Raw genomic sequence first — 230,686 nt, 5'->3', positions numbered from 1 at the left:
CACATTGGATCCTTCCATGACCTCATATTCCAGCTATCTTCCTGACGATCTCGACGGTGCCCTGCTCGTTGGCCGCGTGTGGCGTCAAACGAGAAACGGCGCGGGACCGTGCGTCGTTGCTGTTCGCTGCGGGGAAGTATTCGATATCTCCCGCATTGCACCAACCGTGTCCGATCTTTTCGATCGCCAGGATCTGGTCGAACTCGTCCGGCAGGCTTCCGGCGAATCTCTGGGTCATGTCGGCAATCTGATCGAAGCCACCGTCGCCGCTCAACGGAAAGAGGATCAACCCTACCTCCTGGCTCCCTGCGATCTGCAAGCCATCAAAGCCTGTGGCGTGACGTTTGCCGTGAGCCTTCTTGAACGCGTCATTGAAGAGCAGGCGGGCGGCGACCCTGCGAAGGCTGATGAAGTGCGCGCTGCAATCACGCGTCTGATCGGCACCGATCTGTCGAAGATCAAGCCCGGCTCAGACGCTGCCGGCAAGCTCAAGGAAGAACTGCAGCGACGCCGTGCATGGTCGCAGTATATGGAAGTCGGAATCGGCCCCGATGCAGAGGTATTTTCGAAGTCGCAGCCTATGTCCTCAGTCGGATTCGGTGCCGATATCGGCTTGCTGCCTGCTTCGAAGTGGAACAACCCAGAGCCGGAGATCGTCCTTGCAGTCAACAGCAAAGGCGAGGTGGTGGGCGCCACACTGGGTAACGACGTCAATCTGCGCGACATCGAGGGCCGGTCCGCGCTGCTGCTTGGCAAATGCAAGGACAACAACGGCTCATGCGCGATCGGTCCGTTTATCCGCCTGTTCGACGAACGGTTCACGCTGGACACGATTCGAGAAACGAGTGTTTCGTTGCGCGTCGAAGGTACCGACGACGGCTTCCTGCTTGAGGGCATCAGCCATATGCGGGAGATCAGCCGTGACCCTCTTGACCTGGTGAATCAGACCTGGGGCAAGCATCATCAGTATCCCGATGGCTTCATGTTGTTCCTCGGCACGATGTTCTCTCCGATCAAGGATCGCGATGCGCCGGGTGGCGGCTTTACGCATCACGTCGGCGACCGCGTGATGATCAGCGCCCCTCCGCTTGGCGCACTCGTCAACACCGTGCGGCTGTCGACCGAAATCGCTCCGTGGACATTCGGCGTGCGTGCGCTGTACGCCAACCTCGCCGAGCGCTCGCTGCTGAACCTGAGCTGATCAAACACGTATTTACTCATTGACGGATTTACGATGACGCAATTCAAGAACTTCATTGGCGGCGAATGGGTCGATGGCAACGACTCCGTTCCTAATGTGAACCCTTCGGACACGAGCGACGTGATCGGCCATTTCGCACGGGCCAGCGCAGATCAGACACAGAAAGCAATCGCGTCTGCACGCTCAGCCTTTCGCACGTGGTCGCTCAGCACCCCACAACAGCGCTTTGACTTGCTCGACCAGGTCGGCAGCACCATCCTTGCGCGCAAAAACGAACTCGGTAAGCTGCTGGCACGCGAGGAAGGGAAAACGCTCGCCGAAGCAGTCGGCGAAGTGGGACGCGCCGGACAGATTTTCAAATTCTTCGCGGGCGAGGCATTGCGGGTCGGCGGTGAGATTGTGCCGTCCGTGCGCCCGGGGCTGACCGTAGAAGTCACACGCGAACCGCTGGGCGTCATCGGCCTGATTACGCCGTGGAACTTCCCAATCGCCATTCCCGCCTGGAAGATTGCGCCCGCGCTCGCGTATGGAAACTGCGTGGTCATCAAGCCGGCGGACTTCGTGCCGGGCAGCGTATGGGAACTCGTCAAGATCATCGCCGAAGCCGGCGCCCCGGCGGGGGTCATCAATCTGGTCATGGGTAAGGGTTCGATCGTCGGCGAAACACTCGTCAAGTCAGCCGACGTGGATGCCATCAGCTTCACGGGCTCGGTTGGGACCGGCCAGGCGATCGCCGCGCAATGCGTCGCAACCGGAAAGAAGTTCCAGCTCGAGATGGGTGGCAAGAACCCAATGGTCGTGCTCGACGATGCCGATCTGGAAGTCGCGGTCGAGGCGTGCGTCAATGGCGCCTTCTTCTCCACCGGCCAGCGTTGTACCGCATCTAGTCGCCTGATCGTGACGAGCGGCATCCACGACCGTTTTGTCGAGGCCATGCAGGCGCGCATGCGCAGTCTCAAGATTGGTAACGCCCTGGATGCGTCGATGCAGATCGGTCCCGTTGTCGATGCCAAACAGCTAGAACAGGACGAGCGTTATATCGAACTCGCACGCGCCGAAGGTGGCTCGGTGTTTGGCGGTGGACGTGTTACCTCGGCAACCGAAGGATTTTTCCTGGCACCGGCTCTGGTGACCAACACGACCTCGGCGATGACGATCAACAGGGAGGAAGTGTTCGGTCCTGTCGCGTCCGTCATCCGAGTCGCAGATTACAACGAAGCGCTTGCCGTAGCCAACGACTCGCCATTCGGCCTTTCTGCCGGCATCTGCACCGCGTCGCTGGCACATGCGAGCCATTTCAAGCGCCACGTGCAGGCCGGCATGGTGACGGTCAACACCGCGACGGCCGGGGTCGATTATCACGTTCCATTCGGTGGTCGCAAAGGTTCGAGCTATGGTCCGCGGGAACAGGGGACCTATGCGCGCGAGTTTTATACGACCGTGAAAACCACATACGTCGCTCCTGGGAACGTTTGAGCAAGCAATGAAAAGCGAGAACTGGCAGCAACGAATGAGGCACTCGAGTTCTCGCTACATTTAACACGACTGCACGGATAATCTCCTGCATGAGCGGTAACCACTACCGGGCAGCTGGCACACGTTGATATGCTCCAACAACCAGTTTTTTCTGAGGAAACACTCGATAGCGGCAGCTCAACGAGAGCATTGCCAGGTTCGAAGGTCCGCTGACCGGTATAGAGCAGCCGTCAGAATGACCACATGACCGCTAAGGCGAACGACCGTAACTGGTCGCACTGCGCCCTACGATGCCGCCGGACCGCCGGCGAGGGCCTGGTGACATTCGGCGGCAGGCCTCGACCCGTCCCTGCCGGTCAAGCAAATTCGTTCAACGTCCGGAAGAGCCGCATAGGCAGCCGCTGGTCTTCAAAAATAGGAGTGCAGTTCTTGGCCGATTCTGGCACGTTTCGGCAGCATATGGTCAAGTCTGCGCTAATACAATTAATCCTGCCACTGTTGCAACTTTCGCCGCGGCGCGGGATGGTTGGACTCGACCAAACGTTCCGCGAGTCTACGATCGCCGAAACAACCTCGAGGGTCGAGGAACTGACCGGAAAGCCCCCACGTTCGTTGACGGAATGGTTGACCGACAACCTAAACGTATTTCGAGCGTGAGCTCTCCTTCGGTTGATGTCCCAGGAAGTGGTATAAGTCTTGTGCCAGCGCTGCGCGGCAAAGCGCGTAGCCCGAAGCTGCTTGCCGCGCAGCGGCCACTCCTTTCGGGGTGGCCATCGTGAAGTCCGGCGTGGACAGCGCCTCCATTCCTGCGGTCGGTGCTTGTGTCGAGAATCAAGGTCACGCGCCCCCTGTTTGCATGGCGAGCAGCACTTGACGCGTCTCATTGCGGTCGGGACTGTCCTCCTCCCCGCTAAGCATCGAAGCATCGCTCGTCAGGCGCGCTGGCTCCCGAGCTGACCACCTGATGCGGATTTCCAGGACGACCCCTAGGGCCGCGTGACGCATCAGCGCGTCGCAGCCCTGCGGAAATCGGACGGCGTCACGCCAGTCGCCTTCTTGAATGCGGTGCTGAAGTGCTGAGCGTGGCTGAAGCCGCAATCCAGCGCGACTTCAGTTGCGGTGCGACGGGGATCCAAGAGGAACTCCTTGGCCCGCTCGAGACGCAGACTGTACACAAAGCGCAAGGGTGTCTGCCCGGTGCTTTCCCGAAAGGCCCGCATGAAATGCCGGGGGCTGACACCGGCAACTTGCGCCAAGCCCTCGATCGTGAACGGCCTCGACAAGTCGGCCTCGACGTAGTCGATAACGCGCCGCAAGCTGCTAGGTGCGAGGCCACCGCATGGGCGAACGGTGGCTGCCTGGCTGCCGTCGACCCGCGCCAGTAGGGCGAGTGCTTGCATTGCCCAGCCCTCAGCGAACAACCCGTAAAGGCTGTCTGCATTGCGCGCCTCGCGGCATAGGACCGAAAGGCTACGTTGCAGATCTTCGTTGCCGAAGGCAATCAGTGGTCGATTGAAGTGGCAGCCAGCGTCGGATGCAACGGTCGGGTCGAGGAAGACCACCGTGTAGTCGAAGTGCGGGGCTACGTCGAACTCGCCTTCGACTGAAGTCGAGGCTAGGAACAGCGCAAGGTTTGTACTTTGTTTTATTCCCGAGTGGATGCGGCGGCCGTCGAGCTCTAGATGCAACTCTTCGAGGCCGTACCGAAACCAGAACAGCGCGAGCCGCGGTTGACGAAAACGCCAAGAGATGGGCTCGGTCGCTCGGCGCGCGAGGATTTCAACATGTGTGGTGCGTGAGTCAACAATGGTGCCGGAGACGAGTTCGCCCCCAACCTCGCGATATTCAGCTTGTGAGTCTAGGCGACCATGCATTGCTTACTTCCGCTTCGATCTTGCGTCCGATCTTTCAGTGTGCGCGCGGCTTCTCCCTTTGGCAAGCGAATCAGTGGCTGGTGAATACCCCTTATGGGGAGTTGCCGACGCATGGACATCAACCTCGTTCGCTTACCCCCGCGCATCGTACACCTTAGCTCTACTCGTACTGCCCTGCAACAACGGCGATGCGATGAGCCAAGGCAACGGGTCCGCCGCTGGTCCGTGGCATAGAGTCAGATCACTGGCGCGTCCGGCAGCCTGCCCACGCCCTTGATCGCCGGCGCAGTGGCATTCAATGGTGCTATGGCCAGCGCGTTCTGACTCTGTCGCTGACCTCATCTAAGACATTATGTATTGACTTGCCGCACCTCAAGTGACGCAGATTGCTTGGGCGAAAAACGTCGACCCTGTTTCTTCTCAGAACTTGACTTTCTCAATGCCCTTCAATTGCAAGATTTCCCGGGCTTCGTTCGGGCTGGCGATTTCGAGTCCAAGCCCCTCGATTATCTGGCGCACCTGCCGCACCTGCGCTACATTGCTCTCGGCTAGCGTGCCGCGTCCAAGCCACAAACTGTCTTCCAATCCGACGCGCACATTGCCTCCCATACTGGCAGACATTGCTGCAAGGTGAAGCTGATCCTTGCCTGTCCCCAGCACCGACCAGCGATAGTCATTGCCGAACAGCCTGTCGGCCGTCCGCTTCATGTGCAACACGTCTTCAGGGTGCGTGCCGATACCTCCCAAGATGCCGAACACGGTCTGTACAAAGAACGGCGCCTTGACTAGACCGCGCTCGACGAAGTGCGCCAAGTTGTAGAGATGGCTCACGTCGTAGCACTCGAATTCGAAGCGCGTGTCGTTGGCGGCACACTGTGCCAGGGCGTATTCAATATCCTTAAAGGTGTTGCGGAAAATCAGGTCACGACTGGCTTCGAGCGCTTCGCGCTCCCAGGCATGTTTGAACTCCTTGAAGCGCGCCAGCATCGGGAACAGCGCGAAGTTCATGGAGCCCATGTTGAGCGAGGCCACCTCGGGCGCGAAGCGCATTGACGGCTTAATGCGCTCCTCGATCGTCATGTAAGGCGCGCCGCCACTGGTGATATTCAACACGGCATCGGTGCGCGCCTTAATCTGCGGCAAGAATCGGCCGAATGCGTCGGGGCTCTGGTCCGGCTTGCCGGTGACAGGATCGCGTGCATGAAGGTGAATGATCGCGGCGCCCGCTTCGGCCGCGCCGACCGAGGCTTCGGTGATCTCTTCCGGTGTAACCGGTAGATACGGTGACATTGAGGGCGTATGAATCGCACCGGTGACAGCACATGTGATGATGACTTTGTTCATAAATGAAGTAGGAAATCCGCATAAGGTGGCGAGCTCCGCCCGACTGCTGCGATACTCAGATTTGGGCCTTACCGCCGTCGACGAACAGTTCGATACCGTTAACAATGCTTGAATCGTCGGAAGCAAGAAAGACTGCTGCCTTGGCAATTTCGTCCGGATCGCCGACGCGCCCCATTGGGATCCGTGAAGCCAGAGCATCGAGCATTCCCTGCTGCCGTGCGGCGTCGGGGCCGGCCAGGGCCCTTGAGATCGAGAATCCAGTTGCGGGCGGATGAGCGTACGGCGGCCTTGGAGGCGGCATAGACACTGAAGGCCTCGGTACCGCCGCTGGCGGCAGTGGAGCCGGTCAAGATGATTGAAGCGCCGTCCGCCAGCAATGGCAGAGCCTTCTGCACAGTAAACAGTACGCCCTTGACGTTACGGCCAAAGGTGTCGTCATACTGCTCCTCGGTAATATTTCCGAGCGGCAGCAGCGAGCCGCCGCCGGCGTTGACGAACAATACGTCGATCCGACCCGGTTCCGATTTAACCCGATCAAACAGCGTCTCCAGTTCGGCCATGTTCGATGAGTCGACCCGGATGCTGGTAGCGTTACCGATCGCGGAAACCGTGGCGTCGAGTTCGGCCTGTCGGCGACCAGTGATAATGACATGCGCTCCTTCGCTATTGAACCGCTTGGCGGTAGCAAGCCCGATTCCGGTGGATCCACCAGTGACAATTGCGACTTTGCCTTCAAGTTTGCGCGACATGCAAGTTTCCTTGGTTGATTGTAAGATTCAAGGCCGTTGCTGCCCGACCGCGCTCGCGTCGTGGCTGTGCGAAAAGGCCGACGACTTGTCCTTGATCAGAGCAACCGCGACACCGCCGATCACCGCGGCCATTGCAATGGCGAGGAAGTTCTGCACCAGGGGTAGCTTCATCGAGACCAACACCCCAATCACGATCGGCGCTGCGATCGCCCCGATGCGCCCGACCCCCGAGGCAAAGCCGAGTCCCGTCGAACGGATCGATGTCGGGTAGAACTGCCCGGCATACGCGTACAGCAGGATCTGCGTGCCCAGCGTCGACGCGCCGACGACGGCAACGATCAGGAACAGCGGCTGCGCGCCGTTGCCGAGCAGCGTCAGCGAGACAGCTGCGACCGCGAAGAATGCGGCCGTCACCCACTGGATGTTCAGCTTGTCGGCGAGCCACCCGCCACCGATGGCGCCGACGACTGCACCGGCGTTGTAGGCGAGCAGGAAGTTCAGCGCGGAACCAAGGCTGTAGCCGGCCATGGCCATCAGTTTGACCAGCCACGAACTAAGCGCATAGAGCATGAACAGGCAGGTCATGAAGGCGAGCCAGAGCATCATCGAGCTGAAGCCGCGGCCGTCCAGGAACAGCCTGCCTATGGTCGGACCTTTGGCCTTGTCCTCGGCCGGAACGTGGAACACCTCGTGCGGCTCGATTTGCATGTCCGGCCGGATCTTCCAGACCACTTCACGCAGCTGCGTGTCGTCGTGCTGCTTGATCAGGAACGGCAGCGACTCAGGCATGTAATTCACGATGAACGGGATCAGCACCACTGGGGCGCCCGCGGCGATGAACACCGATTGCCAACCGTAGATCTCGATGAACTGCTTGCCGAGCAGCGCGGCGAGGATGCTGCCGATCGCGTAGCCGCAGCACATCAGTGTGACCATCAAGCCGCGCACCTTCTTTGGTGAGTATTCGGTCATCTGCGCGGCCGCATTCGGGATCGCGCCGCCGATGCCGAGCCCCGCGAGGAAGCGCATCTCGCTGAATGTGATCGGGTCGTTGGTGAACCCGGCGGCCGCGGTAAAGACGGTGAACAGGAACACGCAGATCGAGATGACCCAGCGGCGGCCGATCTTGTCTGCCAGCGCGCCGAGCACGATCGCACCGCACATCATGCCGAACAGCGCCGAACTGGCCATGAGGCCCGCGGTCGCGGCCTCGACATTCATCGCCCTCATGATCGACGGAAGCGCGATGCCGGCGACCGCCAGGTCGTAGCCGTCGAGCACCATGATCACGGAACACCAGATCAGCACGGACCGGTGAAAGCTGTTGAACTTGGCCTCGTCGACCAGTTTGCGAACATCTATCCCGTGCATAGTTTTTGACTTCATTGACTTGTCTCCTTTTATCTTTGGTGCGAGGCTCAGCATGTGGCGCGCGTAACCACATTCGGGGCCGAGACCTCACGGCCAACAACCGACCCTGCATAGACAAGGTCGGTCCCCTTACCCCGAGCAGGCTGCACGGTCCTCACACGCGAGGGGCTTCGGGCAGGCGTTCACCGCCGCGCACGACGTACTTGGCGGGATACAGTGCGACGAGAACCTCGACTTCGTCCTCCGATGCCCCGGTGCACGCGCTCCAAATCGAGCTCACCTTTTTGGCCAGCGATAGCACGGCGCCGTCGCTGCGCCCATCACGTATGTGGCAGAAGATCAGCGTTTCGGAGGTAGGTTCTCCCGAACGGTAGGTGTTCTCGGGCGTGACTTCATGGAATACGACGCTAATCAAGTCGAGCGGCGAAAGGATGATCTCCCTGATCGCACTCGTGACCTCGCTGGCAATCTTGGCCTTGACGCCAGATTCGATTCCTACCTTGCATTCGCAAACGATGACGGGCATGTTGTATCTCCATGAAGTTAGGTTAATGAGGTCCCTATGCTCTCGGAACGTCGCCATTAGGGATTGCACCGCGGCGCCATCACTTGCTTGGAAGTGCCATGACATTGAGCCCCAACCCGCCCAATGCACTGGCCGCCCCGAGGACCATCGGCTGGATCTCGTCACGCGACGCGCAGGGACGGGTCAATCTCGCGACCTACAGTTTCTTCAACGCGTTCAACTCAGGGGCTTGATCTGTTGGAACACAAGGTGCTCGCGACGCAGGGGAAATCGCTGATCGGCGTTACCAAACTGGTGCACCAGTTCTGCAAGGCACAATCGGAAAATGACGCACTCAAGGAATTCACCGAGCCACTCAGTCAGGTCAACAAGGAGTGGGGGTGAGATCACGAGGTCCCCAAGCTGCTCATCCGGGCCGAGCCCGCGGGTCGTTGTGAGGCAGCCGCAGTCGGGCTCTGTGCGTTAAGAACGAACTCTGCCGAGCGCGTCGGCGCGGTTCGGGCCACAAGCAGCCGTTCGACGTCGCAGGCTACTTCGTTCGACAATCAACAAGCAATCTACTCTGAACTTAAGCTTGTTGGCATCGTAAAGATCGCAGCGCTCTCGGATATTCACGGTAACTTGTGGTCCATGGCGTTCGCTCCCTTGTGGCTCAGCGCGCGCTGTCGATGATCATGCCGCCGTCAGGCGTCAGGCTGTATCCCGTCAGGAACTGGGCATCCTTGCTGGCGAGGAACAGGACGACCGGCGCGACGTCCTCCTCCGGCGATCCATAGCGGCCGAGCGCGTTGGCTGGCGGAGGAGCGTCGGCCGCGCCCCATGTGTCCGCGACCGGCAAGACGTTGTTCACCGTGATCTTGTCAGGGCCCCACTCGCGCGCGGCGGACCGGGTAAGTGCGCGCACTGCCTCCTTCGCCATGTTATAGGGACCATAGCCCACCATACCGAGGACACCAGCGAGTGAGGCGAAGTTGATGACGCGGCCCTCTCCGCTGGCCTTGAGGTGGGGATAGCAGGTCTGCATCGTCCTCAGATAGGCGATCGGGCCGATCTCGAAATTGCGCTGCAATTGCTCGACCGACAGATCGAGGATCGACGACAGGACCGAGGATGGATCGAAGGCATTGTTCACGAGGATATCGATCCGTCCGTACTCGGCTACCACCTTGTCGACCGAGGCCTTGATCTGGTTGGGATCGGCGATATCGCAGACCACACCGAGCGCGACGCCGTCCGCCGCCTGGATGTCCGCGACGACGCGGTCGACATTTTCAGCGGTGCGTGAAAGAACAGCTACCTTTGCGCCTTCCGCCGCGAATAGCTTCGCAGTAGCGCGGCCAATGCCGCGACCGGCACCCGTGACAATAGCGACTTTTCCATTGAGTCGAGCCATATTGATCTCCATTAAGTAGGGGTAATTTGCTGCCCCATCGCGGCCTGGACGCAGGGCGACGGCGTTTCGCGAGCGGTGTTCTGCGTCAGGAAAGAGGCGACCAGCAGCACCAGGCACACCGCGGCTGGCAAAGCGCCGCTGGGCTTGCGGACATTGATGTGCGCTGAAGCGGACAGCAGCAGGTGATAGAACATGCCTGCATAGGCGAGGTCGCTGAGCGCCACGCTGATGCGCGACAGGATGGCGACCACAGCTAGTATCTTCACTGCAATGAGGATCGGTACGAGATAGCTGGGGTAACCAAGCTCGGCGAGGGTCTGACGAACCCAATCCCCTTTGACTACGTACAGAGTTGCGGAAACCAGATACAGCAGGAGCAGCAGCGTCGTGCTGATCCAGTATGAGTAGTTTTCAGCCATGAAATTTTCCTTAGCGAGTTTGTTTGCGTCGACTTGGACGAAGGATGTCGTCTAAGATGAAAATCATCAAGTAGGATGAAAAAGTGACACTTAGTATGAAAAAGCAGACTAAAGACGACGGCGAGATCAACATGCACGACGAAATGCGCCGGGCATTCGCGCTGCTATCGGGTAAATGGAAGCTGGAGATTCTCTGGTTGCTCAATCAGCGTCTTCACCGCTTCGGAGAGCTGCGGCGCGCGATTCCCGGGATCACGCAACACATGCTGACAGCGCAACTTCGCGAGCTCGAGAGGGATGGTTTGGTGTCGCGCACCGTCTTTGCGGAAGTGCCTCCCCGAGTTGAATACGAGATCACATCGAAGGCCCGCGGACTTGGGCCGACGATGGAGGCACTGACGGCGTGGTGGCAAACGTATGGAGAGAGCGTGGCGCCTAAGCGGTCGCCCTCGCGCGGGCACAAAACTAAAAGCAGTTAGCCCAGAACGAAATGCGGATTACTGATGGGCCGACAAGCCGGTAGCTCGCCCAGCAAGCGGATGGCCGCTTTGTGGTGAGGTGACCGCCCAAGGTCCGGCTTGCGACGATCACGTCTCGCTAACTTGCTTTGCTCCCCATTTTAGGAAGCGCCCCAAAAACGCATTAAGGCTCATCTCCCCCAATGCGGTAGTCCTTCGTCACGACACCACGTTCGCTACTCGCATTGACAACCGTTGGCCGCACCCAGGTCACCCTGTTCTCCAGTCGACGGATATGACCACGACGCAGATGCGTGCGCGGCGCCGAGTGCGTGCCCGATCCTGACGGGCGTCGCATCGAAGGCGGCGGACGCGCGTGCCGCTCACGCCGCACTCCAGGCGCTTGCGACCAATCGCCTCATCTGGAACGTCAAGCACGGCGACGAGATCGCGGATGCGCTCGCCGAATCGCTGCACGAGCCGAACGTGCATGTGCGTTACGTCGGCGCGCGGCGGCTCGAAGTCAGCGGCACGGCGCGCCGGCCCGGAACGGTGAGCCAGGTCATCGAGCGCTTTCGCGGCGATATCGGGCCGCTCGTCGCGGGCATCGACGTCGACGTGACGCGCACCGACGACCTGGGCGTGGCAGGCGACGTGGACTCCGCGTTGTCGGCCGACAGCGTGAAATACGTGGAATCGAGCGACGGCACGAAAACTTCGTCGCCGAAATGCCGGGCAACACTACCCTTCATTAAGGATGACGAACATGTAGAAGCGATGACCGACAAACTGATCGACGTGGTTGCCGAGCTGCCGCAAGCGGTGGCGCAGCGCCATCGCCACGGTGAAGTGCGGGAACTGGCGGACGCACTCGACACGGTGGCCTCGCAGTCAACGGATACGGCAAGCACAGAAGCTCAGGCAGCACGTGTCGTTGTTGACGGATTTCGCGCCGCGGCCTTGTTGTGCCGAAGCGCAACCGTGTAGTACCGCCTGCATCGCGACGCACGCAGCAGGTGCGCGGCGATGCAGGCGAACCGTGCGCAACCCGCCAGGGGCAGCGCATTTTCCAGCGTTCCGCATGACTCGGAGCACTTCGACGCAGTTCCATTGTCCTACTTTTTTGAGGAGATTCACCATGGCAGGCAAAGTTGCCCCTCCCGTCTCTGGCGCAGCCGCAACCGGCTCGTCGGCTACCGACATCTATGAGGCGATGGCTGAAGAAAACACAATCAACAAGGCCAATACGCTGGCGACGATGGGCCTGAAGGCCGCGAAGGACATCGTCGGCTAAGCGCTCCGGCGCGCCATCCGGCCGCGCATGGTGCGCCGGTTGGAAGCCGTTCGCGGTTTCCAACCGGTTTCTTTTTTTGGCGCCCGCGTGGACCATCCGTGCGGCAGGCGCTCGTGAAACGATCCGGCCAAAGCAATGAGCATCGAACGACGTGATGAACTGATCCGTGAAATCTGCGACCTCCGCGACATGCCCGCACCGGACGCCACACTGGAGCGCGGCGTGCTGGAGATCGACGGCTTCGACGCCGCCATCGATCATTTCGAGGAAGATCCGGACGCGCTGTACGTCACGTTCCAGTTCGGCATCGTCGCCGCGGGGCGCACCTTGCGCGTGTTCCGCCTGTTGCTCGAAGCGAACCTCGCCGTCTATGCGCAGGACCAGGCGCAGCTCGGCCTGGAGACGGACACCGGAGGCATCGTGCTGATCGCGCGCGTGGCTTTGAGCGACGAGATCACGGGCCAATGGATGCTGGAGCTGCTCGAGCACTATGTCGAGCACGGCCGCTACTGGCGCGACAACAATTTCGTTGCACGCGACGATCTGTTCGAGAACCTCGCGCGCGGAGACTATGTGTGGATTCGCGCCTGAACCTTATTTGGAGAATCAGATGACCTCACGCGTCGGCAGTCACGGCAATACGACGGACCATCCGTCCACTCACGAGACAGGTACCACGAGCAGGAACAAAGACAAGAGCAAGGACAAGAACGACAACCAGGGAGGCAGCCAGACCGATCTGGATGCGGCGATCCAGGCGTTCGGCACGCAGGTCATGATGCAGATCTTCCAGGGCCAGCAGGAACGCCGCGCGGAGAACAGGAGGAAAATCCGGACTCCGCGTGAGCGGCACGGAAACCCTCCCAGGGCCGCATGCGTCGGATAGGTCGGCGACACATGTGGCCCGCCGGGCACGACGGCCCGATGGCCCGGACAGGCGTTCCACCAGAGCCTTACGACAGTGCAGCGGCGAGCATCATCCGCTCGGCGCCACGCAGATGGTCGGCTTCGCGCGCACTACTCCTGTCCAGACAGCCTTGCAGCGCGGCGAAGCCTGGCTCGACGCTCGCATCGAGTTCCGCTTGCGCCGCCTGAGCGACGTCGAGCTTGTAGCCGAGCGCATACACTGTCTTCAGGCTCAGCTCCGAAGTGCGCGACAGGTCCAGCTTCTTGCGCAGCTTGTAGATGTGCTGCTCGAGCGTACGCGCAGCAATCTGCTCGGTGGCGCCCCAGATGCTCGCTGCAATCTGCGCGCGGCTGAAGAACTTGCTGGGGTTCGAGAAGAACAGCCACGCAATCGCGAATTCACGCGCCGTCAGCGGAATTTCGATGCCGTCGATGGTCGCGCGGCCGGGGTTCTTTTGCAGCAGATAGCGGCCGATCTGGATCTCGTGCGTCGTGCTGTTGCACACGCTCCGTTGCAATGCAAGGTGCGCGCGAAAACGGACCTGCTCCATGTCGTACCGATTGACGACGTCGGTCGCGCCCGTGTCGATCCAGCGCAACAGGCTAGCCCAGCTCGACTGGTTCGTCAGCACGATCAGCGGCGTGCAGATGTCGGCATTGCAGCTGCGCCATGACAGTATGGCGCTCGTCGCTGTCGGCTCGGTCTTCGAGTCGATCAGCACCAGGTCGTAGCGGTTCGCACGCATCGCGCGCAACAGGTCGAGCTCACACGAGAACGACTCGACAACGATGCCATCTCCGGCGAGTGATTCTTCAAGATTGCGTCGAAGCATCCGATCGTCAGTCGCGATTGCAAAGAGCAGGTCATTATTCACGGGCGGTTCGCATCCAAATAAGTGACAACCTTTCCGATTACTGGCCGGCACCCCTCCTGCGATGCCGACCGCCATCCCCGAGACAGCTTGTTGTCCTCTCACTCGCGATATGTTGTTCGTCGTATGCCGCGGAGCGCGGGAACGGAGCGCTAAAAGGCCCGCTTCGTTGCGCGAAACGTCGTTGACGGTATCGAGTGAGATCTCTCTGTCCGTTAGTGCATCGGCAGGACGCGACGGATGCACATCGCGTATTTATTTTGTTGTGCGGCGCGTAAAACATGGCCCCGCAAGGCAGCGCATCTTCTTTCAACTTTTATCTATTGCCCGCCATTGCCAGAAAAAAAGCCTTAAACGGCGCGATGCGGGGTCGTGCGCACGATAAGTCGCGCTGCGAGCACATGTGAAAGATTCGTGTCGTGCTTCTAACTGTCAGCTTACGGATGCGGGCGCGCGAGCTCACGCACAACGCGTAATGCTCGCGTATCAACTCAGTTCGACGCGGCGGGTGAAGCGGTTTATCGCCGCGAGATACAGCTCGGGGTCGGCGTGATAGCCCATGCCTGGAGGGCCGCTCGGCTGCGGAGGCGACCTCTCGATGTCGCCGTCCGGCGTGAGGCTCGTGGCGTCGAAGTCGCTTAACGCGAGCTTGAGCCGCACAAGGCCCGGTGACTTGAAGCCGAGGCCCTTCATGCGGCCCATCAGCCCCTTTCGGGGGTTCGCAGGATAGTCGAGCGTGACCGCGACGCCCCGCGGCTTCGCATAGTCGTATTCGAGCGTGCCCCCCTTTACCGCATGCCGCAACTGCGCGGTGTTGGGCAATTGCGGATCGAGCAGTACGAGCGGCGGCTGCTTCTGCAACCTGACGCGGCTTTGCAGCGCCGCCGTGAAGAGTTGCGCGCTAGCCCCGCCCATCGACGCCCCCGCGATGTGGTCGAATTCGACGCGATAACCTTCGCGCTGCGCGTGCTCGATCTTTTGCGCAATGATTTCCGCCGCGTCGCGTACCGCGCCAAACACCGTGCCGACGCCGCCCGTCCCGCTGACGAGCGCCTGCCGCACATCGCGCCAGTTCTCCGTTCCGCCGAAGAAGACGCGCAGCTTCACGCATCGGGTGCCGTCCGCCGCCGTGGTTCGCCGTTCCTCGAACTGAAGATGCGAGACGTTCGACGCATGCACGAGCTTCTCCTTCTGTTCGGGAGTGAGCGCCGTGAACAGCCAGGCGTTGCGGATGTTGGCCTCGTTGAAGTGTTCAGAGACCAGTTGGATACGCGGCGGACTCGCCTGCGTGTGCTTTGCGAAGTGCTCGACGAATACCTGCGAACTGTCGCCCTGCCTCATCCCTGCGGCGACCGAGCCGATCGAAAAGCGCTGTGCGTCCTCGCGATGCCCGGGCGCAGTGAGCTCGGCCATCAGTTCGGCCAGCGCCTTCACGGCCTTGTAGTTGACGGAATCCGGCTGCGATGCGAGGGGCTCGGCGCCATCGTCGCCGGTGAAATGCAGCTGCAACAAGTGCTGCGTCTCGCCATTCTTGCCTCGCTGTTGGCGCTCGGTCATGAAGCAGCCGGCCCGGCCGGCTGCCGCGACGAGTTGCTGCAGGCGTTCTGGCGGCAAACCGCGGCCAAACTGCAACTGCGCGATCGAAGCGGCGTCAGGCATGGGCGGCCCCTGATAGACCGCGCCGCGCAGCATGCGCCCAAGTGTGGCCGTCTGCATGTTGCGTACGTATTCATCGGCGTGCGCGGGCCCGAGCCCGAGTGCTCCGGTGATCGACGAGAGTTGCTCGTCGTCGAGGTTGTAAGCCGACATCAGCACGTTGTCCATGCCGCTGACCTTCGGTCCTGAGGGCAACGCGCGAATGGAGCGCGGCTTTGCTGTGCGCGCGTCGGAAGCAGGCGATGCGCTCCCCGATTTCGGCGCCTGCGCGACTTTTGCGGTCGCGCCGGGAACTGCCGTGCGCGTCGATGTTTGCGCCCGTGTTTGCGGTTGCAAGGACATCTGTGGATCGACGCCAGCTTGCGTTCGCGTCGGCGGCGATCCACGCGATGGCGAGCGCATGCCGACCATGCTGCCGCTGTCGCCCACCGAACGTTCGTGCGTCGCGTTGTGCTGTTGCAGGCGCGCCATGTGCGCGGTCGTCTCCGGCGTGGGGCGTTCGCGGTGCATCAGTTCGCCAAGCGTCGTGCCCGGTGCCACTTCCCGGATTTCTCCGCCTGCGCCCCAGCGTTGCAATTGCTCAACCGGTGCGCGCGACGCACGTCCGTCGCCGGCCGCGGCCGGTGAACGCGACGGCGATGGCGAACCCGCGCCGAGCGTGTGCAACGCGGAGTCGGTTGAACGATCGCGCGGACGACGGCCTGTGTCGTTGCGGCGCGTCGAGGTCTCGGGCGTCGAGCCCAGATCGGACATCGAGCGTGCGTCGATCGCTGATTGGGTTTTCATGGCGCCTCCTCTGCGCGGCGGGCGGTTAAGCGAACGGCCGCGGGATCGCGGCACGATGCGCCCCGCATCGCCTGAGCACGTATTGAACGTTTGCTCCCGAGCACGCCCGCTAAAGCCCAGCGAAAAGTCGGGTCCATGCGCGAACCATGCACAACGCCGTGTGCCGCCGCGCGACAGGCTTCGTTCACGCCTTCATTTTTTCAGGCCGTCACACCCGCGTTCATTGACGCGACGACCATAATCGCGCCGTCCAGCAGGATTCGAAGGAGTTCGTCATGCAGCACGCCATTTATCATTCGCCGCTCGCCATCACCCTCGGCACGGCCATCGCGCTCATGACGCCATCGGCGCGCGCCGATTGCTTCGACGCCGCCGCCTACCAGCACGTCAATCCGCTGATTCTGCGGGCTATCGCGTGGCAGGAGTCGCGCAACCGGCCCAACGCGACGCACCTCAATGCAAACGGCTCGCCCGATTACGGCGTCATGCAGATCAACTCGATTCATCTGCGCGAGCTGGCGCACGATCACATCGATCGCGATGCGCTGATGCCCCCATGCAAGAACGTGTATATCGCCGCGTGGCATCTGCGTGGCAAGATGGAAAAGTACGGCAACACCTGGACCGCGGTAGGTGCCTATCACTCGGAGACGCCAGCCGAGCGCGATCTTTACGCGCGGCATATCGCGGCCATCGTCAGGCAATGGCGCGATCTGCAGGATGAATCGCCAACTTCATCACCGAATCCGACCCGCATCGCAAAAAAATAATTGCGCAAAGAATAGTTCGCGTTGCGCGACGAAGCGCAGGTTACCCGCGATCCGGACGCGAATTAAGCGAATCATTCATCGCTGAGTCACATAGTTCCCGATATATGGGACAAGACGCGGCCGCCGCTCCCAACTGCCGCGCGATTCAATAATTTCCGCGCTGCCGGGCAGGTATGCTCATAGCTGGGCAAACGGTTTGAGGCGCGGGCCATGCAACTTTCGTCAGCCCCATGGCTTATCCGATCCGTGCCTCGCTTGCCCGCATGACCTGACTTGCCGCCGTTCTTTCGTTCGGTGCACAAGTCAATGAGAAAGAAGTGAGGAAAGCGAATGGTGGCACATCTTGTCGACGAAACGCGCATTTTCTGGTCGAGTTCATCGGATCGTCCAACGCCCGCGGCAATCAGGCGCCATGGCGCACAGGCGCTAAGGCTCGCGCATCTGATCGAAGACCCGTCGCCGGCGGTCGTGTTTATCGACTGCGCGGACACCGACGCGAGCGTTGAAATAGAAAAGCTGCGGATCGAGAACGGCGATGAACACTATCTGATCCCGGTGCTACGCGAGCTTTCTGCCGGGCAAGTCGTCTCGCTCATCGCGCGCGGCGCCCACGACGCGGTGAACGACGAAGACCTGTTGAACCCGGACGCCATCATCGAACGCGCACGCGCCCAGACGAGGCTGCTTGCGTATGCGCGCGACGGCGTCACCGACTTTTCCACGCTGCAAAATCACACGGACGGCATGGTGTCGCCGGTGTTCTTCAAGGACGCGAATGGCCTGTACACCGGATGCAACCCGGTCTTCGAACGCTTTCTCGGTATCGACCGCGGCGGCATTCTCGGCAAGACCGTCTATGACGTGGCGCCCTCGGACCTCGCGCTCACCTATCACAAGGCCGACCTCGATCTCGCAGCCGACGGCGGCGTGCAGACGTATGCGGCCGGCGTGCGCAACGGGGCGGGCATCGTGCGCATGGTTCGCTTTTACAAGGGCGTCGTCTATGGCGAGGACGGACGCATCACCGGCATTGTCGGCGCGATGCACGACATCGGCGATCTGCGCGGACACGAAACCGCGCGCCAGGAGATCGACGAAGTCACCAGCCACGTGTCCGCGAATCTCGTCGCGCGTGAGGGCTTCGCTGCCGTCGATCACGACCGGCCCTTGCTCGAGCGCGTGGCGGCGGGCGACGCCTCGGCGCTCGCCCGCCTGTACCGGCTCTACCATCGGCGGCTTGCGCGCTTCCTGACCCGGCTCACGTGGAAGAGCGAGGTGATCGACGAAATCATCAACGACACCTTCATGGTCGTCTGGAAGCGGGCCGGCGACTTCCGGGGCGAGGCCAGCGTCTCGACGTGGATCATCGGCATCGCATATCGCTCGGCGCTGCGCGCGTTGCGCGACCAGCGCCGTTCGGAATTCGAACCGCTTGACATCGACCATGCCGATACGATGGCTCAGTACTGGCACGACCATGAATTGTCCGACCTGCTAGCGAAGGCGCTCGATCTGCTGCCCGCCGAGCAGCGGCTCGTGATGGCGCTCGCCTATGTGCTCGGACATTCGGTCGGAGAGATCGCGGAGATCACCGGCTTCCCGGTGACGACGGTCAAGGCGCGCATGCATCGGGCGCGCTGCAAGCTGCGAGAGACGATGGATATGTTGGGGAAGGTCAAGTGCGTTTGAGAGCGCGCTTCAAAGTGCGCCCCTGCCCCCGCAATGTTGCTGGGTGACCTCGTCACTCAGCGCCACAGTGTTCGCGGCAGTTGGACCATGCGGCCGAGCATGCCCGTGATACCACTGCGACGCGCGCGACCCGCGGGCGCAGTTGGTGTCCCGGGCGTCGCGGGCGTCGCGACTGAAGCCGCGGACGATGCCCTCGCGCCCGATTGCTCACGGCGTGCCGGCGACCGCGCGAGCGTCGGCTCGTCAGTCACGCCGGCATGGCTTTCCTTGCCTTGATCGCTTGCCTCGTCGATATGAAGTTTGCTGGAGTCCTGAAGCACCGCGATTTCTCCGGTGTTCGCCGTAGCTTCGCGTTGCGGTGAGCCGCTCTTTTCTTCCGCCGACGCCAACTTCGTGTCCCGGACATCCGGATGCCAACTCACGCGCGGCCCGGCCTCGCGGCGGGCCGCGCCTGGTTTGCGCAATGCGCTCTTCGGCCCGGCTGGGGCCGATGGCTCCGCTGGCTCCGATGCCTTCGCGCCGGCATTGACGCGGCCGCTGTGCAGATCCACTTCGATCAGATCGTCGTCATACTCGGGAGCCGCTGCCGTGTTTTGAGTTTGCGTCTGAGCGGGTGACGCCGGGGCGTGCTGAAAGGCGCGCTCTTCATTGAACAACTGAAGCAGCGTCTTCTGCGGCGCGCGCTCTGTGGCCGGCAGAGGCAGTTCGAACAGCTCGTCGTCGTCGGACTCGATCTCCGGGTTGGTGTGAGAAGACTCTGTCGTGCTCGGCTGCGCTTTGGCGGTTGCGCCGCTCGCGCCCGTCGGCGGCTTGGGCGCGGCCCGCTTCGACACGACCTTGTTCATCACCACGGCCTGCTCGCGAGTCAGTTTCATCACGCCACCATTCGCACCGGCGCGCGGCGCATCGACTCGCCGACGCTGCTGATTGATCCACTGGACGGCGTTCCCGATAGGATCTTCCTTCGCCGTGACAGTCGCCGACGCAGCCCCGAGCGAGCGCATCGCGGGACGCGAGCCGCCGCCAATCGACCTCAGCTGCGACAGGATTGCGCTCGCCGAACCGGAGAAGCGCGACTTCGACCGTGACCGGCTCGCATCGCCACCGGCACGCCGGGGCGCGTGAGAATCGGCGAGATCGGTTGCAAGGGTGCTGGCTGTGCGCTGTGTACGCATGACGTGGCTCCACTGGAAAATTCGGCGGGCAAGGAAGAGCCATCACCTGTCGCTGCGTCGAACCGGACATCGGACGGAAGGCCGCTCACTTGACTGGTGAAATTGCCTGATAAGAGCATGCGCCCTGGATAACGCCCAGCGTGGCCGGCGGGCGAACCGGTTCGTCCACCACCGAAAAGTGGCGTAGCGAGCGACGCGAAAAGCGACAGAACAAACGCCGCCGGTGAGAACGTCGTGTCAACGCACGGGTGATGAAGCGCGGTAATCGCGCGGCACGCATTGATGACGCGGCCGTGCTGCCGGCTCGGGCCGCTTGTCTGGTCGAGCAGCACCTCGATCGAATGCGCGTCGAGATTCGGCTGCAACCCGAGCAGCAACGCAATGGTGCCTGTCACGTTCGCTGCCGCGAACGACGAGCCCGACACGAAGTCGTAATGTCCGCCCGGCGTGAGCGTCAGGATGTCACGGCCCGGCGCATACAGCACGTTCGAGCCGGCATCGGCAGGCGCGCTGGCCGCAGCGCGAGCCGAATCGACGGCGATCACACCCGTCACGCCGACCGGAAACGCCTTGAGGTCGCCGTCCGGCAGCACGGCCCCGACCACGATCACACCTTTTTTCACCGACAGTTCGATCAGTTGACTCAGCAGCGGGTCCGCCGGCCCGCCCAGACTCAGATTGATGATCTGTGCGTGCGCCTCGAGCGCCGACTGGATCGCTTCGGCGAGTGTGAACGAATTGCACCGCGAAGGCCCGCTGCGATTGTCCGCTTGCCAGCAGGCCTTGACCGCGATCACTTTCGCGTGCGGCGCGACGCCTTCGATGCCGGCGCTGCCGTCCGGGCCGCCGGCGCGATCCGCCGCGATGACGCCCGCGACCGCGGTGCCGTGCTGGTCGCGATTGAATTGCTGCCAGTCCTCGTCGACGAAATTGCGGGTCCCGGCAATGCGGCCGTGCAGATCGGGGTGGGTGGTGTCGACGCCGGTGTCGATCACCGCGACGCGCACCGAATCGCCGCGTGTGACCTTTTGCGCGGCGTCCGCGCCGATCTCGCGAAAACCCTGCTGCAAGTCGGTATAGCCGCTGCTATGCGGCTCGCCGAGCAGATTGAAGGTCTGCAACGGCTGCGCGAGACGCACGCGAGGATCGGCAGCGAGCCGCGCGAGCACTTCATCGCGCCGCGCGCCGTCGGCGATTTCCAGCATCGCGCAATGCACCTTCAGCGACGGGATCGGCCACGCCGACACCTCGTGCAAGCCGTATTGCCGCGCGAGCGCGGCGACCTGAGCCCGCGCGCTGCCGCCCGGCGAATAGCCGCCGGCCGCGCCGTAGCCGCCCGCCGTCGTACCCGCGCGCAACATCAGCGTTTCCGGCGGATTGGCGACAGCCAGCACGATCATCCGCTCGGGGCGCGCTTTCATCTGCTGGGTGGCGACGGCCGGATCGGGCGTGGCGGGGACGAGCGCGCAGCCGGACATCGCCAGCGCCGCGCATATCACGAGCCCTTGCAGCAGCCAGCGCGCAAGCCGGTCCAGCCCGGCCGCGCGGGCGTTGCCGCACCCCGCCGAGACGGGATCGGCGAACGCGTTGAGATGGCGGCGCTGCATGGGCTTCATGGCAATCTGACTCAGAATGTGGACAGCCGAAGGTGCGCGTCGCCGCCCGAAAAGTTACCGTGCAACTCAGAAATGCCAGACTGCATCGGCAATCCACAGGTTCGATGCGCCTGGGCCGAGGGTCGTCTTCGCTTCGCTGTTTTTCGCGATATAGGAAAGGGCGAATTGCCACGAAAGGTACTGCCAGGTCAGCCCGACATTGCCGTACACATAACCGATGCCGAGGACCGATTGCAGATCGTAATAGCCGATGCCCGCCGTGGCCGTCCAGCCGTGAATGAGCGGCAGGCGGCCGACCAGATCGTAGGAGATCGCACGCGCTCGGCGACCGACCAACAAAGTCCGTATTCGGCGACAGCGACCGACGCGAACACCGAGTCGCGCCAGCCTGCCGTCAACACCAGTTCGTCGTAATTGAAGCGCACTGCCGACGGCACACGAGTGAACTGGTAGCCTGCGCGGTCCAGTCGTTGGCCACGCGCCAGCCGTAGCCCGCGTTGACGACGAACTCAGCGCCCGAGGTCATGGGGTCGCCCCATCTGATGGACGACGCCGACGCGCCCGCAAAGAAGCCGTTGCCCGGATACCAGCTCGCCGCAACGTTCACCGACGGCTGATGGTAGCTGATGTCCATGCCGCGCGTGACCTTGTCGGCGGCGATGCCGGCCTCGAACTGCCACTCCTCGCTCGCAGCGAGCGCGGGCCGCGGCGCCGAAAGGGACAGCGGGAACAGCGCGGCAAGCAGCGAGGACAATGCATACCATCGAACTGGACGCGCTGACGGGCGCGCCACGCTGCCGCAAAGCACGATCGAACGAAACCTCGACGCCATCTTGTCGTTCAGTAATCCGGGCGGGACGGAAAAGCAATGGCGTTATACAAGCCATCCGGCAAATCATGGGCGCGCGGCAAGGGTGAGCCGATCTTACCCGATAAAGCTGAACGCGAGAAAAACTGACAAGGAATTGTCAGGGGCCGCCAGCGCCCTCGCCGACCGGCTCCGCGAAGCGCACGCCGGGCTCGCCGCGCAAGACCGTGAGCTGCTTCGCCACGTCGCCAGGCCCGGCAACCGGCGCGAGCGAATAGACGCCGTTTTCGCTCGGGCCGCCGACGATCTGCAGATGCAGCGGCACGAGCAGCGCCTGCAGCCGGCCAACCGGCATCGCCGGATCGGCGACGAGCCGGATTGTCGCGCGCGCGGCACCCGCATTGGCCTCAGACAGCGTGCGATAGTTCGCCGGCGCGCTATCGGCGCCGCGGCTGAAGCCGAGCGTCGCCAGCGCGCCCGTCTCCAGCAGCACGATGGCCGCGAGACCGCAAGCGATCGCCGTCATGCGGCCGCGCCAGGGTGCCGACGACGACGTGCCTGTGCGAACGGCCGGCTGCGCCTCTTCGTCGAAACGCTCCCACAGATGATCGAGACCGCGCTCGACGTCAGGACCGGCGTCCTCGCGCGCGGCCATCGCCGCGCACAACTTGCGCTGCGACGCGAGTTCCGCCTGGCATCGTTCGCAATCGCGCACGTGCGCGTCGGCCAGCTTCCGTTCGGCGTCGGACGCCCGACCGTTGACGATCCACGGCAACAGTTCCCATACGTGCAGATGAGCGAGTTCGCTCTCGGTTGTATTGCTCATCGAACGCTCCCATCAAGGCCGGCGAGCGCCGGCAGCAGATTGCGCAGCTTGACCCGCGCACGAAACATCCTGGCCTTCACGGTACTGACAGGGCTTTCGGTTATCTCCGCAATCTCATCGACCGAATGGCCCATCACGTAGGCCAGCTCCATCACGATACGCTGCTCCGGGGGGAGCCTGGTCAAGCCCTTGGTCACCCAGTCGGTCATTTCCTGTTCGGCGAACGGCTCCGTGGACGACCCGTCGAAGTCATGCTGCTGTTCGGCCGGCAAGCAGCCCTGGCGCAGCGCCTTCAACGTGACGCGGTATGCAATGCCCATGATCCACGTCGACACGCGTGATTGGCCGCGAAATTCGCCAGCCTTCTGCCAGACGATCATGAAGGTGTCGTTGATGACTTCCTCGATCACGTCATAGCGCCGCGTGAAGCGGCCGAGAAAACGGACCAGCCGCCGATGATACCCGCGATAAAGCGCGGCCAGCGCGGACCTGTCCGCCGCCGCGGTGCGCTGCAGCAGCGCGGCATCTTCCGCGTCGACGCTGCGCGCGGAAGGACAGACGTTGCTTGAGACGATCGGTTTCGATGACATGTCGCTGCGTTCGCAATCTGCCAGATTGTGTGGATGACCGTGAGTGTCGCCGCCGGCGCGAAAAGTTGCGAGCGATGCAAAATAATTCTGGGCCGCAGCGAAAGCTCAAGCGCGCCGTGGATGCCGGGGGCTCGCTGGCGCTCGCGGCGGCCCTGCCTTGCTATCACCTTGCGCATGCATATCGCAAGGCGGCACGAAAGCCGCGCCTTCGCGTCCGCGCATTTCGAAATACGGCGCACCGGGCGGGTGGGTGTCGACAATCTGAAAGGCGCCGGTGTTGTTGAAAACGATCACATGCGCAATGAGAACGATTTGCACCGAGCCGTCCGCATGGTGAAGCGCCGAGTCGCCGGTGAGTTCCGGCATGCGCCAAGCGCCAAGATCCGCGCGCGCCATGGCCTGGATGATTTCGGCGCGCGCCTCTTCAATAGTCGACGGCGGCGGGCTGATCCTGCCCAGTTCGTGACGCAGGCGATGCAGCCGCTCGCGCGTTTGCGGCGTACGCATCAGCTTGGGGCGGTCCATCGGGCGTTGCCTGCAGTGCGCGGCCGTCGACTTCAATGCTGCGAAGCCGGGAGCCAGCTTCGCCCTGGAATGCGCGGGCATTCGTGCGACGTCTGCATCGCCGATTGTTGACAATGCGAGCTCAGCAAGCGCCTGAACGCCGCTTTCCGCCGATACTTTGGACATGGTGACTTCTTCAGCTCCGATCGGGTGGCGCATACCTTACGCAAAAATGCGAGCCGCCCGGCGTGGGACAGCGAAGTCCTTTCTCCGTTACCGAAGTGTCGGCGTCGATCCGCCGATTGCCATCTTTTCGCGCGGCGAGGTCCGCGGAACTGCGATACAGTGCGAAGCCCCGATGGCAGCCAACGACACCACGGCATGCCGCACATCGAACATCGCTCTAGAGGACCGGTAATGACGAAAGCAGATCAAACCGCAATTGAAGCCAACGCCGATGACCGATTGATTTCTCACGGCGGCAACGCGAAGAGCGGGTATGAAGACCGGCTGCGGACCATCGTCGAGAGATTGCGCGGCGCGGGAGACATACCCGGCGCCACCGTCGAGCAACAGATCGCGCTCGCGAACGAGTTGTCCGGCTTCGCGCTCGGCAGGTTCCTGCTCGAGCATCGGGGTTTGAATGCTTACTGGACGCATCGGCTGGTCACGTATCAAGCCGGCGCGGCTACGCCCGCCGCGATGACCGCGCTGGAATCGCGGATTTTCGACACGCTGCCGGCGGTGCTCGCGACGCGCGAACGCTTCGGCATTTTCCGTCGTACGCTGCAGGCACTGCTCGCGCCGGGGATGCTGCTCGCATCGGTTCCGTGCGGCGTGATGGGCGAATTGCTGCTGCTCGACTACACGGGGCTGGAAGACATCGAACTCGTCGGCGTAGATCTGGATCAGGCCGCGCTGGATCACGCGGCCGCGCTCGCCGGTGAACGAGACCTCGCCGCGCGCGTATCGCTGCATCGCAAGGACGCATGGTCGTTGGGCGTCCATCGCGGCTTCGACGTATTGACGAGCAACGGCCTGAACATCTACGAGCCCGACGACGGCCGTGTCGTCGCGCTGTATCGCTCGTTTTTCGATGCGCTCAAGCCGGGCGGAAAGCTCGTCACGAGTTTCCTGACGCCACCGCCCACGCTGTCGCCGGAGTCGCCGTGGGACATGGCGCAGATCGACCGTGAAGTGCTTGCGCTTCAGCATCTGCTCTTCGTGCGCATCATCGAAGCGCAATGGAGCGCGTTCCGCACTCATGCGCAAACCGATAGCCAACTTCGCGAAGCCGGTTTCGTGGATATCGAATTCATCGACGACCGCGCGCGCATGTTCCCGACTGTGGTCGCGCGCAAGCCGCTATGATACGGCGCGCGTTCAGCGCAACGTGAGTCGTGCCGCGTGGCGGATATGCTGCCCGGCACGACCGCTTCCTGAAATCGACACCTACCGCGCGTGGCTGGACGCAGCGGCGAGCGTCACGCGTTCAGCCGCTTTCAATGCTTCGTAAGTGAGCTTGTATTCCGGCGCGCGACGGGCGGCTTGCGAGTGCTTCAGCGCATCGCGCACGGTCGATCCGTCCGCTGTTTTCAGCAACGGATTCGCCCCGCCCGCGAGCAACGCACGAACCACGTCGAGCTTGCCGAGCGTCGCGGCAAGATGCAACGCCGTCGTGCCCGTGTCGGGATGCACGGCGTCGATTTCCGTCACCGACGGCAGCATTGCTTCAACAGTGCGCCGGTCGCCCGAGCGCGCGGCCCAATGCAACGGACGATACCCCGCGCGGTCGGGCGCATTCGCATCGGCCCGCACAGCGATCAAGGCCGCAACGGAACCGGCGCTCGCACTCGCGGCCGCGACGTGCAGTGGCGCGAGCCCGGAGGTGTCCGCCTGATCCGCTGGCACGCCGTGCTCGATCAGCGCGCGAGTCAATTGCGCATCGCCCGCGGCCGCCGCGATATGCAGATGATTCCAGCGATATGTCGGATGCACCCAGCCGGCCTTGAACGTGCCTTGGCTCGCCGCATCGCGCAAGCCTTGAACGAAAGGTCTCGCCGCTGTCCGCGTGCGCATCGCGGTGACGCCCTGCCATTGCGATTCGAGCGCTCCTGGCTCAACCGGGAAATATGCGCCACGCACGGCGGCAAGATTCGCGGCATCGCGCAACTCGCCGACCTGCGCACCGCCCTGCGTGAGCCGCGCGCCGTATTGCGCGCTCGTCAGCGGCGCCTTGCCGGCGGCCGCCTGCGACGCTGGATCGTGACAGTGCGCCTCGATGCTATCGATCAATCCATCGCGGTATTGATTGATCGACTTATGCAAATCGGCCAGTTCGGGCGTGGTCGCCGTGAGATGCGTGACGAGCGGCGTCCAGCTAGCGAGGAACTCGGCTAGCGCCTTGCCGCCGTCGCGCAATTCGCCTCTGATGATCCGCGAGCACGCTGCTTTCAACGCGTCGTCCGAGAGTCCTTCGATCACGACACCGGCATCGTGCGTCGATGCGCCGTCCGTGTGCGGAATCGGCAGTTCGAGGGTTTCGCGTAACGTTTCGCGAGCGCGCAAGACGACTTCGACGCCTTCGTCGTGTCCATACCCTCGCCCGCTTGCGGACGTGAGCGCGTAGGCGTCCACCTGGCCGAGCCGGTACATGCCGCGGCCGAGCAAAAACAATTGGCCTGCATCGTATGCGCCCCGGCTCGCATGATGCGCCTGACGGGCGGTCTGCACCTGCTGCCACATCAGCAGTGCGCGGTCCGCGCATTCGGTCAGACCTTCGCGCATGTGGTCGATGCAGGTCTTGAGGAGCGCGCCATCGCCGGACATCTCCTGGCCGAGCGCCGCCACGTCGTGGTGGAATGCGGCCTTGGCGCTACGAGGCAAGGTTCTGTCGATCCGGCTCGCCCAATTCGACATCACGTTCCGTTCATCGGATGTCAATGGGCGTCCCGGAACCGGTGCGGGATAGTCCGGTCGGGCATCGCTCACGGCGAAGATGATTCCAGGTATCGGCGGGCGCGACAGGCCGTACTCGGCCGCGAGGTCCACTGGTTCCGGCATCGTGGGAGCCGTCGAACTGCCCGCTGCCGTCGCGGGCCTTGGTGCACCCGTTGATGTGGCGGCTGTGCGGGCATCGGCGCCTGCGCCACCCGGTCGATGCAGCGAAGCCGGCAGGTTGCCGTGCAACTGGGGACGCTGCCGGGGTTGCTGCTGATGCCGCTGTGCGCGCATGGACGACGGCGTCAGCGCCGCAAACAGTCCCGCAGCGCGGCTGCGCAGCGGTGAACGTCTACGTGACGGCGCGCCAGACGACGTCGATCCCGATTGATCGTGCTCCGCAGCGTCGGCTGCGGCACTCGTGAAGGGCGCGGAGGGGCTATCGACACGTTTCATGGCTGTCCTGAGATCGGTTTGGCGTGCCGGTCAGCGATGCAAGCGGTCGACAACGCACCACGGCACAAACGCGCAACGCGAGTGACGCTGCGCGCGCATGGACTTGCAGGCGGATCGCGAAAGCGACGTCTCCTGAATACGCGCCAAGTTTCGCAAGCGCCGCGCGGCACACGATCGAGAGTCAGCGAAATCCGTATTCCATCAGCGAACCGGTTCAATGAAGCCTGAACGGCAGGCTTGTTTCGCAGCGAGCGACTGTTGGGTTACACAGCCGCGCTGTTTCGCCGTCGTCGCCGCCTATTCGCCGTATCTTGGTTGCTTGCGGATTGTCGGCGGCCACAATCGGCTCGTCACAGGCTCATGCGTCGCGGAATCCTCTGGTTTCGCGCGGCGGCATCGGTGAGCCACCGCCCGACGAAAGGATGCATATGGTTCAGCCGATTCGATCCCCGCAACGACCTCACGACGTGCCGGAGCATGACGCCGCAACGACCGGAGCAACCGGAGCAACTGGAACAACAAGCGGCGCGCAAAGCGGCGCACAGCAGCCCGCGCAACAGGGACGCCGGTTGCGTGCCGGCGCGAATCCGCTCATCGCCGGCTTGCCGGCGCGTCCGCCGGCGGCTGAAGGCGCGTCGTCATCGTCTTCGATCGAAGCGACGCCCGTCACGCAGCAACGGTCCGAACCCACGAGCCGTGCCATCGTGCTCGGGGCGAGGCAGCGCGATATCGATGCGATACTCGCATTCGCCGATGAAATCCGCGAGATCGAGACCCGGTTACTCGCGCTGAAGGCACCCGCACAGTCCGATGCGCCCGACGCGCCCGATGCCCCGCCAATGTCGCAAGCCGAAGTTCAGCAGGCCATTGCGCGGCTCGAAGCGCGCAACGAGATCGCACAGCGCAGCGTCGACACGCTCGGCAAACAGTGCGAACGCGCGCGTGCGGTTGTCGAAAAGCTGAATGCGTCGCTCGAAGAAAAGTCGAGCCGCCTCGAACAATTGCATGAAGCCCGTACGGCCGACGCGCCCGTCGCAAGCATCGCGGCACGTCCGCCGCAAGCCGGCACGAGCCGCGCCGAACTGCGCGCCGCGCACGAGCAACGTATCGCCGCATTGGGGCAGCAGGTCCATCTGCTAAAGAGCAGCCGCAGCAACGCGGCGCGCGAAGTGCAAGCCGTGGCGAGCCGCGATACGCTGCGCGCTTTGGGAGACGTCGGCACCTTCGAAATGATCGACCACGTGAGTCCCGAACTCGCGGACAAGGTCACCGAATGGCTGCACGGCCTGCAGCCCGCGCAAGGCCGGCCGTCGCGCCGTCCGCCGGATCCCGAGCGTCAGTTTCAGGAATCTTTCGACACTGCGCTCGATCGCATTGTGCAAAGCGGTGCCGCAGAACCGCAAGTCAAACCGGAAGACGCATTGCAGGCGTTCATGGCGCTCGTGTTGCATCCCCGGCTCAAGCCGTTGTACCCCGTCGTCGAGCGCTTGCTGGTGGAGGACTTCGCCCGCAGCTTGCGTGTGTCGACGGTTGCGCGGCGGCAAGGCAAAACAATGGACCACATGAATGGGTTTCGCCGCTGGCTCGGTGTGACGCCCGCGCAAATTGCCACGCGCGAGGTGCTGCGGGTGTTCAGGAACGCGCAGCACAACCTGCAGGCCGCCGTGCAACGTCAATCGTCCGGCGTGACCTTCGGCGAGGTGCGCCTGATAGGTCCGGACATCGCGCGCGCGGCCGGGCAGGTCGAGACCGTGACCACCGCGCTCACCGCAAATCGCGCGGCGTTTCAGGCCATGATCGAGGCGGTGGAGAAACAGTTCGCGAAGCTCATCGACATCGACGACATCGAAGCACTGGGTCAACATGTGGCGCCGAAACTCGACGCCTACTACAAGGACAGGATTGCCGAAGTGAACGCCGAGCGCACCAGGCTCACGCGCGAGGGCATGCCGAAAGCGAAAACAGGTAAGTCCGTTTCGGCCGGAACAGGCGCAAGCCATAGCGATATCGACCAACTGGAAATTCGCATTGGACGTCTGCAAGGCGAAATACTTCAATACGCGGAGCAGCACAAGAAAGAGTTCGAGCACTACGCGAAGCTCAGCGCGCGTCACATGACCGTATCCGACGAAGTCGAGGATGTCGGGCAACAACTGTCGGTGCATCGCCAGACACTGAAGCATCTGCGCGAAGGAAGCAAAACGCAGATGCGCGAGCGCGCGGCGCGCGGCAACCAGGGCGAACAGCTCGAAAACCGCCTTCGCCAACTGTGGGACAAAGTCACGCGCGAGCCCGCGCTTTTGCAAGTGATCTCGCGCGGCGCGCTGGAACGCGTGGTCAAGGTGCACGTCGGGCAGACCCCGGAACAGATGCGCACGCGAATGAGCAAGGTGATGCGCACGGGCACCTTCGTTTCGCGTGCCGATGTGCTGCGCGTGATTGCCGAAGTCGCGCGTCATGAGATCGAACAGCCTCAGTCGGCGCTCGTTGCGCAAGACCGCGACGCATTCGAGCGCATTGCGCAAGGCTATCCGCGCGGGCGCATCGACGCGCTCTGCCATCATGGCCGGACCATAGGCCACGGCGTGCGCAACAGTGCGCGCGGTGTCGAGGAATCGCGTACTGGCACGAGCCAGTACGCGCTCGAATGGATACGCGGCCAGGGCGCGCGTATCAGCCATTTGCATCCGTGGATATCGCCGTATTGAAGCGCGCGACGCGCATCAGATATGGCAAATATCCCGGCACGACGCCCATGGGCAACGCCGTCAGGTTCACGAATATGTCGCGGAGGCCGCCGATGCCTGAACGCGCCACGGCCCAACCCGCACAAACGGGAAGGGAATGACGGTGGATATTATCCAAATCGCGAAGAAAGCTGACATGCAGGTCCCGTTCGATGGACAAATCGGCCGCGAGACATGCCAGCGCGTATGCGGTTCGCCGTGGCCGTTGCAGCGCTTCGCGGATGCCATCCGTGCGGCCACCGCCGTGCAATAGGCAGCACAGCGCGAGGCCGAAGAGCATATAGAGTAGCCGCCGCATATGCGCAGCATCGGGACTACCGGGTCAACGCCAGATATTTTGCGCTGCTCATACTGTATCGCTGTGTCGATGGCTGCTTCGTCGATGATCTTTTGCAAGGGGCGCAGCCAACATGCTGCCGTACGGGCGAGATCGGATGAGGCGGCTCCAAGATTGGTCTTTGCTCTCATCGGTATTGACAGAGAGGTGGGTGCTCCCACGCCGATACGCAAACGCCTCGCACGCACTTGCGGAAGGTGGATACATATTCACCGTTGGCTCGGGTCAGGTCGACGTGCACAGCCTCCCGTGCTGCGGCGAGGTCATCAAAACGGCGTGGCCGCGCAGCAACCCGAGTGCGAGCGCCGCAATTCATCAACGATGCTTCGCGCTCGGCGAACACGCACGACGAGCAAGGGGCGTTGTGTGACACGTTTTATTAGTACTACGGGGGAACTAATCAACCGGCTATCGGAAAGGTTATGGGATGCGGCCAAGGTCGCGTTTGAGGGCAACACGATGCCGATGCCGCTCGCGACGGCTACGGTCGCGAGCCAATGATCGGCCTCTGGGCGCGCACACGCGGTAAGGCGCCGCGAATGCACGAATCCCGTGGTCAGGCAATTCGTCACCGCATTCCAGGTGCCGAGAGGCCGCCCCGCTGGTTTGTGCGCTGCCTCGGCCTGGCGACGGTTGGGCGTCGTTGATGGGTTGAACAAGCGGCATTGTACCGTTTCCGCAGGGCCTCCACTCGCTGCACGATCATTGGCCCCGCTTGATTTATCGACTCGTCTTCACTATGTTGCCCAGGTCCAGCCCGTCTAGTGGAGTCCGTCATTGAACAGACTCCACAGCATGTCCTGTTCGATATCCCATGCCCTGTTGACTGCAAGTGATGCCTCGATATCATCAACTACGATGACGACCTGGCTGTGTCGATCGGTGTACAGGACTTCGATATTGATACCAGCGTCGGTCATTCTGCGCATAAAGTGGCCGAACTGTCCTGCTACGGATTGATTGAGTCTCGGGATGAGCACATCTCGTTCGGACAATACTTGTATGTTTGCAGCGAGAAGCGCACGACGGACACTGGATACATCTTTAACAAGGAAATGTCCCACGCCACATCCGTCAACAACGAACACGCCGCCACCTTCAATGCGCACACCTGCTCTGTCAAGAGCGTCGGCCATTTCGGCGAGGGTACCAGGACGGTCCACTAAAGCAATTGCCAGGTTCTTCATGGAAAAGTTCTCAACCACCCTTCTTCGCCACGAAGGAATCCCTGGCGCCCGGCTTCAGCACTACATATGCACGCCTCCACGGCTGATCGTCGATCAGGCGCCATTTGTGGCCGATGCCGATATTGTCCTCGGCGAGCAGGACATCTCCGGGTCGCACCACGAATGTCTCGCCCTCACGGGTAGTGAATTCAAGCGTTCCCGACAGCGTAATCACGTATTGCGACTCCGGGGCAGTGTGCCAACCGTACGAGGCGTGCGCGGGCGTTTCCTTAAAATGGATGGCGACTACATCAGTGCGATCCATTTGGTCTATCGTGCCTTCAAGCACATGCGATGCATTATCGGGCCCAGTGTATAGCTTGAACGCCCGTACCCCAGCATCCACCGAAGTGCCTGCTGCCGTGGTCCCAGCGACAGCACTACGAGCCCCCAAAATGCTCGCACCCGCAGTCACGGCGACAGCCCCGACACCCAAGGCGCGAAGCAGACCGCGCCTGCCTTTCGGTAGGTTCATTGAGTTCGCCTTCATTATCCGTTTCATGATGTTCCTCTCTGGCTGTGATACTCGCGATGAAACACGACGGGGATGCTGCGGCTCGCGCGCCGTTCCCTTCGTGTGCCTTCGTTCCAATGCGGATCGGGACATACCTATCCCGATCGGTTCAGCTATCGCAAACGCCTCACCTTCCGTACTGCGGCAGGACGCTTGAGAGGGCCCATGGTGCTTATAGCGCCATGTCAGCCGCAGCCTTGTTCGGCCGGGGCGCACCCGCTCCCGCGGTCGAACACGGCGCGACGGTGAGGTCGATCTGCGGCGGCGGCGTCAGCTGCAGCACGTCGCTGGTATAGGTCCATTCCTGATAGACCCTGGCCGGGCTGTCGTTGAGCCTTGTTCCGTAGCTCGGCACGATCTGCCGGATCTTTTCCTGCCATGCCGGTGTCGCGACCTTGTCCTTGAACACCTTCTCGAGCAGGCTGAGCATGATCGGCGCAGCGGTCGAGGCACCCGGCGACGCACCCAGCAGACCGGCGATACTGCCATCCTGCGAGCTCACGATTTCCGTACCGAGCTTGAGGACGCCGCCCTTCGCACCGTCGCGCTTGATGATCTGGACACGCTGACCGGCTTGCCACAGGCGCCAGTCTTCCTTCTTCGCCTGCGGGAAGTATTCCTTCAGGGCATTGAAGCGATCGTCATCCGACAACATCAGCTGACCGGCCAGGTATTCGACCAACGGAAACTCGTCGATGCCCACATGCACCATCGGCACGACGTTATGCACATTGGTGCTGCTCAGGAGATCGAGGTACGACCCGGTCTTCAGGAATTTGGTCGAGAATGTCGCGAACGGTCCGAACAGAATGATTTTCTTGCCGTCGATGATGCGCGTGTCCAGGTGCGGCACCGACATCGGCGGCGAACCGACGGAAGCCTTGCCGTAAGCCTTGGCCAGATGCCGGCTCACGATCTCCGGATTTTCCGTCACCAGGAAGGAACCGCCGACCGGAAACGCACCATAGTCCCTGGCTTCCGGGATGCCCGATGCCTGCAGCAGGTGTAGCGCGCCGCCGCCTGCGCCAATGAACACGAACTTCGCGTCGACGTCCTGCTCAGAATCACCGGTCTGGGTCTTCACGTAGGACACCCGCCACGTGCCGTCAGCATTGCGCTTGATGCTCCGTACTTCGCTGGAGAGCGAGAGATTGAAATTGGGCTGGCTCTGCAGGTAGCCGACGAACTGGCGCGTAATCTCGCCGAAGTTCATGTCGGTGCCCACCGGGGACCAGGTCGCCGCGACCTTCTGCTTCGGATCGCGTCCCTCCATCATCAGTGGAACCCACTGCCTGATCTGGTCGAAGTCGTCCGAGTACTTCATGCCGCGGAACAACGGGCTCGCCTGCAGCGCGTCGTAGCGTTTCTTGAGGAAACGGACATTGTCGTCACCCCAGACGAAGCTCATGTGCGGAGTCGAATTGATGAACGATCGCGGATTCTTGAGCACATCGTTCCTGACCTGCCAGGCCCAGAACTGGCGCGACACCTGAAAGGCCTCGTTGATTTCGACGGCCTTCGAAATGTCGATCGTGCCGTCCGGCTTCTCGGGCGTGTAGTTGAGCTCGGCCAACGCGGAATGCCCGGTGCCGGCATTGTTCCAGCCATTCGAGCTTTCCTTGGCCACGCCGTCCAGACGCTCGATCATCATCATCGACCAGTCAGGCTGGAGCTCATGGAGCCATACGCCCAGCGTCGAACTCATGATGCCGCCGCCCACCAGCAGGACGTCGACCTTTTTCGTCTCGCCAGCCTGCGCGGAGAACGCGCTCACCGAAAGAACCAACCCCAACAATAGCGCTCTTGTCGTCTTAACCACTGTGAACAATCCTTCTCAATATGCACAAAATCTTTGTCGAGGTTTCGAATTGGACGCCTCATGGCCTCATGGCCGTTCTCCGTGCAACAACTCGCCCAGTCGGCGCCCCGATCAGGAATGCGACGGCGTTGCGACATGATCGGCTGGCACCTGCCTGCAGCCGGTGGTACTGCTCAGGTGCACGGGTGACGGTTTGCTGGTCGCTTCGCCACCACGCATGCGCTTGATGGCGGCCGCAATATCGCCGCTGCGATGAGCCTCGGCATTCTGCGGTGATTGCGTCGACCGGTGCGGCGTGTGTGGGGCTGGCGGGCCCGGCTTTGAGAAAGCCGTCACAAGGCTTTGCAACGCGCGGATCACGCCGTTCGCGCCGACATAGCAGGTACGGGAGACGTCTTGTCGGCGCATGGCAAGACTTCAGTTTGCCGTATGGTCCCTCGAACGTTTGTCGCCTTCATCAATTCCTCGCCTGTCACGTACGGTGTCGTGATGCTAGGTCGCCAACGCCGTCGAAAGAGCGCCAGAGGCCGAAAATCTGGCCCTCGATGCGAACGTTCATGCTTCACGCGTGCTGCGCGGCTCCGCCAATCGATGTATCGTTACGTCGATTGCCGCGGGTCTCACCGACTGCGATCCGCAGCCTGTCAACTATGATGAATCCCTGAATACCCTTCGATCCATGAAATCTCTGAAGCGCTCGACCCGTGCAGGCGACCCGCGCGACGTCGACGGCGATGTGCCCCGGCTCGTACTCACTTGTCCGCCGGAACAGTTTGTCGCGTTGCTCGAAAAGCACTTCGGGCAGATTCGCGACTACTGCGCGCAACTCGACCTGTGTCTGTCCGAACGCCGCTATGCGGACGCGCTGACGATCGCTCGCCGGCTGACCGGCACGGCGCAATGCCTCGGAAGATCGGGCGACGACATCGCCGCGTTGCGGGAATACGAACACGCGCTCGAACTCGAGCAGACCGACGCCGTCGAGCGGGCCGGCGGCAACGCGCAAATCGTCGCCTTCCGCCTGTGCGTCGCCATCAAGGAAGCACTCGCTGATCAGTCGGCGAAGCGCGACTGTTCCAATTGACGCATCATTTCCCGCACGCAGCCTTCGGCGCGTGCGCTCATATCGTCCCAGGCGCCGGATTGGGGTGCGGCGAGCAACAGCAACACGTCCATTGACGAACGCGCATGCCCGCGCCGCTCAGCCCGAACAGAACTCGTTCGCGCACGCCTGCTGCGCTTGCCGGCGCGCACCACCAAACACGTGCTCGACGATTTCCGGCGAATAGCGATAGTTCCACCTCAGTTCGGCGCCCGGTTCGATCTCGCGTCGGGCGAAGAACGCGCGGATCGAGAAGTGCCGGCCGCAGCGTGACGACGCATCGAACGTCAGCGCCTCCATGTTGTAGCCGTCGTCATCGGCCTGGGCAACCGGCGCGCCTTCGGCGTCGTACGCGAGGGACGTGTTCGCCATCGCCAGGATGTTCTCGCCATCGATAAAAGCGACGGCATTGTCCGAATTCGCGCTCAGCACGAACGATTCCTCCACGCAGGAAAAAAACATCGCCGCGCTCATGAGCCGGCCGCCATAGACGCCGAGACATTCGCCCGCGCGGATCGCCCGCGCCGCGAACGCGCCGCGCTCGCCAATGAGCGTGTGCTCGCGCGCATCGCGCAGGTCAGCGGGGCCGATCGTGCGGCAGTACATGGCGTTTGCATAGGCATCGGCGCGCGCGCGGTCAGGCAGACCCGGATCGATATAGCGCTGCACCGCGGCGAGATGCGAGTCCGCCGTCGCATTCGGCGCCTGCTTCGAGCGCAACGCGACGATGTAAACGGGATTCGACAACTCGTCGCGATACGGATAGCGGGCGTCTATTTGCGGCGAGTACGGCAGACGCGGAATCGCATGATCGTGTTTGAACGCTTCGAAGGCTTCGCGCAGCGACTGCATGGCCTGGTCCGCGGCGAGCGCGTCGTCGGCCAGCAACTCGTCGATTTGCGCCTTCATCGCGGGCACGATATCGAAGATGGCTTCGTGCCGCGCCACCAGTCCCGGCATGCGCCCCGCCTCCGCAATGCGCTCGCGAATCGTGTCGACAAGCGCTTGCGCGCGCGGTTGGATCGTTACTGTCATGGGGCCTCGCTTTGCCGTATCCGGCTGGAATCGCATGTCTATGGATAGCGCGACGTTAGCCAGGACCGCCCTCGTTCGCGCGGGACGACGGCGAAACCGGTGCGCCGGCAGCGAAGTCAGCGCGGCGCTTCGTTTGCGGCGCCATGGTGTCGCCGCGCGCGCCTGGCGCGCGGGCCGCGCGGGTCTACGCTCCGATATCCGCGCGAGCCGCAGACCGGCCGCTCATCACATCGCGAATGTGCGCATCCGCGGCACAAGGAGCATCCGATGCCCGATCGAATCACTTCCTCGCCCAGCATTTCCACCGTCGATAGACCGGACGCCCAGCCGGCACGGGACCACGCCGCCGGGCGAGGCAATCGGCCTTCGCGCGCCTTGAGCGCCGGCTTGCAGGAAGGGCCGGGAAGCGCGTCTTCGTTGCAGAGGCGAACCCCGGGTGCGCCCGCGCCGCGCACGTTGCGGCGCACGCTGTCGCACAGCGACATCACCGATCGCGTCGCCGCCTTTTCGCGCCGCTTTCAGGAGGATCAGGAAACACCGCCCGCCGCGTGCTTCAGCGTCACGCACGCGCGTGATGTGCAGGAGCGGCCGGCGGTTCCACCGCAGAGGGACACAGCGGTGGAGACCCCGGCAACGGCGTCGGCGGCCGGCAGCGCAAGCAATCCGCCGAACGCGACCGGCATCGCAAGCGAGACGAGCGCGACAAGACCGGAGACCACGGCAACCACGCATGCCGCGCCCGAGCAAACCACCACCGGCTCACATGAGCCGCAGAGCGGCCACGGCGCCCCCGCCCATCCGTATGCGGTCCCGTATTTCGTTCCGCATCCGGGACCGAGCTATGCGTCTTTCCCGTCCCATGCGTACGCGCCGCACATGCAACCATGGGCGGCACCCTACCACGCGCCCTATTATTCGAACTGGAACTGGACGGCCCAGCATACGCATCCCGCAACGGCATCCGCGTTTTCGCCTCACGGATACGCGGCCTACACGCAACCGCAGCACTGGCAACCGCAGCCAAGCTGGAGCATGCCGTCCTATCACAGCCGGGTAGTCGGCGCGAACAGCCGGTTCGGCTTCACATACGGCTCCGGCGACGGTCCCGTCGGCAAACAGATGCACATCGGTTTCCATTTCAACGGACGCTTTCGCACGCTAAGCTTCGGCCTCTATCCGAGCGCGTCGCGGCCGTTCTTCGTGTCGACGCACAGCGGCCGCATGAACGCGATGCCGCCGCCTGTCTGGCCGTCGTCGGCCCCTTGGCACACGCCGCCCGCGTATCACTACGGGCCCGCCGCGCATGGCTATCATGCGGCTTACGCCGCAAGCGGAGCGGCGGCTCAGGGCCAACCGGCGCAGGTCTCCGATCACCCCGGCAGTGCGAGCCCGGTGCGCCCGTGGCACACGGTCCTCGGTGTGCCGCAGGAGCACGCGACACTTGAGCTCGTGATGCAACGCTACAACCTCAAGAAACGACTGCTGAACCCGACGACTGCCCACGGCAAGGTGGCGCTCCTCGAACTGCAGGCGGCCTATCGGAGCGCACTGGAGACGCTCGCCGCTCGCGGGCCGGAGCAAGCGCCGCCGCGAAGGACTGCAGGCTGAATCTCGCCGCTTCATTCATCGTTGCAGATATCAGGACGAGAAAAAGCGCCTCGGGCGCTTTTTCCACACACGTTGGCCGACGCGAGCGCCGGCAGCCAGACAATGCTCAGTGCACCGCGGCGTCCAGCGGGCGCCCGGTGAGATCGACACCTGCGTTCGCATATGCTTCGTCACGCGCGGCGCGCAAGGCATCCGGGTTGATGTGCGGACCGTCATTGACCCGACCGTCGCCCGACGAACGCAAGCCCTTTTCCACGAAATCCCGGGTCAACACGTGCTGTTCGAAAGCACGCACCTTCGGACGCGCCTCCGTGATCACGCGATCGTAGTTGCCCGTCTTCACCGCGACGCGCGCTTCCGGCGTCAGTTTGTCGAGCAGCGGCTTATACATGTTGCCGGTTTCCGCCCAGGTGTCCTTCACCTGCGGATTGAGCGCGTCCGAGCCGAACAGGAAACGGTCCGGAAACTCATTGATGAGCGCCGCCCACGCATGCACGGATTCGTGATCCGGCACCTCGGTGCCGTCGGGCTGCGTCTTCATGACGATCTGACGCGCCACGCGCGACCACGAAATGTCGATGTGGATGTGGCTCATCTTCGGATCGGAGAGGATCGTGCGCAGATTGTTTGCGTGGTCGATCGGCTTGCGCACGAAGCGTCCGATACCTCCGCAATGCGCCCAGATCAGCGTGGTCTTGCTGGTCTCCGGCGACGCAAAAAGCTTCTTGAGGTCGTTCAGATACTGCGGCTGGCCGATGCCGTTGGCCCGCTGGTTCTCCGTCGAATCGACGTCGCAATGCAGCACCACCGGCATACCGATCACGCCGGCCGTCGCCACCAGATGCTTGAATGACTGCACATTGTTGGTGAGATTCGCCTGGCGCGATCCCTCGTATTGCTGCTGCACCAGTTCCTTGTGGATCGTCACTTCGCCCACGCCGGTAAACATGCCCGGGTGCGTCGCGAGCTTCAGGAGCAGCGCTTGCGGACTCAGCGGCGAACCCAGGTGCAGGCCGGTCACCATCGGATCCAGGCGATCGCGCTCGGCATGAGAGAGCTGCGCGATCTGCATGAACAACGCGGTGTCGGCATCCACCTGCTGGTTCAGCATCAAGTGCGCGCCTTGCGTGATTTCCTTCTCGACATCCTGCGTCAACTCATGCGGCTGGATGTTGGTGTACTTCTGCTGCACGTAGTACGACTCGGCGGGAATGTTGTTGTGGTTCGGCGCGTGAGTGTGCTCGTCATGGCTGCCGCACGGCATCACGTCGGTCGGAATCGGCGACATCACGGTGCGGTGGATGCCAACCTCGTCCATCATCTTCAACATCTCGCGCGGCACCATGCCCTGCTGCACGTAATTCGTCGGGTGGAAGTGCGAATCGGACATCCAGTCGCCGGTGGCGTTGCGGCTCGCGTGCGCATTCTCCAGCGGGTGCTGCGCCATGGTGTCGACGGTGGCGGTCAGCATGGCGGACAGTTCAGGCGTGCCGCGCAGAGCCTGCGAAACCGCGCGCTTCTGCCCCGCTGCGCCAGGCCTTGAGGGAGACACGTCGAAGCCTCGCACCGACACGCTGTTGTCGTCGAAAAAGCGGGTGTGAGCGCGCAGCAGCTTGTCCGCGCCGGCCCGCACCGGCGGATTGGCGCTCTCGCCACTGCCGGTTGCGGCGCGTTTGGGCGCCGACGGCTGCGGGCTCCCCGTGCCGCCTAGCGACGTTGCGCCGCGCTTGCGCGAAGTGCCGCCGCGGCGCGCGGCGGATTCGCCGGTGCCGGACGAGCCGGCCTCCGAGGTGTGATCGGTCGCTGACGTGTGAGCCGAATTGATGCGAGTCATGTCTTTCTCCAAGAGAGTTTCAGGGTGGCGCGCGAAAGCATCCTAGGCGCCACCCGGCGCCCTCCTTCGCGGTTGCAGCGAAACATGGCATCCCCTAACGAAACCCGACGAAACGCCGACGCAACATCGACGAAACCTGTGCAGACTCATCGATATCCGGCCCTTCTACACCTCACGCTTTCGAGCGCAGCAGTTCACGCTGCGCGAGCACGCTTGCGGAAGCGACGCCACCGATCGGCGTAATCACGCCCGGTGTGCTGTGCACACGTCCCGCCACTTCGTTGACCGCGATCCGCTCCGGCAGCCACGACGCGCGCTCGCGCAACATAGCGTCGAGCGGACGCGACCAGTCCTCGCCCTTGCCGCCCGCGGTTTGCGCGGCGGCGTCATGCATGCGTTCGAGCGCGCGATAGACGTCGCCGCGCCGCGCGTGTTCCGGCTTCAGGCGGCGCCGCACGAGGAACGTGTGATTGGAGCGCTGATGGCTCTGCAGCATCGCGAGGTCGGCGTTCAGCTTGACGACTGCCGTCGGATAGTCGCAGTTGTGGTTGTTCCGGTACATCTCGATCCATTCTTCGCGCGAGCTGTTGACCGCCGCGGCGAAGGCGTTAAACGACGCGAACTGCTGATCCGCGTAGCAGCCGCGATTGAGGAGCCGCCCTTCGCGCTCCGGCAGCATCACGCGCGCGGCAACGAGCCGCTCCGGCAGCGCGCCGCCGACTCCGAGCGGCGACGCGCCCGGCAGCCCGCCCGTCAGGTCGCCCTTGTGCCAGGCGGGGCCGACGCCGGCCGTGCCCTGTGCGGAGACGCGCACGCTCGAGGTCACGGTGCGGCGGTCGTAGCGGAGCGAACCGGTTGCCTCGTTGACGGCCGTGTCGTTACGGCTGTTCAGGTCCACGGTCACCGTGCCGTCGAGCCCGAAGGTGCCGCGTGCCTTCGACTGCGGACCAGCCACCGAAGCACCCCCCGTTGCCTGAATGCCCTGGCGCGATGCCTTTGTCTTACCGTCCTGCCAGCCGATCGAAATATCGGTGCGCTCACCGATGCGCGCCGCAAGACGCTCGAACAGCGAGGTTTCGGCGCCCTTCTCGCGCACCGGTTCGCGCGCTTCCTCGAACAGGAAGTCGACCATGTCGAGCACGGTTTCGGTGGTGCGCGGATCGTCATACTTCATCGCGACCCAGTCGAGGTTCTCGTCGGTCAGACGCTCGCGGGCGACGCGGATCATCACGCCGCGCGGCTCGCGCAACTCGCGATCGACCGGCGCGATGCGCAGCGAGCCGCCCAGGCGCAAGCCGCAGAGCCAGTCGAGACGCCTGGCGTAGCCGATGCGGGCGCCCACCTTGAGCTGCGAGCGCTTGCTGTGTTCCGTGCCGATGAAGATATCGAAGCCGACGTTATTGCGCTGCAGGGTCACGAGGGCGCGGCGGCCGCGGTAATGCCCAAGCGTGAGTTCGCCTCCGAACGGCAAGTGGTGATGCAGCCCCTTGGTGGCCGACACCGAAAGACCGCGCGTGCTGAAGCCGTAGCGCGCACCGTCCGCGAAGGCGACCTGGGTCGATTGCTGCAGATCGTTGATCAACTGACGCAGCACGGTTCTGACTTCCTCGCGGCCCAATCGCTCGGGCTTGAGCGCCTTGGCCTCGCCGACCTTCTCCGCTTGCGCGAACGCGGTTTTCACGTCTTGCCATCGATGGACCTGAAAGCGCTTCGCGCAGTCGCGCAACGCGCCGAGGTCGAGCAGCAAGGGCGCGTCGTCGCGTTGCGCGACGCTCGGCACCGGCTCGCGATTTTCCAGCGCGGCCCTGGTTGCTTCGTCCAGTTCGAGATCGCCGATGTGCGCCGCGGGCCGCGCGGCAATCGCCTCCAGCGCCGCCGCCGCGGCTTCGCGCGCGCGCGCCTCGGGACCGTCCGGCGCGCCGATCGCGAGACGCGGGTTGCGCAGCGAGGCGGCCAGGGTCGCGCTGGCCGCCTTGAGCGCGCCGGCGTAACGGGCCGCCTCTTTCGTGTACGAGGCGAGCGCCGCGCTCGACGTGCCGAGCATCATGCTGCGCAACGCGGACTTCTTCATGCCCCACATGCGCTGGAAAAACCAGTTGGCCTTGTCGAGCCGCAACATCCCGCGCGTCACGAAACGGTTCAGCCGCGTTTGCGCCTGCTTCAGCGGACTGCCTGGCGCGTCGCTGCGAAACGCTTGGCGCCACGCGAACAGCGCCGCGGCATCGCGCGGCGTGCTCGAACCCGACAGCGCACGCAGCACGCGTGGCGCGAGGTTGCCTTTGTCGTCGACCGAGGCGTACGCGGCGGCGAGCGCCGCATCGAGATCGGCGGGCGGCTCGGGCAACGCATGCCACGCTTGCAGCACCGCGAGCGCGGTCGCATTGTCGGTGCCCGATGCGCCGCTGTGGGTGAGGCTCTTCAGTACGTCGAAGCCCAGGTGGGTGTTCGCAAGCGAGCGGGCAATGCGCCACGCGTCCGCGTGCGCCTGATTGACCGGCGCGTGAGACGAAGTGGGATCTACCGCATTTGTCGTGCGAACGTTGCCGTGGTCGTGCGTGGTTTCGCCTGTGTCTTCCGGCGTGATTTCCTCGGCGAACGCTTCGCCCCCGTAGCTCACCGGGAGAGCGTTGTCATTCAGTGGTGACTGATGTGGCGTCGTCGTGACGGAGGCGCCCTCGGCGTTCGGGTCGAACGACGCGGCCCGCTGTGCGATCTCCTGGATGCTCACTACTTCGGGCAACGCCTGCAATGCCGCCGCCGCGCGCGCCGGTTCGTTCGAGCCGAGCGCGGAGAGCACGGCATAGCCGAGCATCAGCGAAGGCGCGAAGCGGTGCGTGCCTTCGGTTGCGGATGGATCGGCTGGCTCGATGGCGTCGCCCGTGGCGGCGTGGACGGCGTCCGTTGACCGCGCCGCCTGGGCCAGCAATGCGGACATGGTGGCGACTGGATCGGCTGGTACGGGGGCGCTGTTGGGCGTGGTGATGACGTCGTTGGCGTTGTTGTTCTCGTTGACGCCGTCGCTCCCGTTGACGTCGTTGCCCTCGTTGACGTTGCCCTCGCTTGCCGTCCCCGCACCGTTGCCGCCCGCCGCACTGAAATACTCCCGCACCCAGCTATCCAGCCCTTCCCGATGATTCAGCCAATGCTCGAGTTCGGCCGCCTCGCGCGGGCGTCGGCTTGCGCGCGCCGCGTCGGCGTTCGCCGACTTGTCCGCGCGCTTCGCTGTGAACTTGCCGATCGTCCTGGCCAGCATGCGCTGCGCCTTCACCGCGCGCCGCTGGGCTGATGCGCTCGTACCCGGCGCCGGGCCCGCCCTGCTCGCCTCGCCCCAGTCGCCGGGCGGATCGAGTGGGCGAGCCGGTTTCTGCGGCGTAATCCGCACGGCGTTTGCCGGAAAAGAGCGGCCGAACCTGTTCGCGCGCACGAACGGTATGCGCCACTCGGTTTCCACGAGCGCCCGGCGATCCGTCGGCACCTTGCGTGTCGCGTACGGCGGACGGCTCAATCCAAGCAGGCTTTTGAAGCGCTCCCGTGTAGCCGCGAAGCTCACCTTGGCGCCCGCCCGCGCGCCCGGCGACGACGGTTGCACGCCCGCCCCCGTCGACCCGATGGGACTCGCGGCCGGAGCAACTGTCGTCGACGAGCGTGGCGCTCCCCGCAGCATCGACGTCGCATTCCGCAACATGTTGGTAAGCCGCATGTTTCCTCCTCCGATGCCACTGATTATCGGGACTGCGCATGACATGAGCGGCCAACCGGCGAAACCTTATCGACCGGAACGAAACTTTCGATCTTCCCCGCGATGGTCCGGTGAGTTCGCCGGCGCGCACCGTGTTTCGCTGCAACGGCAGCCGGGGCGTCGCCTCTCGCGGCTACCCTGTCGATACCCCGGCACGCCCGCTCTCGCGCGCCACTTGGGCTCCGCGCAAGCCGCAGCGGCCCGCTTCCAATGGTCCACTTCATCTCAACGCCCATGACTCCTCCTAAAGTATCCAGTTCGGGCCACACGCACGAGCCCGTGGCGACTGGCGACGTCACCGCCGGCACGTCGTCTTCTGCTGCAACGGGGCCGCAAACGACGCGGCCCACGGCAAGCCGCCGCCGCGACGGTTTCTGGTCGAACCTGAAGCGCACGCTCGCGCCGCGGCCGGTGACGGTCTCGAACTCGCTGTTGGGCTCCGTCACGACCGCGCGTCCCACGACCGCACGCGCGAAGATCGGCGTGACAGAAGATCAGCGTCACAAGCCCGATAAAAATGCGACGCCGCCCGCGGCCGTCGCGAGGCACAAGCACAACGTCGCACTGACGCTCGCGGGAACCGATAAGACCGCGCCCGCCGAGCGGGTCGTCAGCGAAGGCGGTGCGACGTCGGTCGCGGCGCGGCTCTTCAATCCGTCGGGGCTCGGTCCGCAGAAACCCGCGACGGATCTCGCGAGCGAACTGGAAACCTGTCTCGGCGCACCCGAAGGCAGCGACATGGACACCCAGTTGAAGGCAGCGGCCCGTCAGGAACTCGTGCTGCGCCGCATGAACCAGGCGTTCGGCGCCGATGTCGGCCGCGCAAGCAGAGCGCTTCAGGACTTGCGCGGCACGGGTCCGCTGCTCGAAGTGAAGGGCGGCGCGTTCGAACTGGCGCACCGGCTCGCGGTATCGTCGCTGGGTTACGGCACGCTGCGTACGTTGAGCGGTGACGTCGCCGCCGACGCGGACCCGGTCAAGCACGCCATGCGCGAAGACGCCACGAAGCTCGCGTTGCGCGCGGCCAACACGTTGATTGCCGCGCTGCCCGAAGGCCACCCGCCGCCGCAGAGCATGGATGAAGTCGTCGGCCTCGCGTTGGCCGCGCTCCCCGAACATCAACGTCCGACCGGCATCACGAACGTGCCGCCGTCGCAGCTCATGAGCGGCGATGTCAGCGTGCCGGCCAAGGCACTGCTGGCCGCGGTGCAGCTTGCCGATGATCCGACGACTGAACCCGAGCGGCACCTGAAGTCCGCGTATTTCACGTGGCGCTGCGGCTTCACGCATGAAGGGCCCGGTACGCTGCTCGCGCATGCGCAGAACCGACTCTTCAAGCTGTCGCGCTACGCACGGCGTGCCAGCCAACCGGGCACGCTCGCGAACCTGCGGCGCATGTTCGGCTTCAACAAGTCGCCGATGTCCGCGCTTGCGCTTGGCACCGGCGGCGCGAGCCTGCGCCACCCCGAGGACGATTTGCTCAAGGCGGATGTGATCTGGCAACTGGGCGGCGCGCTCGCGGAGCGCGCGCAAAAGCATGGCGACGGGCCGCCCGATTCGCGCATTGCCGACGCCGTGCAAGCCGCGACGCTCGAAGCGTGGTATCAGCGCGTGGCACACAAGGGCTGGCGTGACAAGACCAGCGTGCCGAAGCACATGCGGCATGCGATCGCCGCACGCGCCGCGGCACTGACCGGCGTCAGCGAAACGGAAGTCAAGCTCAGTCCGGAATATGCCGCGCTGAAATCGCGCATCGGCTCGCGGCTCACGACCGCGACACTGGAAAGCTGGATCGACCGCCTCGAAGCCAGTGAGCCGCGCGACGCAACGCCTCAGCCGACGACGCAACAGGCATCCGAACAGCTGGACGAAACCGATGAAATCACGGCAGTAGAAACGCAGACCGCGCCCGCCGCGTCGCAAGCTGCGCAATTCAAAGCCGCGCTGAAAAACCTGACGACGCTCGAGCGCAACGGCGAGGCAACGCCCGACCGCTCCACGCCGCAGACCGTGCTTGAAAACTTCAGGCGTGTCATCACCGAACCGCGCATGACCTACGACGTGCGCCTGTCAGACGGCGGACAGTTCGGCATCAACACCGGCGTGGCCGAACTGCTCAACTTGCCGGGCGCGAGCAAGCTGCCGTTCGTGCTCGCCGGACCCGATATCAAGTTAATCCACGGCCGCCACGCGATGATCAACGGCGGTTCCTCGGCGAATCACGGGCAACTGTTCATTGGCAGCGATCGACGCTGGGCGTCGCATGCGGGCGCGAGCGCGGCAGGCGGCGTCAATCTGTTCCACAAGAGCTTCCAGGCGATCGGCTCGGCGCAAGTCTTGCCGGCCGTTTTCGACGCGTCGCAGCCGAAGGGCGTGATGGTGCGCGCGCGGCTTCAGCCGACCGGCACGCTGCCGGCCGGGCAGCAGCCCGCGGGCGAGCCCGACCCGTGGCGAGCGAAGATGCTCGGCGTGATCGAGGCGGCAACCGCAACCGGGCCGAACCGCGGTCTGCCACACGACGCGGGGTCGATGTGGGACGCCATTGCTCACTCGTTCTACAAGGATCCGGACGTGTCGGTGAACTGGCTCGACTCCAAGGCGCAATCGCTTTCGACGACGGTCAACGCGTCGACCGGTGTCCGCTACGAACACGATGGATACAAGATCGGCCCGTCGCTGCAGGCGGGCGGCACGAAGACCTGGTTCACGCGCACGCGCCGTCAGGAAACCGGTCCGTTGAAAGCCGAGTTCGCGGGCGGCAGTAGCGCGCGCATGGCGGGTGCATCGGCTACGCTCGTCGCCGGCCTCGCGCCGCAAGGCAATTTCGCCGACGAGACGGGCCACGTGAAATCGGTCGTGCTGCCCAATGTCTCGATTGTCGGCTTCGGAACCACGGTGCTTCAATCGGAGACGGGTTCCACATGGCGCATCGCCGAGGAAGACGGCCACATCGACGCATCGCTCAGCTATCGCGACACCACCTTCACGAGCTTGAAGAAGTTCAAGCGTTACGTCGACAGCCGCCGCGCATCGTGGGACGACACTTACAACAAGCAGCCCGCGGGCGCCGCGCAACCCGAGCCGATCGACGACTATCTCGCGCGAGTGGATCAGGACGCGCTACGCGGCAACCAGCTCTTTGCGGAACGTGTCTGGCTGAAGCCTGAAGCGGCGAGCAAGATCAACATTCTGCGCGAGCTGCGCGACGCGGTGGTACCACCTGGCGCGAAGCCAGGCAAGGGCGACCTCGCGCAGATCAACGAGCGCAATGCGCAGATCGCCACCCTGCTCGAGGCGGACCACAGTTGGGATAACCGCTTCCTGTACTCGCTGGAAACAAACGGCGCGTCGCGCACGCTTGGACCGAGCTTCCTTGCAACGCTGCAGCGCGTCACCGAGGTGTCCCATCCGCGTCAGCTGAGCGTGCTGCGCGCGGAGCGGCCGGTCACGCCGCCGGAGCCCGATCGTTCCTGATCGTTAGTCGTTTGCCGGTTTTTTCCGGTTCGCCGGTAAGGGCGGCGCCGCGCGTTTCGCGCGGCGCCGCATCGTCTTCCTGCACCGTCTGCTCTCTCCCCCGCCCCCCTTCCCCGCCGATTCGCCGCCACGCCTGATGTTTCGTTTTACGAAACAACGCAATCAAGCCAGTCTCTTACGCTTTGTTACGGGACGATCGCCATGCTGCGACCGTCGCGCGGCCAATCGGATTTCAAATGCGCAGCGTGTTCAAAGCCGCTGCGCTTCTCTCATCGTTTACTGTAAGAGGCTATTCATGAGCAAGATTACCAATGACTCCGGCAGCAGCGCCATCCAGGCCGATCTGCAGCAACTGGAATCGGACCTGCAAGGCGGCGGCAAGCTCGGCAACAACGATATCGAGAAGCTGCTCGAAATGATCCTCGCGATCATCGAACAGAAGGTGAACGGCAGCTCGCAAGGCGGCAACCCGTCTGCCGGCGGCGGTGGCGGCGATAACTCGACGCAAGGTCCGAACTCGACGCAAGGTCCGTCGACCGACAACAACGTCGATCCGAGCAACGACTCGACCGACGTGCAAAGCCAGATCATGTCGCTGTTGCAGCAGATCCTGCAAATGTTGCAGCAGTCGTCGCAAAGCGGCCAGGGGCTCGACAAGCAGACTGCGAGCATGATCGACGATATTCTCAAGCTGCTGCAACAGATCCAGGGCGCGCAAGGCGGCGGCCAGGCCGGCGGCGGCGGTGCGAACAAGGGTGGCGATCAGACCTCGCAGATTCAGGATCTGCTTTCCGAAGTGATCCAACTGCTGCAACAGCTCCAGGGGTCGTCGCAAACCGACGGTTCGAGCAACGGCGACACCGATCCGAACAGCACGAGCGACCCGAGCGACACCAGCACGAACGGCACAGACGGCACGGACGGGTCGAACAACGGCACGAACGCCACGGCCGATCCGAGCACGCTCACCAACGAACTGCTCAAGCTGCTTTCGCAATTGCTGCCGATGCTCAACAAGGCGATGAACGAGAAAACGTCGACGAATTGAGGCAATTCCACCCACATCGTCGCGCGGCCCCTCTGGCAGGTCATCCGATCGGCCCCGCCTTGCGTGGGCCGCGCGCATTGAGGAGCACACCATGAGTATATTTTCGAAAATCAAGCATGCGTTCCAGCATATTGGCCACGACATCGAGAAGGCCGCGAAATCGGTCGCGCACGGCGTCGAGCATGTGGCCCATGTGCTGGAAAAGGATCTCAAGAAGGTGCTGCAGGACGCACTGGCAATGACCGAGGCGCTCATGCAGGGCAATATGAAGCTTGCCATGCAAGACCTGCTGAAGACGGCCGATGACGTCGGCAAGGCTGCGACGGACGCGGCCACCGCAAGCGCGGAAGCCACGCTCGAAGGTTTGCAGGGATTGCATCTCGGCAAGGGTTTCGACAAGGTGTTGAATAGCGTCGAAAAGGGAGTCGAGACGGTCAAGAAAGACGTCAACGAGGGCGTGGACGCCGCTGCCCAGGACCTCGTGTCATCCGTCGAGGGCGTCGTATCCGGTTCCGTCAACGCGTTGAAGGATCTCGCGCACGGCAATTTCAAGGGCATGATGAACGACCTGGCACAGGTCGGGGAGGATGCGCTCGAAGTCGCCGCCGACCTCACGCCCGAGGGCCTGGGGACGACCGTCGCAGCCTCGACGCTCGCCGCGGCGCATATCGGCAGCGAGAAGCTCGACAACACGATCGCAGCCGCGATGCACGGCGGCGTCGGGAAGGTCATCAAGTCGGTCAGCGAGATGGAAGTCGGCCAGAGCGCGCAGAAAGTGGGCGACAAGCTGCTGGGTGGCGGCAGTGCCGAGACCGCAACCACGACGGGCGGCGACGCGGTGGCGCTCATGGCGATGGCCTCCGCCTCTGGCGGCTCCGGCCGGCGCGGCGGGCATCGCGGCGTGGAAGGCTCGCATGAAACCCGTTCAGCGGAAGGTGAAACACCGAAGAACGGCAGCGCCGAAGGGCACAAGCAGGACGGGAAAACCGAAACCAGATCCGACTCCAAGGAGAAACAGGACAACTCCAAGGACAAGGAAAAGGATGAAAAGACCCAGCAGGCGGGACCGCCTCCGGGCGTACTCGATACGCTGCTGCTCAGCTATCTTGCGGACAACCAGCGGCGCGTTGCCTGAGGACAGCGAGGCTTCAGACTCCGGTTTTCTTGCTCTAGCGGTAACCTTGCCGCAGTAATCGGAATACAGCCCGCACGGTGTGCGGGCTGTATTCATTTGGGGTAACCGAAAGACACGTTTGGCGGCACCATGCGCGACTGGCGGTATTACTACTGGTTATGTGGTGCTCCCCAGGCTTCGGTAGCGGCTCTTGTCGGGGCTGCCGTTGGTCCGCTCCGGATCGTGATTTTTGCACGATCTGTTCGGAACGAAAGCGGTCAGTGGCGACGATCGTTTTGGCGTGCGCGGTCTTTTCCGCAAAAAAAAGACTGCGCTGACGTACACGATTACAGACGCCAAACGCACCGTCTCAAGGCTTGTCGCCCGAAACCGTGCTGACGTTGCCGCCAATGCCGCCCGCGCCGCCCGTTTGCGGCGGCGGCAAACCGACGAGTTGCGCGACACGGGTCGCACCCTGCTGCCGCGGAAGATTCATCGCGCCCGAGGGCGGCGGCGGTACAAAGCCCGCACCATCTCCGTTACCGCCAGGCACCGCATCGCCACCACCCGGCGCCCCGCCCGGACTCCCACCTGCAGCCGCCGACAACACGCGCGGCGTCAGCAGAAACAGCCGCTGGAACCGCTGCCCCTGATGCTTGCGATAGCGGAACAGGTTGCCGATCACCGGTATCTTCGAAAGCAGCGGCACCGCCGTTTCAGTGTGATCGTCCTGATCCACCGAATAGCCCGCGATCAGCAGACTGTCGCCTTCCTTGATGAGCGCCTGCGTGTCGATCGTGCTGTTGCTGACCACCGGCAACTGTCCGACTTGCTGATCGGTCAGCCTGCCGTCCTCGATATGCACGTCCATGCGGATCTGTTCGCCATTGCCTGCGCTCACGATCGAGGGCAGCACGCGCAGCGACACCCCGGCTGACACGCTATACAGATCCGCCGACTGATAACCCGACACCTGCACATAAAACGTCTGCTTGTTGTCCATGAGCGCCTCGACATTGTCGAGCGTCTCGACCTTCGGACTCGCCGTGATGCGCGCCTGGTCGGTCTGCTGCATCGCGCTGATGCGCGTCAGCAGATAGCGTCCTGCGCCGCCGATCACCGCGGTCAGCACACCGCCCGCCGGCGTCGCCAGCACGCCGGCGGTGGCCGCGTCGAGCGGGTTGCCGAATCCCTGCGGATTGAGCGAACCGGGGTTGCCCGTCTGCGATTGCTGGCCGTTGCCGGTTTCGAAATCGACGTGACCGGAATGCAGGCGCCAATCGACACCCAGCTCCTGCAACGCGTTATCCGTGATCTCGATGATGCTCGCGTCGATTTCGAGAATGCCCGGCTGCGTGTCGAGCGATTCGATGAGCGTGCCGAACGCGGCCATGTTCTCGGCGCGGTCGCGCACCAGAATCGAATTGCTGCGCGAATCCGCCTCGATGGTCGGCGCACCGCTCGCGGCGGCACTCTCTCTGGCGCGGCCCGCCGTGGACGACGCCGAGCCCGTGCCATCGCGCTCGGAGCCAAGCCCCACGCCGGCGTCCGCGATATTCCCGACGGGCGGAGCCACCGCGCTATCGCCCGAGCCCGCATACGACTGGCTCCCACCGAGGCCGGGCAGCGTCGGCAACGGCGGCGGGTGCGAGCCGCCTTGCGTTCGGGTCGCGCCCGTCGTCATGCCGTCGTCCTGCATCTCGCGCACGCTCGGCACCCGGTATGCATCGCGCCGTGCCGGCGGTGCATCGCCGCCGGCGTCGCCGCCGCCGGGAACACCCTGGCCGTACAGTGTGCGCAGCAATGACGCGACGCCTCGCACGGTCACGCCGCGGCCGTTGATGGTGATGGTTCGATCGGTCGCCCATGCGTAATGCAGCGGAAAGCGTTGCACGACGACCTTCGCGCCGGACACGGATTTGTGATCGATCAGATGCGCCACGTCGGTCACCAGTTCGACGAAGCGCGGCGGTCCGGATACCACCGCCGTGCCGGACACGCTGTCGTAGCGCACCGGGAAACGCGGATCGTCGATCTCCAGGCGTCCGAGCGCGCGCCGCAAGTCTTCGGTGCCGGCGTTGGACAGACCTAGCGTCGCGCTGCGGGCTTCGTTGGCGCCGTAGATGCGCAGCACGGAGCCGTCGTAGTACCACAGCACGCCGAACGACTCCGCCATCTGATCGAGAAAACGCTGCGGCGCCGCGTTGAAGCGACCGGACACGGTGCCTTCGACATGCGGCGAGATCCACGTCATCACGTGCTGGCTCGCGCCGAAGTCGCGCAGCACGTCCTTGAGGTCTTTATGATCGGCGACGTATTCGAAGCGCGTGCCCTGCCACGCGACACGTTCTGCATGAGCCGGCAACGGCGACGCCAGCGCGCCGGCTGCGACGAGTGCCGCGCACAGCGTGCGCACACGGACAGCCGCAACGCGGCGGACGGGAACGATAGCTTTCATGGCGGCTCCGCTTAACGATGCATCGTCTCTGACGGCGATTCCTTGAACTCGCGGCGATAACCCTTCGCGAGCGCGGAACGGCTCTTCACGCCCCAGCGGCTTGCCGTATCGAAGATCGAGCCTTGCATGCGCTCGTCGTTCAACAGGTCGTTACGAATGCCTTCGAGCCGCAGCTTGCGGATCAGCCCGCCCGGCGACATTCCGATCGAACGCTTGAAGGCTATTTGAAGCGCGCGCTCGGTGACGTCGATCTGCGAGGCGATTTCGCGGGTATTCAAATCGGCGCGATCGAGATTCTCGATGATGTAGCGATATGCGCGGCGATACTTCGCGGGCAGGCGCGCCGAAACGTCGTCCGCGGGCAGCGCGCGGCTCGCCGGCGATTGAATCGCGCCGAGGCCAGGCGTCTCGCTGCGCAGGCAGCGCAACGCTTCGGACGCATAGCTGGCGTACAGCTTGAGCGCCTCGGTTGGGTTGCCGCGCCATACCGCGATCTTGGATACGCAATACAGGTAGTCGAAATTGCAGCGACGCGTGCCGATATCCGCTTCGGCGCGACTGATCTTGGCAAGCACCGAATCGGCGACATCGTCGAGTCCGCCAGCGAGTCCGGCGAGCACGATGTCCAGCTTCGCGAGGAACGCCTGGCCGGCGCCGCGAAAATGCTGCGGCCGGCTGACCGCGTCGACGAGCGGCGCGGCGGCAATACGCTCGCCGCGCGCCAGCGCCGCGAGCTGTTCCAGATACTCGTGGCGCTGCGCGAGAAGCGCCGGCATCGGCGACATCAGGACCGTTGTCTCGGTGAGCTTGCGCGTCACGTCGGCGCGGTCGCTCGCACTCTGCGCGCGCGTCACGTGCGCCGAGCTCCAGAACGCGTGGTCGCTCAGCGTAGTCGCCGTGCGAATGCGCAACTGGACGTCGAATTCGCGGGCGAGCAGCGCGATCACGAGCCGCCAGCCGGGTTCCTCATGCATGTCGGCCAGTTCGGCGGCCTGCAGGAGCGCGTCGTCCGCATCGCGTTGACGTCCCACCTGATGTTGCACCATGGCCGAGGCGATCAATGCTTCGAGTACTTCCGCGGGACTCGCCGCCTCGTCCTGGACGATCCGCGCAAAGCACTTGGCGGTGGCCGCGTAGCGGTCACGCATCATCAATTGCCAGCCGGTGTTGCGGCACGACATGATGCGCAGGCGGTCATCGTCGCCAACGATCGTTTTCTGAGCGCGCCGGTACATCTCTTCGGCATCCTGCTCGTAGCCGAGCAGAAGCGATGCATCGGCTACCGCGACGAGACGCGCGACGTCCGCGTCATCCAGCTTGTGCGACGGGCGTTCGAGCACATCGTCGACGAGGCAATAGCCGCGTTCCGATGCGCCGTCGAGCATGGCGGCCGCATACGCCGGCAAACGGTTCTTCTGCGCGAGTCCCGACGACAGCGCGAAATAGATTGTCGAAAACATAATGGTTCCACCTCAGGAGTGACCGATGTGGCGGACCATTCGATCCGCCCTGAGAACCTGTGGTCCCGACAATTCGCCGGGCACGGAAACCATGGTAGAGACATCGTGCTCAACAAAACTCAACAATCCGCAGGGGACTTCACAACAATGTTCAGTGCGCCGGCTTCGACAGCATGCCGTTCGCCAATGCCGCCGACAGACCGCCGAGCTGCACGTCGCCGACAACCTGTGAAGCGAACACCGCGACGAGCGCGATCAGCATCAGCACGCCGATCACGCCGCGCAGCGGTTGACTGAGCGAGCTGGGTTCGAGCTTGTCAGCCGCGCGCGCGACAATGCCGAGGCCGAGATCGACCAGTATCAGCACCAGCATCACCGGCGTGCCGAGCTTGGCGAGCGCGGTCCATATGGTATCGGTGCGCTGGATCAGAAACGTCTCCGCCGTATTGGAGAGCGACGGATACAGCACATACGGCGGCCACCATTTGAACGACTCGAAGAGCGCGCCCAGCACGAACAGCATGCCGCCGCCGATATAGAAGAGCGTCACGACGAGTTGCAGCAGCAGCGTCGAGACCGGTGTGCTCTGATCGCCCCGCAGCGGGTTGGTCATCTGCACGTTGTTGAAACCCGCGAGGTCGTCGATCAAGGTGCCGAGGGACTGCGCGATCCAGAACACCGGCGCGGCGCAATAGCCGAACGCGAAACCGAGAAACGCTTCCTTGCAGGCCAGCACCAGCAGCGCCGCGCTGTTGAGCGAATCGAACGCCTGCGGAACCTGGCCCGCCGCGACGAACATCGTCAGCACGTACACCACGCCGTTGCGCGCGGTGCCGGGTAACACGGTGTCGCTGGTGGCGGGCAGCAGGATGAACGTCACCATGATGCGAATTCCCGTGAGCATCAGCATGACGATGAAGTTGTGATACGCCTCGAAGAAGCCGAGCAGGGCCTCGGCCCACGCGTGAAAATCATGTGTCATCGGCTACCTCGCGTAACGGCGCGCCAGCAGGTTTTCCGCGGCTTCCTCGTCGGCGGCGAGCTCGACGGCCGCGGCGGCGGCCCGCAGCAAGGTATCGAGCTTGCGACGACATTCGTCCACCGCGGCTTGCGCGCGTGCGAGCGCCGCCTGCACCTCGGCCACCTTCTGCCGCTGACGATCCAGCGCCGTGCGGCGCTTTTGCTCCGCCGCGCGCGCGGCTTCCAGCGCTTCCTTCAGCGGCGCGCGCCACGCGTCGTGACACAGATAGTCGGACGTCGCGACGCGCGCGTCGCCGTCGAGCAAGGCGACGATGCGCGCTTCGTGCTCCGCGCGCTTTTGCTGCGCCTCGACATGTGCGTGCGCGGCGTCGTCGAACTGCGCCTCGCGCTCGGCGAGCGCCTCGCGTTCCCGTGCAAGATCGGCCTCGATGCGCTCGCAGCGCCGGACCTTGGCGGCGACGATGGTGCGCCACTTGCGAATCACGATCGCCCTCATGACTGTGCGAACCCGGAGACGAACGCGTGGCTGTCCTCGCCTTCGGTCAGTTCCTCGGTGCTCTGGCCGAGGAACGATTCGATGGCCTCATGCTGGGAAATCGCTTCGTCGGAGAGCGGATCGGCGCCCTGCTGATATTCGCCCATCTGCAGCAGCAGTTCGACCTCATCGTAACGGGCGAGCAGCTTGCGCACGTGCCCAGCGCCGCTGCAATGCTCGGGGCTTGCGACCAGCGTCATCACGCGGCTCAGGCTGTGCAATACGTCGATGGCCGGATAGCGGTTGCGCGCCGCGATCGCACGCGACAGCACGAGGTGTCCGTCGAGAATGCCGCGCACTTCCTCGCTGATCGGATCGTTGCCCTCCTCGTCCTCGGCGAGCACGGTGTAGAAAGCGGTAATCGAGCCTTCCTCGCCCATGCCGGCGCGCTCCAGCAGCCGCGGCAGTTCGGCGAAAATCGATGGCGGAAAACCGCGGCGCGTCGGCGGCTCGCCCGCCGACAGACCGATCTCCCGCTGGGCGCGGGCGAAGCGCGTCAGCGAGTCCATCATCAGTAGCACGCGCAAGCCGCAATCGCGGAAGTACTCGGCGATCGCGGTGCCCACATAGGCCGCCTTGGCGCGCTCGATCGACGAGCGGTCGGACGTCGCGCACACCACCACGCTGCGGGCCATGCCCGCCTCCCCCAGAATCAGTTCGATGAACTCGCGCACCTCGCGGCCGCGCTCGCCGATCAGCACGATCACGTTGACGTCGCACGCCGCGCCGCGCGCAAGCATGCCGAGCAACGTGCTCTTGCCGACACCCGCCGGCGCGAAGATGCCGACGCGCTGGCCCTCGCCCACCGTCATGAGCCCGTCGATGACCCGCACGCCGGTATGCAGAGGCGTGTCGACCATGCGTCGCTTCAGCGGGTCAGGCGCGGCGGCCATCACGGGGCGCGGCGCGGCGCAGTGCAACGGCCCAAGGCCGTCGATCGGTTCGCCCAGGCCATCCAGCACGCGTCCGAGCAGCATCTCGCCGACCGGCACTGACAACGGACGCCCGAGCCCGGTAACGCGCGTGGTGCGCGACAAGCCGGCGACGCTGCCGAAGGGCGCGAGTAGCGCGAACTGACGCGTGAAACCGACCACTTCCGCGCGTTGCAGCAGCACGCCGCGCGCGTCGCGCAGCTCGCATTGCTCGCCCAGTGTGGCGTCGAGCCCGCCAACCTTCAGCAACGTGCCGACGGCCTCGACCACTTTGCCGTGACGCGTCGTCCCGTCGGACACGGCGAGCTCCTGGGTCAGCGCGTCGATGAAAACGGTGACTTCGTTCATTGCGGCGCTCCGGTGGCCTGGTTGTCGAACTGCGGGGCATCGAAATGCTGACCGTCAAGCGGCGGAGCATCGTCGAGCAGTTCGTCGGCGGCGATGTTCACGGCGGCGATGTTCACGGCGGCGGCAGTCTGCTGCTCCGTGTCGGTGCGCGTCACACGGCGAATGGCGCTCGCGATCGCGCGCAACTGCATCGGCAGTCCGGCTTCGATCAGGCCGTGGTCCCATTCGCACACGCAACTGCCAGGCTCCGCCTCGGCATCGCTCACCACCTCGGGATTCACCGGCCAGCGATGCTCGTCGCACACGCGCCGAAACGCGCGCGCCGCTTCATCGACGTCGCATTCGGCGACGCGTACGGTGAGAAAGGATGTGCCCTCGAGGCTGCGCGACAGCCCCACCGCGATCTGCGCAAACAACGCGTCGCGATCGGCTTCGCCAAGCACCCGCGTGACGGTGCGCATGACGATGTCGGCAATCCGCTCGCGCAACGCCACCAGCAGGTCGCGCTCGGACGCCGCGCCGTGCAGCATCGCTTCATGCGCTTCCCGAATCGCGCGACGGCGTCCGGCCTCGTAACCCAGGCGCGCGGCGTTGTCGTATTTCGTCTGGGCGGCACACAGCGTGCGTTGGGCCTCTTCATCGGCCGTGCGCTGTATCGTTTCGGCCTCTCGCCGCGCGCTCGCGAGCAGTTCTTCGGCACGCCGTTCGAAGTGGCCGGAGGCGCGATCCAGTTCAATCAACTGCGCCAGTTCCGCTGCTCGCAAGACATCGCTCTCGATGCCGATGCCGATGCCGCCCAGCTGGGCTCTTAGCCAAATAACCATGTCAGCTCCGGAAACAACATGCAGGCTGCGTACAGAAACGCTTCGGATTCGTCCTCTGCTTCGGGCACGGCATCGGACGTCGCCGCTTCGGGTGGACGAACACGAGCGGCGGGATCGGTCTCCCCGGCGTCATCGTCCAGCGTCAAGCCGATCAGTCTGCGCGCCGACGCAAGCGGCCAGGCCTCCGCGCGTTCGAACAGCGCGCGTCCGGCGCACACCAGCGCATCGACGGACAGATCGGCGGGAAGCGGCGCATTGGCCGTCGATGCGTTCACGCCAAACTGCATGAGCGCGGCCAGCGCATGGTCCCCAAGCGCATCGGCGAGCGCGCGCCGCCGCGCGCCCGACACGATCCGGCGCAGCGTTCCGCGTGACGGATAGATCGCGCGCGCAGCCAGCACCGGACGCAGCGACGCGGCGTCGAGCAACGCAAGCCGGTTCGCGCGCGACGCATACGCGCTGACCGGCATCGGCGTGCCGAGCCATAGGTCGCGCGCCGCATACCAGGCGTCGCGCGCGCGGCCGGTGACCGGCACGCCCCAACGCCGGCATTGCCGCTCGCTGAACCGGGCCGCCGCGTCGGCAATGCGCGCTTCGTACGAATTCAGCCACCGGAGCTGGCGCTGTGGGTCCGGCACGTCGGCGCCGCTCTCCATTGCCGCCGCCGATGCCTGCGCGTGACCCACGCTCATGTCGCCGCCACGCCAGCGCGCCCACGCAAGCGTGTACCCACGCCCTTCAGCGTCGCGCCGAACCGGCGCGCGAGATACGCGAGCGCGGCGGCGAGCGCGGCGGCCCCGGCGATTCCACCGGCCCACAACCACTCCTGCGGCACACTTGGCGCAACCGGCGGCGGCGGCTCCGGCGCCGCCGTGCCCGGCACCATCGTCACGCTGACGTTGTCGTAGGTCAGCCCTTCGACCGCATGCACGACCAGGTTCTTCAGATTCGGCGTGAGTGTCGACACATCGGTGCCCGGCAGGTATTTGATGAACACCGCGGCCGACGACGGCTTGACCGTCGCGGCGAGGGGATCGTTATTCGGCAGCACGATCTGAACGTTCGCATACGCCACCCCGTCGATTCGCGACAGCACCTCGGAGAGTTGCTGCGACACGCCGTAGATAAAGCGCACGCGCTCCTCCGTCGGCGTGGAGATCAGTCCGTCCTTCTTGAACATGTCTCCCAGATTCTGGAAGCGCTGATGAGGCAAGCCATGCGCGCGCAGCACGTCCATCGCGCGGGCGAACTGGTCGCTTTCGACCGCCACGCTCCAGGTCTTGCCGCCGTCGTCGCTGTGCTTGGAGACGTCCACTCGCGCGTCGAGCAGCACGGCCAGCATGTCGTTCGCGTCGCTCTCCGACAGTTGCGCGAACAGCTGCTTGCTGCAGCCGGTCATCAACGCCGTCACGCAGCACAGCAGCACGACCGTGCGCGCCAGTTTCAAATAGGAAGCCATTTAGTCCGTCCTGTCGTTCGTACGCCAACTACTGGTTCTTCATCAGCGTCTGTACGGAGCCCTTGGTGCCCTGCGCGACCGCCTCGCCGACGTACATCTTGCCGACCATTTCGGACACCTGGAGCTGCATCCTGATCGACTGTGCCGCCACTTCCTGCATGGTCATCGTCGGCACCTCGCCGGCAAAGCGGTCCACTTCGCCGCGCAAATTCGCGACCGCCTGGTCTTGCTGCGCTACGACTTCGGACAACGCTGACGGGCCATGCGTGTGCGAGGCGCTCGGCGGTGCGAGACGCGCGGCGTCGAGCTTGCTGCGAAACAGGTCGACGAGGCTCGAGGCAGGCTCGGGCAGCGCGCCGGGGCCCGACGCGCCGCCGGTTCCGGCACGGCCGACGGCTTCGTCGGGCCGCACTGCGGACGCGGCGTCGAGCGGCGGGATGGGTGGGATTGTTACGTTCATCGCGATGCTCCTTGCACTAGGCGCGCACTAGGCGCGCAGATGGCGATGCTGCATCAGTTTCTGGAGCTCGCCGCGGTCGATCTGCACCTCGGCGGCCGGCGCCGCGGCTGCGCTCTGCTTGCCCATCAGCGTCATCACGAGCTCGACGGAATCGGGGTCTTCATTGCGGCTCGCAACCTCGTTGGCGTAGACGCGCCACGCCGGATCGTCGAGCCCGCACAGCGACACCGCGAGCAGCGCCGCCACGTAAGGACCGAACGAGCCGCGCAGCGCCTGCTGCTCGAGCGGGCGCAAGAGGCGCACGGCCTCGGCGAAGTCGCGCCGGCGAATCATCATCCACGCGTCGTAGGCATGCAGTTCGACGAAGTTGGGACGCAGCACGTGGAGCGCGGCGAGCAGCCGCTCCGACTGCTCGATATGGCCATGTTTCGCGCCGAACATCAGCGCCTCGATCAATGCCGACACGAGCCGGTTACTGCATTTCGTCAGGGACATGGAGCACTCCTTTGGTGATCAAAACGCCGTATGTCTGCGCGTCTGCCGAGATGGCGGATGACAACGCTGTGGCCGGCGGTGTGCGAACCGTAACGCGAGGCAGCTCCCGCGAACGCGAGTAACGACGAACTGCGAGCGCGCCGAACGAAAAGCCTGCTTCGCCGGCGGGACGCGCATCGACCCGCTGGCGCCCGGTTCGGCGCCGGACCCATCGCTTCGCCGCGCACGCGGGCCAGGGTGGCGCATGCCCATGACAATCCGCCGCAATCCACTGCAATTCACCGCAATCCACAGCACGAAGGCTTCGCGATGTCCGACGAGAAGACCGAACAGCCCACCGACAAAAAGCTGCGCGACGCGCGCCGCGACGGCGAGACCGTGAAGAGCACGGACCTCCCGTTCGCGGCGATCCTGCTCGCCGCTGCGGTCGGCTTCGGCGTCGGCGGGCCGCGCATGGCGGAGCAACTGCGCCTCGTATTGCGCAGCGGCCTCGACGTGGCACACTTGCAGACGCCCGATGCGCCGCTGCACGACCTGCTCGTCGAAGCCGGCCTGCACGCGTTGATGCTGATCTTTCCGATTGCGCTCGGCGCGGCTCTCGTCGGCATCGCCGCGATCGCGGCGCAAGTCGGATTGCAGATTTCGCTCAAGCCGCTCGAACCGAAGTTCGACGCGATCAATCCCGCGTCCGGCCTGAAGCGCATTTTCTCGGTGCGCTCGCTGATCGATCTCACCAAGACTGTCATCAAGGCGGTCGTGATCACGGCGGTGTTGTGGAAAACGCTCGTGCTGCTCGTGCCGCTATTGGTCGGCGTGGTGTACGAGCCGATCGGGAGTATCGACAGCATTGCCTGGGGCACGCTGTGCCGGGTGCTCGGCATCTCGGGCGCGCTTTATCTCGTGATCGGTGCCGCGGACTATGGCGTGCAGCATTGGCTGTTCATTCGCGATCACCGCATGAGCAAGGACGAAGTCAAACGCGAGCACAAGAATTCAGAAGGCGATCCGCACATCAAGAACGAGCGCCGCAAGATTGCACGCGAGGCCGCTTCCTCCGATCGGCAGCAGCCGATCAAGAACGCAAATGTGGTCGTGGTCAACCCAACCCACTACGCAGTCGCGCTGCGCTATGACCCCTGCGAATCCGGCTTGCCGCGCGTGATCGCCAAGGGCGTGGACGCCGAGGCACGCGTGATCCGCGAGGCAGCGACCCGCCACGGCATACCAATCGCGCGCAATCCGCCGCTGGCGCGGGCGCTTTACCGCGTGGCGCTCGACGACGCGGTTCCCGAGCCGCTGTTCGACGCGGTCGCCGCGGTGCTCGCCTGGGTGGAAGGCATCGGCGGACGGCGCGGCGGCACCAAGGCAACCCCCTGACATCCGATGGAGAAGACCATGTTGAAGACGCTCCGCCTCAATGAGTTCGGCGGCGAGGTGGCGATCGCATCGCTGATCGTCGCCGTGATCTCGCTGATGATCCTGCCGCTACCGCCGTTTCTGATCGACGCGCTGCTCGGGCTCAACATCACGATCAGCGTCGTGCTGCTGATGGTGACGATGTACATACCGTACGCGACGGCGCTGTATTCGTTTCCGTCGCTGCTGCTGTTCACTACGCTGTTCCGGCTGTCGCTGAACATCGCGTCGACCAAGTCGATCCTGCTGCATGCGGAGGCCGGGCACATCATCGAAAGCTTCGGCGAGCTGGTGGTGGGCGGCAATCTCGTGGTCGGCCTGGTGGTGTTCCTGATCATCGCGACGGTGCAATTCATCGTGATTGCGAAGGGTTCGGAGCGAGTGGCCGAAGTCGGCGCGCGCTTTACGCTCGACGCGATGCCGGGCAAGCAGATGAGCATCGACGCCGACGTGCGCGCCGGCAACATGACCGCCGAAGATGCGCAAAAGCGCCGCGGCATGCTGGCGATTGAAAGCCAGTTGCACGGCGGCATGGATGGCGCGATGAAGTTCGTCAAGGGCGACGCGATCGCGGGCCTCGTCATCACGCTCGTCAACATTCTCGCGGGCATCGTGATCGGCGTGAGCTACCACGGCATGACAGCGGGCGAAGCGGCCAACCGCTTCTCCGTGCTGTCGATCGGCGACGCGATGGTCTCGCAGATTCCCTCGCTGCTGATTTCGGTGGCGGCGGGCATTCTCATCACCCGCGTCGCCGACGAGCACAGCAAGCCGAGTTCGCTCGGCACCGAGATCGTGCGCCAGCTTTCCACCAGTTCGCGAGCGCTGTATAGCGCCGCCGCGCTGCTGGGCGGCTTCGCATTGGTGCCGGGCTTTCCCTCCGCGCTGTTCGTCGTGCTCGCGGTCGCACTGTTCGGCGCCGGCCACGTGCTGCGCAAGCAGTTGAAGGACAAAGCGCCGCACGCCGGCCCGGAGCTCCCCTCGCTACGCACCGACGGCCACAAGGGACACCCGCCGACCATCGGCGCGCATCCGCCTTCGTTCGCCGCGCCGCTCTCGGTGCGCCTCGCGCCACAACTCGCGGCGAAGCTCGACACGGCGGAACTGAATCGCGCATTCGATGCGGCGCGCCGCGCGCTCGTCAACGAACTGGGCCTGCCGTTCCCGCGCACCGCCGTATGGACGGCGGACGCTGTGCCGGACGCCTCCTATCAGCTAATGCTGCACGACGTGCCGCAGCAGCCGGTCGAACTCGCGCCCGCACGCAGCGGCCGCGAACAGGCGCTTGCCGATGCGGCGGGCGACGCGGTGCGCGAACACGCACATCTGTTTCTCGGCTTGCAGGAAACGCAGTGGATTCTCGAACGCGTCGGCACCGAGTATCCAGGGCTAGTCGCCGAGGTGCAGAAGGTGGTGCCGGTGCTGCGCATCGCCGAAGTACTCAAGCGGCTGCTCGAAGAACACGTGCCGATCCGCAACTTGCGGGCGATTCTCGAAAGCCTGGTGAACTGGGGCGCCAAGGAAAAAGACCTGCTGCTGCTCACCGAATACGTGCGTGGCGATCTCGGCCGCTTCATCGGGCATCGGGCGACGGGTGGCACTGGGCAGTTGCCGGCGATCGTGCTGGACGTGGAGGTCGAGCAGACCATCCGTCAATCGATCAAGCAGACGCCCGCCGGCAACTTCCTCACGCTCGAACCGCAACAGATCGACCAGTTGCTCGATGCGCTCGAGGAACTGGTCGGCACAGAGCCGCAGCCCAACCTCGCGATCGTCACGTCGATGGACATTCGCCGTTATTTCCGCCGCATGATCGAGCAGCGGATGAAGTGGCTACAAGTCTATTCGTTCCAGGAACTGGGCGATGGAGTCGATCTTCAGCCTGTCGGCCGCGTCGCCTTCTGAGCGGAGGCCACGCGATGACACGCATCCGCTCCACGCGCGAAGTCAGCATCACGCCGCCGACTGCGCCGCACACCTCGGGCACGAGCGGCAAAACCGGCGAGAGCGGCGCCGGCGCGCAACGCTTCGAGACCTTATACGAGACCGCGCGGCAGCAGGCCGGCGAGGCCTGGCGCGATGAAAAGCAGGAGCAGGAATCGCCCGGCGAACCCGCGCCTGACGACGATGCACAGGGAGGCGGCGGCGACGCCCAAGATCAGGAGCCGGCCGAGGGCATCAGCGCCACGGATGCGCCTTTGCCCCTGCTGCCCGCCGTGCCTCCGCTGCCGCCCTCGCTTGCGCTGAACGGCGCGTTGCTTGCCCTTCGCGAGAATCGCCGCGCGTGCACTTCCGCGGCACACGCAAAAGGTCCGGCGCGCAAGGCTGGCGTGCGCGGCGCGCCAGGCAAATCTGTGCATGAAGCCACGCAAGACGCGCAGCACGCCGTTGCGGAACCGTCATTCGGCATGCAGATGATCCGCCGCTGTGCGAGGGCGGCGGAGGGCGATCTTCTGGCCGAGCATCTCGCGGAACGCGTGGCCGGATTTTGCACCAACCCCGCCGTCGAACGTGCGGGCCAGTGGGACGTCGCCGTCGAACTTGACCCGGCCATTCTGCCGCGCACCGAGCTGCGTTTGAGTCTTTCGGGCTGGGGTTTATCTCTTCGTTTCGATAGCCGGGACGCGCGGGCGCGGCAGCTAATCTGTGACAACAGCAACGAGCTCAGGACCCGCCTCGAAGCACGTCTCGGCGGTCGCGTCGCAGTGGAAGTTACAGTTATCTGAAGGGTTCGAGATCATGTCAATGCCTCATGGCTGCACCAGCATCGGCGATCGGTTGCGCTGCTATACACCGGCGCTCGCCGGCGTGTCGCGCGCGCTGTTCGATGCGCGCGGCGGGCTCGGCGTGAAACCGGCAGCGGCACAATCCTTGTCCTCTCATCGCACGGCGCGCCTGCGTATCGGCAGCGCGCATGGCGAGCTGTGCGTGCGCGTCGATGTGAGCCGTCACGCCGCGCTCGAGGCGATTGCCCTGGAGCCGGACCCGGACCGTCGCGCGGCGCTCGGCAATCTGTGGCTCGCGGCGCCGCTCGACACGCTTGCCGGTCACGGCGTCGCGCAGCCCTCGGTGCTGGACATTTCGCTCGATGCCGACCAGCCCGATAGCCAGAACGCCGCCGGCGCGCTCCACTTTGAATACGGACTGGCGGAGAACCCCGCCCACACGGCGGTGCTGCTGGAAGCCCCCGCGCCTCTCGCAGCCGCGCTGGAGCGCCGCATGACCGGCACACGCGCGGCTTCGGTCGCGCTGCCCGACGCGCTTGCCGCCATCGCCGTGCCAACCCGCATCCGCTTGCGCAGCCGTCGTTGCACGACGGCGCTGCTGGCCTCGCTGCGCGCGGGCGACGTCCTGCTCGGATGGCCGCGCGCAAGCGGCTATGCACAAAGCGCACCGCTCGAACACGCGACCGTGCTATGGGGCGCAGCGGATGGCCGCGCCGCCTGCGCGCAGGCCCGCATCGACGGCCACCACATGATCCTTGAGACGTTCCCTGAAACGATGAACCACGATCCCGATCTTTCCCTTGAGAGTGCTGCCGGGTCCACCGGCGAGACCGCCGCCGCGGAGCGCACCGTCGATCTGAACGAGGTCGAACTTCCCGTGCATATCGAGGTGGTAACCGTCAATCTGCCGCTCGGGCAAATCGCCGCGCTGCGGCCCGGCTACATTCTGACGCTGCCGCTCAAGCTCGCCGATGCGGAAATCCGTCTCGTCGCGCACGGGCAGACGCTCGCGCTCGGCGAACTCGTCGCGGTCGGGGACAACCTCGGCCTCCTCATCCAGCACATTGCGAACTCCGATGAACGGCACACCTGAAATCGCCTCGCTGCTCGTCGCGGCGCTCGCTCTGGCCGTCCTGCCATTCGCCGCGATGGTGGTCACGTCCTACACGAAGATCGTGGTCGTGCTCGGACTGCTGCGCAACGCGCTAGGCTTGCAGCAGGTGCCGCCCACCTCGGTACTCAACGGCGTCGCCATCATGGTGTCGTGCTTCATCATGGCCCCGGTCGGCATGGAAGCCATGCACCGCGCGCAGCTATCCAGCGATGCAGGCTCGGGCATGCAGGTGATGCCGCTTCTCGACGCCGCGCGCGAACCGTTTCGCGTGTTTCTGAAACGTCATGCTTCGGAGCGCGAGAAGGCCTTCTTTCTGCGCTCGGCCCGCGAAATCTGGCCGCCCGAGCGCGCCGCCGAACTCAAGCAGGACGATCTCATCGTGCTCGCGCCCGCCTTCACGCTGAGCGAGCTGACCGCGGCCTTCAAGATGGGCTTCCTGCTGTACCTCGCCTTCATTGTGATCGACCTCGTCATCGCCAACGTGCTGATGGCACTCGGGCTGTCGCAGGTCAATCCGACCAATGTGGCCATTCCGTTCAAGCTGCTGCTGTTCGTTTCGATGGACGGCTGGTCGACGCTGATCCACGGTCTCATCTCCACCTACAGGTAACGCCGTGGAATACGACGCGATCACTCATTTCACCACACAGGCGCTCACCCTGTGCCTGCTCGTGTCGTTGCCGCCGGTGGCAGTGGCGGCCGTGACCGGCCTGCTCATCGCGTTCCTGCAAGCCGTCACGTCACTGCAGGATTCCAGCATTTCGCAGAGCGTGAAACTGGTGGTCGTCACGGTCGTCATCGTGATCGCCGCGCCATGGGGCGCGGCCGCGATCCAGAACTTCGCGCGCAACCTCGTGCAGGTGATGTTCACATGAGCATTCCACGCATAGGCGGCGGCTACACGCCGCCCGCCGATCTTTCTTCGGATGCCGATACTGTCGCCCAGCAGCAGGCGGCGCTGGCCGTGCCGCATCACCGTCACGGGCATGCGCTGACGCGTGCCAAGCGCCCGTCGCTGAGGAAACGCCGCAGCGCCGAGAGTCCGGACGCGAACGACCCCGCGGCCGAGAGCGAGGAACTGCTGATGATGCTCGACCAGCATCTGCGACGCAGCCAAACCGACGTGATGCGGGTCGATGCGCGCGAGCCGCGCGGCAGTCAGCATGGCTTCGATCAGGACGAGCATTCCGCCGGCGCGGAGCCGAACGGTAAACGGGCGGGTTCCGACGACACGCACGATCTGCCTGCGCGCGCGCTGCCGATGCGTTTTGCGCAGCGCACGGCGCGCGACGAGACGGCGCTGTTGAAGCACTCGCGCGCGGTCAGTCAAGGACCAGCACGCTCGCCTGGCGATCAGACCGAGGCCGCGCTGATTGGCGTGCAAATCGCGGCGCGCAAGCAGGAACCGTCCGTTGGGGGCAAAGCGCCCGCGCGTGCCAGCCCGACGTATGCCGTCCTTGCGATCGTCCGCGAATTCCTGCAGATGCCGGATGGCGAGCGCACCTCGCGCACCACGCTCGCCCAGATACGCGACCGGCTCGTGTCGGCATCCACGCGCGCCGGACGCGATATGCAAAACAACCCGCAAAGCAACATACAAAGCGGAGTGCGCGGGGCCGCTCAACGCCCGCTCTCCGCCGCGGAGGAATCGATGAATCTGCTGTTGCCCATCGCGCTGCTCAACCTCGGGCGCAGCCGCACCCGCGCGGGCCGCGCAATGGGCATGTCCGCGCTTGCTGCCCTGATCCGCCGCGGACGCGGATGGTGACGGCGGGCGCCATCCCGTCAATCACAATCGAAGAGGTTTCGTTCATGTCCAAAGAAATTCGCATACTGACCGGTTTCCATGCCGGCGCTCAAATAGAGTTGAGTACAACAACGATGTCGATCGGCACCAAACCTGATGCGGACATCCTGATCAACGACTGGAGCGAGTGCACTATGCAGTTGGCAATCGATGCGCAAGACAACTTGACAATCGCTGTGCCCGGCGAAGCCGGCATCGCGATGGACGACTTCATGCCGCGACGTTTCGGTGAAGTCGTGCTGTGCGCGGGCCCTGCCGACACGCGCTGGCCGTCCGATTTGCAACTGATGGAGTCGATGCTGGCGGCGCAACCCGAAGGGCGCAAATACGACGGCGAAACGAGCGACGGCGTGTTTCCGGCCGGCCCGCCCTCCACACCGATCGTTATGCGTTCGCGCCGTTCGCCATGGGTGCATGCCGGCGTCGCCGCCTTGCTGATCGGTTCGATGGGCGCAGCCGCGGTGGTGTTGCCGGCCGGCAAGACGACGCTGGCCGCCGACCGGCCGCAAGCGCGCGCCACGCTCGCCGATGTGCAACAGGCGCTGGCGCAGCTGCATCAGCCGGATCTGGCGGTCGCGCGGCAGGGGGACGGGTTTCTCGTCACGGGCATCGCAGCGAACGCCGCCGAGGCCCGCAGAACGCGCGCCGCGCTTCAGGCACTGGCAGGCAATCGCCTGAACTGGAGCGTCCGGTCCGGTGACGAGATCGCCGGGTCGCTCGCGGAATCGCTGCATGAAGCCAACCTGCACGTGAGTTATGCCGGTGCGGGCCGCCTCGAGGTAACCGGCAGCGCGCACCATCCCGGCGAAGTGCGCGAAGTGGTCGAACGGTTTCGCAGCGATATGCAGTCGCTCGTCGCGCGCATCGACGTGGACGTGACGAGCACCGACGACCTGAAAGTAGCCGGCGACATCGATTCGGCCTTGTCGGCGGACGACGTGAAATACGTGGAATCGAGCGACGGCACGAAGAACTTCGTGGCCGAGCTGCCCAGCAACACCACCCTTCATTGAGGATGACCAGCATGTACGAAGCGATGACCGACAAACTGATCGACGTGCTCGACGACTTGCCGCAGGCAGTGGCGCAGACCCATCGTCACGGTGAAGTGCGGGAAGTGGCAGACGCACTCGACGCGATAGCCAACACCGTCGCCTCGCATTCAACGGAGGCGGCAAGCACGGAAGCTCAGGCAGGACGTGTGGTTGTCGATGGATTTCGCGCCGCGGCGCAGTTGTGCCGCGGCGCAATCGAGCAGTAACACTTGCACCGCGACACACACATGAGGTGTGCCGCGATGCAGGCAAACCGTGCGCAATCCGCAAGGGCCGCACATTTTCCCAGCGTTCCGCATGAAGCGGGACACATTAGCGCAGTACCACTGTTCAATTCTTTTAGGAGATTCAACATGTCGAGCAAGATCCCGACCGACGCAGGCGCAACTGGCAGCTCCATCGCCGACATCTACAAGGCAATGGCTGAAGAAAACGAAATCAACAAGGCCAACACGACCGCGAAGCTTGCGACGATGGGCCCGAAGGCCGCGAAGGACATCGTAGGCTAAGCGCTCCGGCGCGCCATCCGGCCGCGCATGGTGCGCCGGTTGGGAACCGTCCGCGGTTCCCAACCGGTTTTTTTTTGCTCTGCCGCGTGGGCCATCCACCTACAGACCTGTGTTCGTGAAGCGATTCGGCGATAGCGATGAGTATCGAAAGACGTGATGAACTGATCCGCGAGATTTGCGAACTGCGCGACATGCCTGCGCCGGATGCCGTGCTGGAGCGCGGTGTGCTGGAGATCGACGGCTTCGACGCGGCGATCGACCATTTCGAGGAAGACCCCGACGCGCTGTACATGACGTTCCAGTTCGGCATCGTCACGGCGGGGCGCACGTTGCGCGTGTTTCGCCTGTTGCTGGAGGCGAATCTCGCCGTCTATGCGCAGGACCAGGCGCAGCTCGGCCTGGAGGCGGATACCGGCGCGATCGTCCTGATCGCGCGCGTGGCCTTGAGCGAGGAAATCACGGGGCAATGGATGCTCGAGCTGATCGAGCACTATGTCGAGCACGGCCGCTATTGGCGGGACAACATCTTCGTCGCTCGCGACGACATGTTCGAAAACCTCGCCCGTGGCGACTACGTATGGATCCGCGCATGAACCTTCTTTTCAATGGAGAATGAAATGACGCAAGTCAGCCATAGTCACAGCACGACCAGCAGTCCTTCGACCCACAAGACGGACGATAAGGACACGAAGAACAAGGACAACAAAGACAACCAGGGAGGCAGCCCGGCCGACCTGGATGCGGCGATCCAGGCCTTCGGCACACAGGTGATGATGCAGATCTTCCAGGATCAGCAGGAACGCCGTGCTGAGGCACGCGAGGAGGACGAGGACGCCGCCTGAGCGCGTGAGCGCGGGCCGTTCGCGTCATGCGTCGTGACGCGACGGCCCGCCAGCGCCGGGCTGCTACGCCACCGTCACGACGAACTGCGCCGATGAATCGCAAGCGCGATCGAACAACGTACCGTCGCCACCGCGCCGCGTAGCGCCCTGCCCCAAACGCACCGGCAGCGTATCGAACCCCGCTCGTGCGTCGGCGTCGAAGCAGGACTGCGCCGCCTGAGCGACATCGAGCTTGTAGCCGAGCGCATACACGGTCTTGAGATTCAGCTCGGCGGTGCGCGATAGCTGCAGTTTCTTGCGCAGCTTGTAGATGTGCTGCTCCAGCGTGCGCGCGGCGATCTGCTCCGTCGCACCCCAAACGCTGGCAGCGATTTGCGCGCGGCTAAGAAATTTTCCGGGGTTCGAAAAGAACATCCAGGCGATCGAGAACTCGCGCGCTGTCAGCGAAATCCCGACGCCGTCGATCGTCGCGAGACCGAGATCCCGCTGAAGCACGTAGCGGCCGATCTGGATCTGATGCGTGACCGTATCGGAAAAACGCCGCTGCAACGCCAGATGGACGCGAAAGCGGATCTGCTCGATGTCGAAGCGATTCACGACGTCGGTCGCCCCCGCGTCGATCCAGCGCAACAGTCCCGACCAGCTCGACTGGTGCGTCAGTACGATCACCGGCGTGCACACGTCGGCGTTGCAGTCGCGCCACGACAGCAACGCACTGGTTGGCGTCGGATCGGTCCTGGCGTCGATCAGCACCAGGTCATAACGGTTCGCACGCATTGCGCGCAGCAAATCGAGTTCACTCGGGAACGGCTCCATGACGGCTCCGTCTCCGGCAAAGGCTTCGGAAACAGTCCGTCGAAGCAGCCGGTCGTCGGTTGCAATGGCAAATAGCAGGTTATTGTTCACCGCGGTTCGCATCCAAAAAAAGGCATCCACGCTTCTCGATTCCTGCCGTCACCCCTCCAGCGGAGACGGCGGCGTTTCCCCAAAGCACAACTTTTTATCCCCTCGCCCGTCAGGTCGTCGTGGTTTTAGTCAATGGCTGTAGCGGCGTAATTCAAGACCCATTGCATTGCGCCATCAGCATTGATCGTATCGGGCGAGGTCTCTCTCTCTCCGTTAGTGCATCGGGAGCACGCGGTGGATGCGTATTGCGTGGATATTTTCATGCGAAGAGCCAGAATCCAATTCGCGAGGCAAAGCATCTTCCGACAACTTTCGTGAATTGCGCGCCATTCAACGCGATACAGTCGTGAACCAGCTTGCGCGGCGTCATGCGAAAAAAGTCACGGCCTGTATAGCGACTGAAAGCATCTTGTAGCGTTTATGACCGTTACCTTGCGCCACGCGAACAGCGAATCCGCAATGCCGGCTGCGCAATGATGGATTCCGCTGTTGATGCGCACACACACTTACTGTTCCGGATTGCCAATCGAGTCCGTCCTGGAGACCCCATTGTCCGCAAGCAAATGGCGCCGCGTGAGCCAATCGATGTTGTGCCGGCCTGGCTCTGCCGCCGCACGTGCTTGCGGATTCGCGGCGCGCGGCGGCATGGATGTCTTGCCGCCCGGCGCCGCGGCGCTTGCCGGACGCCGCGGCAACAGCAGAGCACCAGGCGCGGTCAGGCTGCGCGCAACCGGCCTCGGACTGACGCCTGCCGTCGGCGGGGTGGCCGTGTCCGCGCTGGAACGGGTTGCGGGGAAGAAACGCGAAAGACGGTTGATCGTCATAAGCCCTCGCAATGGAGCGTCGTCTGTTTAAGCGGCGTAGTACGGCCCCACCGCGTGGCCGCACGCTGACGGCGACGGTTCGGCGGAGGCGCTCGATGCCGTATTGGACGATTCGCAAGGCACCGCGTCGCAAGCGCCTTGCGAAAAGCTGAACCCTTGCGCGAATGAACGCCACACGCGACCTTCATCCTCGCTCCCCGCCAACGTCCTTCATGGCGGCGCAAATACTGGGACATACGCCGGACACGCACGCATCGCGCAACATGGTTCGCGCACGACCTCATGTTTTCGCGCCGTCGCTTCGAAATCCATATGGAGGGCGACCACAATCGCGCCGTTCACCGGTACGCACCGGTACGCATTCGAGGAGACCGTCATGCGCCACGCCATCCGTCATCGTCCGCCGCTTACGCGCCGCGCGCTGATCGCCATCGCCGTCGATATTGCGCTCGCGCTCGCCGCGCAGCCCGCATGGGCCGACTGCTTCGACGACGCAGGGGCGTACCAGCGCGTCAATCCGATGGTGCTGCGGGCGATCGCATGGCAGGAGTCGCATAACCGGCCCAACGCGACGCATCTGAACGCAAACGGCTCGCTCGACTACGGCGTCATGCAGATCAACTCCATTCACCTGCGCGACCTGGCGCGCTACCACATCGATCGCGATGCGCTGATGCAGCCGTGCAAGAACGTGTATATCGCGGCCTGGCATTTGCGCGGCAAGATGGACAAATACGGCAACACCTGGGCCGCGATTGGGGCCTACCATTCGGAGACACCCGCCGAGCGGGACCTGTACGCGCGCCACATCGCCGCGATCCTCGCGGGCTGGCATCAACTGCGGCAGCCGGAGCATGTCGCTCAAAAATGATTTCCCCGAACCGGCCGGCGCCGCCGGGCGATTAACCGCGTCTTTTGCCGGGTGCGCCCGAGGTTAGCAGCGTGATTCATCAATAAGTCATAAATTTCCCGATAACTGGAACAGAAAATAACGCTGCACCTTCACAGAAAACGATTGCAATAATTTTTCGGCTGCCAAGACGGTTTCCGCATGCTCGGGCAAGCGCGGGCTGAAGCATGCAGGCCTCGCCTGCCCGCATGACGCACAGCCGTTCTTCGGTTCGGCGTGCGAGAGTCAATGAGGAAACAATGAGGAACGCTGATGGCGCCCCCCTCCCAGCTCGTGGCAGCGCAACCGATGTAGAAAACGTTCGCCCAAAGCCCCCTCGTTTCGGCGCCATGTCAGCGCGCCCGATCGCGCTGCTTATGATGAAGACCCAAGCAGCGCGCCCCTGACATTTCTATCGCGAACGACATGCTCAAACACGACAACCTGCAAGATGTTGACGCCGGTCACGAACGACGCTTCCCGCCACTCACCTTTTCGAAGCGGGACGGGCTGCTGTACATGCACAACGGCGACGAGTGGGACTCGACGTTCGGGTGTATGGTGCTCGATCATCCAACATTTCTCTGGATGGAGTATGCGCAAAAAATGATGTCGTGGATGCTCTTCGCTGAGCGCTTCTATGAAAAGCCGCGCCTCATCGCGCAACTGGGACTGGGCGCCGGAGCGTTGGCCCGCTTCTGTCACGCCCGCTTTCCGCTCGCGCGCGTCGAAGTCGTCGACATTAACCCCGCGGTCATCGACGCGTGCCGCGAGATGTTCTGCATGCCGCCCGAGGGCGAGCGCCTCGGTCTCATCGAAGCGGACGCGATGGACTATGTCAGCGCGCAAGAGCACCGGGCATCGATCGACATCTTGCAGGTGGACCTTTATCTAAGCGAACACGATGGGCCGGTGGGGCAAGGTAGCGCATTCTACCGGGCCTGTTTCGACAGCCTCGCGACGGACGGCATGATGACGATAAACATCTTCGGCCCGGACCTGGCGGCGGTGACGCGGCAGAACCTGCAATGGCTGTCCGAGCTATTCGATGCGGTTCTGCGGTTGCCGTGCGAGGACAACAACATTCTCATCTGCTTCAAGCGTGCGCCGGTCATCGATATGCAGCAACTGAAAGTGAAAGCGGCCGCGCTCGAGTCGTTTACTGGAATCCCTGCGTCTTCGTGGGTGTTTTTCCGTCGCGACGGCGAAGCGCTGGATCGCGAGAAGGCCCTGGAACTCGAGGCAGTGGTCTAGGCGAATTGCTCAACGCGCGCCAGCGCGTTGCCTGCTTCGCAAATCGACGCAACGCAATCCAGCTTGTAGCCGAGCGCATAAACGGTCTTCAGATTCAGGCCGTTTCCGGGCGACAAACGCAGCTTCTTGCGCAGCTTGTAGATGTGTTGCTCGATGGAGCGCGCGGCCACGTCCTCGCATGAGCCCCACACGCCGCCGGCGATCTGCGCGCGGGTCACGAACTTGCCCGGGTTCGAGAAGAACAGCCACGCCATCGTGAATTCGCGCGGCGTGAGCGGTATCTCGACGCCGTCGAGGGTCAGCACGCCGAGATCTCTTCTCAACACATAGCCGCCCAGCGTGACGGTGTCCGCACCCGCCCGATGATTTTCACGCTGAAGCACAACATGCGCGCGCAGACGCACCTGCTCCAGATCGAAGCGATACGCCACGTCCGTGGCGCCCGCGTTGATCCACCCGAGCATGGCGGTCCAGTCCGGAAACGGCGTGAGAACGATCGCGGGCGTGCACGCAGCCGCGTTGCAATGGCGCCACGACAGCAACGAATCGAGCAGCAATGATCCGTTCTTCGCGTCGATCAGCACGAGGTCGTACGTGGAGGCGCGCATTGCACGCACGAGCGGCAACCCGCCGTCAAACGATTCGACGGCAATCGAATCACCGGCAAGACAGCCGGCCAGATCGCGGGTCAATATGGGGTCCTCGGTCACTAGGGCGAATCGCATGTCTTCTCCTGGTCGGCCTGATGTCAATGAATCGTTCATACGGGCGGGTTGGATCGTTCTCGGTCCCGGTTCCGGTAAGTGCCACCGGGAGCTAAACCGGATGCGCTGCCGCGCCGGCGGTCCGGCGTCTTGCCCACGCGCCCCGTCGCGTGGCAGGCATGCCGCATATCGCTGAACCCTCGCAGCCACGGCGCATTGCGGCGCACGCGTCGGCACGCCCTTACAGAACGTTCAGGATGCGCTGACACGAGAATCCGCGCATCCTGACCCGGCTTCTATTGCCCGCGTCGGCATGGTTGCGGCGCTCGTATCGCGCATCGTGGCTTGCCGACAAATTTCTTCGGTCGTTTGCAACTTTGCTCGCGCTCGACGTCACTTACCGTCATATTTCCAATTTCACTCCGGCAGATTGCGAGCACGACCTCATGTCACCTAACCCGATCGCCTCGACCAGCGTCCCCCGTTGCCGTGCGCACCGTCGACGCGGACGACGCCGCGTTGCTCAAACGCCTCTGAGGGAGACAAGGCCGCGCTGTCCGCCGGGCTCGCGGTGATCGCGCTGCTGGAAGCGGGCGGACTCGCGATGCTCGGCATCCGGCATGGCGACGCTGGAGCGCCGCCGAACTACCGCACGTTGTCCGAACCCAACGCCGCCGTCACGCGGGCAACGATCCGGCTCGTCGCCGATGCGGTGATGCCGGTGGGTCAGTTGCAGACGCTGCTCGCACCGCTGCATTTGCAGATAGTCGGCGGCCCTGGAGAGAACGGCGTCCATTCGCTTGCGCGAACTGCCGGCCATGTTGGCGTTACCGCGCAGTTGTCGGCGTGATGTACGGCACCGCATGTCCACTTTGCGGAGCCTGCCGGCGATGCCGACGGCGGCGTCTGAGCGGCTACGCGCGAATTCGCATATCGCAAGCGTTTAGTCAGGCAGCGTTACCGACGGCGGATCGTCATAGTCGTCGAGACGATCGCCTGGTGTCACTTGCTCGAAATTTGTCCGGTCACGTTTATCGGTTAGGATTGGCACGACCCTGGCAGCGGCGCGGCGCGGCGCCGCGCCGGGTCGTTCAGATGGCTTGACCACGGTCACAGTCCCCGATCTACCGGAACGTGAACGAATAATATGGAGTTGCAGCGTCCTTTGTCCCCGCATTGCCGCGGGGCAGCCTGCTTGCCCGGCCTGCTTCGATGCTGCACTGCGCTCGTCACGCTCGCAGTTTTATCCGCGCCCGCCACAGCCACAAGCGACGATTGGCAGTTCGAGGCGGGCATCACCACCAACAAGGTCACCCGCGGCATGGACATCGGCAACGGGCAGCCGTCGGTCAGTGCGGGGGCCAACTGGTATCCGGGCAACGGCTTCTTTGCGAGCGCGTCCGCGGCGTCACTCCGGTCCGCCCGCAGCCCGACCAACGGCGCGGAAGTTGTCGCCAACGGCGGATACGGTTGGCGATTGGCCGGCGACTGGAGCGCCCAGGCCATGCTCTCGCACTACCAGTTCCTCCAGGGATCGCAGTCCTCGCGCCTCAACTACGACGAACTGGTGCTAACCGCCGGCTGGCGCGACTCTGTGTTCGCCTCGGTCGCGCTGTCGCCGGACACCGGCTTTGGGCCGACGCCGAGTTCGCGCGCTGTCTCGTATGACCTGGTGGGCCGCCTGCCGCTCGTGCACGGCTGGACCGCGACGGCCGGCATCGGCTACTACGATCTGCACACGGTGCTCGGCCTCGGGTACGTCTACGGCAACGTCGGACTGAGTTATCAGTTTCGCGCGTGGCAATTCGACGTGTCGTACATTGCGACGAACAATGAAGCCAAGGCGAAGCTTGGGCCGGGCGCGAGCAATCGCTGGATCGCCGATGTCATCTGGCATTTCTGAGCGGTGGCGTAACTTTTTACCCGGCAACGCGCACCTACGGCTATTTACATCATGAATCGAGTTGCCATGACGCCCAAGGACCGCTATGTCCCGCATCTTCCGTTCGGCGCGGGTTCGACAGTGAACGGCGGCGTGCGCGGCACGTGGGCCGCCATGGTGCGGCGCACGTGCCTTTGCTGGCTGTCCCTGTGCGCCGCTTTCGCGATATCCGCGTGCGCGCTCGTGCCCGCGACGCCCGACCCGGCCGTTGCCACCCAGCAGATGAAAGCGCGCCCCGAGCGGATGATCGTGCTGGCGGTCAAGAATCCGCCGGAAACGCTGATGTTGCGCGCGGGCACGACGGCGGGCGGCTACGGCGCGGCCGGCGGCTATTCGCCGGGCGGCAGCGCCCGCGCGCAGGTCGCCGCGCTCGCCGCGCAATATGGCCTGAGAGAGGTGTCGTCGTGGCCGATTCCGTCGCTGAAGGTGCATTGCGCGATGCTCGAGATCATCGACGACAGGCCGCGCGACCAGGTCATCGCACGACTCTTGGCCGATTCGCGCGTCAGCCTCGCGCAACCGTTGCAGACCTTCGATCTGCTCGGCGAAGCGCCACGCGGCAACAACGACTACACCGACTTGCAGCAAGGCTTTCGCGAAATGGGCGCGGGCGCGGCGCAAAAGGTCGCGCGAGGCGATTCGGTGCGCGTCGCGGTGATCGACACCGGCGTCGACACCACCCACCCCGATCTGCACGGCCGCATTGTCGCGACCCGCAATTTCGTCGACGAGGACTGGCGGCAATTCAATCGCGACCTGCACGGCACCGCGGTCGCGGGCGTCATCGCGGCGGATCGCGCCGGCGGCCCGGATGGCAGCGCCGGCATCGAAGGCGTCGCGCCGCACGCAAAAGTGATCGCGGTCAAGGCCTGCTGGCAAGCGGACAATCGCAGCGGGCCTTCGCGGTGCAATTCGTTCACGCTCGCCGAAGCGATCCAGTCGGCGCTCGAGGCGCACGCACAGATCATCAATCTGAGTCTGGGCGGGCCGGCGGACCCGCTGCTGAGTCAACTGATCGAACTGTCGGTGAAAAAAGGCGTGATCGTGGTCGGCGCGGTGCTGCCGGACGGCGACCTGAAAGCGTTTCCGGTCGGCGTGACGGGCGTGATTGCCGTCGATTCGGCACGCGTGGCGGGCAGCTCGCCAGCCGATGCCGGCTCGAACGTGCTGTATGCGCCGGGCCGTGACATCCTGACGCTCACGCCGGGCGGACATTACGACTTCGTGTCGGGCTCGTCGTTCGCGGCAGCGAACGTGACGGGCACCATTGCGTTGCTGCTCGGGTTGCAGCCAAGCCTCGACGCGCATTCGATCGAAGCGTTGCTCGACCAGACGAGTGGTCCGAGCCGGCAGCATGTTCGGGTCATCAATGCCTGCCGCGCGGTAGAGGCGCTTCATCACCCCTGCGTCGAGGCGGCCCGTTGAACGGGACCGCCGCAATGCAGCGATGACTACTCCTCGCGCAGGCGCTCTTCACGCAAGCGATCCGAACGCAAAGGTTCTGAGCGCAGCTGTTCTTCCCTGCGACGTTCGGCGCGCACATCGTCGTCGTGGGTGCTGACTTGCAGCAAGCTCGCGCGGTCGTCAGCCGTTGTACAAGGTTGCGAAAACGCATTCGCGGATGCGAGCAGCAGTGCGCAGGCAACGCCTGCGGCCAGGTTGAATGAACGCGGCAACAACATTCCGAATCCCGCTCACGGTTGAAAAAAACCATCCTCGTACTGAGAGCCCATCCGAGCCGCGCCAATAGCGAACCGGATTGGCGGGAGACGAACCGCTTTTTTCACTGCACAAAATGAATCTGCCACGCTCTCTCAGTCAAAGCGCCTCGACCAGATCCTTGCGCCGCGTCTGGCAATACGCCGAGCACGCAAGCTGCGCCGCATTCGCGGCCGCGTGAATCATCGGGCTCGCGTTCACCGGCTTGCAAATCGACACGATGATCGGCGGGGGCACGGGTTTGAGCGGCAACTCGATGAATTCGCCGCTTTGCAAGGCCTCCGCGACGAACAGGCCGGGAATGGCGGCGACGCCATAGCCGTCGCGAACCAGTTGAACGATCGCGGCCACCGAGGGCGAACAGGTGATGCGCGTTTGCCCGGCCGGCATGCCGAGCTGCTGCGCCAGCCCATGCACGATGCTTTCGAGCGCGACTTGAGGCGCCGTGCCGCGCCCGAATGTCAGAACCGGACGCTCCAGCACACGCAGCGCGAGCCCTTCGGCGCGTTTGGACAACAAGCCCCGTTTCGCGATCCACCGAACCGGATAACTGGCGATAGCGCTGGAGACGATCTTCGTGCTGTCGATGCCCTCGACCCGTATCACGAGGTCGAGATCGCCGCTCAGCAGACGCCGTTGCAGCACCGAACTCGAATCGACGGTCAGGTCCACCTCGAGCCGCGGAAAACTCGCGTTCAACTGGGTGACGTAGTGCGCGAGCCAGCTATGCACGACCGTCTCGATGACGCCCAATCGCAGCTTGCCGCCAACCACGACTTCCTGGCCCGCCGCCTCCCGCAACGCGCGCGCGGCATTGACCACGTTTTTCGCGGGCCCGAGCAGATTCTGGCCCGATGGCGTCAGTCGGAAGCCCGTCGTCGAACGGTCGACGAGTTCCGTTTTGAGTTCGTCCTCCAATGAACGGATGCGCAGCGAAATCGTGGCCGGCGTTGCATGCAGCACGCGGGCCGTCGCCCGAAAGCTTTCGAGCTGGGCAAGCGTCACAAAGGTTTCGAGAAAGCGCGTGTTCATGGGCGATGTCTGAAGATTGGGGCGGATTCTTTCATCGTTTCCTGTTCGCAGTATGCCTTAACAAAAAACGCCATTTATACGGAACGGAACACTTTTCTTGACGCTATTCCGAAACAACGCCATGTATTCGCCATGCATGAAAGCGCCCTTGCCACCCCAGCCATGAAAGCCCGCCTGTAAAGATTTTCATGGAGACAGCCAAGCGCTTGGCTCGACGCCTGCCCGAGCACCAGCTACGTAAAAACCCGCACGAAACCGTTAGGAAAACCTGAACGCCAGCGGCACGAATTACTCGCTGGCGCTGCTATTTTGGCGATCCTAATCTCCACTCCATCGCACTCACGAATGGAACCGCAGTCATGCCGCACACCTTTCGCCAGCAAATCCGCAGCAAGGAATTTTCCAGGCCGACGGCCGGTTATTGCGGCGACTTCGCACAGGCCAATCTCGCCATTCTTCCGCGCGACTACGCCGAGGATTTCATGCGCTTCTGCCTGCGCAATCCGAAAGCCTGCCCGCTGCTCGCCGTGGGCGAACCGGGGCAATTCGATCTGCCGATGCTCGGCCGCGACCTCGATATCCGCACCGACGTCCCCGGCTACAACGTCTATCGCGACGGCGTGCTGTGCGAGCAGCCCGCCGACATCCGCGAAGTATGGCGCGACGATCTCGTCGTGTTCGCGATCGGCTGTTCGTTCTCGTTCGAGCAGATGCTCGCGCGTGAACGCATTCCGCTGCGCCACGTCGACGAAGGCGTCAACGTGCCGATGTACCGCACCAACGTTGCGAATCAGGCAGCGGGCCGGTTCGGCGGCCGGCTCGTCGTCTCCATGCGGCCGATGAGCGGCGCGCACGCGATTCGCGCCGTGCAGATCACGAGCCGGTTTCCGTCGGTGCACGGCGCGCCGGTGCACATCGGCGATCCGGCGGTACTCGGCATCCAAGATCTGTCGAGCCCGGATTTCGGCGATCCGGTATCGATCCATGAACATGAGCTTCCGGTCTTCTGGGCCTGCGGCGTGACGCCTCAAAGCGCCATTGAAAGCGCGCGGATGCCGTTCGCGATCGCGCATCGTCCTGGCCACATGCTGGTCACCGACATCCCCAACGCATCGCTCGCGGTGTTCTGACGCACGGATTGGCCGCATCTCAGGAGAAACACATGAACACGGAAGCGCAATACGCAAGCACGCCCGTCGACGACGGAACAGCCGACGCCGCGAGCCGCGGCATGTTCGGCTGGTACCGGCATACCAATGCCAGCGAACGGCGGGCATTCTGGAGCTGCAAGATCGGCTATGCACTCGATGCGATGGATACGCAGTTCCTGAGTTTCGTGATTCCGACGCTGATCGCGACGTGGAGTCTCAGCAAGGGCGAAGCCGGCTTGATCGGCACGGTCACGCTGCTGACCTCCGCGCTCGGCGGCTGGGTCGCCGGCATTCTTTCCGACCGCATCGGCCGGGTCAAGACGCTGCAGATCACCATCATCTGGTTCGCCTTTTTCACGCTGGCGTGTGCGTTCGCGCAGAACTACAGCCAGCTTCTGATTGCGCGCGGTTTGATGGGCTTTGGCTTCGGCGGCGAATGGACGGCGGGCGCCGTGCTGATCGGCGAAGTGATCCGGCCGCGCGACCGCGGCAAGGCGGTGGGCATGGTGCAGGCGGGCTGGGCCATCGGCTGGGCGTCGTCGGCGGGACTCTATACGCTGGTGTTCTCGCTTCTGCCCGGCGACATCGCGTGGCGCGCGCTGTTCGCGCTCGGTGTCTTGCCCGCGCCGTTCGTGATCTTCATCCGCCGTTTCGTCGAGGAACCCGAAGTTCATCTGCAGCAGAAGCAGCGCGAAGCGGAAGCGGGCAACCGCAGTTCGTTCTTCGAAATCTTCGGCCCCGACGTCTGGCTGACGACGCTTCGCACCGCGATCCTCGCCACTGGCACGCAAGGCGGCTACTACGCGATCACCACCTGGCTGCCTACTTACCTCAAGACCGAACAGCATCTTAGCGTAGTCGGCACGGGGGGCTATCTCGCGGTCATCATCGCGGGCTCGTATGCGGGTTACCTGTGCGGCGCTTTTCTCAGCGACCGCTTTGGCCGCAAGCTCAATTTCATCGCGTTCTCGATTGCTTCGATGGCGATCGCCCTCGTGTACACCCGCGTACCGATGAGCAACGCGCTGCTGCTCGTGCTCGGCTTCCCGCTTGGCTTCTTCGCATCGGGCATCTTCGCCGGGATGGGCGCGTTCATGACCGAACTCTTCCCGACGCGGATTCGAGGTTCAGGCCAGGGCTTTTGCTACAACTTCGGCCGCGCGGTCGGTGCGACCTTCCCGTTCCTGATCGGCTTCGTCGCGCAAAAAATGGCGCTTGGCGTCGCGATCGGCACCTTCGCCGCGGCCGCCTACGGCGTCGTGATTCTGGCGGCGCTGACATTGCCCGAGACGCGCGGCGCGCAACTCAGGTCGTGAGCACAACACTATTTACCGGAGGTTTCTTCTGATGCATCAAGCCGACACCCCTGCACCGCATGATCGCCGCTGGCAATTCTGGATCGACCGCGGAGGCACGTTCACCGACATCGTCGCCCGCCGCCCCGACGGACAGATCGTCACGCACAAGGTGCTTTCCGAGAATCCCGAGCGATATCGCGATTCGGCGGTGCAAGGCATCCGCGAATTGCTGGGTGTGGCGGCGCACGAGCCCGTGCCGGCGCATCTGATCGACAGCGTACGGATGGGCACGACAGTCGCCACCAACGCACTGCTCGAACGCAACGGCGCGCCTACCGTGCTCGCGATCACCAGGGGTTTTGCCGACGCGCTGCGGATCGCCTATCAAAGCCGTCCGAAGCTGTTCGTGCGCAACATCGAGTTGCCGACGCTGTTGTATGAGCGAGTGGTGGAAATCGACGAGCGGATCGGCGCACGCGGCGAAGTGGTGCGCGAGCTGGATACCGAGCAGGCTTTCGCAGCGTTGCGGCAAGCCTACGACAGCGGCATCCGCTCCTGCGCGATCGTGCTGATGCATGGGTATCGGTACGCCGAACATGAACGCAAGCTCAAGCAAATCGCGCAGGACATCGGCTATACGCAAATCTCCGTGAGCCACGAGGTCAGCCCGCTGATGAAGCTGATCTCGCGTGGCGACACGACCGTCGTGGATGCGTATCTGTCGCCGATTCTGCGCCACTATGTTCAGCAAGTGGAAAGCGATCTGGGCGCCGTGCCGCTGCAGTTCATGCAGAGCAACGGCGGTCTCACCGACGCGCACCGCTTCCAGGGCAAGGACGCGATCCTGTCCGGCCCCGCCGGCGGCATCGTGGGTGCGGCGCAGGTGTCGAAGCTCGCGGGCTTCGAATCGATCATCGGCTTCGACATGGGCGGCACGTCGACCGATGTGACGCACTACGCGGGCGAGTACGAACGCGAGTTCGCCACGGAAGTGGCGGGCGTTCGCATCCGCGCGCCGATGATGAAAATCCATACCGTCGCGGCAGGCGGCGGCTCGATCTGCAGTTTTGACGGCGCGCGCTTGCGCGTGGGCCCCGAGAGCGCCGGAGCGAATCCCGGTCCGGCGTCGTATCGGCGCGGCGGCCCACTGACCGTCACCGATTGCAACGTGATGACCGGCAAGATCAGCGCGCAGTGGTTTCCTCACGTGTTCGGACCTGAAGGCAACCTGCCGCTGGATGCCGTCGTCGTACAGCGCAAGTTTGTGGAGGTTGCGGCGCAGGTTGAGGATGCGACGGGCATCGTGCGCTCACCGGCCGAAATTGCCGAGGGCTTTCTGAAGATCGCCGTCGAGAACATGGCGAATGCGATCAAGCGGATCTCGGTGCAGCGCGGCTACGACGTGACGAAGTACACGCTCGCCTGCTTCGGCGGCGCAGGCGGTCAGCATGCGTGCCTCGTCGCGGATGCGCTCGGCATGACGCGGGTGTTCATCCATCCGCTCGCAGGCGTGTTGTCGGCCTACGGCATGGGTCTCGCCGACGTGCGCGCACTGCGCCAACTGGCAGTCGAAACGCGCCTCGACGCGGCATCGCTCGCCGCTTGCGAGGAAGCGTTCGCGTCGCTGGGCGCGGCGGCGGAAAGCGAAGTCGCCGAGCAGCACATCGCAAGGGACCGCATCACGCTGCGCCGCACGCTCCACGTCAAGTACGACGGCACCGACACTGCACTGGAGATCGAATTCAGCCGCGACGCGCCGGCAATTGTCGAGACGTTCGAACGACTCTACCGCGCCCGTTACGGGTTTCTGATGCCGAACAAGGCACTCGTGATCGAAGCCGTCGCCGTGGAGGCGATCGGCCAGGCGCACGAGGTCGAGGACGAACACTGGCCGCTCGCCGAGGGCGCTTGCGCGGATCCCGAACCGCTCGCCATGACACGCGTGTTTTCAGGCGGCGAATGGCACGACACGCCCGTGTTCGATCGCGACTCGCTGGCGCCCGGCGCGCGTATCGACGGACCAGCCATCGTCAGCGAAAAGACCGGGACGACCGTAATCGAACCGGGCTGGCAGGTTCAGGTCAGCAGGCACAACCACCTCGTGGTCGATCGGACGAGCGCGCTCGTGAACCGTCATGCGATCGGCACCGATGCCGATCCCGTGTTGCTCGAAGTATTCAACAACCTGTTCATGTCGATTGCCGAGCAGATGGGCGTGACGCTGGCGAACACGTCGTACTCGGTCAACATCAAGGAACGTCTCGACTTCTCGTGCGCGCTTTTCGACGCGGACGGCAACCTGATCGCCAACGCGCCGCACATGCCGGTCCATCTCGGCTCGATGGGCGAGAGCGTGCAGACCATCATCGAACGGCGCGCGGGCACCATGCAGCCCGGCGATGTCTACGTGCTCAACGCGCCGTATGGCGGCGGCACGCATCTGCCGGACGTGACGGTGGTGATGCCGGTTTTCGTCGAGGAGCACGCGGCGCCGACGTTCTATGTCGCGGCGCGCGGCCATCATGCGGACATCGGCGGCATTTCGCCGGGTTCGATGCCGCCCGACTCGACGCACGTCGATCAGGAAGGCGTGCTGCTCGATAACGTACAACTGGTCGCGCAAGGCCGCTTTCTCGAAGGCGAAATGCGCGAGTTGCTCACCTCGGGCCGTTATCCGGTCCGCAACGTCGAACAGAATATGGCCGACCTGCGCGCGCAGGTCGCGGCGTGCACGAAGGGCGCGCAGGAGCTCGACCGTATGTGCAAGCAGTTCGGCCTCGACGTGGTGCAGGCGTACATGCAGCACGTGCAGGACAACGCCGAGGAAGTCGTACGGCGAACGCTGTCGGTGCTCAGGGACGGACGCTTCGAATACGAACTCGACGACGGCGCGAAGATCGTCGTCGCCGTGTCGATCGACCGCGAGGCGCGTTCGGCCGTCATCGATTTCGAAGGCACGAGCAAGCAGCAGCCGAATAATTACAACGCGCCGTCCGCGATCTGCAAGGCGGCCGTGCTGTATGTGTTCCGCACGCTCGTCGACGATGACATTCCGCTGAATGCCGGTTGCCTGAAGCCCCTGGATATCCGTATTCCCGCGGGCTCGATGCTCAACCCGCGCTATCCGGCCGCCGTCGTCGCCGGCAATGTAGAGACTTCGCAGGTCGTGACCGATGCGCTCTACGGCGCGCTCGGCGTCATGGCGGGCGCTCAGGGCACGATGAACAACTTCACGTTCGGCAACGAGCGATACCAGTACTACGAGACCATCTGCGGGGGCGCCGGAGCGAGTGCGTCGTCCGCAGGCTGCAGCGCGGTGCAGACACATATGACGAATTCGCGGCTCACCGACCCGGAAGTGCTCGAGTGGCGTTTCCCGGTTCGCCTTGATGACTTCCGGGTGCGCCAAGGCAGCGGCGGGGGCGGTCGATGGCAAGGCGGCGACGGCACCGAGCGACGCGTCCGTTTCCTCGAGCCGATGACAGCCGTCATTCTCTCGAATCGCCGGCGGGTTGCGCCGTTCGGGATGGCGGGCGGCTCGCCGGGCAAGGTCGGCGTCAACTGGGTCGAACGAGCCGGTTCGTCCGCGCGGGAAACCTTCGGCGCGCGTCATCAGGTGCAGATGAATGCCGGCGATGTCTTCGTGATTCAGACGCCGGGTGGCGGTGGATATGGAGTCGCGTCCGAGGTATGAGTTAACGCCGGCCTGGCGGTGTGCCTCGTCATCCGCGGGTATGCGCGCCGCGATCGACGTGCCGCTGCCGGGCGCGCTATGCCCCGGGATCTCGCCGCCCAGAACCAGCGCGTGCTCTCTCATGCCGACAAGCCCAAACGATTTGGCGCGCGGCGCCGACGGATCGAACCCGCGCCTGTCGTTGCGTATTTCCAGTCTCCGGTGCGGCCAGACCTGCTCGAGCGAAATCGTGACCTCGTTCGCGCCGGCGTAGCGCGCGACGTTCGTCAGCGCTTCCTGCACGAAGCGAAACAGTGCGATGACACGCTCTTCGTCGAGCACCAGATGGTCGCCCGATCTACCCGTAACCTCCAGACCATCATCATGATCGTGCCTTTCGCGCGCGTAACGTTGGGCACGGCCCTGGAGAGTCGCTTACCAGGAGATTGACGACGGTCTTCGACAGGATACTAACCCGGGCAATCCTCGGCACGGCTTCTGACGCAATCATTGCGAGTGTGCGCCGGCCACGGCGCCCTGAGGGCGCCCTGCACCTGGCGCGGCGGCAATCGGGCGTCGCCGAATGCGCGGTCCGATGATCGTTTCGACCTCAACCGAGGTGCACTTCGCTTCTCGAGCGATAACTGCGCTACAGAATCTTCCCGCAATGTCGGACATCCGCTGTAATGGCGCTGCGACCAAGCATTCCGGGGGCAGCATGCCGAACCGTATTCCGTCAAACGCCATATCCAATTTACCGTCGCCGACGGCTGCCGCGCAAACGAAACCGCGAAAGGCGCAAGCCGGCCAGAAACAGTTGCGTAAGGCCGGATCGGTCTTCAGTGGTTTGAAGCGGCGCGTATCTGCGTGCGTTCGCCCTGTGGTTACCCCGGCCAACGACGGGAACGCTTCGGCACCGTCACAGGCACCGGCACCCAGGCCGAGACTTGCGGCTGTCCCCGGCGTAGGCGTTACCCGGCTCCAGGAAAGCCTGGACCTTGACGCCAGGGTCGAGTTGCGTTTCCGCCGCGAGTCCGATGCGGGCGGCGCAACCTCCGCCGGCATCGAAGCCTTGCATGTCCCATTGCGCGACGTGGGCTTTGGCGCGGGTTTAATTGCCCACGCCCCGCAACAGAACGCCGATTCATCCGCCGCTTCCGCCAGGCATTCGGCCATCGCCCAACTGGACCAGGTGAAAGCGCACTTCCAGGCGCTCCTCCTAGGCAACTGGTCGCCCGGCCCAACCGATGACAAATATGACGCAGCGATCCTGCCCGCAATCGTCGCTGCGGAAAACGCCCGGTCCCCAGCGCTGAACCTGACGCTGCTGTCTCCCAAAGAGGATTTCGCCAGTTGGCTCAAGGCGACGCGCCCTGCCCGAGCCCGCGTCATGTTCCCAATGCCAGGCAACGACGCCCACTATGTGACGGCAGACATCCGCCGTATTGGAGGAAAGACTTCGGTCATCGTGATCGAACCACTGAGCCTTAAAGACAACGCCGACCTGAAGGACTCGACCCGCGAGAAATACGAAAAGCGGACGCTGCCCCTATTGAAAAAAGCGTTGAAATCGGACGTTACTCTGTCGGTGCTAACGGTCGACACGCAAAAATCCACGAACGACTGTCGCGTCTTTGCGCTATCGGCGGCAGCCAAGCTGGCTGACAACGCATCCCTGATCGACTCGCTGCACCGGCAAAACCTGTCCCGCCAGCCAATCAGGACAGCGCTCGGACAGGATGCGGAGGTGCTTGCGAGTACGCGTAAGGTTCGGGTGTTGGATGGCAAGGGCATACTGCCGCCGGCATTCGTCAAGCACTCGCAGTCCCGAACCACGTTGAGCAACTGGCTGAAGGCCAATCCGCCGGCGGTTGCTAACGCCGGCGTCAACAAGAAAGATCAATCGCTGGCGGATCGATTCGACGATCACCGAAAGACGCGGTATGACAAACCTGTGCACTCGCGCTTCATGCAGGACAATCTCCCGGACCTGGAAGTACAGGTCAGGAATTTGACGTTCAGCACCTCCATTGAGCAGAAGCGGCTTACTTACCTGGATCGCGCCATCGAATACTTAAGGCATGCGCCGGAAGGTGAGTGCTCGAGGCTGCTGGCCAGCATGGGCGACGTCAGTAACGATCCCCCAGGCCCGGCGAATCTACGACTGGACGACCGGGACTGGGGACCACATCCGGATTCGCTATAGGCGCAAGGTCCCGGTTGCCCTCGAACTGGCCTACTTCAAGGTGAAGGTTAGCGTTCCGTACCCAAGCTGGTCAAAGCCGCCGCTGTTGGGGCCGTAGTCACCCCCGCCGCCTTCCACGCGCACCTTCTTTGCGAAAGCTTCCACATCCAGTGCGCTCACGCCCTTGAGCACAACGTAGTGGTTGTACAGCAGCTCCCAGACCGGCCGCACATCGCCGCGAGATTTGTCGGAAATGGTCGTCTGCGTGACGTCGCTGTTGGTGTATGCGGTGTAGGGCACGTCGTGACCGAGGTTGTACCGGGCTGCGTACTCAGCGCCGAGCAGAAAGCGATTGTGGTCATAGCTGAACAGGTCGTCTCCCTGATTCCACGCCATCTGGCAGAACGTGCCGAGCAGCGCGATATCGAGCATCGTGTGGCCCTGGTCTCGTCCGCTCTCCTGCACCTGCCCGATTCCGCCATCGTAGATTTTCCACACGACATGGCCGATGGCACCGTTGCCGGCGCCGTGCCTGAAATACCCGGTGGCCTCGTCGTAGATGTCGCGGCGATCCGTGAGCACGCCGATCGCAAGCATCGAGTCCATGTTCGCGAGGTCCCAGTTCGCCCAGTAGTGGTCGATTTTCGCGCCGTTGTGGCGAACGAGGAAGTCGTGGTTCATCGGATAGAAGACCGTCAGCATCGTGGTCTTGAAGCGGTCGAAGTCGGCCGGGCGCCAGTCGGGAAAGTTGCGCAGGATCTCGGCGGCGTTCGCGAGCTGGTAGCCGTAAATTCCCGAGGCCAGGAACTTGTCCGAGGTGCCTTCGATTGCAGTCAGGGTCGATGACCAGGCATTCAGAATCTCAACCGCCTTTGCGGCGTACGCGTCGTCGCCGGAAATCTTCCATCGCAAGGCGAGCGCGTAGGCGGCTGCGGCATCGTTGAAGAGCGCGGCATAGTTCTCTGCATGGTGACCGTTCGCACCCCGATACACGATCGCCTGCGGATTGGGCGTCCAGTTCAGCGACGCGTGTCGGTTGGCGACGAGTTTCTGCCAGCCGGTGAGCCAGGGCTGATCGCCGTGCACGACCTTGACGCGCATCCGGTCGAAGTCCTTCTGGCTGTGAAGCAAGCCCGGATGCACGAAGGGATGAGCATCGTTTGCCAGCGCTTCCGGGTTGATGCCGGCGAAGAAGAACGCTGCGAGAATGCCGCAGCTGAAGCGCGCGACGCAGGCCGATCGCCGCCGAATAAAGTTCGAAGATTCCAACATAGCTCCAAAGAGGGGAGACGCTTTTCTGAAAGCCACCAATGGCGATTCATCATCCGATGCGTGCGAGCACGATCAACGTCAGGGTGACGATAATTGCGCCACCTATTCGCGTGGCAATCTGTGCAAACGGCATCAGTTGCATACGGTTGGCCGCCGTCAGGATGGCGACGTCGCCCGTCCCGCCCTGGCCGCTGTGACACGCGTTCACGATCGCCGTATCGATTGGGTACATCTTCAACTGACGACCAACCAGGAAGCCGGTTCCCATCAGGGTAGCCACCGTCGCCACGATGGTCACGACGTTGGCGAGGGTGAACGCAGCCATCAGTTTGTCCCACGGTGTCATCGCCACGCCGATCGCGAACAGCAGCGGATAGGTGACCGCCGTCGAGAAGAACTTGTAGACGACGAAGGCGCCCTCCTGCAATGGCGGCGACACCGCGCGCGCGAGCTTGACCAGCACCGCGAGAAACAGCATGGCGACCGGTGCGGGCAGCCCGAACAGGTTACGGCACATCAAGCCGAGCAGGTACAGCGTGATCGCGGTGATGCCCGCCGCCGCGATGTGGGAGACGTCAACATGTCCGCGTATTTCCTCCTGCACCGGGTCCATTTCGTCTTCCTCGCCGATCTGCAGACGTCCTTCGCCAGTCAGATGCGGAAAACGCTTTCCAACCCTGTCGAGCAAGCCCGAGAAGACGATCGCAGTGAGACTGCCTAGCATCACCGGCGGCAGGACCTGGGCGAACAACTCACCCTGCGGCAAATGAAGAATCTCCGAGTAGCCGACCGACAACGGGATCGCCCCTTCGCCGATGCCGCCCGCCATGATCGGCACCACGACATAAAAGAACGTATGATGCGCGCCGAGCCCGAGCGCCGTGCCGACCAGCGTCCCGACGATGCCAGCCGCGACCGAGCCCAGCGCGAGCGGGACGAAGATCTTGATGAAACCCTGGATCAGCACGCGCCGGTCCATGCTCAGAATGCTGCCCACGATGATCGACGCAATGAACAGATACAGGAAATTGGTCGATTTCGTGAAATCTGTCGTGAGCGTGAGGATCGGCCTGGGCAACAGGTGGTAGTAGCTCAGCGCGGACGGGATGAAGGTCGCGAAGATCGCGGCGGCGCCGATATTGCGCACGATCGGCAGACGCTTGCCGAGTTCCGCGCAAGTGAAGCCGAAGAAGGCCAATACTGCAATGGCCATCGAAATCTCACCGGGCACCTTGCCGGTGATCGCGAAGCCGGCGATCAGCGCGAGCAGGATCACGTAGACGGGCAACGGAATGATGCCGATCCGGTATTCCATCAGCTTCCACCAGCCCTCGGGCCAGAAGCGGGGCTTGACTGCGGGTTGTTGCGCCGGCGGGGGTGCGGGCGGTGAGGTGTGTGAGGTGGTTTGCACGAAGTGTCTGCTCGTGGTTGGAGGCCGGAGGCTGCATGGCAGCGAAGCTTCCCAATGCGCGCCGGCCTGTGATCGGATCAAGGGATTCTGCCGGTGGCTTCAGCGCTCATGCGACAAATCGTCGATAGATGCGAAGCTCACCTGGATATCACCGCGTGTCATGCGACCCGTATTGCAAATGAGTCATCGCGGGGCGTTGAGTCTCTGGCGGAAAGACATTCCAGCTACCGTTGTCGTGACGAAAAAAGAAGATCATGTGCGCCGTCTGCGACCCTGAGAGCGAGACGTGCACGTACCGCCTCGATCGTGCATCACCGTGTCGGATGACCCTGATGGAATTCGTCGCCGTACGTCCAACCCATTTGTCGATGACCGCACGTAGCGACATTCTGCGTTCGATCATCGCCAACTCCTGCGTCGATGAATGATGCGTGCCATGTCCATGTCTTCCGTCAGGTTCCCCCGCAAAACAGGATCGCAGCGCCGATGATTCCCGCGAGGAACACCCAGAAAAGCGTGCTGTCAACCCTCGCCGGACCGAAAAGCCTGACACAAAGAAGCCCGGCACTTCCAACGCCCCCGAGAAAGACCAGCAGGTCGCTACATGTACGAGCTACCACACCATCAAGCGTGGCAGCGTATTGCCCAAACGCGCACGCCTTCAACATCAGGCCACCCAGACAGACGCACGCGAGGACCGCAAATGGCCACCGCTCGATTTCGGCATCTTTCATCGCTGTATCCACACGTTGTGCTGATTGCAGGCCCGCGCCATGTTGAAACGGATTATAGAAACCGGATACCTTCCGCCAGCTTTCTGTGCTGCGGCGAAATCGTGGGTGTTAACCCGCAAATCCACCGAAAACTGCCGCAAACACCGAACGACCGACCTCGGTGAATCGAGAGCACTAATCCGATTTCCATCTTCACTCCGAACTATTCAGACGTCCGATCGTTGTCTGCCCCAACTGTGCGTGGAATATGTATACCAATGACTGTGCCCGTGCCGGCCGCACTGTCGATCGTCATCGTCCCGCCGATCAGGCGCGCGCGTTCCTGCATGCCGAGCAGGCCGTAGGAATTGCCGCTGTACGCCGTCGCCGGATCGAAACCGCGGCCGTTGTCGCTGACGCGGAGGTCGAGTGCCGCCGCGGTGCTGGTCAGCGTGACGTCGGCCCGCGTGGCACCCGCATGACGTAACACGTTGGTCAGCGAAGCCTGCACGATCCGGAACACCGCGGTCGCGCAGGCCTCAGGCAGCACCGGCTCGCCGCCATGGATGCGCAACTGGCACGGAATGCCGTTGCGCCGGCCGAAGTCCTCGGCCAGCCACTCGAGTGCCGAAACGATCCCGAAGTTCAGCGCCGCCGGCCGCAGATGGTTCGCGACGTTGCGGACCATCCAGATCGTTTTCTCGACGAGTTCGCGCATGTCGTCCGCCTTCCGTTTCGCTTCGTGGTCAGCACCGAGCCGCATCTTCAACAACGAAACATCCATCTTCAATGCGGTCAGCAACTGACCCAGTTCGTCGTGAATTTCCAGGGCGATGCGCTTGCGTTCTTCCTCCCGAATGGCCTCCATGTGCGCGGACAGCTCGCGTAACTGCTCGCGCGATTCGAACAGATACTGCTCGGTGCGCGTGCGTTCCTCGATCTCCTGCTGCATCCTTTCGTTGGCCTGCGTCAATGCTGCCGTGCGTTGCTGAACCGTGACTTCCAGCCGGTCGTGGGCACTGCGCAGCGCGCCCTGTGCCTCGAGCTTTTCTGTGACTGCGCGCCGACGCTGGATCGCATACAGGCAGTACAGCCCGGCGATCAGGAAGCCGCCGGTGACAAACGCGAGCGCGATGAGCTGCTGATGCCGCGCTCCGGCAACATCGAGCAGGACCATGATCGATTCGTCGGCTTGAGGCGCAGGTCGCGTCACCACCAGATAGCGCCTGTCGTGGTTGGGGTGGGTCCAGTCCGGAAAGCGTGCAAACCAGGCCGTGGAACTCCAGTCGCCAAGGCGGCGATGAGGCAGCGCCTGAACCGTGCGGCCCGCATACTGCCGCGATGCCTGGATCCGGCGCTGCTGCTCCGCCGTGACGGGCCGCAGCGCCATGAATTTCCACCCAGGCACCGTCGAAATCACGATTACGCCATTGCCGTCGACCACCATGGCCGCTTCAGCCGGCGTTCGCCATGCAGATTCGAGCGCATCGAGGCTGACCTTCACCGCCGTCACACCGATTGGCACTTTGCCGTCGCGCACCGCGCTCGCGAAATACAGACCAGGTATGCCCGTGTTGGTGCCGATGCCGAAAAACGGGCCCGAGCCGTGTGCCAGAGCGTCCTTGAAGTACGGCCGATACGATACGTTGGTGCCAATGAAGCTTACCGGCTGATTCCAGTTGCTCGCCGCAATGACCGACCCGTGCAGGTCGATGACGTCCACGGCGACGCTGCCGGCTTCGCGGTTCACTGCCTCAAGATAGGTATTGACGGTTTGCAGCAGATCCGCCGGTGCCGGGGGCACGGCGCTCAACAATGCCCGCACGCTTTCCTGCCGCGCAACGATCGCGGGCATCATCTCGTGCCTCACCAGTTCGCTGTGGAGATCGGTCGCGTACAAGGCGAGCCGGTGGGCACCGACCTCCGCCAGCCCGTCGATCGCGCGGTCCCACACGAATTCGACCGCGACCGCAGCGACGCCAAAGTACAGCGCCGCTGCGGCCGCCCACCCCCACAAGGGGATACCCCTAATCCTCATGCGCACGTTCGACCCCGGCTATCTTGAAGAAACGAACTTTTACATACATATGAGACTCGCCGCCATGCCGGAGTATGTCGTGGCTTCCTTCGCCGGCGGCCATAACGTTCCGTCCAATCCGCGCTTCGCGCCCGCGCCGATACGTCAGACTTCCCTCCAATGACAGTCAGGGTGGTGGAACATGGTACGAGTGACAGCCGGGAAAAGTGTTGGAGAACCCTCATCTCCAGTCGATGAAGCGGACGGCAATTCAGCTGCCCGATCACTGCGTCGGCCAGGCCGCCTCGCGCGCGTCCCCGGCCTTGAAGGAGCTTTGGGTCATTTCCCGGACAACTTTGTGTCGTTTGACACCTGCCGACGACCACCGCCGAGGCCTCCGCCGTCACCAGCTCGCGCGTGTCGACGTCGAAGACGCTCGGAGTGGTTGAACTGACGCTGTATAGCCGGGTGAAAGCTGGCCGGGAAGGCCAGTTCAGCGCTGTGTTCGCGGACATCTCTATTTTTTCTATGTGTATCCGCGAACTTCGCAAGCGTGTCGTTACCAGGCCCAGCGCGCGCCGACATTCCCGGTGACCGTGCGCTGGTGCTCCCCGCCGAGATTCGTGCCGACGCTGACCGTCGCAAACGCACTGCCGTGCTTCGTCAGCTTCGCCACCAGCCCCGCGTCGATCTGCGCCGTCGTCTGACCAACCGACGTGCTGATCGGCGTCACGCCGCCGAACGTCGCCTTATCGCTGCTGCCGAACGAGCGCAGCACGTTGACCCGCAGATAAGGCTGCCAGGTCACGCGTGCCGCCTCATAAACGCCGGCGAGCCGCACGCCGAGACGGCCAACCGCCGTATTGCCGTTGCTGAACGTCACGTTCGAGATCCCGTCGTTCAGGTCCCTGATGCTCTGGTGTCGCCAGATCAGCTGGGCTTGCGGCTCGAGCGTCAGCGAGTGGCCGATCGCAAACGGCAAACCGCCTTCAATCGAGCCGGTCACCGCGCTTCCGTGCGCCGTCGCGCCAATCCCGTCCCGCGATGACGAATCGGCCACCAGCGAGCTGCCTGCAATCACCGCATCGGCGTACCACCCGCTCGGCCCGATGTGAGTCCAGTAACCGCCGATGCTGTAGTCGCTGATCGCAAGATGGCCGACCGCGGCGTCCGGCACGCCGACAGCGTAGCCGCTGACATCACCCGTGGCCCGGCCAAAGCCGAGGAAGAACCCATAGTGGTTGCGGTGACCGCTCGCCGTCGTGTTCGCGTAGATGTCTTGACCGACCTGCGCTCCCGTCATCGAGCCGGAAAACTCCGGCGCGACGTCGCCGCTTTGCGACAGCGTGCTGTGTCCGCCCCATACGCGTCCCCACGCCGCCGGCAGTTTGCCGTTTTCGTCGAGCAGCGACTGCTCGCCCTGGCGCTGATGGAAGTTGTCGATCTGCATCATGCCGAGCTGGCGAGCAACGGCAGGAAGCTCCGCGTAAAGGGCAACTTCAGGACGATAGAGCGTGATTGGATCAGCACCCGCAGCGGGCAGCGCGGGCGTGCCCGGCGCGGGTGTGCTGGTGACGGGTGCCGTGCCGCTGCTACTGCTACCGCTGCCGTTCGTGTCCGCCGGCGCGCTCTGCGCCGCGATCACAGTATTGCGCAGGTACCAGCTCTGCGACGTGCCGGCCGTCACGCCGCCTTTGGCGAGGTAGTACTCGTAGGCGCCTGCTTTCATCGTCCCGCCTGCGAGCGAAAACGCGCCGGCATCGGTGGTGGCGCCATTCGTCGCGTCGACGACCTGGATCCCGTTCGACGTAATCGCGGCACCCTGGCCGCCGACGTTCGTCACCTTCAGTGTGGTCGTGCCCGTTGCCGAGCCGCCGTTCACCACCAGCCTGTCCGAAGCCGCGTTGTCGCCTGCAAGAACGGTATTCAGTGCAATCGTCCCGTTGTTCCCGACGTAGCTATTGACGACCAGCGCATTGCCGGCGCTTTGGCCGCCGCCGATCTGCACGAGGTTCGCGTTGGTCAGCTGGCCGTTGATCGTGAAATTCCCGTGGGCGCCGCCGGCAAACTGCGCCAGCGCATTCGCAACCGCGAGCGTGCCGTTGTTGGTGACGTCGCCGTTGACGCTGCCGTAGCCGCCGAGCGTCGCTCCCGCAGCCACGCCCGTCGCGCCGGTAATCGACGCGGCGGACGTGGACGCGTCGCCGACCGCGAGCGTGCCGGCGCTCACCGTCGTGCCGCCCGACCACGTATTCGTCCCATCGAGCACCAGCGTACCCGAACCCACCTTGGTCAATGCACCGGTACCGGTGACGTTCTGCGTGATGGTCGACTGGAAAGCCTGCGTATCGATCGTGCCGCCGCCTGCCGCGATTGAGATCGCACGCGTGCCGGCCGGATCGAAGCTGCTGCCGAACTGCAGCGTGCCGCCATCGAAGGTCACGCTACCGGTAGCGCCGCCAAGCGCATTATCGGCGGCCACTGCCAGGACACCCTGTTTCAGCACCGTACCGCCGGTGTACGTATTACCGCCCAACGCAGTCGGTGCAAGCGTCAACGTGCCACTCCCGTCTTTCTCGACGACGCCCGTCCCGCTGATCAGCCCGGCATACGTCCCGTCGACATTCTGTTCGAATTGCACGAGACCGTTGTTCGTGACCGTCGACGGCAGGCTTTGCGCGCTCGCCTGCAGCGTGCCAGGCTGATCGACCGTCACGCTGCCGGTATGCTGCGCGCCGCTGCCGTTGAGCACGAGCGTGCCCTGCTGCACCTCCGCGGCGATCGGACCAATGAGCGAGCCGTCGATCGTCAGCGTGCCGGAGCCGGTCTTGAAGAACGATCCCGTGCCCGTCACGTCCTGCACGATCGTCGACTGGAAGCCCTGCGTATCGATCGTGCCGCCGCCCGCGGCCACCGACAACGCGCGCGTACTCGCGAGGTCGAAACTGCTGCCGATCTGCAGCGTTCCGCCGTCGAACGTCACCCCGCCTGCCGTGCCGCCGAGCGCGTTGTCCGCGGACACCGAGAGTACGCCCTGCTTCAGCACGGTGCCCCCTGTATAGGTATTGCCGCCCGCCGCGGTCGGCGCAAGCGTGAGCGTGCCGGCGCCGTCTTTCTCCACCGAACCGGTGCCGCTAATGAGCCCCGTATAGCTGCCGCTGGTGGTTTGCGCAAACCGCACAAGGCCGTTATCAACAATCGCGCCCGGCAGGCTTTGCGACGAACCCTGGAGGATGCCTGCCTGATCAACGAGCATCGTGCCTGTGTATGCCGTGTTGTTGCCGGTCAGCGCGAGTGTTCCCTGCTGCACCTCGGCCGACGTCACCCCCATCGCGCCGATCGAACCGGTGATCGTCCAGGTGCCGCCGTCTTGCTTTTGCAGCGTCTGGAAATTCGTGATGCCGGTCGGCAGCGTGCCGGTACCGGTGCCGTTCAGGGTCAACAGGTTGTGGCCGCCGCCTCCGTTGATGCTTCCGCTCACTGATGAACCGGTGTAAAGCCGCAAAGTATCGTTGCCGCCGGCGAAAACCAGATTGCCGATCACCTGTCCGCGGTTGGTAAAGTCCACCGCGCCGTTGCCGGAGGCCCCCATCACATTTCCCGGCGCCTCGATCACACCGGTCGCATTGTTCATGACGGTATTCGAGCCCGACGCGTTCTGGAACCAGATGGCGGCGCTATGCACACCCTGAATCGTGCCGTTGTTGATGATGGTATTGCCCGTGCCCTCCGGATTGACGGCTTCGGCATCCCCTTCCGTTCCGCCCGAGATGACGCTCGCGCCCTGCTCCACCGTCAGCGTGCTGTTGTTGCGGAAGTCGATCGTGTTGGCGCCGGTGCCGTAGGTGCCGGTGCCGCTCACCGCGGTGTTTTTCACTTGCGCACCCGACTGGACGACGATGGTGGCGTTATCGGCAAGCGCGACCGCTGTCACATCGCCGACCACGACCTGTGCGTTCGGTCCTATCGTCACGGTTGCGCCGGAAGCGGTGGTGGGGCCAGTCCCGATCGTGCTTGTCCAGGGCGACGGAGCACTCGTGTCGCACGTCGTCGTATTACTCGATGTCGTGCAGTTCGCATAAGACAAGGAAGGAATCGCCGCGATATACGCCAGTGCCGCAAGACAGGTTGCGCTTTGCCGCGGAATACTGTTGCGTCTCAATTTACTGCGCTTGACCGATTGCGCGAGCGGATCGACACGGAACTGGCTGTTCATGAACTTGTTGGACATATATTTCTCCATAATCTAATTCAATTAATTAGTTATGCTACATATATAATCTGGCAAACAGAATCCCAGAATATGGGAGTTAATTGACGCCCCGCGAGCTTGCAAGCCGCATGCACCATTGTGGCGCCGGCGGAACATCCGGTTATTCCGAAACGAGTATTTCCCCCAGACAATCGATATGCGCCACCTCGCCATTACCTACCAGCGGAAGCCGAAGATTGCCTGTCTGGCAGTTCCAGTGGAACCGCCTGATGCCTTGTATTTCATATTTTTATGCAGCCAGAACCGATGACATTGCAACCGAATCGACGGCACGTCGCGAATAATATATAAGCCGTTAGAAAAAACTATTAACAAATGTTAAACCGACGATCCGGTTAAATCCGGAGGCCGTGCAATACAAATGTCAACCTTGTGTATTAAAATCGTCAATCGCCAGCTCACGGCGCGTTCAATGCCGACGAAACCTGGTTGGACAACGGCTTCCGAAACGCGAAGTAAACATGTCAACTGCGCCGAGTTGCTTGCCAGCGAATACCGCGAAGGCGCAGACGCCCGCGCTGGAGAGCGGAGCCAGTTCCCGGCGGGCGCACGCCGGCCAGTTGCTGTCGATCAACATGGCGGTCCAAACAGTCGACAATCGCTGTGTCAGTAATCGCCACTGGATACTCCCGCGCACGATAACCAAAGTTAGGCATGCCCGTCCGGGGGTGTCCTCGTGACGATTTTTTCAATCATGGGGTGCGTATGTTTCTCGACCGGATCTTATTGGGGAAATTATTTGTTCCGCATATAGCGAAAAATCCATCACGGCCCAAACTGCTGGCTTGCAATATGAAACCCGCTGATCCACATATTTCAGCCTGGAAATCGGCGGCGAAGCTTATTTATCAACGCGCCCCTGTGTGACGGTAACCGCTGCCCAGCAGCTGTACCTGCCATCAGCGCCTCGGCCTCCTCGCGAAACAATGCTGGCTGCTGCCGTGATGCGTATCGGCGCAACCGTGGGGCGAGTAGCGCCCGCACTTCTGATAACGGTTAATGCTTCTCTCCCGGCTCCTGCCTTTTTATTTTTTTGCCTTACTTTTAGGGTGGCATACTTGGCTCACTTGCGGCTGAGTTAAAACAGGCGTCAGCTTGCGCAAGCCAGGCATTCTTATAGCTATAAGTCTAAGAGGATGTGCCGAAATGAACAGTTTCGATACAGCAATCCAGACTTTGCTGACACACATCGCTTTTAGCTCCGACACGATTAACCACGCGATAAGGGTACCGAATTACGTTATTACCCCGCGTGTCTCGAGCAGGGCTTCCATGCCGCGTGGTTTCAATGGCGATTCATCGAACGCTGCCCGATACACAAGCGTCGTCTGCGCAGCGGATGTCAGCGATGCGCAGCCGGCATCCCGTACGCCCTTAATCGCGATATGGCCGTCCATCCGCTGTCGTGCACCCGCTGCGATACGTGCTGGTTGCCCGTACTAGATCGACCGGCAGGACGATGCACGCCGATCATTGGACAGGCTGCCCGGGTCCTACGGAGGTGGCAGCTTTATGTTGCCGACAGCGTGACGCCTATGACTGCGCCCACGGATCGACTCCGTGATCCAACCACTGGTAGGTTTGTTGCCCAGGCGCCGCCCTGGCTGAACGGGCGTGCGGCCCATCTGGCCAGCCATGTCCGGCTATTGAACCGGCTCTACGACGTTCCGCCGCCTTCCTCGCTAGAGTTGCTCGGCAGGCGCTCCACTCCCTCGGCCGCTGCATGCTCAACTCGCCTTAACATGACGGCCGACGATGATTACCGGGAAACCAACGAATCGCCCTACATCCAGATCGACTGGCCGCATTTCGGGATGGACTTTCGCGAGTATGAGCACACGGTGGAGCGTGTTGGACACGATCTCTTCGGTGACGTGTTCCGCCACGTCCGTACCTCCGCGCTCTTGGCGCAGCCAGTTCACAAATTCGTGGTCTCGGCACAAGATCTCGCCAGCGCTCGGCTGGTCGATGAGTTGGTACGGTTTCTCGCGCGCATGTGCGCCAAGGGCTCGGTTATCCATGCCGGCCGTCGGTCTGGCCGGATGGCTTGCCCACGTGCCCCACCGGCCCGCCAATGTACCGCTTCGCGCCTGGCGCGACCAGGTGAACAGCTGGCTCTCGGAAGACCTCCTGACGTCAGCCTGGTTATGGTCACGCATCGCCCTCTTCATGCGTGCCCGAGGCAAATATCTGCTGAACGCGCGGCTCGCACGCCCTTGCGAGTTGGCGGCGCTCCGGGGAAACGCGAGCATGCCTCTTGATGGCGGAATCGGCTATCCGCGTTGACGGCGAAATCAGACGGCAATCCTGATAGGGGTTGCATCTTTACGTCAATTGCTCGTTAAATGACTGATGCAGAATGAGTTTTTGATGCAGCACAGCGCTTTACGCATCGAGGTTGCAACTTTAGTAGTAAATTTGTCCCAACTTTACTTCGTTTGACAGCCGCTGATCCCGCTCGATGACATGACGCCCGCTGAACTGGAGGCGTTCTTGGCAACTCTCGCCCATGACGACGGCGCCGCCGCGCGCGGCCATCTGGCCAGGGGCAACCCCATCTATTGCACGACAGAGAACACGCCCGCCGGCCTCGTCGAGAAGCACTACCCGGGCGGACGGCGCCAGCTCGTCCGCTTCGACCGGAACGGGGAGCACGTCATGGGGGACGACGTGCAATCCGAAGCCGGTACACCAACCTCCTAGACATGGCCGGTCGACCGATTAGCTAGGCACTTTCTCCTCCGCCAACGCGGCAATTAATTGATGAACTTTCCTTGTAGACAGATAGTTCAACTGACAATCCAAGGTGGGCTATTTCGGCCAAAAAGAAATTTGGGAATTCATATGATGAAGCAAATATATCTATTGGGACGGTCACACCAATATCGAGCACAACGCCATCTAGGTCGGATCGACTCTTAACATTTAATAACAAATCCTCATTTTCCTTCAGAAAATTCATCATCTTTGTGAGCAAGCTTGAAAAGCCAAGATCCTCCAAAGGAACAACCTCATAGTGAAGGCAATTGGTTTTTGATCGACCAACGCCGTCCCGATCAACTCGATACGGTTGCACTCGCGCGAGCGAGGACACCCCGGAAATATCCATTTTCTTTCCATACACGCGAAGAACAGCTTCCATATTTTCACCTATGCTCGCTAGCGACACTGACCGCCACCATTGCCACCATCTGGCCCCGGTTTGCCTTGGTTAAGCCAATCTTTGTATAGCTCTCTTGCATCATCCTTTCCCAAATCCGGATCTCCAGGTTGTTTATATTGTCTGTGATACCAGTTCCAAAAAGGTTTAGGAATTCCATAAGTTTGGTCTGTTTTTGTTTTTCCCTCGGGATCGACGAGGTGTTCACCCGCACCGACAGTCTCGGCGCGAGAACCCTGGTGACCGATGCGCTGGGCAGCACGGTGGCGCTCACCGACGGCAGCGGCGCGGTGAAGACGAACTACGCGTACGAGCCGTACGGCAACACCACCGCGAGCGGCGAGGCCAACAGCAACGCCTCCCAGTACACCGGGCGCGAGAACGATGGCTCCGGTCTGTACTACTATCGCAACCGCTACTACAGTCCGGCAACCGCTCGGTTCATCAGCCAGGACCCCATCGGGCTGGCCGGCGGAGTTAATCTATATGCCTACGTGGACGGAAATCCAATCAGTCTGATTGACCCAACGGGTGAATTTGGCATCCCTGGTGCAATTGCTGGCGGAATTATCGGAGGCATCAGCGGTGGCATGGGTGCAGCAGCCACGGGCGGGAGCGTTTGGCGTGGCGCATTGTTCGGCGCAGCTACGGGCGCGCTTGTTGGCGGTACTGGCGCATGGATTGGTGCGTCTCTGCCGGGGCAGATGGCACTGCGCGCGGCAGCGGGGGGTATCTCGAACCTGCTTGGTCAAATGCAAGGCATCGGTGATCCCTGCTTTAAGGGCCTCAACGGCGGTGCTGTTGCAGGATCGATTGTCGGTGGAGCACTTGGTGGCGTCTTGGCTCCAGGTGCCTGGGGAACTAGCTTCCCAGGTTCAGTTGCCAGTCAGGTTGGTCAGCGTGCCCTCGCTGGAATTCCTGGCGCTGGTGTCTCTGGAACGGTGGGGCTAGTTGGGAATCAACTGGGCAAGTGAGCAATGCGAAGTGAGGCTGCAAATGAAACCCGAGTACCGCTCAAACATATACGCATTCATGGGTCTAGCATCCATCCTGCTGGGTAGCTACGCATTGGAGCAAGCTTTAGCGTACTTTGGCATGACTGGTGATTCAGTTGGAGGGGCCGCTTTTGGGTTCGCGGGAATTAGTCTATTGGTTGTTGCCGTTGCTCACTTCTACATGGCTGCCGGATACAGATTTGGCCGCCTTGAAGCAGTCGAAGGAAGTCTAGACAGTGCGACCTTGAGAACAAAGTCAGGCGTGGTTGCTAAAACCGTTAGAATTAGATTACTGCGAACGCCGGATGCAAAAAATTCGAATTCGGCGCCAGGTAATCGCTACGTTTTCTTCATTAGTGATTGGCGACCGTGGGTTTGCCCAGAGTCCAAGTTCTTGAGGGATTGAACTTGGGATTCCCCCGGGACATTTACGGGTTGTGTCGCGATAAGGCGGGCGGGACGAGAAAGTCCAGATATGATTAGGAATGCTTACATAGCCAGCGAATAGAATTGCTCCGCTGCGGTTTTGGCGAAACCATTATCGTGCATCTGCCCCTTGCCTACGGGTGGGATTCGCGCGGCCGGCTCGCCTCGCTTGCCGGGGCCGCCACAGCAGGCTTTGCCTACGACGCCGCGGGGCGGCGAAACGGCCGCACGGTGAACGGCACGGCGACGAACTTCCTCTACGACGGCGCCAGTGCGGTGCAGGAACTGGCCGGCGCCACGCCCACCGCGAACCTGCTGACGGGCCTCGGGATCGACGAGGTGTTCACCCGCACCGACAGTCTCGGCGCGAGAACCTTCGTGACCGATGCGCTGGGCAGCACGGTGGCGCTCACCGACGGCAGCGGCGCGGTGAAGACGAACTACGCGTACGAGCCGTACGGCAACACGACCGCGAGCGGCGAGGCCAATGCCAGCACCGTGCAGTACACCGGGCGCGAGAACGATGCCACCGGTCTGTACTACTACCGCAATCGCTACTACAGTCCAACCACAGCACGCTTCATCATTGAAGACCCAATCGGGCTGGCAGGCGGCGTTAATCTGTATGCCTATGTCGGTGGAAATCCGGTCTCGTTCACCGATCCGGCTGGGTTGCAGGCGTTGCCTTTCCCCATTACGCCAGTTCCAGGAGTGCCGGGTGGCGGCCCTGGGGCGGGTGGTGTTCCGAAGTGGTTTGCCGATTTAGTGATCGGAGTTACGTCGGCCAAGCCGCCCGCAAATGCTTATGACCCGACCGGGCCAAAGGCGCCTGGCAAGCCCGGAGATGCGGAAGGCTTCTGCTCATCTAAGGGCGGTGATGATTGGGTCAAAAATCCGAACGGGAGAGGGAATGGTTGGCGCGACGCTGATGGCAACGTGTGGGTGCCGACGGGGCCATACGACCCAAGTAGAGGTCACGCACACGGTGGCCCTCGCTGGGACGTCCAGAAGCCCGTTGGTGGATACGACAACGTCTACCCCGGTGGGTACCGTCGATAGTTTCGAGGCTTCGAATGATGCAACTTGAAATCAACCTGTGCACCTTTTATTCGATGGGTGACGAGCGGCGATTCTTCCAGGGGCTAAGGGAGATAGCGGCGATCAAGCACATCCAAGGGGTGGGAAGGGGACTGAAGATGGATATCGACATACGCTCTCTAAATAAGGAAGCCGTATGGGATTTGATCGCGCTACTTTGGCGATATGGGATCCCGCTTACTCCCCTACGGGAACTGGCGACTAGGAAGCGATTTGCGTGGTTAGAAGACGAGCAGTTCTATTGGCACAAGAGCATGTTTGAGGTAAGCGGTGCGCCACGACCGTCTATGCGTAGCTGAACGGCCCGGCTATTTTGGTGCCCACCAAATCACATTGCGGACACCAAAGTGGACGACGTATTGAGTGGGCGTGGCAACAGCGGGCCGTACAAGCGGCCGAACTTCCCGATGGAGTTCAAGCGACAACTGGCAGAGCAGTCCTTCGAACCCGGCGCGTCGGTTGCGTTGATCGCCCGCCAGAACGACATCAACGCCAATCTGCTGTTCAAGTGGCGCCGTCAATATCTCCAGGGTGCCTATGGTTTGCCGACGGTGCAAGCAAACGCGGCGCCTATATCGCAGCAGGAAACGCAAACACCGTTGTTGCCCGTGACGGTTATCGACGATGTTGCGAAGCCGCTTTCTGTACCACCGGCATCGACCGCGACGACTGACGGTGGGGTCTGCGAGGTCGAGTTCGACCACGCGCGCCTGCGGATCAGCGGAGAGGTCTCGCCGTCCGTGTTGCGCCTGCTGATACGCGAACTCTCCCGTACGCCGGGCGACGCGCGATGATAGGCCTTCCTGCAGGTACTCGAATCTGGATCGCTGCGGGTGTGACAGACATGCGCAACGGGTTTCAGGGTCTGGCAGCGAAGGTCGAAGCCGTTCTCCAGGAAAGTCCGTTCTCCGGGAACGTCTTCGTGTTCCGGGGCAAGCGCGGTAACGTCATCAAGATTTTATGGTCCACAGGCGACGGCCTGTGCCTGCTGTCCAAGCGGCTCGAACGCGGCCGCTTCGTCTGGCCAAAGGCTGATAGCGGCAAGATTCATCTGACGCAGGCCCAGTTATCGATGCTGCTCGAGGGCATCAACTGGAAACAGCCGGAGCGCACCTGGCCGCCAATGTCGGTGTTGTAAACGCATTGGCATGTGCGTAAACTGCGCGCATGCCACGCACTCCGGAATCACTGCCCGACGACATCGAGGCCTTGAAGGCCTTGCTGGCGGCACGCGACGCGGAACTCGCCGCACGTGATGGCGTGGTGCAGCAATTGCGCGATCGGGTCTCGACGCTTGAGCAGGCGCTGAGCATCCGGAGCCTCGAGATCGAGCAGCTCAAACTTCAGATTGCCCGGCTGCGGCGAATGCAGTTCGGCCGCAAGTCGGAGAAGCTGGATCGCCAGATCGAGCAGCTCGAGACCCGGCTGGAAGACCTGATGGCGGAGGAAGGCGCGGCACAGGAAGACTCGCAGCCGGAAGAGAACCCCGTCGTACGCCAGAAACCGGCCCGGCAACCACTACCCGATCACCTGACACGGGAGGATCGCGTTCTCGATCCCGTCGAGTCAGCGTGTCCGGCATGTGGCGGCGAACTGAAACCTCTGGGCGAAGATATCGCCGAGCAACTCGATATCATCAACAGCGCATTCAGGGTCATCCGCACCATTCGCCGCAAGAAGGCCTGTACACGCTGCGACTGCATTGTTCAACCGGCTGCGCCGAGCCGACCGATCGAGCGGGGCTTTGCCAGTCCGGCGCTGCTCGCGCGCATTCTGGTTTCCAAATACGCAGAGCACCAGCCCCTGTACCGGCAAGCAGTGATCTATGCCCGGCAGGGTGTTGAACTGGAGCGCTCGACGATGGCACGCTGGGTAGGCGCCTGCGGCGCGCTCGTCGATCCGCTGGTCAGCGCACTGCGCCGGTACGTGTTCGCCGCGTACAAGATCCACGCAGACGATACCCCGGTATCGGTTCTCGAACCGGGCAACGGCAAGACTAAAACAGGCCGGCTGTGGGCTTACGTGCGCGATGACCGGAATTCAGCATCGTTGGACCCACCCGCAGTCTGGTTTGCCTATACGCCAAACCGTCAGGGCCAGCACCCGCAGCGGCATCTCGCCGGATTCAAGGGCGTACTGCAGGCCGACGCCTACGCTGGATTCAACGAAATCTACATCAATGGCACCGTGCGTGAGGCGGCCTGTATGGCCCATGCCAGAAGAAAGGTGCATGAGCTGCATGATCGCCGCCGTACAGCGACAACCACCGAGGCGCTGCGCCGCATCGGCGAACTGTACGCCATTGAAGCCGCCATCAGAGGTCAGCCAGCTGCAGTACGCCAGCGTGTGCGACAGGAGCAGGCACGGCCGTTACTCGACGACTTCGGGCGGTGGTTGCGGGATCGCCTGTTGACCCTCTCGCTGCAGTCGGAAACGGCGAAGGCAATCAACTACTTCCTGAACCAGTGGCAAGCACTCATCTATTACTGCGACGACGGCGTGGTAGAGATCGACAATAACATCGTGGAAAACGCACTGCGAACCGTCAGCCTGGGACGCAAGAATTTTTTATTTATGGGCGCCGACAGCGGCGGCGAGCGTGCTGCGTCGATGTACTCCCTCATCGGCACCTGCAAGCTCGGCGGCATCGATCCCGAGGCATATCTGCGTCACGTCCTCACCCACATCGCAGACCATCCGATTAACCGGGTTGATGAGCTGTTGCCGTGGCGTGTCGCCGCTTCGCTGCATCCGGCGTCAACCTGACGTAGTCACGCGCCGCACATCGCTGTCAACCACGGCCGTGATGCACCGCTTACTGTTTGAGAAGTCTCTTGCGGAGTGAACTTAACCAGGCGTAGCTGGTACAGCGCTGGGCTTTGGTGCAAATAGGTGAACTGGCCGAGACGTTTCCTATAGGTATGGATACCTTATTGATCGAACAGGACAGCATTCCGGACGGCGGGCTCAGTGGTATCTTTGAGCCCGGGAATGGAGAGATTGAACTGCCCCTTGCGAATGCGATGCATCAACTCGATTCCCGAAATCGTGGTCGCGGGGCTCCTGAATCGTTTAAAGCCGAGCATCAGGTTAGTTCTCGACTTGATGTTTCGATGGTCCTGTTCGATCAGATTGTTCAGATACTTCGAGAACCGGACCTTCGTGTCCGCAGGCAGCAGCCCATCGGCCTTCATCTCACGCATCGCCCGGTGCGAGGCGCCATACCCATCGAGCGTGATCGTCTCAGGCGGCTGGCCCTGATGTTTAATCGCCTTTCTGAAAAACGGGTAGCTTCAGAATTCGGAAAAAATTGCACGTTAAGCCGCCTCACCCCTTGGTGGGGGTGATGTACTTTTCCTGCAACTTCTGGCGGTTTGTTTCTGAAAATCTCTATCAAGCAAAGAGTTGCACATCCGTCTATTGCTCGAAAAACGTGGCGCCTCGGAGCCTTGCTGCGACCGGCTCAGCATGCGGCCACGCCAGATTTCGCACGAATCGCACGATTACCCCAAAAAGGCATGGGGTGTTTGGGCGAACGGGCGACGACGATCATCGACGGATTGCTGCACATTGGCGGTGGACCTTCTGACGAGAATTGGAGTTGCTCGGAAAGCCTTGCTGCTCAACACCCATTTTATCCATTAACCACCCGGTTCATTCTTAAATTCCCTCTCATTCCACTTGCTATCCCCATCCAACATATGACGGCACTTTATTTTTTCCGGCCTTGCATCGCCAGTCTTATATTTCAATTCAATTTTTACCCGAACTTTCTTCCCACTGGCGGCGTTGGCATCGGCGAGATCGCCAACGCTATGCTCCCAGCTCTTGTAGCCACTCAGATTTAGACCTTTGCGACGATTTTGCAATTCCCCTTCCTCATTCATAAGATATATATTTCTATCGGGATAGGAGTCTATGTACGCACCATTTCCAGCAACAACATTGAGTCTGTTCGTTGGCCCGTTGAATTGATCGGCTATCAGGTGGAATCCGACGTCGCAATCTTGCGGCACAGTACGCGATTCTCGATGATCGGGAGCGACCGTACTACGAGCATCGAATGGCCGCCTGAGCCGGGACCGATCATAGAAGGCATCGCGCGACGCGAAGAGTTCAGCTTGCGTGGTTTGATCACGAAGGGCTGTTACCCCCGCTGTATCTACCTGACACATGAGCGCACAAACTATCGCGACATTCGACGGGGTTTTAGATAAAGATTAATGCGTGGATGCCGTTAACTATCGTTGGGTACAAATTCAACGTTCAAAGCAGGTTCATGCAATTCGCATAATCAGCCAAATAGACTATCGTGGGACGGAAATTGTGTCGTGCGTGGCCTTAAATCAAATCGCTTCCTCCCGGATGGCCCTTCATCCAGGAAAGCAGCCGGCGCGAGTTGCGCCCCGAACGCCGGCCGGTAGCCGGAGACGCTTGAGGCGTTGGCTGAGTCCCGTCCCGGACTGATGCCGGCAGAACCAGGAACGCCCGCCCCCTATGGAGATTTCGCCATGACGTTGATCGGATCCGTTACCTCTTTCAATGCGCCGCGCCGGCGCCTGGCGACTCTTTGGCGGGCTGTGGGTTTGGTCTGCCCGTTGGCCGCTTTTCACGCATTCCCCGCGCAGGCGCAAGTGCAAGGCCCTGTGTCATGCCAAGCTGAGGTGCAGCGCGTCGGCCAACAACTGATGTCGGCGAACCGCCCTGCACCGTGCGCCACGTGTGCGATCAGGTTGACGCAGACGCTGGGAACCCTCTATAGCCATGGCACACTGCCAAACTTCTACGTGCAGGTTGCCAATGTCAATTGGCATGATCCGCAACATCGTCCGGCAATGATGTCGGGACTGAGCGTCGGCGGGATTCCAGCGGGTGCTAATCTGGCGGCCGACATCGACAGCGGCCACGGTCCACGTGGCTCCCTTCAGTTGCTCTACACAAAAGGGGGCCGACCGATCGCGGTCGCGTCGACAGATCGTAGGGTGTTGATTCCGGTTTCACCTTGCACACCCCCGCCTACGCAGTAGGCTGCAGAGGCATTCCGCAGAGAGCGACCGTTTCCTATCGAAGTTCGAAATCTGCCGAACGCGAATCAGCCGAAAGCGTAAGCGCCGCTCGGGTCAAATTGGAAGGAAAAGCCATATGAAACTCATCCCTATCGCGCTATCCCTGATCCTCACTGGCTGCGGCCAAGCATCGCATGATGCTTCGCCCACGGCATCAGGCCACTACCAACTGGCTGTGGATAGCGGTGGCAATGCATGGAGATTAGATACGAACACGGGCGAAATGAAGCGTTGTTGGCAAGGCACCCCACCAGCAAAAACGGCGCCGAGTTGCTATACCGCGACTCAGGAGTGACGCGATCCCCACGCGCCTAACGCAAGGAAACGAGAGGCAGAATCGTCGTTGTAGCAGCACAAGACCCATCATCGACGGAGAAAACATGAATCGATCGATCATCGTTGTCGCGCTGATGCTTGCCGGATGGGACTCGGCAGTGGGAAGGTAAGTTTCTTAGGAAAGCCGCGGCGCACTTCGCGAAGGAGTCGATGTGAAGTGCGCGTTCATTGAGCGGAATCGACACCACTGGCCAGTCTCAGTCCTGTGTGAAGCGCCGGAAATCAGTCCCAGCGGATATCATCAGCGCCGGCAGCGCACCAGCGGCGCCAAGCCGCACAGAGGCTGTATTAGCAACGACGCCCTGCTCGCACACATCAAGGCAATTCACGCGCAGGTCAAGGGCGAATATGGTTGGCCGCGCATGTGGAAGGAGCTAGTTGCGCGCGGCGAGCGTGTAGGCAAGGAGCGTGCTCGCAAGCTGATGGCGCAGCATGGCATCCGTGCGAAGCACGAGCGCAAGTACATCGCGACGACAAACTCGAATCACAACCTGCCGGTGGCGCCGAACCTGCTGGAGCGCAACTTCACGGCGACGGGACCGAACCAGGTCTGGACGAGTGATATTACGTACTGTGCGACGGCCGAAGGCTGGGTCTATCTGGCGGTCATCATCGACCTGTTCAGCCGGCAGGTAGTGGGCTGGTCAATGCAGCCACACATGAAGGCGGTGCTGGTCACGGATGCGTTGCGCATGGCGTGGTTCCGGCGTCGCCCTGAGGCTGGCGTCATCGTGCATAGCGACAGGGGTAGCCAGTATTGCAGCGGGCTGTTCCAGGACACGTTGAAGGCTTACGGCATGCGCTCGTCGATGAGCCGGCGCGGTGATTGCTGGGACAATGCCTCGACCGAAAGCCTGTGGGGTTCGCTGAAGGTCGCACGTCTGCATGGACAGCACTTCGCGACCCGGCGTGCGGTGATGGATGAAATCGTCGACTGGCTCGGCTTTTACAATTCGCGGCGGCTGCATTCAACGTTGAACTACGTTAGCCCGATAATGTTCGAGAAAAACTAGTTCGCGGCTCAGCCGGGGCGAGCCGCATAATTCCCTCAGCTATGGGATTCGCGAAACAGGGGCAAGGTCATGAAGGCACACGACAATGCGCAAAAGCTCATTCGGTGGCTGCGTCAACATCAGCCAGCTACGGTTGCTCAGATCGCGGCCAACGGCGTAATGAATTCGCGCGACGCTTCTGATGCAGTCCAGTATGGTGTGCGACACGGCGCACTGGAGCGAGTTAAGCGACCCGCTGTGAGGGCGAACGAGCGAGTCCAATATCAGGTGACAGGACAGGCACTGCCGGTCCTGAAGACCGTCGCGGTCCCGTCGTTCGACGGGTTACTCCAAGCGTGGGACATCGCGCGCACACCGCCGCAATTGGCAGCGCACACGTCGCGCAAATTGGCATTAACCGTTCAATTCTCGTGGACGGTCGACGGCGTTAGCCGAAGCGTCGAACGGGTGCGGCGTTTTCTCGATAGTCAACGCTAACTGTTCGGCATACGTGGGCGAATAGAAAAATAGGACGGAGATGGGCAAGATCGGAATGAAATTCATGGACCCGAACGCGTTCTCAATTCGTCTGACGCACGGCCTGCTGTCGATCCCGACGTTGGGTAAGCTGACGGTGGACACCGGCAGGCTAACTGCTGAGGCGCTGGCGATGAGCCGTTATGGCTGGTATGTTGACTTACGGATGGGCATTTCGAAGTCGCGGAAGTTCAAGGCCCACGTCGACGGGGGGCGCGAGGCTGACGCCGAAGCCCTGATGGTTGAGCATTTCGGGCGACGCGCGGATGCGATCCGTGCCGAGTTGATCGCGGCATATCCGGCTCGTCACGCCATTTTTGGTGCCGCATTTGACGCTCATGCCAACGGTCAGTATCTGCTTTCGATTCCCGTTTTCTTTTGCCCAGGTAGACGGGATCTGTACGGATGTCCTGCGGTTGGTGTTCTTCCAGCGGACGGGGCGTGAAAAAGTGATCGCGGACCTGAAGGGGCGCGCCGGTTCGGAGCTTGCTCAAGCGTATCTTGCGCCCCTCGACACCGATATGCCCGCTACCATGTCGCTATCGTCGCGAGGGCGTGGGTTCTCCGGGCTCAACCGGCACACGGTACTGCACGGGGAATCAGTCGACTACGGCACTCGCGAAAACAGTCTGCGTGCGATTTCCCTGCTGAATTACATTGCCCAGTCACTGCAGCGTGAGCTTCCCATGACGGGTGCTAACGCACCACGGCCGGTCAACCAACAACGCGCGGCAACTGGATGCGCACTCCGCGCTTTAAATGTTCTTCGATGAAGACACGAGGAAGCTCGCTAAGCCGCCATCCGACCTCCGGCCGTCGAAGCAGCGTCACGTACACCGTATTTCGGATTCCTCTATTCAGTGGCGGCATCGACTCATCCGACGTGTACCGAGTATGCAAAGGCTCGATCGCGTTGCGAACGGCGTACGCAATAATCGCGGCAGACCAGCGGAATGCCCGCAGTTGATGTAGAGGCCACTGCGGCTCTGTCTGCGCAGCCGGAGGCTCCCAGTACGGCGGAAGGGTGAAGAGCACCCTCCCCATTGCGACCTCTCGCTGTTCATTGTCTTCGCGGAGCAGCTCAGAACAGCCATGACGAACGCCAGACTTCACTTGCCGGACGATAGTTGGATGCTCGCTTGCAGGCACCTCGTCGGTCCAGACGTTCATCACAACGGACTCGAGCGACGGACAGAGTTCGGCCACCGCAATACGCCTGGTATCGGCTGTCGACAGGTATGGCGCTTCTACCCATTCCATTTCGGTTACTGTCCCTTCGAACATCCAAAGCGCCCTCGCCCTCGACTCGGCGGCCGCTTTCTTGCCGGTACGGCCCGTGCAGGACATGACGTTCACCTCCTCCTGACCACGTTCCCCTCTCTGTGCCGGGCGGACGTTTGATCAGACAATAGTAGGCTCTCCGCCAGGATTCCCCAAGGGTGGCCTTGACGCTTCGACGGTCTGTAAGACGAGGGTAACGGGCTAGATAGCTCGCACAAACATTGGCAAGGGTAAAGATTCGCGCGGAAATGCGTATCAGTGGCACGTTCATCCCAGTTAAAGCTAACCTTGATTCATACAAGATCCCGCCAGGCGGGGCCTGGCTCTGCAGGTGATACTTTCAGACTGCTTCAATTGGGGCAAGCGGCCGGATCGTACCACGCGGCTAAAAGCCTTGAGCGACAACGCTTGCCGGGCGATGTTGCGCAAAACTGCACGAATCCTTGCTCCTATCCTCTTAGGGCCGGGCGAAAAAGCTGACCGTTTCCCGATCGCAGGCCCACAGGCTCCGCGGCGCGCGAAAACAAGGAATGTCTGGACTTGCGAGACGGCATGGCGGAACTATACTTCCTATCATCTGACGGAATTGGCATGCTGCGGGAAAAGCGAGACATGCACAGCACAGCCCCGGTGCATCGCATGCGCGAATGGCTCGTGCCGGACGCTGCTTGCCCTTCGGGTCTCTCCGGTCAGCAGGTACCGCCGATCGGCTCGGCGCCGTGGGGAGCGCAATGGACGGCGTCCCTGCAACGCCCCGAATGCGCGGCACGCGCCTCGCGGCCCAGTGAAGCGAGGAGCCAGGCATGCGGTACTGCCGTGATCGGTAGGTCAGGGACAGCCTGACGCGCGCCGTCCATTGCGGCCGCACCACCAACGGGGGAATCATGGCTTCGGCCCATACCGTGCAGCACTGGCCGTCGAGGGGCGGAACACACAACGCGAGGAACACCGTGACGGCACCGGTGTGTGCGCGCGTTCTACCCGGGCACGGCCACCGGGTCCGTGAAGGATCCCGGACAAAAATGCAGGCCGATCCGGCCAATCGACGCATTCTGGTAATCGACGACAACGCGGTGACGCAGGAGGATCTGCGCAGGATTCTCGCTGGCCACCCCGACAGTGAAACCGCGCTGGCGACAACCCGGACGGCCCTGTCGAGCGGAGTACCGGTCGCTCGCGAGGCGTTTCCGGTCGACTCCGCGCATTCGGGCCAGGAAGCGCTTGCGCAGGTCGAGCGCGCACTTGGGCAGAACCGGCCCTATGCGATGGCATTCCTCAACATGCGCATGTCGTCCGGCTGGGACGGCCCGACGACGATCAGGCGGCTCTGGCAGTTAGACCCGCAATTGCAATTCGCGCTGATAAACGCGGATGCCGACGCCCGCCGGGAAGCGCTGGCCGCGCGCCTGGGAGCAGACGACCGGCTGCTCATTCCTGACGAGCCACCGAACCATGCCGGGATACGTCAGGTGGCGAGCATACTCACGACCAGGCGGCGGACGACAGGAGCGGCCGCTGTCGGAATGAGCAACCTCGCGCGGGCCATCGAGGGAGAAACCAGGGAGCTCGACGAGGCGAATCTCGTCGTGGAGAACGGCCCGGTCATCTTCTACCGTCTGCGTGGCGAGCCCGGGCTTTCACTCCTGTATATATCACAGGGCATCACCCGGTTCGGTCACGACCGTGACGCCTTGCTGGCCTCGTCAGCCTGGGTCGAGGAGCTCGTCGATCCGCGCGATCGGACGCGGGTCGAGGCGGCCATCGCGCGCGTGCTGGACCGGGGCGTCACGGGCGCGTCGGTCGAGTTCCGCCTGCGCACCGGCGACGGGGCCTGTCGTTGTGTCGAGAACCGCTTCGTCCCTGTGCGCGACCGGGAGGGACGGCTCATCGAAATCGAAGGGATGATCCTCGACATGACCCGGGAACAGGCCGCGGAGGAGAAAACCGCGCGGCTCGCCGGTACCGATGCGCTCACGGGACTGGCGAACCGGAAGACATTCCTACGCCGGCTGCGCCACGCGTTCGCGGCCGCCCAACGCGGCGCCATGCCGTTTGCGGTCTTTCATCTGGGTCTCGATCATTTCGGGTCGGTCAATGACACACTGTGTCGCCCGGTTGGCGACCTGTTGCTTCGGGAGGTCGCGAAGCGTCTGACGACCTGCATGGGCGAACGCGATCTGGTGGCCCGACTGGGTGAGGATGAATTCGCCATCCTGCAGGGCGAGATGGGCGAGCCCGCTAACGCCGGGAGCCTGGCGGTGAGACTCCGGACGGCACTGGCCTTCACCTACCACCTCGATGGCAACGATGTTCGGATCACCACCAGTATCGGGGTCAGTCCTTACGTCGAGGGAAGTAGCGACGCGCACGCGCTGCTGATGCAGGCTGATCTCGCGCTCCACCGCGCCAGGCAAGATGGCGGCAACCGGTATTGTTTCCATTCCGACGGGCTCGACCAGTCCGTGCTCGAACGGATGACGCTCGCCGATGATCTGAGAGGCGCAGCGGATCGCGGCGAACTGGAACTCCAGTACCAGCCCGAGGTCGAGTTGTCCTCCGGGAACATTGTCGGGATGGAAGCGCTGGTGCGCTGGCATCATCCGACACGCGGCCTCCTTGCCCCCGGCGATTTTGTGCCGATCGCTGAGCGGGCCGGCACGATGAGAGCGCTTGGCCACTGGGTGCTGGATGAGGCGTGCAGGCAGATGAGGGTATGGCGTGACGAAGGCGTGGCCCCCCTGATGATCGCCGTCAATCTGTCCTTGTGCGAGCTTGGTAGCGCTCAGACGTTCATTCGCGATGTCGCCGAAACCATCGCGAAATGGCGGCTTGCCCCGTCCGACCTGGAGTTCGACGTGACGGAGGCGACCCTGACCCGGCTCGCGTGGTCCCAGAACGACGTGCTCCGGGCGCTGCGCGAACTCGGCGTGAAGATCGCCATCGACAATTTCGGCAGCGAGTACACATCGTTTGACTATGTCCGCGTCTGGCGCGTGAGCCATCTGAAGATTGCTCAATCGCTCATCCACCGGTCCACCAGCGATCCAGGGATTGCGGCGACGATCCGTGCCATCGTCAACCTCGCGCGCGAGGCCGGTATCGGCGTGATTGCGCAGGGCGTAGAGACCGAGCAGCAGCGTCTGCTGCTCGCTGACACGAATTGGGCGACGAAGGCGCAGGGCTTTCATTTCAGCGAGGCGGTGGCGGCCGCTGAGGCCAGCGCACTGCTGCGCCAGGGCCACATCGCCGAATCAACGTAGTGCATGCGTCCATCGTTCAAGCCCGGCCGGCTTTGGTGATGGCGCAGGGACTACTGGGCTGGGGCCGGGTCTGCGGCGGAGGAGAGCGCGGGCTCCTTGCTGTTGAAGTTCGCAAATTCCGCTAATGATGTCCGTTGGAGCGCTAATTATGTCCATTAATTCTGCTAGCGCGGCTCTTCTACCGCAACGCGAACTCACTGCCCGACACGACTGACTAAGCGAAGGACGACGCCGCTGACCAACATCCACACAAGGGGATGTTGAAAGCCCCCAATGTGACACACGAAGTGCCGCACTGGATGGCGCTTTTGATCTGCGCTGAGATGGGCACCTTCCGAGGATCAAAAAAAATGACCTCCGGTATTTGCACTTCCTGCCGCTTCAAGCGAATGCACCCATTGGGCTCCTCTACAGGCGCATTAGCCGAATTAGTGGACACGACAAACGCGTTAGCAAGATCAACGGACATCCGAGCGTGCGTGCGTTGCTGAAACGCAACGCCTAGAAAGGCATGCGAAATCGCTGATATGCCTTATTTTGCGGGGCCAAAATACAGTCTTGCATTAGCGTAATGTACGGACACGATTAGCAGTTACTACGGACTTCAACACCTACCGTCACTCTGTGCACGGAAAACAAGGAGACCCCGTATAGGGTTCGGCGCGGGAGCGTCGATGCGCCGGCAAGATCCGTCTCGTCGTCGCCACCTGCGGATGCTAAAGTCCTTGCAGCCGCCGGCTTTCAACGAAAAGAAGGGGACCGTCATGGCAAACAGAACCTCCCTGCTCCAGCGCGCGGCAGCCGCCGCTGCTTTCTTTGTGCTGATCGCGAGCCATGTGGCCCGCGCCGAAGATAGCGTCGCGCCGGTTCATCCGGCCGCTCGCGATATTGCCCAGGAAGAGCGCAACCGCGCGCTAGTCGTGAACTTCTACGATGCGGTGTTCAACCGGCACGATCTCAGGACTGCTAGCATCGTGCTCGCACCGAATTACATTCAGCACAATCCGCATGTGCCCACCGGGTCCGCGCCGTTCATCAGCTTCTTTACCGAATACTTCAAGCATGCCCCCGATGCCCGTTCGGCCATCGTGCGCAGTGCGACCGACGGCGATCTCGTCTTTCTGCATGTTCACTCGACCGGCAACCCGCAAGACCGCGGCAACGCCATCGTGGATATCTTCCGCGTCGAGCACGGCAAGATCGCTGAGCACTGGGATGTGGTTCAACCCGTGCCCGAGCAGTCAGCCAACGACAACACGATGTTCTAGTCGCTCCGGCGAAACACGTTGTCTGCCGCGGGTCTCGCCTCGCGACAGACAGCGCGCCGCGGTTCAATCGCGGCTGCCGAACACCGCCTCCCCTTCGAACAGCGTTATCACCGTGTCGACCTCGGAGATTCGATGCGGCGCAACCTCGCGCAGATCGCCGCTCAAGACCGCAAGCGATGCCGGCCGTCCCGCCGAAAGACACCCCGCCTGAACGTCGAAACGCAAGCTAAACGCCGAATTCTGCGTATAGCGGCCCGCCTTTTCTGCGTTAGCGTTCTTTATCCAGCCGTGATAGCGGCGTTTGCTTCGTTCGCCAGTGCTGCTCTAGCTGCGGGAGGCGCTCTTGCGCCCACTGCGTACGACGCTCGGTACTGAGCAATTCGACAAACTGCGTCAGGCAACCGTCACGCTTGCGCTTAACGACCTTGAGCAAGTGTCAAATGACACAAAGTCGTCCGGACCCAAAGACCAGTTTATAAGGCACAGCGAGCAGGGGTATTCGCCGGCATATCGTCCCGCCACATCGATGAATCAGCCTCCGTGCTGGCGAGGTTATCGTTGCGCGCGTCGATCCACTCAATCGCCCATTGGCGCGCAACCTCGATCGCCTCGTCTTCGTTATCGAACCAGGCAAGATTGCGCTCGATGTGCATTTCAGTGTCTACATTACTTTCTGGCGAGCTGGGGGTTAGCCGCGCGTGAGCGAAGAATTTCCCCAGGGAGAAATCCGGAATCGCGTTAATGATCCAGCCGCCGTACTCGTACTCCATGGTCACCTCCGATACCCAGCTAATCGAGATTCGAAAAGAGAAAACATGGATTCATCGGATCGTAATTGCTACACCTCCAAGGTTGAACTCGCTGACTTCAGGGTCTGTGCGGGGGCAACGAGTTCCCCACCTTGGGTTTCGTTATAGACCCTCCAGCGAAGCGCGTATGTGGTTCCTGGGATGGAAAATCGCAACAAATGCGACAAATTGTTTCTCCCCTTACTACGGCTCAGGCTTACATCTGACTATGTTTCCCCAGTAATGGTGAGCGAGCATCCATGCAAGGAGCACGGCAATGAAGATCCAGTATTTCCTTGTGGCGGCCGCCGTCGTCATGATGACCGGCCCGGCATTTGCCCAGCCACAGACGTCTGGGGAGATCACAAAAGGAACAGACAAGACCACCGTGACAGGAACGGCAACGGTCATTGCCACGGTCGTCGCCATTGATCCCGCTACCCGGACCGTCACGCTCAGGGACAAGAACGGCCGCGTCAAAAAACTTGAGGCGGGCGAGGAAGTGCGCAACTTTGATCAGCTCAAGGTTGGCGATGTGGTCACCACCGAGTACCGGGAGGCGAGGTCTCTGAGTCTCAGAAAAACAAGCGGCCCGCGGTCTGCCACGGAGCGGCAGATCGTGCATCCGGCCGCGTCCAGGACCGAACCGGGCGGCACAATCAGTCGTGAGGTGACGGTAGTGGGCGATGTCGTTGCCGTTGATGCAAAGGGGACACACGTCACAATAAAGGGGCCGCAGGGCACGATGGATATGTTGGTGGACCCCGAGCAGCTGAAGAACATTCGCCAAGGTGATCAGGTTGAGATTGTGCATACCGAAGCGGTTGCGATATCCGTCACGCCCGGAACGAGCACGTAGTCACCGGGAGAGTTCAGGTGTCGCGTTTTGCGCCATTCTGGCAAAGAGAGACCGGCTTCCCTTGAGCCGAGCTGCTGACGGCCCAATTTTCGCCTTATCTGACCCAATCGGTCGACGCCACGGTGGACCCTCAGGACCATGCTCATGCTCTTTCGTGCAGTGCCAGTACTTCAGAGTTCCTAACATTCTCTACATTCAAAAACGGTAGCATGCTCGGCCACCTCAAGGGTCGTCACGGCCGAGAAGTCGGCGACAGCCAACAGTCCACGATCTTCAATGCCTTTTGTGGATCCGATAGCGGCCGGTCTTGACTTTCGGTAGGCTGACCGGGTTGGGTCGATCTGAGCCGGTTGTCATCCGGCTCAGTGCGGCCGCAAAGGGGCATCGAATCTACAGTCGCCTCGACGCTCAAGCATCGCCTGTGCACCCGCAAACCGCCATTCGGCTCACGAATCCGCCCGAAGCCTCGCAAAACGAACGCGGCCACCGCCGCACTCAAATTTTGAGTCGCGAGACCTTGGTTCCCGAGAGCGACACATCTCCCATCAGACCGGCATTGGTCAGCACGATCGCATTGACTGGTGCGGTTGCCGTTGTCGTATCGATCGCACCGTTCGCACCGACCTTCAATAGCGCGACGGACCCTTCTCCACCGACCGACCAGCCTTTGGAACGGCGAAAGCTGTTGAGCGCATCATGGGTCATAAACAGGAAGATAATGGCCTTCGATTGAGCCCCCGCCTGCAGGCCAAATGACCCGGATACCGTGCTGTAGTAGCCAACGGATTTCCCGCCTGCGCGCAATGCGCCTTCGCCGTACTCGCCACCGGCGACGAAGCCAACCTTGATCACCGATGGGAACACGAGCACACCGTTCGCCTTGTCGACCAATTCCCGGGAACCCCTGACGTTCGCGTACAGCTTCGACAGGGTCCCATGGACCTTTGCATCGATCGCCCGGCGCTTCGAATCGTTGGACTCGTTGGCAATGGCATCGCTTACCGCCCCCAGGGAGACCGTGAGCGTAAGACCCGCGCCAACTAGCATTGCGCCCGTCCGCACAAAACCTCTTCTGTTCATCGCTACCTCCGTCGTTGTTGCATGGGTTACCGGGTCGCGGCCTCGTCTTCAGATGACCGGGATCGGTCAGGCATCGGGACCGAACTTTACGAAGCGCCGGTACGCCGCTCCAGTTCCGCTGTCGTGCGCTCCAGCTCCTGCACGATCATCGCCTCATCGGGCAACACCGTCTGGTACTCCGCCGCAAGAATCTTGTTCGGCAGGTTGTCCAGCGCGTAGTGTGCTTCGGCCGCACCTTTTTCGGCGCAAAGGATCAGACCGACAGGTGGATTCTCCCCAGGCTTCATCCAGTGCTCGCGCGCGTAGTTCAGATAGAGATGCATCTGCCCGGCGTCCGCATAGCTGAAGCGGCCGACCTTGAGATCGATGATGACCAGGCATCTCAACCGTCGATGGAAAAACACCAGATCGACCCTGAACCACGTGTCGTCGATTCTCAGGCGGCGCTGCCGGCCGACGAAAGCGAAGTCGTCGCCGAGCTCCAGCAGGAAATCCGCCAGATGCTGGATCAGCGCCTCCTCAAGATCCGACTCCGAGTACTCGTCCCTGATGTCGAGAAACTCGAGGACGAACGGGTCGCGAATCGCCTCCTCTGGCGTGAGGAGATCACCCGGCTGGGCATCAGCGGCTTTTCTGAGCAGCGCCGCCTTGTTGCGCGACAGCGCCAGCCGCTCGTAAAGCTGGCTACCGATCTGGCGGTCGAGCTGGCGCACCGACCAGCCTTCGCGCAACGCCTCTGTTTCATAGAAAGCGCGCGCGGCCGCCGTCTTCACTGAAAGCAGGCGCACATAGGCGGACCACGGCAACGTAAAACGGGTGGCGAGCGCCATGTAATCGGGCGCTGTTGCCGTGGTGTCGACAACGTCTTTCGCCGGCAGCGATTTTCCAGACGGCATCTGGACATTTTCGGGAGCTGCCGATTTTCCAGACACTGTCTGGAAAATCTCCGCCGCCGGCCAGGCGGAATAAAAGGCGCGCATGCTGGCCAGATTGGCCCTGCCGAATCCGCGCCCGAAACGGCGCGTCAGGTCGTCCGCGAGCCGGGCGATCAGCGCCTGTCCGTAGCCGGCGCGCGCCTGCCCGCCCTGCTCGCTGGCGACGATCCGCCGCCCGATCTCCCAGTAGGCGGCGGTCATCACGGCATTGACGTTGCGTGCCGCCGTGCGTCGCGCCGATTCGACGACACCGACCACTTCCTTGTGCAGCCCGGCGTAGTCGCCGGGCGCGATCGCCACCTTCGTCATGACGCGTTCACGGCATCCTTGAACGCCTTGCCCGCCGTGAACTTGACGGTCTTCGCCGCGGGGATCTGGATTTCGGCGCCGGTCGCCGGATTGCGGCCGACCCGTGCGGCGCGCGCACCCGTGGAAAACGAGCCGAAGCCGATCAGCTGGACGGTATCGCCCTTCGTCACCGCGCCCGTGATCGCAGCGATCACTGCGTCGATCATCTCGCCGGTCACGGCCTTGCTTTCATCGGTTACCGCCGCGACCGCATCCACCAGTTCCTGCTTGTTCATTGCCGCCTCCTCGTTGTGGTTGGGATGTCGCCACCCTACCCGATCGGCGCGCCTTCGCGCAATCACGACCGGCGGGCGGTCCGGTTCTGCGGCAACCGGATCCACTTAAGGTGCATTGACTTCGCCACGCGCCGTCAGGGTCGGTCGGAAGCGCCCGGGCACGGCAGATCAATCGCGAATTTATCGCCCGTCACCGGGCGACGACCGGAAGGCGCCACGCAGCCAAATCGCCACATCTGATAACTGGAATCATCACGGACCGGCACCTCCGGCTGGAACCCGCGCAGCGGCCCGATGGGCGGCGAATCGCGCCGGCGGGGTGCGCGCTCAGCGACTCCCGGGCGGGCGGGTCGACAGGGTACGCCGGTACTGATCGACTTCGAGAAGCAGATGGTCAATCCGCCCGCGCAGCTGGCCATTCTGTGCGCGCAAGGCTTCCACCTCGCCGCTCGCCTGCAGCCGCACCGCATCGTTCTGCATCTTGAGGAAACGCTCGGTGCCGGCCAGTTGCGCGGCCGTATGCGCGAGGGCGGTCGCGCCCACGCCGGCGCGTTCGATCGACGCGAACAGGTCACCGAGCAGCCGGTTCACGTGTTCCCCGGCCAGATCCCGCGCCGCATGCGCTTCACCGAGTTCGCGGTGCAGCTGCGCGTTCGCCTGCTCAAGCCGCCGGATCCGCGCATGGGCATCTTCCAGCGCGGCCTGCAGCAGGGCCTGCTGGCGAGTCTCGCCCACCCCGCCAGCACCGTGCGCCGTGACCGTCCGGTGGTCGACGGCCCGCTCGCGCTGTGACGCGTACAGTGGCGCGAGCGCCTCGCGCACCACCGGGGCCAGCGCCTGGCGCATCAGCTCGAGATCGACCGGCCGGTTCTCCGCACTGCCCGGCTGCGCCAGCGGCGCCAGCGCCTGCGCGCGCAGGATCGCCTGCTGGACCGTCGGCGCACTCGGATGGCGCTGGACGCCGACCTGCGGCGCGACATCGCGCAGCAGCCGGCTATAGGTGGTCGCGCCAAACACGCGGCCGGTAATGGCCCGCACTTCCGCGATCAGTCCATCCAGAAAGCGCGCGTTGTCGAGCGGGAAATCCCGGTCGATCGCCGCGATGCCATTCATGATCGCGAGCAGCTGCGCATCGCTCCATTCAATCCGGGGTCGGCCCATTGTTCAGCTCCTCAGGGTCCGTCAGAAAAGATCGCCCTGCCGTGGATCGCGCGCCGGCGGCTTCGACGCCTTCACCGGCCGTGCCGACTGGCGCCGCGGCTTCACGCGCCGCAGATGCGCGATGAGCCGGACGGGCACGCCGTCGGCCAGCAGTGTCAGGCTGAAAAGGCCGGTGTCACCCGGCGCGGTCGCGCCGTGTGCTCTGAGGGACGGTTGAAGGGCACGACGGCGGGCGCGCGCGACCAGCTGCGCGCGGCTCATCCCCGGCCAGCATTCGGCCACCAGCCGCTTCACCGCATCGGACAGCGCGTCCGGCGCGAGGTCGGCCGGCAAGGCCAGCGCTACCAGTTCGAACAGGTCAGCCATGGGCGGCCCGTTCTCTTCCTCGTCGCGGCCCTTGCCCCGGCCGCCCGTCGCTCATCGTCCGCAGTTGCCCGTCCATCCGCCTGCCCGCTCCGTGGTTCCTGTGATGCCGCCGATTCTGCCATAGCCTGCGTCATTTTTACTACCGTATTTATTACTCCGCTTTGCTCTACTGGACATTGCCGCCATAAGGTTCTGCAGGGAGAACTTCATCCGCGACGATAAATCCCAAGGTACGCTTCGGGTCGACTACTGAAATTCGACGTCGACGTAAGACCGACTGCGGCCAATGGAGCAGACATTCGACCGGGCGTCTTGAATCGTTCAATTTTCGCCCGGCTGTGCGGCTGAGACGCGAGAAGAAAGCGCGTCGATCGACGATCTGACGTATAAACCGCGACCCGCCGCCACGTGTCGTCGGCGCGCTGCCATCAAGTGCATGGCCGCCGCATGGAAATTACAACGGACTCGCGGACGCGTATCTGCGCCGGCAACTACTCGTCAGGGCGGGGAAATTCAGGTTTGCCCTAGTTAAAGTATTTGCGTCTGTTGTCGATATGCAGTGTAGGCACCGCCCCGTTTAATTTGCCTCATCCGCCGCCATGGCCAAACATAAGCGTCCCAGCCGTCGTAAGCGCTTCCCGATGTGGGTTGGCTGCCGGCAGAGATACTGCGGCGCCTGGTTGTCCGCACTCGGGGTTCAGACCGATCGAGTCGACGTATTGGACGACACAATTTCGCTCCCGGTTGATGATGTCGGGGCTAAAGAAGGCTGCGAGGGAGCCCTGCGCGGCAGCCGGCCAGCAGGTGTCGGCCATTGTCTGTTCGGGCAATCCTGGTGGACGGAGGACGGATGGAATTCGGCGTTCGCCCACGGTGATTCGTCGCTAACACAGCTGTGTTTTTCGGTTGGAGGAATCTTCCAGTTCGGGAGGGTATTGGACGACGGCTCGCCGTCTAGCGAACTGATTAGGTTGTCTAAGGGGGCGTCTGATAGCAGTGGTGGCGACGGTAAACCGGTTCACGCCGGGGGCGGCGGCATCCTGGACTCCGTTGCAATTTGCCGTGACAGCGACGCCACCATGCTTATGCCATCGGCTCTCCCGCGATGCTAGTTCCAACGGTTCGCTTCCTGGTGCGTCAAAAATGCCTTCTGAGGCCCTGCCGATCCATGCCGAAACCGAAAAGTGAACCTCAAGTGCGACGAATTGAGTTTGCCTCCCTGCTAGCTGGTCTGGTCAGTCTCATTCTTTTGTCCTTGTGCGGTTGTCAACAGCAAGACCACGCTTCTTCGAGCACACCCGTGCCGACCAGGACCACCATTACTGCGTTGATATGGGCTCCAGACTGGCCGGAAGAGATGCTCCAGATTGCTGCTGAATTCAGCAAGCTCAATCCAGACATACGCGTGAATGTGCAGTTCATGATTGGCAATTCGGTCGAAGAAAATATCAAGCCCCGGATCGCCTCTGGCAACTTGCCGGATTTGGTGAGTGTCAACCCGAATGCGTATGCGGCTGAACTGGCCGATCAAGGCATTCTGGCCGACGTTAGCAAGACATCAGCATGGAAGAACATGCTCGACCCTCTCAAGGGGGACTGGACCAGTCGCCAATCCAGGAGTTTTGGACTATCTGGCGGAGTGGCTACGACGCTGATCTATTACAACCAAAACATGTTCGCGAAGGCAGGGATCAGGGAACTGCCGACCAATTTTCACGAGTTCCTGGTGGTTTGCGAGCAGCTCAAACGTGCGGGCTTTACACCCATTATGTGGAACGGTGGCTTCCCGAACATGCTCGGCAACGGCCCCTTCGCTTCCGGTTTCGCCAACAATGTGGTGGCACGCGAGCTGGCTTGGAAGAGAAAAATCGGTGATGGCACGCTGGATTTGAACACGCCTCAGGTAGCCGATATTTTTGCCAGGATTCTGCTGATGGCAGAACGTGGTTACGTACAAGAGGCGTTCATGGCGACGGATTACGATGAAGGCATACGGTTGTTCAAGGAAGGCAAAGTTGCGATGGCTTTTCACGGCAGTTGGGCAGCCGGCCTTATGCTGCGCGGCAACCCCTTCGAGGTTGGCGTGTTTATTCCGCCCTGGAACGCGCCTGGCAAGCGGGTGGTGCCTGTGATCGGCAGCGAAACCGGGTTTGCGGTGTGTGAGACTCCCAACAAGGCCGCAGCGATGCGTTTCCTCGAATTCATCGCCGGGAAGGGGTTCTCCATTCTCCAAAGAAAACGCCAGAACATCCCCCCGTTCAAGCAAGTCGCGGGAACGATCGTGAGCGATCAGAAGATTGTCAACTACACGAACATGGTCAGTCGCTATCCGGTGACAGCCAGCCCGTACTATTCGGTTCTACCCTCCAACTCGATCGAGCGGCTGCATCAATTGATGCAGGATGTGCTGTTCAAGAAGATCACGCCCAGACAGGCAGCAAAGCTTCTGGACGAGTCTGTCAAGAATGAAGCAAAGATGCAATACAAATGAGCTCAATCATCGGTTCGCTGCGAAGCGCTTTCGCGTACTTCTCGCTGGATCTACTGCGCCGTGTCGAAATTCGTTACCGGCTGATCACCGCGTTCATACTGCTTTCGCTGATACCGATACTTATTTCGGGCTACATATCGTATGTTGAGTCGACCGCAGCGATCAAGGAGAAGGCGGAGATATTCTCGAAAGAGGTGGTCAAGCAGGTATCCAAAAACATCTTGTTGCGGATGGAGCAGGTCGAAACGGAAAGCAGCCTCGTTGTGCTCTCTGATCGAGTTCAAGGCGCGCTTACAAGGGTTGCAAACGGCAGTGCAAAGGAGCAGAGCGAGGCGCGCCAGGATATGACCCGGCTGCTCCTGGAGCACTACGGATCGGTTGATTTCATCAACCAGAAATATCTGCTCGACAGGAACAACCGAATCATGGACACCCAGGCGTTCGCGCAACTGACTCGGGGTGTGATGCGCCTGGTCAAGCAGGCTCCCGATCGGAATGGCCGCCCTTACTGGGGCAGTTACGACAACGGCGTTGGACAACAAAACATCGGGATGGTGCGTGCAATCATCGGCAAAAGCAACAATCAGCAGATCGGCAATCTGGTTCTGGTTATTCGCCCCGAACATTTCTCGACGATTTTTAATGACGTCGCCTTGGGGAACGGAACGGAAATCTACGTTCTCGATTCCAGCAACAACAAGCTGATTGTCCGTACCGACGGCACACCCACGGACACCGATGGGACGGCCGAAGCTGGCCCGATCAGAAAAATCGCGAACAACAAGCCACGCGGCGAGCCGAGTGGTTTCGTCGACTTCGAGGGCAAGCGCGGGGGGCGCTACCTTGCCGCGTACACAAGGATTCCTGGCACGACATGGTTTGTGGTCAGCACAATCCCGGAAAAGAAGTTGACGGCGGAGGCACAGTCCGTGCGCAACCAGATCGTACTGGTTGGCATCTCGGGGTTCCTGCTTTCGATCTTCCTGGCCTACTTCATTTCCCACAGCATTTCGGCACCGCTTAAAGAACTGGTGCGAAAGATGCACGATACAGGCAACGATGCGGGAGCCGAGACGGAGGCGCTTGCGGAAGCGCACACTGATGCTGGCGGTAAGGATGAACTAGGCAGACTGGCGCAGCATTTTGAAAGAATGAGTGCGGCGATCAAGCAGAAGATCCAGAAGATCAACGAGGTCAACGCCTCCCTTGAGCAGACCGTCATCGAGCGAACGGCGGAACTCGTCACCAGGGAGCAGGAGTCGCGAACGTTGATTGAGAACTCGCCGGACACGATTACCCGCTACGACCGAGACCTCCGCCGTATTTACGCCAATCCCGCTTTCTGTGCCTCGGCGGGGCGCAGCCTCGGCGAATCGCTCGGCAAGCGGCCCTCGGAGATCCCCGGCGGCCCTAATGCGCTGATCTACGAGAAGAAGATAAGCGAAACCATTTCAAGCGGAAAAAGTGCGCAATTTGAGCTGAGATGGGTCAGTAAGGATGGTCAGGAACAGTGCACCCATATCCGCCTGACTCCAGAGATTGACCGGTCGGGCAAGGTGAACTCGGTGCTGGCTGTCGGTCGTGATTTGTCGGACCGGATAGCATTTGAGGCGACAATCTGGAAACAGGCCAATTTCGATGCGCTGACCCATCTTCCGAATCGCCAGATGTTTCAAGACCGTCTCGAGCATGAAGCCAGAATATCGCATCGCTCCGGGCAGCATATGGCCTTGATGCTGATCGACCTGGATCGCTTTAAAGAGGTCAACGACTCCTTGGGACACGACACAGGGGACATCCTCCTGATCGAGGCCGCCAGGCGCATCACTTCATGCGTGCGCGAATCGGACACTGTCGCTCGACTTGGTGGTGACGAGTTCACCGTCATTCTGCCCAACCTGAACGACACCGAAAGCATTGAACGGATCGCAAAGACTATCATCAACAAGCTGGCCGAACCCTTCAAACTCGGCTCCGATGAGGTTTTCATTTCTGCCAGCGTCGGCGTCACACTTTACCCCGACGACGCCAGCGAACTTGATGTCCTTTTCAAGAATGCTGACCAGGCCATGTATGCGGCCAAAAACGCTGGGCGTAACCGTTTCAGCTATTTCACGCCCGACTTGCAAGTGGCGGCAGAAACGCGCCTGCGTCTCACGAGCGATCTACGTGCCGCACTGCCTGGCGAACAGTTCCAGGTTTATTACCAGCCCATCGTTGATCTGGCGACTAGGGAAATTTACAAAGCCGAGGCACTGATCCGCTGGCTGCATCCCGAACGCGGCACGATCAACCCGCTGAATTTCATTCCATTGGCCGAAGACACGGGGCTAATCGTTCCCATCGGCGATTGGGTGTTCAAGCAGGCCGTTCATCAGGCACGGCAATGGCGCAGCCGATTCCATCCGTCTTTCCAGATCAGCGTCAACATGTCACCGGTGCAGATTCGTCAAGACAGCCTCGTTTGTATTCAATGGTCCGAATATCTCATTCGGGAAGGGATGCCCGGGCAGAGTATTGCGATTGAAATAACCGAGGGGCTGTTACTGGACGCCGAATTGAACGAAAAACTGCTGACCTTCCGTGATGCGGGGATTCGGATCTCGATCGACGACTTCGGGACTGGTTACTCGTCCCTGGCCTATCTCAAGCGCTTTGACATCGATTACCTCAAGATTGATCGTTCATTCGTACAAAACCTCGGCTTTGACGGCGGCAATCAGTCGCTTTGTGAGGCAATGGTCATGCTAGCTCACAAACTGGGATTAAAAGTCATTGCCGAGGGGGTGGAGACGGCAGAGCAACGTGATTTTCTCATCGCCGTCGGTTGTGATTTTGCCCAGGGCTTTTTGTATTCCGAGCCCGTTCCGCCTGATCAATTTGAGGTGTTGGTGTGGCCGAATCTCGAGGGCAAGCAAGTCGCGGAAAGCTAACTTCAACGTCCGCTTTCGGCGTTAATGTCGGTCCGCATCGGGTCGCTATGTAAAGCTTTGCATAGCGACCCTTCTCGGACGTTTAGGCCGCCGCGACAAGTGACCGCTTTGCGCCCCACGTCGGTCGTTAAGCATGTCCCTACAGCATCCCATAAGCGGACATGCAAACGCACCGCTGACGCGGCATGTTGGCGGTAAGCACTCAATCATGGCCGTCTTGCAAATGAGAGACCATGCCTTGTTTTCGACCGATAATCGAAGCTGCAATGCTTTTTCCTGACCTCCAATGACAGAACAGAGGTGAAAACCGTGTCAGTTATCGAGAGCTTGACGAAAACTGCTGTCGCTGACGTCGATCATTTGCGCGCGATGGATGCGAAAGGAGATGACTTCGGCATTTCCCGCGACGTCGATTTTTGCCTTATCGCGTCGTCGGCTGAGCACGCATCGACTGTTGTGGGCTTTGTTAACGACTACCAGTACGGCCGCGCTTCGGCGCAGCAGGTTGACGACCACTTTCGCGTCCTCGTCGTCATCCACATGCCAGTTCTCCAGCACAATATTTTGGCGGTGTCGGGATTTATGACGTGTATCTCCGCGCTTTTTGGAGTGACCTACGATGGTTGGGGCTGTGTCGTTCAGAAACAGAACTGAAAGACATCTCGGCGTATCGACAACCGCGTGGCGTTTGCCCCATTGCCGTCGGCGAGTGATCAACACCGAAGGTAAGCAGCACCGTCGCGAAATACGTTGACGCGCGAAACAGTCGGCTGCTAGCGAACGGGATCGATGTGTGAGGCGGCGGGCAGCAAAGGAGCTACGTTCCAGGGTAGCAGTTCGTCGATGCGGTTCGCCGGGTGATCGGCGATGCGCTCGATGACGTAATGCAGGTAGGCTTCGGGATCAATACCGTTCAGGCGGGCAGAACCGATCAGGCTGTACATCGCAGCCGCACGTTCGCCGCCTGAGTCCGCACCGGCAAATAAAAAATTCCGTCTTTCGATTGCCACGCCGCGCAATGCGCGCTCGGCAATCAGATTGTCAATCTCGGCCTGACCATCACTGCAGTAATAGACCAGCGCAGGTCAGCGATTCAACGAATACTGGATCGCTTTGGTAGTGTCCGATTTCGCGGAGAGTGTGAGAAGCGTCGCCTCGAACCACCGCTTCATGTCTTCAGGCAGCGGCACAGCCCTCTCCTGGCGAACGCGCTGTCGTTCCTCAGGCGGTTTTCCACGAATGTGCTCTTCGATGCGATAGAGTGCGCCGATGCGCTCGAGTGCTTCGCTGGTGATCGGCGATGACCGAACGGCGTGTAGATCGTGCAGTTTTCGGCGTGCATGAGCCATGCATGCAGCTTCGCGGATCTGGCTGCCCACATAAATCTGGACGCAACATAGCCAGCGTAGGCGTCGGCCTGCAGTACGCCCTTGAATCCGGCGAGATGCCGCTGCGGGTGCTGGCCCTGACGGTTGGCGTATAGGCAAACCAGACTGCGGGTGGGTCCAACGATGCTGAATTCCGGTCATCGCGCACGTAAGCCCACAGCCGGCCTGTTTTAGTCTTGCCGTTGCCCGGTTCGAGAACCGATACCGGGGTATCGTCTGCGTGGATCTGAGAGCGTGCAAAAGTCGGGGAGCTTGATTTAATTGGGACTCCATAGTCTACGGCATGGTTGCACGGTCCATCCTGGCCGTTGGTCGGCGCCCGCCTACCGACACCGGCCCGATGCATTTGCCGTAGCCCGAGTCGACAATCTTGAGCGCCGAGATACGACGGGGCGAGAATTCCCCGTTCAGAACCGCAACCCTGACCTGCGCCATGCGGTGCGCTTCTTCGTCAGTCCAGCGCATCTGTCGCTTCTTGGCCATACGGTAGCTGACAACCTGGTTCACCGCAGACTCGGCGATGCTGCTGCTGATCGGCAGGCCCTTGCGATGCCGCGCGCTGTAGTTGACCAACGTGCGCGCGTTGTTCCTCAGATAACTGGAGACAGTGTTCAGATTCCACCACAGTGTTTTGAATTCGTATCCCTCCCTCCCCAGCAGCCGACTGTCCAGTGCCTTGATCCGCTCCAACGCCTTGCTGCCCTTGCCATGCCAGACCAACCACTTCGCATGGGTGATTTCGGTCTCCACCGATTCCCGTTCCATCGAGTCGATCATCTTGCTGCCGAACACGGAACGCTGCGCCACCTGGAACTTCATCGCGATGTGGAACCAGTCGAGGATCCGGCCGCGAGCCAGCTGACTGCCCTCGACGGTCTTTGCAAATTCACCAGCGTCGTCGCTGATCACGGTCACGCGTTCATCGCTCGCCACACCGTTCCGGCTGAGGAACTGATCGAGGCGCGCTGCAGCCGAGGTGACTTCCCTGTGCACATACGCATACAGTTTCGGAGGACCATCGGTGAACGTCGCCCGCCCGGCGACGATATTCACGTGGCGGCCAGGGTCTCTCCCGGCGTCGCAATTTCGCAGCCACGCCGAATCGACGCTCACGGCGGCTACATGGCTGGATTCGCGAAGCTGTTCGTCTGCAACAGCCTGGGGCGGCCGCACGATCTCGCCCACGAAATCAGCGTCGAGCTGCTTTCCAATATCGAGAATCCGATTCCGGATGCCGCTCGACGAGATGCCCTTGTCAAGCGGCAGCACTTCTTTGAGCATGGCCGTAGCCAGCCGGTATGGCAAATGAGCTGCCCACTTCGCCTGGAGGTATTCCAGCTCCGGAGTGGCGCGCCAGATTAGGTCTTTGGACAGGGGATGCGCCACATGCTGTGGCGTCCGCGTAGTCCGCTGGCAAGCACAAGACCACAGCCGCGGACTCTTCACCGTCACTTTGCCGTAGACAGTGCGCAGCACCGTCGAGCGATTGTCCTTGTGCTTCAAGGCCGCACCGCAACTCCGACAATGGGTCTGGCCTGAGAGCCACGACTGCACCTGTTTCGAAATCAGTTCGGTCTGCACCTTTGCCAGCAGCGACCGCCCTTCCGCGAGAGTCAGGCCCAGTTCGGCAAGACAGCAGTCAGGGCGCTCAATCACAGCCAGAACTCCGTCACCTTCCTCGACCGTATCATTGTCTCCGTCGGCCAACCTTGCTTCGATGATCAATCGCATGGCTTGCTCCCACCGTTGCGAGACCGATCAGCCTACTCCAGACGAAGCCGATGCCGCTACCGGAAGCACAAGCGGCCCTCCTTGGGAGCCTCCCCAACTTTTGCGCGCTCTCATGCCGCCCGTATACCCGCCACGCCCTGCGACACTTATTCCGACATTTTCTTGGCAAGGTCATGGACAACACGGGCACATGTGCCACAAGCATATCTGAAGCTGGATGACTATCCCCTGCCAGCCCCGGACGCTGGCACACGCTGTCGGTCGTGGGCCCACGTGCGAAAATTCGCTAACCGTCCATCGCCTCAAGCGCGGTGACCGCCAAGCACACATCCATTGAAGCCGCTAAATTTGCAATCGGAGGCGGCCGGCGAACCCATCGAGCTTGTCGGGCTCCCCCTTGAGGCGGATGCCGTGTCGCGACGGGCTGTTGCTCCGGAATAGCGTGCGTCGGATACCTGGGGCGTGCCTCACTCGCTTAACGAGGGACCACACTTACGCGTAGCACCCGTGCACTACTCGCGCGAGGTTCTCGCCCGATTGTCTTCCGCATTGGGAAGCGACCGTGGCGCCCGCTCCCCTGTGCTGGGCATCACCGTAGAGATTGCGTGCTTGAATACCATCTGGTGGCCGGACGGGGACTCCAGGAGAACTACGTATGAGTCGAACGACGCGACCTGGCCGCTCAGGCTGATTCCGTTAATCAGGTAAACGCTTGCCGGGGTCTTTCCCTTGAGCAGTGTCTGCAGGAATTCGTCTTGAACTGAGGCTTGATTTGACATGTTGTTCTCCGCCGCCGGTCGTGCTCCGGGACATTGTACGCTTACACCTTCAGTGAAAGAGTGAGGTGTTTTTGGCGATGTCGGCCGCTAGCAGCCCTCCGGCACGGGCTCTCCGGTTTCACACTGGATAACCTGCTCGTGAATTCGGACGGACCGGCACAATAACCAAAGTTGGTTCTTGTCGTGTCCTAATATCACGCACGGCCAAAAAAATCCCGCTCGTAGTGGCAGGCTAAGCGCAGTCTGGGTTGCCTCAGAAGATGAGGCGGACCCAAAAAGAAACTTCAACATGAGAGTTCCCTGCCGACCAGATGCGCAGCCATGCGTACAAGACGACTTTCTGCAGACGCTCGTAAAGGACAAGACCACCGTAAACGTATTCCTCGTGAACGGCATCAGACTGAGTGGTCAACTGGCCGGCTTTGACCAGTTTGCAGTTCTGCTGGAGTCTGGTCCAGGCGTGCAACTTGTTTTCAAACATGCCATTTCGACCGTGATGCCGGTCAATGGCAAGAGCCCTGCACGTGAGCCGACGGAGGTGCCGGTGAGTGATGACAAGTCGAACAACATCCGAGGCCGTGTCCGATGAGAACTGCCATGACATGCTGTGGCCTAGCCTTCACTTGCGCATAGCCACGCGACGTCCACGCCGAGAAGTTCTGAAAGGCGCTCTCAATCCGTACTCTTCGAAACGGTAACCCGGGCGCGTCAAAGGGGCACGCCTCGTTCCGCCGCGCCGAGAGACCTGACCACCCGACTGGAAGTAGTCGTCACTGACCTTGGGCTCTCGCACAGACGGTTAAAGTCGCGGGGGTGACCTGTTTTCGGTCTCGCGCTGCGGTCTCGACATTTTCGGCAGCAACGCGTAGCGCCCCTGGTTGTCGGCTGTCATTTTCCCGTGGTACAAAGAAAGTGTCACGTTCAGCGGTTCGGCTGAACGTGACAACAACACAAGACTTTTCGGAAAATTCAGGAAAATGGCAACAGGTACTGTGAAGTGGTTCAACGATGCAAAGGGCTTTGGCTTCATCACGCCGGACGGCGGCGGCGAAGACCTGTTCGCGCATTTTTCTGAAATCCAGGGAAACGGCTTCAAATCCCTGCAGGAAAATCAGAAGGTGAGCTTCGAAGTAAAGCAAGGCGCGAAGGGCAAGCAGGCTGCAAACATCACGCCGGTCTAAGAGAAAATCTGCGTCACTGCAGCATACGATGCCCGGTTCGCCGGGCATTGTGCTTTCTCGACGGCACATAGCCATGTGAGCATTGCCGACTGACAGAGTTTTTCTGCCGCCAGGCTTTGCGGTTTTGCTAGCCATTCGCGGGCACACTTGCGACACGCTCCCGTACAGCGTTTGCAATGCTCCTCCTAGTGCTCCTTGCATTCTGCGGCGCACGCAGCACACCTGCGCGCACAAGGCACAGATAGCCGCCGCGTGGCGGCGGCTGCATACCATGCCTCCGGATGCAAGGCGGCAGACCGCCGCGCAATCGACATCGGGTTTTATGCGTTCGGCCATTTCGGTTGCATGTTCCTCTCACAAACAGGAAGCGACGCAGTGGTCGCAAGCCGTCGCTCATGCGTCGAAGGCCGAGATGCAAGGTTGATGCTGTTCGTGTGCCATTTAAAGCTCCGATGCAATGGAATGGCCGGCGACAAGACCGGCTCATTTCACCGAGCAACGCACGGACCCAGTCTGCACCGTTGTCCTTTTCGGCCTCCCGTGCCAGAGCCGGGGCAACCGCACTCAGGACCATCGGCGTGAGCCATCAGGTCAAGGTATTGCCTCAGACTGCGTGCGGACGCGGAAAAACCTTTCGACGGGAATAATCGCGACTATGCCGTCTCCGGCCGGCCCGACGCGCGCGATATCCATGATTGCTCTTACGAGGGTTTCAACGTCCGATGCCTGGGCGAAAATTTCGATTTTCAGGTGTTCGGTCGTCCAATCATCGGCAAACAGGTTTGGATGCGCGCCGAACCCTTTTACCTTGCTGACGGTTATGCCGTGGATATCAATAGCGCCGAGCCTCTTTTCCAGAGTTTGCAGAACGTCCGGCCGGACAACCGCCACAACACATTTAAGTTCCATGTCTTGCTCCTCGTTGACTCCTTGATGGAAGGACGTCATGCGCTGCTACCCCTTCGGCGCCCATCTTGCATCAACTACTGCCTTAATCTTCCCTGCATCTCGAACTCCGTCTTGTATCATCTGATAGTGTATCTCTGCCATACCTTGGGGAACCGGGCAAGTTACTGCAATCCGGTCTTCAAAGCATTGCAAGCGCAACGGCGGCGTATCGGCATTGGCGAGCGTGCTAAGTGCCTGCGCCAGCTTCTTCGGGTCGTTGGCCTCTTTTCCATTGGCAGCGACCGTTGCTTCACGCGTAGCCCGCGCCGTCGCAGCATATGCGTCGATTACTTTTTTCGCGCACTTGACGGAATACCGCTGAGATACTCAGTGCTGAAGTATCCTGGCCTCACTACTGTCACATGAATCTCCAACGGGGCGACCTCGATGGCCAAGCACTCGGTGATGCCTTCTACGGCAAATTTCGTCGCGCAATAGCTAGACGGGCCGGCGTCGCCGTGTTCGCAGCGGAAAACTCGCTCGGCGTTCGCTCCATCCGCCAGATTTCTTTGCCCGCGTGCCTTGGATGGCCCGTGAGATGTTGGTTGGGCGCCCGAGCCGACACGATGCGAGCGCGGCGCCTCAGGCTACCGCACCAAACAAGGCGCCGACACCTGCAGACACACCCATTGCCAAAGCACTCCAGAAGACCACGCGGACAACGCCAGGGCCGACCTTCGCTCCGCCCGCCTTTGCGGCCAGCCCGCCCAGAAAGGCTAGCGAAACCAAGGCAGAGAAGACTATAAGTGGAACCAGCACCGGTTCGGGCGCAACTGCGGCAACGATAGCCGGCAAGGCTGCGCCCACCGAAAAGCTGCAGGCAGAAGCCAGTGCTGCTTGCAAAGGTCGGGCGGACGTCACTTTCGAAATGCCCAGCTCATCACGTGCGTGAGCACCAAGCGCGTCGTGGGCCATCAGCTTTTCGGCAACCTGCTTGGCAAGCGGCAAAGCCAGACCGCGACGCACATAGACTGCAGTCAATTCTCGATGCTCGCGCGGAAAGTCAGCCTCGAGTTCGGCCTGCTCTTGGACCAAAGCTGCCTTTTCAGTATCCGCCTGCGAGAAAACAGATACGTATTCGCCAGTCGCCATCGACATGGCCCCCGCAACCAGCCCGGCCACGGCCGTGAGCACAATGCTTCCATGAGAGGAATGTGCTGATGCTACGCCGGTAACGAGGCTGGCAGTCGATACGATGCCATCATTGGCTCCGAGAACCGCAGCACGCAACCAGCAATGGTTTCAAGACGATGCTGTTCCTTACGTCGCCCTGGCATAATTCCTCCGCATTAGAAACGTTGATGCACTATCTCATGGCGGTGGACGCAGGAGCAGCCTGATTGTGTCGCTACGGTAGCGACATCGGAGAGCCAGCAATTAGCCAGCTCGCAGGCTTATGGGGCGCCGCCCGAGGGATGCGCTGCCCGCGCCAACGAATCTGGCGATTCGCGCTGCAGCTTTGGCTCGCGGCGGGACCTGTCGCTAATCACTTGATGGCGTCGGTGGTCGGTCATATTTTTCCAGCCGCGAATTTCTTCGCGTGTCCGAAACCGCCACAGCCTTCTTCGCCGCCAGGTTCTTCTGGCAGCGCCTTCCTGGTCGCGGTTTTGTCCATCACCGAGTTTGAGGGCTACCGATTTGGGGGCGTGAATGCGACGTGACCGTCGACGCTTATGCCGACAAGGAGTCGTTCTCTTTCAGAAATTCGCATCACTCGTCGGTTAGTCGAGACCCAGCATCGTGGGTTCGCCTCCTTTCCACGAGAAGATGCTTTCCTCGCCTCCCTGCAACTATGTGATGCCCGATGTAACGGTCAAGCACCGAGGGTGCCATCCATTGACCGTGATGCTGGTTCAGCAACGCTTCCTTATGCTGCCGGCAGCAGCATGTGCAGTCTATGTTGCACGTCGAGCTCATGGACTTTGACAGCAAATTGAAACGCCCCGTTTCTGGGGCGTTTCCGTTTCAGGCTTTCGACTTGTTCTTGGGGCGCTGCTTGGTCATTTGGGGGCTTTTCTCGCCCTGCGCCTTGCCGGCGGCCTTCGCCGGCGAGGCTACCTTCTTCTTGCTCGACATCTCGGCTTCAGCCCCGTGAGCAGGCGAGGCCTTTCTGGACGACGGCATGATGTACTCCTTATGTCTTGTGCCGTTATGGCACTTTCCACAATAGGTGGCGTGCTGGCGGGAATCAAGGAGCGAAAGCAACGTACCCTGTGGACGCTCGGCAAAAAACCCGCCGACACCGAGGCCGGTTTCGGGTCGTCGCTCCCGAGTGGCGTAGCGCGTCCCCTGCCCGGGTGGTCAGAGCCCGCCATAGTGACCGCGTTGCGACGAACCCAAAGGCCAAATTAACTCGCCCTGGAGCGCCATCAACACATAGGAGGCGACGATTCATTTTTCCAGGAGACGGGTTAGCCCTTGACGGTCGTGGGTCGCACCTCACGCAAAAGAACGGATGGGCCAACGGTCAACTCTGTCGGCTACTCTGTTCGAGAAATGGTGGACGCAGGTCGATGCGTGTCGCTAGAGGAATTCCCGCTCGACCGGCGCTTTTACCTCCTCTACAGCAAAGGGGACGACCGCTGTTTCGTCGTCGTGCAAGACATTGCAAACCGTGCTGTCGTTACCGTTCTGCCACTCTGGATGTGGAAGAACGACGCCCTGTCCGAAAGCTCGTCCCAGGCACACGAAGCTCGAAGTTGCGCTCGAGCCACGGTCCCGCCAGCCAAAACGAGAGAATCACTGTGACGGCAGACCGCGTCCTCAGCTTCGGTCGTTTCGCGTTCGCCACCATCTTCCGGATGGCGCGCATGCTCTGCGCGCCCTATAACCGCGTGGGGAAAGCACAAAAAGAGTTGCTGCCAGTTGCACCGCTCGTGCAAACGTCTCCTGACCTTCACCTTGCGTTCGCTGAACGGGACGGTATCCGTAGGATGTCGACACAATCTGGATAAAACGGTAAAGGCAATTCGGCCGCCTGGCCGCAGGACGCGAGACGCCTCTGCGAGTGCTTTCTCGGGGTGCGGGAAATGGTGCATCCCGAAATTGCAGCCAACCGCGTCGAAGGTTCTGTCAGCGAACGGGAGGCCTTCTGCGCTGCCCGCTTTGAATGTGAGCCCACGGTTATGACGTGTTGCCAGTTTGACCATGGTTGCTGCGAAGTCAATGCCCAGAACATTGGCCCTTCGCGCAGCGGCTGCGGCTGCGGCTGCCGCTGCAAGGTAGCCGGGGCCCGAAGCGACGTCAAGGAAGCTGATGCGCTTGCGGATAGCAAGTGCGCCACGCAGTGCATCGTTCGCCTACGTGGCGGGCGGCCATGCCGGGATGCGTCCAGGCTCAGGACAACTGCACGATGGAACGCGGGCAGCTCGACCGGCAACAACTGCAGGTCGCCAGCACACATGCGCTCGAACGCCTGCCAAGCGGTTGCCCCTGTTCGACCGACAGTAGACGGTCCGTTACTTGATGTAAAGGCCCGCCGTACCCATTACTAGAAAGCAGGGGTATGCGGCAGGCCCATACATCAACAGTGCTATCGCACTTGCAACTGCCAATTGAGTCTTCCTGGCGTTCTCCTGAGGAAGTCAAGTATCTCTGCCTTCGGGGTCGAAAATAGCGGAGGTCTCGTTATCATGGACTTCTCCGGAACCATAACATCGTGTGCAGAGCTGCCACCGCTCTCCGCCGCATTTTGGGCACGTGATGGTGTTGGACGTGCGAGACATGTCTGAAACAGTCTCGATTTCGGTTATCTGCACCTTTCCCGTCCCGCCACATTTTTCGCACTTGATTTTTCCTTGGCCACCACATTGCTGACAGGTAGTCATGGCCTCCCCTCCTGGTGGTTAGGTGTACATGACCATACTACTCCGAGCGCCTGAGAACACGAAGCCAACTGCTGGCCTCCACGAACTCGCACTGTTCCTTGCCGGGCGACGAGAACTTGTCGGCGCGGTACTGGGCCGATTGTGCTTTTTGAGAACACGTGACGCACCTACGCGGCGGTCAGCGCTACGTCGAGCATTTGTAGCACCTCGGCTCGCGCGGATTGCCCTTAAATACGCCCTCCCGATATCCGTTCGTTCGGGGGGACTGATAGGGGACAAATCTACATCCTGCCGAATCGTGTCGAAGACTGGGCTCAATTCCTCGCAGAACCTGTAAGGCATTGGCGCACCGGCTACTCGGCCCGAAGCCTCGCCCCCTGCTGGCAAGATGCCGATGGCTTCCGGTCAGAGGTCGCCGAGGTCCTAGCGACGAACGAGGCCCTTAATGAAACCTCCGTGAAGCGGCGAGTGGCAGGACATGGCGGGTCTGTTTCTCCACGTGAGTCAACGCGCAATTCTAGCCCGCCGTGCAGCGCGTCTGATGTGCGGCGCTCGCGTTGCCTCGGACAGTAGTACGATATTCGCTCGTCTGTGCGCCACGTGCGATGCGTCGGTCCGCGCTGGCGTGACCCTTCCGGATAAGGAGGACCTATGCGCGTGCTGATAGTTGGCGCAACCGGACTGCTCGGCAAGGAAATCGTTCGCCTGCTCTCGCCCGAACATCAGGTCATTGGCGCGAGCCGCAATGGCCCAGACCTGCCAGTCGACGTCGCAGACAAGGCGTCCATCGTGTCGATGTACCAGCAACTCGGAACCGTTGATGCCGTGATTTGCGCTGCAGGTGCGGCAAAATTCGCACCGCTTGATTCGCTGACCGACGAAGACTTCGCGTTCAGTCTGACGAACAAGCTGATGGGACAGGTCAATCTCGTCCGATGCTCGGTCGATCACATCACACAAGGCGGGTCCCTCACGCTAACCAGCGGCATTCTCTCCTTGCATCCGGTCACAGGAAGTGCCGCAGTGGGCATCGTGAATGCAGGGGTCGAGGCGTTCGTCCGGTCCGCAGCTCTCGAATTGCACGGCAAGGCACGCGTTAACGTCGTCAGCCCAGGCTGGGTTTCAGAAACACTTGCCGCGATGGGGCAGGCCTATTCGGCAGGTACTCCCGCCGCGGTGGTGGCCCAAGCGTACAAGCGAAGCCTGGTCGAGGACATCACGGGACAGGTCATTCCAGCCAAGAAATCGTGAAAGCAGCGCCGCCGTCGTTCAACACGCTGCCGTCGCAGCAACCGCGTTCGACTTCAGTCTTGCAGTCTTGACTTCTGGCAACGGTGCGTTTCGTAGAGAATAGTAGCCACAGCGACCTGTGGGATGCTGAAGGTAACTACATTCCGCAGCAATATACGTTCCCACACGATGCGGCCAATTTCCAACAGGCCTGGTTACGCATGGACCGGTCATGCCACGGGCGGCAGGGCGATGAGTTGGTACGTTTTGCACGCCCGTACCCGAATCTTCAACGAGGAGGCGCAATTCGCGGCAGTGAACTGACACTTTTAAACGGGATGGAACCATGGATGTGCGTGCTCGCAAAGTCGGCCACCCAATGCCGGAAGTCGCCGCGTTCATGGAAAAGCTGCGCTCAGCCTTCGGCGAAGAGGCGATTGACGATGCAGTCAGGCTCGGGAAAGCTGGAGAACCGGTCTTCTACGCCTGCGAAAATGGCCGCGCTGTGGGCACTGCAAGCCCAGCGAGCGACAATGCCTGGTGCGTCACCGATGACATACGGGACAGGCAATATTGCGACGGCTGCGATGGCGGGTGCGTCGGACAGGGTGTTGGTTGCAAAGAGTGGCTGCAACGAAAGGCAGGCAAGGAGCGTTTGTGAAGAGAATTGGATTGGCCATACTGATGGCGACACTCGCGCCGGCCGCGTTTGCGGCTGGCGTGTATACCGAGGTTTGGAGTCCGCCAGAGGCACGGGCGACCGCCCCACACAGAGTCAGTGCTGCGCACAAGCTCGCAGTTCATCGACACGTGGTTGCTCACGCGGTGAAAGTGCACGCGCGGCGCGCGCCGACGTCTGCACCTAAGCTCATGGCGAAGCAACGCAACATACAAAAGGACCCTCCGGCAAACGAGCCCGATATGTCTGAGATTCCGCGGCAGCTCACCCCCGAGGGAAACGTGCTTCGGGTTGATTCTCGTGGCATTTCGGCAGAGGTCACTCGTTGATGGAATCGGAGACCCACAACGGCTATAGCGTGTGACCCAGTGAGCACGTTAGCGCGAGGCGTGCCGGTAGCACACACCACCACCGACACAACCGGGACGGCGCTAACCAGTGTGACGCGTATGGCGGTCAGCAGGCAACCCGAGCTTTACCGGCAACCGCAACGCAAGAGGCGCAATCATTTCGTCTCTGGGACGTCTAACAATAACGCTGTGCTTATCTCTGGGTAGACCGCAATGCTGAAAGTTATTCGCAGATATCTGCTCGCGTCGAGCTTGTTAATGGTCGTCAGTGCTGCTTTCGCTGGCGAGCAGCCGTTCAACCAGGCCCGGTTCGACAGGCTGAACGCCGACGGGAAGCCAAACATCGTCTACTTCCATGCGACCTGGTGCCCGACCTGCAAGGTCCAACAACCCATTGTGGACCGTCTGGCAGCGAGCCCGGAAATGAAAGACGTGACCATTTTCATGGCCGACTACGACAAGGAAGTTGCCCTGAAGCGGGCGATGAAAGTGACTCAGCAGTCGACATTCGTTGTTTTCAAGGGTGGCCACGAAGTTGAGCGCTCTACGGGGCAGACGCGCGAACAGGACATAAGAAACACGTTCGCCAAAGCACTGTAATGGATTTCACTCCGGGTACGTACGCGCTCGGGTTCCTCGCCGGAACCCTGACGACGCTGTCACCGTGCGTGCTCGCCCTCCTTCCCATACTCGTTGTGTCTGCATTGGCGGTACATCGGCTGGGGGTAGCTGCACTTGCAGCCGGATTGGGTGTGTCCTTCTCAGTCATCGGCATTTTTGTAGCGACAGTCGGTGTGTCGCTGGGACTGGATAACGAGGTGTTCCGTCGCGTGGCCGCCGTGCTGATGATTCTGTTTGGGCTCGCGATGGTTTCCCAGCGACTGCAGGCCGTCTTGAACCGCGCGACCGCTGGGATAGGTGGTCCCAGCCAGAACTGGCTCAGCCGGATAAAGGGCGACACCCTGTCTGGCCAGTTCGCGGTCGGACTGCTTCTGGGAGCCGTCTGGAGTCCATGCGTCGGTCCAACCTTGGGCGCGGCAACCACGCTCGCCTCGCGAGGCGGGAGTCTCGGTAATATCGCGCTGTTGATGGGTATATTTGGATTCGGAGCCGGCCTTCCGCTGGCGATTCTCGGTTCCCTTTCCCGCGCTTCCACACTGAAACTGAGAGGTCGACTCCGCTCTGCGGGAGCAGTCGGAAGAACCGTTCTCGGCGCGGTGTTCATAGCCTTTGGCCTGCTCGTCCTTACGGGGCTGGACAAGACGCTGGAGACAGCGCTGCTGTCTGCAAGCCCCGCGTGGCTGACGGACTTCACAACGTCCCTTTGAACCTGACAAACGCGGATATCGGCACCGGTGGTCGTGCAATGGCCTCCCCAACGGGCTCCGATACCGCAGAACATCCGGGCTTCCGTTGCGCCATCGCAATATCGCTTCATTTTCGCCAGCATGTCCCAATTTGAATCCAATAGCCTGTGTCTTCCGTATATGCGGTTAGGGCAGGGCAAATGTGCGCTGCGTTTTCATGAGACCCGTTATGAAACGCAAGATGATTTTTTCGGCTGCAGCGTGGTCGACGGCAATATCCAACGCCTTTGCCGTCGGCGGGACTGTGACTGTAGGCAGTCAGGCGATGTAAACGAATGCGACTTCGGCACGACCAGGAGCGCACACCCGCTGCCGCCTCTGTCATTTTCAGCACCCAACCACGACTAAACCACATGCGTGAGTCCGGATGTCACGCAAGTCCGGCATCTGCCGGCCCAATCAGCTGGCTGCGCTCTGCCGCTGCGCAACCAGGCTGTCTTCAGCGGCTTACCTAAGCTCGCAGGGACCCCAATTCCTGCCGAGCTCGCAAGGAGAAATGCCATGCGCAAGCTAACGCTAAAACTCATGCTTGGTTGTACCACTGCTATTTCAGTCGTTGTGTGCAGTACGACGTTCGCACAAGGTGGAGGAAATGGACAGGGCGGAATCGGTGCGGGCAATGCCCACGGTGCGGCAACGGCAGGAATGACGTACCACGGGGACCCCGTCACGAGTCCGCTGGATGCGATGCGGGGAAAAGCAACGAAAAAAATGGCCCCGCACGAAACCGATGTGCACTCGATGCCACCCGATGACGCCATGAGTCCGGCGAAAACCGGGCAGTGAGGGGCGCCCGCGCTTCGCGTCAGGGGTTACTCAACCTGATGAAGCGCGAGTAGCGAATCACACTTATGTCACGCACCTGGTATTCGATTTCCGGCTCTGGACCGTCGCTGTCGGGCCCTGTTCCCCCGCAGAACGCGGCCTTTTTTCATCAGCGGAACAAGGTCGCGCCGTGTGCCGGTGTCGGGTTAGACGTTTCGAAGTGCGCCGGTTTCGCGACATTTGCTTACACAATTCACATTCCCGAGGTCCACGACCGCGACAGCGGGCGCGATATATTCGCCAGGATCAAAAAGGGATTGCTTTGACGAACGACTCGTTGAGCACAACGCCAATGTGGTCACGAACGCGACTGCGATTGAAATCGCGATAGCAACCCCAACATCGCACCAACACACAACAGACAGGTATCAAAGATGAAAGCTGTTAGCAAATTCGCGCTAGCTATTGCAGCGCTAGCACTCGCAGGCATCGGAACGGCAAATGCGGCTGGCTGCATCAAGGGTGCAGTCGTTGGCGGCGTCGCCGGACACTACGCTGGACACCATGCAGTCGCGGGCGCTGTTGGCGGCTGTATCGTCGGCCATCATCTGGCGAAGAAGCATGCCGAAGAACAGGCCGCACAGCGTCAGACGGCACGCGTGGAGTAGTGCTCAAGAACACATTCGCTCGTCCCGCCGTTTAAGCGTGTCTTAACTGTTTCTTGCCATCATGGTTGCACGGCACGTCCAAGGTCGCCTGTTTCGCTTCCGGCGCATCTGCTGTTTTTTTGATGAACAACCGATGCCACCGCGGCGACGCAGACAGCTATCGGAAGAATGTAGGAATCAACATGTCGAGTAAATCGCGAACCCGAAAACATACCCGGCCGGCTATGTCACCATTGCTGCGTGCGTTGACCTATAGCCGCGCCGCGCACGAGCCGGTCACCCAAGCGATGCTTTTGCAGTGCTACACCGCTCTGGATGCCTTCCGACACGGCCGTGGCTCGCGAGGCCTGTTTTCGACGTTGGGCCGGCATTTGCTCGTTGCCGAGGAGCTGTGTCGTCTTGGGCTCGGTGCGGACCAACTGGCTGACGTGGAAAGCGCACATGCAGCCATGGCCCACATCAATGCCACGGAACATCACGACGGCAACTGGATGCTCAGCGACCGCGAGTATTCCCTCCTTTGCGCAGCGCTCGCAATTCTGGATGCTCAACTGTCCATAGCCTCTCTTGACGAGATTGCGAGGGCGGAAGCAAGGGTAGTCGAGGGACTGATTCGAGCAGAACAGAAACAGGCTATTGCCGAAGCGTCGATGTAACGGCCATACGAGAAGGGGCCATCCTCCCTTCCAGTTGAACGAGCGAGAACTCCGGATTGCATGCACCGGAACTGCTTGTATCAACCGGTGGCCTTCGTATGTAAGCAAAATAGTTGCTCAGCGAAAAAGCCTCTGTTCGGACCTACGTCTCGCTACCGGCGCGCTTCTCAGCTGCCCAATCGGAGATTTATGTACAAAGGCGTACTGGCCGCATTATTGGTCGCAACTACGGTCTTCGCCCTCCCTACGGAGGCCAGCGCGCGGACGCGCATGGAATGCCGGCGTGTTTGGGTGCACGGGCACCTCGTTCGGAGATGCAGGCCGTTGCCACCACCACGGCGGCATCACCATCGGCCGCCGCCTCCAGCGGTTCCGCCACTTCCGCCGCTTCCACCGCCGCATCAATAATCGTTTGTCGGGGGCGTTCGATGCGCGGGCGCACTATCGCTTCCGCTACTTATAAGCAAACAGATGTGCGGAAATGGACGCAGTCACCTACCCGGGAATCGCTAACTTCTTCGACCCTGCCGAGTAGTTTTTAGGTGCGTGGTTGCGGGATTCCCTAGCCTCACAGTGAACACGGGCGAGCGTGCCGCCGCAACCTCGCCCAAGCGAACGGACAGCAGTCGTTCACTAACACGAACGCGGTTTGCGGCGACCGTCTACAATCAGCGAGGTATACAGCGCGAACGCGGACAAACGCACAGCGTGCGCCGCTGCGCTGGTGTCTGCTGAATCCGGAGGAATCATGAGTCGAACTGAGACTGCTCTGATTGTGGGTGCGGGAAAGGGGCTGAGTGCCTCTCTCGCGAGGCTGTTTGCGGGAGAGGGTATGCAAGTCGTGCTCGCAGCCCGCGATACCAGCAAGCTGACGAGCCTCGTCGACGAGACAGGTGCTCTTGCCTTGAATTGCGACGCAAGTCGGCCGGATGATGTCACCGCACTCTTTGACAGCGTAGAGGACGCATTCGGCGCTCCCGACCTCGTTGTCTACAATGCGAGCGGCCGCTATCGCGCGGCGGTCGAAGAGATCGAGGCAGAGAAACTTGAGGATGCCTTTAAAGTGACCGCATTCGGCGGCTTTCTCGTCGCCCAAGCCGCAGCCGTTCGAATGCTGGCACGCGGCAGTGGCAGCATCCTGCTGACCGGCGCTACCGCGAGTGTGAAAGGGCTACCTGGTTCGACGCCGTTTGCGATGGGCAAATTCGCGTTGCGAGGGATGGCCCAATGTATGGCGCGCGAACTCGCCCCAAAAAATATTCATGTGGCGCATTTTGTGATTGACGGTGGCATCGCCAGTAGTTGGGCGCAACCGGACGACGCCAGCACTGACGACAAATGGTTGGACCCTGATGCGATAGCACAGGAGTATCTCCATATCCATCGTCAGCACCGCAGCGCGTGGACATGGGAGGTCGAACTGCGACCTTGGGTCGAAAAGTTTTGACGAGCATTTCGACGGAAGAATAAGGAAGGCGTCGGCTCCACATTGGCGCCATCGGCTTCATCCACCATCTCCGCGGCAGCTCAAGAACCGTGTCAGTTATGCCGTAATTGCCATCAGCGAGTCGCTCAATTCGTCAAAATCTAACAATCAATATTGAGGAAGCAGATGGCAGTCATCAACGCGTACCTACCGCAACCGTCCCAGCTGATGTTCGAGACCGAAGAGGGACAAAAAGTGGCCGGCGCATGTATCGAGTTCGGAGGCTGGCATCATCGCGACAAGACGCTGACGCCAATCCGGCTGTCGGCCTTGCTTACAATACCGGGTAACCCCGGCTTAGCTTGGGCGATGGACAGCCTCGCTGCCGCAGCCGAAGCGGGCATCCTTGACGGCGACCAGTACGTTGGCCAGCTGTTTGCGACCGAAGAGGATGTGCGGTCCTTCCGGCTCATTCTGCGCGACGCAGACTTCGACCGGCGGCTGAACGACCGTCGCTTCAACGCATTGCAGAAATTGGGCTGCGCGGAAATGGATGCAGCGACTTACGCCGGCATCGCGACTTTCCTCGACCCGGACGAGTAATATCGAATTGCGCAAGGCATCGGTCACATGTCCGATACGAGCCGTTGCGTTTGCGCGACCGCTTTTGTAACGGCTACATGCGCTCTCCTCGTAACATGACAAATTGGCGGTATCGAACCCGCCAAAGAGAAGCGGTAGCTGATTAAGCGTTTGAAGGGCGACAGCGGTCGGCTCTAGGATATTTCTGGCGCGACGCAGAAAAATCGGTTTTGTCGCAGTAAGGCTCGCGGAGAAAAGATGATCGATATGTGAAGTACTGCTTATGTTATCAGTTCGTAGAATTGACCGGCGGCGGACGGATGGGTTCCGCGAGCACACGTCATCTGTCCTTTGGCGATCATATGCATGACTTCGATGCCGCCCAGCAGAATCCGGGCGCAGCGAAAAGTCTTGAACCCCAGCATGGGTCGTGTGCGTCGCTTGATCGCCCGATGGTCCTGCTCGACGAGGTTGTTGAGATATTTGGACTGGCGGATCTTGATGGGCACTTCACGATCAGCATTGATGGCTTCGAGCGCGGCGAGATTGGCGCCGCTCCTGTCGATAGTCACAGTCTCGGGCACGCCATTCTGGTCGATCGATTTCTCGAAGTATCGCCGGGCCGCGGCCTTGTCCCGATGGGCGCTTAGCAGGAAGTCGATGGTGTTACCCTCCTTGTCGACGGCCCGGTAGAGATACCTCCATTGCCCTTGATGCGAATGTACGTCTCGTCCATTCGCCAGCTCTTCCCGACTGGCCGCTTGCGGCGGCGGAACGCCTTCTCCAGCACCGGCAACAGCTTGAGCGCCCAGCGATGCACGGTCGAATGATCAACACAAATGCCACGCTCAGCGACCATCTCTTCAATGTGACGCAGGCTCAGCGGATAGGCAACGTACCAGCGTACGCACATCAGGATCACGTCGAGCGGGTAATGCAGGCGCTTGAGCACTCGGGCCACCGCCGGATTCAACGTCGTCATCAAGCTTTCAGCCGTTCATGTTGTTCCGCACATCATAGCGGATCGCCTTATTGCAACAGAACCCTCACAAGTGCCCCATGGTCCGGGCGACTGCTGAAAGTGCGCCCCGGCGCCGCGCCGGCAAGGGTCCAGGATTGATCCGCTCTTCCTGAGCCGCACTGGTGGAAGCGCAGTTCGAAGATTCTCTCGAAGGTCGACGTCACCCACCCGAACGTTGAACTCGATATCACTGTCGGGATCGTGAGGGCTCTCGAATCCGGTCGATCCTCCGGTCGCGAACGTCTGCCGGCGGAAGCCTGGTGCGAGGGATTAAGCAGACGCTGTCTGCGGATTCTGGACCGTATCGCACGCGCCGAAGCCAAACAGGCTGCATGGCGTGGTGTACAAGACGCACCGGCGCGTGTCGGGACCGGGGAGTTGATGAGCACGTTGTCCTTTGCCAGTTCCTTCGCCGCAGCCTTGTTGGACGCGATGGGAGGGATGAGAGAACTTTGAATAGGCAAATCTGGCCTCGACAGTCGCCCGAGCGACAACAAGACCTATATTCAAGGGATGCCCAACAACATGGACCGCGAGCGCTAACATTACTCGCGCGTGCGCAGGCTGTTCACTCTGCTCTATCTGGGCGCCTTGCGGATCACCGAAGTGGGTGAAAACACAATGGGCCGCTGTTTCTACCTTCGCGACAAGAACGGCGAGGATCACTGGTGGCTCGAAGTGCTGGGTAAATGTGGCAAGGAACGGCTGATGCAGGCTACCGCGGAAGAGATAATGGAACTCGGCGCGTCGCCACCCTCGCAGCGCACAGGTCGAGGCTTGGTCGACGGCCCAGCCAGCCCATCCTGACGGCCTAATTGCAGCGACCTGCAGTTGAAACCGGCCGAACCTGCGATCCATGCTGTTTTCGGCCAGGATTAACTCCATCTGTTGCACGCGTGCCCGGATTATCTGCAACTGAGCCTGCAATCAGCGGCACCGACCCGCATTCGACCGCCGCGTGCCCACATTAGCTGCAAATGACGCAGATCAATACTGTAGCCCTGCCGCGACGGGCAGCACAGGACCCACATCTGCCGTTCGACCCGGCGTGACCTCTACGGTACCTTCCATGGTGAAACGTTCATTCGCGCGGTCATGTCGGTCGGCATGTGCTCGGCCACTGCGGCCGCTCACGCCTTCCCCGTTGTAGTCATTCCGCAATGACTGCTTTCGTGCAATGCCGAATAACCGCTACCGACCCCGACCCTGCCATTCTGCCGGCTCAGGGACAAACGAAAGCCCAGTTTGATCAAGTTGAAGAGTCGATTAGGTGTCCATGTGGGTCACATTTACTCGACTTCAAAACTAAAGAGAGTCAGTTTTAAACTCACATTTATATATTGGCTGTTGATCAATGTGTATGAATGGAATTCATGTTAGCCATTATTGTCGCGAATTTGACTCTGAAAATCACCCCACAGATACTGGATTCCATCCGGCGCCGCGCACCCCGCCTCACGACATGGGCACCATCGTGGGCAAATGATCTTTCACGCACCTGGAAAGGATAATGGTATTCATGAATACGCCAAGACATCACGTGTTGGAGAAATTCAGATTTTACGCGGTATTGACGCAAACCAGATTGAAGCGTTTACCGACATTGCTCGTCTCGTCCAGTGTTGCCGTGACGCTGGCGGGTTGCGGTGGTGGCAGTTCCTCGATCACGCCAGGTCCGACAATCGCCATGACTGACGTCGGCGCGGTGCAGGGCGCGATGACCAACGGCGTCATTGCTTACAAGGGCATCCCCTTTGCGGCTCCGCCAGTCGGCAGCCTACGCTGGCAACCGCCTCAACCCGTGGCGGCATGGAGCGGCGTGCGCCAGACCACGTCATTTGTTCACGACTGCATGCAGGCTAACGACCCGGCGGTTACGCCGCTGGCTACGACGCCGTCCGAAGATTGCCTGTATCTCAACATCTGGCGTCCCGCAAACACCACTGCGGCAGCCGCGCAGAATGCGAAATTACCGGTGATGGTCTGGATCTACGGTGGTGGATACGTCGTGGGCGGCACGTCCACACCCAAATACGACGGCACGCAATTTGCGGAGCAAGGCGTCATCCTCGTCACTTTCAATTATCGTCTCGGCCGCTTTGGCTTCTTTGGCCATCCCGCGCTCACTGCGGCCGCAGCGCAGTCCGGCCAGGTGTTGGGCAATTACGGCTACATGGATCAAATCGCCGCGTTGAAGTGGGTGCAGCGTAACATCGCCAATTTTGGCGGCGACCCCGGAAACGTCACTCTTTTCGGCGAATCGGCCGGCGGAGAGTCGATCCATAATCTTTTGACATCACCACTGGCCGCGGGATTATTCCAGAAGGCAATTAATGAGTCTGGCAATGGACGCGTAAATCAATATTACGGGCGTTCCCTAACACGTAACGCAAAAACCGTCGGCGCCTCCGCCGAAGAGCAGGGTAGCGTATTCGCTCAGGAATTCGGTATCACTGGCACCGACACGAACGCGCTCCAAGCGCTGCGTGCGCTGTCCGCAGATCAAGTCGTCGACGGACTCGACGTTACGACGTTGAATACTCCGCATAACGTCGCCACCTTTTCGGGCGGCGCGATCGTCGACGGCAAATTAGTGCTCGATGAACCCGAAAATCTGTACAACAGTGGGCAATTCGCCAAAGTGCCCCTCATGCTCGGGGTAAACAATGCCGATCTCGGCTTTTCCACTCCAGGTATTACGACGAAAGACCAGGCGTACGCGATCTTTGGCGCTCAAAATCTAGCTGCAGCAAGCGCGGCATTTGATCCCACGGGCACGGCCTCCGTCGCCGCCGTCGAAAGCCAGATCTCCCGCGTAATTACAATGGACGAGCCCGCGCGTTTTGTTGCACGAATCTTCACCTCCCGAGGTGTCCCCACCTACTTGTATCGCTTTTCGTACGTCGCGCAATCGGTGCAAAACCAAGTCAGCGGCGCGACGCATGGCGCGGAGATTCCATATGTTTTCGACACACTCGCGTCGAAATATGGCACTGCGGTCACGAGTCAGGACGAACAGGTGGCGCAGCGCATGATTGCGTATTGGGCGGCGTTTGCCAAAACGGGGAATCCGTCTGACGCGGGCCCGATCAACTGGCCAGCGTACAACATCGCGCTCGACAATCAAATCGAATTTACCTCGGCCGGCACAGTGCAGGTGGATCAACCAAATCCGGTGAAAGCACAAATCGATCTTGTCCAACCGCTTAACGACGCAAACCAAACGGTTAACCGGCAATACCAGTAGGCACGCGAGATCAAGATCAATACCTGCCTAAAGGAAAAGTGTCAGGACTATTTCGAGCGGGGTGAATCGGCATTGGATGACGCTTTGGCTGATGAAATCGCCCTGACCGAATACGAGGGTCGCAGCCGTCCCATAGACAAAGAACTCGTACCACTCCATCGCGTTGCCCGCGACGGAGGCGACGACGATCCTGTTCAGTGCTTTGTCCTTGAGCGCTGTTGTCTCGATTGCAGCTGTCGATGATTGAACGGATGCCATGTTCGCTCTCGCGGAAGGTGTTAGACGTCGCGACCTCGACCGGAGGGCTCCACATGGCAGCCATGTGTCGACGCGTCATTTCGCTGCATCAAATCCGCCGAAAAAGGATACGGATATCAGTGCGGCAAATGAGTTCTAGACCCCGGGTTGGTAAAACATCTCGTAGATCGCGTCCCGCAGCCAGGCGATTCCCGGATCCGCCGAGAATTGCGCGTGCGAATGCACCTGGATCTCGATTGGGGGCAGCGAAAACGGCAATGGCAGAATGCGGAAAGCCTTGTTCCGGTTGAAGCGTTGCGCAATGCTCTTCGGGAAGATCACTGCGAGGTCCGTGTTCGTGACGATTTCGGGCGCGACCACGAAATGCGGCAGCCGCAGCACGATATCCCGCTTGAGATTCAGTTCCTCCAGCCATTGCTCAACCATCCGGTGGCCTGTCGCATTCGTGCTTGCGTACACGTAACGCAAACCGGCGAGATCTTCTTTGGTGGGCTTCAGCTTTCGCAAAGGGTGACCCGCCCGCACCACACAGACGTGCTCGTCGACGAATAGCGTCTTGCTGACGCAGCCCGGATCGAGACCCGGCACATAACCCAGCGCAAGATCGATCTTTCCGCTTCGCATCGCGGCACTCACCGATTCGACCGGGAAGTTGGTGACTTCGATCCGTATGCCGCGCGCAGTCCGGTCGAGCATTGCAAGCAACGGGGGAAGGAAATAGAACTCCGACATGTCGGACATCGACACACGGAAGACGCGCTCGGCCGTTCCGGGGTCGAATTTCGCCAGCTGTTGCACCGCGACGTTGATGATCCCGAAGGCCTGCGTGAGTGGGGGATATAAACGGAGAGCCGCGTCGGTCGGGACCATGCCCGCCGGTGTCCGCACGAACAGCGGGTCTTCGAACAGCGTGCGCAGTCTGCGCAGCGCGTGGCTGACGGCCGATTGCGTCAGGCCCAGTCGATCTCCCGCAGCGGTCAGGCTGCGCAGATCCCATATGGCCATAAACACACGCAGCAGATTCAGATCGGTAACGCCCGGGTTCGACTTTGTCATGACCCTCGATCTCGGCAATGGTACGTCTGACAATTGTTTCGCGTCAGACCGTGGCTTGTTGGTCGCGACGCCGAAATTCGCCGCCCCGACACCCGGTTCACACACCGGCAGCCGGCAGGTGTGCGGCGGCTCAATCGTCTACGTCGCTCGCTTACCTCCTTGTCAGATTACCGTAAATGCTGCGCATTGGGTAATGCGGGGCGCTGCCGCTGTACGGCGGAAATGCATCGAAATCGCGCTTCATCCGGGCGCGCACCGGTGAGGCCAAAGCAGCCGACAGCGCTAACGGATCGTCGAACACAACCTTGTTCCGCTGCATCGCGGTCGCACGTGGACTGGCGAGGCCCGTCCGGTAGTCCACACGGGTATAGATCTCCAGCTCGCGGATGCCGGGCAGTTGCGCCATGAGCGGTGCATGGTGAGTCAAGTAGTGCGCGAGCCAAGCGTTGAGATCCTCCGCTTCGCCTTCGTAGCTGACCAGATAGGTACATCGCTCGGACGATTCGCCGCGCGCTGCGTCGGCATTCGGCGTTGCGAATTTCCGCACTGCCATGACTTGCTGCGCGAACATGCGGCGATCTAAAGCGGTATCGATCGACTCTTCGAGAACAGCTTGAATAGCACCATTGCCTTGAAGCGCCGACTCGAGCAGATCCAGATCGTCGAAGTACCATTGGAGAACGCAGTGTGGATTGTTCACTGGCGCTCTCAGCATGGGATTGCCGCTCGCCGAATCCACAGGGCGATGGATCACGAGCCGCCGCAGCCCGTCTATTGCCTGCGACGCGACCCGTATCGACGCAACGTCAATATCGGCCTGTGCGCCACGTGCGTCGTCACACAGGCCGATAAGAAAGAGACACACGTCCATGTTCACCTCGCAGTACTTGCGCCGGCCGAATGCGTCGCTGATCCCGGTCGCGCAAGGCGGTGAAACTGTCGACCGAAATAGATCAGCCCGTCGCCATCCGCTCGCGTCGAAATATGATCGACGCGCACGAACATGACCGAGTGCGAGCCGACGGTCTTGATGTCGACAATCGCCCCTTCGAGGCTCGCGATAGCCTCTGACAGTACGGGCACCGACGAGCAGCCGCTTTCCCATGCACAATGATCGAAGCGCTCGTCCATCGAGCCCCCTGTCATGCCGGCGAAAGCCCGCGCGAGATCCTGGCACTCCGCCGCCAGGACGTTGATGCAGACATTGCGGTTTTGACGCAGCACGTCGTGTACGTAACTGGTCTGGTTGATGCACACCAGCATCGTCGGCGGAGAATCCGTCACTGAACAGACAGCGCTGGCGGTAATGCCGCAGCGTCCCTGCGGACCGTCCGTCGTGATGATATTGACGGCTGCCGGCAGGCACGCCATCGCATCACGGAAATGCCGTCTGGTTTCGTCACTCGTCATCATGCCTGGCTCCTCTCTCATATGGCGGGGCAAGCATCAGGGGTACGGCGTAACAGGCGGGATGCCGACGAAGAGCGCGCCCGATGCATCGTACGTGCCCTCGCCGAGAAACGCATGTTGTGTCACGACGATCGAGTCGCGGACCAGCCGCTGCAGGCGGCTTTCGCGGTAGATCGCTGCGATGCCAGCCATTTGATAAGCCTGCATCACGACCTCTGCGCAAACCTGAGCCGCATGCGTCGCACTGAGTCGCAGAATGTTGGCCTGGGCAAGCGTGATGGGATCGCCGGCCATGATCGTCTTCCACGCAGCCTCTGCGGATTCGAAGAAGAAAGCTCTCACGCTGCGCCAGTTCGCTTCTGCTTTTGCAAGGCCCGAGCGGTAATACGCACGGTCCGCGAGACGCGGGGCGCCCGTCGTCGTTTGGGTCACGCCGGACATTTCCGCTAGCAGGTCGAGCGCGGCACGCGCCAGTCCGACATTGACCGCGGCGTGCACCTGCGCCTGGTACGCGACGGCGGGATAGCGGTACAACGGCTCGTCGATCAGTGCTTCGCCGCCGCGCATGAATGTCCACTGCGCGTCGACGAACTTGTTCTGCAACCGCAGATCGTGGCTGCCTGTGCCTTGCATGCCGACGACGTCCCAGTTCTCGACGATCTCGACCTCGCTTGCCGGGAATACGGCCGTGAACGGCTTGCCTGCGCTGGCTTCGCTCGAGTTGGCCGGCATTCCGCCGATACCTACGCCGATCCAGTCTGCGCCTTTGCAGCCGCTAGCGAAGCGCCATTGCCCGCTGACCGTGAAACCGCCCGGAGCTTTGGCGGCCTTCTGCAGCGGATAGAGGCCGCCCGCGAAGACCTGATCGGGTCCGGATGCATAGATCTGCGCCTGAGTTTCTACCGGCAGCGACGCAAGATACGTGTTCGCGGATCCGAAAGCGGCAACCCAGGCTGTCGATCCATCGGCGATAGCAAGGCGTTCGAGTGTTTCGAGGAAGTGCGGCGGCGGCAACGCGTCTCCGCCGAACCGACGCGGTGTGCTTGCTCGGAAGATGCCTGCGCGTTTCATCCTGGCGATCATGTCACGCGGAACGTGCGACAACCGGTCGAATTCGTCCCTGCGGCGTTCTATTTCCCCGATCAGGACATCCAGGGTGATTGGACCCGAGCACTCGCGATATTCGGCACGTGGGTCGACAGTCCTGGCTTCGTAGGCATAGGTTGAAGCGCTTGCGCTTTGGAGGCTTTGCATTCTCGATACCTTGATGTATTGATGAAACGATGCGTCTCTTGCTGTTGCGAACGCAGCTTTATTGGACGATGTCTTGAGCGCTCTGCTTTGCGTGAAGCCGGAGCGCCTTCGGGAAGGTCTCAGGAGCCAGGCAGGTAGCCAACACGGTAGTCAGTCCAAGAACGCCGAGATAGATGGCGACGGGTGTCGCGCTACGGTAATGTGCGAGCAGTGCAGTGGCGATCATCGGCGACAGGCCGCCCCCGAGCACCGATGAAATCTCACGGCCAATGCCGAGACCAGAGAAGCGCAGATGAACAGGCAGCAATTCGCTGATGAAAGCGGGTTGAGCGCCCTCGAGTATACCGAGCGTGATGCTGTTTGCGAGGACGAGGGCCGCTATCACTTTCCAGAACTCGCCTGAGCCGAGCAACGCAAAGTACGGGTAGGCGACCAGCACGATCGCAATCGCCCCGACCAGATAAACCGGTTTTCGGCCAACTTTGTCGGTGACGTGTCCCATCACAAGCGAGACCGGAATCATCAGCAACATGGAGACCGTGAGTCCACCGAGGATCCATGACGATTTCAGGCCGATGAATTGACCGTACGCAATCGAGAAGGCGAAGAAGATATACGATGCGCCGCCTTCGCCGAAGCGCAGGCCGAAGACCGTCAGCACCTGACGCGGACAGCGGCGAAGGACTTCGACGATCGGCACGCGGCTGTCCTGACGCTTTGCCTTGACTTCGGCGAACTCCGCGCTTTCGTCGACGGAGCGACGCATCCAGAGTCCGAGCGCGACCAGGGTCGCACTGCAAAGGAACGGTACGCGCCACCCCCAGCTCTGAAAGTCTGCAGGCGATAGCGTCTGGATAAGCAGGAATGCAACGGTGGACAAAACGAAACCGAACGCTGCGCCGCAGGGACTCCATGCCGCCAGTGCACCGCGTTTCGATGCGGGCGCGCTCTCATGGATCAGCAAGATGCTGCCGCTCCATTCTCCGCCGGCTGCAAGACCCTGAAGGATACGTAGCAGCACAAGCATGACTGGCGCCGCGATGCCGGCTTGCTGATACGTCGGCAACAGACCCATGCAGACTGTCGCAGTACCCATCGTCAACAAGGTGAGCATCATGACCGTCTTGCGCCCATAGCGGTCTCCGATGTGGCCACAAAGCACGCCACCGATAGGACGGGCTACGAAGCCGACTGTAAAGCCGCCGAATGCGGCGATCGTTCCCGTCAACGGATCACTTCCCACGGGAAAGAATAATCGGCCGAACACTAATGCAGCGGCCGTGCCGTAAAGAAAGAAGTCGTACCACTCGAGTATCTGCCCGAGGACGGCGGTCGTCACTGCGCGGCGAACCGCACTCGTTGGACGAATAGCGGATGGGGAAGCAAGCGTGGCTAACGCGTCAGGATTCATGGCATTTGGCAAACACGAAGTTGAAGTTCCCGCTTCTCAACAATCCCGATCGGCAGGTGACGATACACATCAGGCAGACATGTCCGAACGATAGGACCCGCGAAAACAGCAGTCAAATTCAGGACAAAAATGAACGGTATGAACCGCTTTCATGTTGACGGCCAGGCCTTAGCTGTTTTGCACATCGAATAAGCCGGGCTTATTTCGCACGCTTATTTTGGCTGATTTGATGGCGCGAATATGTCACCTTGGATTTCCGTCCACGGAGCGGGGCTCCGCGATGTCGAAGTGCCACCTCGTTGTACTAGTACAACATCCCGCAAGTACGTTCAATAATTATCGGGCTGCAAGTAATGCGGCAGGAGCGTAACGACCACCTCGGCCATCTCCTCGAGCGAAGCTGTGCCTGGCAGAGGTTCCCAGCGCCCACTATGGATGCGAAAGGCGGCGCTATATCGATTGCGGCCGAGCTCGGTGAGGCGCGCCACGACGATGGGCTCCTCATCGTCCAGGCGTTTGATCAGCAGGTGACGCCCGTAGCCTTGCGTGACGATCTGCTCGTGGCCGAGCAGCCTGCGCAGTTGACGCTGGAGTTCAGTAGCGTAGTGTTTGGTGGGTAAAGCTGGCATGTCGTCTCTCGATTGCGATGCGCCGGTTTGCAGCGGATAACGGATCGCCCGCGCCCGTACGCTCCGTGATCAGTGTGTAGTGCTCCGGACGGCGATGTTTAGCAAAATTGAAAACGTGTTCCCGGAACGTGTCGCCAAGCGCCAGATCGATATTCGAAAAGATCACCTCATCTTCTTCACTCACCGATTGCGCTGCAATCTCGCCGGACGGCGCTACGATCACCGATCCACCGATCATGTGGAAACCGTCTTCCGCGCCGCACTTCGCCGCCGCGCCGATCCACATGGCGTTCTGATAGGCACTCGCCTGAAGCGTGATCAGGTGCGTATGCATGCGCAGATGAGGCGGTTCGTTCCAGTGAATATTGAGCGACGGCGTGTTGTAGCCGAGCACACCTAGTTCAGCGCTTTGAAGCGACATCACACGCCACGTTTCCGGCCAGCGTCGATCGTTGCAAATGCACATACCAATCTTCGTCGCCATCGTTTCGGTGACAGGAAAACCGAGGTCCCCTACTTCGAAGAACTTCTTCTCCAGATGCTGGAACGGCGCAGCCGTCTTGTGATCCGTGTGACCGGGCAGATGAATCTTCCGGTAGACGCCGAGACACCACGCAAACCATGAGCTACCGCCGGCACCCCGGAAATTACGCGGAAATTCGACCGGCGACCTGCGGAAAGTAAGGCTCGGTGTGCAGCCATGACTGTTTGAACGCGTCCGGATAGGCCGCGAGTTCGTCAGCCTGACGGCCTGCCTGGACGGCGTCGAAGGCCGCCTCGGCGGCCAGCATGCCGGTCTTGATCGCCGCATGGCTGCCCTTGATGCGCGACGCGTTCAGGAAGCCCGCATCGTCACCCACGAGCGCCCCGCCCGGGAACACCAGCTTCGGCAGCGACATCAGGCCACCGGCGGTAATTGCCCGTGCACCGTACGACACCCGCTTGCCGCCTTCGAGGAACGCGGGGATCGACGGATGCGTCTTGTAGCGCTGGAATTCCTCGAACGGCGACAGGTACGGATTCGAATAGCCGAGCCCGACGACAAAGCCCACCATCACCTGGTTGTTGTCGATGTGATAGAGGAACGAGCCGCCATACGTGTCGCTTTCCAGCGGCCAGCCGGCGGTGTGGATCACCAGACCCGGCCTGTGCTTCGCCGGATCGATTTCCCACGGTTCTGTTGCAATAAGGCGATCCGCTATGATGTGCGGAACAACATGAACGGCTGAAAGCTTGATGACGACGTTGAATCCGGCGGTGGCCCGAGTGCTCAAGCGCCTGCATTACCCGCTCGACGTGATCCTGATGTGCGTACGCTGGTACGTTGCCTATCCGCTGAGCCTGCGTCACATTGAAGAGATGGTCGCTGAGCGTGGCATTTGTGTTGATCATTCGACCGTGCATCGCTGGGCGCTCAAGCTGTTGCCGGTGCTGGAGAAGGCGTTCCGCCGCCGCAAGCGGCCAGTCGGGAAGAGCTGGCGAATGGACGAGACGTACATTCGCATCAAGGGCAATGGAGGTATCTCTACCGGGCCGTCGACAAGGAGGGTAACACCATCGACTTCCTGCTAAGCGCCCATCGGGACAAGGCCGCGGCCCGGCGATACTTCGAGAAATCGATCGACCAGAATGGCGTGCCCGAGACTGTGACTATCGACAGGAGCGGCGCCAATCTCGCCGCGCTCGAAGCCATCAATGCTGATCGTGAAGTGCCCATCAAGATCCGCCAGTCCAAATATCTCAACAACCTCGTCGAGCAGGACCATCGGGCGATCAAGCGACGCACACGACCCATGCTGGGGTTCAAGACTTTTCGCTGCGCCCGGATTCTGCTGGGCGGCATCGAAGTCATGCATATGATCGCCAAAGGACAGATGACGTGTGCTCGCGGAACCCATCCGTCCGCCGCCGGTCAATTCTACGAACTGATAACATAAGCAGTACTTCACATATCGATCATCTTTTCTCCGCGAGCCTTACTGCGACAAAACCTTTCCAGGAGCCACATCGGACGCGCAGCTAACCTGAGTCACGTCGTATGTGCACGATCGGCATACCCGCGCTGCAACGGGGTGCGCGACAAGTTGGCCGAAACGCAATGGCATTTCTGCGCGCGCCGGTATGTGTGGACGCGCATGCAGTGTCAGGACACCTCGTCCGGATCGAAATTCTGGCTCCGTTCCGGCATCGGCTACTACCAGTTCGTCGAATTGCACGCCTGGTTCAAGGCAAAGGCGCCGGCGCAGTTGCCGCACATGCGCGAAGGCCAGATCGTGGCCTTGCTGCAAAAGCACGGGGTCAATCTGAAATGGAAAGGGCGTCTCCCGACAAGGCGTCGATCAAAGCCGGACGCTCCTGCGTGAAGAGAGTCCGTGATGATGAAGGCCACCAGCCAAGCTCGCAACCACAACAGCCCAATAAGCGTCCGGCCACAACACTGCCCACGCACGAACATCAAGCGAGGAGGCGCGCGTGACACATCCCCGATCCGATGTTGCAAATATGTTTGTCCTCAACCGATGCCTTCGGCTCCCGCGTCCGCCGTACCAGTTCCCGCAAGAGCGGATGCAGGACTAACATATTTGTAAGAGCAATCGATTGACGGTCTGAAACGAGCGGTCACGATAAGGAGAGGTGTCAAGCGCGGCCACCAACCGTCCTCAGGACTACCCGTGATTTCGCGGCCGATCGCGGTGCCGATCAGATCCCGACGGCATTGTCACGTTGCCTGGGCGGTCGCGTAAGATAGGGCGATGAAGAATGCAAAATCGCTTTATCACGGTCATCGCTTTCCGGCTGCAGTTATCAGCTGCTCGTCAAGCATGTCTTTGTCAAGGCCAGTGCCCGCCTAAACAATCGTGCCGAAAATAGCCATCAGCCTACGCGTGAACGCGAGCGCCGCATGCGTGGCTTCCGCGATCCCAACCGTACGCAGGCGTTCCTGTCGAGCTTCGGTCCGATCCGCCAGCACTTCGCGCTCAAGCGACATTTGCTGCGCGCCTCACTGTATCGAGAACAGCTCGCAGCACGCTTTGCCGCGTGGCGTCGCTTCACTGATCTCACCCAAAATCCGTTCGCTTTCTGAGCAATGCGCGTTCTCTCCGCTATTGCGGCACTAACACCTCAACGTGACAGCGCCCGAGGTAGTCATCCGCATGCTGTCGGGTGGCCTGAATGACTCGCTTTTCGGTGTCATACGCGAGGACATGAAATTCCAGGATGACATGGAGCCCCGTGACCTTGGCTCCACTTTCGGCCCCAATGATTGTCGCCGCCCAAGCTGCCCTGATTACCGGGCCATAAGGCAGGGGTTACCCTTTCTCCGCTTTTTAGGGGCGGGTTGAAGCCGCCCCCGGTACTGCTCGTTGTCATTACCCTACCTGCACCTCGATGCGTCGCGGCTGCGCCTGTTCGATGCGTGGAATGCGTAGCGTTAGAACGCCGTCTTTCAAGCTTGCTTCGATCTTCGAGCCATCCAGTTCGCGACTCAATCTAAAAGCTCGGCGGTAGCGCGGCTCAAGAATTTCGGCGTGAAGCAGTTGCAGACCTTCCGGCACCGCGATGGCAGCCTCTGCTTCAATCAGCAGGTGTTCACCTTCCATCTTGATCTCGAGACGGTCCTTCGAGGCGCCCGGCAGGTCGGCCGTGATGGTAATTCCCGTCTCATCTTCGACGATGTCTACGGGCGGGATCAACGCGGCGGTGGCGCTCTTGGCCGACACCTTTTGCGGTTCACGCGTGGCGACTTGGGTTTCTTCGCTCATGGCAGTCTCCCTTTACTGGACTTCAATCAGGCGAGGCTTGGACGACTCGCGCTTCATCACGGTGACGCGCAGACAACCGTCCGCATATTTTGCCTCGACGCGAGCCGGGTCGGCATCGTCAGGCAGGCTGACGACGCGGCGAAACTTGCCGGCAAACCGTTCGTCCGCATAGACGATTTTGCGCTCGCCGGTGTCCGCAACGGCGGCCGGCCTTTCGCCGCTCAGGATAAGCAGGCCCTTGTCGATGGACACCTGCAGCGCCTGCGGGTCGACGCCCGCCACAAATGCGACCACTTCGATGGCGTCCGCCGTACTCCCGATGTTGATCGGGGGAAATGTACCCCGAGCGCCGGCACGGATACCGGACGAAATGCCAAAGTTTCGAACGACAGCGTCCATCTGCTCCTGGAGCCGCTCGAAGTCCGGAAATACGTCGGAAGAAAACCTCGTGAATGAACCCTTCATGGCTGGATCTCCTTTCATCTATCACCTCGCAGGCGAGTGCGCCCCTCGGCAGCTTCGCCGAAAGGCGACCCAGGGCAGTCACTCGAATTTCACGCTGGACGAGAAGGCGTATGGTGGCCGACCTATGCAATGGATAGATGGGGGCGGGCAAAAAAAATACAAGAGGGCGGATTGTTGAGCGCGCTCGCCACAATGGAACTGAAAGCGGGCAATGCGCCTTGCACTCGATTCCAGGATCAGGAACAGATCAGCGTTTCTCTCGCTCGGCGGTCGCATGCAGTCAGCCCGCTCCGTTTCGGTTCCGGCCATTTTTCTCGTACGCCAGACAAAAAAAGCCGGCGCTTGGCCGGCTTCTGCTGACTGCTCTTCAGCAGCCTCGCGACTGACGCTTATCAGACGCGCTGTCCCGTGGTTTGAGGCGCATTGGGCGTTTGAGATTTATGTTCGGCGCCGTCGTTTGAGCTTCGGCTTGCTTGCGCTTGCCATGCTCAACCTGCTGTGCGCGCCGCTGGATCGATGCCTGGCCTTGTCGCGGTTGTTCTCGGTTTGCTGTCGGTTCGTTACGAACTCCGAATAGTGGCGCCTGTGGATAACTTCCCCGCTATAAATAAAGGAAGAGTCGAAGAACAAACCTTCGCAACACGACGCCCTAGGTGCCAAGAATCAACATGTTGGATGTAGGCGCTTTTTAGTAATGTCGTGTTTCAGCTGCCGCTTACCCGAGAGCAGCTCGTCGAATTCCCTAGCGACCGGCGCAATGACTTCACAGACCCATTGGCCGAGGCCTCCGCACGTCAGCAGGTCGTGCGTCCAGCTACCGACTTTCATCGCCCGGAGAACGTCATTGCCCGGGCCTTTGAACCTGTCGCTTAAATGCTGCAGTTTTTTTCGCGGTTTCGTCCCCTCCCCGATCTCGCCTTTGTAATGGACAAGTTCATTGCGCAACGCTGTCACAATGTCCAGTGACTGGAACGGTTCGATACTTGAATCCCATACTTGGCCGCCGCTTGCAGACGCTATGAGATTCCATTTGTCGCGGGTGCCATAAGACCTTTTCCCATCGTTCAGTGTTCGCCAGAATGCGATAGGAACGTTCGGCTCGCTGCCTGTGTCCGAGGACATTTGCTCGATCAGTTCGTTCAATCGTGCCTCGATAAGGGAGCCGGCAAAAAAATTGTCGCAGTGTTCGCGTGCAAGACTTGATCCGGATCTTCTGCCGACTCTGCCATGCGCGCAAACGCGAGACACCCATCCAACAGGTCGGACGAGATGCAATACATGCCCTTGCCCGCATCAACCCCGGAAAGAATCTTGAATATATGACCCATTGCTGCTCCACAGGTGTCCATATCGGTGGTCGTCGAGACAGTATTTCACCTCGCGTCCGCGCCCGCCCGAATCTAACGGGCGCTTCGATTGGCTGCAGCAGTGAAGCATTCGTCAAATCGAGCCCTGAATGGCTGCCGGTAGGAAAGGCCAAGGTCTGCAAAGGGGTCGGTAACTGACAGAGTCCTCGCGTCGAAAGCGGCCGCCCACGGTCACAGCTACCCCTTTTCCGGGGCCTGGATCTTGCCGGGATTCGCGCCACCCGGCCCCAGCGATGCCACGCTCGCAGCCAACCCGCGCGTCACGGCGGCCATGCGCCCATAGTCGAGCGTCGTTGGGACGTCGTGAGCGGTATGGTAGTGCGGGTTGCGCAGGTAGGCAGTGTCCGTCACCATGGCGGCCGGATAGCCGTGGCGCCAGAACGAAGAATGATCGCTCAACGCGACCCCTGGCACCCACCACGGCAGCGCCGCTGCTTCGAGCGGAAAATTGGACGACGCCTGGAACGCGTCGACGAACCATCGCAATCGGCGCGCCGAGCGAAGATTGGAAACGAAGCCGATAAAGTTGCCGCATGCCGGATAGAAGTAACGCAGCAAAGGCGGATACCTTTGCGTACCCGGCTCGTCCCGGTAGTAACCGAGCATCTCGAGCGCAAGCATCAGGCGAATGCGATCCCCGCGCAGCCGCGCGGCTCTCGCGTACCTCAGACTGCCCATGTCGCCGCGGAAGAAAAACGGCGCTTCCTCGTTCACGAACGCAACGCAGCGCACGGTGTACCGAGGCGAGAGGGCCCGAAGCATGCCCGCGATCTCGAGGAGCGCGGCGACGCCGCTGGCGTTGTCGTCGGCGCCGGGGCTGTTGCGCACGGTGTCGTAATGCGCGCCCAGCACAATGATTTCGTCAGACTCAACGCAGCCTGCGAGCGCAACTTCGATATTGGCACAGGGGACCCCTCGCACCCGATAGTCCTGACGCGTCACTGCACAGCCACACCTCGTCCACTGCTGCACGATATAGTCGGCCGCCGCGTGCAGTGCATCCGGCCGGAACACGTTGCGTTCGCCGATGTCTTCGGCAAGAACCTTCACATGGCGCTCCAACGCCGCAGCCAGGTCAGGGACGTGCGCAGTCAGCATGCGATTCTCTCCACCCGTTCGCGAACGAATACCGCCATTGAAGCACGGAACGGCTACCAGCGAGCGTAACGCCAGCCGCGATTCATATTTCGAATGCGCGCCGCTTCGAGCGGCGACGACAATACTGCCCGCATTGCAATCGGCGAGTCGCATGAGCAGGTCCGGGCCGAACGCCACGGCGGCGCCACCGTGGCGTAAGCGCGGACTGGGCACGGCGCTATACTGTGGGCCCGTTCACCGTACCACAAGGCGGCGTGGCGATACGTCGTAACGGCGTTCCTGTATGGCGCTTGACGAATGTGACCACTTGCCGGCGCAAGGCCCGAAAATTGGCTGATCACGATCTGAAAAGGCTGAGAATCGACCGACCGTCGGTCGGCACCGTCCCGCGGCGGCGGCGCAACTGGATCCGTTACGCGGTCATCGCGCTCATCATCGCCGCGGTGCTCGGCGTGGCCGCCAGGCTGGCCGGTCCGCAGGCGGTCGAAACGGCAACCGTGACATCCGCTTACCCGTCGCAGAGCTACACGCTGCTCAACGCCACGGGTTACGTCGTGCCGCAGCGCAAGGCCGCGGTTGCATCGAAGGCGCAGGGCCGCCTCGAGTGGCTCGGGGTGCTGGAGGGCACTCACGTGAAAAAAGGCGAGGTGATCGCCCGGCTCGAAAGCGCGGATGTCGAGGCAGCGCGGGCTCAGGCGTTGGCGCAAGTGACAGTGGCGCAGGCGAATCTTGAACTGCAGGTTGCCGAGCTGAAGAACGCCGAAGCCAATCTGCGCCGCTCCGCGATACTCGCGCCCAAGGGGGCTATCCCGGCAACGCAATACGATGCCGATCTCGCCCGCTACGACAAAGCCAAGGCGTCGATCAACAACAGCAAGGCCGCCATCTTGTCGGCGCAGGCCAACGCCCGTGCCGCTCAAGTCGCTGTCGATCAGACCGCGATTCGTGCGCCATTCGATGGCGTGGTGATCGAAAAGCATGCGAACGTGGGCGACAACATCACCCCCTTTTCGCAGGCATCCGACAGCAAGGGGGCGGTCGTGACGATCGCCGACATGGAAACGCTTGAAGTCGAAGCGGATGTGGCGGAGTCCAACATAGCCGGAATCAATGTGGATCAGCCGTGCGAGATCCAGCTCGACGCGCTGCCCTATCTACGACTGGCGGGCCGGGTCTCGCGCATCGTGCCCACGGTGGACCGCTCGAAAGCGACCGTGCTGGTCAAAGTGCGTTTCGTGGACCGCGATGCGCGTGTGCTTCCCGACATGAGCGCAAAGATTGCGTTCCTCGCGAGACCGGTTCCGCCGCAGGAAAAGCAGCCCGTTGTCGCGGTGCAGCCCGCCGCGATCGTCGAGCGCGACGGCAAGAAAGTGGTCTACGTGGTCAAGGACGACACGGTGCGGGAGGTCGCGGTCACGACGGGCGCCAGGATCGGCGAGCTCGTCGCGGTCAATGGCGTGAACCCGGGCGACACGCTCGTACTGGCTCCGAACGAGAAGATCACGGACGGCGCCAAAGTAACTTTGGCGAAGAAATAGCGTGAGTACCGCACCGCTCGTCGAAATTAGCCACGTCGCGAAATCCTACCGACGCGGAGTCCAGACCGTGCCAGTCCTGGCCGACATCACGCTCGGGATCGGCAAGGGCGACTTCGTCGCACTGATGGGCCCGTCGGGATCGGGCAAGAGCACGCTGCTCAATCTGATTGCCGGCATCGACAGGCCGGATAGCGGCGAGCTGCGCGTCGGTGGGCTCGACATCACGCGACTTCCGGAAGCGGCGCTGGCCGAATGGCGCGCGGCCAACGTCGGCTTCATTTTTCAGTTCTACAACCTGATGCCCGTGCTCACCGCTTTCGAAAACATCGAGCTGCCGCTGATGTTGACTCATTTGACCCGCAGAGAGCGGCATGAGCGCGTTGGGCTGGTGCTCGACATGGTGAACCTGACCGACCGCATGCACCATTACCCTTTCGAGCTGTCCGGCGGCCAGCAGCAGCGCGTCGCCATCGCTCGCGCGCTGATCACCGATCCAACGCTGATCGTGGCAGACGAACCGACCGGCGACCTGGACCGTGCGTCAGCGGAGGAAGTTCTTTCGATGATGCAACGGCTCAACACGGAGTTCGGCAAAACCATCATCATGGTGACTCACGACGCTCACGCTGCCGGCGCGGCGAAGGCGCTCGTGCATCTGGAGAAGGGGGAGCTGAGCGATGGCAAGATCCGTTGAACGGGGTTGTGGTGCTGCGCCATGTACCTGCTGAAGCTGATCGCGAGAAACGCGCTGCGACACAAGCTGCGCACCATTCTGACCGTGGTGGGGCTGACCATCGCGGTGCTCGCCTACGGGTTGCTGCACACGGTGGTGGACGCCTGGTATGCGGGGGCCGCCGCGGCCTCGAATGCACGGCTCGTGACACGCAACACCATCTCGCTCGTCTTCCCCTTGCCTCTGAGCTATGAGAACCGTATTCGAGGCGTCGACGGGGTGACACTCGTGGCTCGTTCCAACTGGTTCGGGGGTATCTATCGAGAGCCCAGGAACTTCTTTGCGCAGTTCGCGGTATCGAACAACTATCTCGACCTGTACCCGGAGTTGGTCCTGCCGGCGCAGCAGCGCTCCGACTACCTGCGCGACCGCAAGGGGTGCCTCGTGGGACGGCAGCTCGCGAGCCAGTTCGGATTCAAGGTAGGTGACGTGATTCCGATCAAAGGCACGATCTACCCCGGCACCTGGGAATTCGTCGTTCGCGGCATTCTGGACGGACGGGACGAAACGACGATTACGCGTCAGTTGCTGTTCCACTGGGAATACCTGAATGAAACCGTGCGCAAGACGACACCCCGGCAGGCGGATCAAGTCGGTGTCTACGTCCTGGGCGTCTCGAACCCCGATGATGCTGCGGCGATCTCGCGCAGCGTGGATAGCGTCTTCAAGAATTCCCTTGCTGAAACCCTCACCGAAACCGAGCAGGCATTTCAGCTTGGCTTTGTGGCCATGTCGAATCAGATCATTGCGGCGATCCGCGTCGTGTCGTATGTGGTGATCGTGATCATCATGGCGGTGATGGCCAATGCAATGGCCATGAGTGCGCGCGAGCGTACGGTCGAGTACGCAACGCTAAAGGCGCTCGGCTTCGGGCCCACGTTTCTGGCGTTGCTGGTTTTCGGGGAGTCGATCGCGATCTGCGCGATCGGCGGCAGCCTCGGCATTCTCGCCACGCCGCCGGCGGCGAGCTTTTTCAAGCAAGCCACCGGCGGCGTGTTCCCGGTTTTCAACGTATCCGTCGAAACGATCGAGCTGCAGGCAGCATGCGCGCTCGCCGTCGGATTCGCCGCCGCCATCGTACCGGCGCTGCACGCGGCGCGGGTTCGTATTGTCGAAGGCCTGCGGGCAATCGGTTAGAGGCGCCTGTGGCGATTCCGCTCGCTTACATCGCACGCAACCTGTGGACACGCCGGCTGACCACGATGCTCACGGCCGGCGGGCTGGCGCTGGTCGTGTTCGTGTTCGCCACGGTGCTGATGCTCGACGCGGGCCTCAAGAAGACACTCGTGTCCACCGGTGAACACGACAACGTGGTGGTGATCCGCAAGGGTGCGGAAACCGAGGTGCAGAGCGCGATCGACCGCAACCAGGCAAGCATCATGGAAATGCATCCGTCGGTGGCCATGGGCGCCGACGGGCGGCCACTGGCGTCGAAAGAAGCCGTGGTGCTCATCTCGCTCGTGAAGAGCGGCTCGAACAAACCGTCGAACGTGGTCATTCGCGGGGTCTCGCCGACGGGCCTGGGCTTGCGTCCACAGGTGAAGTTGGTGGCGGGACGCATGTTCAAAGCCGGGTCGTCCGAGATCATGGTCGGCAGCAGCGTTGCGAAGGGCTTCAGCGGGACGCAGATCGGCGAGCATTTGCGTTTTGCCCAGCGCGACTGGACCGTCGTCGGAACCTTTGACGCGGGCGGCAGCGGCTTCGACTCGGAAATCTGGGGCGATGTGGATCAGCTGATGCAGTCGTTTCGCCGCACCAGTTACTCGTCGATGGTGGTGCGCCTCGCGCAGACCCATCTCTTCGACCGTTTCAAGGCGGACATCGATGTCGACCCACGGCTTGCCGACGAGGCTAAACGCGAACAGGCGTTCTATAGCGATCAATCGAAGGCGCTATCGACGTTCATCAACATTCTGGGCTTTACGCTATCGATGATTTTTTCAATCGCTGCGATGATCGGCGCGATGATCACGATGTATGCGTCGGTGGCCAACCGGGTTACGGAAATCGGTACCTTGCGCGCACTGGGTTTCAAACGCGTCAACGTGCTTGCCGCGTTTCTCGTCGAGGCCATGCTGCTCGGCCTCGTGGGGGGTGCGGCCGGGCTTGGCTGCGCGGCGTTGATGCAGTTCGCCTCATTTTCCACCACCAACTTCCAGACCTTTGCCGACCTTTCGTTCCGCTTCATTCTCACCCCGGCAATCGTGGTGAAAACGCTTGCGTTCTCGGTAGCAATGGGTCTCATCGGCGGGTTTCTTCCTGCGATGCGTGCAGCGCGCATGAACATCGTCGATGCGCTGCGTGCACGCTGAAGGCAGGCGGCCCCTGCAGCCGGCTCATGCCGCCGTCACCATGACCTGGTGCCGCGTGACGAATGGTTCCTCCGCACGCCGCAAGCCCGGTCCAACCAGGCACCTCCACGAGAGGTTCGTCACGCTGCGGTGCACACCTGAACGTGCGCCTCACAGCCATGGCGTTGACGCTTGCGCTAACCTGGAAACGTCGAGCGTTCAATATGGGAGGCCGATAGTGTGGTGATAGCGCCGGGCTGCCGTCAGGATGCACAAAGCTCAAGGAGCGCCTTGCCGTCCGCCACCGGTGCGGCGCACGTGCGGTTTCGGCACACGTAGGCCGTAGGGCGGCCCTTGACCGGGCGGCGCCCCCGGCCGATCGGCACGTCTTCGGCAAAGGCCAGCACGCGTGCGGGGAGGTATGCGCGGTGAACACTTGTGACCAGCGCGGCGGCGCCCGATTTGTCGCCCGCAAAGATGATCTGGAGCGGGCTGCGTTGTGCGAAGTCCCACGCGGCAAGGAGGTGCGCGAAGCCGGCTGGTGCCTTGGCGGCTGCGGCCTCGTATCTCCGGAATTCGTGCTCGGCGCGGTCACGGTAGAGATCATTGCCGGTGAGCTCATACAGGCGCAAAAACGCAAACACGCTCGTTGAGATGCCCGACGGCCACGCGTTGTCGTACGGCGCGCGCGGCCTGTGCACCAATGGCTCGCCGTCACACGGCGTGAAATACAGCCCGTCCTCCCAGAACTTGTCGAGGGTGAGTGCCGCGAGTTCGATGGCACGCTCGAGGTAGCGCTTATCGAAGCATGACTCGTACAGGTCGAGCAGCGCATTGGACAGGAAGGCGTAGTCCTCGAGAAACCCCGGCACCTTGGCTCTCCCGTCGTTCCAGGCACGGTACACGCCGCCGTCGGGCAGGGTCAGCTCGCTCTGGATGAAATCGGCGGCACGCTGTGCTGCGCTGAGATACTCGATGCAGCCCGTCGCCTGAAAAGCGGCACAGAGCCCTTCGATCATCAGACCATTCCAGCCGGTGAGAATGTTGTCGTCCCGCGCCGGGCGCACGCGTCGGCCGCGCGCCGCAAGCAACCGCTCGCGCCAGCCCGCCAGACGCGCTGCTTGCAGCGCATCCAGCTTGACCGCACGGTGGAGCACCGTAGCACCGTGTTCGAAGTTGCCGTGTTCTGTCACACCGTAGGCCTGGCACGCCATTGCACCGTCGGAATCACCAAGGACTGCCTCGATCCCGGCGGCGGTCCAGACATAGAATTTGCCCTCCTGTCCTTCGCTGTCGGCATCTTCGCCGGCATAAAAGCCGCCACCGGGGTGCGTCATCTCGCGCAGGACATAGGCGATGGCTTCCTCCACGACGCGGCGCCAGGCCTGCTTGCCGGTCAGCCGGTAGGCGTCCGCGTACAGCTTCACGAGCTGGCCGTTGTCATAGAGCATTTTCTCGAAGTGCGGCACGGCCCAACGCGCGTCGACACTGTAGCGGGCAAATCCACCGCCGAGCTGGTCGTAGATGCCGCCGGCCGCCATGTGGTCGAGCGTGCGTTCCACCGCGTCAAGCAGCGTGGGCTCGCCACTTCGATGATAGACGCGCAGCAGGAGGTCATAGCAGCTCGGGTTGGGAAACTTGGGGGCGCCGCCCAGCCCGCCATGGACCGGGTCAGTGTTCCGTGCCAAGGCGCGGGCTGCCTCTGCCGGCAGATCTCCGATGCCGGCGGCTGCGCCGTCCAGATTCGCTTGATCGAGCTGTCGGAACCCCTCCTGAAACTGCGCAATGGTGTCGCGCAGCGCCTCTCGCCGATGCCGCCAGGCTTCGCTCAGACTCATCAGCACGCGCACGAGCCCGGCGCGGCCATAGCGATCGTCCGGCGGAAAGTAGGTGCCGCCGAAAAACGGCTCTCCCTGCGGCGTGAGGAACACGGTCAGCGGCCAGCCGCCTCCTAGTCCCATCATCTGGCTGACTTGCTGGTAGATGTCATCGATGTCGGGACGCTCCTGCCGATCGACCTTGATGCTAATGTAGCGCTCGTTCATCAGGCTGGCGATACGCGGATTCTCGAAGGATTCGTGCGCCATGACGTGACACCAGTGGCACGCGGCGTAGCCCACGGAGAGCAGGATCGGCTTGTCTTCCTCGCGGGCGCGGCGAAATGCCTCTTCGCTCCATGGATACCAGTCCACCGGGTTCTCGGCGTGTTGCTGGAGGTAAGAGGAGGTTTCGGCGGCGAGGCGGTTTGTCATGGCGGTCTCCAGCCGGGCTTACGCGCCGGTCGTCTTGATAAATGTCGCGCAGAGCCGTGCGCTGTGCAAGTGCGCGGCTGGCGGGTTGCTGGCCGACGCTTCCCTGCACGCACGGGACCAAGGCGCACGCGCATGGCGGCATGCATGAGCGCGCCATGTAGGCGCGCCCCTGGCCTCGATCACCGTCCGCTTCGTGCTATAGGGATTGCCTGGGCGGTGACGGGAAGCGGCACCCGCTATGGGGTCGGGTCGCGATGAACATCGGGGACGCCGCCATTCCACGGGATTGCTTGCCGAGCGGCATTGCGCAGGCGAATCGCGGCATGGCAGCCGTACCCGGCGGGAGACTGCTGTCGAGCGTGGCTTGCGGCAGGGGGTGCGCACCGGGAGGAAGTTCCGCCGGCTTTCGGCCGGCGCGCTATAGGGTCGCGATGAACTCCTTCCATGCGGTCCCTTGCAGGGTCTCGGTGGTGGCGTGTCCACAGGCGCGGATGATCAATGCCGCTCTCTCGAGCTGTTTCAGATCGTCAGACTCGACGATGTCCACCACATCGAAGCGCCCGAGTGTCAGATAGCTGTCTTTCCAGGTGACCGCAGGGCATTCGGCCTTGATTTTCTCGGCGACTGTGGCGGCGAGCTGTTTCAGGTCTTTGGGATCTTTGAACGCGTCGGGCGACAGACGGCTAAGGATGACGTACGTGGCCATGGAATACCTCCGTACAAAAAATTGACCCACAACTGGGCACGGCAGACACACGAGGGAAAATAGCCTCCCATCAAGGGGGAGCGCCCCCCGTGCTTCTTGATTATAGTGGTGCCCCACGTCCCTGGCGCCCGAACTCGCGGGTCGTATCGTTTCAGAGCAAGGGATGTCCCGAGATACGACCGTGCCGGCTTTGGTGCAAATAGGTGAACTGGCCGAGACGTTTCCTATAGGTATGGATACCTTATTGATCGAACAGGACAGCATTCCAGACGGCGGGCGCAGCGGTATCTTTGAGCCCGGGAATGGAGAGATTGAACTGCCCCTTGCGAATGCGATGCATCAACTCGATGCCTGAAATCGCGGTCGCGGCGCTCCTGAATCGTTTGAAGCCGAGCATCACGTTCGTTCTGGACTTGATGTTTCGATGGTCCTGCTCGATCGGATTGTTCAGATACTTCGAGGACCGGACCTTCGTGCACTCAGGCAGCAGACCATCGGCCTTCATCTCACGCATCGCCCGGTGCGCGGCGGCATACCCATCGAGCGTGATCGTCTCGCGCGGCTGGCCCTGATGTTTGATCGCCTTTCTGAAAAAGGCTTTGGCCGCGCTCACGTCGCGCTTTGCCCTGAGCATGAAGTCCACCGCCTGGCCGGCCCGATCCACCGCCCGGTACAGATAAACCCATTTGCCACGAATCTTCAGGTAGGTTTCGTCAACATGCCATGACCGCCCTGTGGGCACGCCCAAGCGATTCCAGCGCTTGACAAACTCCGGCGTAAAACGCTTCACGCAACGCATGATCGTGGTATGCACCAGCGACAAACCCCGTTCGGCCATCATCTCGACCAAATCGCGCAGGCTGAGCTTGTAGCGAAGGTATCAGCGCACGCATAGAATGATGATCCCCCGATCAAAATGCCACCCATCGAACAACCCCTCCAGATCTTTCCGCTTGCTCATCGCCTGCCACCAGTTTGTTAGGCTGACTACTTTAGCTGAATCGCCGAGCCTATTTGCATCAGAACCGCGAGTTCAAGGGCAGCCGACAAACCCGTGAATCCACCACCGATGACAACGACATCGGCGCGCCCTTCCACGGGACCTTGGGCACCGTCTTTGAATGCGGGAGCGGTGTCCAGCCAGTACGAATCAAGCTTCATTGAAATTTCGATTGAATGTGGCGCCGCGAGCCGGCCTCACGAGCGCCACGATAGCCGGAGCGGCCCGTCCTGGTGACGCCGGTCGTCAGGCGGCCCACCACACATGTTCGGCAAACGAAAAGCCCATCATCGCGCCGGTCGGGATCGAACCAAGCCCTTTCAAGCGCTTGTCGTTCGCGTCGAGCAGACTGATGAACGCCGGAATGCCGATCCCACCTTCATCGGCCACCAGCACCTGCATCTCGCCGTACATCTGCTTGCGCCTGGCATCGTCCGTCTCAGCCCGCGCGCTCAGCAACAACTGATCGAACTTGGGATCCTTCCAGGCCGACTCGTTCCACGGTGCGTCGGACTTGAAGAACTGGGTAAACAGCACGTCCGCACTAGGCCGCGGATTGATGCTGCCGAAACCGAGCGGATGCTTCATCCAGTGATTCGACCAGTAACCATCGGCAGGTACGCGATTCACGGTCAGGTTCACGCCGATCTTTGCAGCCGTTTGCTGCATCAACTGCGCCATTTCGATCGATCCGTTCGCATCAGTGGTCGCGTAGATTGGCGGCAAGGCCGGTCCGACGGCGCCCGCTTTTTGCATGTAGAACTTGGCCTTGTCGAGATCGACCTTGCGTTGCGGCAAGGAAGCGTTGAAGTACCGGTGACCGGGCGGGATCGGCTGGTCGTTGCCGATCACCGCGTAGCCCATGAACACGGCCGAGCGGATCTGCTCGCGGTCGAACAGGTACTTCATGCCTTTCACGAAATCCGGATTGCCCGTGAGCGTATTGTCACGACGCATGATCAGGTCCGTGTAAAGGCCGGATTTGGTCTCCTGGACCGCGTATCCCGGCGTCGAGGCGATGCGCCGCGTCGAACGCGGGTCGACCGAGTTGATCAGGTGCACGTCGCCCGCGAGCAGCGCATTGACGCGGGCCGCGTTGTCGCTGATGCTGATCAGCTCGATCTGGTCCAGGTACGGTTGCCCCGACTTCCAATAGTTGTCGTTACGCACGCCGATCGTGCCGGCGCCCGGCCTGAAACTCTTGAGCTTGTATGGGCCGGTTCCGATCGCCGAGCTGAAGTTCGTCGTGCCGTCCTTGACGATCACCAGTTGCGGCGTCGCAAGAATCACCGGCAGGTCCGCGTTCGGCACATCGAGCGTCATGGTCACTTCGTTCGGCCCGCTCGCCGTAATACTGGCGAACTGATCGGCCAGCGTCTTCACTCGCGAAGCCGTTTGCGGGTTCTTGTGACGCATCAGCGAATAGACGACATCGGCGGGCGCGAGCGGCTTGCCGTCGTGAAACGTGACGCCCTGACGCAGCTTGATGATCCAGGTCTTTGCATCCGTGCTCGATACGGACTCGGCGATGTTCATGCGCGGCGTCAGGCTCTCGTCGAGCTGGGTCAGGCCGCTATAGAACATGAAGAAACGTATGTAGTCACTGCCGGTCGAGCCCGCCGCCGGATCAAGCGTGTCGGATACGGAACCCGCGTCGTAGGCCACGCGGATGCTGCCGCCCTTCTTCGGCACGTCGGCGGCCAGCGCGGTAGACGCGGCCGTGAGCAGGCCGCCGCCGGCGACGGCCATCATGCCAGTGCCGCCCAACACTCGCATCATGTCGCGGCGGCTGATGCCGCCGTTTTTCGTTTCATCTTTCACGTGAATGGCTCCGCAGTGGTAAAGGATCGGAAAGAACGTTCGGGACGCGGCGAGGCGACATTTTTCGCGTCTCTTTAGCAGCATCGTATGCTTGCAGAATCCGCGAAAAACGCCGACAAAAACTGCCAGACGGCATAAATCACCTGTTCTTGCATCGCCAACGCTGCAATTTGCATGGTCGTCAATGAGGCGCTGAAGACGTCCGCGTTTGCTATCCGCATCAGGCACTGACCGGCACCTGTACGTCGAGCAACTGCGGATAGCGCCTCAGGACTTCGTCATACAGTTCATCGACGATTCCCGCGCCCGCCGTCAGCGTCCCGGCAGCTTCCCTTGCGTCGAGCGCGTCGAAGATCTTGTGCTTCAGGAAATGACGCCATACCACCGGCGCGCGCGAGAGAATGCCTGTCAACGCGTCGTAGCGCTCGCGGGTCCATTTCGCTTCATAGGCGTTGCGCTCCGCGCCATAGTCGAAATGAGACGCTGCGGACCGTTCCGCTACGCTTCTCGCCTTGTCGCGCAACTGCGCTGTCAGTGCGGCGTCAATCGCTTCGCCAGTCAACGCGACGCCATACAGTTCGCGAGCCTGATCAACGGACAGATAGCCTCGCCGCACGTCCTCGAGCACTTTCTGCGCATCGCGCTCGTGAGGATGAGCGTAGCCGCCGCCGCCGCATCCTTCGAGGCGGATGACATCGCCGGGACCGCACATCACCAGGTCCGTCACGCCGAGATCTTCCTCGCTATCGAGTCCGGGATTGCGGGTAAATCGTGACACGGAGCCCGCCTTGCCGCCGAGCACCCCCCACGAGGCGAAGCGCGAACGGTCGCGATTGCGCGCCGTCACCAGCGTGCCGGGCGAGAACACTCTGAATTCCATCACGGTTCCCAGCCCGCCACGGTATTTGCCGGCGCCCGCGCTGCCGGGGACGACACCATACCTGGTGATGCGGATCGGCACTTCGGCTTCATTGATCTCGACCGGCGTGTTGCGCAGGAACGCGACGTTCGCACCGGACGCATCCGACCCGTCTGCCGAAACCATGCCGCCCGCGCCGCCGCCCACCGGCCCGATCGATGCGATCACCGTGCGGCCGTGGCGGTCCACGGTCTTCACGTTGATGATCGACATGCCACCGGCCGGACAGGCCGGCAAGCGGTCGGGACATACCATGGAGAACGCGCCGAACGTGACGTACTGCGCGACCTTCGCGGTCAGGCTGCGCATTCCGACCGCAGCCGGCGGAACGCAATTCATGATCGTGCCTTCGGGCATGATGCAGCGCGCCACCTTCAACATCCCGGCGTTGAGCAGCAGATCGGGATTGAGCGAATACAGCACGTAGTTAAGCCCGACGAGTGCAAGGACATGGCGTTCCTTACCGCCTGTGGGCATATTCAGCGATGAATTCAATTGCGGGTCGCTGCCGGTGAAGTCGAATACGAGCGAACCGTCGTTCACCGTCAAGGTCAGCGCCACGCGCAACGGTTTGCCGTTGACCGAATCCTCGTCGGCGTATTCGGCGAAGAAGTACTCGCCGTCCGGCATGCTTCGCACGATGGTGCGCGCCTGCTCCTCCGAATAGTCGAGCAGTGCGTCCGTACCGGCGCGAAACTGATCGAGCCCGAAACGCTCGATGATCTCCAGTACACGGCGTTCGCCGGTCATCAGCATCGCGATCTGCGCCTTCAGGTCGCCGCGATTCTGCTCCGGTGCGCGAACGTTGATGGCCATGTGTTCGAGCAGCGTCTCGTCGAGCACGCCCGCGCGAACGATCTTGGTCGGCGCAAAGCGGATCCCTTCCTGATAGATCTCGGTCAGGGTGCGCGACAGCGACGCCGGCACCGCGCCGCCCATGTCGGTATTGTGAATATGCCCCCCGACATAGCAGACAATCTCGCCATTGAAAAACACCGGCTTCCACATCATCACGTCGGGCGTGTGCGTCGCGACATAGCCGCTGTACGCGTCGTTGGTCATGCAGATGTCGCCCGGTTCGTAGTGATCGATCATGCCGATCACCGCGCCGAAGTCGAGTCCCGGATACCACGTTGCGCCCAGTGTTTTCGGTGAGGCGAACGTAAGGCCGCGAGTGTTCATCAACGTGCAGGAGAAATCTTCCGTTTCCTTCACGAACGCGGAATGTGCGGTGCGCACGAGCGTATAGGCCATGCTTTCAGCGGCCGCGACACAGTAGTTCGCGAAGATCTGGAGGACGGATTTATCGAATGTCATGGTACGTTTCCAAGGTCAGTCGGCCATTCAAACGGCTTCAAGAAAAAGATTGCCGTATTCGTCCACGCAGCCGTTGAAACCCGGCAGCACGCAGGTCGTGGTGTCGTCCTGCGCAACAATCGCGGGACCCGGAAACCGATGTCCCGCCAGCAGTGCGGAGCGCCGGTAAAGCGGTACGCGGCGCCACGCGCCGTCGAGGTAGACATCGATCTCAGAGTCCACTTGCGGCGCACCCTCGCCCACCGCGATGTTCGGCAGTTCGGGCTTGGGCGTGGGCGCGGTAATGACGAGCCTGAGCGCGACCACCTGAATCGCGGATTTGTCGTCGCTGTGGCCGAAAAGGCGTTCGTGCTCGCGATGGAAGGCCTGTGCAATCGCTTCGATATCGCCGTTGGTAATCGCTTCTGCCCCAAGCCGCGTATCGATTTCGAACGACTGCCCGCGATAACGCATATCGGCCGAGACCACGATTTCGGCCGTTGCGTCCGTACCGGTTTCGCGAATCACCCAGGCGCGCGCATCGGCTTCGAGCAGCGCGAGGTCGTGCTCGAGCAATGCGAGGGAGGTGCGCTCGAGTGGGTAGTAGGTCGTCCGTACGAAGTCGTTCTTCGTGTCGGCGATCAGACCGCCGAGCGCGCTCAGCACACCCGGCGTGGTGGGAACCAGCAGATTGCGTACGTTCAATGCGCGTGCGAGGAAGCAGCCGAGCATCGGTCCCGCGCCGCCAAACGGCATCAGCCAGAAGGTCCGTGGATCGATACCGAAACGCGAGCTCAAGCGGCTCACTCCTGCGTACATGCCGGAAACCGACACCTCGATGATCGCCGCCGCGGTCTGATAGACGCCGAGTCCCAGGCGCCGTGCAAGCGGTTCGATCGCACGTAGCGACGCGTCGACGTCCACCTTCACCGCGTTGTAGCCGAGTGCCGCGCTGCCGAGCACGCCGATCGCAGCAAATGCGTCTGTAATAGTCGGGCGGGTTCCGCCGCGACCATAGCAAACCGGGCCCGGGCTCGACCCCGCGCTTTCCGGTCCGACCTTGAGCACGCCGAACTCGTCCACCCAGGCGATCGAACCGCCACCGTCGCCGACCGACGACACGGATACCGACGGAATATGAATCTGGAAGTCGCCGATATATTCGCCGGTCGCGTACTGCGGCTTGCCATCCACGATAAGTGCGATATCCGCTGTCGTTCCGCCGATGTCGAGACTCATGCAGTCCTTCACCTCGCAGAGCTTCGCGAGATACGCCGCGCCGATCACGCCTGAGGCCGTGCCGGACAGGATCATCTGCACGCAGTTCAGTTTGCCGTGCTCGGCGCTCATCACGCCGCCGTTCGACTTGGTGACCTTAAGGTCGGCGCCGATACCGCTCTCGGCCAACGCCGCCTGCAATTTGGTCAGGTAGTTCGACACGCGCGGTTGAACGTAACCGCCGATGGTCGCCGTCACGGTACGTTCGTATTCACGGATGATCGGCCAGACCTCGTGCGAACACGAGACGAACAGGCCCGGCATCGCGCGCTGGATGATCGCCTTCACCTGCTGCTCGTGCACCGGGTTGCGATACGAATGCAGCAGCGATACGACCACGCCCTCGCAGCCTGCCGCCTGCATGCCGCGTACCGCATCGAGCACACTTGTCGCGTCGACGGGCGTTTCCTCGTCGCCTTCTGCCGTCAGTCGACCAACCACACCGAACACCCGGTCGCGCGGGATCAGCGGCGCAGGCCGGTTGGACATCAGGTGGTACATGTCGGGGATCTTCAGCCGCGCGATGTCGAGTACGTCCTCGAAGTTGCGCGTGGTGACGAGACCGAGCTTCAGCCCCTTGCGTTGCACCACCGCGTTCACGCCAACCGTCGTGCCGTGTGTGAAGTAGACCACCTCGCGCGGCTCGATGCCGTAGCGCTCCCGCAGCCCGTCCACTCCCGCGAGCACCTCTCTGCCCGGACTGTCCGGACGCGAAAACACCTTCAGGGTCCGTATGGTTCGTGTCGCTTCGTCCAGCACCGCAAAGTCGGTGAACGAGCCACCGATATCCACTCCGATTCTCAAACCCATTGCCTTGTCCTTGCCTGTCGAAAATGATGATGCGTCTGAACGCGTGGACTGCATTGACAGTCGCGCGTCACAAGGCCTGTCAGTGGCCGATCTGTTTGTTCCACTGCTCGATCCATTGCTGCGAATGCTCGGAGACCTGCTCGAACTCCACCCAGATCGACTTGTCCTTTGTGGCGATGCGTGGCGCCACGCGCGCGTCGTACTTCACATTACGGTTCGATGCCGCGTATTGCATCGCGTTGACAAAACAGCTCTGACCGTCGGCGGACGCAAGTTCATTCAGGAACTGCCGGCCGAGCGGCGAGCCGTTCTTCACCTTCTGCGCCATGTTCGGGAATGCCACCGAGCCCGGCGACGGACTGATGAAACCGATGTCGGCATTGTTCGCGTCATGCTCGGCCCAGGCCCGGCCGTCGTAGTACATCGCGATATCGACATCGCCTGAGCGCATCGACATGAGCGGCGTGTTCGGGTCGCTGTAGAACGTCGCGTTGCCACTCGCCGACATGCGCTTGATCTGGTCGAGCGCCGGCTGGATGTTCGTGCTCGATCCGCCATAGATCTTCGTGAAAAGCGCGATCAGACCCGGCGGCGTTGCAACATACGCAATGCCGGGGAGCGCCGCCTGCCACTTGCCGGCCACGGTTCCGTCGACGAATTCCTTCCACGTCTTCGGCGGATTCTTCACGGTCTTCGTGTTGTACATCAGGCCGAAATCGCCGAAGGTGATGGGAAAGCCGTAGCCCTTGCGGTAGGCCACGAGGCGCGGATCGAGTTGGGCGACGTTCGGCACGTCGGCGGCCGTCACCGGGTCGAGCAGATTCAGCGACATCGCCTTGTACGCAGCCTCTGGCGTACTGACGATCACATCGATAGGCGGCCCGGAGGGATTCGCCGCCACCTGGTTGACCCATTGCAGCGGATTGCCAAGCACGACGTCGACGGACTTACCGGTCGCCTTCTCGAACGGCTGCACGAAGCAGGTGCGGTACGCCTTTTCCCACGACCCGCCGAATGCGGTGACGGTCAGGTCGGCGGCGCACGCGGATAGTGGCAAGGCTGCGGCGATAGCGAATGCGGCGCTTAAGGTGAAAGTCCGGCTCGATCTCATTGGTGCCTCGTGGCAAGCGGTGAAAGCGGTGAAGGTAGATTCATGCGGTGGCTTCATGCATTGAGCGCACGCAGTCCGTAGGTGCGTTCGACTACCAGTAACAGGCCAATTGCAATCAGCATCTGCACGGTGCTGATCGCGGCAATCGCCGGATCGAGCTGGTTTTGCAGGTACGACAGCATCACGACAGGCAGCGTCGTCACGTTGGCCGTCCCGAAGAAGTAAGAAACCGGCAGGTTGTCGAGCGAGATCAGCACGGCGAACAGCGCACCTGCGAATACGCCTGGACTGATGAGCGGCAGCGTCACGAAATAAAAGCGCTGCAAACGGCTCGCACCAAGTACCGCGGCGGCTTCCTCAAAGTTGATGCCGACGTTGCGATAGACCGCGAGCACGGTGCGCATCACGTACGGCACAGAGATCACCGCGTGTGCGATCAGGAGCGCGACAAACGACACGCCGATGCCGAGGCTCGACAGAAAATAAAGCAGCGAGAAGCCGATGACCAACGCGGGAATCGCGACAGGCGCGAGCAGGAAGGTCGTCAGCGCCGCGGCGACGGCGCTGCGACTGCGGCCGAGCGCAATGGCGGCAGGTACGGCCAGCAGGATCGCGACGAACGCCGAACTGAGCGCGAGATAGACGCTCGTCAACAGCGAATCGATGAACGGGCGATATTCGATCAGTCGCCGATACCAGCGCAACGACACCCCGTGATAAGGCACCGTAATCGCGTTGCCGGCCGTGAACGACGCAACCACGACCACGACGATCGGCGCAATCAGGAACGTGAAAAACAGGAGGTTATAGAGCGCCAGCGGCACGCGCGTGACGCCCGCTCTGCGCAGCGCGGCGATCATGGCCGCGCTCCCCAGCCGCTCACGAACCGCTGCTGCACGAAGAGGCAAACCAGCACGATGAAAAGCAGCAGGTTGCCCATCGCCGCCGCAAAGCCGATGTCCTGTGTCAGGCTGAACTGCTGGAAGATCAACACGGGCAGCGTCACCACCTGGCCGCCGCCGAGCAGCAGCATCGTGACGAAACTGCCGTTGGTCAACATGAACACCAGAATGCACCCGGTCACCACGCCTTCGATGCTCAAAGGCAGCGTCACGTTGAGAAAGGTGCGTACCGCACCGGCGCCGAGGATGCGCGCGGATTCTTCGAGCCGCCGGTCGACACCCTGCAGCACGGGCGTAATCGACAGCACCATGAACGGCGTCATCACGTGGACCAGTCCCATGTAAACCGAGCACGCGCTGTTCAGCACGTTCAGCGGCCGCTCGATCAGATGCAGCGCCTGAAGCGCCTCGTTGACCATGCCGTGGCGCGCAAACAGGATGCGCCAGCCGAAGGTGCGCATGATGATCGACGTAAGCAGCGGCGCGACGAGCAGGAACAACAGCACCGGACCGAAGCGGCCTGCGCGCCGTACGAGAAAATACGCCACCGGATAGCCAACGACCGCGCAAATCGCGGTGGTCACGAAGCTGACCTTGAGCGTGTCGCCAATGACGCCGAGGTAATAAACATCGTTCAGCAGCTTCGTGTAGAAGCGCAAGCTGAAGGCGCCGCTCTCACGCGCGGGCGCCACGCTGCGAAGTACGTTTTCAATCAGCGGCGCAAGGAAGAACACACATAGGAAGATGAGTGCGGGCACATAGAGCAGGCTCGCGCGCATGCGCCGTTGCGTGACCTTCGTCTCGATCCGTTGCGCCGCGATGGCGTCGAAAGTTTGCATTTACGCCGCCTTCGCCAAAGCAGGCTCGACGTCGGCATCCAGCAACACGGCGTTCTCGGCGTCGAATGAAACAATCACTTGAGCGCCCGCGGGACGCGCACCGCCGCCCGAGGACGAGGTCGCCATTTCGTACGCGTAGACCGGCCGCCCGAGCGCCGCTACGTCGACCCGGTAGGCGTGGTGCGCGCCGCGAAACACATGCTGCGCGATACGGCCGTCGAAGCGGACATGATGGGATTGCGGCGCGTCGAGCACGACTTTCTCGGGGCGGATCGCAAATTCACCGCGCGCGCCTGAGAGCTTGACATCGCGCACCGGGACCACGACCTCCGCTGTGCTTTTGTGCGGCCGGAGCTTAACGGCCTGCGCCCGGTGCTCGATCACATCGCATTCGATCACGTTCGCCGTGCCCAGAAACTCCGCTACGAAGCGCGTGCGCGGCTGCTCATAGACATCGCGCGGACTGCCCTGCTGCAGGATCCGCCCGCGATCCATCACGACTACACGATCGCTCATGGTCAGCGCTTCTTCCTGGTCGTGCGTCACCATCACGCTCGTAATGCCCAGTTCGCTCTGTATCTGGCGCAGTTCGAATTGCATACCTTCGCGCAGGTTCTTGTCGAGCGCGCCGAGCGGTTCGTCGAGGAGCAGTACGGACGGGTTGGTGATCAACGCCCGCGCCAGAGCGATACGCTGCTGCTGGCCGCCCGACAGTTGCGCGATATTGCGTGCCTCGATGCCAGGCAGGCGGATCGTCTCCAGCATCTTCTTCACGCGCGCTACGATCTCACCCTTCGGTGCGCCTGCCATGCGCAACCCGAAGCCGATATTCGCGCCTACGCTCAGATGCGGAAACAGGCTGTAGTTCTGGAACACCATGCCCAAGCCACGTTTGTTCGGCGGCAAACCAGTGACGTCGCGACCGCCAATGCAAACCGTCCCCGTATCGGGCTGATCGAATCCGGCGATCAACCTCAGCGTGGTCGTCTTGCCGCAACCCGATGGCCCGAGCAACGCAAGGAGTTCACCCGGGTACACGTCGAGCGTCATCGTTTCGAGCGCGGTGACGGCGCCGAAATGCTTGCTCACCCCGTCGAGAAGCAGACGCTCGGAGCGTCCGCTACGTTCGGCGTTACCTTGCGAAGTTGATCTGGGCGCTTTTGCCATCATGGAAAGTCCGGTTAGTGCGTGCCGCTCAGGCGCGCTGCCTGCGTTTGTCGATGACGTCGCGAATCTGGTAATAGCTCCCGAGAGCCGGCATGAACCACGGCTTGCCGCGATAAAGGGCGTGCGTAACCATCGGCGTGCCGTAGGCGCTGCTCTCGGGCGCTTGCCCTTCCATGATCACGCGCGCGACCTTGTAGCCGAGGTAAGTCATCATCACGACGCCGCTGCCGTTGCAGCCGAGCGCGTAGTAAATGCCATCGGCGGTGCGGCCCAGATGCGGCAGGAAATCGAGCGTGAGCGCGACCGTGCCGCCCCAGCTGTACGCCACTTTGACGTCGGCCATCTGCGGGAATCGCTCGACCATCTGCGCGTGCAGGACTGCGGCCGACTGGCGCCGGCCGAGGTTGTAAAAGCGCGCGCGGCCGCCGAACAGGAGGCGCTTGCCGTCGGGCGAATAGCGGTAGTAGTTGACGACGCGGCGCGTCTCCGAGACACCGCGGCGCTTCGGTATCAGCGACGCCTGCAGGTCGGCGGGAAGTTCTTCGGTGGCGATCTGGTGCGACACGACAGGCACCACGCGACGTTGCAGATCGGGCATCGATTCGTCCGTGTAACCGTTGGTGCAGACCACCACGTGCCGGCTGGCGAGCGTCCCCCGCGACGTCTCGATCCGATATTCAGCCCCGGAGCGCGCGATGCTTCTGACCGCGGACTCGCTGCATACCGTCGCGCCCGCGCCGCGTGCGGCGGCAAGCAGGCCGGCAAACATCATCGACGGATGGACCTGGCCCGCGCGCTCGAGCAATACGCCGCCCGCATAGATATCGCTCGCCAGTTCGCTGCGCAGTTCCTCGCGCGAGAGGATCCTTGCGCCCGCCGACGCGTAAGTGTTCAGGTTGACGATGCGCTTCTTCCACGCGCTCATGTGCGCGTCGGTCCACATCGCGTTAATGCGTCCGGCCTTCAGATAGGAGCATTCAATGGCGTTGTCCCGGAGGATGCTTTCGAATACGCCATACGACGCGGCTGCTTCGCGCAGCAGCGCCTGTTGACGCTGCTGCGATATGGTGCTGTCCAGCTTCTTGCCCGATGGCGCCTTGCCCACGTTCACCCCGCCCGATACCTGGCCGCCGCTGACCGTACTCGCGCCGATGCCCGGCACGTCAGCTTCGAGCACGGCCACGCGCAGGCCATGCTTCGCGAATTCGAGCGCGCACGACAATCCCGCATAGCCGGCGCCGACGATCGCCACGTCCACGTCGCGGGGAACCTCGGACATGAGTTCGTCGTGCGGGCGCCAGTCTTTCCACCAGAACGGGGTGTCGGTGAAATCGGAGGAAAACACTTGGTTGCGCGTCGGCACGGTGGGGCCTCTGGTTGCGTTGGACTACGGATCAGCAATGCACGGTTTTCAACTCGTGCCGCATGGTGGAACGTCGTTCCAAATGATTGTTGAAACGCAAATTATCACGCGTATTTAGCGCGTGCAAGCATTCAGAAAATCGGAAAAAACAGGTCGTCGCACATGCGCAGGACGACCGGAAAGCCGGCAATGAACCGCCACGCTCGCCTGGCTGGCGAGGGCGGTAAAAGGAGACGTGGGCGGCGTCGAAGCCGCGAGGTTTCGGCGCGCCGCTAGTCGCGGCGAGGCATCAGTTAGACACAGGCAACCCGTCGCTCGCGGCGTGCAACGCCTGATGCGTAATGTCGACGATCTCGTCGATATCGGCTCGCGTAGCGATCAGCGGCGGCGCGAATCCGATGATGTCGTTGGTGCCGAGCGGACGGACAATCAGGCCACGCGCAAGCGCTGCCTGCGCAACCCTCTGGCTGGCCTTCAGTGCGGGCGCAAACGGCTTACGTTCAGTTTTGTCGGCCATCAGTTCGAGCGCCGCGAGCATCCCCGCGCCCCTCACATTGCCGACAAGCGGATGATCATCGAACTCGGCATGCAGACGCTCGAGGAAATAACCGCCGACGTCCGCCGCATTGCTCGTCAACTGCTCGCGTTCGAGGATGTCGAGGTTCATCAGTGCGGCGACCGCACACACCGGGTGGCCCGAGTAAGTCCAGCCGTGGTTCATCGCGCCCTGCTCGCGTGAGCCGCGCTCGATCACCTCCCACACCCGCTCGCTGACAATCACGCCGGACAGCGGCAAGTACCCGCTCGTCAGTCCCTTCGCGACCGAGATCAGGTCCGGTTCGATGCCGTAATGCTCACTGCCCGTGCGCGAACCCAACCGCCCAAAACCGCAGACGACTTCGTCGGCGACGAACAGGATGTCATGACGTTTCAGCACGGCCTGGATGGCCGGCCAATATCCTGCCGGCGGCGGCACAATGCCGCCCGAGCCCATGACCGGTTCGCCGAAGAATGCGCCAATCGTGTCGGCCCCTTCGCTCGCGATCAGTCGTTCCAGTTGTTCGACACAATCCGCCACGAACTCGGATTCGCTGTCGCCAGGCCTGGCATCGCGATAGAAGTCGGGACTGGCCGTGTGCAGCACCTGCGGTATGGGCAGATCGAATCCGGCGTGAAACTTCGCCTGCCCGGTGAGGCTGCCGGTTGCGATGCCGGACCCGTGATAGCTGCGACGCCTCGCGATGATTTTTTTCTTGCGCGGCCGCCCGAGCACATTGTTGTAGTACCAGACCAGTTTCACCTGGGTCTCGTTGGCATCCGAGCCGGACATCCCGTAGAACACTTTCTTCATTCCCGGCGGTGACCAGTCCTCGATCAGGCGTCTCGACAGCTCGACAGCGGGGTCATTCGAGAAGCCCGCATACGTGTGATAGAACGATAGCTTGCGGATCTGTGCCGCGATCGCCTCGGCCATCTCCTCGCGTCCATAGCCGATGTTCACGCAATAGAGACCCGCGAATGCGTCAATGTAGGAGCGTCCTGCATGATCTTCGATGCGGATGCCCGATGCACGCGTCATCAGACACCCTGCCACCTCGCCGGACGCATGGTCGAACGCGTGCGTTCCGGGGTGCATGAAGTGGCGCCGGTCCGTCGTGAGGGTAGCGTCGCTCAGCGTGGTCGTGGTCGTGGCCGCGTCGACGGCCGGGATCATAACTGTGTCGATCAGGTTCATGGTTTCGCTGCCACTAAGGCGTTTTCAGGGATGTCCCACTCCGGATGCCAAGCCGGCTTGCTTACCCGGCCGTCGGCACGGGCGAGCGCGCTGATGCGCGCCATCGACACTGCATCGAGTTCGAAATCGAATACCGCGAGGTTTTCACCGATACGCACCAAATTCGATGATTTCGGAATTGCCGCCACGCCGGGCTGCTGCATCAGCCAGCGCAATATGATCTGTGCAGGTTTGCGGTCATGTTGACGGGCGATGTCCGCGATGACCTGGTCGGCAAGCAGCTTGCCGCTGCCGAGCGGCGAGTGCGAGATCAGCGCCATGCCGTGCCGCGCGCAGGCCTCGAGCAGTTTGGTCTGGTCGAGGTACGGGTGGTATTCGCACTGGTTCGCGACCAGCGGCAACGACGACAGCGCGACGGCACGATCGAGCAGCGCCACTGGAAAGTTCGATACGCCGATATGACGCGTCAGGCCGCTGCGTTGCGCATCGCAGAGCGCGCCTATCGTCTCCTCGAGCGGCACCTCGGGATTGGGCCAATGCACGAGCAGCAGGTCGACGTGATCGAGTCCAAGCCTTGCGACGCTCGCTTGCGCCGCGCGGCGGAAGTCGCGCGCACGTAATTCGGTATGCCAGACCTTGGTGGTGACAAACACGTCGTCGCGTGTCAGACCGCTCGCTGCGAGCGCCTGGCCGACCGCCTGCTCGTTTTCATAACGCGCAGCCGTGTCGATATGCCGATACCCTGCCTCGAGCGCTGCGCGAACGGCACGTACACCTTCGTCGTGGGTGGATTGCCACGTACCCAGCCCGATCCTGGGGATGCGTGCACCGTTGGCGTCGATTACCGGCAAAGGCGCGAGCGGGTGAGCAGAAAGTGCCATCGCAAAGTTGTTCTCCGTGCTTCAAAATTTCTTCAGGGTGTGCCACAATACGGCACGTCGTTCCACAATAAGCAGGTGCAAAGTAACACGCGCTTTTTTTCGTTGCAAGCAGAGAACGCGCGCGCTCGCCTGTAGCCGCAAGTCATCGGAGACGTGCATGAAGAGTTTGTTGAAGAGCCTGGAGATCCTGGAGGCTGTGTCGCAGAACCAACCGGTCAGCGTCGGCGTGTTGGCGCGTTTGCTCGACATGCCGAAATCCAGCGTGCAGCGCGTGCTGTTAACTTTTCTCGAAGCGGGTTGGTTGCGTCAGACCGGTGGCGATCTGACGCGCTGGGAAGTGGGCGCGCGAATCCTCGGCGTGCGCCCTGCCGCGCTCCGCGGTGGCACGCTGTACGCCGCTGCCCGGGAGCCGATGCGTGAACTGCGCGACTTGACCAACGAGACGATTCACCTGTCGATTCCGGACAGCACCAAGTCGATGGTGCTCATCGATCGCGCGGACTGCACGCAAACGGTTCGGACGTTCAGTCCGATCGGCGATCTCAGTCCGTTCCACGCAACGGCAACGGGCCTTGCGGTGCTTGCGTACATGAGCGAAGCGGAGGTGGAAGAGATTTTGAGCCGCGACCTGCCAAAATTCAGCGAGACAACACGGTGCGACCCCGCAGAGATAAGACTCGAACTCGAACGGATCCGGCAACGCGGATATTCGATCAACCTGTCGCAATACCGGCGCGCGGTATGCGCAATCGGTGCCGCGATCATCGATTCAGACGGCGCCCCGGTGGGCAGCATCTGCATCTCCATGCCTGAATCCCGCTATGAGCCCGAGCGCCTCGAAGAATGGGGGAAAGCTGTTGCGAAGGCAGCAGCAGCGATCAGCGTGTAACGTTGCTGATAGCTGCGAGCGGAACCCGTGCCTAATGCCGACCGCGCCCAAGGTATTGCGGCATAGGGCCCCCGCTTTCGTAGACGAGAGCGTGCAAAAGTTGGGGAGGTGCATTTCGTCAGGCATCCCTGGCTTATGACATGACTGCACTGTCTGTTCTGTCCGTTCGCCGGCGCCCGCCTGCCGACGTTGGCCCGATGCATTTCCCGTAACGCGAGTCGGCAATTTTGAGCGCCAGAATGCGATGGGACGAGAATTCCCCGTTCAGAACCGCCACTCTGACCTGTGCCATGCAGTGCGCCCCTTCGTCAGTCCAGCGCATCTGTCGCTTCTTGGCCATACGGTGGCTGACGATCTGGTTCACCGCGGACTCGGCAATGCTGCTGCTGATCGGGAGACCTTTGCGATGCCGGGCGCTGTAGTTGACCAACGTGTGCGCGTTGTTCCTCAGGTAACTGGAGACGGTGTTCAGATTCCACCATAGCGTTTTGAATTCGTATCCTTCTTTCGCCAGCAACCGACTGTCCAGTGCCTTGATCCGCTCGACCGCCTTGCTGCCCTTGCCGTGCCAGACCAACCACTTCGCGTGCGTGATTTCGGTCTCCACTGACTCCTGGTCCATCGAGTCGATCATCTTGCTGCCGAACACGGAACGCTGCGCCGCCTGGAACTTCATCGCGATGTGGAACCAGTCGAGGATCCGGCCGCGAGCCAGCTGACTGCCCTCGACCGTCTTTGCAAATTCACCAGCGTCGTCGCTGATCACGGTCACGCGTTCATCGCTCGCCACACCGTTCCGGCTGAGGAACTGATCGAGTCGCGCTGCAGCCGAGGTGACTTCCCTGTGCACATACGCATACAGTTTTGGAGGACCATCGGTGAACGTCGCCCGTCCGGCGACGATATTGACGTGGCGGCCAGGGCCTCTCCCTGAGTCGCAATTTCGCAGCCACGCCGAGTCGACGCTCACGGCCGCGACATGGCTGGATTCGCGAACCTGCACGTCTGCAACGGTCTGGGGCAGCTTCGCGATGTCACGCTCGATATCAGCGTCGAGCTGCTTTCCAATGTCGAGAATCCGATTCCGGATGCCGCTGGACGAAATGCCCTTGTCCAGCGGGAGCACTTCCTTAAGCATGGCCGTGGCCTGCCGGTATGGCAGATGGACTGCCCACTTCGCCTGGAGATATTCCAGTTCCGGCGTGACGCGCGTGGTTAGGGTTTGGGACAAGGGATGCACCACACGCCGCGGCGTCCGCGCATTCCGCTGGCAAGCACACGACCACAGCCGCGGACTCTTCACCATCACTTTGCCGTACACGGTGCGCAGCACCGTCGAGCGACTATCCTTATGACTCAAGGCCGCACCGCAGCGCCGACAATGGGTCTGGCCTGAGAGCCACGACTGCACCTGTTTCGAAATGAGCTCGGCCTGCACCTTTGCCAGCAGCGACCGCCCTCCCGCGAGAGTCAGGCCCAGTTCGGCAGTTCGGCAAGACAGCAGTCAGGGCGCTCAATCACCGCCAGAACTCTGTCACCTTCCTCGACCGTATCATTGTCTCCGTCGGCCAACCTTGCTTCGATGATCAACCGCATGGCTTGCTCCCACCGTTGCGAGACCGATCAGCCTACTCCAGACGAAACCGATGCCGCTACCGGAAGCACAAGCGGCCCTCCTTGGGATCCTCCCCAACTTTTGCACGCTCTCCACTCAAATATCTAACAGCTCCGTCAAGTTGACCTTAACAATCCAATCTTTATACCAAAAAAAAGGGATATGCCACGAAAAACCTACGGAACTGCATATATATCCGGACCTCAAGTTGGAGTGCAACGTCATCGAGCACGTTTGTTTTCGTTTTTGACTTTATTGTGGAAGAACACCAACTGGTTCTACGAGAAGCCACGGCAAGCCGGCGACACAAAGCGTTGCAGGACCACCCACGCCACATCAAACGTGCACGTCCTGCTCGTTGAGCGGGGGTGCCGTCGCCCCCGCGAACTCCTCGCGCAACCCGTCGCGCGCGTGATGTCGACGCACCCAGAGCGCAGTGAGGAGCGGCACGAGAATCGCCGTCACGAGACAGGCGGTCGCGACCATCGCCGTGGCGGCCGGCACCAGCGGCTTGAAGCGCGGAATCATCTCGCCGATGATCGCCGGGTTCGCCACCGCGGCCCCCGCCGTCGACGACGCCGCCAGCCCCGCCGCCCCATTGCCGCCCGCGATCCAGCGGTCCGCGAGGATTAGCGGAATGCCCGTTACGACGATCACCCCGAGGCCGAGCACGATGCCCGGCAAGCCGCTCGTGACGATCACGTTCAGGTCGATGCCGTTGCCGAGCGCAAAGCCGAAGAACGGAATCAGCGGATGCACGCAGCGGCCAAAAAACTCGCGCAGGTCGCTGTCGAGGTTGCCCAGCGTGAAGCCGACCAGGAACGGCAGCACCGCGCCGACGAACAGGCGCGGCTCGAAGAACGCGACACCGGTCGCGCCGAGGATGATCATGCTGACGAGTGGTCCCGACTCGATCGACATCAGCACGAACGCGCCCGCCTCTTCCCGGGTGCCGTATTGCTGCATCACCGCCGCATAGAGGCCGCCATTGGTCATGTCCATCGAGGTCGTGATCGCGAGCACCGAGAGCCCGGCGAACAGCCCTGCCTTGACGCCGTCGATCGGAATGAAGCGCGAGGCGACGATCGTCGCGATCCACGCCACCACCATCTTGGTCACGAGCAGCGTGCCCGACTTGCGCAACACCGTCCCGGTCGCCCGCAGGTCGATCGTCGCGCCCATGCAGAAGAACCACACCGCCAGAATCGGCACGGTGCCGGTGATCAAGCCATTCGTGAACGACCCGAAGTATTTCCCCGCGCCCGGCGCAAATGTGTGGACACAGGCGCCGAGCAGCAACGGCACCAGCATCAGGCCGCCTGGAATGCGGTCGATGGCCTTCTTGAGCTTCATGTCTCCTCCATGGACTTCGCGTCCAGTTGTCGGGCCGATAACCCTGGGTGATGTCCCGTTCTTGCGTCGGGCTACTCCCTTTCGGCGCAATATAGCACCGGGATAGGAACGACGTTCCGTTTTTGACAAGGCTCTAGCCCATCGTTTACCCGAGCCTCAATTAAGACCCTTGTCAGCCCTGACGCGGCATCGCAATATTTGCGGATCACCGTTCTGAATTTGAAATTCCGCGCTGCATTCGAGACCAGACCGGCGCTGCGGCACGGCACCCAACCCACCCTGAGAAGGATCAATGGAAGTGAGACAAAGCATCAATAGCGAGTACGCGAAGCCCCTGGATACCGCGAGGCTGCGCAAGCAGTTCCTCGTCGAGCAGGTGTTCGAGCGCGACGCGCTGAAGCTCACCTACGGTCACATCGACCGCATCATCGGCGGCGGCGTGTGGCTGGCGCGCTAGTTCGACAGCAGGTCGCGCTGGACGCGGTATGCTCCCAGCGCTCGGTATCGACAGGAAATGACGGAAATGACAGCAATGGGCAAGCAGCGCAAAGACAAAGCCGCACACGTGCAAGACGCGGCTAGCGCTGAAGGCAACGGCGGCGTGGGCAACGACCGAGGCGAATCGGCTTCGTCGATCGGCAGGGTGTTCGCGATTCTGGGCGCGGTCGGCGATAGCGGACAGATCGGCATCAGTGAATTGTCGCAGCGGCTCGGCATGTCGAAGACCACCGTGCACCGCGTGCTGCAGACGCTGAAGGCGCTCGGCTATGTGACGCAGGAAGTCGAGACCGAGCGCTACCGGCTGACGATCCGTCTGTTCGAACTAGGTGCGAAGGCGCTGGAGAGCGTCGATCTCGTGCGCGAGGCCGACGTCGAGATGCGCCGCATCGCGCAGGCGACCCGCGAGGCGGTCCACCTCGGCGCATTCGACGAAGACGCCATCATCTACATCCACAAGATCGACGCCGACTACGGGCTGCGTATGCAGTCGCGGATCGGCCGCCGCAACCCGTTGCACAGCACGGCGATCGGCAAGGTGCTGCTCGCGTGGATGGACCCGGCCGAGGCGCGCGACGTGCTCTCGCACGTGGAATTTCGCAAGTCGACACAAAAGACGCTCGCCTCCGCCGACGCCGTGCTGAGCATCCTGCCGCACGTGCGCGAACAAGGCTACGGCGAGGACAACGAGGAACAGGAAGAAGGGCTTCAGTGTCTCGCGGTGCCGGTGTTCGACCGCTTCGGCCGCGTCATTGCCGGCCTGTCGATTTCGTTTCCGACGATGCGCTGCGGCGCCGACACGAAATCGCACTACGTGGCCCTCCTCCGCCAGTCGGGTCTCGCGATCTCGTCGCGGCTCGGCTATCGTGAAGCGCCGACGCCGGAGCATGCGGCCCCCTAGCAGGGGCGAGCGAAAGCGCCTCTGCCCAAAGCCAGCGCGGTTCTTCAGGTGTCCGCGGCGTGCGCCGCAAGACTCAATGCGTGACGCCAAAAAACGCTTCAGCGCCTTCGACCGGTGTGAGTCCTACCTTGAAATAACCTTCGAGCCGTTCTGCCGTCGCGTCGCTCAGCGTGAACGGTGGGCGGACGAAGCCGACCGAAACGGCGTGGTCGTACCATGCCAGCATCCACGCACGCAGCGCCAGATCATTCTGCGAAAGGCTTGTTGGCGTGTCTTCAGCCATGCGTCGTCTCCTTCGCCGTCATCGCATCGTCTAACGGCAAGCCGGCGACGCTCATCGAAGGACGAGCGGCGCCGGGAGGAAAAACATGCCAGGTTCCATCGTTGTGGCGGAAGAAAAACAGGGCGAGCGGGCCGCCCGGCCGTTGCACTTCGACACACACACGGCGTGTCCGGCCAGATTGCGAACGATGCGTCAACAGTATCCGGACTGGCTGGGCGCCCGCAGCACCGAGCAATTTTTCGACCAGTCCACGTAACGATTTTTCTCCCACGACCGTTTGCGCTCCATGATTGCCCATAGAAGCCATCGTAAGGCGCCCTTGTTGGCGGCTCAGTCGGGAGCGGCGGATAGTTCCTTCAGGAAAATCTGATTCGAACGTCAGGATTTCCCTAGCGCAGCTGGCACAACGATCATCAAGACAAGCATCATTCGGCGGCCAGACCGTGCCTGATCGCATAGCGGATCAGTTCCGCGTTGTTGCTGAGACCGAGCTTCTGCATCAGGCGCATCTTGTGGGTGCTGATGGTCTTCGCGCTGAGCGAGAACGTGTCCGCGATGTCGTTGATGCTTTTGCCGAGCGCCAGCATCTGCAGCACCTGGAATTCACGGTCGGAGAGTATGTTGTGAGGCGGCGCATCGCCCGAGTGAGTCTCGAAGATGATCGCGTCGACGAGCTTCGGATCGATAAACCGGCCGCCGGCGGCGAGCTTGCGAATGGCGGCAAGCAGCACCTCCGGGTCGCTGTCCTTCGTCACATAACCGGTGGCGCCCGCGCGCAACGCGCGCGACACCACCTGCGCCTCGTTGTGAATGCTCAACACCAGGACCGGCAAGGCCGGCTGTTCCGCGCGCACGCGCCGGATCAGATCGACCCCGCTGATGCCCGGCATCGTCATATCCAGCAACAGCAGATCGACGTGACTCGCGCGCAGCTTGTCGACGACCTCCGAGCCTTGAGCGGCCTCACCGGCGACGACGATATCCGTCGTCGTCGCGATAATCTGTTTCAGTCCGCCACGCACGATCGCATGGTCATCCGCAATCAGGATCTTGATCATTTCTCTGCTTTGTCGTCTAACGGAATGTGAATCGAAACCGCCGTGCCCGCGCCGGGCGCGCTGTCGATCTGCAGCGATCCGCCAATCGCCCTCGCGCGCTCGCTCATGCCGAGCAGGCCATAGGAATAACTCTTGCGCGCCGCTTCCTGGTCGAAGCCGCAGCCGTCGTCGCTGACATGCAGATCGAGGGCCGTCGCGGAGCGGGTCAGTGTCACGTCCGCCCGTGCCGCGCCGGCATGGCGCGCGACGTTGGTGAGCGACGCCTGCACGATGCGGAACACGGCAGTCGCGAACGCATCGGGAAGAACCGGCTCGCTGCCGTTGATCCGGAACTGGCAGGGAACGCCGGTACGCCGGCCGAAATCCTCGACCAGCCACTCCAGCGCCGACACGAGCCCGAAGTTCAACGCGGCAGGCCGTAAATGACTCGCCACATTGCGCACCATCCAGATCGTCTTTTCAACCAGTTCGCGCATGCTGTCGGCTTTTTTCAGCGCCTCCGGGTCGCTGCCAAGACGCATCCTGAGCAGCGATACATCCATCTTCAGCGCGGTCAGCAGCTGGCCCAGTTCGTCGTGAATTTCCATGGCGATGCGCTTTCTTTCCTCTTCGCGGATCGCTTCCATATAGGCCGACAGTTCGCGCAGCTGTTCGCGCGACTCGAACAGCGCCTGCTCGATACGCTTGCGTTCCGTAATGTCGTTCAAGCCGACATAGATAGCCGGCGCATCGTCATAGGTCGCTACGCGGGCCGTCGCGATCGCCCAGAATGCCGTGCCGTCCGGCCGCCTGAACTGGACTTCCGTATCGCGGAAACTGCCCTCCTCGCGCAGATGCTGCACCAGCCGGTCGCGTTCCGAGGGATCCTCATACAGGTCCACGATGCTGGTGACCGGGCGGTCGCGCGCATCGATACCAAATAGCTCCCGCAATGGCTCATTCGTATAGAGAATCTTTCCGCCGGGCATCGACGTGATGCACAGCGGCACCGGGCTCGTCTCGACGATGGTGCGAAACCGCCCTTCGCTCGACAGCAGTTTCGCCTCGGCCCGCCTGCGCTCGTCGATCTGCGAATGGAGGCGGGCATTCGCCCGCGCCAGTTCGTCGGTGCGTTGCGCGACGCGCTCCTCCAGCCCGTCACGCACGCGGGACAGCGCCGCCTCGGCCTGCTCGCGCACAGTCACTTCGCTCTGTAGCTGCCGGTTGCGGGCAACAAGTTGCCGGTGCATGGCGCGCAGCGCCAGATGCGTGTCGATGCGCGCCATCATTTCGTTGATCCGCACCGGCTTCGTCACATAATCGACGCCGCCCGCCGCGAATCCTTCGACCATGTCCTCGCTGCCGGTGAGCGACGTCATGAAGATCACGGCGATATCGCGCGTCGCCTCGTTCATCTTGAGCCGGCGGCAGGTTTCGAAACCGTCGATGCCCGGCATTTTCACATCGAGCAGGATCAGGTCCGGCTGCGAAAATTGCGCGCGCTCGAGCGTTTCCACGCCGTCGAGCGCGACCAGCACGCGAAACCCCCGGTCCGCCAGACTGTCGACGACCACGCCCAGATTCGACGGCGTGTCGTCGGCGATGAGGATGGTGGGTGGCCCACTCAAGTGGGCGGATGCGTCGTTCATGGTGCCGGCCTGCGTTCCATATGCTGCTCGACCAGTTGGAGAATCGCTTTCGACTGATAGCCTTTCGCCAGTTGACGAAGCTGTGCCGTGAACGACGCGTAGAGCGGGTTGAGCGCGGCGACACGTTCGGCCCAGAGCACGATCTCCCGCATATTGCCGTCGCGGGCGAGGCGGTGCAGTTCGCTCATTTCCGAGGCCGGCACGGCAAGCTGCGGCTCCTGCGATGCGCCGGGCGCCACGGATGGCGTCTGCGGCGCATAAGTCCACGTCAGCGCCAGCAACGCAGTCATCTGCGCGAGCAGCTTGTCGAAATCGACCGGCTTGGAGAGGAACGCATCGACGCCGGCGGCAAGGCTGTTTTTCTCATCGGCGCCGGACGAACTCGCGGACACTGCGATGACCGGCACGTCAGCCAGGCCGGACAGCTGCCGCAAGCGGCGGGTGGTCTCGAGGCCGTCCATTTCGGGCATCACTATGTCGGTCAGGATCAGCGACGGTTGCCCGCTTTGCGCCTTCGCGAGTCCTTCAAGGCCGGTCGCGGCTTCGGCGGTTTCGAAGCCGAGCCTCGTCAGAAACTCGACGATGACCGCGCGATTGACCGGCACGTCGTCGATCACCAGAACCTTCCGCCGCGGGCCCAGGTAGCCCGTCTCGACCCGGGTGGCGGGTGCGGCGGGCATGGCGGCCGGTTCGGCAAGCGCAGGGGCAAGTTCGAACCAGAAGGCGCTGCCGTGCCCCACCCGGCTCTCGACGTGGATCTCGCTACCCATGGCGCGAACGAATTGCCGGCTGATCGCGAGACCGAGCCCGGTGCCTTCGACTCGCCGCTCGGCGCCGCCGACCTGCTCGAAAGGCTCGAAAATCGCCTCCAGCTGGTCGGCGCTCACGCCAACGCCGGTGTCTCGCACGTCGAAACGAACCTTCCCCGACGCGGCCCGCACAATATGCAGGCTCACCTCGCCGTGGTCCGTGAACTTGACCGCGTTCGCGAGCAGGTTGAGCAGGACCTGGCGTAGCCGGCGTTCGTCGGCGCGCACGCCGGACGGCACATCAGGGGCGATCTCGCAGATGAATTCGAGCGGCTTCTGCTCTACCTTCACGCCGATGATCTCGCGAATCACGTCCACCATGGCGGCCAGCGGCACGTCGCCGATCTCGATGCGCAGTTTGCCCGCTTCGAGCTTGGTGAAATCGAGCGTGTCGTCGATCAATGTCAACAGATGGTCACCGCTGCGCTGGATCACCGACACCCCTTCACGTTGCCGCTCGTTCAGCGTGGGGTCGCGCCGCAGGATCTGTGCGTAGCCCAGAATGCCGTTGAGCGGCGTGCGCAGTTCGTGACTCATGCTGGCGAGGAATTCGCTCTTGGCCCGGTTCGCCGCTTCGGCCAGCCGCCGCGCTTCGCGCTCGGCGGCGGCATCGCGCTCCTCGAGGTACCGGCGATGGAGTCGCGCGCCCATATCGTTGAATGCGGCAACCACCCGGTCGAGTTCGTCCGGCTGGCTCGGAGGCCGGCGCTGCAGGCTGAACGGCCGCGGCGTCTGATGGAAATCGTAGCCGCCGACAGTCCGCGCGATAGCGGCGAGGTGTCGCGTCACGAGCCGCGACAGGATGTAGATCGTGAACAGCGAAACCAGAAACGTATTGGCCGCCTGACTCACCAGAATCACGAGCGCGGTCTGCGTCAGCTCGTGGTAGAGATTGGTCAGCGTGGCCTCGACGTAGAGCGTGCCGATGCGCTGCTCCTTGCCCTGCACCCGGTAGAGCAGCGGAAATTCGCGTGTCACGGCCGCTTCCGCCGCACGCCGACCCACCGTCACGACCATCGGCGAGGCCGCCGTGCCGGCCTCGCGAACCTCAGCGGCGCGGATATCGGCCAACCGCAGAATACCGTCGAGTTCAAGTTGAAGCTGCGCCCGGTCGAGGCGCCACAATGCCTCGCCAAGACTGTCGCGATAGCTCCTGTCGATATCGGCGAGGCGAGTCTCGACAATTTCGATGCCGCTTGCATAATCGCGGTAGAGTTGGAATGCAGTCAAAACCAGCGTAACCACGCAACTGAACAGCAACACCGTCGCCAGAAGCCGCAGCACTACGCTGCGGCGAAAGCGATTGATCGAACTCCACAAGGCGCCAAACGTGTTGAGAGCCATATTCCCCCGCGAGTGCTCTGGATCTCTTTTGTCCTATTTTGCGCCCGTCGCCGATTCGAGGTCTACCGGCGACGCCTCCCGCGGCACCCCGCCTGCCTGCACGAAATCCCGCTTCGGCGCCCTCTCTCCGCGCACCTTGGGCGTCGCGGCCATACGCGGCCTGCTCGCCGGATTGTTGATCTGGGCCGCGCTGATTCCGGCGGTATTCGCGCTGGATATCGTCAAACCGCTCAAGTCAGAAGAATTCCTTGTCCGCTACGCCTACCCGTTCGAATTGTTGACGGAAGTGCTCACCCGTACCGCCGCCGCGTATGGCCCGTACGCCGAACAGCCTTACACCGACGCCATTTCGGTCGCCCGTTCGCATCTGGAAGCGCTCAAGGGTGAACGCATCAACGTCATGATCAGCGATGCGGGCCACCGGGAATTCGACGAAGACATGATCCCGATTCCGTTTCCGATCGACAAAGGGCTGCTTGGCTACCGCGTCGCGCTGATCGCCGCCGACAACCAGCCGAAGATCGACGCGGTCCGCACACTCGACCAGTTTCGCACGCTGTCCATCGGACAAGGCAGCGATTGGGGCGACGTGCGCGTGTATGAGTACAACCATGTGCCCATCAGGACGGCGGAAACGTACGATTCGCTTTTTCTCATGCTTCTGCATCGGCGTTTCGACCTGTTCCCGCGCGGTGTGACCGAGGCGCCGCAGGAATTACGTGCTTACGGAGCACGCTACCCGAACCTCGCGATCGATCGCCATCTGCTGATCAGGTACCCGTTTGCCCAGTTTTTCTACGTTAGTAAATCGGAACCGCGCCTCGCCGCGCGCATTCGCGACGGGCTCGAACAGATGGAGCGGGACGGCAGCTTCGATGCATTCTTCAACCGGCACTTCAGCCAGCAGTTGAGCGCACTGAAACTGAAAGACCGGACACTCGTCGAGCTTCAGAACCCATTCCTGCCGGCGTGGGTCCCGCTGTCGCGCAAGGAACTCTGGTTCGACCCAGCAAGCTTGCGCTAGCCGTTTGCCGTTATCCGCTCGGGCACCGTTCCGTGCGCGAGTATCTCGTCCACACAATCGGCCAGTTCGCGCAGCGCGTGCGACGTGTCCCGGTCGAGTGCTTCGGCATGCAATTTTCTGAGCTCCCGCAGCGTATCGCCAAGCCGCCTGATCGCATGGGGCCCGCTATCCAGGAGCGGCCAGCAATGCAGCAGATAACCCAGCGGTGTCACACTCCTGTTCTCGCACCATGTATCGAACAGGTGCAGACAGATCGAGTTGATGTACTCCACCTCGTTTTCGCGTCCGGACAGATAGGGAATCATGGAGAGGCAACCGCATGAGACGATTTCGATATTCCATCGTATGCGGGCAATAGGTGTTACGCAGTCAGGAAGCGCGGAAAATCGGCGCTACGCATCCTGAATCGCGTGTAAGGAAATCCCTGGATCGCCCCGTACGATCAAGAAGATGGACGGCAGCTTCTTGTTCCCCAAAGAGGTTTTGCGATGCTACCGGCTACTGCCCGGGCTTCAGCGCCGCGTAAGCCCCCGGCGTCACGCCATATGCCCGCTTGAAAAGCCGGTTGAGATGGCTCTGATCATAGAAGCCAACTGCCGCAGCGGCCGTTGCTGCGTTATGTCCCGCCGCAAGCATCCGTCTTGCTGCAAGCAGGCGCATCTGAGTCGCATACGCGTGTGGCGGCAGACCGAACTCCTTGCAAAAAGCGCGCATCAGGTGATATCGACTGAGGCCGACGAGTTCAGCCAGTTGGTCTATCGATATGTCGCGCGCAAAGTTGGCGGCAACGTAGTCGCGTATCTGAGCCATTTTTCGGGATTCGCGCCGTGCTTCGCCGGCATCGGGCTCGGATTGACCATACCTTCCGAACAACATCCCCATCGCCGCCCACCAGTTCGCCTGCCGTTCCATCAACGACGTCGAGCCGTGTTCGTGAAGACTGGCATGCGCCTTGACCAGCAGACCTGAAAGGTGCTCGTCCTGATAGAGGCCAGGAGGAACCAGAAGCGGTCTGTCGAGACGTGAGTCAGGACAAAAGACAGCGCCCAGTGCGGCGAGACCTTCCACGTCAAGATAGATGGCACGGTAAATCCATTCACGGCCCTCCCACACCTCGCCGCTGTGGTATTCGCCCGGCCCGAACACCAGCACGCTGCCGGGTCCGGCGATGTCGCTACCGGCGCGCGTATGGCACTGGCCGGCACCGTTTTCCGTCATGACGATAACAAGCTCGTCGTGCAAGTGCCGATCGAACTTGTGCCTACCGTAACGGGCGCTTGCAAGGCAGGCGCCGTCCAGTGCGCTATCGCGCCAACAGACAAACCCCTGCTCGCTTTTTTCAGTCATCGCCATGGTTCGCGCCCCTCGTTCCGCCCTTAATCCGCCCTTAAACCAGCTCCAGTCTTACCCGGCGATTGTGACGGCCCTTGTTTTCTATCTTCACGATGCGGATAGGTCGCGATTGCGCCGTATTGGACAAATGCGTGCCGCCGCAGGCCTGCCGGTCGAGATCGCCGATTTCCACGATCCGGATAGTGCCCTCGGGTGTCGGCGGGGGTGCTACCGAGAGGCTGCGGATCAGACCATGCGTCGCCCTGGCTTCCATTTCGCTTACATAATATGCGCGCACGTCCATGCCGCGGCGGATCACCTCGTTGATGGGCTCCTCCAGAGACCGCAACGCGTCGTTATCCGCGTCGGGTAAATCGAAGTCCATGCGGGCGGTACCATCCTCGTTAATTTGTACACCCGTGACGAGTGCGCCGGCGAACCGTTGATACACGAGCGCGTTGAGGATGTGCGTGCCCGTATGGAGCTGCGCGACTGTGGCGCGCCGGGCCGCGTCGATGGCGACGTGGACGTCGCCGTTCAGTTCGAGCGGCTCGTCGAGCAGATGCCACAAGACGCTTCCCTCCGCCGAAACACCGGTAATCCGGGCGGCGCCGTGTGCGTGTGTCAGCGTTGCCGCGTCCGGGACCTGTCCGCCCCCGCCCGGGTGCAACGCCGAGCGGCTCAGCACGACCGCGCCAGGCCGGGCGGCAACTATGGTTGTTTCGAACTCGAGCAAATCTGGCTGCTCATGGCAAAGATAGTGCGGCACCTTGTCGACCTCGCATGAATTGGCTGGTTAAGCGCAGCATACTGAGTCCGGGCCCAGCCTGTCTTGGTCAAAAATGCTCTTGTCTCGTGTGCCGGGCAGCGCTGCGTATTCGCGTTGGATGCGCCAACCGTCCCCCGTCGCAAGCTGGCGTGTGCCGTTCAAGTTGTCGCCATTCCGCGTCGTATGTGTTTTTGACGAAGCAATACCGCAATGCGGCGTCATAACGTCCAATGCGCTGTTTAAAAAGCGGCGTCGTCTGCACAAATGCGCGAACCAGATAACGGTATGAAAATTGATTGGTTCTTTCCGGAGCCCGGCATGCCGAGAATAGGCGATCCAGAATTCGACCGATCCTTTCATGTTCAACGCTCCGCACCGCATCACCCTCAACCGCGCTCTGCGCGCTTTCACTGTTCTCGCTGCGGTCGGCGCCGGCGCCGCGCACGCGGACAGTACGCTCGACCGTATCCATCAGCGTCACAAGATCGTGATAGGCGTGATCCTGTCCGGGCCGCCGTTCGGTTCGCTCGACCCCGCCACGCAAAAGCCGGTCGGATTCAACGTCGATCTCGCCGAAGACGTCGCGAAGCGGCTTGGCGTCGAAGTGGAATTGACGCCGGTGCAGCCGTCGAATCGTGTGCAGTTCCTCCAGCAAGGCAAGGTCGACGCGCTGATCGCCAACATGGAAGTCACCAAGGAACGCGCGGAGATTTTCTCGTATCCGCCCACGCCGTTCGAGGAAATCGGCGGTGCGCTCATCACGCGCAGAGACAGCGGCATCAAGACGTGGAACGACGTGCGCGGCAAACCTGTGTGCGTCTCGCAGGGCAGCAACTACACGAAGCCGCTTGCCGAGCAATACGGCGCACAGGTGAAGGCATTCCGCGGCCAGCCGGAATCGCTGCTCGCGCTGCGCGGCAATAACTGCGTCGCCGCGGTGCATGTCGCGCCCACCTTGCGCCTGCTCGTCGCACGCAATCCGGACTGGAGGGACTACGCCATCCCCGTCTCGAACGATCTGATTCCGTCGCCGGCCGTGATCTGGGTGCGCAAGGGCGAAACCGACACGCAGAACGCGCTCGATAAAATCGTGCAGGACTGGCATCGCAGCGGTTGGCTGATCGATGTCGAGCGCAAGAACGCGATGCAGCCCTCGCAGGCCGTGCTCGATCTGCACGAGAAGTACAAGGCGCAACGTACATGAGTTCGCCGCTCGCAGGCTTCTCGCGAGCCGCCGCGGCGCTCGTCGATGCCATCGGCAAAACCGGCCTGAACTACAGCTTCGTGCTCGACGCGGACGAACTCGCATCGTTCCTGCACGGCATGCTGGTGACGCTCGAGTTGTCGCTCGTCACGGCGCTGGGCAGCCTGTTTGCCGGCGTCGTGCTGGCGGCTCTGCTGACTTCGCCGCGCGCCGCGCTGGCGCGCCCGGCCCGCGTCTTCGTCGAAATCACCCGCAATACGCCGACGCTCGTGCAGCTGTTCTGCGCGTTTCTGGTGATCAACATGCTGATCAGCGAGGCGCTGCGCAATCTCGGCGGCAATCCGTTGACGCCGTTCATCTGGAGCGCGATCGTGATTTCGCTGCACAAAGGGGCGTTTCACGCGGAAGCGCTGCGTGCCGGAATCGAAGCCGTGCCGCGCGCCACCCTGGAAGCCGCGCAGTCGCTCGGCTACAGCCGCCGCCAGCGTTTGTGGGGCGTGCAATTGCCCCTCGCGGCGCGGTTCGCGCTGCCGGCGCTCGTCAACAATATGGTCGATCTCGTCAAGATGACCACCGTCGCCTCGGCGATCGCCGTCGGCGACATCACCTATGCGTCGATCATGATCTGGACGCAGCGCGACAATGTGCTCGAATTGATGATCCTGATTCTGCTGTTCTTCGGCGCGCTGACCTTCGCGATCAACCGCGCGGGACGCTGGCTCGAAGTGCGCTTGAGGATGCCCGGCTATGGCCACTGAAATGCTCTCAACGCCCGCGCGGAGCGAGCGGCGCCGCCCTGCCGCACTACTTGCCGTGGTCGGCATCGCTGCCTTGCTTGCGGTGTTCGAGCATGAGATCGCCCATGGCCGCCACTATCCGACGCTCGCCGCGCTCGTCACCTGGGCGCCCGCGCTCGGCAAATCGCTGTGGGTCAACATCGAGATCAGCCTGCTCGCGATCGCGCTCGGCACCCTGGCCGGTCTCGTGCTCGGACCGCTGCTGCTGTCGCCGATCCGGATCGTGCGCGTCGCGACGCGCGGCTATGTGCAGGTGTTCCGCAACGCGCCGCTGCTCGTGCTGATCTATTTCTCGACCTACGTCTTCCCGTTCGAGATCGCGATCGGCCATCAGACGCTGCCGTTCCCCGACTGGTTCAAGGTCACGCTCGGCCTCGCGCTGCCCGCGAGCGCCAACTTCGCGGAGATCTTCCGCGGCGCGATCCAGTCGATCCCGCATGCGCAGTGGGACGCCGCCCGTTCGCTCGCGTTCAGCCGCACGCAGATATTCCGCTGGATCATCCTGCCGCAATGCGTGAAGCGGATGCTGCCGCCATGGATGAACCTCTACGCCAGCATCACGATGGCGACAGCGCTCGCGTCGCTAGTCGGCGTGCACGATCTGCTCGACACGGCGCAGGTCGCCAGCAATACCGTGGCGCGTGCGGATTTCACGGTCGCCGTCTATTTCACCGTGCTCGGACTGTTCTTCGCGTACTGCTATCCGATTGCGTGCCTCACCCGTTTCATTGAAAAACGCTATGCCTTCAGCTGACGCCCCATTTGCCGCCCCCTCCGCCTCCGCCGCGCACCCGCTGGTACGGTTGCGCGACGTGCATCTTTCATTCGGCGCCAGTCCGGTGCTCAAGGGCATCGACCTCGACGTGTTTCGCGGTCAGGCCGTGTCGATCATCGGTCCCTCCGGTTCGGGCAAATCGACGATCCTGCGTTGCGTCACCGGACTGCTACGTCCCCAGCACGGCGAGATCGAAGTCGACGGCACGCGCGTCGATCAACTTGCGTCCGAACGCGACGAGATTGAACTGCGCAAGCGTGTCGGCTTCGTGTTTCAGCAGTACAACCTGTTTCCGCATCTGAGCGTGCTCGACAATCTGGTCGTCGCGCCGGTGCGCATTCTCGGCCGCGACAAAGCCGCCGCAAGCCGCACCGCTTACGACCTGCTGAAGAAAGTGCGACTCGCCGATAAAGCGCACGCCTATCCGGGCGAATTGTCAGGCGGACAGCAACAGCGCGTGGCGATCGCGCGCGCGCTCGCCATGCAGCCGGATCTGATCCTGTTCGACGAGGTGACCTCCGCACTCGATCCTGAAACCGTGGGTGAAGTGCTGACCGTGATCCGCGATCTGGTCAGGGACGGCATGACCTGCGTGCTCGTCACGCACGAGATGCGCTTTGCCGAGGAAGTCAGCGATGCGGTTTATTTCACCGAGGCCGGGGTGATCGTCGAGCACGGTCCCGCGGAGCGTCTGTTTCGTGCGCCGATGAGTCCGCGCACGCGAGCGTTTCTGGCACGCACGCCGGGTGCGCTACCGGACACCGTACCCGCAACGCAACCGCGCGTACCGCTGCAACTGGATCTGAGTCGCTTCGCGATCTGAGCATACCTGGGCCGCGCGGAACCGACTCATTGGAACGGGCCCGACGACGCGGCGTTTGTCCCACAGGCGCCGCGTTTTTCTTTGCCCGACTCAGCGGGCCGCGTAACGGCTAACGGGCCGCTGCAGGCCGAGGTGATCGCGCAGCGTCGTGCCGCTGTACCCGGTACGGAACAGACCGCGCCGTTGCAGTTCGGGCACGACCAGTTCCACGAAGTCGTCGAGGCCGCCCGGAAAATACGGCGGCATGATATTGAAGCCGTCTGCGGCCTCGCCGGTGAACCACTCCTCGAGCGCATCCGCGACCTGCACCGGCGTGCCCCACACGATGCGGTGCCCGCGTGCGCCCGCCACGAGGTAATACAGTTCGCGCAAAGTCAGATTCTCGCGGCGCGCGAGGTCGGTCAGCAGTTTGGCGCGGCTTTTCAACTGATCCGATTCGGGCAGTTCAGGCAGCGGACCGTCGAGCGGATACTTCGACACGTCATGGCCGAGCCGGTCGGACAACAGCGACAATGCGCCGGACGTGTCGGTCCATTGCTGCAATTGCGCGTACTTGTCCTTCGCTTCCTGTTCCGTTCGACCGATAACCGGAAACACGCCGGGCATCACGTGCAGTTGTTCGCCCTCGCGGCCGAACGTCGGCAGACGGCTCTTGAGATCGCGGTAGAACGTCCGCGCTTCTTCGATCGTTTGCTGCGCCGTGAACACCACTTCCGCGGTACGCGCGGCGAGATCCTGCCCCGGTCCCGACGAGCCGGCCTGAATCACCACCGGATGTCCCTGCGGCGGACGCGACGCGTTCAGCGGCCCTTTTACCTTGAAGAACGGCCCTTCATGGTCCAGCGCATGGACCTTGGCGGGATCGAAGTAGATGCCGCGTGCTTTGTCCTTCACGAGCGCGTCGTCGTCCCAGCTGTCCCACAGTCCTTTGACGACATCGACGAATTCGCCCGCCATTTCATAGCGCAATGCGTGGTCCGGGTGATTGCCGCGCGTGAAATTCGCGGCCGTGCGGTCGTACGAAGTCGTCACCACATTCCAGGCCGCGCGGCCGTTGCTCAGATGATCGAGCGACGCAAATGCACGCGCGACGTGATACGGCTCGCTATAGGTCGTCGACGCGGTGGCGGCGAGACCGATGTGGCGCGTGCCCATCGCCAGCGCCGACAGCAGGCTCAGCGGCTCGAGCCGCATCGCCATCGACGGATGCGCATCGGGTCCGCTCGTCAGGCCGTCGGCGAGAAAGACCATGTCGAACTTCGCGCGCTCGGCGGTCTGCGTGATGCGTTGCATCAGCGCCAGATTCTCGCTGCCGGCCTGCGCATCGGGATGACGCCATCCGGCGACGTGGTGCCCCGCGCCCTGAATGAAAAGCCCGAGGCGCATCTGCCTGCGGGCGGCGTTACTGTTGGTCGTGGTCATACGTCGATCTGTGCGAAGGCTTTGAAAAGAGAAGCGAGATCGGCAGCGCTATGCATCGTGTCGATCAGCGAAGGAACAAATGCGAGCACCTGACTGTGACTGGTGGCGTCCGCAAACTTTGCGTGTAAATCTTCAGCGCTATGGAGACGGTCCGTCTTGTGGCTCAACACCGTACCGTTGCGCAGTTCGATCTCGACGGTCGAGAAACGCGTGGCCGGATCGGTCGATGCACGCGCGGCAGTTTCATCATGACGGCGCGCCACGCGCGCGGCGAGCGCAATCAGGTCGTCACGCACGGGTACGTCGGCGAAGATCGCCACGCCAGGTGAGCCGTCCGTCAGCGCAGCCGCCACCGCGTATTCGACGCTGAATCGCGCTTCGAGCCCCGTTGCCGGCAGACGGTTCGCCAGCGGTGTGTCGCCACCCGGCGGAAACGTCACCGTCACGCGCTCGATGTCATGCGGCGTGAGCCGGTGCAGGTCGCGCAACGTCAGCGCGGCATGCACGGCGTAGTGCGTCGCCGTGCAGCACGCCCACGGTTTGAAATACAGACCCGGCGTGACGATCTGCCAGGGCGCGCTCCATCCTTCGAGCACCCGCTCAGGCTGTGCGGCGCCGCCGCTGAACACGGCGAAAAAGCCAACCGGTCCATCGAGCACGCCCGCGGATCCCTGTAGGCCAGCCGCCGCCAGTTCGGCCGCGAACACGCCCGCGCGCGCGGCGAGGCCGGCATGCAGCGGTTTCGCCTCGCTGCCGAACTGCAGGCGCAGTCCAGCCGACTGCGTACCCGCCAGACCGAGCGCATTCTCGACGGCTGCCGCGTCGAGCTTCAGAAGAAACGACGCGGCCGCCGCGGCACCGAAGGTGCCCAGCGTTGCGGTGTTGTGAAACCCCTGCTCGTAATGACGGCTGCCCAGCGCCAGACCGAGGCGCGCCATCGTTTCGACACCGACGACGTACGCGCCGAGCAATTCGAGCGCACTGCCGCCGCGCGTCTGCGCGAGCGCGAACAGCGCGGGCAGCAGCACGGTCGCCGGATGGCCGCGCACGCTGCTGTGCACGTCGTCGTAGTCGAGCGCGTGTCCGGCGTAACCGTTGAGCAGGGCGGCCTGTTGCGCCGACGCGCCAAACGCGCTGCCGATCACCGACGCTTCGCCGCGCGAATCCTGGCCATTCACCGTCAATAGTTTTCGATAGCCGGAGTCGCCGGCGCCGGCGAAGGCGGCCGCGAGGAAGTCGAGAATGCCGCGCCGCGCCGCGGCGACCGCGGTCGTGTCATCGGCGGGGACGGCGTTTGCAATCGCGGCGGCCAATTGTCGCGTGATGCCGGCAGCCGGTTCCGCTGGAGTGGATGCACAGAAGCGTGACATGTCGAAACGGTGAAGTGGTAGAAGATCGCGTATGGAGCGCTGCGTGCCAACGGCTCGACGTAAATCTTGCCGCAAGCGTTGCCGCCCACACCCGAACGCGTCCGGGCGGCAACGCTCTAAACGCAGAATGCTAACGAAGCACCAGCTCGCCAACAAACAAGATTTCCCGCTTTCGATATCGCGGATTCAGCGTTGCTCCAGCAGACGGAGCTGCCCGCGCCACGTCCGGCGAGTGGGCAATAGCGGACACACGCCGCGCATATCCTACGCGCGACGACGCTGGAGACGATTGCGCCAGGATGCTAGAATCCGGCGCGTCTTTACGTTCGCCATCATGACCCTACGCTCCCGCAACCGCATGACCGCATGGCTTGGCCTGATCGCCATGTGGCTCATCGTGTTCGCGCCGGTCGTCAGTCAGATGCTGGTGTCGGGGCGCGCGCACGAACCGGTGGCCGCGCTCTGCTCGGCGCTCCAGCCGCAGGGTTCCGTACAGGCGAGCAATGCCGGTCAGCCGCCGGTCCACCTGAGCCACGACGACGCATTCGGTGCGTGCGGCTACTGTCATCTGCTCGAGCATCACGTCGCGATGACAAACGTCGCGCCCGCCGCACCGTCGGTTGGGCTCGCGATCGCAAGCGCGGCGCCGCCCGCCCTCTCCACCCGCTTCACGCCGCTCGGCGCGTTCCCGTCCGGACGCCCAAGAGATCCCCCAGCCGTTTCCTGATCGCTGTTGTTCCTGATCGCGCATCTCACCGCGCCCGTCGAGGGCGCGCGCGATCGCCTGTTCAATGCATCCAGGAAACATCCATGTTTAACTTCGCTTGGCGAAGGCTGCCCTCTTTCGTGCGTCAAGGCGCCCGCGACGGTGCGCGTCGCGTCACATTCGGCCTGTCGCCGCTGTCATTCATTCCGGCATGCGTGCCGGCGTTTGTCCCCGCGTTTATCCCCGCGTTTATCCCGGCCGTCATCCCGTCACTCGCTCACGCGGACAGTGCGACAGCCGACGCCACCCTGCCCGCGGTCACGATCAGCGCCAAAGCGCCCGCTGCTCCACGCGCCGTCGATCCGAACATGCCGGCCTCGGTCGAGACCGTGACACCCGAACAGTTCGACAACTGGAACGTCGTCAACACCGAGGACGTGCTGAAGTACATGCCGAATCTCGCGGTACGCAAGCGCTTTATCGGCGACCTGAACTCGATCATCGCCGTGCGCGGCACCAGCAATACGCAAAGCGCGCGGGGCCTCGTCTACGCCGACGGGCTGCTGCTCAGCAATCTGCTCGGCAACAGCTATTCGTTTCCGCCGCGCTGGTCGATGGTCTTTCCCGACGACATTCAACAGGTCGACGTGCTCTACGGGCCGTTCTCCGCGCTTTATCCGGGCAACTCGCTCGGCGCCACCGTGCTCATCAGCACACGCATGCCGAAGCGCTTCGAAGCCAGCGCCGACGTCAAAGCCTTCACGCAGCATTTCAGCCTGTTCGGCGTGAATCAGAACTTCAACGGCAGCGAAGCGAGCGCCTCGATCGGTAACCGGATCGGCAAATTCTCCTGGCTGCTCGGCGTGAACCATCTGGAGAATACGAGCCAGCCGCTGCAATTCGCGACACTCGCGAAGTCCAGCACACCGGCCAAAGCCGGCGATACGCCGGTCAGCGGCGCCTATATCTACAACAACCAGACCAACACGCCGACCGCCGTACTCGGGGTCAACGGCGAAGGCATCGAGCACACGGTGCAGGACCAGTTCAAGCTGAAGATGCAGTACGACTTCACGCCCACGCTGCAAGCCGGCTTTACGCTCGGCTACTGGCATCAAACCTATAACAGCCAGACTTCGACATTTCTGCGCGACGCCAACGGCAATCCGGTCTACAGCGGCAAGGTCGCGATCGGCGGCTACGAATACACGATTCCCGCTGCGGCGATGGCGCCGAGTCTGGGGTATAGCGAGAACTGGCTATACGGCGTGTCGCTGAAAACGCACAACGCCACCGGCTGGAATGGCGAAGCGCTCGCGTCGTACTACGACATCGGCAACAGCGTGGCGCGTACCGCCAATTCGGGTGCGCCGGGCAACGGTCCCGGCACCGTGATATTCGGCGACGGCACCGGCTGGAAGACGCTCGATCTCAGAACCACCTACACGCCCACCACGTCACAAGCGGGGTTGGCGAGCCACTGGTTAAGCTTCGGCTATCACTACGACAACTACTTTCTCGAGAACGAAAGCTACAACACACTGAACTGGAGGGACGGTGCGGCCACCACGTTTGCCAACGCATTCTCCGGCAAGACGCGGACCCAGGCGTTATACGCGCAGGACGCGTGGCGTTTCCTGCCACGCTGGAAGTTCGTCTACGGCATGCGCTATGAAGACTGGCAGGCCTATGACGGCTCGCAGGCGCGGGCCGGCACGAGCCTTCCTTATAGCAATGCGAGCGAGCACCACTTCTCGCCGAAGGTGTCGTTGTCGTTCGACGTGACCGACGATCTGACCTTGCGCGCATCGATTGGCCGCGCGTATCGCTTCCCGACCGTCAGCGAACTGTTCCAGGGGCAAATCAACGGCTCGTCGATCGTCAATAACAATCCGAATCTGAAGCCTGAAGACGATCTGTCGAAAGAGCTGACCGCCGAATGGGCGCACTGGAACGGACTATTCCGTTTCTCGCTGTTCCAGGACGACGTGAAGAACACGATCTTCACTCAGACCGATACGACCGTGATCCCCAACGTGACGAACTTCCAGAACATCGGCAAGGTGCGCTCGCGCGGCGTGGAGACCAGTTACCAGGGGCAAGATGTGTTCGTGCGCGGCCTCGATCTGTTGGCGAGCGTCGCTTATACGCAATCGAAGATCATCGCGAACGCGCAGAACCCGGCGACGGTCGGCAAGTATTTCTACCGCATTCCGCTATGGCGCGCCAATATCGCCGCGACGTATCACATCGGCGAACGCTCGGCCGTCACGCTCGCCGCGCGCTATTCGGGACGTCAGTACAACACGCTGACCAACACCGATACGAACCCGGATGTATTCGGCGGCACCAGTACGTACACCGTCGCGGACGCCAAATTTACCTTCAGGCCCACGAAGCTGAGTGAACTCGGCGTCGGCGTCGACAACCTGTTCGACGCGCGTTACTTCGTCTACCACCCGTATCCGGGCCGCACCTTTTACGTCGAAGCGAAGTTGCGGATGTGAGCGCGGCTGCGCGCGTACATCTTCGCGCGTACATCCGTGCCCCTGTCCATTCACGAAGCCCTGCGTGGTCCTGCATGCAAACACGCGCGCCGCGCAGGGGTGTTCGAAAGATCAACGACTGCCAACAGGAGGATCGAATGTCCACCACCACTGCTCAATGCACGGCTGTGCCGGTCAGCATGGCAAACGCCGGCTATCGCACGCTATGGCGCTGGCACTTTTACGCGGCTCTGTTCGTCATGCCGTTCCTGGTGATACTCGCGATTACCGGAACACTGTACTGCTTCCAGCCGCAAATCGAGCCGCTGCTTTATTCACACCGGTTGATCGTCGAACCGCAGGCGCCCCCCACGCTCACCCACGACGCGCTGCTGGCGAAGGCGCGCGCGGCAATGCCCGACGATGCAGCGGTGGTTACCGCGGTGATCGCGCAAGCGCCCGACCGCAGCGCGGAATTCATCTTCCGCCTCGCCGATGGTGAAAAGCAAAGCGTCTACGTGAACCCGTATAGCGGCGAAGTATTTGGCACGCTGAGCGTCGAGCACCGCTTCATGCAGGTGGACCGCATGCTTCACCGCAAGCTGCTGCTCGGCAAGCCTGGTGAACTGCTGATGGAGTTGGCGGCGTGCTGGACGCTCGTGATGATCGGCACCGGCGTCGCGTTGTGGTGGCCGCACGAAAAGACGACCGCGAGAGACGCTCTGGTGCCGCGTTTCGCACTTAAAGGCCGTGCGCTGTGGAAAAACCTGCACGCGGTGATGGGCATCTGGCTCGCGCTCGGCGCGCTGGCGTTCGTGCTGACCGGCCTGCCCTGGTCGGGTTCGTGGGGCAAGCAATTCAAGGCGCTCGCGACCAGCGCGAATCTGGGTGCGCCCGCGGGCTCATGGGGCGGCCTGCCGCTACGCTCCACACTGCCGGGCACGCACACTGATCACGCCGGCGGCACGCAGGCATCGGCCCAAGGCCAACCCATGCATCACACGGACCACGCGCACGACTCGAAAATGGAGTCGATGCCGGGCATGGTGATGGACGACCTGCCTCTGCCTATCACGCCATGGGCCGTCGGCAATGCACCCGTCCCGGTATCCGCCGATTCGCAAGCACTGCACGCGCTGCCGCTCGGGCGTGTCGTCGCGCTGGTCGCGTCGCTCGGCGTGACCAGCGGCTATAACCTCGTGCTGCCCACGTCACCTTCCGGCGTCTATACCGTCTCGTACTTTCCGGACGACCCGCGACAGGAGCGCACGCTGTACATCGACCAATACAGCGGCGCGGTGCTGAAGGATATCCGCTACGGCGACTACGGCGCCGTGTCGAAGGCAGTGTCGTATGGCACGTCGTTGCATATGGGGCGCTATTTCGGCGTCGCCAATCAGATTCTCTGCGCTGCCATTTCGCTCGGACTCGCCGGCATGGCTGTGACCGGCTGCGTGATGTGGTGGAAACGGCGGCCACAGCGTTCGCTCGGCGCACCGGCACGTGAGCGTTCAGCACCGCCGATGCGCGGCTGGAAGAGCGGCCTCGTGCTGCTCGGCATCGTGTTCCCGCCAATGGGCGCCACGCTGCTGGCCGTATGGCTGGCCGACCGCGCAATTTTCGGCCGCGCGTCGCGGCAAGCTGCATAAACAGACGGGTTCTGATGCTTGCCGTCCTCGCCGGCGGCTGTTTTGATATATTGATCGTTCCAACCTCGATTTCCCCTCCAGATGCGCGTTGGCCGTCCTGTCAAAGCCCTTCCCCAACCGATCTGCAACTACTGCGGCGCGAAGGCCGTGCTCGTCAGACCAGATGAGGACGCCTACCCATACCGCGAAGACCACGGGCCGCTCTGGATTTGCGCGCCATGCGAAGCGTGGATCGGCATTTTCGCGCGCAGCACACGTAATCTGCCGCTCGGGCGGCTCGCGAATGCCGAGCTACGCGAATGGAAAGCCAGGTTGCACGCGGCCCTCGAACCGATGGTTGAAGCGAAGGTGCGCCGCGACGGCTGCAACACGTTCGAGGCGCGTTCCAAAGGCTACAAATGGCTGGCGGACAAACTGGAAATCGACGAAAAGAAATGCCACATTCATCTGCTCGACGTCGACCAATGCAAGGCGGCCATCGAGATCATCGAAAGCTTCGAGCGCGAGCGGCGCTCCGGTGAACGCCGGTAAGCACAATCGGCACCAACTTGACCATCGTCATTTATGAAGGTAACCTTCGCAGGTAACCTTCATATTGTGAGATGGCATGACCAGCAACAACCTGCAGGCCGCCCCTGAAGCTACGCACGCAATGGCGGAAGACCTTCGCGTTCTGGTCGGCAAACTGCGCCGCCGGTTGCGTGAGGAAGCGCATGTCGGCGATTTCACGCCGTCTCAGGTGCAGGTTCTCGGACTGCTGGAGCGCGAGGGCCCAGCAACGGTCACCGCGCTCGCGCGAGCCCAGGGCGTGCGCCCGCAGTCAATGGGCGAGACGCTGTCGGCTCTGAAAGCGGCCGGCTTCGTCTGCGGCGCGCCCGACCCGAATGACGGGCGGCAAACCGTTCTCTCGCTCACCCCCGCTTTTCGCAAGAAGGTCAAGGCAAGCCGCGCGGCCCGCGAAGACTGGCTATTCCGCACAATCCAGACCCGCTTTACGCCAGCCGAGCAGCAGCAACTGGCAACCGGCGTCGAATTGCTCAAACGCCTCGCCGATTCATAACCAGGAGCATTCCATGGCACTGACAACACTCGACGCAACGACCGCACTGGTCGTCATCGATTTGCAGCAAGGCATCGTTGCGCTGCCCACCGCCCATCCCACCGGCGAAATAGTGAAGCGTGCCGCCGTACTGGCCGATGCCTTTCGCCGCCACAGCTTGCCGGTGGTGCTCGTCAACGTCGCGGGCGGTGCGCCGGGCCGCGCGGAGCAGGCGCGCAACAGCGGCGACTTTCCCGCCGGCTTTGCGGATCTGGTGCCCGAACTGAACTACCGGCCGTCGGATCATCTGGTGACCAAGCGGACCTGGGGCGCGTTCACGAACACGGACCTCGAAGCCTGGCTGCGCGAGCAAGGCGTCACGCAAGTGGTGCTCGCCGGCGTAGCGACCAGCATCGGCGTCGAATCGACCGCGCGTTACGCACACGAACTCGGCTTCAACGTCACGTTCGCGGTCGACGCAATGACCGATCTGCACCTCGACGCTCACACCAACAGCATCGCGCGAATCTTCCCGCGGCTCGGCGAAACCGGCACGACGCCGGAAATCCTCGACCTGCTCGACGGCACGCGCGTATGAGCGCTCGTTCGAACATCTGCGCGACACGGGTCGCCCGCAGGGGAACGACGCGGTGAACGGCACTTTCCGTTCGCTGCGCAATTTCAATTACCGGGTCTGGGCGAGCGGCGCGATCGTCTCCAACATCGGTACGTGGATGCAGCGCACGGCGCAGGACTGGCTCGTGCTCACGGAACTCACGCATCACAATGCAACGTCCGTGGGTATCGTCATGTCGCTGCAGTTCGGGCCGCAAATGCTGTTGCTTCCGCTGACCGGCTATGCGGCCGATCACTTCAACCGCCGCAAGCTGCTGGTCGCCACCCAGGCTGCAATGGGCACCCTTGCGCTGGGCCTCGGGATTCTCACCGTCACCGGCATCGTGCAGTTGTGGCAGGTCTATGTGTTCGCGTTGCTGCTCGGCTGCGTGACCGCATTCGATTCACCGGCGCGTCAGACCTTTGTCTCCGATCTGGTCGGAGAAAGCGATCTGTCGAACGCAGTTGCGCTGAACTCCACGTCGTTCAACGCCGCGCGCATGATCGGGCCGGCCGTCGCGGGCCTGCTCATTGCCTCGGTGGGCACCGGATGGGTGTTCCTGATCAACGCGATCTCGTTCGTCGCCGTGCTCGGTTCGCTGCGCATGCTGCGCACCAGCGAACTGCATCTGAAGCCCCGCGCGATACGCACGCGCGGCAGCTTTGTGGAAGGTTTCAAGTATGTGTGGAAGCGTCCCGATCTGAAGGCCGCGTTGCTGATGCTGTTTCTGATCGGCACGTTCGGGCTGAACTTCCCGATCTTCATCTCGACCATGTCCGTCACCGCATTTCATGCGGGCGCGAGTCAATATGGGGGGCTGAGCTCGACCATGGCGATCGGCTCCGTCACCGGTGCGCTGCTCGCCGCGCGCCGAGCAAAACCCCGCATGGCGATTCTGCTCGGCGCGGCGGCGGTTTTCGGGGTCGGCTGCACGGTTGCGGCGGTCATGCCGAACTACGTGCTCTTCGGCATCGCGCTCGTCGTCATCGGCGTGTCTACGCAAACGTTCACCACCTCGACGAACAGCCTCGTGCAACTCTCGACAGAACCCGCCATGCGTGGCCGGGTGATCGCGATTCTGCTGGCCATCGCGTTAGGCGGGACGCCGCTCGGCGCGCCGATCGTCGGTTGGGTCGCCGATCGGTTCGGCCCGCGTTGGGCACTCGGCGTCGGCGCCGCGTCAGGTTTTGCAGCGGCAGTCGTCGGCGTGCGCTACCTGATCAGGTACCGCCAGTTGCGCGTGTATGTCGAGGGTGGCCGCCTGCGCTACAGCATCGACGAGCCACACCAGGCAACGCCTTATGCAAGTCCCGCGACTGCGGTACGCAATGCCGTATTGAGCGAAGCGGAAGCGGAACAGGACTGATCGTCGTCACAGCGCAGCCACGCCCCTGAAGACGCTTGACCCGCTTGCGCACAGTCGCTTCGGGAACGCCGGCGTCGCGGGCGTGCTCTCGCACGGGCCACCGCCTGCCTGTGCAATCCGTTTAATACCATAGTAGATTGACTGCGCAACGCGTCAGAGCGGCAGCGGTTGCGTAGGCCGGCGCGCAACAGCCGCACGGCACCCTTCTATCCGCCGCGGCGGGCCGTCGCCACAGACTCCATGAAAAAAGCCGCGCCTGAATCAGGCGCGGCTTTTTTTATTGCGGTATCGCTACGCTGTTACTTCGCCACCGGCATCGTAAATTCAGCGCCCTTGGCGATGCTATCCGGCCAGCGCTGCATGATGCTCTTGTAGCGCGTATAGAAACGCACGCCTTCTTCGCCGTAAGCGTGGTGATCGCCGAACAGCGAACGCTTCCAGCCGCCGAACGAGTGCCATGCCATCGGCACCGGAATCGGCACGTTGATGCCGACCATACCCACCTGAATCTGCCGGCCGAATGCGCGCGCCACACCGCCATCGGACGTGAACAGCGACACGCCATTGCCGAACTCATGCGCGTTGATCAACTCGACCGCGCTCGCGAAATCGGGCACACGCACCACCGCCAGCACCGGGCCGAAAATCTCTTCCTTGTAGATCTTCATGTCCGTGCCAACCTGGTCGAACAGCGTGCCGCCGATAAAGAAGCCGTCTTCGCCCGCCACCGGATGCGCGCGGCCGTCGACGATCAGCTTCGCGCCTTCCGCCTCGCCCGATGCGATATAGCCGGCCACCTTGGCCTTATGTTCGGCGGTAACCAACGGCCCCATTTCGGCGTCGAGGTTCTCGCCGTTCTTGATCACCAGCGACTTCACGCGCGGCACCAGACGCTCGATCAGTTCATCGGCGACATTGCCCACCGCCACCGCCACCGAAATCGCCATGCAACGCTCGCCTGCCGAGCCATAGGCGGCGCCGATCAATGCATCGACCGCCTGGTCGAGATCGGCGTCCGGCATCACCACCAGGTGATTCTTCGCGCCGCCCAGCGCCTGCACGCGCTTGCCGCGCTTCGATGCTTCCGTATAGATGTATTCGGCGATCGGCGTGGAGCCGACAAACGACAGCGCGGCGACGTCCGGATGCTCGATCAGCGCATCCACGGCCACCTTGTCGCCGTTCACGACATTGAACACGCCATCGGGCAGACCCGCTTCCTTCAGCAGTGCGGCGAGCCGCAGCGACGCCGACGGATCACGCTCCGACGGCTTCAGCACGAACGTGTTGCCGCAGGCGAGCGCGACCGGGAACATCCACATCGGCACCATCACCGGGAAATTGAACGGCGTAATGCCGGCGACCACGCCGAGCGGCTGGCGCAGATTCCAGTTGTCGATGCCGCCGCCGATCTGGTCGGTGAAATCGGTCTTCAGCAGATTCGGAATGCCGCACGCGAACTCGACCACCTCGATGCCGCGCACCACTTCGCCTTGCGCGTCCGTGAACACCTTGCCGTGCTCGCGCGTAATCAGCAGCGCGAGTTCGTCATGATGCTTGTTCAGCAGTTCCTTGAACTTGAACAGAATACGGGCGCGTTTGATCGGGGCCGTTTCGCTCCATGCGGGGAAGGCGGCCTTCGCGGCCTTGACCGCGGCGTCCACTTCTTCGACCGAAGCGAGCGCGACCGAGCCGGTCACCTTGCCGGTGGCAGGATTGAACACGTCCTTGGAGCGGCCGCTAGCGGCCGCAGCCAGCGCGCCGCCGATGAAATGGCCCAACTGCTGCACCGACAGCTTCGCTTGTTCGTTCACTGCATTCATCTGGTTACCTCGTATTCTGGATGGGCCGGTACGAATCGCCACCGGGCCGTAAGCAAAAAGTCAGGCTACGTTGCGCAGCACATTGGCGGAGGTCCGCACATCGGCTGGCTCCATGAAGACCTGCCAACTGTATCGACGGCGCTGGTTATATTCCCGATACAGCACAATAAAACCGCACCTCACTGTATTGTTTTTTGCGTCGCAACTGTATTGGAACCTGCGGCGAGGCGCGCTTTGCGGCGTCACCAGCGTTCAAGACAGGCCGCCGCCGGCCGCCGATACTCGGATTTTTTCCCGCAAGGATTGGCGCGATGAGCCTGCTCCAGAACACGATGATCGCGCTGGCGCGAAGCACGACCGTCTCGGCCGTGATGCGCAACGTCGGTGCACGGACCGCGCTGGCGACACGTTTCGTCGGCGGCGCGGACGGCGCGGCGGCCGTCGCCACCGCTCAGCGCCTGTTCGAGCGGCACGGCATCCGCGCGTCGCTGTTCTATCTCGGCGAATATGTCGTGGAGCGCGCCGCGATCGATTTCAACGTCAATCAGGCGCTTGCCGCAATCGACGCGCTCGCACAAGCCGGCCTCGACGTGCATGTCTCGATCGATCCGACCGCCGTCGGCTTCATGGAAAGCGAAAAGTACGGCACCGCCAACGCGACGCTGATTGCACAGGCCGTGGCACGTCAGCCGTTGCGGCCCGGAAGCAGAAACATGGTCATGCTCGACATGGAAGATCTGTCGATCCGCGACCGGACCTGCCGCCTGCACACATCGTTATGCGCGCACGGCCTTCCGGTTGCGCTGACCTTGCAGGGACGTCGAAAGCGTACGCTCGACGATCTGCGTGGCCTGATTCGGCAACCCACCGCGGTCCGGCTGGTGAAGGGCGCGTTTCCCGAATCGCCGGCACACGATCATCAAGGGCGCGCGGAGATCGACCACGCTTACCTCGAGGCCGCGCAGCTGATGCTGTCGCCCGCCGCGCGCGAAGCCGGGTTTTATCCGGTGTTCGGCACCCACGACGGGCGCCTCGCGACATCGATCATCGAAGCCGCGCAGCGCGAGAGCTGGGCACCCGGGCAATTCGAATTTGAAATGCTGTACGGCGTGCGGCCCGACTGGCAGCTTAAACTACGGCAGATGGGCTATCGGGTGCGTGTCTATTTGCCGTTCGGCAACGACTGGTGGCCCTACGCGGTGCGCCGGGTCGGCGAGAATCCGCGCAATGCGTGGCTGCTTGCCCGTTCGTTGAGGGGCGGCAGCTACGGGATCGATTAAACCGTTTCGCGGGTCCGCACGATGGCAATCTCGAGTTTCACCTGGTACTGCGGCGCCGAGCTTCCCGGCGAGGTCATGGCGGCGGCGCTCGAGGCTTACCATTTCGAGCCGCATTTCCACGATGCATGGTCGGTCGGCGCGATCGTCGCCGGAAGCTGCACGTTCTCTTATCGCGGCGCTGCGCATGTTGCCCGGCAAGGCGATCTGGTGGTGATTCCACCGCGCGCGGTGCATACCGGCGGGACATCCGAGGGCCTGCTGAGTTACGGCATGGCGTATCTGGAGACGAGCTGGTTCGATGCGCACGCCGCGATGTCCAGCGGAGGCCCGATGCAGTTCGCCGAGGTGGTGATAGCCGACCCGTCGCTATGCGAGCGCTGGGCCGCCGCGCTGATGCATGAAGCCATCGACGACACAAGCCGCAAGAATGAGATCTCCGCTGCGCTGTTTGAACTGCTGGCAAAACACGGCGTGCCGGCAGGAGATGCGCGGCTGATCGACAACGACGCGGGCCGCGATGCAAACGCCGCGGCTGACGCCTGCGCTGAACTGCAAGCGTCCATGAGCCTCCGCGACCTGCCGAAAGCCGACGTCGCGACGCTCGCGCGCCGCTGGGGCGTGCATCGAACCACATTGAGCAAGCAATTCGCCCGTCGCTACGGATTGCCTCCCGATGCCTGGCTGCGCAACTGGCGAGCGGAGCAAGCGAAGACGCTGATGATGGGCGGCATGGCGCTCGCCGAGGTCGCCGCCGCGACCGGCTTCGCGGATCAGGCGCACCTCACCCGCGTGTTCAAGCGCATTCATGGCGCGCCGCCGGGGGCGTTGAGAAAATCGGCCGCCGGTCAGGGCGAAAACTGAAGCGCTCTACGGACTGCCTCAAGAGCCGCATGATTTTTTCATGTGATTAGCGAGTCGCTCAGTTCTTTGCCAACACTCAACGCCACTGCGCGGTCAATTCGTTGGCCAGCGCCATCTTCCCGCGAACCAGTTCAGTGAAGTTCGTTGACGATCCGCCCTGCGACGCCATGAATTTCAGCGCGGCGCAATGAACGGCCCGCATCGACCGGCCGTCGATCCCGGCCATGCGTCCCGCACTGCGCGTGGTCTCTTCGACAAGGTCGCGTGCGCCGCTGAAATCCGGCGACAATCCGCTCTGCGCCTCGAACGCGGCGCGCATTTCGTCCGCGTATTCGCGAGCGTGCCCAAGCCGGTCGACATCGATCACCAGATCGACGCCGTCCGACAAACGCGACGCGCTGAGAATCCACAGCGCAATGAACGCCCGATACGCGTTGTTGCCTTCAGCCGTGCGCGCATACTGCTCGCACGCCATTGCGTAGGCGTCGTCCGAAGTGGGTTGCGCAGGTGGCAAGCTCACACCGCATGCTTCGGTCGCCCGCCTGACCACGGGCTCCGATTGGTTGAGGCCCAGGACGCGAAATGGCGCGGCGACAAAGAACGGATTGCTCCATTGCTGATTGAGCAGCCACCCCGATGCAAACTGCGATGCGGGATTTCGCAGCACGGCCGCGTGCATGGCTTGCGGAAACGCGCTTCTTAGCCAGGGCAAGCGGCCAGACGAGCGGCAAAACTTGAAGACCGGCACCTTGCCTTGCGCGGCCGACCGCTCACACAGACGCCGCAAATAAGCCTGCAATGCGGGGAATTCCGCGTCGGGCGCCCTTGCGAAACGATCGGTGCCAAAACGTTTCCGGTACCCAGGCACACCGCGAGCGCCCTCTTGCAGAAGTGGCCGGTACTCTTCGAAGTAAGGCGCGGTAAGCGGTGGATGTCCCGAAGTCAGTGTGGGACGGCAGGCCGAAACTTCCGCGAGACTGAGATCGGCAAGCATATTGCTCAGTGGCTCATAGAATCCGGTCACAGAATCCAGCGCCCGCAGACGCGACCAGATCCACGTTCCCGCGCTGCGCCAGCCCGTATGCAAGAAAATGCCCTGTTTCAGGCCACTTTGTAGCGCGGCGGCACGCGGCTGAGGAGCCGGATCATTCGACATATGCGTTTGGCCATCAGCGGCGCTCGACGGCCCGTGCGACCGAGGCATGGGTCTTCTCTTCAAATGAAAGCAACAACGAAGCGATGGACGGCAGGTGCTGCCTGCTCCACGCTGTTCAAGCGCACACTTTAGCGGGTTGAGCCGTAGACTTGGTTACGGAAGATTTCACGTGGCCAGCGATGACGTTCATGCGGGCACGAAGCTGCGCATCTTGCCGAACCATGCATGCGCTACCTGCGCACAGTTTCCTGAATATCAAGTGCACTTGCTGCAAGGGGTCATTCGGCAGCGCTACAACCTCGATCGGCCGAGCCCGTCGAATGCCGCACGGTCGCGCTGCTTGAGCTTGTTCGCCGTCATCACGCCGACCACTGCGTTGCGCGTACAAAAAGCTCGGCATGCACGACAAGAGCCAGATTCCATAGCTGCTCGGGCTGCGCGAGAACGCAACGGCAAACGCCACCGCGCTCGCGCCGGGCGAATGAACCTCTAACTCACTCCTCTTCTTCCTCTTCGAGGCCGGCAAGCAGATCGTCGACCGCGCGATACACGCGCTCGACGATTTCCGGCCCGACCTTGCGCTCCAGTTCGCGATAGTGGGCTTCAAGATCCTTCGAGATCACCCGCACCAGTTCGACACTCGTTTCCGTTAGCGACACCAGCACGCGGCGCTGGTCTTCCGCAAAACGCTCCTTCGTCACCAGTTCCATGCTCTCCATGCGGGCAAGCACGCCGGCCATGCTCGGGCTCGAAATCGTGCAGATATCGGAGATGTGGCGCGGCTCCATCGGGCCATGCTCGTTGAGCGCGCGAATCACGCGCCACTGCTGTTCGGTCAAACCATGCGCGGTAATCAATGGGCGGAAACGCTCCATCATTTTTTCTCTGGCGCGCAGCAACAACATCGGCAGATTGCGGTGCAGAACTCGGGTAGCAGTGGAAGCGGACATGGCGGAAGATGAGTAAAGACAGCTGTCAAAGCTTAAGGGAAAACCCGCGATCAGCCGACAGGCTATTGACCGTGGATGATATCAAGCGCAATACTACTAACATGTTAGTGTTTTCTACGAGACGCAACTGACTTATGTTTGCACTTGCCGATCATCTGCTGCATCCCGAAGGCGACGCGCTGCCTCGCGACGTGGATGCGCGCACCGTTGCCGCGCTGCTTGCACGCGGCATTGCCTGCCGCGCGCCGGTTTCGGGCGCTGTCTATGGAACCCTGCTCAACGACCGGGCCGCATTGGACGCGCTGGGCGATGCGGTGCACGCCGCGCCCTATAAAGCGCCGCCGAAAGCGCCGGTGCTTTATCTGAAGCCGCGCAACACGCTGGCCGGGCACCGCGCGCGCGTCGTCGTGCCTGACAACGCGCTGGGCGTGGAGGTCGGCGCGTCGCTGGGGATTGTGATCGGCCGCACTGCAACACGTGTGAGCGCGGATCACGCGTTCGACTACATCGCCGGCTATACGCTGGTCGCCGATCTGAGCGTGCCGCATGCAAGCGTCTACCGGCCTTCGGTACGGTTCAGGGCACGCGACGGTTTTTGCGTGGTCGGGCCGGCCGTGGTTGTGGCGCGTCATGTTTCAGCACCGGACGATTTGACCATCAAGGTACTGCTTAAGGGACATGAAATCTTCACTGCGAGCACCGCATCGTCGGTACGTAACGTGGCGCAATTGATTGCGGACGTCACCGACTTCATGACGCTTTGCGCCGGTGACGTCATCACGCTAGGCGTGCCGCATGGTTCGCCGGTCGCGCATATCGGCGACACAGCCACGCTATCGATCGGCGAATTGCCGCCGCTTGACATCTCATTCGCCGTTGCACAAGAACACGATGGAGAACAGCAATGATGCGCGGCCGTGTTGCGTATGCAGGAGCGATTCACGAAGCCTGGCCGGACGCCAACGGCGTGCGCCTCGCCGATGGCCGCGTGCGTCGCGAGGATGAAGTCGTGTGGCTCGCGCCGATCGAGGTCGGCACGATCTTCGCGCTCGGTTTGAACTACGCCGAGCATGCCAAGGAACTGCAATTCACCAAGCAGGAAGAGCCGCTCGTTTTTCTCAAAGGCCCCGGCACGGTGATCGGCCATCGCGGCGTGACGCGCCGCCCCGCGGACGTCACCTTCATGCACTACGAGTGCGAACTGGCTGTCGTGATCGGGCAGACCGCACGGAACGTCACGCGCGAAAACGCCATGCAGCACGTGGCCGGCTACATGATCGCGAACGATTACGCGATCCGCGACTACCTGGAAAACTACTACCGCCCCAACCTGCGCGTGAAGAATCGCGACGGCGGCACGGTGCTCGGCCCCTGGTTCGTCGATGCCGCCGATGTCGCGGACGTCACGCAACTCGAGTTGCGCACCTATGTGAACGGCACGCGGCAACAGCACGGCAACACGCGGGATCTCGTCACCGACATCCCGGCGTTGATCGAATACCTGAGCAGCTTCATGACGCTCGCGCCCGGCGACGTGATCCTGACCGGCACGCCGGAAGGCATTGTCAACGTCAATGCGGGCGACGAAGTCGTCTGCGAAATCGACGGCCTGGGCCGTCTCGTCAATACGATTGCATCCGACGCGGACTTTGGCCGCGCCTGATCGACAGCTTTACATGGGATCGGAGTAAGTGCTATGGGACCAGAGTAAGCGCTAAAGCGCCAACTCTGGTCGACACACCAACTCCGATCGACAGCGAAAAGAGCAAGGACAAGGCAATGCGAATCGAACATCTGATCAACGGCAAGTCGGGCACGGCGCGCGACTACTTCGAAACCGTCAATCCAGCGACGCAAAACGTGCTCGCCGAAGTCGCGCGCGGCACCGCGGAAGAAGTCGACGCCGCCGTGCGCGCAGCGAAAGACGCGTTTCCGGCGTGGGCCGGCAAACCCGCTACGGAACGCGCGAAAATGATTCGCAAGCTCGGCGAGCTGATCGCGAAGAACGTGCCGGAAATCTCCGAGGCCGAAACGCAAGACACCGGCCAGACGATCTCGCAGACGCGCAAGCAACTCGTGCCGCGCGCGGCCGACAACTTCAGCTATTTCGCGGAGATGTGCACGCGCGTCGACGGCCATACGTACCCGACCGATACGCATCTGAACTACACGCTGTTTCATCCGGTGGGCGTGTGCGCGCTGATTTCGCCGTGGAATGTACCGTTCATGACGGCGACGTGGAAAGTCGCGCCCTGCCTCGCGTTCGGCAATACCGCTGTGCTGAAGATGAGCGAACTGTCGCCGCTGACCGCGTCGATGCTCGGCAATCTCGCGCTCGAAGCCGGCATTCCGGCAGGCGTGCTGAACGTCGTGCACGGCTTCGGCAAGGAAACCGGCGAACCGCTGGTGGCGCACCCGGACGTGCATGCGGTGTCGTTCACCGGATCGACGGCGACCGGCAACCGCATCGTGCAAACCGCGGGCCTGAAGAAATTTTCGATGGAACTCGGCGGTAAGTCGCCGTTCGTGATTTTCGACGACGCCGATTTCGAACGCGCGCTCGACGCGGCGATATTCATGATCTTCTCGAACAACGGCGAACGCTGTACGGCAGGCTCGCGAATTCTCGTGCAGCGCTCGATTTACGCGCGCTTTGCCGAGCGCTTCATTGAACGCGCGAAGCGCTTGACCGTTGGCGATCCGCTTGCCGACAGCACGATTGTCGGTCCGATGATCAGCCAGGGGCATCTGGCGAAAGTGCGCAGTTATATCGAACTGGGTCCGAAAGAAGGCGCGACGCTCGCATGCGGTGGACTCGATGCGCCCGATCTGCCTGAAGCGATGCGCAAGGGCAACTTCGTGACGCCAACGGTGTTTGTCGACGTCGACAACCGTATGCGGATCGCCCAGGAAGAAATCTTCGGGCCGGTCGCCTGCCTGATTCCTTTCGACGACGAAGCCGACGCGATCAAACTCGCCAACGACATTTCGTACGGCCTGTCGAGCTACATCTGGACCGAGAACACCGGCCGCGCGTTGCGTGTCGCAGCAGCCGTCGAAGCCGGCATGTGCTTCGTCAACAGCCAGAACGTGCGCGATCTGCGTCAGCCGTTCGGCGGCACCAAGGCATCGGGCGTGGGTCGTGAAGGCGGCACGTGGAGTTACGAAGTGTTCCTCGAACCGAAAAACGTGTGCGTGTCGCTCGGCTCGCATCACATTCCGCGCTGGGGCGTTTGAGGCGCTGGGGCGTTGTTCTACGCACGACGCTGCATCACGCTTCACGCCATACAGAATAGGAGACCGCGATGGGCAAACTCGCGTTAGCAGCAAAAGTGACTCACGTCCCGTCGTTGTATCTATCCGAACTCGACGGTCCGCATAAAGGCTGCCGTCAGCCGGCGATCGACGGCCACCATGAAATCGGCCGGCGCTGCCGCGAGCTGGGCGTCGATACGATCGTCGTGTTTGACGTGCATTGGCTGGTGAACAGCGAATACCACATCAATTGCGCGCCGGGTTTTGAAGGCGTTTATACCAGCAACGAGCTGCCGCACTTTATCAAGAACATGCCGTATGCGTATCCCGGCAATGTCGGGCTCGGCAATCTGATCGCGGAAGTCGCCAACGAAATGGGCGTGAAAAGCCGCGCGCACAGCGAGACCACGCTCGAACTCGAATACGGCACGCTGGTGCCGATGCGCTACATGAACAGCGACCAGCACTTCAAGACGGTGTCGGTGGCGGGCTGGTGCATGTGGCACGACCTCGAGACCAGCGCGCGTTTCGGACTCGCGGTGCGCAAGGCGATCGAGGAGCGCTACGACGGCACCGTGGCGATTCTGGCGAGCGGCTCGCTCAGCCACCACTTCGCCAACAACGGCACCGCCGAGCAGTTCATGCATAAGGTATGGAGCCCGTTTCTCGAACAGATGGACCGCAGGGTCGTCGAGTTGTGGGAAGCCGGCGACTGGAAAACCTTCTGCGAGATGCTGCCGCTCTACAACGAAAAATGCTGGGGCGAAGGCGGCATGCACGACACCGCGATGCTGCTCGGCGCACTCGGCTGGGATCGTTACGAAGGCAAGGTCGAAGTCATCACACCGTATTTCGGCAGTTCGGGCACCGGCCAGATCAATGCGATCTTCCCCGTCACGCCCCTGCCCGCTTAAGCCTCGAGGAGCCCGACGTGCCGCACCTGACACTTGAATACAGCGCCAACCTGGCCGGCGAAGACAGCATCGGCCGACTGTGCGGGACCCTTGCCGATTGCCTGGCTCATTGTCGCGATACGCAGCGCGAGAACGAGCAACGCGTTTATCCGCTCGGCGGCATCCGCGTGCGCGCATTGCGCTGCGAGCAGTACTGCATCGCCGACGGCCGGCCTGACGCCGCGTTTCTGCATGCGAATCTGAAGATCGGCGCTGGCCGCTCCGAGGCCGTAAAGAAGACAACCGGCGACGCGTTGTTCGACTTGATCAAACAACACTTCGCTGCGGAATTTGAACAGCACGGCTTGGCGTTATCGCTCGAAATCAATGAATTCAGCGAAGCGGGCACGTGGAAGCACAACAATTTGCACGCGCGGCTGAAGGCCTGATAACCAGGGCCTGGCGGCGGCTAATAGAGAATCGATCATGCTAGATGAACAGACTATCCGCGACCTCGCGGCGCAACTCGACAATGCCGAGAAAACGCGTACGCAACTACGCCACTTCTCGGCCGCCTATCCGCAGATGACCGTCCAGGACGGATACGCGATTCAACGCGAGTGGGTGAAGCTGAAACTGGCCGAAGGGCATGTGATCAAGGGTCGCAAGATCGGGCTGACATCGCGCGCGATGCAGCGTTCATCGCAGATCGACGAACCTGACTATGCGCCGCTGCTCGACAGCATGTTCATTGAAAGCGGCCAGGACATCCGCGCCGACCGCTTCATCGCGCCACGCGTCGAGGTGGAGTTGGCGTTCGTGTTGAGCAAGCCGCTCAAGGGTCCTGGCGTCACCCTGTTCGACGTGCTCGACGCGACGGCCTACGTGAGCCCGGCGGTGGAGATTATCGATGCGCGCATCGAGCAATTCGACCGCGAAACGAAAGCGCCGCGCAAGGTCTACGACACCATTTCGGACTTCGCGGCGAACGCGGGGATTGTTCTGGGCGGCCGACCGGTGCGTCCGCTGGACGTCGATCTGCGCTGGGTCGGCGCGTTGCTGTACAAGAACGGCGCGGTGGAAGAAAGCGGACTTGCAGCGGCGGTGCTGAATCACCCGGCCACGGGCGTAGCGTGGCTCGCGAACAAGATCGCGCCCTACGACGAAGTGCTAAACGCAAACGACGTGATTCTAAGCGGCTCGTTCACGAGCCCGATTCCCGCGCGTGCCGGCGATACGTTCCACGTCGACTATGGTCCGCTGGGCGGCATTGGTTTGAACTTCATTTGAGTTTGCCGACATGTCTCTACCGCAAAATAGTTTCAAGCGCGCCTTGGCCGAGGGCAAACTGCAATTCGGCCTGTGGGCCGCGCTTGCAGATGCCTACGTGACCGAATTGCTGGCGACTGCCGGCTTTGACTGGCTGCTGATCGACAACGAGCACGCACCGAACGATGTGCGCAGCACGCTGGCGCAATTGCAGGCGGTGGCCGCATACGCGTCGCACCCTGTGGTACGCCCGGTGCGTAGCGACAGCGCGCTGATCAAGCAACTGCTCGACATTGGCGCACAGACTTTATTGCTACCGATGATAGACACGGCCGGGCAAGCGGCTGACGCGGTAGCGGCAACACGCTATCCGCCGCGGGGAATTCGCGGCGTGGGTAGCGCGCTGGCGCGAGCGTCGCGATGGAACCGGATACCGGACTATCTGAACATGGCGGCGGAGGAGTTATGTGTGTTGGTGCAGGTTGAGACGGTTCAGGGGATTAAAAATCTGCCGGCGATCGCGGGCGTGGAAGGTGTCGACGGCGTGTTCTTCGGACCGGCGGACTTGAGCGCTTCGATGGAGTTACTTGGAAAACCGGGCGATGCGCGGGTGCGCGAAGCGATTTGCAACGGCATCAGGACCGTTCGGAACGCGGGCAAGGCGGCGGGCGTGCTGGCACCGGACGCGGGGATCGTGGCCGAGTATTTGGCGGCAGGCGCGACGTTTGTGGCGGTGGGAACGGACACCGGGTTGTTGAGCCGCGCGGCGGTGGATCTGGCGGCATCGTATAAGAAGTCTGCGGGGGCGGCTACGCCGGTAAAAGGTGGTTACTGATGGCGCACAATCGGTAGCCTTTCTGCATTTGCGCAAAGATTGTGCTCACCGTGTTGTAATGTTGCCTACGGTGTTGCCTTTCCTTGCTTTCTTTTTGGTTTATTAGCGTTCCCCCTGTGCGGGGGCACCTACTTTTCTTTGCCTGCCGCAAAGAAAAGTAGGCAAAAGAAAGCGGCTCACACCGCCAGCTCTTAAGCGGATCCCCTGGCTTGGAGGAGGTAGTGGAGCATCTGGAATCTGTGTTCTCGCGCACTCCGCCCCGGTGACAAGGCAGTCATACTTCCGGCGGCGCTGCGCGCGCCGACACGGTACTTCACAAAATCGTCGGGTCCGTCGGGTGCTTCCGGCGCTTGCGGTTGTTCAAGCGTAACGGCTTGCCTTTGCCGCGCTGGCGTAACTCGCGGCCGCGTTTCGTTCAGCGGAGTGGCCCGCACTTCGACAACTGCATTTCGTTCGGCGAGTGGCCTGCAATTCCACAACTGCTTCTCGTTCGGCGAAGTGGCTCGCACTTCCGCAATTCAGCGCCTCGCCGAGGCAAAGCCGATGGCCCCAACCGAACGAAGAATCACCCACTGGTTTCCCTGGCAGACCGTTCCGGCGAGCACGCAGTGCGAGGCGGGAAGGATGATGCGGGAAGCGCGCAGGCCCCATCGGTTTTGAGAAGTACCGCTACGGCGCGCGCAGCGCCGCCGGAAGCATGACCGCCTTGTCACCAGCGCGGAGTGCGCGGGAACACAGAGTCCAGATGCTCCACTGCCTCCTCCAAGCCAGGGGACCCGCTTAAGCGCTGGCGGTGTAAAGCCGCTTTCTTTTGCCTACTTTTCTTTGCGGCAGGCAAAGAAAAGTAGGTGCCCCCCGCACAGGGGGAACGCTAATAAACCAAAAAGAAAGCAAGGAAAGGCAACCCCGTAGGCACACAGAAAAATGCCGCCGCCAAAGGCAAAAAAAACCAACACCCCAATCAGCCGCTACGCGCAAAAAAACCCTAATCACTTGCCGGCCAAGGCAACCCCACAGAAGACCAATCCAACTCGACACCAACAACAGACCGCTCCCTAGCCAACTGCACAGCCAAAGTAACAGCAATACAAGGCCGGCCACTGGCCAAAGAAAGATAAGGATTACTGGCCACAGGCACACCAGGCAACAAAACCGCGTTACGAAAATAGGGCCGATGATCCCATCGAGCATCGCGCGGATTAGCAACAGGGTGCAGCGAAGCCGCATCACTACTCCATGCTGGCCCGCGCAATTCAGGCCCGATCTGCCGCCCCGAATCATCCAGAATAAAACAGCTGACACATCGCTCAAACGTAGCGAGAGAAGCAAACGCCTCATCCATCACCACGCCGGCAATCAGTTCATCAGCCGCCCGGCTCAAAGCCAACCGATAAGGCTCGACCTCCGACTCGAATAAAGCATGCTGATGCGCACGCCCCTGTGCGATCACATCGAACGCATCGTCGATCCGCCGCCGCACCGACTCCGGCGGCGCCATCTCGGCAGCCGGCCGCCCAAGCAAATACCCCTGCGCAAAATCCACATTCGACGCGACCGCGAGAATCAGCTCCTCGGTCGTTTCGACTCCTTCCACCACCACCAGCATCCCCGCCTGATGCAGCAGCGATACCAGTTTCGGCAAAATCGGCTGCTCAGTACCGGGACTCGTCGCGCGAATCAGTTCGCCGTCGAGCTTGACAAGATCCGGCCGGATCCGGAACAGCCGGTCGAGATTCGATTGGCCCGCGCCGAAATCGTCGACGGCGATCAGGAAACCGTGCTTGCGATACAAGGCTGCCGCCCGTGACATTTCATCGACGCTGCCGCCATGCGACTCGAGAATCTCGAGAATCACCCGCTCCGGTTCGAGCCCCACCGCCCGCACAATCGCGGCGAGCTGATCGGCATAACCTTCGGCGATGAACGTGGCCGGCAGAATATTGAGGAAGAGCCACGCACCCGGAGGCAGCGACCTGCGCGCATTGCCCAGATGCACGGCGTGACTCGCGCGATCGAGCGCGCCTTCGTCGTTGCCAGGGTTCGGCGCAAACAGCACGACCGGCGGCACCAGCATGCCGTCGGCCTGCTCGCCGCGCAGCAACGCCTCAAAACCCACCTGCTTCTGGTGCGACAAGCTGTAAAGCGGCTGGAAATGCGAGGTCAGGTAATAGTCTTCCCATTTCAGCCTGGGCGGTGCCGCCCCGCCCGCTGCATGCGCCGCGTCGGACGCGAATTGCAGAGCCTCGCCCGGCCGCGCGCGTTCGGCGCATACGCGGTTTCTGCCCAGGTGCTTGGCGCGCAGCAACGCTTCGTCGGCGCGGTCGAGCAGCATCATGATGCTTTCGCCGCTGCGGTGTTCGGCCACGCCGAAGCTCGCGCTCAGCTTACCGTCGGGGCGCTCGAGCGCGGCAATCGCGCCGCGCAAACGCTCGGCCAGTGTGAGCGCGCCGGTGAGCCCGTCACGCAGCAGCACCGCGAACTCCTCGCCGCCGATCCGGCTTATGCTTTCTTCCGCAGTGGTCTGTTCCATCAGCGCCTGGGCGACCTGATACAGCGCATGGTCGCCGACCGCATGGCCAAAACGGTCGTTCAGCGATTTGAAACTGTCGATGTCGAGATAAATCGCGCTGACCCGCGCATCGGGTGTCATGACTTCAAGGCGGCGCTCAGCCTGTTCCACGAACGCGCGACGGTTTTGCAGGCCGGTCAGCGGATCGGTCGCGGCGAGTTGCGCCAATTGACTCTCGAGCAGAAAGTGGTTGCGCCGGAACCAGTAGAAGCCGAAGTGAAACACAGCGGAAGTCGGCATGCCGATCGCCACGATCCACATCCACGTCACGACGCCGACGTCATGCGTGCTCGGCTCGCCAAACAGCAAGGCGAGCGCCGTCGCATAGAAAAGCGCGCTGCCGACCAGAAAATGCGTCGGCGTGAGCCACAACGGCGCTGCGCAGATCGGTATCACCACCACGGCGGGCAGCGCCCAGAGCAACGGCTGATCGACCCCGGAAATGTTCAGCGCGAGACCCACCGCCAGCACCAGCGAATACGCCACGCCGATCGCGCCGAATACAAAGGTCGTTGCCGCTCGCGGAATCGCCAGCACCAGCAGGCCGAGCACCAGTGCGCAAAGAAGCCGGTACGGCAGCGGCAGCGCCGGTCCGCCGACAAAGTTGCGCGCCCCCACGAAGCACAGGAACGCGACCACGGTAAACGCCATCGTGACCGTCGAAAGCGGGCGTTGGTGTTCCAGCGATCGTCGATGGAAACGCTCGCGCAAGCCGGAATCGGCCATTTGCTTCGTCGAGGTGGAAAGCATATTGATAGTTATCAGGCGGGTTCCGGTCACTCTGCCAATGTATAACGGCAAACGTCTGACAAATATTTATCCCTTCCGCTCAAATAGGCATGAGGCGCGGCGCGGCTGTCATCGATCATCGCCAGGAGACCTCGACATACCGTGACGGCAAACGTTTGCCGGTCGGAACGACACCGGCGCGTCACCTTCCTTCCGGCACCCGCGCGATTCCGCTTGCCGCTATGCCGCCATCACGCGATCGCGGCCTGACGCCTTGGCGGCATATAGCGCGCCGTCCGCACGCGCCATCAGTTCGGCGAGCGGCTCGTCCCATCGATGCTGGTCCACGCCGACGCTGAAGGTGTACCTCAGTCCGCGTGGCAATTCGGTGTGCGCGGCCGCAGCCAGCCGGACCCGGATCCGGTCCAGCAGGGCCACCGCTTCGGCGGCGGTGGTCGCCGGGCACAACACGCCGAACTCTTCGCCGCCCAGGCGCCCGAACACATCGCCGACACGCAGGTTGCGGGCGATGAACGCCGCGAAGTGGCGCAGCACCTGGTCGCCGACGGCGTGGCCGTGGCCGTCGTTGATGGCCTTGAACGAGTCGATGTCGATGATCGCCAGGGCCACCGGGGAGCGCGTGCGCACCGACGCGTTGAGCAGCGCGTCGCCGATTGCCAGAAAGGCGCGGCGCGACAGCGCGCCTGTCAGATCGTCGACGTTGGCAAGCCGCTCGAGCCGCTCGGCGAGGCGATCGTGCACCAGCATCACCACGCCGATCGACATGGCCGGCTGCGCGAGAATCCCGAGCACGAGGTATGCGATGTTGGGCGCCGTCACCTGCATCAAGCTGCTCTGCACCACGATGCCGAAGCCGTACAGGATGCCGCGTGTGATGTGCCCGGCGCAAAACAGCGCCGCCACTACCGCGAGGAAGTAGTAGCTGTAGCGCGGCCGGTTCGACGGACGCCCACGCAGCATCGTCACGACGAGCACTGCATAGAGGCTGGCATGGAACGTCGACGCCACGGCCACCCGTGCATTGAAGTTCGGCGAGACAAAGGTCCAGTAGGCAATGCCGATTAACACCGCGACCGCACCGGCATACGCGCCCCAAGGCCGAGTGCGGCGCCCCAGAAACCGGTAGCAGCCCTCGACCAGCAGCAGCAGCGCCACAGCCAGCAACTCGTTGGCGGCAACGAAGGTCAGCCAGCGCGAAGCGTGCCCTTGCAGCGCGAAGGCCAGCAGCGCCACGATCGCCACCGCATTGGCCGAGATCCAGTAGCCGACGCCGGGTATTCTCGCGCGCCACAGAGAGCCGAGCACGGCCATCGCCATGACGCCCGACAGAACGATCGTGACCAGAATACTGAGTGGATTGAGCATGGGGTTGATTGAGTCGGACGACATCGCGATGGAACGCAGCGCCTAGCTGCGCTGTTCAACCGCAGCGCAGCGATCGGGCTTCGCAAGTCCGTAAGCTTACTCGACCGATGTAAAATTTAGACATGTGTCTCGTAAGAGATACAAGCTACATGACCGGGCCAGAAGCTGATGCCATGCTGCAACGACGCAGCAAACGCAAATGAACTACCCACAAACGACAAACCCGGCTCGCGCCGGGTTTGCTGCTTTAACGGAAGAAGATATTTTTCAGCACCAAGTACACAATAAAACCCATCATCGCAGTAAAAGCCACGATTGCAACAATACGACTACGGCGAGATTTAGCGGATGAAGAGAAAGGGAAGCTAGGCATTTGGTCACCATTTAATACCGGTTTTCCCTTGATCTACGGAGAAGCCTCCACCAAGAGTTCCAACGTTTTTTGTGTTGCCAGCGTTTACACCAGCACCAACGCCAAGCACCGTTGCAGTTCCGTTGCCGGGCGAATACATCACGCCACCACCGACCAAATCATACGCACCATTCATACCGCCAGCGTAGCCGCCGGCAAAGCTATTCACCTGCCCTGGCCTCACAGTCACCGTGTTCAGCCAGCTAGTGGAAATTCCAATGCCCGCATTAACCGGATTTGGAACATTCATATTAAGCCCTCCGCCAAAGAACGCATTCCCATCACGCGTAAACGTCCCCCACGCACTGCCAACGAAGTAATCAACCTGGAAGTTCACGAAGTCCGGCGCTCTCACCAGTTCAGGATTGGACCCTGCGGTCGCGGGCTGGTACGACAGGCCGCTGCCCTGTGCGCCGTTCGAGATATACGCCTGTAAATCGGGATCGCCCGGTCCCAGACTCTGCGCCCAGACCTGCTGCCCAGCCTTGTTCACGCCGTAAGACTGCCAGTCCGTACCATCCTGCGGCTGCGCGCCGGTCGCCACGCGCACACCTCCCGATTCAGTCTGGCCATTTACCGTCAGGTTCATCTGGGCCATCTGATCCTCGATCTGCTGCTCGGTGTATTTACCGCCGCTCCAGTCGGCCAGTTTTTTCGCCAAGGTCTGCTCTTTGGCCTTGTTGTCCTCATGCAGTTATCGATTGTAGCGGTCTTGCACGCAGATCAACTACATTCCTTTGTCGTCCTTGTATCGTAGATCATTGCAAATGCATAGACATCTCGTGGCAAACCACGAGAGCTATCTTTCTCCGAAAAAGTATTAATTCTCGCAAGCATATGGTCCTTACAAAGGGTGATGACATTTCCATCATTCGATCTTTGTACCCACCCCCGCCTCGTCAGCTCAAGTTGATAGGCCTTAGCCATATCGGAATTCCATGAATGAGCATTAATATTTTTTATCAACAATGATCCACCAATCTTTGCGTTGGAGTACGTAGAGTCGACGACGCCACCCATCTTCATAGCAGCCTCCATGTCTCGGGCCATCGTCTCCAAGTGTTCCTCAGACTCCGCTTTTGACGGATTCTTCAGCATTGCGATCAGCCCGACACTCAGCCCGAAAATCATTATGAGCACCCAACCGATTGCTTTCCATGATCGATATTTAGTGTTTCGCATTTGAATTTCCTATCCACGGAATAGCGAACAAAGGGATGCTGTAACCTCCTGAGCCATTACCACCAGGATTTGCTGGCTTCGCTACCCCGCCGACGCCAATGCCCACCTCAATCGCTGTCTGCCCCCCAACTGAATGGTTCAGTCCACCGCAAACTCCGTACAGGCATCCATTTCCACCAACTGATTGCCCAACGAGTAGCTTATCCGTCGCCTCAGCCTTGTCTGTTGTACTCATGCCAACATTATCCGGAATCATGCCGAACACGATGCCAACACCTTTCCCACGAGAAGCAGAGATAGACCCGCCCGCGTAGACATTCCCGTTATACAGATTAACCGTAACGCTCCCGCCTAACCCAGCGCCAGCTTGCAAAGTCACAAAATCGATCGCCCCCGGCCGTTGTGCTGCCATTGCTGCAAGTGACGACTTTTGGTCAGCCTGCGCGTCATCTGCGCTGTACTTGAACATACTGCTACCGGGTGTCTGCTGCACCATGCCTCCATAGCCATCTGTCGAGAAATACGTTCCGTTGTAGTTCTTCAGTTGTGCCTGTTCGGCTGTATAGGCTGCGCCTTCCTGTTCTAGCGCGGAGTACTTCGCGGAATCGGCCGTACCCGGCGCAAATTCGGCCGCACAGTGAACCAGCGCGCATCCGGCCGCTTCCAGACGATGTTCCTTGTCAGCGTCCCAGTTGGCCAGGTTTTTGATTTCCCGCTTTTCGTTCGGGTGTAGTTGTCGGTTGAACCGGTCCACGTTGTAGCCAGAGAACGTTCCCGCATCGCCACCCACTGCTGCCCCCGCACCCGTGGCGATCACGTTCGCCACGATGCTGCCAGGCGTCGAGACAGCCAGCGCGTCGCCGTCGATGTCGCCGTTCGTGTTGTCGATGGATGAAGCCGAGACGGTTGTGGATGCGCCGGACAGTGTGCCACCCGCATTGTTTAATGCTCCGCCCGACGAAGCGTTGAGCACACCGCCCGCCGTAATGCTGCCTGCGTGGTTGTCGACGCCCTGCGCGCGAACCGTTGCATTGTCCGCCGCGCTCAGTTTCCCCTGGTTCGCGAGCGTGTCTGCTTTGAGGCTTAGCGCGCCGTTTGTGCCAATCGTGCCACCTGCGCCATTGATCAGCGCGCCCGTCGTGGTGAGCGTTATCCCGTCGCCATTGAGCGACACGATGCGGCCCGTCGTGTTGTCGAGTGAGGCGGCGCTTACATCCGCCTGTGCCGCCGCCTGCATCGTGCCGCCCGCGTTCGAGGCAGCGCCTGCGACGCTGGCCGTCAGCCTGTCGTCCGATACGATCTGGCCGCTACGGTTCGACAGTGCGCCGGCCGTGATCGTCTGCGCAGCGCCGGAGGTGAGCGAGCCGTTGTCATTCGTCAGCGTGCCGGCTGCGGTTGCCGAGAGCGAACCGCCTGCGGTCGTCGTCGCGCTGGACGTGTTGAGCTCGCCGCTGCTTGCGGTGAGGGCAAGATTGCCGTTCGCCTGCGTCTCGCTGCCGCCGAGATCGAGCGCCGCGCCAGAGAGCGTCGCGTTA

200 protein-coding genes and 16 pseudogenes (1 of these 216 cut by a window edge) are annotated in these 230,686 nt (G+C 62.1%); 102 read left to right on the top strand and 114 right to left on the bottom strand.

Annotated elements, in window-relative coordinates:
- Window positions 1-16: 16 nt before the first annotated feature.
- Window positions 17-1,201 (top strand): fumarylacetoacetate hydrolase family protein, encoded by a 1,185-nt coding sequence (locus AC3WOG_RS28105; RefSeq protein ID WP_492581104.1) that lies wholly within the window; start codon window positions 17-19, stop codon window positions 1,199-1,201.
- 33 nt (window positions 1,202-1,234) lie between these two features.
- Entirely contained in the window at window positions 1,235-2,677 is a 1,443-nt protein-coding gene (locus AC3WOG_RS28100; RefSeq protein ID WP_492581103.1) for an aldehyde dehydrogenase family protein, read from the top strand.
- 1,004 nt (window positions 2,678-3,681) lie between these two features.
- On the opposite strand, the gene AC3WOG_RS28095 is transcribed toward AC3WOG_RS28100, so the two are convergent.
- From AC3WOG_RS28095 to AC3WOG_RS28075, 5 genes and pseudogenes are all read right to left on the bottom strand, one after another.
- A complete protein-coding gene (locus AC3WOG_RS28095; RefSeq protein WP_492581102.1) occupies window positions 3,682-4,551 on the bottom strand; it encodes an AraC family transcriptional regulator in 870 nt (289 codons plus the stop codon).
- A 420-nt stretch (window positions 4,552-4,971) separates the two neighbouring features.
- On the bottom strand, window positions 4,972-5,895 hold the full coding sequence (kce, locus tag AC3WOG_RS28090; RefSeq protein WP_492581101.1) for a 3,5-dioxohexanoate:acetyl-CoA acetone transferase: 924 nt from the start codon (window positions 5,893-5,895) through the stop codon (window positions 4,972-4,974).
- Between the two features lie 55 nt (window positions 5,896-5,950).
- A pseudogene (locus AC3WOG_RS28085) lies at window positions 5,951-6,644 on the bottom strand (SDR family NAD(P)-dependent oxidoreductase).
- Window positions 6,645-6,671: 27 nt separating this feature from the next.
- Window positions 6,672-8,015 carry an MFS transporter gene (locus AC3WOG_RS28080; RefSeq protein ID WP_492582472.1) on the bottom strand — a complete coding sequence of 448 codons (1,344 nt, stop codon included), beginning with the start codon at window positions 8,013-8,015 and terminating at the stop codon, window positions 6,672-6,674.
- A 154-nt stretch (window positions 8,016-8,169) separates the two neighbouring features.
- On the bottom strand, window positions 8,170-8,541 hold the full coding sequence (locus tag AC3WOG_RS28075; RefSeq protein WP_492581100.1) for a tautomerase family protein: 372 nt from the start codon (window positions 8,539-8,541) through the stop codon (window positions 8,170-8,172).
- Window positions 8,542-8,639: 98 nt separating this feature from the next.
- Here AC3WOG_RS28075 and AC3WOG_RS28070 point away from each other — a divergent pair, with 98 nt between their 5' ends.
- Complete coding sequence (locus tag AC3WOG_RS28070) at window positions 8,640-8,774, top strand: hypothetical protein (protein ID WP_492581099.1); 135 nt, start codon at window positions 8,640-8,642, stop codon at window positions 8,772-8,774.
- Window positions 8,775-8,778: 4 nt separating this feature from the next.
- Entirely contained in the window at window positions 8,779-8,925 is a 147-nt protein-coding gene (locus AC3WOG_RS28065) for a hypothetical protein (RefSeq protein ID WP_492581098.1), read from the top strand.
- A 268-nt stretch (window positions 8,926-9,193) separates the two neighbouring features.
- Here the strand turns inward: AC3WOG_RS28065 and AC3WOG_RS28060 are convergent, their stop codons facing one another.
- Together AC3WOG_RS28060 and AC3WOG_RS28055 are read right to left on the bottom strand one after the other, a co-directional pair.
- The gene (locus tag AC3WOG_RS28060) at window positions 9,194-9,934 is read right to left on the bottom strand and encodes an SDR family NAD(P)-dependent oxidoreductase (protein WP_492581097.1); all 741 of its coding nucleotides are present in this window, start codon (window positions 9,932-9,934) and stop codon (window positions 9,194-9,196) included.
- An 11-nt stretch (window positions 9,935-9,945) separates the two neighbouring features.
- The gene (locus tag AC3WOG_RS28055) at window positions 9,946-10,353 is read right to left on the bottom strand and encodes a DoxX family protein (RefSeq protein ID WP_492581096.1); all 408 of its coding nucleotides are present in this window, start codon (window positions 10,351-10,353) and stop codon (window positions 9,946-9,948) included.
- A gap of 95 nt (window positions 10,354-10,448) precedes the next feature.
- On the opposite strand from AC3WOG_RS28055, the gene AC3WOG_RS28050 reads away from it, so the two are divergent.
- From AC3WOG_RS28050 to AC3WOG_RS28030, 5 genes are all read left to right on the top strand, one after another.
- Window positions 10,449-10,832 carry a winged helix-turn-helix transcriptional regulator gene (locus AC3WOG_RS28050; RefSeq protein ID WP_492581095.1) on the top strand — a complete coding sequence of 128 codons (384 nt, stop codon included), beginning with the start codon at window positions 10,449-10,451 and terminating at the stop codon, window positions 10,830-10,832.
- A 234-nt stretch (window positions 10,833-11,066) separates the two neighbouring features.
- Window positions 11,067-11,798, top strand: coding sequence for a hypothetical protein (locus AC3WOG_RS28045; RefSeq protein WP_492581094.1), 732 nt, complete (start codon window positions 11,067-11,069; stop codon window positions 11,796-11,798).
- A 151-nt stretch (window positions 11,799-11,949) separates the two neighbouring features.
- Window positions 11,950-12,105 (top strand): hypothetical protein, encoded by a 156-nt coding sequence (locus AC3WOG_RS28040; RefSeq protein ID WP_492581093.1) that lies wholly within the window; start codon window positions 11,950-11,952, stop codon window positions 12,103-12,105.
- 135 nt (window positions 12,106-12,240) lie between these two features.
- Complete coding sequence (locus AC3WOG_RS28035) at window positions 12,241-12,696, top strand: CesT family type III secretion system chaperone (protein WP_492581092.1); 456 nt, start codon at window positions 12,241-12,243, stop codon at window positions 12,694-12,696.
- Window positions 12,697-12,715: 19 nt separating this feature from the next.
- Entirely contained in the window at window positions 12,716-12,991 is a 276-nt protein-coding gene (locus AC3WOG_RS28030) for a hypothetical protein (RefSeq protein ID WP_492581091.1), read from the top strand.
- A 67-nt stretch (window positions 12,992-13,058) separates the two neighbouring features.
- On the opposite strand, the gene AC3WOG_RS28025 is transcribed toward AC3WOG_RS28030, so the two are convergent.
- A complete protein-coding gene (locus AC3WOG_RS28025) occupies window positions 13,059-13,886 on the bottom strand; it encodes a response regulator transcription factor (protein ID WP_492581090.1) in 828 nt (275 codons plus the stop codon).
- A gap of 483 nt (window positions 13,887-14,369) precedes the next feature.
- Window positions 14,370-16,325, bottom strand: a complete 1,956-nt coding sequence (locus tag AC3WOG_RS28020) for a type III effector protein (RefSeq protein ID WP_492581089.1) — start codon at window positions 16,323-16,325, stop codon at window positions 14,370-14,372.
- A gap of 335 nt (window positions 16,326-16,660) precedes the next feature.
- On the opposite strand from AC3WOG_RS28020, the gene AC3WOG_RS28015 reads away from it, so the two are divergent.
- Together AC3WOG_RS28015 and AC3WOG_RS28010 are read left to right on the top strand one after the other, a co-directional pair.
- On the top strand, window positions 16,661-17,095 hold the full coding sequence (locus tag AC3WOG_RS28015) for a lytic transglycosylase domain-containing protein (RefSeq protein WP_492582471.1): 435 nt from the start codon (window positions 16,661-16,663) through the stop codon (window positions 17,093-17,095).
- A 330-nt stretch (window positions 17,096-17,425) separates the two neighbouring features.
- Window positions 17,426-18,784 carry an RNA polymerase sigma factor gene (locus AC3WOG_RS28010; protein WP_492581088.1) on the top strand — a complete coding sequence of 453 codons (1,359 nt, stop codon included), beginning with the start codon at window positions 17,426-17,428 and terminating at the stop codon, window positions 18,782-18,784.
- A 56-nt stretch (window positions 18,785-18,840) separates the two neighbouring features.
- Here the strand turns inward: AC3WOG_RS28010 and AC3WOG_RS28005 are convergent, their stop codons facing one another.
- The 7 genes from AC3WOG_RS28005 to AC3WOG_RS27975 form a co-directional block, all read right to left on the bottom strand.
- A complete protein-coding gene (locus AC3WOG_RS28005; protein ID WP_492581087.1) occupies window positions 18,841-19,659 on the bottom strand; it encodes a hypothetical protein in 819 nt (272 codons plus the stop codon).
- Window positions 19,660-19,817: 158 nt separating this feature from the next.
- Complete coding sequence (locus tag AC3WOG_RS28000) at window positions 19,818-21,575, bottom strand: S8 family peptidase (RefSeq protein ID WP_492581086.1); 1,758 nt, start codon at window positions 21,573-21,575, stop codon at window positions 19,818-19,820.
- Window positions 21,576-21,641: 66 nt separating this feature from the next.
- The gene (locus AC3WOG_RS27995) at window positions 21,642-21,914 is read right to left on the bottom strand and encodes a hypothetical protein (RefSeq protein ID WP_492581085.1); all 273 of its coding nucleotides are present in this window, start codon (window positions 21,912-21,914) and stop codon (window positions 21,642-21,644) included.
- A gap of 55 nt (window positions 21,915-21,969) precedes the next feature.
- Window positions 21,970-22,329, bottom strand: coding sequence for a TorF family putative porin (locus tag AC3WOG_RS27990; protein ID WP_492581084.1), 360 nt, complete (start codon window positions 22,327-22,329; stop codon window positions 21,970-21,972).
- A gap of 214 nt (window positions 22,330-22,543) precedes the next feature.
- Window positions 22,544-23,209 carry a hypothetical protein gene (locus AC3WOG_RS27985; protein ID WP_492581083.1) on the bottom strand — a complete coding sequence of 222 codons (666 nt, stop codon included), beginning with the start codon at window positions 23,207-23,209 and terminating at the stop codon, window positions 22,544-22,546.
- On the bottom strand, window positions 23,206-23,799 hold the full coding sequence (locus AC3WOG_RS27980; protein ID WP_492581082.1) for an RNA polymerase sigma factor: 594 nt from the start codon (window positions 23,797-23,799) through the stop codon (window positions 23,206-23,208). Before AC3WOG_RS27980 ends, AC3WOG_RS27985 begins: the two co-directional genes overlap by 4 nt.
- Before the next feature lie 105 nt (window positions 23,800-23,904).
- Window positions 23,905-24,489, bottom strand: a complete 585-nt coding sequence (locus tag AC3WOG_RS27975) for a hypothetical protein (protein ID WP_492581081.1) — start codon at window positions 24,487-24,489, stop codon at window positions 23,905-23,907.
- Window positions 24,490-24,720: 231 nt separating this feature from the next.
- Here AC3WOG_RS27975 and AC3WOG_RS27970 point away from each other — a divergent pair, with 231 nt between their 5' ends.
- On the top strand, window positions 24,721-25,674 hold the full coding sequence (locus tag AC3WOG_RS27970; protein ID WP_492581080.1) for an SAM-dependent methyltransferase: 954 nt from the start codon (window positions 24,721-24,723) through the stop codon (window positions 25,672-25,674).
- An 81-nt stretch (window positions 25,675-25,755) separates the two neighbouring features.
- On the opposite strand, the gene AC3WOG_RS27965 is transcribed toward AC3WOG_RS27970, so the two are convergent.
- Window positions 25,756-27,699 carry an NEL-type E3 ubiquitin ligase domain-containing protein gene (locus tag AC3WOG_RS27965; RefSeq protein ID WP_492581079.1) on the bottom strand — a complete coding sequence of 648 codons (1,944 nt, stop codon included), beginning with the start codon at window positions 27,697-27,699 and terminating at the stop codon, window positions 25,756-25,758.
- Window positions 27,700-28,127: 428 nt separating this feature from the next.
- On the opposite strand from AC3WOG_RS27965, the gene AC3WOG_RS27960 reads away from it, so the two are divergent.
- The gene (locus AC3WOG_RS27960) at window positions 28,128-30,407 is read left to right on the top strand and encodes a hypothetical protein (RefSeq protein WP_492581078.1); all 2,280 of its coding nucleotides are present in this window, start codon (window positions 28,128-28,130) and stop codon (window positions 30,405-30,407) included.
- Here AC3WOG_RS27960 and AC3WOG_RS27955 read toward each other — a convergent pair.
- From AC3WOG_RS27955 to mqo, 4 genes are all read right to left on the bottom strand, one after another.
- Entirely contained in the window at window positions 30,373-30,726 is a 354-nt protein-coding gene (locus tag AC3WOG_RS27955; protein WP_492581077.1) for a hypothetical protein, read from the bottom strand. The two genes, AC3WOG_RS27960 and AC3WOG_RS27955, sit on opposite strands and share 35 nt — an antisense overlap.
- An 818-nt stretch (window positions 30,727-31,544) precedes the next feature.
- Window positions 31,545-31,970, bottom strand: coding sequence for a hypothetical protein (locus AC3WOG_RS27950; protein WP_492581076.1), 426 nt, complete (start codon window positions 31,968-31,970; stop codon window positions 31,545-31,547).
- A 10-nt stretch (window positions 31,971-31,980) separates the two neighbouring features.
- On the bottom strand, window positions 31,981-32,274 hold the full coding sequence (locus AC3WOG_RS27945) for a cupin domain-containing protein (protein WP_244306448.1): 294 nt from the start codon (window positions 32,272-32,274) through the stop codon (window positions 31,981-31,983).
- Window positions 32,275-32,695: 421 nt separating this feature from the next.
- Entirely contained in the window at window positions 32,696-34,342 is a 1,647-nt protein-coding gene (mqo, locus tag AC3WOG_RS27940) for a malate dehydrogenase (quinone) (RefSeq protein ID WP_492581075.1), read from the bottom strand.
- A 679-nt stretch (window positions 34,343-35,021) separates the two neighbouring features.
- Between mqo and AC3WOG_RS27935 the strand changes: the two genes are divergently transcribed.
- Window positions 35,022-35,426: a hypothetical protein gene (locus AC3WOG_RS27935; RefSeq protein WP_492581074.1), complete on the top strand. Its 405-nt coding sequence runs from the start codon at window positions 35,022-35,024 to the stop codon at window positions 35,424-35,426.
- 117 nt (window positions 35,427-35,543) lie between these two features.
- On the opposite strand, the gene AC3WOG_RS27930 is transcribed toward AC3WOG_RS27935, so the two are convergent.
- On the bottom strand, window positions 35,544-36,479 hold the full coding sequence (locus AC3WOG_RS27930) for an SET domain-containing protein (RefSeq protein WP_492581073.1): 936 nt from the start codon (window positions 36,477-36,479) through the stop codon (window positions 35,544-35,546).
- A gap of 267 nt (window positions 36,480-36,746) precedes the next feature.
- On the opposite strand from AC3WOG_RS27930, the gene AC3WOG_RS27925 reads away from it, so the two are divergent.
- Window positions 36,747-38,087 carry a hypothetical protein gene (locus tag AC3WOG_RS27925; RefSeq protein WP_492581072.1) on the top strand — a complete coding sequence of 447 codons (1,341 nt, stop codon included), beginning with the start codon at window positions 36,747-36,749 and terminating at the stop codon, window positions 38,085-38,087.
- Window positions 38,088-38,193: 106 nt separating this feature from the next.
- On the opposite strand, the gene AC3WOG_RS27920 is transcribed toward AC3WOG_RS27925, so the two are convergent.
- Together AC3WOG_RS27920 and AC3WOG_RS27915 are read right to left on the bottom strand one after the other, a co-directional pair.
- Window positions 38,194-39,921, bottom strand: a complete 1,728-nt coding sequence (locus tag AC3WOG_RS27920) for an amidohydrolase family protein (RefSeq protein ID WP_492581071.1) — start codon at window positions 39,919-39,921, stop codon at window positions 38,194-38,196.
- Window positions 39,922-40,093: 172 nt separating this feature from the next.
- Window positions 40,094-43,621: a hypothetical protein gene (locus AC3WOG_RS27915; protein ID WP_492581070.1), complete on the bottom strand. Its 3,528-nt coding sequence runs from the start codon at window positions 43,619-43,621 to the stop codon at window positions 40,094-40,096.
- A gap of 273 nt (window positions 43,622-43,894) precedes the next feature.
- On the opposite strand from AC3WOG_RS27915, the gene AC3WOG_RS27910 reads away from it, so the two are divergent.
- The 3 genes from AC3WOG_RS27910 (at window position 43,895) to AC3WOG_RS27900 (ending at window position 49,317) form a co-directional block, all read left to right on the top strand.
- Window positions 43,895-47,134 carry a hypothetical protein gene (locus AC3WOG_RS27910; RefSeq protein ID WP_492581069.1) on the top strand — a complete coding sequence of 1,080 codons (3,240 nt, stop codon included), beginning with the start codon at window positions 43,895-43,897 and terminating at the stop codon, window positions 47,132-47,134.
- Between the two features lie 295 nt (window positions 47,135-47,429).
- Window positions 47,430-48,182 (top strand): hypothetical protein, encoded by a 753-nt coding sequence (locus AC3WOG_RS27905; protein WP_492581068.1) that lies wholly within the window; start codon window positions 47,430-47,432, stop codon window positions 48,180-48,182.
- Between the two features lie 91 nt (window positions 48,183-48,273).
- On the top strand, window positions 48,274-49,317 hold the full coding sequence (locus tag AC3WOG_RS27900) for a hypothetical protein (RefSeq protein ID WP_492581067.1): 1,044 nt from the start codon (window positions 48,274-48,276) through the stop codon (window positions 49,315-49,317).
- A gap of 349 nt (window positions 49,318-49,666) precedes the next feature.
- On the opposite strand, the gene sctC is transcribed toward AC3WOG_RS27900, so the two are convergent.
- The 10 genes from sctC to AC3WOG_RS27850 all read right to left on the bottom strand — a co-directional run bounded on the left by sctC (window position 49,667) and on the right by AC3WOG_RS27850 (window position 59,248).
- Entirely contained in the window at window positions 49,667-51,754 is a 2,088-nt protein-coding gene (gene sctC / locus AC3WOG_RS27895) for a type III secretion system outer membrane ring subunit SctC (protein WP_492581066.1), read from the bottom strand.
- An 11-nt stretch (window positions 51,755-51,765) separates the two neighbouring features.
- The gene (locus AC3WOG_RS27890; protein WP_492581065.1) at window positions 51,766-53,214 is read right to left on the bottom strand and encodes a helix-turn-helix transcriptional regulator; all 1,449 of its coding nucleotides are present in this window, start codon (window positions 53,212-53,214) and stop codon (window positions 51,766-51,768) included.
- A gap of 151 nt (window positions 53,215-53,365) precedes the next feature.
- Window positions 53,366-54,196, bottom strand: coding sequence for a type III secretion system export apparatus subunit SctT (sctT, locus tag AC3WOG_RS27885; protein ID WP_054036854.1), 831 nt, complete (start codon window positions 54,194-54,196; stop codon window positions 53,366-53,368).
- A gap of 3 nt (window positions 54,197-54,199) precedes the next feature.
- Window positions 54,200-54,679, bottom strand: coding sequence for a hypothetical protein (locus AC3WOG_RS27880; protein ID WP_492581064.1), 480 nt, complete (start codon window positions 54,677-54,679; stop codon window positions 54,200-54,202).
- Between the two features lie 8 nt (window positions 54,680-54,687).
- Window positions 54,688-56,010 (bottom strand): type III secretion system ATPase SctN, encoded by a 1,323-nt coding sequence (gene sctN, locus AC3WOG_RS27875; RefSeq protein WP_492581063.1) that lies wholly within the window; start codon window positions 56,008-56,010, stop codon window positions 54,688-54,690.
- On the bottom strand, window positions 56,007-56,834 hold the full coding sequence (gene sctL, locus AC3WOG_RS27870) for a type III secretion system stator protein SctL (RefSeq protein WP_492581062.1): 828 nt from the start codon (window positions 56,832-56,834) through the stop codon (window positions 56,007-56,009). Before sctL ends, sctN begins: the two co-directional genes overlap by 4 nt.
- Window positions 56,819-57,526, bottom strand: coding sequence for a type III secretion protein HrpB4 (locus AC3WOG_RS27865; RefSeq protein WP_492581061.1), 708 nt, complete (start codon window positions 57,524-57,526; stop codon window positions 56,819-56,821). Before AC3WOG_RS27865 ends, sctL begins: the two co-directional genes overlap by 16 nt.
- Window positions 57,523-58,293, bottom strand: coding sequence for a type III secretion system inner membrane ring lipoprotein SctJ (gene sctJ, locus AC3WOG_RS27860; RefSeq protein ID WP_492581060.1), 771 nt, complete (start codon window positions 58,291-58,293; stop codon window positions 57,523-57,525). Before sctJ ends, AC3WOG_RS27865 begins: the two co-directional genes overlap by 4 nt.
- A 28-nt stretch (window positions 58,294-58,321) precedes the next feature.
- Entirely contained in the window at window positions 58,322-58,753 is a 432-nt protein-coding gene (locus tag AC3WOG_RS27855) for a hypothetical protein (protein WP_492581059.1), read from the bottom strand.
- Between the two features lie 27 nt (window positions 58,754-58,780).
- Window positions 58,781-59,248 carry an HrpB1 family type III secretion system apparatus protein gene (locus AC3WOG_RS27850; protein ID WP_054036870.1) on the bottom strand — a complete coding sequence of 156 codons (468 nt, stop codon included), beginning with the start codon at window positions 59,246-59,248 and terminating at the stop codon, window positions 58,781-58,783.
- A 309-nt stretch (window positions 59,249-59,557) separates the two neighbouring features.
- On the opposite strand from AC3WOG_RS27850, the gene sctU reads away from it, so the two are divergent.
- From sctU to AC3WOG_RS27790, 12 genes are all read left to right on the top strand, one after another.
- Window positions 59,558-60,625 (top strand): type III secretion system export apparatus subunit SctU, encoded by a 1,068-nt coding sequence (gene sctU, locus AC3WOG_RS27845; protein ID WP_492581058.1) that lies wholly within the window; start codon window positions 59,558-59,560, stop codon window positions 60,623-60,625.
- Window positions 60,626-60,643: 18 nt separating this feature from the next.
- Window positions 60,644-62,569, top strand: coding sequence for an FHIPEP family type III secretion protein (locus tag AC3WOG_RS27840; RefSeq protein WP_492581057.1), 1,926 nt, complete (start codon window positions 60,644-60,646; stop codon window positions 62,567-62,569).
- A 14-nt stretch (window positions 62,570-62,583) separates the two neighbouring features.
- Entirely contained in the window at window positions 62,584-63,390 is an 807-nt protein-coding gene (sctP, locus tag AC3WOG_RS27835) for a type III secretion system protein SctP (protein WP_492581056.1), read from the top strand.
- A gap of 13 nt (window positions 63,391-63,403) precedes the next feature.
- Complete coding sequence (gene sctQ / locus AC3WOG_RS27830) at window positions 63,404-64,483, top strand: type III secretion system cytoplasmic ring protein SctQ (protein WP_492581055.1); 1,080 nt, start codon at window positions 63,404-63,406, stop codon at window positions 64,481-64,483.
- Window positions 64,467-65,114 carry a type III secretion system export apparatus subunit SctR gene (gene sctR, locus AC3WOG_RS27825; RefSeq protein WP_054036883.1) on the top strand — a complete coding sequence of 216 codons (648 nt, stop codon included), beginning with the start codon at window positions 64,467-64,469 and terminating at the stop codon, window positions 65,112-65,114. The genes sctQ and sctR overlap by 17 nt, the downstream gene beginning before the upstream one ends.
- Window positions 65,115-65,118: 4 nt before the next feature.
- The gene (gene sctS, locus AC3WOG_RS27820; protein ID WP_073431576.1) at window positions 65,119-65,379 is read left to right on the top strand and encodes a type III secretion system export apparatus subunit SctS; all 261 of its coding nucleotides are present in this window, start codon (window positions 65,119-65,121) and stop codon (window positions 65,377-65,379) included.
- Window positions 65,376-66,272 (top strand): hypothetical protein, encoded by an 897-nt coding sequence (locus AC3WOG_RS27815; RefSeq protein ID WP_492581054.1) that lies wholly within the window; start codon window positions 65,376-65,378, stop codon window positions 66,270-66,272. Before sctS ends, AC3WOG_RS27815 begins: the two co-directional genes overlap by 4 nt.
- Before the next feature lie 44 nt (window positions 66,273-66,316).
- Window positions 66,317-67,324: an HrpD5 family protein gene (gene hrpD5, locus AC3WOG_RS27810; protein ID WP_492581053.1), complete on the top strand. Its 1,008-nt coding sequence runs from the start codon at window positions 66,317-66,319 to the stop codon at window positions 67,322-67,324.
- An 11-nt stretch (window positions 67,325-67,335) separates the two neighbouring features.
- On the top strand, window positions 67,336-67,572 hold the full coding sequence (locus tag AC3WOG_RS27805; protein ID WP_128576472.1) for a hypothetical protein: 237 nt from the start codon (window positions 67,336-67,338) through the stop codon (window positions 67,570-67,572).
- Window positions 67,573-67,719: 147 nt separating this feature from the next.
- Window positions 67,720-67,875 (top strand): hypothetical protein, encoded by a 156-nt coding sequence (locus AC3WOG_RS27800; RefSeq protein ID WP_165848098.1) that lies wholly within the window; start codon window positions 67,720-67,722, stop codon window positions 67,873-67,875.
- A gap of 137 nt (window positions 67,876-68,012) precedes the next feature.
- On the top strand, window positions 68,013-68,468 hold the full coding sequence (locus AC3WOG_RS27795; protein ID WP_115776278.1) for a CesT family type III secretion system chaperone: 456 nt from the start codon (window positions 68,013-68,015) through the stop codon (window positions 68,466-68,468).
- A 24-nt stretch (window positions 68,469-68,492) separates the two neighbouring features.
- Complete coding sequence (locus tag AC3WOG_RS27790) at window positions 68,493-68,717, top strand: hypothetical protein (RefSeq protein WP_492581052.1); 225 nt, start codon at window positions 68,493-68,495, stop codon at window positions 68,715-68,717.
- Window positions 68,718-68,780: 63 nt separating this feature from the next.
- Here the strand turns inward: AC3WOG_RS27790 and AC3WOG_RS27785 are convergent, their stop codons facing one another.
- Window positions 68,781-69,533 carry a response regulator transcription factor gene (locus AC3WOG_RS27785; RefSeq protein ID WP_492581051.1) on the bottom strand — a complete coding sequence of 251 codons (753 nt, stop codon included), beginning with the start codon at window positions 69,531-69,533 and terminating at the stop codon, window positions 68,781-68,783.
- A gap of 596 nt (window positions 69,534-70,129) precedes the next feature.
- Complete coding sequence (locus AC3WOG_RS27780; RefSeq protein ID WP_492581050.1) at window positions 70,130-70,447, bottom strand: hypothetical protein; 318 nt, start codon at window positions 70,445-70,447, stop codon at window positions 70,130-70,132.
- Window positions 70,448-70,823: 376 nt separating this feature from the next.
- Here AC3WOG_RS27780 and AC3WOG_RS27775 point away from each other — a divergent pair, with 376 nt between their 5' ends.
- The gene (locus AC3WOG_RS27775) at window positions 70,824-71,318 is read left to right on the top strand and encodes a lytic transglycosylase domain-containing protein (protein WP_492581049.1); all 495 of its coding nucleotides are present in this window, start codon (window positions 70,824-70,826) and stop codon (window positions 71,316-71,318) included.
- Window positions 71,319-71,762: 444 nt separating this feature from the next.
- Window positions 71,763-72,590, top strand: a complete 828-nt coding sequence (locus AC3WOG_RS27770; RefSeq protein WP_492581048.1) for a class I SAM-dependent methyltransferase — start codon at window positions 71,763-71,765, stop codon at window positions 72,588-72,590.
- Here the strand turns inward: AC3WOG_RS27770 and AC3WOG_RS27765 are convergent.
- Window positions 72,587-73,315, bottom strand: a complete 729-nt coding sequence (locus AC3WOG_RS27765) for a winged helix-turn-helix domain-containing protein (RefSeq protein WP_492581047.1) — start codon at window positions 73,313-73,315, stop codon at window positions 72,587-72,589. The genes AC3WOG_RS27770 and AC3WOG_RS27765 overlap by 4 nt on opposite strands.
- Before the next feature lie 550 nt (window positions 73,316-73,865).
- Between AC3WOG_RS27765 and AC3WOG_RS27760 the strand changes: the two genes are divergently transcribed.
- The 3 genes from AC3WOG_RS27760 to AC3WOG_RS27750 all read left to right on the top strand — a co-directional run bounded on the left by AC3WOG_RS27760 (window position 73,866) and on the right by AC3WOG_RS27750 (window position 76,661).
- A complete protein-coding gene (locus AC3WOG_RS27760; RefSeq protein ID WP_492581046.1) occupies window positions 73,866-74,144 on the top strand; it encodes a hypothetical protein in 279 nt (92 codons plus the stop codon).
- Window positions 74,145-74,489: 345 nt separating this feature from the next.
- Window positions 74,490-75,197, top strand: a complete 708-nt coding sequence (locus AC3WOG_RS27755; RefSeq protein ID WP_492581045.1) for a TorF family putative porin — start codon at window positions 74,490-74,492, stop codon at window positions 75,195-75,197.
- A gap of 51 nt (window positions 75,198-75,248) precedes the next feature.
- Window positions 75,249-76,661, top strand: a complete 1,413-nt coding sequence (locus tag AC3WOG_RS27750; RefSeq protein ID WP_492581044.1) for a S8 family peptidase — start codon at window positions 75,249-75,251, stop codon at window positions 76,659-76,661.
- A gap of 393 nt (window positions 76,662-77,054) precedes the next feature.
- Here AC3WOG_RS27750 and AC3WOG_RS27745 read toward each other — a convergent pair whose 3' ends face one another.
- Window positions 77,055-77,987 (bottom strand): LysR family transcriptional regulator, encoded by a 933-nt coding sequence (locus tag AC3WOG_RS27745; protein ID WP_492581043.1) that lies wholly within the window; start codon window positions 77,985-77,987, stop codon window positions 77,055-77,057.
- A gap of 359 nt (window positions 77,988-78,346) precedes the next feature.
- Here AC3WOG_RS27745 and AC3WOG_RS27740 point away from each other — a divergent pair, with 359 nt between their 5' ends.
- Genes AC3WOG_RS27740 through AC3WOG_RS27730 form a run of 3 tightly spaced genes read left to right on the top strand, consistent with a single transcriptional unit; the run spans window position 78,347 to window position 84,130 of the window.
- Entirely contained in the window at window positions 78,347-79,117 is a 771-nt protein-coding gene (locus AC3WOG_RS27740) for a putative hydro-lyase (protein ID WP_492581042.1), read from the top strand.
- Between the two features lie 32 nt (window positions 79,118-79,149).
- Complete coding sequence (locus tag AC3WOG_RS27735) at window positions 79,150-80,454, top strand: MFS transporter (RefSeq protein WP_492581041.1); 1,305 nt, start codon at window positions 79,150-79,152, stop codon at window positions 80,452-80,454.
- Window positions 80,455-80,485: 31 nt separating this feature from the next.
- Entirely contained in the window at window positions 80,486-84,130 is a 3,645-nt protein-coding gene (locus AC3WOG_RS27730; protein ID WP_492581040.1) for a hydantoinase B/oxoprolinase family protein, read from the top strand.
- 90 nt (window positions 84,131-84,220) lie between these two features.
- On the opposite strand, the pseudogene AC3WOG_RS27725 reads toward AC3WOG_RS27730, so the two are convergent.
- Window positions 84,221-84,412 (bottom strand): annotated as a pseudogene (locus AC3WOG_RS27725) (ATP-binding protein); the annotation flags it as partial.
- A gap of 292 nt (window positions 84,413-84,704) precedes the next feature.
- Here AC3WOG_RS27725 and AC3WOG_RS27720 point away from each other — a divergent pair.
- Window positions 84,705-86,315, top strand: a complete 1,611-nt coding sequence (locus tag AC3WOG_RS27720) for a YopJ family acetyltransferase (protein ID WP_492581039.1) — start codon at window positions 84,705-84,707, stop codon at window positions 86,313-86,315.
- A gap of 30 nt (window positions 86,316-86,345) precedes the next feature.
- Here AC3WOG_RS27720 and AC3WOG_RS27715 read toward each other — a convergent pair whose 3' ends face one another.
- The 6 genes from AC3WOG_RS27715 to AC3WOG_RS27690 all read right to left on the bottom strand — a co-directional run bounded on the left by AC3WOG_RS27715 (window position 86,346) and on the right by AC3WOG_RS27690 (window position 98,139).
- The gene (locus AC3WOG_RS27715) at window positions 86,346-87,566 is read right to left on the bottom strand and encodes an alginate lyase family protein (RefSeq protein ID WP_492581038.1); all 1,221 of its coding nucleotides are present in this window, start codon (window positions 87,564-87,566) and stop codon (window positions 86,346-86,348) included.
- 49 nt (window positions 87,567-87,615) lie between these two features.
- The gene (locus AC3WOG_RS27710; RefSeq protein WP_492581037.1) at window positions 87,616-88,977 is read right to left on the bottom strand and encodes a 2-hydroxycarboxylate transporter family protein; all 1,362 of its coding nucleotides are present in this window, start codon (window positions 88,975-88,977) and stop codon (window positions 87,616-87,618) included.
- A gap of 452 nt (window positions 88,978-89,429) precedes the next feature.
- Complete coding sequence (locus AC3WOG_RS27705; RefSeq protein WP_492581036.1) at window positions 89,430-89,711, bottom strand: hypothetical protein; 282 nt, start codon at window positions 89,709-89,711, stop codon at window positions 89,430-89,432.
- A 202-nt stretch (window positions 89,712-89,913) separates the two neighbouring features.
- Window positions 89,914-91,728, bottom strand: coding sequence for a histidine kinase (locus tag AC3WOG_RS27700; RefSeq protein ID WP_492581035.1), 1,815 nt, complete (start codon window positions 91,726-91,728; stop codon window positions 89,914-89,916).
- Between the two features lie 538 nt (window positions 91,729-92,266).
- A complete protein-coding gene (locus tag AC3WOG_RS27695) occupies window positions 92,267-95,938 on the bottom strand; it encodes an autotransporter outer membrane beta-barrel domain-containing protein (protein ID WP_492581034.1) in 3,672 nt (1,223 codons plus the stop codon).
- 1,769 nt (window positions 95,939-97,707) lie between these two features.
- On the bottom strand, window positions 97,708-98,139 hold the full coding sequence (locus AC3WOG_RS27690) for a hypothetical protein (protein WP_492581033.1): 432 nt from the start codon (window positions 98,137-98,139) through the stop codon (window positions 97,708-97,710).
- A gap of 334 nt (window positions 98,140-98,473) precedes the next feature.
- Here AC3WOG_RS27690 and AC3WOG_RS27685 point away from each other — a divergent pair, with 334 nt between their 5' ends.
- Window positions 98,474-98,683, top strand: a complete 210-nt coding sequence (locus AC3WOG_RS27685) for a hypothetical protein (RefSeq protein ID WP_492581032.1) — start codon at window positions 98,474-98,476, stop codon at window positions 98,681-98,683.
- Window positions 98,684-98,705: 22 nt separating this feature from the next.
- Here the strand turns inward: AC3WOG_RS27685 and AC3WOG_RS27680 are convergent, their stop codons facing one another.
- The gene (locus AC3WOG_RS27680) at window positions 98,706-99,122 is read right to left on the bottom strand and encodes a hypothetical protein (RefSeq protein WP_492581031.1); all 417 of its coding nucleotides are present in this window, start codon (window positions 99,120-99,122) and stop codon (window positions 98,706-98,708) included.
- 218 nt (window positions 99,123-99,340) lie between these two features.
- On the opposite strand from AC3WOG_RS27680, the gene AC3WOG_RS27675 reads away from it, so the two are divergent.
- From AC3WOG_RS27675 to tnpC (AC3WOG_RS27650), 6 genes are all read left to right on the top strand, one after another.
- Window positions 99,341-100,114 carry an RHS repeat-associated core domain-containing protein gene (locus AC3WOG_RS27675; RefSeq protein ID WP_492581030.1) on the top strand — a complete coding sequence of 258 codons (774 nt, stop codon included), beginning with the start codon at window positions 99,341-99,343 and terminating at the stop codon, window positions 100,112-100,114.
- Between the two features lie 564 nt (window positions 100,115-100,678).
- Window positions 100,679-101,620 (top strand): RHS repeat-associated core domain-containing protein, encoded by a 942-nt coding sequence (locus AC3WOG_RS27670; RefSeq protein ID WP_492581029.1) that lies wholly within the window; start codon window positions 100,679-100,681, stop codon window positions 101,618-101,620.
- A gap of 14 nt (window positions 101,621-101,634) precedes the next feature.
- Window positions 101,635-101,958, top strand: coding sequence for a hypothetical protein (locus tag AC3WOG_RS27665; protein ID WP_492581028.1), 324 nt, complete (start codon window positions 101,635-101,637; stop codon window positions 101,956-101,958).
- A 48-nt stretch (window positions 101,959-102,006) separates the two neighbouring features.
- Entirely contained in the window at window positions 102,007-102,453 is a 447-nt protein-coding gene (tnpA, locus tag AC3WOG_RS27660) for an IS66-like element accessory protein TnpA (protein ID WP_492581027.1), read from the top strand.
- Complete coding sequence (tnpB, locus tag AC3WOG_RS27655) at window positions 102,450-102,797, top strand: IS66 family insertion sequence element accessory protein TnpB (RefSeq protein ID WP_134965756.1); 348 nt, start codon at window positions 102,450-102,452, stop codon at window positions 102,795-102,797. The genes tnpA and tnpB overlap by 4 nt, the downstream gene beginning before the upstream one ends.
- A 29-nt stretch (window positions 102,798-102,826) precedes the next feature.
- Window positions 102,827-104,425 carry an IS66 family transposase gene (tnpC, locus tag AC3WOG_RS27650; protein WP_492581026.1) on the top strand — a complete coding sequence of 533 codons (1,599 nt, stop codon included), beginning with the start codon at window positions 102,827-102,829 and terminating at the stop codon, window positions 104,423-104,425.
- Window positions 104,426-104,589: 164 nt separating this feature from the next.
- On the opposite strand, the pseudogene AC3WOG_RS27645 reads toward tnpC (AC3WOG_RS27650), so the two are convergent.
- Both AC3WOG_RS27645 and AC3WOG_RS27640 read right to left on the bottom strand, forming a co-directional pair.
- Window positions 104,590-104,943: pseudogene (locus tag AC3WOG_RS27645) on the bottom strand (DDE-type integrase/transposase/recombinase); the annotation flags it as partial.
- A 357-nt stretch (window positions 104,944-105,300) separates the two neighbouring features.
- Window positions 105,301-105,546: a hypothetical protein gene (locus tag AC3WOG_RS27640; RefSeq protein WP_492581025.1), complete on the bottom strand. Its 246-nt coding sequence runs from the start codon at window positions 105,544-105,546 to the stop codon at window positions 105,301-105,303.
- Window positions 105,547-107,180: 1,634 nt separating this feature from the next.
- Here AC3WOG_RS27640 and AC3WOG_RS27635 point away from each other — a divergent pair.
- From AC3WOG_RS27635 to AC3WOG_RS27625, 3 genes and pseudogenes are all read left to right on the top strand, one after another.
- Window positions 107,181-108,074: pseudogene (locus AC3WOG_RS27635) on the top strand (IS3 family transposase); the annotation flags it as partial.
- 69 nt (window positions 108,075-108,143) lie between these two features.
- A complete protein-coding gene (locus AC3WOG_RS27630; protein ID WP_492581024.1) occupies window positions 108,144-108,551 on the top strand; it encodes a hypothetical protein in 408 nt (135 codons plus the stop codon).
- 40 nt (window positions 108,552-108,591) lie between these two features.
- Window positions 108,592-109,035: a hypothetical protein gene (locus tag AC3WOG_RS27625; RefSeq protein WP_492581023.1), complete on the top strand. Its 444-nt coding sequence runs from the start codon at window positions 108,592-108,594 to the stop codon at window positions 109,033-109,035.
- 269 nt (window positions 109,036-109,304) lie between these two features.
- Here AC3WOG_RS27625 and AC3WOG_RS27620 read toward each other — a convergent pair whose 3' ends face one another.
- The gene (locus AC3WOG_RS27620; RefSeq protein WP_492581022.1) at window positions 109,305-109,937 is read right to left on the bottom strand and encodes a hypothetical protein; all 633 of its coding nucleotides are present in this window, start codon (window positions 109,935-109,937) and stop codon (window positions 109,305-109,307) included.
- A gap of 956 nt (window positions 109,938-110,893) precedes the next feature.
- Between AC3WOG_RS27620 and AC3WOG_RS27615 the strand changes: the two genes are divergently transcribed.
- Complete coding sequence (locus AC3WOG_RS27615; RefSeq protein WP_492581021.1) at window positions 110,894-113,131, top strand: GGDEF/EAL domain-containing response regulator; 2,238 nt, start codon at window positions 110,894-110,896, stop codon at window positions 113,129-113,131.
- Window positions 113,132-113,895: 764 nt separating this feature from the next.
- Window positions 113,896-114,399 (top strand): nuclear transport factor 2 family protein, encoded by a 504-nt coding sequence (locus tag AC3WOG_RS27610; protein ID WP_492581020.1) that lies wholly within the window; start codon window positions 113,896-113,898, stop codon window positions 114,397-114,399.
- 63 nt (window positions 114,400-114,462) lie between these two features.
- On the opposite strand, the gene AC3WOG_RS27605 is transcribed toward AC3WOG_RS27610, so the two are convergent.
- Both AC3WOG_RS27605 and AC3WOG_RS27600 read right to left on the bottom strand, forming a co-directional pair.
- Window positions 114,463-114,624 carry a hypothetical protein gene (locus AC3WOG_RS27605; RefSeq protein ID WP_408360579.1) on the bottom strand — a complete coding sequence of 54 codons (162 nt, stop codon included), beginning with the start codon at window positions 114,622-114,624 and terminating at the stop codon, window positions 114,463-114,465.
- Window positions 114,625-114,872: 248 nt separating this feature from the next.
- The gene (locus AC3WOG_RS27600; RefSeq protein ID WP_492581019.1) at window positions 114,873-115,169 is read right to left on the bottom strand and encodes a hypothetical protein; all 297 of its coding nucleotides are present in this window, start codon (window positions 115,167-115,169) and stop codon (window positions 114,873-114,875) included.
- Window positions 115,170-115,464: 295 nt separating this feature from the next.
- On the opposite strand from AC3WOG_RS27600, the gene AC3WOG_RS27595 reads away from it, so the two are divergent.
- The gene (locus tag AC3WOG_RS27595) at window positions 115,465-116,046 is read left to right on the top strand and encodes a hypothetical protein (protein WP_492581018.1); all 582 of its coding nucleotides are present in this window, start codon (window positions 115,465-115,467) and stop codon (window positions 116,044-116,046) included.
- Between the two features lie 495 nt (window positions 116,047-116,541).
- On the opposite strand, the gene AC3WOG_RS27590 is transcribed toward AC3WOG_RS27595, so the two are convergent.
- The 5 genes from AC3WOG_RS27590 to AC3WOG_RS27570 all read right to left on the bottom strand — a co-directional run bounded on the left by AC3WOG_RS27590 (window position 116,542) and on the right by AC3WOG_RS27570 (window position 120,172).
- Window positions 116,542-117,126, bottom strand: coding sequence for a BPSL1445 family SYLF domain-containing lipoprotein (locus AC3WOG_RS27590; RefSeq protein ID WP_492581017.1), 585 nt, complete (start codon window positions 117,124-117,126; stop codon window positions 116,542-116,544).
- A gap of 86 nt (window positions 117,127-117,212) precedes the next feature.
- Window positions 117,213-118,370, bottom strand: a complete 1,158-nt coding sequence (locus AC3WOG_RS27585; RefSeq protein WP_492581016.1) for a PDDEXK nuclease domain-containing protein — start codon at window positions 118,368-118,370, stop codon at window positions 117,213-117,215.
- Window positions 118,367-118,711 (bottom strand): HU family DNA-binding protein, encoded by a 345-nt coding sequence (locus tag AC3WOG_RS27580; RefSeq protein ID WP_492582470.1) that lies wholly within the window; start codon window positions 118,709-118,711, stop codon window positions 118,367-118,369. The genes AC3WOG_RS27585 and AC3WOG_RS27580 overlap by 4 nt, the downstream gene beginning before the upstream one ends.
- A 261-nt stretch (window positions 118,712-118,972) precedes the next feature.
- Window positions 118,973-119,806 carry a hypothetical protein gene (locus tag AC3WOG_RS27575; protein ID WP_492581015.1) on the bottom strand — a complete coding sequence of 278 codons (834 nt, stop codon included), beginning with the start codon at window positions 119,804-119,806 and terminating at the stop codon, window positions 118,973-118,975.
- A gap of 21 nt (window positions 119,807-119,827) precedes the next feature.
- Window positions 119,828-120,172 (bottom strand): hypothetical protein, encoded by a 345-nt coding sequence (locus tag AC3WOG_RS27570; protein ID WP_492581014.1) that lies wholly within the window; start codon window positions 120,170-120,172, stop codon window positions 119,828-119,830.
- Between the two features lie 1,300 nt (window positions 120,173-121,472).
- Between AC3WOG_RS27570 and AC3WOG_RS27565 the strand changes: the two genes are divergently transcribed.
- The 3 genes from AC3WOG_RS27565 (at window position 121,473) to AC3WOG_RS27555 (ending at window position 126,250) form a co-directional block, all read left to right on the top strand.
- Window positions 121,473-122,663, top strand: coding sequence for an ABC transporter substrate-binding protein (locus AC3WOG_RS27565; RefSeq protein WP_492581013.1), 1,191 nt, complete (start codon window positions 121,473-121,475; stop codon window positions 122,661-122,663).
- Entirely contained in the window at window positions 122,660-125,596 is a 2,937-nt protein-coding gene (locus AC3WOG_RS27560; protein WP_492581012.1) for a bifunctional diguanylate cyclase/phosphodiesterase, read from the top strand. The genes AC3WOG_RS27565 and AC3WOG_RS27560 overlap by 4 nt, the downstream gene beginning before the upstream one ends.
- 309 nt (window positions 125,597-125,905) lie before the next feature.
- Entirely contained in the window at window positions 125,906-126,250 is a 345-nt protein-coding gene (locus tag AC3WOG_RS27555) for a ribonuclease E inhibitor RraB (protein WP_492581011.1), read from the top strand.
- A gap of 119 nt (window positions 126,251-126,369) precedes the next feature.
- Here the strand turns inward: AC3WOG_RS27555 and tnpC (AC3WOG_RS27550) are convergent.
- The 3 genes and pseudogenes from tnpC (AC3WOG_RS27550) to hfq (AC3WOG_RS27540) form a co-directional block, all read right to left on the bottom strand.
- A pseudogene (gene tnpC, locus AC3WOG_RS27550) lies at window positions 126,370-127,213 on the bottom strand (IS66 family transposase); the annotation flags it as partial.
- Between the two features lie 47 nt (window positions 127,214-127,260).
- Window positions 127,261-128,715 carry an ISKra4 family transposase gene (locus AC3WOG_RS27545; protein ID WP_492581010.1) on the bottom strand — a complete coding sequence of 485 codons (1,455 nt, stop codon included), beginning with the start codon at window positions 128,713-128,715 and terminating at the stop codon, window positions 127,261-127,263.
- Window positions 128,716-129,227: 512 nt separating this feature from the next.
- The gene (gene hfq / locus AC3WOG_RS27540; RefSeq protein WP_492581009.1) at window positions 129,228-129,494 is read right to left on the bottom strand and encodes an RNA chaperone Hfq; all 267 of its coding nucleotides are present in this window, start codon (window positions 129,492-129,494) and stop codon (window positions 129,228-129,230) included.
- 289 nt (window positions 129,495-129,783) lie between these two features.
- On the opposite strand from hfq (AC3WOG_RS27540), the gene hfq (AC3WOG_RS27535) reads away from it, so the two are divergent.
- Entirely contained in the window at window positions 129,784-130,083 is a 300-nt protein-coding gene (gene hfq, locus AC3WOG_RS27535) for an RNA chaperone Hfq (RefSeq protein WP_492581008.1), read from the top strand.
- A 388-nt stretch (window positions 130,084-130,471) separates the two neighbouring features.
- The gene (locus tag AC3WOG_RS27530; protein WP_492582469.1) at window positions 130,472-130,675 is read left to right on the top strand and encodes a cold-shock protein; all 204 of its coding nucleotides are present in this window, start codon (window positions 130,472-130,474) and stop codon (window positions 130,673-130,675) included.
- Window positions 130,676-130,903: 228 nt separating this feature from the next.
- Here AC3WOG_RS27530 and AC3WOG_RS27525 read toward each other — a convergent pair.
- From AC3WOG_RS27525 to AC3WOG_RS27495, 7 genes and pseudogenes are all read right to left on the bottom strand, one after another.
- Window positions 130,904-131,017: pseudogene (locus AC3WOG_RS27525) on the bottom strand (four-helix bundle copper-binding protein); the annotation flags it as partial.
- A 249-nt stretch (window positions 131,018-131,266) separates the two neighbouring features.
- Window positions 131,267-131,584 carry a P-II family nitrogen regulator gene (locus AC3WOG_RS27520; RefSeq protein ID WP_172170488.1) on the bottom strand — a complete coding sequence of 106 codons (318 nt, stop codon included), beginning with the start codon at window positions 131,582-131,584 and terminating at the stop codon, window positions 131,267-131,269.
- A gap of 326 nt (window positions 131,585-131,910) precedes the next feature.
- Entirely contained in the window at window positions 131,911-132,126 is a 216-nt protein-coding gene (locus AC3WOG_RS27515) for an SDR family NAD(P)-dependent oxidoreductase (protein ID WP_492582468.1), read from the bottom strand.
- Between the two features lie 79 nt (window positions 132,127-132,205).
- Window positions 132,206-132,900, bottom strand: a pseudogene (locus AC3WOG_RS27510) (VIT1/CCC1 transporter family protein).
- A gap of 688 nt (window positions 132,901-133,588) precedes the next feature.
- Window positions 133,589-133,747, bottom strand: coding sequence for a hypothetical protein (locus AC3WOG_RS27505; RefSeq protein WP_492581007.1), 159 nt, complete (start codon window positions 133,745-133,747; stop codon window positions 133,589-133,591).
- Window positions 133,748-134,184: 437 nt separating this feature from the next.
- Window positions 134,185-134,892 (bottom strand): class I SAM-dependent methyltransferase, encoded by a 708-nt coding sequence (locus AC3WOG_RS27500; RefSeq protein WP_492582467.1) that lies wholly within the window; start codon window positions 134,890-134,892, stop codon window positions 134,185-134,187.
- 315 nt (window positions 134,893-135,207) lie between these two features.
- Window positions 135,208-135,450 (bottom strand): hypothetical protein, encoded by a 243-nt coding sequence (locus tag AC3WOG_RS27495; protein ID WP_492581006.1) that lies wholly within the window; start codon window positions 135,448-135,450, stop codon window positions 135,208-135,210.
- 231 nt (window positions 135,451-135,681) lie between these two features.
- On the opposite strand from AC3WOG_RS27495, the gene AC3WOG_RS27490 reads away from it, so the two are divergent.
- The 10 genes from AC3WOG_RS27490 to AC3WOG_RS27445 all read left to right on the top strand — a co-directional run bounded on the left by AC3WOG_RS27490 (window position 135,682) and on the right by AC3WOG_RS27445 (window position 143,194).
- Entirely contained in the window at window positions 135,682-136,023 is a 342-nt protein-coding gene (locus tag AC3WOG_RS27490) for a DUF6946 family protein (RefSeq protein ID WP_492582466.1), read from the top strand.
- A gap of 78 nt (window positions 136,024-136,101) precedes the next feature.
- Window positions 136,102-136,701, top strand: coding sequence for a short chain dehydrogenase (locus AC3WOG_RS27485; protein ID WP_492581005.1), 600 nt, complete (start codon window positions 136,102-136,104; stop codon window positions 136,699-136,701).
- A gap of 325 nt (window positions 136,702-137,026) precedes the next feature.
- Window positions 137,027-137,341, top strand: a complete 315-nt coding sequence (locus tag AC3WOG_RS27480) for a hypothetical protein (protein ID WP_492581004.1) — start codon at window positions 137,027-137,029, stop codon at window positions 137,339-137,341.
- 581 nt (window positions 137,342-137,922) lie between these two features.
- Window positions 137,923-138,309, top strand: coding sequence for a thioredoxin family protein (locus AC3WOG_RS27475; RefSeq protein ID WP_492581003.1), 387 nt, complete (start codon window positions 137,923-137,925; stop codon window positions 138,307-138,309).
- Window positions 138,309-139,037: a cytochrome c biogenesis CcdA family protein gene (locus AC3WOG_RS27470; protein WP_492581002.1), complete on the top strand. Its 729-nt coding sequence runs from the start codon at window positions 138,309-138,311 to the stop codon at window positions 139,035-139,037. Before AC3WOG_RS27475 ends, AC3WOG_RS27470 begins: the two co-directional genes overlap by 1 nt.
- A gap of 540 nt (window positions 139,038-139,577) precedes the next feature.
- The gene (locus tag AC3WOG_RS27465) at window positions 139,578-139,862 is read left to right on the top strand and encodes a hypothetical protein (protein WP_492581001.1); all 285 of its coding nucleotides are present in this window, start codon (window positions 139,578-139,580) and stop codon (window positions 139,860-139,862) included.
- Between the two features lie 413 nt (window positions 139,863-140,275).
- The gene (locus tag AC3WOG_RS27460) at window positions 140,276-140,509 is read left to right on the top strand and encodes a hypothetical protein (protein WP_492581000.1); all 234 of its coding nucleotides are present in this window, start codon (window positions 140,276-140,278) and stop codon (window positions 140,507-140,509) included.
- A 182-nt stretch (window positions 140,510-140,691) separates the two neighbouring features.
- Window positions 140,692-141,165, top strand: a complete 474-nt coding sequence (locus tag AC3WOG_RS27455; protein ID WP_492580999.1) for a hypothetical protein — start codon at window positions 140,692-140,694, stop codon at window positions 141,163-141,165.
- A gap of 748 nt (window positions 141,166-141,913) precedes the next feature.
- A complete protein-coding gene (locus AC3WOG_RS27450) occupies window positions 141,914-142,612 on the top strand; it encodes an SDR family NAD(P)-dependent oxidoreductase (protein WP_492580998.1) in 699 nt (232 codons plus the stop codon).
- 165 nt (window positions 142,613-142,777) lie between these two features.
- Window positions 142,778-143,194, top strand: coding sequence for a hypothetical protein (locus AC3WOG_RS27445; RefSeq protein ID WP_492580997.1), 417 nt, complete (start codon window positions 142,778-142,780; stop codon window positions 143,192-143,194).
- A gap of 260 nt (window positions 143,195-143,454) precedes the next feature.
- On the opposite strand, the gene AC3WOG_RS27440 is transcribed toward AC3WOG_RS27445, so the two are convergent.
- A protein-coding gene (locus tag AC3WOG_RS27440; RefSeq protein ID WP_492580989.1) for an IS6 family transposase occupies window positions 143,455-144,155 on the bottom strand; the annotation gives its coding sequence in 2 pieces (ribosomal slippage) (window positions 143,455-143,879 and window positions 143,879-144,155; 702 coding nt in all).
- 645 nt (window positions 144,156-144,800) lie between these two features.
- On the opposite strand from AC3WOG_RS27440, the gene AC3WOG_RS27435 reads away from it, so the two are divergent.
- Window positions 144,801-145,001 carry a hypothetical protein gene (locus AC3WOG_RS27435; RefSeq protein WP_492580996.1) on the top strand — a complete coding sequence of 67 codons (201 nt, stop codon included), beginning with the start codon at window positions 144,801-144,803 and terminating at the stop codon, window positions 144,999-145,001.
- A 703-nt stretch (window positions 145,002-145,704) separates the two neighbouring features.
- Window positions 145,705-147,441 carry a carboxylesterase/lipase family protein gene (locus AC3WOG_RS27430; protein ID WP_492580995.1) on the top strand — a complete coding sequence of 579 codons (1,737 nt, stop codon included), beginning with the start codon at window positions 145,705-145,707 and terminating at the stop codon, window positions 147,439-147,441.
- A 105-nt stretch (window positions 147,442-147,546) separates the two neighbouring features.
- Here the strand turns inward: AC3WOG_RS27430 and AC3WOG_RS27425 are convergent.
- The 9 genes and pseudogenes from AC3WOG_RS27425 to AC3WOG_RS27385 all read right to left on the bottom strand — a co-directional run.
- Window positions 147,547-147,699 (bottom strand): annotated as a pseudogene (locus tag AC3WOG_RS27425) (MFS transporter); the annotation flags it as partial.
- Between the two features lie 135 nt (window positions 147,700-147,834).
- Entirely contained in the window at window positions 147,835-148,755 is a 921-nt protein-coding gene (locus tag AC3WOG_RS27420) for a LysR family transcriptional regulator (protein WP_492580994.1), read from the bottom strand.
- A gap of 151 nt (window positions 148,756-148,906) precedes the next feature.
- On the bottom strand, window positions 148,907-149,626 hold the full coding sequence (locus AC3WOG_RS27415; RefSeq protein WP_492580993.1) for an EthD family reductase: 720 nt from the start codon (window positions 149,624-149,626) through the stop codon (window positions 148,907-148,909).
- A gap of 2 nt (window positions 149,627-149,628) precedes the next feature.
- Entirely contained in the window at window positions 149,629-150,165 is a 537-nt protein-coding gene (gene hpaC / locus AC3WOG_RS27410; RefSeq protein WP_492582465.1) for a 4-hydroxyphenylacetate 3-monooxygenase, reductase component, read from the bottom strand.
- Between the two features lie 36 nt (window positions 150,166-150,201).
- On the bottom strand, window positions 150,202-151,419 hold the full coding sequence (locus AC3WOG_RS27405; protein ID WP_492580992.1) for an acyl-CoA dehydrogenase family protein: 1,218 nt from the start codon (window positions 151,417-151,419) through the stop codon (window positions 150,202-150,204).
- 58 nt (window positions 151,420-151,477) lie between these two features.
- The gene (locus AC3WOG_RS27400; protein WP_492580991.1) at window positions 151,478-152,830 is read right to left on the bottom strand and encodes an MFS transporter; all 1,353 of its coding nucleotides are present in this window, start codon (window positions 152,828-152,830) and stop codon (window positions 151,478-151,480) included.
- Window positions 152,831-153,159: 329 nt separating this feature from the next.
- Window positions 153,160-153,459, bottom strand: coding sequence for a hypothetical protein (locus AC3WOG_RS27395; protein ID WP_492580990.1), 300 nt, complete (start codon window positions 153,457-153,459; stop codon window positions 153,160-153,162).
- Window positions 153,425-154,066 (bottom strand): annotated as a pseudogene (locus tag AC3WOG_RS27390) (nitrilase-related carbon-nitrogen hydrolase); the annotation flags it as partial. The gene AC3WOG_RS27395 and the pseudogene AC3WOG_RS27390, both read right to left, overlap by 35 nt.
- A gap of 73 nt (window positions 154,067-154,139) precedes the next feature.
- Window positions 154,140-154,637: pseudogene (locus tag AC3WOG_RS27385) on the bottom strand (NAD(P)/FAD-dependent oxidoreductase); the annotation flags it as partial.
- A 58-nt stretch (window positions 154,638-154,695) separates the two neighbouring features.
- On the opposite strand from AC3WOG_RS27385, the gene AC3WOG_RS27380 reads away from it, so the two are divergent.
- The 3 genes and pseudogenes from AC3WOG_RS27380 to AC3WOG_RS27370 form a co-directional block, all read left to right on the top strand.
- A protein-coding gene (locus tag AC3WOG_RS27380; protein ID WP_492580989.1) for an IS6 family transposase occupies window positions 154,696-155,396 on the top strand; the annotation gives its coding sequence in 2 pieces (ribosomal slippage) (window positions 154,696-154,972 and window positions 154,972-155,396; 702 coding nt in all).
- Window positions 155,397-155,531: 135 nt separating this feature from the next.
- A complete protein-coding gene (locus tag AC3WOG_RS27375) occupies window positions 155,532-155,822 on the top strand; it encodes a hypothetical protein (RefSeq protein WP_492580988.1) in 291 nt (96 codons plus the stop codon).
- A 452-nt stretch (window positions 155,823-156,274) separates the two neighbouring features.
- Window positions 156,275-156,544 (top strand): annotated as a pseudogene (locus tag AC3WOG_RS27370) (IS6 family transposase); the annotation flags it as partial.
- Window positions 156,545-156,830: 286 nt separating this feature from the next.
- Here AC3WOG_RS27370 and AC3WOG_RS27365 read toward each other — a convergent pair.
- The 4 genes from AC3WOG_RS27365 to AC3WOG_RS27350 form a co-directional block, all read right to left on the bottom strand.
- The gene (locus tag AC3WOG_RS27365; protein WP_492580987.1) at window positions 156,831-157,223 is read right to left on the bottom strand and encodes an Hsp20/alpha crystallin family protein; all 393 of its coding nucleotides are present in this window, start codon (window positions 157,221-157,223) and stop codon (window positions 156,831-156,833) included.
- 12 nt (window positions 157,224-157,235) lie between these two features.
- Window positions 157,236-157,688, bottom strand: a complete 453-nt coding sequence (locus tag AC3WOG_RS27360; RefSeq protein ID WP_492580986.1) for an Hsp20/alpha crystallin family protein — start codon at window positions 157,686-157,688, stop codon at window positions 157,236-157,238.
- 663 nt (window positions 157,689-158,351) lie between these two features.
- Window positions 158,352-158,831 (bottom strand): hypothetical protein, encoded by a 480-nt coding sequence (locus tag AC3WOG_RS27355; RefSeq protein WP_492580985.1) that lies wholly within the window; start codon window positions 158,829-158,831, stop codon window positions 158,352-158,354.
- Between the two features lie 401 nt (window positions 158,832-159,232).
- Window positions 159,233-160,153: a M28 family peptidase gene (locus AC3WOG_RS27350; RefSeq protein ID WP_492580984.1), complete on the bottom strand. Its 921-nt coding sequence runs from the start codon at window positions 160,151-160,153 to the stop codon at window positions 159,233-159,235.
- Window positions 160,154-160,482: 329 nt separating this feature from the next.
- Here AC3WOG_RS27350 and AC3WOG_RS27345 point away from each other — a divergent pair, with 329 nt between their 5' ends.
- The 4 genes from AC3WOG_RS27345 to AC3WOG_RS27330 are packed head-to-tail and all read left to right on the top strand — an operon-like array spanning window position 160,483 to window position 164,736.
- Window positions 160,483-161,691, top strand: a complete 1,209-nt coding sequence (locus tag AC3WOG_RS27345; RefSeq protein WP_492580983.1) for an efflux RND transporter periplasmic adaptor subunit — start codon at window positions 160,483-160,485, stop codon at window positions 161,689-161,691.
- Between the two features lies 1 nt (window position 161,692).
- The gene (locus AC3WOG_RS27340; RefSeq protein ID WP_492580982.1) at window positions 161,693-162,385 is read left to right on the top strand and encodes an ABC transporter ATP-binding protein; all 693 of its coding nucleotides are present in this window, start codon (window positions 161,693-161,695) and stop codon (window positions 162,383-162,385) included.
- Between the two features lie 21 nt (window positions 162,386-162,406).
- Window positions 162,407-163,561, top strand: a complete 1,155-nt coding sequence (locus AC3WOG_RS27335) for an ABC transporter permease (protein WP_492580981.1) — start codon at window positions 162,407-162,409, stop codon at window positions 163,559-163,561.
- 8 nt (window positions 163,562-163,569) lie between these two features.
- On the top strand, window positions 163,570-164,736 hold the full coding sequence (locus tag AC3WOG_RS27330) for an ABC transporter permease (protein WP_492580980.1): 1,167 nt from the start codon (window positions 163,570-163,572) through the stop codon (window positions 164,734-164,736).
- 242 nt (window positions 164,737-164,978) lie between these two features.
- On the opposite strand, the gene AC3WOG_RS27325 is transcribed toward AC3WOG_RS27330, so the two are convergent.
- The 14 genes and pseudogenes from AC3WOG_RS27325 to AC3WOG_RS27260 form a co-directional block, all read right to left on the bottom strand.
- Window positions 164,979-166,967 carry a thioredoxin domain-containing protein gene (locus AC3WOG_RS27325; RefSeq protein WP_492580979.1) on the bottom strand — a complete coding sequence of 663 codons (1,989 nt, stop codon included), beginning with the start codon at window positions 166,965-166,967 and terminating at the stop codon, window positions 164,979-164,981.
- Window positions 166,968-167,385: 418 nt separating this feature from the next.
- Window positions 167,386-167,673, bottom strand: a complete 288-nt coding sequence (locus tag AC3WOG_RS27320; protein WP_492580978.1) for a GYD domain-containing protein — start codon at window positions 167,671-167,673, stop codon at window positions 167,386-167,388.
- Window positions 167,674-167,914: 241 nt separating this feature from the next.
- A pseudogene (locus tag AC3WOG_RS27315) lies at window positions 167,915-168,634 on the bottom strand (IS6 family transposase).
- A 65-nt stretch (window positions 168,635-168,699) separates the two neighbouring features.
- Window positions 168,700-168,834 (bottom strand): annotated as a pseudogene (locus AC3WOG_RS27310) (FAD-dependent oxidoreductase); the annotation flags it as partial.
- Between the two features lie 85 nt (window positions 168,835-168,919).
- Window positions 168,920-170,452 carry an ABC transporter substrate-binding protein gene (locus AC3WOG_RS27305; protein WP_492582464.1) on the bottom strand — a complete coding sequence of 511 codons (1,533 nt, stop codon included), beginning with the start codon at window positions 170,450-170,452 and terminating at the stop codon, window positions 168,920-168,922.
- Between the two features lie 262 nt (window positions 170,453-170,714).
- Entirely contained in the window at window positions 170,715-172,730 is a 2,016-nt protein-coding gene (locus AC3WOG_RS27300) for a hydantoinase B/oxoprolinase family protein (protein ID WP_492580977.1), read from the bottom strand.
- A 27-nt stretch (window positions 172,731-172,757) separates the two neighbouring features.
- The gene (locus AC3WOG_RS27295; protein WP_492580976.1) at window positions 172,758-174,797 is read right to left on the bottom strand and encodes a hydantoinase/oxoprolinase family protein; all 2,040 of its coding nucleotides are present in this window, start codon (window positions 174,795-174,797) and stop codon (window positions 172,758-172,760) included.
- 79 nt (window positions 174,798-174,876) lie between these two features.
- Entirely contained in the window at window positions 174,877-175,908 is a 1,032-nt protein-coding gene (locus tag AC3WOG_RS27290; RefSeq protein WP_492580975.1) for an extracellular solute-binding protein, read from the bottom strand.
- Between the two features lie 53 nt (window positions 175,909-175,961).
- A complete protein-coding gene (locus AC3WOG_RS27285; RefSeq protein WP_492580974.1) occupies window positions 175,962-176,768 on the bottom strand; it encodes an ABC transporter permease in 807 nt (268 codons plus the stop codon).
- Window positions 176,765-177,649, bottom strand: coding sequence for an ABC transporter permease (locus tag AC3WOG_RS27280; RefSeq protein WP_492580973.1), 885 nt, complete (start codon window positions 177,647-177,649; stop codon window positions 176,765-176,767). Before AC3WOG_RS27280 ends, AC3WOG_RS27285 begins: the two co-directional genes overlap by 4 nt.
- Window positions 177,650-178,819, bottom strand: coding sequence for an ABC transporter ATP-binding protein (locus AC3WOG_RS27275; protein WP_492580972.1), 1,170 nt, complete (start codon window positions 178,817-178,819; stop codon window positions 177,650-177,652). It lies immediately after the preceding gene.
- Between the two features lie 25 nt (window positions 178,820-178,844).
- Window positions 178,845-180,095, bottom strand: a complete 1,251-nt coding sequence (locus AC3WOG_RS27270; protein WP_492580971.1) for an NAD(P)/FAD-dependent oxidoreductase — start codon at window positions 180,093-180,095, stop codon at window positions 178,845-178,847.
- A gap of 373 nt (window positions 180,096-180,468) precedes the next feature.
- Window positions 180,469-181,914, bottom strand: coding sequence for an aminotransferase (locus AC3WOG_RS27265; protein ID WP_492580970.1), 1,446 nt, complete (start codon window positions 181,912-181,914; stop codon window positions 180,469-180,471).
- The gene (locus tag AC3WOG_RS27260; protein ID WP_492580969.1) at window positions 181,911-182,795 is read right to left on the bottom strand and encodes an aldo/keto reductase; all 885 of its coding nucleotides are present in this window, start codon (window positions 182,793-182,795) and stop codon (window positions 181,911-181,913) included. Before AC3WOG_RS27260 ends, AC3WOG_RS27265 begins: the two co-directional genes overlap by 4 nt.
- Before the next feature lie 157 nt (window positions 182,796-182,952).
- On the opposite strand from AC3WOG_RS27260, the gene AC3WOG_RS27255 reads away from it, so the two are divergent.
- Window positions 182,953-183,684 carry an IclR family transcriptional regulator gene (locus AC3WOG_RS27255; protein ID WP_492580968.1) on the top strand — a complete coding sequence of 244 codons (732 nt, stop codon included), beginning with the start codon at window positions 182,953-182,955 and terminating at the stop codon, window positions 183,682-183,684.
- A gap of 133 nt (window positions 183,685-183,817) precedes the next feature.
- On the opposite strand, the gene AC3WOG_RS27250 is transcribed toward AC3WOG_RS27255, so the two are convergent.
- From AC3WOG_RS27250 to kdgT, 3 genes are all read right to left on the bottom strand, one after another.
- Complete coding sequence (locus AC3WOG_RS27250) at window positions 183,818-185,122, bottom strand: ISKra4 family transposase (protein ID WP_492580967.1); 1,305 nt, start codon at window positions 185,120-185,122, stop codon at window positions 183,818-183,820.
- Between the two features lie 32 nt (window positions 185,123-185,154).
- The gene (locus AC3WOG_RS27245; protein ID WP_492580966.1) at window positions 185,155-185,280 is read right to left on the bottom strand and encodes a hypothetical protein; all 126 of its coding nucleotides are present in this window, start codon (window positions 185,278-185,280) and stop codon (window positions 185,155-185,157) included.
- A gap of 355 nt (window positions 185,281-185,635) precedes the next feature.
- Window positions 185,636-186,652: a 2-keto-3-deoxygluconate transporter gene (kdgT, locus tag AC3WOG_RS27240; RefSeq protein WP_492580965.1), complete on the bottom strand. Its 1,017-nt coding sequence runs from the start codon at window positions 186,650-186,652 to the stop codon at window positions 185,636-185,638.
- Between the two features lie 292 nt (window positions 186,653-186,944).
- Between kdgT and AC3WOG_RS27235 the strand changes: the two are divergent.
- Together AC3WOG_RS27235 and kdgR are read left to right on the top strand one after the other, a co-directional pair.
- Window positions 186,945-187,097: pseudogene (locus AC3WOG_RS27235) on the top strand (5-dehydro-4-deoxy-D-glucuronate isomerase); the annotation flags it as partial.
- A 78-nt stretch (window positions 187,098-187,175) separates the two neighbouring features.
- Window positions 187,176-188,051, top strand: a complete 876-nt coding sequence (gene kdgR / locus AC3WOG_RS27230) for a DNA-binding transcriptional regulator KdgR (RefSeq protein ID WP_492580964.1) — start codon at window positions 187,176-187,178, stop codon at window positions 188,049-188,051.
- A 73-nt stretch (window positions 188,052-188,124) separates the two neighbouring features.
- On the opposite strand, the gene AC3WOG_RS27225 is transcribed toward kdgR, so the two are convergent.
- Window positions 188,125-188,334 (bottom strand): hypothetical protein, encoded by a 210-nt coding sequence (locus AC3WOG_RS27225; protein ID WP_492580963.1) that lies wholly within the window; start codon window positions 188,332-188,334, stop codon window positions 188,125-188,127.
- An 85-nt stretch (window positions 188,335-188,419) separates the two neighbouring features.
- On the opposite strand from AC3WOG_RS27225, the gene AC3WOG_RS27220 reads away from it, so the two are divergent.
- Window positions 188,420-188,590, top strand: coding sequence for a hypothetical protein (locus AC3WOG_RS27220; RefSeq protein ID WP_492580962.1), 171 nt, complete (start codon window positions 188,420-188,422; stop codon window positions 188,588-188,590).
- A gap of 169 nt (window positions 188,591-188,759) precedes the next feature.
- Here the strand turns inward: AC3WOG_RS27220 and AC3WOG_RS27215 are convergent, their stop codons facing one another.
- From AC3WOG_RS27215 to AC3WOG_RS27205, 3 genes are read right to left on the bottom strand one after another with little or no spacing between them, the layout of a single operon-like run.
- On the bottom strand, window positions 188,760-189,392 hold the full coding sequence (locus AC3WOG_RS27215) for a response regulator (protein WP_492580961.1): 633 nt from the start codon (window positions 189,390-189,392) through the stop codon (window positions 188,760-188,762).
- Window positions 189,389-191,020, bottom strand: coding sequence for a response regulator (locus tag AC3WOG_RS27210; RefSeq protein ID WP_492580960.1), 1,632 nt, complete (start codon window positions 191,018-191,020; stop codon window positions 189,389-189,391). Before AC3WOG_RS27210 ends, AC3WOG_RS27215 begins: the two co-directional genes overlap by 4 nt.
- Window positions 191,017-193,173, bottom strand: a complete 2,157-nt coding sequence (locus AC3WOG_RS27205; protein ID WP_492580959.1) for an ATP-binding protein — start codon at window positions 193,171-193,173, stop codon at window positions 191,017-191,019. Before AC3WOG_RS27205 ends, AC3WOG_RS27210 begins: the two co-directional genes overlap by 4 nt.
- Window positions 193,174-193,201: 28 nt before the next feature.
- Here AC3WOG_RS27205 and AC3WOG_RS27200 point away from each other — a divergent pair, with 28 nt between their 5' ends.
- Window positions 193,202-194,197 carry a hypothetical protein gene (locus AC3WOG_RS27200; protein ID WP_492580958.1) on the top strand — a complete coding sequence of 332 codons (996 nt, stop codon included), beginning with the start codon at window positions 193,202-193,204 and terminating at the stop codon, window positions 194,195-194,197.
- On the opposite strand, the gene AC3WOG_RS27195 is transcribed toward AC3WOG_RS27200, so the two are convergent.
- The 3 genes from AC3WOG_RS27195 to AC3WOG_RS27185 form a co-directional block, all read right to left on the bottom strand.
- Window positions 194,194-194,502: a hypothetical protein gene (locus tag AC3WOG_RS27195; protein WP_492580957.1), complete on the bottom strand. Its 309-nt coding sequence runs from the start codon at window positions 194,500-194,502 to the stop codon at window positions 194,194-194,196. The genes AC3WOG_RS27200 and AC3WOG_RS27195 overlap by 4 nt on opposite strands.
- 193 nt (window positions 194,503-194,695) lie before the next feature.
- Entirely contained in the window at window positions 194,696-195,550 is an 855-nt protein-coding gene (locus AC3WOG_RS27190) for an AraC family transcriptional regulator (RefSeq protein WP_492580956.1), read from the bottom strand.
- A gap of 34 nt (window positions 195,551-195,584) precedes the next feature.
- The gene (locus AC3WOG_RS27185; protein WP_492580955.1) at window positions 195,585-196,298 is read right to left on the bottom strand and encodes an alanyl-tRNA editing protein; all 714 of its coding nucleotides are present in this window, start codon (window positions 196,296-196,298) and stop codon (window positions 195,585-195,587) included.
- A 358-nt stretch (window positions 196,299-196,656) separates the two neighbouring features.
- Between AC3WOG_RS27185 and AC3WOG_RS27180 the strand changes: the two genes are divergently transcribed.
- The 4 genes from AC3WOG_RS27180 to AC3WOG_RS27165 are packed head-to-tail and all read left to right on the top strand — an operon-like array spanning window position 196,657 to window position 199,897.
- Window positions 196,657-197,502, top strand: coding sequence for a transporter substrate-binding domain-containing protein (locus tag AC3WOG_RS27180; protein WP_492580954.1), 846 nt, complete (start codon window positions 196,657-196,659; stop codon window positions 197,500-197,502).
- A complete protein-coding gene (locus tag AC3WOG_RS27175; protein WP_492580953.1) occupies window positions 197,499-198,260 on the top strand; it encodes an amino acid ABC transporter permease in 762 nt (253 codons plus the stop codon). The genes AC3WOG_RS27180 and AC3WOG_RS27175 overlap by 4 nt, the downstream gene beginning before the upstream one ends.
- On the top strand, window positions 198,250-199,053 hold the full coding sequence (locus tag AC3WOG_RS27170; protein ID WP_492580952.1) for an amino acid ABC transporter permease: 804 nt from the start codon (window positions 198,250-198,252) through the stop codon (window positions 199,051-199,053). Before AC3WOG_RS27175 ends, AC3WOG_RS27170 begins: the two co-directional genes overlap by 11 nt.
- On the top strand, window positions 199,040-199,897 hold the full coding sequence (locus tag AC3WOG_RS27165; RefSeq protein ID WP_492580951.1) for an amino acid ABC transporter ATP-binding protein: 858 nt from the start codon (window positions 199,040-199,042) through the stop codon (window positions 199,895-199,897). Before AC3WOG_RS27170 ends, AC3WOG_RS27165 begins: the two co-directional genes overlap by 14 nt.
- Before the next feature lie 90 nt (window positions 199,898-199,987).
- Here the strand turns inward: AC3WOG_RS27165 and AC3WOG_RS27160 are convergent, their stop codons facing one another.
- Window positions 199,988-201,319, bottom strand: a complete 1,332-nt coding sequence (locus tag AC3WOG_RS27160; protein WP_492580950.1) for an LLM class flavin-dependent oxidoreductase — start codon at window positions 201,317-201,319, stop codon at window positions 199,988-199,990.
- Entirely contained in the window at window positions 201,316-202,689 is a 1,374-nt protein-coding gene (locus AC3WOG_RS27155; protein ID WP_492580949.1) for an MmgE/PrpD family protein, read from the bottom strand. The genes AC3WOG_RS27160 and AC3WOG_RS27155 overlap by 4 nt, the downstream gene beginning before the upstream one ends.
- A gap of 334 nt (window positions 202,690-203,023) precedes the next feature.
- Here AC3WOG_RS27155 and AC3WOG_RS27150 point away from each other — a divergent pair, with 334 nt between their 5' ends.
- From AC3WOG_RS27150 to AC3WOG_RS27120, 7 genes are all read left to right on the top strand, one after another.
- Entirely contained in the window at window positions 203,024-203,416 is a 393-nt protein-coding gene (locus tag AC3WOG_RS27150) for a DUF2946 domain-containing protein (RefSeq protein WP_492580948.1), read from the top strand.
- Window positions 203,417-203,499: 83 nt separating this feature from the next.
- Window positions 203,500-205,902, top strand: coding sequence for a TonB-dependent receptor (locus tag AC3WOG_RS27145; RefSeq protein ID WP_492580947.1), 2,403 nt, complete (start codon window positions 203,500-203,502; stop codon window positions 205,900-205,902).
- Between the two features lie 137 nt (window positions 205,903-206,039).
- Window positions 206,040-207,530, top strand: a complete 1,491-nt coding sequence (locus AC3WOG_RS27140) for a PepSY-associated TM helix domain-containing protein (protein WP_492580946.1) — start codon at window positions 206,040-206,042, stop codon at window positions 207,528-207,530.
- Window positions 207,531-207,611: 81 nt separating this feature from the next.
- Entirely contained in the window at window positions 207,612-208,061 is a 450-nt protein-coding gene (locus AC3WOG_RS27135) for a zinc-finger-containing protein (protein ID WP_492580945.1), read from the top strand.
- A gap of 76 nt (window positions 208,062-208,137) precedes the next feature.
- Entirely contained in the window at window positions 208,138-208,590 is a 453-nt protein-coding gene (locus tag AC3WOG_RS27130) for a MarR family winged helix-turn-helix transcriptional regulator (RefSeq protein ID WP_492580944.1), read from the top strand.
- A 13-nt stretch (window positions 208,591-208,603) separates the two neighbouring features.
- Window positions 208,604-209,167, top strand: a complete 564-nt coding sequence (locus AC3WOG_RS27125; protein ID WP_492580943.1) for an isochorismatase family protein — start codon at window positions 208,604-208,606, stop codon at window positions 209,165-209,167.
- 52 nt (window positions 209,168-209,219) lie between these two features.
- On the top strand, window positions 209,220-210,551 hold the full coding sequence (locus AC3WOG_RS27120) for an MFS transporter (protein WP_492580942.1): 1,332 nt from the start codon (window positions 209,220-209,222) through the stop codon (window positions 210,549-210,551).
- A 299-nt stretch (window positions 210,552-210,850) separates the two neighbouring features.
- On the opposite strand, the gene AC3WOG_RS27115 is transcribed toward AC3WOG_RS27120, so the two are convergent.
- Complete coding sequence (locus tag AC3WOG_RS27115; RefSeq protein WP_492580941.1) at window positions 210,851-212,374, bottom strand: CoA-acylating methylmalonate-semialdehyde dehydrogenase; 1,524 nt, start codon at window positions 212,372-212,374, stop codon at window positions 210,851-210,853.
- Between the two features lie 311 nt (window positions 212,375-212,685).
- On the opposite strand from AC3WOG_RS27115, the gene AC3WOG_RS27110 reads away from it, so the two are divergent.
- Both AC3WOG_RS27110 and AC3WOG_RS27105 read left to right on the top strand, forming a co-directional pair.
- Entirely contained in the window at window positions 212,686-213,654 is a 969-nt protein-coding gene (locus AC3WOG_RS27110) for a proline dehydrogenase family protein (protein WP_492580940.1), read from the top strand.
- A gap of 75 nt (window positions 213,655-213,729) precedes the next feature.
- Window positions 213,730-214,515, top strand: coding sequence for an AraC family transcriptional regulator (locus AC3WOG_RS27105; RefSeq protein WP_492580939.1), 786 nt, complete (start codon window positions 213,730-213,732; stop codon window positions 214,513-214,515).
- 76 nt (window positions 214,516-214,591) lie between these two features.
- Here the strand turns inward: AC3WOG_RS27105 and AC3WOG_RS27100 are convergent, their stop codons facing one another.
- Window positions 214,592-215,671: a hypothetical protein gene (locus AC3WOG_RS27100; protein ID WP_492582463.1), complete on the bottom strand. Its 1,080-nt coding sequence runs from the start codon at window positions 215,669-215,671 to the stop codon at window positions 214,592-214,594.
- Window positions 215,672-215,765: 94 nt separating this feature from the next.
- Here AC3WOG_RS27100 and AC3WOG_RS27095 point away from each other — a divergent pair.
- Window positions 215,766-215,933: pseudogene (locus AC3WOG_RS27095) on the top strand (hypothetical protein); the annotation flags it as partial.
- Between the two features lie 232 nt (window positions 215,934-216,165).
- On the opposite strand, the gene hpaR reads toward AC3WOG_RS27095, so the two are convergent.
- The gene (gene hpaR, locus AC3WOG_RS27090) at window positions 216,166-216,576 is read right to left on the bottom strand and encodes a homoprotocatechuate degradation operon regulator HpaR (RefSeq protein WP_492582462.1); all 411 of its coding nucleotides are present in this window, start codon (window positions 216,574-216,576) and stop codon (window positions 216,166-216,168) included.
- Between the two features lie 179 nt (window positions 216,577-216,755).
- Between hpaR and AC3WOG_RS27085 the strand changes: the two genes are divergently transcribed.
- From AC3WOG_RS27085 to hpaI, 7 genes are all read left to right on the top strand, one after another.
- On the top strand, window positions 216,756-217,529 hold the full coding sequence (locus AC3WOG_RS27085) for a fumarylacetoacetate hydrolase family protein (RefSeq protein WP_492580938.1): 774 nt from the start codon (window positions 216,756-216,758) through the stop codon (window positions 217,527-217,529).
- Window positions 217,526-218,284 carry a fumarylacetoacetate hydrolase family protein gene (locus tag AC3WOG_RS27080; protein ID WP_492580937.1) on the top strand — a complete coding sequence of 253 codons (759 nt, stop codon included), beginning with the start codon at window positions 217,526-217,528 and terminating at the stop codon, window positions 218,282-218,284. The genes AC3WOG_RS27085 and AC3WOG_RS27080 overlap by 4 nt, the downstream gene beginning before the upstream one ends.
- Before the next feature lie 116 nt (window positions 218,285-218,400).
- The gene (hpaE, locus tag AC3WOG_RS27075) at window positions 218,401-219,858 is read left to right on the top strand and encodes a 5-carboxymethyl-2-hydroxymuconate semialdehyde dehydrogenase (protein ID WP_492580936.1); all 1,458 of its coding nucleotides are present in this window, start codon (window positions 218,401-218,403) and stop codon (window positions 219,856-219,858) included.
- A 68-nt stretch (window positions 219,859-219,926) separates the two neighbouring features.
- Window positions 219,927-220,790, top strand: coding sequence for a 3,4-dihydroxyphenylacetate 2,3-dioxygenase (gene hpaD, locus AC3WOG_RS27070; protein ID WP_492580935.1), 864 nt, complete (start codon window positions 219,927-219,929; stop codon window positions 220,788-220,790).
- A 17-nt stretch (window positions 220,791-220,807) separates the two neighbouring features.
- On the top strand, window positions 220,808-221,218 hold the full coding sequence (locus AC3WOG_RS27065) for a 5-carboxymethyl-2-hydroxymuconate Delta-isomerase (protein WP_492580934.1): 411 nt from the start codon (window positions 220,808-220,810) through the stop codon (window positions 221,216-221,218).
- Between the two features lie 37 nt (window positions 221,219-221,255).
- The gene (gene hpaH, locus AC3WOG_RS27060) at window positions 221,256-222,059 is read left to right on the top strand and encodes a 2-oxo-hept-4-ene-1,7-dioate hydratase (protein WP_492580933.1); all 804 of its coding nucleotides are present in this window, start codon (window positions 221,256-221,258) and stop codon (window positions 222,057-222,059) included.
- A gap of 10 nt (window positions 222,060-222,069) precedes the next feature.
- A complete protein-coding gene (hpaI, locus tag AC3WOG_RS27055) occupies window positions 222,070-222,873 on the top strand; it encodes a 4-hydroxy-2-oxoheptanedioate aldolase (protein ID WP_492580932.1) in 804 nt (267 codons plus the stop codon).
- A 985-nt stretch (window positions 222,874-223,858) separates the two neighbouring features.
- Here hpaI and AC3WOG_RS27050 read toward each other — a convergent pair.
- The 5 genes and pseudogenes from AC3WOG_RS27050 to AC3WOG_RS27030 form a co-directional block, all read right to left on the bottom strand.
- Window positions 223,859-226,192 carry an EAL domain-containing protein gene (locus AC3WOG_RS27050; RefSeq protein WP_492580931.1) on the bottom strand — a complete coding sequence of 778 codons (2,334 nt, stop codon included), beginning with the start codon at window positions 226,190-226,192 and terminating at the stop codon, window positions 223,859-223,861.
- 219 nt (window positions 226,193-226,411) lie between these two features.
- Window positions 226,412-227,581 carry a GGDEF domain-containing protein gene (locus AC3WOG_RS27045; RefSeq protein WP_492580930.1) on the bottom strand — a complete coding sequence of 390 codons (1,170 nt, stop codon included), beginning with the start codon at window positions 227,579-227,581 and terminating at the stop codon, window positions 226,412-226,414.
- 353 nt (window positions 227,582-227,934) lie between these two features.
- Entirely contained in the window at window positions 227,935-228,630 is a 696-nt protein-coding gene (locus tag AC3WOG_RS27040) for a hypothetical protein (RefSeq protein WP_492580929.1), read from the bottom strand.
- Between the two features lie 62 nt (window positions 228,631-228,692).
- Window positions 228,693-229,151 (bottom strand): hypothetical protein, encoded by a 459-nt coding sequence (locus tag AC3WOG_RS27035; protein ID WP_492580928.1) that lies wholly within the window; start codon window positions 229,149-229,151, stop codon window positions 228,693-228,695.
- A gap of 823 nt (window positions 229,152-229,974) precedes the next feature.
- Window positions 229,975-230,686, bottom strand: a pseudogene (locus AC3WOG_RS27030) (two-partner secretion domain-containing protein); its annotated part runs 1,283 nt beyond the window's last position; the annotation flags it as partial.

This window comes from Paraburkholderia sp. FW306-02-B, from assembly GCF_058782725.1.
This window is presented reverse-complemented; position numbering and strand designations above follow the sequence as displayed.

Bases quoted from the DNA above. Each gene is read 5' to 3' on its own strand.
- kdgT (WP_492580965.1), bottom strand. From the start codon at position 186,652: ATGAAGCTCAAGAAGGCCATCGACCGCATTCCAGGCGGCCTGATGCTG.
- hpaE (WP_492580936.1), top strand. From the start codon at position 218,401: ATGCGAATCGAACATCTGATCAACGGCAAGTCGGGCACGGCGCGCGAC.
- AC3WOG_RS27045 (WP_492580930.1), bottom strand. From the start codon at position 227,581: ATGTCGTCCGACTCAATCAACCCCATGCTCAATCCACTCAGTATTCTG.
- AC3WOG_RS27680 (WP_492581031.1), bottom strand. From the start codon at position 99,122: ATGGAAGCTGTTCTTCGCGTGTATGGAAAGAAAATGGATATTTCCGGG.
- AC3WOG_RS28005 (WP_492581087.1), bottom strand. From the start codon at position 19,659: ATGAAACTGACTCGCGAGCAGGCCGTGGTGATGAACAAGGTCGTGTCG.
- AC3WOG_RS27575 (WP_492581015.1), bottom strand. From the start codon at position 119,806: ATGGGCCGACCCCGGATTGAATGGAGCGATGCGCAGCTGCTCGCGATC.
- AC3WOG_RS27495 (WP_492581006.1), bottom strand. From the start codon at position 135,450: ATGACTACCTGTCAGCAATGTGGTGGCCAAGGAAAAATCAAGTGCGAA.
- AC3WOG_RS27700 (WP_492581035.1), bottom strand. From the start codon at position 91,728: ATGAGGATTAGGGGTATCCCCTTGTGGGGGTGGGCGGCCGCAGCGGCG.
- AC3WOG_RS27035 (WP_492580928.1), bottom strand. From the start codon at position 229,151: ATGCGAAACACTAAATATCGATCATGGAAAGCAATCGGTTGGGTGCTC.
- AC3WOG_RS27465 (WP_492581001.1), top strand. From the start codon at position 139,578: ATGCGCAAGCTAACGCTAAAACTCATGCTTGGTTGTACCACTGCTATT.
- AC3WOG_RS27720 (WP_492581039.1), top strand. From the start codon at position 84,705: ATGATCGTTTCGACCTCAACCGAGGTGCACTTCGCTTCTCGAGCGATA.
- AC3WOG_RS27775 (WP_492581049.1), top strand. From the start codon at position 70,824: ATGCGCCACGCCATCCGTCATCGTCCGCCGCTTACGCGCCGCGCGCTG.
- AC3WOG_RS27180 (WP_492580954.1), top strand. From the start codon at position 196,657: ATGTTCAACGCTCCGCACCGCATCACCCTCAACCGCGCTCTGCGCGCT.
- AC3WOG_RS27585 (WP_492581016.1), bottom strand. From the start codon at position 118,370: ATGACGAAGGTGGCGATCGCGCCCGGCGACTACGCCGGGCTGCACAAG.
- AC3WOG_RS27470 (WP_492581002.1), top strand. From the start codon at position 138,309: ATGGATTTCACTCCGGGTACGTACGCGCTCGGGTTCCTCGCCGGAACC.
- AC3WOG_RS27920 (WP_492581071.1), bottom strand. From the start codon at position 39,921: ATGACTCGCATCAATTCGGCTCACACGTCAGCGACCGATCACACCTCG.
- AC3WOG_RS28015 (WP_492582471.1), top strand. From the start codon at position 16,661: ATGACGCCATCGGCGCGCGCCGATTGCTTCGACGCCGCCGCCTACCAG.
- AC3WOG_RS28060 (WP_492581097.1), bottom strand. From the start codon at position 9,934: ATGGCTCGACTCAATGGAAAAGTCGCTATTGTCACGGGTGCCGGTCGC.
- hpaH (WP_492580933.1), top strand. From the start codon at position 221,256: ATGCTAGATGAACAGACTATCCGCGACCTCGCGGCGCAACTCGACAAT.
- AC3WOG_RS28105 (WP_492581104.1), top strand. From the start codon at position 17: ATGACCTCATATTCCAGCTATCTTCCTGACGATCTCGACGGTGCCCTG.
- AC3WOG_RS27570 (WP_492581014.1), bottom strand. From the start codon at position 120,172: ATGGCTGACCTGTTCGAACTGGTAGCGCTGGCCTTGCCGGCCGACCTC.
- AC3WOG_RS28070 (WP_492581099.1), top strand. From the start codon at position 8,640: ATGACATTGAGCCCCAACCCGCCCAATGCACTGGCCGCCCCGAGGACC.
- AC3WOG_RS27100 (WP_492582463.1), bottom strand. From the start codon at position 215,671: ATGTCGAATGATCCGGCTCCTCAGCCGCGTGCCGCCGCGCTACAAAGT.
- AC3WOG_RS27455 (WP_492580999.1), top strand. From the start codon at position 140,692: ATGTCGAGTAAATCGCGAACCCGAAAACATACCCGGCCGGCTATGTCA.
- AC3WOG_RS27405 (WP_492580992.1), bottom strand. From the start codon at position 151,419: ATGCAAAGCCTCCAAAGCGCAAGCGCTTCAACCTATGCCTACGAAGCC.
- AC3WOG_RS27335 (WP_492580981.1), top strand. From the start codon at position 162,407: ATGTACCTGCTGAAGCTGATCGCGAGAAACGCGCTGCGACACAAGCTG.
- sctL (WP_492581062.1), bottom strand. From the start codon at position 56,834: ATGGTTATTTGGCTAAGAGCCCAGCTGGGCGGCATCGGCATCGGCATC.
- AC3WOG_RS27975 (WP_492581081.1), bottom strand. From the start codon at position 24,489: ATGTCCAAAGTATCGGCGGAAAGCGGCGTTCAGGCGCTTGCTGAGCTC.
- AC3WOG_RS28095 (WP_492581102.1), bottom strand. From the start codon at position 4,551: ATGCATGGTCGCCTAGACTCACAAGCTGAATATCGCGAGGTTGGGGGC.
- AC3WOG_RS27970 (WP_492581080.1), top strand. From the start codon at position 24,721: ATGACGAAAGCAGATCAAACCGCAATTGAAGCCAACGCCGATGACCGA.
- AC3WOG_RS27275 (WP_492580972.1), bottom strand. From the start codon at position 178,819: ATGATGGCAAAAGCGCCCAGATCAACTTCGCAAGGTAACGCCGAACGT.
- AC3WOG_RS28035 (WP_492581092.1), top strand. From the start codon at position 12,241: ATGAGCATCGAACGACGTGATGAACTGATCCGTGAAATCTGCGACCTC.
- AC3WOG_RS27665 (WP_492581028.1), top strand. From the start codon at position 101,635: ATGATGCAACTTGAAATCAACCTGTGCACCTTTTATTCGATGGGTGAC.
- AC3WOG_RS27610 (WP_492581020.1), top strand. From the start codon at position 113,896: ATGGCAAACAGAACCTCCCTGCTCCAGCGCGCGGCAGCCGCCGCTGCT.
- AC3WOG_RS27780 (WP_492581050.1), bottom strand. From the start codon at position 70,447: ATGACGATCAACCGTCTTTCGCGTTTCTTCCCCGCAACCCGTTCCAGC.
- AC3WOG_RS27450 (WP_492580998.1), top strand. From the start codon at position 141,914: ATGAGTCGAACTGAGACTGCTCTGATTGTGGGTGCGGGAAAGGGGCTG.
- sctP (WP_492581056.1), top strand. From the start codon at position 62,584: ATGACACGCATCCGCTCCACGCGCGAAGTCAGCATCACGCCGCCGACT.
- AC3WOG_RS27480 (WP_492581004.1), top strand. From the start codon at position 137,027: ATGGATGTGCGTGCTCGCAAAGTCGGCCACCCAATGCCGGAAGTCGCC.
- AC3WOG_RS27300 (WP_492580977.1), bottom strand. From the start codon at position 172,730: ATGACATTCGATAAATCCGTCCTCCAGATCTTCGCGAACTACTGTGTC.
- AC3WOG_RS27945 (WP_244306448.1), bottom strand. From the start codon at position 32,274: ATGGATCGCACTGATGTAGTCGCCATCCATTTTAAGGAAACGCCCGCG.
- AC3WOG_RS27590 (WP_492581017.1), bottom strand. From the start codon at position 117,126: ATGAACAGAAGAGGTTTTGTGCGGACGGGCGCAATGCTAGTTGGCGCG.
- tnpC (WP_492581026.1), top strand. From the start codon at position 102,827: ATGCCACGCACTCCGGAATCACTGCCCGACGACATCGAGGCCTTGAAG.
- hfq (WP_492581008.1), top strand. From the start codon at position 129,784: ATGAGAGTTCCCTGCCGACCAGATGCGCAGCCATGCGTACAAGACGAC.
- AC3WOG_RS27255 (WP_492580968.1), top strand. From the start codon at position 182,953: ATGAAGAGTTTGTTGAAGAGCCTGGAGATCCTGGAGGCTGTGTCGCAG.
- AC3WOG_RS28040 (WP_492581093.1), top strand. From the start codon at position 11,950: ATGGCAGGCAAAGTTGCCCCTCCCGTCTCTGGCGCAGCCGCAACCGGC.
- AC3WOG_RS27295 (WP_492580976.1), bottom strand. From the start codon at position 174,797: ATGGGTTTGAGAATCGGAGTGGATATCGGTGGCTCGTTCACCGACTTT.
- hpaR (WP_492582462.1), bottom strand. From the start codon at position 216,576: ATGTTGTTGCTGCGCGCCAGAGAAAAAATGATGGAGCGTTTCCGCCCA.
- kdgR (WP_492580964.1), top strand. From the start codon at position 187,176: ATGACAGCAATGGGCAAGCAGCGCAAAGACAAAGCCGCACACGTGCAA.
- AC3WOG_RS27770 (WP_492581048.1), top strand. From the start codon at position 71,763: ATGCTCAAACACGACAACCTGCAAGATGTTGACGCCGGTCACGAACGA.
- AC3WOG_RS27320 (WP_492580978.1), bottom strand. From the start codon at position 167,673: ATGGCCACGTACGTCATCCTTAGCCGTCTGTCGCCCGACGCGTTCAAA.
- AC3WOG_RS27520 (WP_172170488.1), bottom strand. From the start codon at position 131,584: ATGGAACTTAAATGTGTTGTGGCGGTTGTCCGGCCGGACGTTCTGCAA.
- AC3WOG_RS27735 (WP_492581041.1), top strand. From the start codon at position 79,150: ATGAACACGGAAGCGCAATACGCAAGCACGCCCGTCGACGACGGAACA.
- AC3WOG_RS27615 (WP_492581021.1), top strand. From the start codon at position 110,894: ATGCAGGCCGATCCGGCCAATCGACGCATTCTGGTAATCGACGACAAC.
- AC3WOG_RS27730 (WP_492581040.1), top strand. From the start codon at position 80,486: ATGCATCAAGCCGACACCCCTGCACCGCATGATCGCCGCTGGCAATTC.
- AC3WOG_RS27445 (WP_492580997.1), top strand. From the start codon at position 142,778: ATGGCAGTCATCAACGCGTACCTACCGCAACCGTCCCAGCTGATGTTC.
- AC3WOG_RS27965 (WP_492581079.1), bottom strand. From the start codon at position 27,699: ATGAAACGTGTCGATAGCCCCTCCGCGCCCTTCACGAGTGCCGCAGCC.
- AC3WOG_RS27280 (WP_492580973.1), bottom strand. From the start codon at position 177,649: ATGCAAACTTTCGACGCCATCGCGGCGCAACGGATCGAGACGAAGGTC.
- AC3WOG_RS27750 (WP_492581044.1), top strand. From the start codon at position 75,249: ATGAATCGAGTTGCCATGACGCCCAAGGACCGCTATGTCCCGCATCTT.
- AC3WOG_RS27855 (WP_492581059.1), bottom strand. From the start codon at position 58,753: ATGAACGTAACAATCCCACCCATCCCGCCGCTCGACGCCGCGTCCGCA.
- AC3WOG_RS27270 (WP_492580971.1), bottom strand. From the start codon at position 180,095: ATGTCCGAGGTTCCCCGCGACGTGGACGTGGCGATCGTCGGCGCCGGC.
- sctJ (WP_492581060.1), bottom strand. From the start codon at position 58,293: ATGGCTTCCTATTTGAAACTGGCGCGCACGGTCGTGCTGCTGTGCTGC.
- AC3WOG_RS27195 (WP_492580957.1), bottom strand. From the start codon at position 194,502: ATGATTCCCTATCTGTCCGGACGCGAAAACGAGGTGGAGTACATCAAC.
- AC3WOG_RS27050 (WP_492580931.1), bottom strand. From the start codon at position 226,192: ATGCTTTCCACCTCGACGAAGCAAATGGCCGATTCCGGCTTGCGCGAG.
- AC3WOG_RS27220 (WP_492580962.1), top strand. From the start codon at position 188,420: ATGCCAGGTTCCATCGTTGTGGCGGAAGAAAAACAGGGCGAGCGGGCC.
- sctC (WP_492581066.1), bottom strand. From the start codon at position 51,754: ATGAAAGCTATCGTTCCCGTCCGCCGCGTTGCGGCTGTCCGTGTGCGC.
- AC3WOG_RS28010 (WP_492581088.1), top strand. From the start codon at position 17,426: ATGGTGGCACATCTTGTCGACGAAACGCGCATTTTCTGGTCGAGTTCA.
- sctU (WP_492581058.1), top strand. From the start codon at position 59,558: ATGTCCGACGAGAAGACCGAACAGCCCACCGACAAAAAGCTGCGCGAC.
- AC3WOG_RS27245 (WP_492580966.1), bottom strand. From the start codon at position 185,280: ATGCGGTTGATCATCGAAGCAAGGTTGGCCGACGGAGACAATGATACG.
- tnpB (WP_134965756.1), top strand. From the start codon at position 102,450: ATGATAGGCCTTCCTGCAGGTACTCGAATCTGGATCGCTGCGGGTGTG.
- AC3WOG_RS27785 (WP_492581051.1), bottom strand. From the start codon at position 69,533: ATGGAGCCGTTCCCGAGTGAACTCGATTTGCTGCGCGCAATGCGTGCG.
- AC3WOG_RS27840 (WP_492581057.1), top strand. From the start codon at position 60,644: ATGTTGAAGACGCTCCGCCTCAATGAGTTCGGCGGCGAGGTGGCGATC.
- AC3WOG_RS27600 (WP_492581019.1), bottom strand. From the start codon at position 115,169: ATGGAGTACGAGTACGGCGGCTGGATCATTAACGCGATTCCGGATTTC.
- AC3WOG_RS27530 (WP_492582469.1), top strand. From the start codon at position 130,472: ATGGCAACAGGTACTGTGAAGTGGTTCAACGATGCAAAGGGCTTTGGC.
- AC3WOG_RS27165 (WP_492580951.1), top strand. From the start codon at position 199,040: ATGCCTTCAGCTGACGCCCCATTTGCCGCCCCCTCCGCCTCCGCCGCG.
- AC3WOG_RS27815 (WP_492581054.1), top strand. From the start codon at position 65,376: ATGAGCATTCCACGCATAGGCGGCGGCTACACGCCGCCCGCCGATCTT.
- hpaD (WP_492580935.1), top strand. From the start codon at position 219,927: ATGGGCAAACTCGCGTTAGCAGCAAAAGTGACTCACGTCCCGTCGTTG.
- AC3WOG_RS27930 (WP_492581073.1), bottom strand. From the start codon at position 36,479: ATGACAGTAACGATCCAACCGCGCGCGCAAGCGCTTGTCGACACGATT.
- AC3WOG_RS27900 (WP_492581067.1), top strand. From the start codon at position 48,274: ATGAGTATATTTTCGAAAATCAAGCATGCGTTCCAGCATATTGGCCAC.
- AC3WOG_RS27170 (WP_492580952.1), top strand. From the start codon at position 198,250: ATGGCCACTGAAATGCTCTCAACGCCCGCGCGGAGCGAGCGGCGCCGC.
- AC3WOG_RS27145 (WP_492580947.1), top strand. From the start codon at position 203,500: ATGTTTAACTTCGCTTGGCGAAGGCTGCCCTCTTTCGTGCGTCAAGGC.
- AC3WOG_RS27460 (WP_492581000.1), top strand. From the start codon at position 140,276: ATGAAAGCTGTTAGCAAATTCGCGCTAGCTATTGCAGCGCTAGCACTC.
- AC3WOG_RS27850 (WP_054036870.1), bottom strand. From the start codon at position 59,248: ATGTCCCTGACGAAATGCAGTAACCGGCTCGTGTCGGCATTGATCGAG.
- AC3WOG_RS28030 (WP_492581091.1), top strand. From the start codon at position 12,716: ATGACCTCACGCGTCGGCAGTCACGGCAATACGACGGACCATCCGTCC.
- AC3WOG_RS27800 (WP_165848098.1), top strand. From the start codon at position 67,720: ATGTCGAGCAAGATCCCGACCGACGCAGGCGCAACTGGCAGCTCCATC.
- AC3WOG_RS27475 (WP_492581003.1), top strand. From the start codon at position 137,923: ATGCTGAAAGTTATTCGCAGATATCTGCTCGCGTCGAGCTTGTTAATG.
- AC3WOG_RS27560 (WP_492581012.1), top strand. From the start codon at position 122,660: ATGAGCTCAATCATCGGTTCGCTGCGAAGCGCTTTCGCGTACTTCTCG.
- AC3WOG_RS27695 (WP_492581034.1), bottom strand. From the start codon at position 95,938: ATGTCCAACAAGTTCATGAACAGCCAGTTCCGTGTCGATCCGCTCGCG.
- AC3WOG_RS27175 (WP_492580953.1), top strand. From the start codon at position 197,499: ATGAGTTCGCCGCTCGCAGGCTTCTCGCGAGCCGCCGCGGCGCTCGTC.
- hpaC (WP_492582465.1), bottom strand. From the start codon at position 150,165: ATGACGAGTGACGAAACCAGACGGCATTTCCGTGATGCGATGGCGTGC.
- AC3WOG_RS27365 (WP_492580987.1), bottom strand. From the start codon at position 157,223: ATGAGCGAAGAAACCCAAGTCGCCACGCGTGAACCGCAAAAGGTGTCG.
- AC3WOG_RS27350 (WP_492580984.1), bottom strand. From the start codon at position 160,153: ATGCTGACTGCGCACGTCCCTGACCTGGCTGCGGCGTTGGAGCGCCAT.
- AC3WOG_RS28075 (WP_492581100.1), bottom strand. From the start codon at position 8,541: ATGCCCGTCATCGTTTGCGAATGCAAGGTAGGAATCGAATCTGGCGTC.
- AC3WOG_RS27285 (WP_492580974.1), bottom strand. From the start codon at position 176,768: ATGATCGCCGCGCTGCGCAGAGCGGGCGTCACGCGCGTGCCGCTGGCG.
- AC3WOG_RS27290 (WP_492580975.1), bottom strand. From the start codon at position 175,908: ATGAGATCGAGCCGGACTTTCACCTTAAGCGCCGCATTCGCTATCGCC.
- AC3WOG_RS27745 (WP_492581043.1), bottom strand. From the start codon at position 77,987: ATGAACACGCGCTTTCTCGAAACCTTTGTGACGCTTGCCCAGCTCGAA.
- AC3WOG_RS27890 (WP_492581065.1), bottom strand. From the start codon at position 53,214: ATGTTTTCGACAATCTATTTCGCGCTGTCGTCGGGACTCGCGCAGAAG.
- AC3WOG_RS27980 (WP_492581082.1), bottom strand. From the start codon at position 23,799: ATGTCATCGAAACCGATCGTCTCAAGCAACGTCTGTCCTTCCGCGCGC.
- AC3WOG_RS27150 (WP_492580948.1), top strand. From the start codon at position 203,024: ATGACCCTACGCTCCCGCAACCGCATGACCGCATGGCTTGGCCTGATC.
- AC3WOG_RS27915 (WP_492581070.1), bottom strand. From the start codon at position 43,621: ATGCGGCTTACCAACATGTTGCGGAATGCGACGTCGATGCTGCGGGGA.
- AC3WOG_RS27765 (WP_492581047.1), bottom strand. From the start codon at position 73,315: ATGCGATTCGCCCTAGTGACCGAGGACCCCATATTGACCCGCGATCTG.
- AC3WOG_RS28055 (WP_492581096.1), bottom strand. From the start codon at position 10,353: ATGGCTGAAAACTACTCATACTGGATCAGCACGACGCTGCTGCTCCTG.
- AC3WOG_RS27690 (WP_492581033.1), bottom strand. From the start codon at position 98,139: ATGCGTGACCATAACCAGGCTGACGTCAGGAGGTCTTCCGAGAGCCAG.
- AC3WOG_RS27225 (WP_492580963.1), bottom strand. From the start codon at position 188,334: ATGGCTGAAGACACGCCAACAAGCCTTTCGCAGAATGATCTGGCGCTG.
- sctQ (WP_492581055.1), top strand. From the start codon at position 63,404: ATGTCAATGCCTCATGGCTGCACCAGCATCGGCGATCGGTTGCGCTGC.
- AC3WOG_RS27125 (WP_492580943.1), top strand. From the start codon at position 208,604: ATGGCACTGACAACACTCGACGCAACGACCGCACTGGTCGTCATCGAT.
- AC3WOG_RS28020 (WP_492581089.1), bottom strand. From the start codon at position 16,325: ATGAAAACCCAATCAGCGATCGACGCACGCTCGATGTCCGATCTGGGC.
- hfq (WP_492581009.1), bottom strand. From the start codon at position 129,494: ATGTCAAATCAAGCCTCAGTTCAAGACGAATTCCTGCAGACACTGCTC.
- AC3WOG_RS27210 (WP_492580960.1), bottom strand. From the start codon at position 191,020: ATGAACGACGCATCCGCCCACTTGAGTGGGCCACCCACCATCCTCATC.
- AC3WOG_RS27140 (WP_492580946.1), top strand. From the start codon at position 206,040: ATGTCCACCACCACTGCTCAATGCACGGCTGTGCCGGTCAGCATGGCA.
- AC3WOG_RS27950 (WP_492581076.1), bottom strand. From the start codon at position 31,970: ATGAAGAACCTGGCAATTGCTTTAGTGGACCGTCCTGGTACCCTCGCC.
- AC3WOG_RS27190 (WP_492580956.1), bottom strand. From the start codon at position 195,550: ATGGCGATGACTGAAAAAAGCGAGCAGGGGTTTGTCTGTTGGCGCGAT.
- AC3WOG_RS27910 (WP_492581069.1), top strand. From the start codon at position 43,895: ATGACTCCTCCTAAAGTATCCAGTTCGGGCCACACGCACGAGCCCGTG.
- AC3WOG_RS27865 (WP_492581061.1), bottom strand. From the start codon at position 57,526: ATGAGCGTGGGTCACGCGCAGGCATCGGCGGCGGCAATGGAGAGCGGC.
- AC3WOG_RS27215 (WP_492580961.1), bottom strand. From the start codon at position 189,392: ATGATCAAGATCCTGATTGCGGATGACCATGCGATCGTGCGTGGCGGA.
- AC3WOG_RS27160 (WP_492580950.1), bottom strand. From the start codon at position 201,319: ATGACCACGACCAACAGTAACGCCGCCCGCAGGCAGATGCGCCTCGGG.
- AC3WOG_RS27360 (WP_492580986.1), bottom strand. From the start codon at position 157,688: ATGAAGGGTTCATTCACGAGGTTTTCTTCCGACGTATTTCCGGACTTC.
- AC3WOG_RS27640 (WP_492581025.1), bottom strand. From the start codon at position 105,546: ATGAATGAGGAAGGGGAATTGCAAAATCGTCGCAAAGGTCTAAATCTG.
- AC3WOG_RS27135 (WP_492580945.1), top strand. From the start codon at position 207,612: ATGCGCGTTGGCCGTCCTGTCAAAGCCCTTCCCCAACCGATCTGCAAC.
- AC3WOG_RS27620 (WP_492581022.1), bottom strand. From the start codon at position 109,937: ATGTCCTGCACGGGCCGTACCGGCAAGAAAGCGGCCGCCGAGTCGAGG.
- AC3WOG_RS27130 (WP_492580944.1), top strand. From the start codon at position 208,138: ATGACCAGCAACAACCTGCAGGCCGCCCCTGAAGCTACGCACGCAATG.
- AC3WOG_RS28050 (WP_492581095.1), top strand. From the start codon at position 10,449: ATGAAAAAGCAGACTAAAGACGACGGCGAGATCAACATGCACGACGAA.
- AC3WOG_RS27925 (WP_492581072.1), top strand. From the start codon at position 36,747: ATGCCCGATCGAATCACTTCCTCGCCCAGCATTTCCACCGTCGATAGA.
- kce (WP_492581101.1), bottom strand. From the start codon at position 5,895: ATGAACAAAGTCATCATCACATGTGCTGTCACCGGTGCGATTCATACG.
- AC3WOG_RS27260 (WP_492580969.1), bottom strand. From the start codon at position 182,795: ATGGCACTTTCTGCTCACCCGCTCGCGCCTTTGCCGGTAATCGACGCC.
- sctR (WP_054036883.1), top strand. From the start codon at position 64,467: ATGAACGGCACACCTGAAATCGCCTCGCTGCTCGTCGCGGCGCTCGCT.
- AC3WOG_RS27505 (WP_492581007.1), bottom strand. From the start codon at position 133,747: ATGCCGTCGTCCAGAAAGGCCTCGCCTGCTCACGGGGCTGAAGCCGAG.
- AC3WOG_RS28080 (WP_492582472.1), bottom strand. From the start codon at position 8,015: ATGCACGGGATAGATGTTCGCAAACTGGTCGACGAGGCCAAGTTCAAC.
- sctT (WP_054036854.1), bottom strand. From the start codon at position 54,196: ATGACACATGATTTTCACGCGTGGGCCGAGGCCCTGCTCGGCTTCTTC.
- AC3WOG_RS28000 (WP_492581086.1), bottom strand. From the start codon at position 21,575: ATGAAGCCCATGCAGCGCCGCCATCTCAACGCGTTCGCCGATCCCGTC.
- hpaI (WP_492580932.1), top strand. From the start codon at position 222,070: ATGTCTCTACCGCAAAATAGTTTCAAGCGCGCCTTGGCCGAGGGCAAA.
- AC3WOG_RS27205 (WP_492580959.1), bottom strand. From the start codon at position 193,173: ATGGCTCTCAACACGTTTGGCGCCTTGTGGAGTTCGATCAATCGCTTT.
- sctN (WP_492581063.1), bottom strand. From the start codon at position 56,010: ATGAACGAAGTCACCGTTTTCATCGACGCGCTGACCCAGGAGCTCGCC.
- AC3WOG_RS27080 (WP_492580937.1), top strand. From the start codon at position 217,526: ATGATGCGCGGCCGTGTTGCGTATGCAGGAGCGATTCACGAAGCCTGG.
- AC3WOG_RS27985 (WP_492581083.1), bottom strand. From the start codon at position 23,209: ATGAGCAATACAACCGAGAGCGAACTCGCTCATCTGCACGTATGGGAA.
- AC3WOG_RS27905 (WP_492581068.1), top strand. From the start codon at position 47,430: ATGAGCAAGATTACCAATGACTCCGGCAGCAGCGCCATCCAGGCCGAT.
- AC3WOG_RS28100 (WP_492581103.1), top strand. From the start codon at position 1,235: ATGACGCAATTCAAGAACTTCATTGGCGGCGAATGGGTCGATGGCAAC.
- AC3WOG_RS27595 (WP_492581018.1), top strand. From the start codon at position 115,465: ATGAAGATCCAGTATTTCCTTGTGGCGGCCGCCGTCGTCATGATGACC.
- AC3WOG_RS27155 (WP_492580949.1), bottom strand. From the start codon at position 202,689: ATGTCACGCTTCTGTGCATCCACTCCAGCGGAACCGGCTGCCGGCATC.
- AC3WOG_RS27715 (WP_492581038.1), bottom strand. From the start codon at position 87,566: ATGTTGGAATCTTCGAACTTTATTCGGCGGCGATCGGCCTGCGTCGCG.
- AC3WOG_RS27705 (WP_492581036.1), bottom strand. From the start codon at position 89,711: ATGAAAGATGCCGAAATCGAGCGGTGGCCATTTGCGGTCCTCGCGTGC.
- AC3WOG_RS27265 (WP_492580970.1), bottom strand. From the start codon at position 181,914: ATGAACCTGATCGACACAGTTATGATCCCGGCCGTCGACGCGGCCACG.
- AC3WOG_RS27795 (WP_115776278.1), top strand. From the start codon at position 68,013: ATGAGTATCGAAAGACGTGATGAACTGATCCGCGAGATTTGCGAACTG.
- AC3WOG_RS27545 (WP_492581010.1), bottom strand. From the start codon at position 128,715: ATGCGATTGATCATCGAAGCAAGGTTGGCCGACGGAGACAATGATACG.
- AC3WOG_RS27485 (WP_492581005.1), top strand. From the start codon at position 136,102: ATGCGCGTGCTGATAGTTGGCGCAACCGGACTGCTCGGCAAGGAAATC.
- AC3WOG_RS27630 (WP_492581024.1), top strand. From the start codon at position 108,144: ATGAAGGCACACGACAATGCGCAAAAGCTCATTCGGTGGCTGCGTCAA.
- AC3WOG_RS27105 (WP_492580939.1), top strand. From the start codon at position 213,730: ATGGCGGCGGCGCTCGAGGCTTACCATTTCGAGCCGCATTTCCACGAT.
- AC3WOG_RS27400 (WP_492580991.1), bottom strand. From the start codon at position 152,830: ATGAATCCTGACGCGTTAGCCACGCTTGCTTCCCCATCCGCTATTCGT.
- AC3WOG_RS27415 (WP_492580993.1), bottom strand. From the start codon at position 149,626: ATGGACGTGTGTCTCTTTCTTATCGGCCTGTGTGACGACGCACGTGGC.
- AC3WOG_RS27110 (WP_492580940.1), top strand. From the start codon at position 212,686: ATGAGCCTGCTCCAGAACACGATGATCGCGCTGGCGCGAAGCACGACC.
- AC3WOG_RS27085 (WP_492580938.1), top strand. From the start codon at position 216,756: ATGTTTGCACTTGCCGATCATCTGCTGCATCCCGAAGGCGACGCGCTG.
- AC3WOG_RS27625 (WP_492581023.1), top strand. From the start codon at position 108,592: ATGGGCAAGATCGGAATGAAATTCATGGACCCGAACGCGTTCTCAATT.
- AC3WOG_RS27115 (WP_492580941.1), bottom strand. From the start codon at position 212,374: ATGAATGCAGTGAACGAACAAGCGAAGCTGTCGGTGCAGCAGTTGGGC.
- AC3WOG_RS27955 (WP_492581077.1), bottom strand. From the start codon at position 30,726: ATGCTCTTCGGCCTCGCGCTGTGCTGCCTATTGCACGGCGGTGGCCGC.
- AC3WOG_RS27395 (WP_492580990.1), bottom strand. From the start codon at position 153,459: ATGCCAGCTTTACCCACCAAACACTACGCTACTGAACTCCAGCGTCAA.
- AC3WOG_RS27325 (WP_492580979.1), bottom strand. From the start codon at position 166,967: ATGACAAACCGCCTCGCCGCCGAAACCTCCTCTTACCTCCAGCAACAC.
- AC3WOG_RS27305 (WP_492582464.1), bottom strand. From the start codon at position 170,452: ATGATGCGAGTGTTGGGCGGCACTGGCATGATGGCCGTCGCCGGCGGC.
- AC3WOG_RS27790 (WP_492581052.1), top strand. From the start codon at position 68,493: ATGACGCAAGTCAGCCATAGTCACAGCACGACCAGCAGTCCTTCGACC.
- AC3WOG_RS27960 (WP_492581078.1), top strand. From the start codon at position 28,128: ATGGTTCAGCCGATTCGATCCCCGCAACGACCTCACGACGTGCCGGAG.
- AC3WOG_RS27430 (WP_492580995.1), top strand. From the start codon at position 145,705: ATGGTATTCATGAATACGCCAAGACATCACGTGTTGGAGAAATTCAGA.
- AC3WOG_RS27935 (WP_492581074.1), top strand. From the start codon at position 35,022: ATGAAATCTCTGAAGCGCTCGACCCGTGCAGGCGACCCGCGCGACGTC.
- AC3WOG_RS27740 (WP_492581042.1), top strand. From the start codon at position 78,347: ATGCCGCACACCTTTCGCCAGCAAATCCGCAGCAAGGAATTTTCCAGG.
- AC3WOG_RS27420 (WP_492580994.1), bottom strand. From the start codon at position 148,755: ATGACAAAGTCGAACCCGGGCGTTACCGATCTGAATCTGCTGCGTGTG.
- hrpD5 (WP_492581053.1), top strand. From the start codon at position 66,317: ATGTCCAAAGAAATTCGCATACTGACCGGTTTCCATGCCGGCGCTCAA.
- AC3WOG_RS27805 (WP_128576472.1), top strand. From the start codon at position 67,336: ATGTACGAAGCGATGACCGACAAACTGATCGACGTGCTCGACGACTTG.